General features: G+C 57.4%; 210 protein-coding genes, 2 tRNA genes, 1 other RNA gene, 1 pseudogene and 2 riboswitches (2 of these 216 only partly in view). Of the genes and pseudogenes, 92 read left to right on the top strand and 122 right to left on the bottom strand.

Annotated features, from left to right (window positions below):
• Positions 1–944 carry the 3' portion of a nitrite reductase gene (locus QPL94_RS06580; protein WP_285356322.1) on the top strand. The gene continues 553 nt to the left of window position 1, outside the view, so 944 of the gene's 1,497 nt are visible here — the last part of the coding sequence; the start codon falls outside the window, past its left edge; it ends in the stop codon at positions 942–944.
• A gap of 96 nt (positions 945–1,040) precedes the next feature.
• Positions 1,041–1,748, top strand: coding sequence for a Crp/Fnr family transcriptional regulator (locus tag QPL94_RS06575; RefSeq protein WP_285356321.1), 708 nt, complete (start codon positions 1,041–1,043; stop codon positions 1,746–1,748).
• An 85-nt stretch (positions 1,749–1,833) separates the two neighbouring features.
• On the opposite strand, the gene wrbA is transcribed toward QPL94_RS06575, so the two are convergent.
• Positions 1,834–2,433, bottom strand: a complete 600-nt coding sequence (gene wrbA / locus QPL94_RS06570) for an NAD(P)H:quinone oxidoreductase (protein WP_285356320.1) — start codon at positions 2,431–2,433, stop codon at positions 1,834–1,836.
• Positions 2,434–2,605: 172 nt separating this feature from the next.
• On the opposite strand from wrbA, the gene trhA reads away from it, so the two are divergent.
• Positions 2,606–3,295, top strand: coding sequence for a PAQR family membrane homeostasis protein TrhA (trhA, locus tag QPL94_RS06565; RefSeq protein ID WP_285356319.1), 690 nt, complete (start codon positions 2,606–2,608; stop codon positions 3,293–3,295).
• On the opposite strand, the gene QPL94_RS06560 is transcribed toward trhA, so the two are convergent.
• The gene (locus QPL94_RS06560; protein WP_285356318.1) at positions 3,296–3,859 is read right to left on the bottom strand and encodes a YIP1 family protein; all 564 of its coding nucleotides are present in this window, start codon (positions 3,857–3,859) and stop codon (positions 3,296–3,298) included. It abuts the gene before it with no gap.
• A gap of 113 nt (positions 3,860–3,972) precedes the next feature.
• Between QPL94_RS06560 and QPL94_RS06555 the strand changes: the two genes are divergently transcribed.
• Entirely contained in the window at positions 3,973–5,118 is a 1,146-nt protein-coding gene (locus QPL94_RS06555) for an NnrS family protein (RefSeq protein ID WP_285356317.1), read from the top strand.
• Positions 5,119–5,375: 257 nt separating this feature from the next.
• Complete coding sequence (locus QPL94_RS06550; protein WP_285356316.1) at positions 5,376–6,968, top strand: MFS transporter; 1,593 nt, start codon at positions 5,376–5,378, stop codon at positions 6,966–6,968.
• Positions 6,969–7,539: 571 nt separating this feature from the next.
• Here the strand turns inward: QPL94_RS06550 and QPL94_RS06545 are convergent.
• The gene (locus QPL94_RS06545; RefSeq protein ID WP_285356315.1) at positions 7,540–9,045 is read right to left on the bottom strand and encodes an MFS transporter; all 1,506 of its coding nucleotides are present in this window, start codon (positions 9,043–9,045) and stop codon (positions 7,540–7,542) included.
• A gap of 28 nt (positions 9,046–9,073) precedes the next feature.
• On the bottom strand, positions 9,074–9,535 hold the full coding sequence (locus QPL94_RS06540) for a universal stress protein (protein ID WP_137435644.1): 462 nt from the start codon (positions 9,533–9,535) through the stop codon (positions 9,074–9,076).
• A 313-nt stretch (positions 9,536–9,848) separates the two neighbouring features.
• Between QPL94_RS06540 and QPL94_RS06535 the strand changes: the two genes are divergently transcribed.
• Positions 9,849–11,210 (top strand): MFS transporter, encoded by a 1,362-nt coding sequence (locus QPL94_RS06535; protein WP_285356314.1) that lies wholly within the window; start codon positions 9,849–9,851, stop codon positions 11,208–11,210.
• Between the two features lie 145 nt (positions 11,211–11,355).
• The gene (locus QPL94_RS06530; RefSeq protein ID WP_285356313.1) at positions 11,356–12,186 is read left to right on the top strand and encodes an ion transporter; all 831 of its coding nucleotides are present in this window, start codon (positions 11,356–11,358) and stop codon (positions 12,184–12,186) included.
• Positions 12,187–12,204: 18 nt separating this feature from the next.
• On the opposite strand, the gene QPL94_RS06525 is transcribed toward QPL94_RS06530, so the two are convergent.
• On the bottom strand, positions 12,205–12,576 hold the full coding sequence (locus QPL94_RS06525; protein WP_285356312.1) for a SirB2 family protein: 372 nt from the start codon (positions 12,574–12,576) through the stop codon (positions 12,205–12,207).
• 129 nt (positions 12,577–12,705) lie between these two features.
• On the opposite strand from QPL94_RS06525, the gene QPL94_RS06520 reads away from it, so the two are divergent.
• Complete coding sequence (locus QPL94_RS06520) at positions 12,706–13,890, top strand: NnrS family protein (RefSeq protein ID WP_285356311.1); 1,185 nt, start codon at positions 12,706–12,708, stop codon at positions 13,888–13,890.
• Positions 13,891–13,925: 35 nt separating this feature from the next.
• Here the strand turns inward: QPL94_RS06520 and QPL94_RS06515 are convergent, their stop codons facing one another.
• Entirely contained in the window at positions 13,926–14,438 is a 513-nt protein-coding gene (locus QPL94_RS06515) for an SRPBCC domain-containing protein (RefSeq protein WP_285356310.1), read from the bottom strand.
• A gap of 180 nt (positions 14,439–14,618) precedes the next feature.
• Here QPL94_RS06515 and fabA point away from each other — a divergent pair, with 180 nt between their 5' ends.
• Together fabA and fabB are read left to right on the top strand one after the other, a co-directional pair.
• Positions 14,619–15,128, top strand: coding sequence for a bifunctional 3-hydroxydecanoyl-ACP dehydratase/trans-2-decenoyl-ACP isomerase (gene fabA / locus QPL94_RS06510; protein WP_137435655.1), 510 nt, complete (start codon positions 14,619–14,621; stop codon positions 15,126–15,128).
• A gap of 10 nt (positions 15,129–15,138) precedes the next feature.
• Entirely contained in the window at positions 15,139–16,350 is a 1,212-nt protein-coding gene (fabB, locus tag QPL94_RS06505; RefSeq protein ID WP_285356309.1) for a beta-ketoacyl-ACP synthase I, read from the top strand.
• 61 nt (positions 16,351–16,411) lie between these two features.
• Here the strand turns inward: fabB and QPL94_RS06500 are convergent, their stop codons facing one another.
• Entirely contained in the window at positions 16,412–16,765 is a 354-nt protein-coding gene (locus QPL94_RS06500) for a helix-turn-helix transcriptional regulator (RefSeq protein ID WP_285356308.1), read from the bottom strand.
• A gap of 178 nt (positions 16,766–16,943) precedes the next feature.
• On the opposite strand from QPL94_RS06500, the gene trhP reads away from it, so the two are divergent.
• The 8 genes from trhP (at position 16,944) to QPL94_RS06460 (ending at position 25,190) form a co-directional block, all read left to right on the top strand.
• A complete protein-coding gene (trhP, locus tag QPL94_RS06495) occupies positions 16,944–18,263 on the top strand; it encodes a prephenate-dependent tRNA uridine(34) hydroxylase TrhP (RefSeq protein WP_285356307.1) in 1,320 nt (439 codons plus the stop codon).
• 502 nt (positions 18,264–18,765) lie between these two features.
• On the top strand, positions 18,766–20,214 hold the full coding sequence (gene sufB, locus QPL94_RS06490) for a Fe-S cluster assembly protein SufB (protein WP_285356306.1): 1,449 nt from the start codon (positions 18,766–18,768) through the stop codon (positions 20,212–20,214).
• A 152-nt stretch (positions 20,215–20,366) separates the two neighbouring features.
• Positions 20,367–21,140, top strand: coding sequence for a Fe-S cluster assembly ATPase SufC (gene sufC, locus QPL94_RS06485; protein ID WP_285356305.1), 774 nt, complete (start codon positions 20,367–20,369; stop codon positions 21,138–21,140).
• A gap of 12 nt (positions 21,141–21,152) precedes the next feature.
• Positions 21,153–22,439: a Fe-S cluster assembly protein SufD gene (sufD, locus tag QPL94_RS06480; RefSeq protein WP_285356304.1), complete on the top strand. Its 1,287-nt coding sequence runs from the start codon at positions 21,153–21,155 to the stop codon at positions 22,437–22,439.
• Positions 22,440–22,445: 6 nt separating this feature from the next.
• On the top strand, positions 22,446–23,699 hold the full coding sequence (locus tag QPL94_RS06475; protein ID WP_285356303.1) for an aminotransferase class V-fold PLP-dependent enzyme: 1,254 nt from the start codon (positions 22,446–22,448) through the stop codon (positions 23,697–23,699).
• 13 nt (positions 23,700–23,712) lie between these two features.
• Entirely contained in the window at positions 23,713–24,066 is a 354-nt protein-coding gene (locus QPL94_RS06470; RefSeq protein ID WP_250089578.1) for a HesB/IscA family protein, read from the top strand.
• A 120-nt stretch (positions 24,067–24,186) separates the two neighbouring features.
• The gene (sufT, locus tag QPL94_RS06465) at positions 24,187–24,729 is read left to right on the top strand and encodes a putative Fe-S cluster assembly protein SufT (RefSeq protein ID WP_285356300.1); all 543 of its coding nucleotides are present in this window, start codon (positions 24,187–24,189) and stop codon (positions 24,727–24,729) included.
• Positions 24,729–25,190, top strand: a complete 462-nt coding sequence (locus QPL94_RS06460; protein ID WP_285356299.1) for a SufE family protein — start codon at positions 24,729–24,731, stop codon at positions 25,188–25,190. The genes sufT and QPL94_RS06460 overlap by 1 nt, the downstream gene beginning before the upstream one ends.
• 26 nt (positions 25,191–25,216) lie before the next feature.
• On the opposite strand, the gene QPL94_RS06455 is transcribed toward QPL94_RS06460, so the two are convergent.
• Together QPL94_RS06455 and QPL94_RS06450 are read right to left on the bottom strand one after the other, a co-directional pair.
• Positions 25,217–26,407 (bottom strand): flagella assembly protein FlgT, encoded by a 1,191-nt coding sequence (locus QPL94_RS06455; RefSeq protein ID WP_285356297.1) that lies wholly within the window; start codon positions 26,405–26,407, stop codon positions 25,217–25,219.
• Positions 26,408–26,421: 14 nt separating this feature from the next.
• The gene (locus QPL94_RS06450) at positions 26,422–26,955 is read right to left on the bottom strand and encodes an LPP20 family lipoprotein (RefSeq protein WP_285356295.1); all 534 of its coding nucleotides are present in this window, start codon (positions 26,953–26,955) and stop codon (positions 26,422–26,424) included.
• 254 nt (positions 26,956–27,209) lie between these two features.
• On the opposite strand from QPL94_RS06450, the gene traF reads away from it, so the two are divergent.
• From traF to QPL94_RS06420, 6 genes are all read left to right on the top strand, one after another.
• On the top strand, positions 27,210–28,469 hold the full coding sequence (gene traF, locus QPL94_RS06445) for a conjugal transfer protein TraF (RefSeq protein ID WP_285356294.1): 1,260 nt from the start codon (positions 27,210–27,212) through the stop codon (positions 28,467–28,469).
• Positions 28,470–28,601: 132 nt separating this feature from the next.
• Positions 28,602–29,699, top strand: coding sequence for a tRNA nucleotidyltransferase/poly(A) polymerase-related protein (locus tag QPL94_RS06440; RefSeq protein WP_285356292.1), 1,098 nt, complete (start codon positions 28,602–28,604; stop codon positions 29,697–29,699).
• Between the two features lie 32 nt (positions 29,700–29,731).
• Positions 29,732–30,478, top strand: coding sequence for a pteridine reductase (locus tag QPL94_RS06435; RefSeq protein WP_285356291.1), 747 nt, complete (start codon positions 29,732–29,734; stop codon positions 30,476–30,478).
• Between the two features lie 90 nt (positions 30,479–30,568).
• Positions 30,569–31,747, top strand: coding sequence for an acetyl-CoA C-acetyltransferase (locus QPL94_RS06430; protein ID WP_285356290.1), 1,179 nt, complete (start codon positions 30,569–30,571; stop codon positions 31,745–31,747).
• Between the two features lie 7 nt (positions 31,748–31,754).
• Positions 31,755–32,219: a tRNA (uridine(34)/cytosine(34)/5-carboxymethylaminomethyluridine(34)-2'-O)-methyltransferase TrmL gene (gene trmL / locus QPL94_RS06425; protein WP_285356289.1), complete on the top strand. Its 465-nt coding sequence runs from the start codon at positions 31,755–31,757 to the stop codon at positions 32,217–32,219.
• Positions 32,197–32,958 carry a substrate-binding periplasmic protein gene (locus QPL94_RS06420; RefSeq protein WP_285356288.1) on the top strand — a complete coding sequence of 254 codons (762 nt, stop codon included), beginning with the start codon at positions 32,197–32,199 and terminating at the stop codon, positions 32,956–32,958. Before trmL ends, QPL94_RS06420 begins: the two co-directional genes overlap by 23 nt.
• A gap of 54 nt (positions 32,959–33,012) precedes the next feature.
• Here the strand turns inward: QPL94_RS06420 and secB are convergent, their stop codons facing one another.
• A complete protein-coding gene (gene secB, locus QPL94_RS06415) occupies positions 33,013–33,513 on the bottom strand; it encodes a protein-export chaperone SecB (protein WP_285356287.1) in 501 nt (166 codons plus the stop codon).
• 142 nt (positions 33,514–33,655) lie between these two features.
• The gene (locus tag QPL94_RS06410) at positions 33,656–34,072 is read right to left on the bottom strand and encodes a rhodanese-like domain-containing protein (protein ID WP_285356285.1); all 417 of its coding nucleotides are present in this window, start codon (positions 34,070–34,072) and stop codon (positions 33,656–33,658) included.
• Positions 34,073–34,218: 146 nt separating this feature from the next.
• On the opposite strand from QPL94_RS06410, the gene gpmM reads away from it, so the two are divergent.
• The 4 genes from gpmM to QPL94_RS06390 all read left to right on the top strand — a co-directional run bounded on the left by gpmM (position 34,219) and on the right by QPL94_RS06390 (position 39,220).
• Positions 34,219–35,766, top strand: coding sequence for a 2,3-bisphosphoglycerate-independent phosphoglycerate mutase (gpmM, locus tag QPL94_RS06405; protein WP_285356284.1), 1,548 nt, complete (start codon positions 34,219–34,221; stop codon positions 35,764–35,766).
• Positions 35,766–36,899, top strand: coding sequence for a murein hydrolase activator EnvC family protein (locus QPL94_RS06400; RefSeq protein WP_285357859.1), 1,134 nt, complete (start codon positions 35,766–35,768; stop codon positions 36,897–36,899). Before gpmM ends, QPL94_RS06400 begins: the two co-directional genes overlap by 1 nt.
• 105 nt (positions 36,900–37,004) lie before the next feature.
• Complete coding sequence (locus QPL94_RS06395) at positions 37,005–38,396, top strand: S41 family peptidase (protein WP_285356283.1); 1,392 nt, start codon at positions 37,005–37,007, stop codon at positions 38,394–38,396.
• The gene (locus tag QPL94_RS06390; RefSeq protein WP_285356282.1) at positions 38,393–39,220 is read left to right on the top strand and encodes a divergent polysaccharide deacetylase family protein; all 828 of its coding nucleotides are present in this window, start codon (positions 38,393–38,395) and stop codon (positions 39,218–39,220) included. Before QPL94_RS06395 ends, QPL94_RS06390 begins: the two co-directional genes overlap by 4 nt.
• Positions 39,221–39,342: 122 nt before the next feature.
• On the opposite strand, the gene hisF is transcribed toward QPL94_RS06390, so the two are convergent.
• The 5 genes from hisF to QPL94_RS06365 form a co-directional block, all read right to left on the bottom strand.
• Positions 39,343–40,116, bottom strand: a complete 774-nt coding sequence (gene hisF, locus QPL94_RS06385) for an imidazole glycerol phosphate synthase subunit HisF (protein ID WP_285356281.1) — start codon at positions 40,114–40,116, stop codon at positions 39,343–39,345.
• 7 nt (positions 40,117–40,123) lie between these two features.
• Positions 40,124–40,861 carry a 1-(5-phosphoribosyl)-5-[(5-phosphoribosylamino)methylideneamino]imidazole-4-carboxamide isomerase gene (gene hisA, locus QPL94_RS06380; RefSeq protein WP_285356280.1) on the bottom strand — a complete coding sequence of 246 codons (738 nt, stop codon included), beginning with the start codon at positions 40,859–40,861 and terminating at the stop codon, positions 40,124–40,126.
• Entirely contained in the window at positions 40,855–41,496 is a 642-nt protein-coding gene (gene hisH, locus QPL94_RS06375; RefSeq protein ID WP_285356278.1) for an imidazole glycerol phosphate synthase subunit HisH, read from the bottom strand. Before hisH ends, hisA begins: the two co-directional genes overlap by 7 nt.
• Before the next feature lie 51 nt (positions 41,497–41,547).
• A complete protein-coding gene (hisB, locus tag QPL94_RS06370) occupies positions 41,548–42,141 on the bottom strand; it encodes an imidazoleglycerol-phosphate dehydratase HisB (RefSeq protein WP_285356276.1) in 594 nt (197 codons plus the stop codon).
• Between the two features lie 113 nt (positions 42,142–42,254).
• Entirely contained in the window at positions 42,255–42,716 is a 462-nt protein-coding gene (locus QPL94_RS06365) for an SRPBCC family protein (RefSeq protein ID WP_285356275.1), read from the bottom strand.
• Positions 42,717–42,912: 196 nt separating this feature from the next.
• Here QPL94_RS06365 and QPL94_RS06360 point away from each other — a divergent pair, with 196 nt between their 5' ends.
• From QPL94_RS06360 to QPL94_RS06320, 9 genes are all read left to right on the top strand, one after another.
• Entirely contained in the window at positions 42,913–45,090 is a 2,178-nt protein-coding gene (locus QPL94_RS06360) for an AsmA family protein (RefSeq protein ID WP_285356274.1), read from the top strand.
• Entirely contained in the window at positions 45,087–46,151 is a 1,065-nt protein-coding gene (mutY, locus tag QPL94_RS06355) for an A/G-specific adenine glycosylase (protein ID WP_285356273.1), read from the top strand. Before QPL94_RS06360 ends, mutY begins: the two co-directional genes overlap by 4 nt.
• 52 nt (positions 46,152–46,203) lie before the next feature.
• Complete coding sequence (locus QPL94_RS06350) at positions 46,204–46,476, top strand: oxidative damage protection protein (protein WP_135803150.1); 273 nt, start codon at positions 46,204–46,206, stop codon at positions 46,474–46,476.
• A gap of 108 nt (positions 46,477–46,584) precedes the next feature.
• A tRNA-Phe gene (locus tag QPL94_RS06345) sits at positions 46,585–46,660 on the top strand.
• Between the two features lie 261 nt (positions 46,661–46,921).
• Complete coding sequence (gene hsdR / locus QPL94_RS06340; protein WP_285356268.1) at positions 46,922–49,354, top strand: EcoAI/FtnUII family type I restriction enzme subunit R; 2,433 nt, start codon at positions 46,922–46,924, stop codon at positions 49,352–49,354.
• A gap of 50 nt (positions 49,355–49,404) precedes the next feature.
• Positions 49,405–50,889 carry a type I restriction-modification system subunit M gene (locus QPL94_RS06335; protein ID WP_285356266.1) on the top strand — a complete coding sequence of 495 codons (1,485 nt, stop codon included), beginning with the start codon at positions 49,405–49,407 and terminating at the stop codon, positions 50,887–50,889.
• Positions 50,886–52,661, top strand: coding sequence for a restriction endonuclease subunit S (locus QPL94_RS06330; RefSeq protein WP_285356264.1), 1,776 nt, complete (start codon positions 50,886–50,888; stop codon positions 52,659–52,661). The genes QPL94_RS06335 and QPL94_RS06330 overlap by 4 nt, the downstream gene beginning before the upstream one ends.
• 441 nt (positions 52,662–53,102) lie before the next feature.
• Complete coding sequence (locus tag QPL94_RS06325) at positions 53,103–54,215, top strand: HigA family addiction module antitoxin (RefSeq protein ID WP_285356263.1); 1,113 nt, start codon at positions 53,103–53,105, stop codon at positions 54,213–54,215.
• A 32-nt stretch (positions 54,216–54,247) separates the two neighbouring features.
• Positions 54,248–55,336: an endonuclease NucS domain-containing protein gene (locus tag QPL94_RS06320; RefSeq protein ID WP_285356262.1), complete on the top strand. Its 1,089-nt coding sequence runs from the start codon at positions 54,248–54,250 to the stop codon at positions 55,334–55,336.
• A gap of 189 nt (positions 55,337–55,525) precedes the next feature.
• On the opposite strand, the gene QPL94_RS06315 is transcribed toward QPL94_RS06320, so the two are convergent.
• From QPL94_RS06315 to QPL94_RS06290, 6 genes are read right to left on the bottom strand one after another with little or no spacing between them, the layout of a single operon-like run.
• On the bottom strand, positions 55,526–56,275 hold the full coding sequence (locus tag QPL94_RS06315) for an NYN domain-containing protein (RefSeq protein WP_285356261.1): 750 nt from the start codon (positions 56,273–56,275) through the stop codon (positions 55,526–55,528).
• 56 nt (positions 56,276–56,331) lie between these two features.
• A complete protein-coding gene (locus QPL94_RS06310; protein ID WP_285356260.1) occupies positions 56,332–56,487 on the bottom strand; it encodes a hypothetical protein in 156 nt (51 codons plus the stop codon).
• A 53-nt stretch (positions 56,488–56,540) separates the two neighbouring features.
• Positions 56,541–57,446: a carbamate kinase gene (arcC, locus tag QPL94_RS06305; RefSeq protein ID WP_285356259.1), complete on the bottom strand. Its 906-nt coding sequence runs from the start codon at positions 57,444–57,446 to the stop codon at positions 56,541–56,543.
• A gap of 15 nt (positions 57,447–57,461) precedes the next feature.
• A complete protein-coding gene (argF, locus tag QPL94_RS06300) occupies positions 57,462–58,463 on the bottom strand; it encodes an ornithine carbamoyltransferase (RefSeq protein ID WP_285356257.1) in 1,002 nt (333 codons plus the stop codon).
• A gap of 18 nt (positions 58,464–58,481) precedes the next feature.
• Positions 58,482–59,711, bottom strand: coding sequence for an arginine deiminase (locus tag QPL94_RS06295; protein ID WP_285356256.1), 1,230 nt, complete (start codon positions 59,709–59,711; stop codon positions 58,482–58,484).
• A 35-nt stretch (positions 59,712–59,746) separates the two neighbouring features.
• Positions 59,747–61,192 (bottom strand): YfcC family protein, encoded by a 1,446-nt coding sequence (locus tag QPL94_RS06290; RefSeq protein ID WP_350310607.1) that lies wholly within the window; start codon positions 61,190–61,192, stop codon positions 59,747–59,749.
• Between the two features lie 242 nt (positions 61,193–61,434).
• Here QPL94_RS06290 and QPL94_RS06285 point away from each other — a divergent pair, with 242 nt between their 5' ends.
• Positions 61,435–62,406, top strand: a complete 972-nt coding sequence (locus QPL94_RS06285) for a calcium/sodium antiporter (RefSeq protein WP_285356254.1) — start codon at positions 61,435–61,437, stop codon at positions 62,404–62,406.
• 29 nt (positions 62,407–62,435) lie between these two features.
• Here QPL94_RS06285 and QPL94_RS06280 read toward each other — a convergent pair whose 3' ends face one another.
• From QPL94_RS06280 to dctP, 8 genes are all read right to left on the bottom strand, one after another.
• Positions 62,436–62,882 (bottom strand): DUF4124 domain-containing protein, encoded by a 447-nt coding sequence (locus QPL94_RS06280; protein ID WP_285356253.1) that lies wholly within the window; start codon positions 62,880–62,882, stop codon positions 62,436–62,438.
• A gap of 82 nt (positions 62,883–62,964) precedes the next feature.
• A complete protein-coding gene (glcF, locus tag QPL94_RS06275; protein WP_285356252.1) occupies positions 62,965–64,173 on the bottom strand; it encodes a glycolate oxidase subunit GlcF in 1,209 nt (402 codons plus the stop codon).
• Between the two features lie 190 nt (positions 64,174–64,363).
• Positions 64,364–65,428: a glycolate oxidase subunit GlcE gene (gene glcE, locus QPL94_RS06270; protein WP_285356251.1), complete on the bottom strand. Its 1,065-nt coding sequence runs from the start codon at positions 65,426–65,428 to the stop codon at positions 64,364–64,366.
• Complete coding sequence (locus QPL94_RS06265; RefSeq protein ID WP_285356249.1) at positions 65,421–66,893, bottom strand: FAD-linked oxidase C-terminal domain-containing protein; 1,473 nt, start codon at positions 66,891–66,893, stop codon at positions 65,421–65,423. Before QPL94_RS06265 ends, glcE begins: the two co-directional genes overlap by 8 nt.
• 38 nt (positions 66,894–66,931) lie before the next feature.
• A complete protein-coding gene (locus QPL94_RS06260) occupies positions 66,932–67,357 on the bottom strand; it encodes a GlcG/HbpS family heme-binding protein (RefSeq protein ID WP_285356248.1) in 426 nt (141 codons plus the stop codon).
• A 22-nt stretch (positions 67,358–67,379) separates the two neighbouring features.
• Positions 67,380–68,915, bottom strand: coding sequence for a TRAP transporter large permease (locus QPL94_RS06255; RefSeq protein ID WP_285356247.1), 1,536 nt, complete (start codon positions 68,913–68,915; stop codon positions 67,380–67,382).
• A complete protein-coding gene (locus QPL94_RS06250) occupies positions 68,912–69,616 on the bottom strand; it encodes a TRAP transporter small permease subunit (RefSeq protein WP_285356246.1) in 705 nt (234 codons plus the stop codon). The genes QPL94_RS06255 and QPL94_RS06250 overlap by 4 nt, the downstream gene beginning before the upstream one ends.
• Positions 69,617–69,715: 99 nt before the next feature.
• Positions 69,716–70,837 (bottom strand): TRAP transporter substrate-binding protein DctP, encoded by a 1,122-nt coding sequence (gene dctP / locus QPL94_RS06245; protein WP_285356245.1) that lies wholly within the window; start codon positions 70,835–70,837, stop codon positions 69,716–69,718.
• A gap of 249 nt (positions 70,838–71,086) precedes the next feature.
• Here dctP and QPL94_RS06240 point away from each other — a divergent pair, with 249 nt between their 5' ends.
• The 6 genes from QPL94_RS06240 to astE all read left to right on the top strand — a co-directional run bounded on the left by QPL94_RS06240 (position 71,087) and on the right by astE (position 76,122).
• Positions 71,087–71,845: an FCD domain-containing protein gene (locus QPL94_RS06240; RefSeq protein WP_285356244.1), complete on the top strand. Its 759-nt coding sequence runs from the start codon at positions 71,087–71,089 to the stop codon at positions 71,843–71,845.
• A gap of 113 nt (positions 71,846–71,958) precedes the next feature.
• A complete protein-coding gene (locus tag QPL94_RS06235) occupies positions 71,959–72,729 on the top strand; it encodes an ABC transporter ATP-binding protein (RefSeq protein WP_137435744.1) in 771 nt (256 codons plus the stop codon).
• Positions 72,730–72,816: 87 nt separating this feature from the next.
• Positions 72,817–73,569: a transporter substrate-binding domain-containing protein gene (locus tag QPL94_RS06230; RefSeq protein ID WP_285356242.1), complete on the top strand. Its 753-nt coding sequence runs from the start codon at positions 72,817–72,819 to the stop codon at positions 73,567–73,569.
• Between the two features lie 51 nt (positions 73,570–73,620).
• The gene (locus tag QPL94_RS06225; protein ID WP_137435748.1) at positions 73,621–74,325 is read left to right on the top strand and encodes an ABC transporter permease; all 705 of its coding nucleotides are present in this window, start codon (positions 73,621–73,623) and stop codon (positions 74,323–74,325) included.
• A gap of 3 nt (positions 74,326–74,328) precedes the next feature.
• Entirely contained in the window at positions 74,329–75,051 is a 723-nt protein-coding gene (locus QPL94_RS06220) for an ABC transporter permease (RefSeq protein ID WP_285356241.1), read from the top strand.
• Positions 75,052–75,087: 36 nt separating this feature from the next.
• A complete protein-coding gene (gene astE / locus QPL94_RS06215) occupies positions 75,088–76,122 on the top strand; it encodes a succinylglutamate desuccinylase (protein ID WP_285356239.1) in 1,035 nt (344 codons plus the stop codon).
• Here astE and QPL94_RS06210 read toward each other — a convergent pair.
• Together QPL94_RS06210 and QPL94_RS06205 are read right to left on the bottom strand one after the other, a co-directional pair.
• Positions 76,119–79,148, bottom strand: coding sequence for an efflux RND transporter permease subunit (locus QPL94_RS06210; protein ID WP_285356238.1), 3,030 nt, complete (start codon positions 79,146–79,148; stop codon positions 76,119–76,121). The genes astE and QPL94_RS06210 overlap by 4 nt on opposite strands.
• The gene (locus QPL94_RS06205; protein WP_285356237.1) at positions 79,148–80,227 is read right to left on the bottom strand and encodes an efflux RND transporter periplasmic adaptor subunit; all 1,080 of its coding nucleotides are present in this window, start codon (positions 80,225–80,227) and stop codon (positions 79,148–79,150) included. The genes QPL94_RS06210 and QPL94_RS06205 overlap by 1 nt, the downstream gene beginning before the upstream one ends.
• Positions 80,228–80,392: 165 nt before the next feature.
• Between QPL94_RS06205 and QPL94_RS06200 the strand changes: the two genes are divergently transcribed.
• Entirely contained in the window at positions 80,393–81,034 is a 642-nt protein-coding gene (locus QPL94_RS06200) for a TetR/AcrR family transcriptional regulator (protein ID WP_285356236.1), read from the top strand.
• A gap of 137 nt (positions 81,035–81,171) precedes the next feature.
• On the opposite strand, the gene astB is transcribed toward QPL94_RS06200, so the two are convergent.
• Genes astB through QPL94_RS06170 form a run of 6 tightly spaced genes read right to left on the bottom strand, consistent with a single transcriptional unit; the run spans position 81,172 to position 88,854 of the window.
• Positions 81,172–82,512 carry an N-succinylarginine dihydrolase gene (gene astB, locus QPL94_RS06195; RefSeq protein ID WP_285356235.1) on the bottom strand — a complete coding sequence of 447 codons (1,341 nt, stop codon included), beginning with the start codon at positions 82,510–82,512 and terminating at the stop codon, positions 81,172–81,174.
• Positions 82,513–82,525: 13 nt separating this feature from the next.
• Complete coding sequence (astD, locus tag QPL94_RS06190) at positions 82,526–84,001, bottom strand: succinylglutamate-semialdehyde dehydrogenase (protein WP_285356234.1); 1,476 nt, start codon at positions 83,999–84,001, stop codon at positions 82,526–82,528.
• 5 nt (positions 84,002–84,006) lie between these two features.
• Complete coding sequence (gene astA, locus QPL94_RS06185) at positions 84,007–85,053, bottom strand: arginine N-succinyltransferase (RefSeq protein WP_285356233.1); 1,047 nt, start codon at positions 85,051–85,053, stop codon at positions 84,007–84,009.
• 28 nt (positions 85,054–85,081) lie between these two features.
• Positions 85,082–86,098 carry an arginine N-succinyltransferase gene (locus QPL94_RS06180; RefSeq protein ID WP_285356232.1) on the bottom strand — a complete coding sequence of 339 codons (1,017 nt, stop codon included), beginning with the start codon at positions 86,096–86,098 and terminating at the stop codon, positions 85,082–85,084.
• A 31-nt stretch (positions 86,099–86,129) separates the two neighbouring features.
• Entirely contained in the window at positions 86,130–87,347 is a 1,218-nt protein-coding gene (locus QPL94_RS06175; RefSeq protein ID WP_285356230.1) for an aspartate aminotransferase family protein, read from the bottom strand.
• A 49-nt stretch (positions 87,348–87,396) separates the two neighbouring features.
• Positions 87,397–88,854, bottom strand: a complete 1,458-nt coding sequence (locus QPL94_RS06170) for an exonuclease domain-containing protein (RefSeq protein WP_285357858.1) — start codon at positions 88,852–88,854, stop codon at positions 87,397–87,399.
• 199 nt (positions 88,855–89,053) lie between these two features.
• Between QPL94_RS06170 and QPL94_RS06165 the strand changes: the two genes are divergently transcribed.
• Complete coding sequence (locus QPL94_RS06165) at positions 89,054–90,190, top strand: DcaP family trimeric outer membrane transporter (RefSeq protein ID WP_285356229.1); 1,137 nt, start codon at positions 89,054–89,056, stop codon at positions 90,188–90,190.
• Between the two features lie 490 nt (positions 90,191–90,680).
• On the opposite strand, the gene aceF is transcribed toward QPL94_RS06165, so the two are convergent.
• Positions 90,681–92,381, bottom strand: coding sequence for a dihydrolipoyllysine-residue acetyltransferase (aceF, locus tag QPL94_RS06160; protein WP_285356228.1), 1,701 nt, complete (start codon positions 92,379–92,381; stop codon positions 90,681–90,683).
• 10 nt (positions 92,382–92,391) lie between these two features.
• Positions 92,392–95,064: a pyruvate dehydrogenase (acetyl-transferring), homodimeric type gene (gene aceE / locus QPL94_RS06155; RefSeq protein ID WP_285356227.1), complete on the bottom strand. Its 2,673-nt coding sequence runs from the start codon at positions 95,062–95,064 to the stop codon at positions 92,392–92,394.
• Positions 95,065–95,604: 540 nt separating this feature from the next.
• On the opposite strand from aceE, the gene QPL94_RS06150 reads away from it, so the two are divergent.
• A complete protein-coding gene (locus tag QPL94_RS06150) occupies positions 95,605–96,969 on the top strand; it encodes a KamA family radical SAM protein (RefSeq protein WP_285356226.1) in 1,365 nt (454 codons plus the stop codon).
• A 90-nt stretch (positions 96,970–97,059) separates the two neighbouring features.
• Here the strand turns inward: QPL94_RS06150 and QPL94_RS06145 are convergent, their stop codons facing one another.
• Positions 97,060–97,929: a tetratricopeptide repeat protein gene (locus QPL94_RS06145; RefSeq protein WP_137435778.1), complete on the bottom strand. Its 870-nt coding sequence runs from the start codon at positions 97,927–97,929 to the stop codon at positions 97,060–97,062.
• Positions 97,930–98,124: 195 nt separating this feature from the next.
• On the opposite strand from QPL94_RS06145, the gene lon reads away from it, so the two are divergent.
• Entirely contained in the window at positions 98,125–100,575 is a 2,451-nt protein-coding gene (gene lon / locus QPL94_RS06140) for an endopeptidase La (RefSeq protein ID WP_285356225.1), read from the top strand.
• 239 nt (positions 100,576–100,814) lie between these two features.
• On the opposite strand, the gene QPL94_RS06135 is transcribed toward lon, so the two are convergent.
• Positions 100,815–101,309 carry a MarR family winged helix-turn-helix transcriptional regulator gene (locus tag QPL94_RS06135; protein ID WP_285356222.1) on the bottom strand — a complete coding sequence of 165 codons (495 nt, stop codon included), beginning with the start codon at positions 101,307–101,309 and terminating at the stop codon, positions 100,815–100,817.
• Positions 101,310–101,528: 219 nt separating this feature from the next.
• On the opposite strand from QPL94_RS06135, the gene QPL94_RS06130 reads away from it, so the two are divergent.
• The 9 genes from QPL94_RS06130 to QPL94_RS06090 all read left to right on the top strand — a co-directional run bounded on the left by QPL94_RS06130 (position 101,529) and on the right by QPL94_RS06090 (position 110,967).
• Positions 101,529–102,479 carry a tetratricopeptide repeat protein gene (locus QPL94_RS06130; RefSeq protein ID WP_285356221.1) on the top strand — a complete coding sequence of 317 codons (951 nt, stop codon included), beginning with the start codon at positions 101,529–101,531 and terminating at the stop codon, positions 102,477–102,479.
• Positions 102,480–102,558: 79 nt separating this feature from the next.
• Entirely contained in the window at positions 102,559–103,671 is a 1,113-nt protein-coding gene (locus QPL94_RS06125) for a branched-chain amino acid ABC transporter substrate-binding protein (protein ID WP_285356220.1), read from the top strand.
• A 162-nt stretch (positions 103,672–103,833) separates the two neighbouring features.
• Positions 103,834–104,757 carry a high-affinity branched-chain amino acid ABC transporter permease LivH gene (gene livH / locus QPL94_RS06120; protein WP_137435788.1) on the top strand — a complete coding sequence of 308 codons (924 nt, stop codon included), beginning with the start codon at positions 103,834–103,836 and terminating at the stop codon, positions 104,755–104,757.
• A complete protein-coding gene (locus tag QPL94_RS06115) occupies positions 104,757–106,028 on the top strand; it encodes a high-affinity branched-chain amino acid ABC transporter permease LivM (RefSeq protein ID WP_285356217.1) in 1,272 nt (423 codons plus the stop codon). The genes livH and QPL94_RS06115 overlap by 1 nt, the downstream gene beginning before the upstream one ends.
• A 6-nt stretch (positions 106,029–106,034) precedes the next feature.
• Positions 106,035–106,790: a high-affinity branched-chain amino acid ABC transporter ATP-binding protein LivG gene (gene livG, locus QPL94_RS06110; RefSeq protein WP_285356216.1), complete on the top strand. Its 756-nt coding sequence runs from the start codon at positions 106,035–106,037 to the stop codon at positions 106,788–106,790.
• A gap of 9 nt (positions 106,791–106,799) precedes the next feature.
• On the top strand, positions 106,800–107,501 hold the full coding sequence (locus QPL94_RS06105; protein WP_285356215.1) for an ABC transporter ATP-binding protein: 702 nt from the start codon (positions 106,800–106,802) through the stop codon (positions 107,499–107,501).
• A gap of 201 nt (positions 107,502–107,702) precedes the next feature.
• Positions 107,703–108,167: a DUF3015 domain-containing protein gene (locus QPL94_RS06100; RefSeq protein WP_285356213.1), complete on the top strand. Its 465-nt coding sequence runs from the start codon at positions 107,703–107,705 to the stop codon at positions 108,165–108,167.
• Between the two features lie 95 nt (positions 108,168–108,262).
• Positions 108,263–110,128, top strand: a complete 1,866-nt coding sequence (locus QPL94_RS06095; protein ID WP_285356212.1) for an Lnb N-terminal periplasmic domain-containing protein — start codon at positions 108,263–108,265, stop codon at positions 110,126–110,128.
• Entirely contained in the window at positions 110,098–110,967 is an 870-nt protein-coding gene (locus QPL94_RS06090; RefSeq protein WP_285356211.1) for an alpha/beta hydrolase, read from the top strand. The genes QPL94_RS06095 and QPL94_RS06090 overlap by 31 nt, the downstream gene beginning before the upstream one ends.
• Before the next feature lie 98 nt (positions 110,968–111,065).
• On the opposite strand, the gene pnp is transcribed toward QPL94_RS06090, so the two are convergent.
• From pnp to rlmE, 14 genes are all read right to left on the bottom strand, one after another.
• A complete protein-coding gene (pnp, locus tag QPL94_RS06085; RefSeq protein ID WP_137435801.1) occupies positions 111,066–113,189 on the bottom strand; it encodes a polyribonucleotide nucleotidyltransferase in 2,124 nt (707 codons plus the stop codon).
• A gap of 304 nt (positions 113,190–113,493) precedes the next feature.
• Positions 113,494–113,763 (bottom strand): 30S ribosomal protein S15, encoded by a 270-nt coding sequence (rpsO, locus tag QPL94_RS06080; RefSeq protein ID WP_137435803.1) that lies wholly within the window; start codon positions 113,761–113,763, stop codon positions 113,494–113,496.
• A gap of 93 nt (positions 113,764–113,856) precedes the next feature.
• A complete protein-coding gene (gene truB, locus QPL94_RS06075; protein WP_285356210.1) occupies positions 113,857–114,777 on the bottom strand; it encodes a tRNA pseudouridine(55) synthase TruB in 921 nt (306 codons plus the stop codon).
• On the bottom strand, positions 114,774–115,181 hold the full coding sequence (gene rbfA, locus QPL94_RS06070; RefSeq protein ID WP_285356209.1) for a 30S ribosome-binding factor RbfA: 408 nt from the start codon (positions 115,179–115,181) through the stop codon (positions 114,774–114,776). Before rbfA ends, truB begins: the two co-directional genes overlap by 4 nt.
• On the bottom strand, positions 115,181–117,757 hold the full coding sequence (gene infB, locus QPL94_RS06065; RefSeq protein ID WP_285356208.1) for a translation initiation factor IF-2: 2,577 nt from the start codon (positions 117,755–117,757) through the stop codon (positions 115,181–115,183). The genes rbfA and infB overlap by 1 nt, the downstream gene beginning before the upstream one ends.
• A gap of 17 nt (positions 117,758–117,774) precedes the next feature.
• Positions 117,775–119,268: a transcription termination factor NusA gene (nusA, locus tag QPL94_RS06060; RefSeq protein ID WP_285356207.1), complete on the bottom strand. Its 1,494-nt coding sequence runs from the start codon at positions 119,266–119,268 to the stop codon at positions 117,775–117,777.
• Between the two features lie 41 nt (positions 119,269–119,309).
• Positions 119,310–119,771, bottom strand: a complete 462-nt coding sequence (gene rimP, locus QPL94_RS06055) for a ribosome maturation factor RimP (protein WP_137435813.1) — start codon at positions 119,769–119,771, stop codon at positions 119,310–119,312.
• A gap of 332 nt (positions 119,772–120,103) precedes the next feature.
• Positions 120,104–120,188 (bottom strand) — tRNA-Leu (locus QPL94_RS06050).
• 6 nt (positions 120,189–120,194) lie between these two features.
• Positions 120,195–120,569 (bottom strand): preprotein translocase subunit SecG, encoded by a 375-nt coding sequence (gene secG / locus QPL94_RS06045; RefSeq protein WP_285356206.1) that lies wholly within the window; start codon positions 120,567–120,569, stop codon positions 120,195–120,197.
• Positions 120,570–120,626: 57 nt separating this feature from the next.
• The gene (gene tpiA / locus QPL94_RS06040; RefSeq protein ID WP_285356205.1) at positions 120,627–121,385 is read right to left on the bottom strand and encodes a triose-phosphate isomerase; all 759 of its coding nucleotides are present in this window, start codon (positions 121,383–121,385) and stop codon (positions 120,627–120,629) included.
• Between the two features lie 85 nt (positions 121,386–121,470).
• Positions 121,471–122,814 carry a phosphoglucosamine mutase gene (gene glmM, locus QPL94_RS06035; RefSeq protein ID WP_285356204.1) on the bottom strand — a complete coding sequence of 448 codons (1,344 nt, stop codon included), beginning with the start codon at positions 122,812–122,814 and terminating at the stop codon, positions 121,471–121,473.
• Positions 122,811–123,644, bottom strand: a complete 834-nt coding sequence (gene folP, locus QPL94_RS06030; protein WP_285356202.1) for a dihydropteroate synthase — start codon at positions 123,642–123,644, stop codon at positions 122,811–122,813. Before folP ends, glmM begins: the two co-directional genes overlap by 4 nt.
• A gap of 97 nt (positions 123,645–123,741) precedes the next feature.
• Positions 123,742–125,685, bottom strand: a complete 1,944-nt coding sequence (gene ftsH / locus QPL94_RS06025; RefSeq protein ID WP_285356201.1) for an ATP-dependent zinc metalloprotease FtsH — start codon at positions 125,683–125,685, stop codon at positions 123,742–123,744.
• A 155-nt stretch (positions 125,686–125,840) separates the two neighbouring features.
• The gene (gene rlmE / locus QPL94_RS06020; RefSeq protein WP_285356200.1) at positions 125,841–126,461 is read right to left on the bottom strand and encodes a 23S rRNA (uridine(2552)-2'-O)-methyltransferase RlmE; all 621 of its coding nucleotides are present in this window, start codon (positions 126,459–126,461) and stop codon (positions 125,841–125,843) included.
• A gap of 156 nt (positions 126,462–126,617) precedes the next feature.
• Here rlmE and yhbY point away from each other — a divergent pair, with 156 nt between their 5' ends.
• Positions 126,618–126,929: a ribosome assembly RNA-binding protein YhbY gene (gene yhbY, locus QPL94_RS06015; RefSeq protein ID WP_285356198.1), complete on the top strand. Its 312-nt coding sequence runs from the start codon at positions 126,618–126,620 to the stop codon at positions 126,927–126,929.
• An 85-nt stretch (positions 126,930–127,014) separates the two neighbouring features.
• Here yhbY and greA read toward each other — a convergent pair whose 3' ends face one another.
• From greA to grpE, 7 genes are all read right to left on the bottom strand, one after another.
• On the bottom strand, positions 127,015–127,494 hold the full coding sequence (greA, locus tag QPL94_RS06010; RefSeq protein ID WP_137435825.1) for a transcription elongation factor GreA: 480 nt from the start codon (positions 127,492–127,494) through the stop codon (positions 127,015–127,017).
• 4 nt (positions 127,495–127,498) lie between these two features.
• A complete protein-coding gene (gene carB, locus QPL94_RS06005; protein WP_285356196.1) occupies positions 127,499–130,714 on the bottom strand; it encodes a carbamoyl-phosphate synthase large subunit in 3,216 nt (1,071 codons plus the stop codon).
• Positions 130,714–131,838, bottom strand: coding sequence for a glutamine-hydrolyzing carbamoyl-phosphate synthase small subunit (carA, locus tag QPL94_RS06000; protein ID WP_285356193.1), 1,125 nt, complete (start codon positions 131,836–131,838; stop codon positions 130,714–130,716). Before carA ends, carB begins: the two co-directional genes overlap by 1 nt.
• A gap of 398 nt (positions 131,839–132,236) precedes the next feature.
• Entirely contained in the window at positions 132,237–133,046 is an 810-nt protein-coding gene (dapB, locus tag QPL94_RS05995; RefSeq protein WP_285356191.1) for a 4-hydroxy-tetrahydrodipicolinate reductase, read from the bottom strand.
• Positions 133,047–133,057: 11 nt separating this feature from the next.
• Positions 133,058–134,188, bottom strand: coding sequence for a molecular chaperone DnaJ (dnaJ, locus tag QPL94_RS05990; RefSeq protein ID WP_285356178.1), 1,131 nt, complete (start codon positions 134,186–134,188; stop codon positions 133,058–133,060).
• 78 nt (positions 134,189–134,266) lie between these two features.
• The gene (dnaK, locus tag QPL94_RS05985; RefSeq protein WP_285356177.1) at positions 134,267–136,192 is read right to left on the bottom strand and encodes a molecular chaperone DnaK; all 1,926 of its coding nucleotides are present in this window, start codon (positions 136,190–136,192) and stop codon (positions 134,267–134,269) included.
• A gap of 125 nt (positions 136,193–136,317) precedes the next feature.
• Positions 136,318–136,941, bottom strand: coding sequence for a nucleotide exchange factor GrpE (gene grpE, locus QPL94_RS05980; protein ID WP_285356176.1), 624 nt, complete (start codon positions 136,939–136,941; stop codon positions 136,318–136,320).
• A gap of 245 nt (positions 136,942–137,186) precedes the next feature.
• Between grpE and recN the strand changes: the two genes are divergently transcribed.
• The gene (gene recN / locus QPL94_RS05975; RefSeq protein WP_285356175.1) at positions 137,187–138,866 is read left to right on the top strand and encodes a DNA repair protein RecN; all 1,680 of its coding nucleotides are present in this window, start codon (positions 137,187–137,189) and stop codon (positions 138,864–138,866) included.
• 94 nt (positions 138,867–138,960) lie between these two features.
• On the opposite strand, the gene fur is transcribed toward recN, so the two are convergent.
• Positions 138,961–139,371 carry a ferric iron uptake transcriptional regulator gene (gene fur / locus QPL94_RS05970; RefSeq protein ID WP_285356174.1) on the bottom strand — a complete coding sequence of 137 codons (411 nt, stop codon included), beginning with the start codon at positions 139,369–139,371 and terminating at the stop codon, positions 138,961–138,963.
• 122 nt (positions 139,372–139,493) lie between these two features.
• On the opposite strand from fur, the gene QPL94_RS05965 reads away from it, so the two are divergent.
• The gene (locus tag QPL94_RS05965) at positions 139,494–139,820 is read left to right on the top strand and encodes an outer membrane protein assembly factor BamE (RefSeq protein ID WP_285356172.1); all 327 of its coding nucleotides are present in this window, start codon (positions 139,494–139,496) and stop codon (positions 139,818–139,820) included.
• A 7-nt stretch (positions 139,821–139,827) separates the two neighbouring features.
• On the opposite strand, the gene QPL94_RS05960 is transcribed toward QPL94_RS05965, so the two are convergent.
• From QPL94_RS05960 to QPL94_RS05950, 3 genes are all read right to left on the bottom strand, one after another.
• Entirely contained in the window at positions 139,828–140,109 is a 282-nt protein-coding gene (locus QPL94_RS05960) for an RnfH family protein (RefSeq protein ID WP_285356171.1), read from the bottom strand.
• Entirely contained in the window at positions 140,106–140,552 is a 447-nt protein-coding gene (locus QPL94_RS05955) for a type II toxin-antitoxin system RatA family toxin (RefSeq protein WP_137435839.1), read from the bottom strand. The genes QPL94_RS05960 and QPL94_RS05955 overlap by 4 nt, the downstream gene beginning before the upstream one ends.
• Positions 140,553–140,626: 74 nt before the next feature.
• Complete coding sequence (locus tag QPL94_RS05950) at positions 140,627–142,243, bottom strand: sodium-dependent transporter (protein ID WP_285356168.1); 1,617 nt, start codon at positions 142,241–142,243, stop codon at positions 140,627–140,629.
• Positions 142,244–142,422: 179 nt separating this feature from the next.
• Between QPL94_RS05950 and smpB the strand changes: the two genes are divergently transcribed.
• The 4 genes from smpB to QPL94_RS05930 all read left to right on the top strand — a co-directional run bounded on the left by smpB (position 142,423) and on the right by QPL94_RS05930 (position 146,079).
• Positions 142,423–142,902: an SsrA-binding protein SmpB gene (gene smpB / locus QPL94_RS05945; RefSeq protein ID WP_285356167.1), complete on the top strand. Its 480-nt coding sequence runs from the start codon at positions 142,423–142,425 to the stop codon at positions 142,900–142,902.
• Between the two features lie 140 nt (positions 142,903–143,042).
• The gene (locus tag QPL94_RS05940; protein ID WP_285356166.1) at positions 143,043–144,479 is read left to right on the top strand and encodes a WS/DGAT/MGAT family O-acyltransferase; all 1,437 of its coding nucleotides are present in this window, start codon (positions 143,043–143,045) and stop codon (positions 144,477–144,479) included.
• Between the two features lie 81 nt (positions 144,480–144,560).
• Positions 144,561–144,924: a transfer-messenger RNA gene (gene ssrA, locus QPL94_RS05935) on the top strand.
• A 78-nt stretch (positions 144,925–145,002) separates the two neighbouring features.
• Positions 145,003–146,079: a hypothetical protein gene (locus QPL94_RS05930; protein WP_285356165.1), complete on the top strand. Its 1,077-nt coding sequence runs from the start codon at positions 145,003–145,005 to the stop codon at positions 146,077–146,079.
• Here QPL94_RS05930 and QPL94_RS05925 read toward each other — a convergent pair.
• The 13 genes from QPL94_RS05925 to QPL94_RS05865 all read right to left on the bottom strand — a co-directional run bounded on the left by QPL94_RS05925 (position 146,054) and on the right by QPL94_RS05865 (position 153,871).
• On the bottom strand, positions 146,054–147,037 hold the full coding sequence (locus QPL94_RS05925; protein WP_285356164.1) for a phage integrase: 984 nt from the start codon (positions 147,035–147,037) through the stop codon (positions 146,054–146,056). The genes QPL94_RS05930 and QPL94_RS05925 overlap by 26 nt on opposite strands.
• Positions 147,034–148,299 carry a phage replication initiation factor gene (locus QPL94_RS05920; protein ID WP_285356163.1) on the bottom strand — a complete coding sequence of 422 codons (1,266 nt, stop codon included), beginning with the start codon at positions 148,297–148,299 and terminating at the stop codon, positions 147,034–147,036. The genes QPL94_RS05925 and QPL94_RS05920 overlap by 4 nt, the downstream gene beginning before the upstream one ends.
• Before the next feature lie 115 nt (positions 148,300–148,414).
• Entirely contained in the window at positions 148,415–149,581 is a 1,167-nt protein-coding gene (locus QPL94_RS05915; RefSeq protein WP_285356162.1) for a zonular occludens toxin domain-containing protein, read from the bottom strand.
• A gap of 3 nt (positions 149,582–149,584) precedes the next feature.
• Complete coding sequence (locus tag QPL94_RS05910; RefSeq protein ID WP_285356161.1) at positions 149,585–149,848, bottom strand: DUF2523 family protein; 264 nt, start codon at positions 149,846–149,848, stop codon at positions 149,585–149,587.
• A 2-nt stretch (positions 149,849–149,850) separates the two neighbouring features.
• Complete coding sequence (locus QPL94_RS05905; protein ID WP_285356159.1) at positions 149,851–150,939, bottom strand: hypothetical protein; 1,089 nt, start codon at positions 150,937–150,939, stop codon at positions 149,851–149,853.
• 304 nt (positions 150,940–151,243) lie between these two features.
• Positions 151,244–151,486 carry a hypothetical protein gene (locus QPL94_RS05900; protein WP_099617478.1) on the bottom strand — a complete coding sequence of 81 codons (243 nt, stop codon included), beginning with the start codon at positions 151,484–151,486 and terminating at the stop codon, positions 151,244–151,246.
• Positions 151,487–151,491: 5 nt separating this feature from the next.
• Positions 151,492–151,701 carry a hypothetical protein gene (locus QPL94_RS05895; RefSeq protein ID WP_285356158.1) on the bottom strand — a complete coding sequence of 70 codons (210 nt, stop codon included), beginning with the start codon at positions 151,699–151,701 and terminating at the stop codon, positions 151,492–151,494.
• A gap of 20 nt (positions 151,702–151,721) precedes the next feature.
• Positions 151,722–152,018 (bottom strand): hypothetical protein, encoded by a 297-nt coding sequence (locus QPL94_RS05890; protein WP_285356157.1) that lies wholly within the window; start codon positions 152,016–152,018, stop codon positions 151,722–151,724.
• Positions 152,019–152,390: 372 nt separating this feature from the next.
• A complete protein-coding gene (locus QPL94_RS05885; RefSeq protein ID WP_285356156.1) occupies positions 152,391–152,657 on the bottom strand; it encodes a hypothetical protein in 267 nt (88 codons plus the stop codon).
• Entirely contained in the window at positions 152,654–152,977 is a 324-nt protein-coding gene (locus tag QPL94_RS05880) for a hypothetical protein (protein ID WP_285356154.1), read from the bottom strand. The genes QPL94_RS05885 and QPL94_RS05880 overlap by 4 nt, the downstream gene beginning before the upstream one ends.
• Complete coding sequence (locus QPL94_RS05875) at positions 152,974–153,252, bottom strand: hypothetical protein (protein WP_285356152.1); 279 nt, start codon at positions 153,250–153,252, stop codon at positions 152,974–152,976. Before QPL94_RS05875 ends, QPL94_RS05880 begins: the two co-directional genes overlap by 4 nt.
• On the bottom strand, positions 153,249–153,713 hold the full coding sequence (locus tag QPL94_RS05870; RefSeq protein WP_285356149.1) for a hypothetical protein: 465 nt from the start codon (positions 153,711–153,713) through the stop codon (positions 153,249–153,251). The genes QPL94_RS05875 and QPL94_RS05870 overlap by 4 nt, the downstream gene beginning before the upstream one ends.
• Positions 153,710–153,871 carry a hypothetical protein gene (locus QPL94_RS05865; protein WP_285356147.1) on the bottom strand — a complete coding sequence of 54 codons (162 nt, stop codon included), beginning with the start codon at positions 153,869–153,871 and terminating at the stop codon, positions 153,710–153,712. The genes QPL94_RS05870 and QPL94_RS05865 overlap by 4 nt, the downstream gene beginning before the upstream one ends.
• Before the next feature lie 592 nt (positions 153,872–154,463).
• Here QPL94_RS05865 and QPL94_RS05860 point away from each other — a divergent pair.
• From QPL94_RS05860 to QPL94_RS21370, 3 genes are all read left to right on the top strand, one after another.
• Complete coding sequence (locus QPL94_RS05860; protein ID WP_285356145.1) at positions 154,464–154,652, top strand: hypothetical protein; 189 nt, start codon at positions 154,464–154,466, stop codon at positions 154,650–154,652.
• A 345-nt stretch (positions 154,653–154,997) separates the two neighbouring features.
• Positions 154,998–156,305: a hypothetical protein gene (locus tag QPL94_RS05855; RefSeq protein ID WP_285356143.1), complete on the top strand. Its 1,308-nt coding sequence runs from the start codon at positions 154,998–155,000 to the stop codon at positions 156,303–156,305.
• A 12-nt stretch (positions 156,306–156,317) separates the two neighbouring features.
• Positions 156,318–156,443, top strand: a complete 126-nt coding sequence (locus QPL94_RS21370; RefSeq protein WP_350310626.1) for a pentapeptide repeat-containing protein — start codon at positions 156,318–156,320, stop codon at positions 156,441–156,443.
• A 481-nt stretch (positions 156,444–156,924) separates the two neighbouring features.
• On the opposite strand, the gene QPL94_RS05850 is transcribed toward QPL94_RS21370, so the two are convergent.
• From QPL94_RS05850 to QPL94_RS05815, 8 genes are all read right to left on the bottom strand, one after another.
• Positions 156,925–157,605: an SOS response-associated peptidase gene (locus QPL94_RS05850; RefSeq protein ID WP_285356142.1), complete on the bottom strand. Its 681-nt coding sequence runs from the start codon at positions 157,603–157,605 to the stop codon at positions 156,925–156,927.
• A 74-nt stretch (positions 157,606–157,679) separates the two neighbouring features.
• Entirely contained in the window at positions 157,680–158,399 is a 720-nt protein-coding gene (locus QPL94_RS05845) for a hypothetical protein (protein ID WP_285356141.1), read from the bottom strand.
• Between the two features lie 226 nt (positions 158,400–158,625).
• Positions 158,626–158,964 (bottom strand): hypothetical protein, encoded by a 339-nt coding sequence (locus QPL94_RS05840; protein ID WP_285356140.1) that lies wholly within the window; start codon positions 158,962–158,964, stop codon positions 158,626–158,628.
• Between the two features lie 175 nt (positions 158,965–159,139).
• Positions 159,140–159,421 carry an HNH endonuclease gene (locus tag QPL94_RS05835; protein ID WP_285357856.1) on the bottom strand — a complete coding sequence of 94 codons (282 nt, stop codon included), beginning with the start codon at positions 159,419–159,421 and terminating at the stop codon, positions 159,140–159,142.
• A gap of 460 nt (positions 159,422–159,881) precedes the next feature.
• Positions 159,882–160,298, bottom strand: coding sequence for an SOS response-associated peptidase family protein (locus QPL94_RS05830; RefSeq protein WP_285357854.1), 417 nt, complete (start codon positions 160,296–160,298; stop codon positions 159,882–159,884).
• A 96-nt stretch (positions 160,299–160,394) separates the two neighbouring features.
• Positions 160,395–160,562, bottom strand: a complete 168-nt coding sequence (locus tag QPL94_RS05825; protein WP_285356139.1) for an SOS response-associated peptidase family protein — start codon at positions 160,560–160,562, stop codon at positions 160,395–160,397.
• Between the two features lie 91 nt (positions 160,563–160,653).
• On the bottom strand, positions 160,654–161,265 hold the full coding sequence (locus QPL94_RS05820) for a NapC/NirT family cytochrome c (RefSeq protein WP_285356138.1): 612 nt from the start codon (positions 161,263–161,265) through the stop codon (positions 160,654–160,656).
• Between the two features lie 59 nt (positions 161,266–161,324).
• Complete coding sequence (locus QPL94_RS05815) at positions 161,325–161,942, bottom strand: c-type cytochrome (RefSeq protein ID WP_285356137.1); 618 nt, start codon at positions 161,940–161,942, stop codon at positions 161,325–161,327.
• Between the two features lie 338 nt (positions 161,943–162,280).
• Here QPL94_RS05815 and QPL94_RS05810 point away from each other — a divergent pair, with 338 nt between their 5' ends.
• The 3 genes from QPL94_RS05810 to QPL94_RS05800 are packed head-to-tail and all read left to right on the top strand — an operon-like array spanning position 162,281 to position 167,713.
• Positions 162,281–164,587: an OmcA/MtrC family decaheme c-type cytochrome gene (locus QPL94_RS05810; RefSeq protein ID WP_285356136.1), complete on the top strand. Its 2,307-nt coding sequence runs from the start codon at positions 162,281–162,283 to the stop codon at positions 164,585–164,587.
• Positions 164,588–164,623: 36 nt separating this feature from the next.
• Positions 164,624–165,598, top strand: coding sequence for a DmsE family decaheme c-type cytochrome (locus QPL94_RS05805; protein WP_285356135.1), 975 nt, complete (start codon positions 164,624–164,626; stop codon positions 165,596–165,598).
• Positions 165,599–165,628: 30 nt separating this feature from the next.
• A complete protein-coding gene (locus tag QPL94_RS05800; RefSeq protein WP_285356134.1) occupies positions 165,629–167,713 on the top strand; it encodes an MtrB/PioB family decaheme-associated outer membrane protein in 2,085 nt (694 codons plus the stop codon).
• A gap of 103 nt (positions 167,714–167,816) precedes the next feature.
• On the opposite strand, the gene QPL94_RS05795 is transcribed toward QPL94_RS05800, so the two are convergent.
• Complete coding sequence (locus QPL94_RS05795; RefSeq protein WP_285356133.1) at positions 167,817–169,088, bottom strand: NAD(P)/FAD-dependent oxidoreductase; 1,272 nt, start codon at positions 169,086–169,088, stop codon at positions 167,817–167,819.
• 223 nt (positions 169,089–169,311) lie between these two features.
• Here QPL94_RS05795 and QPL94_RS05790 point away from each other — a divergent pair, with 223 nt between their 5' ends.
• Positions 169,312–169,911 (top strand): exopolysaccharide biosynthesis protein, encoded by a 600-nt coding sequence (locus QPL94_RS05790; protein ID WP_285356132.1) that lies wholly within the window; start codon positions 169,312–169,314, stop codon positions 169,909–169,911.
• Here the strand turns inward: QPL94_RS05790 and QPL94_RS05785 are convergent.
• The 5 genes from QPL94_RS05785 to mqo all read right to left on the bottom strand — a co-directional run bounded on the left by QPL94_RS05785 (position 169,908) and on the right by mqo (position 177,479).
• Positions 169,908–170,780 carry a hypothetical protein gene (locus tag QPL94_RS05785; RefSeq protein WP_285356130.1) on the bottom strand — a complete coding sequence of 291 codons (873 nt, stop codon included), beginning with the start codon at positions 170,778–170,780 and terminating at the stop codon, positions 169,908–169,910. The genes QPL94_RS05790 and QPL94_RS05785 overlap by 4 nt on opposite strands.
• Positions 170,781–170,830: 50 nt before the next feature.
• Positions 170,831–172,501, bottom strand: coding sequence for an acetolactate synthase large subunit (locus tag QPL94_RS05780; RefSeq protein ID WP_285356128.1), 1,671 nt, complete (start codon positions 172,499–172,501; stop codon positions 170,831–170,833).
• Between the two features lie 32 nt (positions 172,502–172,533).
• A complete protein-coding gene (locus QPL94_RS05775; protein WP_285356127.1) occupies positions 172,534–174,558 on the bottom strand; it encodes a hypothetical protein in 2,025 nt (674 codons plus the stop codon).
• A 53-nt stretch (positions 174,559–174,611) separates the two neighbouring features.
• Positions 174,612–175,844 (bottom strand): ATP-grasp domain-containing protein, encoded by a 1,233-nt coding sequence (locus QPL94_RS05770; protein WP_285356126.1) that lies wholly within the window; start codon positions 175,842–175,844, stop codon positions 174,612–174,614.
• Positions 175,845–175,997: 153 nt separating this feature from the next.
• Entirely contained in the window at positions 175,998–177,479 is a 1,482-nt protein-coding gene (mqo, locus tag QPL94_RS05765) for a malate dehydrogenase (quinone) (RefSeq protein ID WP_285356125.1), read from the bottom strand.
• A 239-nt stretch (positions 177,480–177,718) separates the two neighbouring features.
• On the opposite strand from mqo, the gene QPL94_RS05760 reads away from it, so the two are divergent.
• A complete protein-coding gene (locus QPL94_RS05760; protein ID WP_285356124.1) occupies positions 177,719–178,690 on the top strand; it encodes a calcium/sodium antiporter in 972 nt (323 codons plus the stop codon).
• Between the two features lie 42 nt (positions 178,691–178,732).
• Here the strand turns inward: QPL94_RS05760 and msrB are convergent, their stop codons facing one another.
• The 4 genes and pseudogenes from msrB to QPL94_RS05745 form a co-directional block, all read right to left on the bottom strand.
• Positions 178,733–179,161, bottom strand: coding sequence for a peptide-methionine (R)-S-oxide reductase MsrB (msrB, locus tag QPL94_RS05755; protein WP_137435895.1), 429 nt, complete (start codon positions 179,159–179,161; stop codon positions 178,733–178,735).
• 10 nt (positions 179,162–179,171) lie between these two features.
• A complete protein-coding gene (gene msrA, locus QPL94_RS05750) occupies positions 179,172–179,819 on the bottom strand; it encodes a peptide-methionine (S)-S-oxide reductase MsrA (RefSeq protein ID WP_285356123.1) in 648 nt (215 codons plus the stop codon).
• Positions 179,820–179,914: 95 nt separating this feature from the next.
• Entirely contained in the window at positions 179,915–180,166 is a 252-nt protein-coding gene (locus QPL94_RS21365) for a hypothetical protein (protein ID WP_350310606.1), read from the bottom strand.
• A pseudogene (locus QPL94_RS05745) lies at positions 180,150–180,338 on the bottom strand (chromate transporter); the annotation flags it as partial. The gene QPL94_RS21365 and the pseudogene QPL94_RS05745, both read right to left, overlap by 17 nt.
• Positions 180,339–180,483: 145 nt before the next feature.
• Here QPL94_RS05745 and QPL94_RS05740 point away from each other — a divergent pair.
• Positions 180,484–181,458: a metallophosphoesterase gene (locus QPL94_RS05740; protein ID WP_285356121.1), complete on the top strand. Its 975-nt coding sequence runs from the start codon at positions 180,484–180,486 to the stop codon at positions 181,456–181,458.
• Positions 181,459–181,468: 10 nt separating this feature from the next.
• Here the strand turns inward: QPL94_RS05740 and QPL94_RS05735 are convergent, their stop codons facing one another.
• From QPL94_RS05735 to exaC, 12 genes are all read right to left on the bottom strand, one after another.
• Positions 181,469–181,951 (bottom strand): CDP-archaeol synthase, encoded by a 483-nt coding sequence (locus tag QPL94_RS05735; RefSeq protein ID WP_285356120.1) that lies wholly within the window; start codon positions 181,949–181,951, stop codon positions 181,469–181,471.
• Positions 181,952–181,995: 44 nt separating this feature from the next.
• A complete protein-coding gene (locus QPL94_RS05730) occupies positions 181,996–183,372 on the bottom strand; it encodes a class II fumarate hydratase (RefSeq protein ID WP_285356119.1) in 1,377 nt (458 codons plus the stop codon).
• Positions 183,373–183,399: 27 nt separating this feature from the next.
• Complete coding sequence (locus QPL94_RS05725; protein ID WP_137435907.1) at positions 183,400–183,684, bottom strand: hypothetical protein; 285 nt, start codon at positions 183,682–183,684, stop codon at positions 183,400–183,402.
• A gap of 48 nt (positions 183,685–183,732) precedes the next feature.
• Positions 183,733–185,484 carry a PAS domain-containing hybrid sensor histidine kinase/response regulator gene (locus QPL94_RS05720; RefSeq protein ID WP_285356117.1) on the bottom strand — a complete coding sequence of 584 codons (1,752 nt, stop codon included), beginning with the start codon at positions 185,482–185,484 and terminating at the stop codon, positions 183,733–183,735.
• Positions 185,468–186,631 (bottom strand): alcohol dehydrogenase-like regulatory protein ErcA, encoded by a 1,164-nt coding sequence (ercA, locus tag QPL94_RS05715; RefSeq protein ID WP_285356115.1) that lies wholly within the window; start codon positions 186,629–186,631, stop codon positions 185,468–185,470. The genes QPL94_RS05720 and ercA overlap by 17 nt, the downstream gene beginning before the upstream one ends.
• Positions 186,632–186,689: 58 nt before the next feature.
• A complete protein-coding gene (locus QPL94_RS05710) occupies positions 186,690–188,534 on the bottom strand; it encodes a S9 family peptidase (RefSeq protein WP_285356113.1) in 1,845 nt (614 codons plus the stop codon).
• 19 nt (positions 188,535–188,553) lie between these two features.
• Positions 188,554–189,708, bottom strand: coding sequence for a pyrroloquinoline quinone biosynthesis protein PqqE (pqqE, locus tag QPL94_RS05705; protein WP_285356112.1), 1,155 nt, complete (start codon positions 189,706–189,708; stop codon positions 188,554–188,556).
• Positions 189,705–189,980 carry a pyrroloquinoline quinone biosynthesis peptide chaperone PqqD gene (gene pqqD, locus QPL94_RS05700; RefSeq protein ID WP_502881511.1) on the bottom strand — a complete coding sequence of 92 codons (276 nt, stop codon included), beginning with the start codon at positions 189,978–189,980 and terminating at the stop codon, positions 189,705–189,707. Before pqqD ends, pqqE begins: the two co-directional genes overlap by 4 nt.
• The gene (pqqC, locus tag QPL94_RS05695) at positions 189,980–190,735 is read right to left on the bottom strand and encodes a pyrroloquinoline-quinone synthase PqqC (RefSeq protein WP_285356110.1); all 756 of its coding nucleotides are present in this window, start codon (positions 190,733–190,735) and stop codon (positions 189,980–189,982) included. The genes pqqD and pqqC overlap by 1 nt, the downstream gene beginning before the upstream one ends.
• On the bottom strand, positions 190,732–191,661 hold the full coding sequence (gene pqqB / locus QPL94_RS05690; protein WP_285356108.1) for a pyrroloquinoline quinone biosynthesis protein PqqB: 930 nt from the start codon (positions 191,659–191,661) through the stop codon (positions 190,732–190,734). The genes pqqC and pqqB overlap by 4 nt, the downstream gene beginning before the upstream one ends.
• Before the next feature lie 53 nt (positions 191,662–191,714).
• On the bottom strand, positions 191,715–191,786 hold the full coding sequence (gene pqqA / locus QPL94_RS05685) for a pyrroloquinoline quinone precursor peptide PqqA (RefSeq protein ID WP_007153157.1): 72 nt from the start codon (positions 191,784–191,786) through the stop codon (positions 191,715–191,717).
• A gap of 334 nt (positions 191,787–192,120) precedes the next feature.
• Entirely contained in the window at positions 192,121–193,641 is a 1,521-nt protein-coding gene (exaC, locus tag QPL94_RS05680; RefSeq protein WP_285356106.1) for an acetaldehyde dehydrogenase ExaC, read from the bottom strand.
• Between the two features lie 367 nt (positions 193,642–194,008).
• A riboswitch (guanidine-I (ykkC/yxkD leader) is annotated at positions 194,009–194,133 on the top strand.
• Between the two features lie 57 nt (positions 194,134–194,190).
• On the opposite strand from exaC, the gene QPL94_RS05675 reads away from it, so the two are divergent.
• The 9 genes from QPL94_RS05675 (at position 194,191) to QPL94_RS05635 (ending at position 206,489) form a co-directional block, all read left to right on the top strand.
• Positions 194,191–194,925: an urea amidolyase associated protein UAAP1 gene (locus tag QPL94_RS05675; RefSeq protein WP_285356105.1), complete on the top strand. Its 735-nt coding sequence runs from the start codon at positions 194,191–194,193 to the stop codon at positions 194,923–194,925.
• A 12-nt stretch (positions 194,926–194,937) separates the two neighbouring features.
• The gene (locus tag QPL94_RS05670) at positions 194,938–195,576 is read left to right on the top strand and encodes an urea amidolyase associated protein UAAP2 (protein WP_285356104.1); all 639 of its coding nucleotides are present in this window, start codon (positions 194,938–194,940) and stop codon (positions 195,574–195,576) included.
• On the top strand, positions 195,567–199,202 hold the full coding sequence (uca, locus tag QPL94_RS05665; protein ID WP_285356102.1) for an urea carboxylase: 3,636 nt from the start codon (positions 195,567–195,569) through the stop codon (positions 199,200–199,202). Before QPL94_RS05670 ends, uca begins: the two co-directional genes overlap by 10 nt.
• Before the next feature lie 64 nt (positions 199,203–199,266).
• The gene (locus tag QPL94_RS05660; protein WP_285356100.1) at positions 199,267–200,334 is read left to right on the top strand and encodes a putative urea ABC transporter substrate-binding protein; all 1,068 of its coding nucleotides are present in this window, start codon (positions 199,267–199,269) and stop codon (positions 200,332–200,334) included.
• Positions 200,335–200,556: 222 nt separating this feature from the next.
• Positions 200,557–201,165 (top strand): TetR family transcriptional regulator, encoded by a 609-nt coding sequence (locus QPL94_RS05655; RefSeq protein ID WP_285356099.1) that lies wholly within the window; start codon positions 200,557–200,559, stop codon positions 201,163–201,165.
• Between the two features lie 238 nt (positions 201,166–201,403).
• On the top strand, positions 201,404–202,486 hold the full coding sequence (locus tag QPL94_RS05650) for a helix-turn-helix transcriptional regulator (protein ID WP_285356098.1): 1,083 nt from the start codon (positions 201,404–201,406) through the stop codon (positions 202,484–202,486).
• A gap of 641 nt (positions 202,487–203,127) precedes the next feature.
• Entirely contained in the window at positions 203,128–204,705 is a 1,578-nt protein-coding gene (locus QPL94_RS05645; RefSeq protein WP_285356095.1) for a methyl-accepting chemotaxis protein, read from the top strand.
• Positions 204,706–204,795: 90 nt separating this feature from the next.
• On the top strand, positions 204,796–205,128 hold the full coding sequence (locus QPL94_RS05640) for a DUF3135 domain-containing protein (protein ID WP_285356093.1): 333 nt from the start codon (positions 204,796–204,798) through the stop codon (positions 205,126–205,128).
• A gap of 77 nt (positions 205,129–205,205) precedes the next feature.
• Positions 205,206–206,489, top strand: coding sequence for a sensor domain-containing phosphodiesterase (locus QPL94_RS05635; protein WP_285356091.1), 1,284 nt, complete (start codon positions 205,206–205,208; stop codon positions 206,487–206,489).
• Positions 206,490–206,531: 42 nt separating this feature from the next.
• Here QPL94_RS05635 and glnT read toward each other — a convergent pair whose 3' ends face one another.
• A complete protein-coding gene (gene glnT / locus QPL94_RS05630; protein WP_285356089.1) occupies positions 206,532–207,890 on the bottom strand; it encodes a type III glutamate--ammonia ligase in 1,359 nt (452 codons plus the stop codon).
• Between the two features lie 127 nt (positions 207,891–208,017).
• Between glnT and QPL94_RS05625 the strand changes: the two genes are divergently transcribed.
• The 3 genes from QPL94_RS05625 to QPL94_RS05615 all read left to right on the top strand — a co-directional run bounded on the left by QPL94_RS05625 (position 208,018) and on the right by QPL94_RS05615 (position 211,011).
• On the top strand, positions 208,018–209,049 hold the full coding sequence (locus QPL94_RS05625) for an alpha/beta fold hydrolase (RefSeq protein ID WP_285356087.1): 1,032 nt from the start codon (positions 208,018–208,020) through the stop codon (positions 209,047–209,049).
• 181 nt (positions 209,050–209,230) lie between these two features.
• Positions 209,231–209,344: riboswitch (guanidine-I (ykkC/yxkD leader) on the top strand.
• A 66-nt stretch (positions 209,345–209,410) separates the two neighbouring features.
• On the top strand, positions 209,411–210,226 hold the full coding sequence (locus QPL94_RS05620; RefSeq protein WP_285356084.1) for an ABC transporter permease: 816 nt from the start codon (positions 209,411–209,413) through the stop codon (positions 210,224–210,226).
• Complete coding sequence (locus QPL94_RS05615; RefSeq protein ID WP_285356081.1) at positions 210,226–211,011, top strand: ABC transporter ATP-binding protein; 786 nt, start codon at positions 210,226–210,228, stop codon at positions 211,009–211,011. Before QPL94_RS05620 ends, QPL94_RS05615 begins: the two co-directional genes overlap by 1 nt.
• Positions 211,012–211,095: 84 nt before the next feature.
• Here the strand turns inward: QPL94_RS05615 and QPL94_RS05610 are convergent, their stop codons facing one another.
• The 3 genes from QPL94_RS05610 to pedF all read right to left on the bottom strand — a co-directional run bounded on the left by QPL94_RS05610 (position 211,096) and on the right by pedF (position 214,474).
• Complete coding sequence (locus tag QPL94_RS05610) at positions 211,096–212,871, bottom strand: PQQ-dependent methanol/ethanol family dehydrogenase (protein ID WP_285356079.1); 1,776 nt, start codon at positions 212,869–212,871, stop codon at positions 211,096–211,098.
• Between the two features lie 191 nt (positions 212,872–213,062).
• Positions 213,063–213,995 carry a transporter substrate-binding domain-containing protein gene (locus tag QPL94_RS05605; RefSeq protein WP_285356078.1) on the bottom strand — a complete coding sequence of 311 codons (933 nt, stop codon included), beginning with the start codon at positions 213,993–213,995 and terminating at the stop codon, positions 213,063–213,065.
• A 50-nt stretch (positions 213,996–214,045) separates the two neighbouring features.
• Positions 214,046–214,474: a cytochrome c-550 PedF gene (gene pedF, locus QPL94_RS05600; protein WP_285356077.1), complete on the bottom strand. Its 429-nt coding sequence runs from the start codon at positions 214,472–214,474 to the stop codon at positions 214,046–214,048.
• Between the two features lie 284 nt (positions 214,475–214,758).
• Here pedF and QPL94_RS05595 point away from each other — a divergent pair, with 284 nt between their 5' ends.
• From QPL94_RS05595 to QPL94_RS05580, 4 genes are read left to right on the top strand one after another with little or no spacing between them, the layout of a single operon-like run.
• A complete protein-coding gene (locus tag QPL94_RS05595) occupies positions 214,759–215,928 on the top strand; it encodes a lanthanide ABC transporter ABC transporter substrate-binding protein PedA1 (RefSeq protein WP_285357850.1) in 1,170 nt (389 codons plus the stop codon).
• A 31-nt stretch (positions 215,929–215,959) separates the two neighbouring features.
• A complete protein-coding gene (locus tag QPL94_RS05590; RefSeq protein WP_285356076.1) occupies positions 215,960–216,934 on the top strand; it encodes a YVTN family beta-propeller repeat protein in 975 nt (324 codons plus the stop codon).
• Positions 216,931–217,653, top strand: a complete 723-nt coding sequence (locus QPL94_RS05585; protein WP_285356075.1) for a lanthanide ABC transporter ATP-binding protein PedB/LutE — start codon at positions 216,931–216,933, stop codon at positions 217,651–217,653. Before QPL94_RS05590 ends, QPL94_RS05585 begins: the two co-directional genes overlap by 4 nt.
• Position 217,654: 1 nt before the next feature.
• Complete coding sequence (locus tag QPL94_RS05580; RefSeq protein ID WP_285356074.1) at positions 217,655–218,461, top strand: lanthanide ABC transporter permease protein PedC; 807 nt, start codon at positions 217,655–217,657, stop codon at positions 218,459–218,461.
• A 180-nt stretch (positions 218,462–218,641) separates the two neighbouring features.
• Here QPL94_RS05580 and QPL94_RS05575 read toward each other — a convergent pair whose 3' ends face one another.
• The 3 genes from QPL94_RS05575 to QPL94_RS05565 are packed head-to-tail and all read right to left on the bottom strand — an operon-like array spanning position 218,642 to position 221,011.
• Positions 218,642–219,316, bottom strand: coding sequence for an ATP-binding cassette domain-containing protein (locus tag QPL94_RS05575; protein WP_285356073.1), 675 nt, complete (start codon positions 219,314–219,316; stop codon positions 218,642–218,644).
• The gene (locus QPL94_RS05570) at positions 219,309–220,085 is read right to left on the bottom strand and encodes an ABC transporter permease (protein ID WP_285356071.1); all 777 of its coding nucleotides are present in this window, start codon (positions 220,083–220,085) and stop codon (positions 219,309–219,311) included. Before QPL94_RS05570 ends, QPL94_RS05575 begins: the two co-directional genes overlap by 8 nt.
• Positions 220,082–221,011, bottom strand: a complete 930-nt coding sequence (locus QPL94_RS05565; protein ID WP_285356070.1) for an ABC transporter substrate-binding protein — start codon at positions 221,009–221,011, stop codon at positions 220,082–220,084. The genes QPL94_RS05570 and QPL94_RS05565 overlap by 4 nt, the downstream gene beginning before the upstream one ends.
• Positions 221,012–221,372: 361 nt before the next feature.
• Here QPL94_RS05565 and QPL94_RS05560 point away from each other — a divergent pair, with 361 nt between their 5' ends.
• The gene (locus tag QPL94_RS05560) at positions 221,373–222,050 is read left to right on the top strand and encodes a response regulator (RefSeq protein ID WP_285357849.1); all 678 of its coding nucleotides are present in this window, start codon (positions 221,373–221,375) and stop codon (positions 222,048–222,050) included.
• 124 nt (positions 222,051–222,174) lie between these two features.
• On the opposite strand, the gene QPL94_RS05555 is transcribed toward QPL94_RS05560, so the two are convergent.
• The 4 genes from QPL94_RS05555 to QPL94_RS05540 form a co-directional block, all read right to left on the bottom strand.
• Positions 222,175–224,436, bottom strand: a complete 2,262-nt coding sequence (locus QPL94_RS05555) for a hybrid sensor histidine kinase/response regulator (protein ID WP_285357848.1) — start codon at positions 224,434–224,436, stop codon at positions 222,175–222,177.
• Positions 224,414–225,583, bottom strand: coding sequence for a nitric oxide-sensing protein NosP (gene nosP / locus QPL94_RS05550; RefSeq protein ID WP_285357846.1), 1,170 nt, complete (start codon positions 225,581–225,583; stop codon positions 224,414–224,416). Before nosP ends, QPL94_RS05555 begins: the two co-directional genes overlap by 23 nt.
• Positions 225,584–225,834: 251 nt before the next feature.
• Positions 225,835–226,938 (bottom strand): porin, encoded by a 1,104-nt coding sequence (locus tag QPL94_RS05545; protein WP_285356068.1) that lies wholly within the window; start codon positions 226,936–226,938, stop codon positions 225,835–225,837.
• Positions 226,939–227,119: 181 nt separating this feature from the next.
• Positions 227,120–228,514, bottom strand: a complete 1,395-nt coding sequence (locus QPL94_RS05540; protein ID WP_285356066.1) for a WS/DGAT domain-containing protein — start codon at positions 228,512–228,514, stop codon at positions 227,120–227,122.
• A 342-nt stretch (positions 228,515–228,856) separates the two neighbouring features.
• Here QPL94_RS05540 and QPL94_RS05535 point away from each other — a divergent pair, with 342 nt between their 5' ends.
• Together QPL94_RS05535 and QPL94_RS05530 are read left to right on the top strand one after the other, a co-directional pair.
• Positions 228,857–229,780 (top strand): alpha/beta hydrolase, encoded by a 924-nt coding sequence (locus tag QPL94_RS05535; RefSeq protein ID WP_285356064.1) that lies wholly within the window; start codon positions 228,857–228,859, stop codon positions 229,778–229,780.
• A 73-nt stretch (positions 229,781–229,853) separates the two neighbouring features.
• Positions 229,854–230,603, top strand: a complete 750-nt coding sequence (locus QPL94_RS05530) for a DUF8198 family protein (RefSeq protein ID WP_285356062.1) — start codon at positions 229,854–229,856, stop codon at positions 230,601–230,603.
• A 15-nt stretch (positions 230,604–230,618) separates the two neighbouring features.
• Here QPL94_RS05530 and QPL94_RS05525 read toward each other — a convergent pair whose 3' ends face one another.
• Positions 230,619–230,686 carry the final stretch of a polyhydroxyalkanoic acid system family protein gene (locus QPL94_RS05525; RefSeq protein WP_285356061.1) on the bottom strand. 211 nt of this gene lie beyond the right edge of the window, so 68 of the gene's 279 nt are visible here — the last part of the coding sequence; its start codon lies beyond the right edge, outside the window; it ends in the stop codon at positions 230,619–230,621.

Raw genomic sequence — 230,686 nt, 5'->3', positions numbered from 1 at the left:
TCGGCTCCCGGGACGGCTGGATTACCAAATACGACCTGTACAACCTGGAAGTGACTGCCGAAGTTCGGGCCGGTATCAACATGCGAAACATCGCTGTCTCCGCTGACGGCAACTACGTAATGGCCGCCAACTACCTGCCCCATACTCTGGTGCTGTTTGATGCTGACAACCTTGAACTGATGGACATCATCCCGGTCGAAAACGACGCCGGTGACAGCTCCCGTGTCAGCGCCGTGTACGCCGCGCCACCCCGGGACAGCTTCATTGCCGCGCTCAAGGACATTCCCGAAGCCTGGGAAATCACTGTGGAAGAGGGCAAACCCAACGTCCGCCGGATGCAGACCGACACCTGGCTGGATGACTTCTTCTTCGACCCCGGTTACGACCATCTCATCGGCGCTGCCCGCGACGGCAAACATGGTCTGGTGATCAACCTCGACACCGGCAAAACCGTCGCCGACCTGCCCCTTCCCGGTATGCCGCACCTGGGATCCGGCATAACCTGGGAGTATCAGGGCAAACGGGTAATGGCCACCCCGCACTTCCGAACTGGTGCCGTTTCCATCATCGACATGGACAACTGGGAAGTCATCAAGACCCTGGAAACCGAAGGTCCCGGCTTCTTCATGCGCAGCCACGAGAACTCCCGCTACGCCTGGGTGGATGTGTTCTTTGGCCCGAACAAGGACAAGGTCCACGTCATCGACAAGCAGACCCTGGAAATCGTCAAAACGCTACAGCCCGCTCCGGGCAAAGTCGCCGCCCATGTCGAATTCGACCGGTACGGTGAAAAACTATTGCTGAGTATCTGGGATAACGACGGGGCTGTGATCGTTTACGACGCCGATACCCTGAAGGAAGAAAAGCGTATCCCTATGAACAAGCCGTCTGGCAAATACAACGTCTGGAACAAGATCAATTACGAGGAAGGGACCAGTCACTAAATCGACTCAGTGAAAAAGGCTTAATGATTTAAGTCATTTCAAAAGATGTTTTTTTGATACCATAATTGGCCTGACACTCATAACAGGGCCAACACCATGAACAGTATTCTCAGGCCAAAGGTATCCTCTGCACCCTGCATGCTGGGCGAAAACAACCCGGACATCATCCAGCAAGATACCGCGCCCGCGTCGACGGCCCTGCTGAATGGCCTGAGCCGAATATTCGGTATTCGTCTCGCAGGGCACGAAAACGATCCGGATGCACGGTTTCTGGCTGACCTCGCCCGCCTTTTCCACCAGCGCAGGGTGGATGCCGAAACCACCCTGGAAAAACATGACACCCCCTGGGCAAACGTTTACCTGATTCAGTACGGCATCATGCGGCTGTTCCGGGAAGCACCGAGCGGCAAGGTCTCCGTGCACCATTTCTTCTCCGAGGGCGACATGGTCTGGCCGGTCTTCGGCCGTAGCCGCACTGTACGAAACACCCTGTGCCTGACGAGCGTAACCCCGGTCACAGCCTGGGTCGCTGATTTTTCCGCATTCCGGTCCGCGATCCAGTCTCACGGTGAAGGACTCTGGCCCAGATTCGCCCTGGTGCTGACCGAGGAAATGGCGGAGTTGACCAGCATGAGGGAATTCCGGAAACACACCATGTCCGCAAGGGAGCGATACCTGTTGCTGCTGGAGGAATACCCGGAGCTGGTGAAGCGTGTGCCGGATAACCAGCTGGCTTCCTGGCTGGGGGTGGTGCCTGCAACTTTCTCACGGCTGAAAACCGGCGCCCTGGGTGACCGGAAGTAAGGCCGGAGATACAACACAAAAAAGGGCAGCAAGCTCTCGCCTGCTGCCCTGAAAGACGCTCAACGCTTGATCAATACTGTCACTATCAGCCGTGTAGTTTAACGGCCAGTTCCGCCACAAGTTTGCCCTGATAGCGGGCGATGTTCAGTTCCTTCTCACTGGGCTGGCGGGAGCCATCACCACCGGCAATGGTCGAGGCGCCATAGGGCGTGCCACCGTTCATCTCCGACACATCGAAGAAATCCGGAATGCCATAGCCAAGCGGCACGATCACCATGCCGTGGTGAGCCAGTGTGGTCCAGAACGAGCTGATGGTGTGTTCCTGGCCGCCACCGGTTCCGGTTGAGGTGAACACGCTGGCAAGCTTGCCGTGGAGTTTACCCTCAGCCCACAGTCCGCCGGTCTGGTCCAGGAAGGTACGCATCTGGCCGGACATATTGCCGAACCGCGTCGGCGTGCCGAAGATGACGGCATCGTATTCCGGCAACTCTTTGGGGTCCGCGACCGGTGCCGCCTGCTCGGATTTGCCACCGGCGCCCAGGAATGCCTGGTCGGACATGGTTTCCGGAACACGCTTGACCGTCACCTCAGCGCCAGAGACACCCTTTGCGCCCTCTGCCACAGTGCTGGCCATGGTTTCGATGTGGCCGTACATGGAGTAATAAAGAACAAGTACCTTTGCCATACGTTCAGAGCCTCTGCTTGATACAGTTAATGGATGCCCTAAGCCTACGCCCGCGAACGTTATCGAAAAACCGGAAGATTTCATTCGGCTTGTTCAGAATTTCTGATCATTCTCACGGAGGTGTCACGCGCCAGCCATTGCGTACACCTGTACGCTGAAGTACCGTATCGCCATGACCGAACTGGAAAAAACATTGATGAAAGCGACCGGCACCGCCACGGAATCTCCCCACTACCGCATTGAAGAATGGCTCAACACTGCCACCCACGGCCTGGGAGCCATTCTCAGTGTTATCGGAACAGTTGCCCTGATTGTTGCGGCCAGCCAACTGGGGGACGCCTGGAAGGTTGTCAGCTTCAGCATATTCGGGGCCTCGCTGATACTGCTCTACCTGGCATCAGCGCTTTACCATGGCGCCCGGCACCCACGGCTACGGGCGATTTTCAAAACCCTGGACCATTGCGCCATATTCCTGCTCATCGCCGGCAGCTACACACCCTTTCTGCTGGTGAACATGCGCGGCACCACGGGCTGGACGCTGTTTGCCATTATCTGGTCCCTGGCAGTTACCGGAGTAGTGCTCAAGATCATCTTCAAAAACCGCTTCAAGCTCGCCCGCGTGGGCATCTACATTGCCATGGGGTGGCTGATCATCTTTGCCTCGTCTGATCTGGTAGCCAGCCTGAATGAAACCGCACTCTACCTGACCATCGCCGGCGGCGTGGTCTACACCGCCGGCGTCATTTTTTACCTGGCCGACCGCATACCCTATATGCACGCGGTGTGGCACCTGTTTGTGATCGGCGGCAGTGCCCTGCACTTCAGTGCCGTCTACTACGGGGTGCTTCCCTACACGGTCTGATCAGAACGCCCAGACCATCGCCATCAGAATGCCCCAGGCGAGCAGAGACGCCGCCATAATGGTGTAAGTGGCAGACATGGCGACAACATCGTTGTCAGAGCGATGGCAGAGGGACCGGACGCCCTGATAAATCAGAGCACAGGAAAGAAACAGGCCCACTGCGACTGCCAATACGCTCACTGCCAGCACCGGTACCAGCAGCGCCAGGGAGGACAACCACAGGGGTATGGGCGCTATGGCGGCCAATAGGTAGGCGTCCTGATAGCTGATTTCCATCTTGTCCGCTTCAAGAACGGCACGGATAAGCCAGCCCATCACGAAAAACGTCAGCAATTCCGCCAGGAACAGAATGGTTGTTATAAAACGCCATTCCTTGTCAGCAAATCCGGCCAGGAAAGCATCGCCATAGTGGGTACCCGCGTAATACAGCAGCACCGGTGGTAACAGTGACAGGGGCACAACCACCACCCATGCCAGGAAGGGAATCGTCAGATTCAGGCGCTTGAGCTCCGACCACACTCCGTTTCCGGAGAAAGGTAAATACAGCAACTGAGAGATAGTCATGATGCACCTCATTTATCGGTTCTTGTACTTTTGTGATAGCCAAGCCAACCTGTGGGGTCAAGGATCCCCCATGACCTCAGACAAGTCGGCACTCCGCCACCGGTAACAGATTGATGGCTCTAACCAAGGTAAAACCGTTTCATGCGTTCTGGCTGTTTTTCCCGGCGGCGGCTTTGTGGGCAGCCGTGGTTGTGCCCATGTCCATCTATGCCGTGCTGTCTGGTTCGGGCTGGCCACCGGGGCTTCTGGGCGCCGGCCATGGCCATGAGCTGATATTCGGTTTTGCGCTGGCGCTGATTGCCGGTTATACCCTCGGCCCCCAACCCTGGCGAGTTCTTGCACCTCTGTTTGTGCTTTGGCTGGTGGCTCGCCTTTGCTGGACACTGGCGCCGGAAAACCCGATATCCCAGCTGCTGAGCCCGGCCTTTGCCCTGTTGCTCGCCCACTATGCCGTACCCAGGTTCCAGGCCGCCAAGAAGTGGCGCAACAAGATCGCCGGCCCGCTGATCCTGGTTCTTTGCCTGCTATCTGTGGCCTTCTGGATTACGGCTAATGCTCCGGCCGGTTTCTGGCTTGCGTTACCCCACACACGCCGTGTCATGACGGCCGCCATACTTGGCCTGTTGCTGCTAATGACGTTCATGGGCGGCAGAATCATTGCTCCGGCTGTGGCCGGCACGTTGGAAAAACGCGGTATTCCCCTGGAAGCAAGAGTGCAGCCACGAATTGAAGGTACACTGCTGGTGATCCTGCTGGCAGCAATGGTGTTTGTGCTCATGCCACGTGCGGATATTGTTACCGGCCTCGCCCTGGTGCTCTCAGCGATATTGATGCTGATCCGCGCCCTGCGCTGGAAGCTCTGGCGTTGCATGAACAGGCCGGATTTACTGGTACTGGGGATTGGCTATGTCTGGCTTGCAGCAGGAGCAGGTACCACGGGCGTTTATCTCTTGCAGGGAAACAACCCCCTGCCAGCGCTCCATGTAATCACTATTGGCGCTCTCGGCACCCTGTCTATCAGTGTGATGCTGCGCCTGGCCTGGCAAAGGGCGAGGCGGACCTTTCCTCCGACCTGGCAGGTGCTCGCCATCGCTGTCGCCATGGCGGTGGCAGTACTGGCCCGGTTACAGGCAGGCGCAACTCCGTTTGCACATCCGGGGCTGCTCTGGTTATCCGCCCTGTGCTGGTCAACTGCTTACGGGCTGGTTGCGATACAGCTCGCTACCCTGTTTCGCGCCAGCCAACAGCGCCGGAAATGATTGGCTACCTCCACTGCGCCAGTGGCTGACACTCACTACTCCATCAGTTGTATTACCAACATAACCTTATATTTTAAAAGGACTTTTAACACCACTTTCCGGGCCTCTGGAAAGCTGAAAAAGCGACAACCAACCCTCTGCCGGTGTCCTTGATATTTATCATGATCACCTTGCACCTTCCGTTTGCAGAATGACCCCCATAGCCCTCATGCCACCCTAGCCGTGGCTCCGGGTCAGCAACCATAGGAGCAGTTATCATGGCCAAAACCAATGCCGACATCGAACAATGGGATGTCGAAAACGAGGAATTCTGGGAGAAGGAAGGCAAGCGCATCGCCTCCCGCAACCTGTGGATTTCCATCCCCAGCCTGCTTATGGGCTTCGCCGTATGGCTGATGTGGGGCATGATCACCACCCAGATGAAGAATCTGGGTTTTCCTTTCACCGTTGATCAACTGTTCACACTGACGGCCATTGCCGGACTTTCTGGTGCGACACTACGAATTCCGGCATCGTTCATGATCAAAATTGCTGGTGGCCGCAATACGGTCTTCCTGACCACCGCCTTGCTGATGCTCCCCGCCCTGGGAACCGGCATCGCTCTGATGAATCCCGACACCCCGTTTATCGTTTTCCAGGCGCTGGCGCTGCTGTCAGGCATTGGTGGCGGTAACTTTGCCTGCTCCATGAGCAACATCAGCTCTTTCTATCCAAAGAGCAAGCAGGGCTATGGGCTGGGCATGAACGCCGGGCTCGGCAACTTTGGTGTGACCACCATGCAGGTGGTGATTCCCCTGGTAATGACCGTGGGAGTTTTTGGAGCACTCGCAGGCGGCCCCCTGGAGCTGCAGAGCCCGAGCGGTACTCTGATCGGTCGCATTGAAGCCGGTACTGATACCTGGATCCAGAACGCCGGCTTTATCTGGCTGGTCTTTCTGATTCCCCTGGCCTTCGCTGGCTGGTTCGGCATGAACAACCTGCGCACCATTACTCCGAACCCGGGCAGTCCTGCCTCAGCCTTTGGCAAGATCATCGGCCTGTATGTGGTTGGCCTCGCCACCTCCCTGGTTGGGGTGTATGCCCTGGGCATTCTGAACATGTGGGTGGCGTTACCGCTCACCATCATTCTGACACTGGTTCTTCTGCGACTGATCCCCGGTGATATCAAACCCAACATCCAGAAGCAGTTTGCCATCTTCAGCAACAAGCACACCTGGTCCATGACGGTGCTGTACATCCTTACTTTCGGCTCATTCATCGGCTTCTCCGCTGCCCTGCCGCTGTCCATCAGCGTTATCTTCGGCAACATGATGGATGTAGCCGCGGACGGCACCGTAACCCGCGTCACCAATCCTGATGCACCCAGTGCGCTAACCTGGGCCTGGATCGGACCTTTCGTGGGGGCTCTAATTCGTCCGGTGGGTGGCTGGATCTCTGACAAGATGGGCGGTTCCATCGTGACCCAGATTATCTCGGCGGTCATGGTGGTGGCATCGGTGGCAACAGGCTATGTGATGATGCTGGCCTACAACTCTACCGATCCCAATGTTTACTTCCCGGTCTTCCTGATTCTGTTCATCGTGCTGTTTGCTGCCAGCGGCATTGGTAACGGCTCCACCTTCCGCAGCATTGGCGTTATCTTTGATGTTCAGCAGAAGGGGCCAGTACTTGGCTGGACCTCTGCCGTTGCCGCGTACGGCGCCTTCATTGCGCCCAGGGTAATGGGGCAGGAAATCCAGGCCGGCACCCCGGAACTGGCCATGTACGGCTTTGCGGTGTTCTACGCCGTATGCCTGGTGGTTAACTGGTGGTTCTATCTGCGCAAGAATGCCTACATCAAGAATCCCTAATGCAGAAGTAAGCTATTCCAACTCAGATTGCCGGCCCCTCTGGGGCCGGCTTTCGTTATAACCTCCCCATCCTCGCCCACTTCCTCTGCGCTGACCGACAAGGCAAGAACCTTTGCGGTGTGCCCTATCCTGTTCTCTATTCCTGTTCTCTATGTCTGCGTCCGCGCCTGTGCTCAAGAGTAACCGCACCAGTTAAGGATTCCTGTTCCTGACAGCCCAAATGAGTGCTGTCTGACCACCTTGGCATCAATCCGCGCCCCCTTTCCAGCCAGACGGCAAGTCCAACCAGGCGGCAAGCCTGTTCTGCATTCCCCTCTTGCGCCGTCACAACCAGCGTGCTCCTCCCCTTATATCACGCTCTTGCAGAGTATCGTCTTACCAGAGGACCTCCCCCATAGCCACCAACATAACAACCGCCAGCAACGCCCCAAGCCAGCCAGAGCAGCGTTCCAGAATTCCCATCCAGTTCACCCTGGTGTTTTCAGGCCTCCACACCTCAACAGAATACGAGCATAAAAAAACCCGCCGGGATTGCTCCGGGCGGGTTTTGGTGAAGGTAAGCTGGCGGTGGCTATCCAGCCGTTGCGGCAGCCTGCTTCTGGCGCTCTTCCTCTTCAATCTGAAGGTCAACAGAGGACACCTGGTACTCTTCTGCAAAGCCGGACTCCGGCTCTTTCAGCCACATCAGGCACAGTACCCAGCTGATGAAGGCACCCGCCGCAATGATGTAGAAGAACTGAGTAGGAGTTACAAAGGTGAAGATGGTGAGGTACACCACTGCACCCACATTGCCGTAGGCACCGGCCATACCGGAGATCTGCCCGGTGAGGCGACGCTTTATAGACGGGATGATACCGAAAGTGGCGCCTTCCGCTCCTTGCACGAAGAACGAAGTGAACACGGTGATGGCAACGGCAATGATCAGCGGCCAGCTGGAGTTCATGAATCCCATCAGTGCAAAACCGATTGAGATGCCGAACATGTAGGCCAGCATGACAAAGCGGCGGTTGCCCATGCGGTCGGAGACCAGGCCACCCATCGGGCGCGCCAACAGGTTCACGAAGGCAAAGGAGGCCGCAATCATGCCTGCGGCTGCCGCACTCAGGCTCCAGGTTTCTTCAAAGAACATGGGCAGCATGGACACCACCGCCAGTTCCGCACCGAAGTTGGCGAAATAGGTGCTATTGAGGGCGGCTACACTGTTGAATGGGTACTTGTCGTCCTCCGGCACGCCTTTTTTGAGGATGGGAATGTTCACCCGCAGGATCTGGATGATCTGGTAGATCACAATCGCGGTGATGACTCCATAGCAGATCAGAGCACCGGTCCTGCCGATGTATCCCATGCTCTCGATGCGCCACACCAGGATACCCAGCACTCCGACCAGAGGAATGGTCCACAGGATGAGTTTGACCATATCGCCCCAGGTGCTGACTTCCAGCGCAATCGCCTTGCGGGGTTTGCGGTGAACAGTCCCCACAGGGCCGTCTGTGATGGCAAACCAGTAGTAAACACCATAAGCCGCCATGAAGATCGCGCTCTGGGCAATGGCCCAGCGCCAGCCGTCTTCACCGCCATACATGTGCAGGGCAATAGTCGGCAGGGAGATGGCTGCGGCTGCGGAACCGAAATTGCCCCAGCCGGCGTAGAAGCCCTCGGCGAAACCGATATCCCTTGGCTTGAACCACATGGCGGTCATGTGAATGCCCACCACAAAGCTGGCACCGATCGAGCTCAGAACCAGCCGGCTGACCAGCAGCTGCATCATGGTGGTGCCGAAAGCAAACACCAATGCCGGGATGGCCATCAATACCATCAGTACCGAGAACACACGACGCGGACCGAAGCGGTCCAGGGCCATACCCACAATAATTCGGGCGGGAATGGTCAGCGCCACGTTGCAGATAGCAAACAGGCGAATGTCATCCTTTGTCAGCCAGTCCACACTTTTCAGCATGCTGGACGCCAGCGGCGCCATATTGAACCAGACATAAAAGGTAATAAAGAAGGCAATCCAGGTCAGGTGCAGTGCCCTGATTTCCGGATTGCGGACGTGGAATACGTCTGCGACTTTCATTTCAGCCTCCGGGGCTATTCAAGGGTTATTAAAGGCTGGGGAGAATGAGCAGCGGACACTGCACCCGGCGCGCGAGAAAGGAGCTCACGCTGCCGAAGGTCATGTAATCCAGCTCATCCACGAAATAGGTCAGGGATCGGGCAATGAATCCGCCATCGGGCTCGTGGCTGTGGCGGGCTATTACCAGCATGTCGGGGCGAATCTTCTTCTCCGCTGCAAACAGCAGCATCTTGCGGGCATCACCCTCCAGCAGCATGGTTTCGGCAACGATCTGCTCTTTCTGGCACACCTCCATGGCCTCTGATATATGCTGTTTGAGCTCGTCCACTTCCTGCTGGAAGAAGTCTTCATTTCCCGAGGTGATGTCGCGAGGATTTTCTGCCACGGCAACCAGCGTGATTTGTGGTTTCAGATCCCGAAACATGGTGATGGTTTGTGCCAGGGCCAACCTGGCATTCCTCGAACCGTCGTAGGCAATCATGATTTTCATCGTAGGCTCCAGACCCGTTATGCCAGCGCGCACGCGTGGCAGGTTTGATAGATGTCAGCATTAGCCCACAATCGCCTGCTACCAGCACTTGATATGCGTCAAATCCGGCCCCGGGTACCCCACCAGAGACACAGTAGCGATATCCCCTGCCGCCTTTCATGCCTCGATCGCCTACCCCCTACCTGCCTTGAAGGGGTACCTCCAATGCCACGGCCGCCCGACAGCCATTCTTGATATTGTTCAAGTAGCTCGGGGGGGCCGGCGGGATACAGTCAAAACCATAGTTTTGCCGTTCGCAGTGGGGGGAATCATCATGGAAAACAGCGTATCGAAAACCGAACAGTACCGGGCGCTGGGCATATCCACCTTTGCCTTCACCCTCTGTTTTGCGGTCTGGACCATTTTTTCGATTATCGGCATCAAGATCAGCCAGGACTTCGGGCTTTCGGATACCCAACTGGGATTGTTGATGGCAACGCCTATCCTCACCGGCTCCGTCAGCCGGCTGTTCCTCGGCATATGGACAGATCGCTTCGGGGGCCGCTGGGTGTTCGGCGTGCTGATGCTGACAACAGCAGCCTGTGTTTACCTCCTTACCTTTGCCAACAGCTACCTGATGTTGCTGGTGGGCGCACTTGGGGTTGGTCTGGCCGGCGGCTCATTCATCGTCGGTGTGACTTACACCGCTGCCTGGTTCGAACGCGAGCGTCAGGGCACGGCACTGGGTATCTTCGGAGCGGGTAACGTGGGCGCGGCCGTGACCAATTTCGGTGCCCCTTTCCTTCTTGTGGCTCTGGGGTGGCAGGGTACGGCCCAGGTCTATGCCACGGTATTGGCCATCATGGGTGTGCTGTTCATTCTCCTTGCCAAAGAAGACCCTATGGCAAAAGAGCGCGCCAGCAAGCAATCCCAGTCTTTCATGGAGCAGATGGCGCCGCTGAAGGAGCTACGGGTGTGGCGTTTCGCGCTCTATTATTTCTTTGTATTCGGCGCGTTCGTCGCCCTGGCTCTGTGGTTGCCCCACTACCTGATTGGCGTTTACGGGTTGAACATCAAAACCGCCGGCATGATTGCCGCGCTCTATACCATCCCTGCTTCCCTGTTCCGGATACTTGGCGGCTGGATGTCAGATCGCTACGGCGCTCGCCGCGTTATGTACTGGACTTTTATCGCCTCAGTGATCTGCACCTTCCTGCTCAGTTACCCGCCAACCGAATACGTGGTACACGGCATTGATGGCGATATCCGCTTCTTCCTCGAAGTAGGCCTGGTGCCATTCGTGGTTCTCACCTTCATCCTCGGCTTTTTCATGTCACTGGGAAAGGCGGCTGTGTACAAGCACATCCCGGTCTACTACCCCACCCACGTTGGCGCTGTGGGCGGCGTCGTCGGCATGATAGGCGGCCTTGGGGGATTCCTGCTGCCACTGATGTTTGGTGTGCTGAACGACATTACCGGGGTCTGGCAGAGCAGCTTTATGTTGATGTTCGTGATCGTGGCTTCTGCCCTCGTCTGGATGCACTACGCCATCCGTTCTGCCGAAAGGGTGGAATGGGCGGCCCAGGAGTCCAAGACCGACCTGCCGGAGCTGGCATCGCCGCAGCTGTTCTATCCGCTGAACCGCCCGGACAGGGAGAATGACCGGCTGACCAAGGGCCATCCGCCCCTGAAGTAACACTCTCAGAAGCTTTTGCCCTTGTAGCCTTGACCTGCGCTACCACGCCCCCGACCTCCGGGGGCTTTTTTCGCAGGCTGTATCCAACTCGTCCCACTCGCTTTAGAATTCGGGCTCCACGAACTGCCTGGAGTTGTTGTTATCCATGTCACCCCAATCGAGTTCAGCAACCGGTTTCGAGCGGCTGCGACACATTGAATCCAGCCGGCTATTCCAGAGCGTTGTCATTGGCATCATCATCCTGTCCGCCCTGACGATTGGCGCCAAAACCTATGAATTGCCGCCACTGGTGGAAGGTTCACTGATCGTGATGGACAACGCCATCACGATTTTTTTCCTGCTGGAAATACTGTTCAGGTTTGCCGCCTGCCCCAACAAGAAACGCTTCCTGATGGACGGCTGGAACCTGTTCGATACGCTTGTTGTGCTTGGCAGTCTGATTCCGCTGGACAATTCAGACGCGGTTCTGCTCGGCCGGCTGCTGAGGGTGTTCAGGGTATTGAGGTTGATTTCCGTGGTGCCGGAGCTGCGGTTTCTGATCAACTCCCTGCTGAAAGCCATTCCCCGCATGGGCTACATCGCTGTGCTGATGTTCATCATCTTCTATATTTACGCCGCCATGGGCTCCATGTTCTTTGCGAAAGTGGATGAGGAGCTGTGGGGGGATGTTGCCATCGCCATGCTTACCCTTTTCCGGGTGGCAACCTTCGAGGATTGGACAGACGTCATGTACGCCACCATGGATCAGTATCCGCTAAGCTGGATCTACTATCTGACGTTTATCTTCCTGACGGCGTTTGTATTCCTGAACATGATGATCGGGGCGATTCTGGAAGTGATGAGCGAGGAGCAGAACGCCAAACAGGCGCAACAGGCCCACGACGAGCGGGATGAGATTGCCCGCCAGCTGCAGGGGGTGCAGGAACAGTTGAAGGAATTGACCAGGCAGATGTCAGAGAAGTCCGGGGGCCACTGACCCCCGGCTTTACAGGGATCAGAAGGGTTTGGCGACAGCCAGGTGGAAAATGGCCATGATCTGGACCAGCGCCAGCACAGATGCAATCAGCCGCACCTGTAGACTCCGGGTTTCCTTCATTGCGAACACGCCCGCTACAATGTAGCCAACCAACAGGAATATCTTCGCTGTCAGCCAACCGTGCACAAACGGCATCCAGGGCGTTACAAACAGCAGGCTGATGGCGGCCACCAACAGAACCGTATCGTTGGCGTGAGGTATCCAGCGCAGCGGAGTCTTACGCCACTGGGGCTTGCCCACCGCATCCAGGAGCAGGCGCAATGCAAACAGCACTACCGTCAGGTAGGCTGCAATCATGTGGACGCTTTTCAGAATCAGGTAACTACTCATAAACTAATCCATTGGGAATCAAATCGATAGCCGCATTGTACGCAAAACTACCGCCTGATGGGTATGTTATTCCTTTAAACATTTATTTATTATACATGTTATATTCAGACCGCCAGTGGAGTCATTGTCATGCAGGCTATCCCCACAACTGAAACCGAAGCAGGCGCAAGCATCCGCCAGCTGTTCGGCTACCCGTTCAGGATCTTCTTCCTCTCCATGACCGTACTGGCCATGTTGGCCATCCCCGTGTGGGTACTGCAGGTCAGTGGCGTCATTCAACTGCCATTGGCCATGCCGGGCCTGTTCTGGCATCAGCATGAAATGCTGTTCGGCTTTCTGTCCGCCGCCATCGCCGGCTTCCTGCTGACCGCGGTGTGCGTATGGACCCAAACCGAACGCACGCACGGCTTGCGTCTGGTTCTGCTGTGGGGCGTCTGGCTTGCAGGGCGGCTATTACTGGCGTTCGGCGCGGGCCTGCCTGACTGGCTGGTTCATGGCGTAAACCTCGCTTTCCTGCCCCTGGTCATGCTGGACGCCGGCTGGCGCGTGGTGCATGCCAAGCAGAAGCGACAACTGATGATTCTGGTGGTACTGGGACTGCTCTGGCTGATGCAGATCGGCTTTGTAACCCGACTCGACCCCGCCTTCAGCTACGGCGCACTGATCATGGCAATGGCGCTGATCAGCATTATTGGTGGGCGTATCACCCCTGCGTTCTCCGCCGGCTGGCTCCGTCAACGGGGGCTGGATGCCACTCAGGTCAGGATGGTTCCGGCCCTGGACATGGCCGTCCTGTTCAACATGGTGCTGCTGATGGCATCACTGGTGTCCGGTTGGCAAACCGTAACAGCCATTCTCGCCGTGACTGCTGCCGTACTGATGCTGGTGCGTCTCGCGGGCTGGAAAGGCTGGCTGTTCCGCAAGGAGCCGCTGCTGTGGGTGCTGCACCTGTCTATCCTCTGGGTGCCGGTTGCTCTGCTTTTGCTTGCCGGTTCCATTCTCGCGGGCTGGCCCGCCAGCGCCTGGACTCATGCAGCCGGCACCGGTGCCGTTGGGTGTCTGATTCTGGGTGTCATCGCCCGGGTATCACTGGGCCACACCGGCCGCCCTCTGGTTCTTCCCCGGAGCCTGGTCACGGCATTTATAATGATTCACCTGGCGGCGCTGGTGCGCGTGGTCACTGCATTCGAAGCCATGCCCTGGCACGCGGGTGTGGGGATAAGCTCCCTGTTATGGGTGCTCGCATTCGGCCTATTCCTGGCCCGTTATACCCGCATACTGGCGTCACCAAGGCCGGATGGGAAGGAAGGCTGAGCTTTCCGGGGGATTCGCAAAACAGGAAGAGCCGGTCAGGCGGCCAGCTCTTCCTCGGCAATTGCACTGAACGCTGCCCTTGCCTCGCGGAAGCGATCAGCAGGAAAATGGATGTGAATCCCCTCAAGTGACGCCATCAGCATTTCCAGATGAGCGTCCCAGCCGGCACAGGAAATCGCCACTCGATGGTCGTCCGGCAACAGCAATGTCAGTTCTACCGTTGTTCCCTCTGATTCCGGAAGCAGATCCCAGCGTATCGGGCGTTGCGGCTCGCTACCGGCACTCCAGGAATACTCCAGCAGCCGTTCAGGCTTGATAGCGCGAACGTAGCTGTCTATCGCGGAGCCACTCTGGCCGAAATCGATTTTGACCGACCCGCCGGGCCACTGCTCAATCGTTCCCGGCGCCAACCAATTCGCCAGGTTAGCCGGGTCGGTAAGCATTGCCCACACTTCTGCAGGGTCGTGGTCCGTGCTGCGTTTGAGCTTTGCACTTACGCGGCCATCCCTGCGGCTCAGTTTGCCCCAGGCTTTACTTTTCGCTGACATGGCGGCTCCTTGTATCTGTCAGGGTCAGCCTGAAAAATAACCAAAAGCACCAAACGACACCTTGATGACCATCAACCACTCCCACCCGTTTCCCTGAAAACTGCAACCAATGGTCAATAGCCATATGGGGAATAACAGCTAAAGTATAAGAAACCATTTTGTAACAGGAATAATGGCATTATGACCCCCGATCACTTTGACAAGGCGGATCTGGAAGCCTGCGGGCAAGGTACGCTTTTCCCAGGCAAGATGCGGCTGCCCATCAACGAAATGCTGATGATGGACCGCGTAACCCATTTCAGCGAAACCGACGGGCAGTACGGTAAAGGCAGCATTGTTGCCGAGCTGGATATCGACCCGGACCTGTGGTTCTTCAAGGTTCATTTTGTCGATGACCCGGTTATGCCCGGCTGCCTGGGACTGGATGCCATGTGGCAACTGGTGGGTTTTTTCCTGGCGGCAACCGGCGGCGAAGGCAAGGGCCGGGCACTGGGATGCGGGGAAGTGAAGTTTTCTGGCCAGGTGCTGCCGAAGAATAAACTGGTTCGCTACCACCTCGACATCAAACGGGTAATCCGCCGCAAGCTCACCATGGCTATCGCCGATGCCCGCATGGAAGTGGATGGCCGCGAGATCTACACTGCCAAGGATCTGAAGGTTGGCATGTTCAATTCTACGGATGACTTTTAGGAGCCATTAAATGCGTCGTGTTGTTATTACAGGTATGGGGATTGTCTCCAGCCTAGGAACCAATCAAGACGAAGTGACCCGTTCTTTGCGGGACTCAATACCCGGCATCGGCTTCAGTCAGGAAGCCAAGGACAACGGTCTGCGCAGCCATGTATGCGGCCAGATCGACCTCAACCTGCCAGACCTGATCGACCGCAAGCTGATGCGCTTCATGTGCCCGGCCTCCGGTTACACCTACCTGGCGATGAAAGAAGCCATTGCGCAGGCGGGGCTCACCGATGAGCAGATCCGTGCCAACTCTACCGGCGTGATTACTGGCGCAGGTGGTGCTTCCACAGTGGAGCTGATGGACGCGATCGACACCCATCGCGCCAAAGGCATCCGCCGGGTCGGCCCTTATCGCGTTCCGCGCACCATGGGCAGCGCCATCAACGCCTCTCTGTCCACCGCATTCGGCATTACCGGCGTCAACTACGGCATTACGTCTGCCTGCGCCACCAGTGCCCATTCCATCGGCCACGCTGGCGACCTGATTGCCCTGGGCCGTCAGGACGTCATGTTTGCCGGTGGCGGCGAAGACATCCACTGGACCCTGAGCCTGATGTTTGACGCCATGGGTGCATTGTCCACCAAGTACAACGACACGCCGGGAAGGGCGTCCCGCACCTATGACAAGGACCGGGACGGCTTTGTTATATCCGGTGGCGGCGGCATTCTGGTACTGGAAGCACTCGAACATGCAGAAGCCCGCGGTGCCAATATCCTGGCTGAACTGGTCGGCTTCGGGGCCACCTCTGACGGCGCGGATATGGTCGCTCCCAGCGGCGAAGGCGCGATTCGCTGCATGCAGCAGGCGATGAAGAATGTGGACGGCGAGATCAGCTACATCAACACCCACGGCACCAGCACGCCTGCAGGTGATGTCACCGAGCTGAAAGCACTGAAGGAAACCTTTGGTGACAAGATACCGCCGCTGAGCTCAACCAAGCCCCTGTGCGGCCACGCCCTGGGCGCTGCAGGTGTGCACGAAGCCATCTACAGCCTGATCATGCAGCGGGGGAACTTTATTGCCCCGTCGGCCAACATCGAGAACCTGGACGAAGGCGCCGAAGGCTACCCCATCGTGCGGGAACGGCAGGACAACGTGGATCTGCCCCTGGTGATGAGCAACAGCTTCGGCTTTGGCGGTACCAACGGTACCCTGGTCTTCAAGAAAGCCTGATACCTGAAGAAGGCAGGCACCGGGGCATGCGATATTGCTGCCCCGGCGGCCTGAGCCTGCCTCATGCCGCCATCGAGCGGTAGGCCCCCGGCGACTTCCCCATCCAGCGCTTGAACGCGCGACTGAACGCACTGAGCTCCGAAAATCCCAGTTGTTCAGCAATTTCCACCAGCGACTTGCTACGGTCATCAAGATAGGCCAGCGCACGCTCGCGCCGGATCTCTTCCAGCAAGGCCGCGAACGTCAGGCCCTCCCGCTTCAGCCTTTTGTGAAGCGTATGCCGGCTCATGTGCAGCTGGGAGGCAACGGCTTCCACCCCCACCCGGCCACGCTCCAGATGCCCGGCAATCAACGAAGTCACTCGCGCACTGAACGGTGCCTTCGTCGCGAAGGACTCCATCGGTTCTGATTGCATGTCTCTTGCTCCTGATATCTCAATGCAGGCAATAACCACCCGCGGACGTCAGCGTACACATGTTAGCCGAAAATAACCATATCCAGCCTTGAGCCGCATCAAGGGAAAAAACCACTCGATGAGGCACCATGCGCCGCTGCCAACTCCCGAACAACTGATGGCCTAATCCGGAGCTCCGATGCAAACCCCAGAACTGCTGGCCCCAGCTGGCACTGCCGAACACCTCGAGACCGCCTTTGCCTACGGCGCCGACGCCGTCTATGCCGGCCAGCCGCGATACTCACTGAGAGTAAGAAATAACAGCTTCAAAAACATTACAGCTTTAGGCGCAGGCATCACCCGCGCCCATGAACTGGGCAAACAGTTCTATCTCGTATCCAACATCGCGCCCCACAATGACAAAGTGCGAAGCTATTTGCGGGACCTGGAACCGGTACTGGAATACCGGCCGGATGCCCTGATCATGTCTGACCCCGGCCTGATCATGCTGGTGCGGGAAAAATGGCCGGATCAGCCCATACACCTATCGGTACAGGCCAACGCCGTCAACTGGGCAACGGTGGAATTCTGGCGCCGGCAGGGCATCAGCCGCGTTATCCTCTCGCGGGAACTGGCCCTGGACGAAATCCGCGACATCCGTGAAAAAGTGCCGGCAATGGAACTGGAAGTCTTCGTACACGGCGCGCTGTGCATGGCCTACTCCGGCCGCTGCCTGCTGTCCGGCTACATGAATCACCGCGACGCCAACCAGGGCGCCTGCACCAACGCCTGCCGCTGGAACTACAAAGAAGTCAGCCACAGCCACGACCAGACCGGCGACCTGATTGCCACCTCAACCAACAGCGAGGTCCAGACCGCCGAACCCCGCGAAATCCTGCTGGAAGAACCCAACCGCCCGGGCAGCTACATCCCCGCCTACGAGGATGAACACGGCACCTACATCATGAACTCCAAAGACCTCCGCGCGGTCCAGCACGTCGCGGCACTGGCAGAAATGGGCATCCACTCCCTGAAAATCGAAGGCCGCACCAAAAGCACCTACTACGTCGCCCGCACCACCCAGGCCTACCGCCGCGCCATCGACGACGCCACAGGCGGCAAACCCTTCGAGATGAACCTGATGAACCAGCTCGAAGCCCTCTCCAACCGAGGCTACACCGAAGGCTTCCTGCGCCGCCACGTACCCCAGGAATACCAGAACTATGAACAGGGCTCCTCCCTGAACGGCAGCCAGCAGGTCGTCGGCACTATTACTGACGTGGATGACCGTTGGCTGACCATCGATGTAAAGAACAAGTTCGCCCCCGGTGACGCGCTGGAACTGATCACACCGGCCGGCAACCTTAGGTTCTCGGCGGAAACAATGGAGAACCGGAATGGTGAAGCCATGGGTTATGCCCCCGGCAGCGGCCATATCGTTCGTATCCCGAAACCAGAACGACTGCCGCAATCGTTAGACTACAGTTACCTGACAAAAATTCTGACTTCCTCTCCGTAGCAACTGTCGGGCTCATGGAGACCAGCAATTAGTCGAAGGGGTCGGGCGGGGCTTCCTCCCAAAACCGTGCATTGCCATGGATGGCAATGCCGAGCCCCCATGGATGGGTTCACGGCGTGTTTTGGGAGGAAGCCCCGCCTGACGCCCGCCACCGCAACATCCAGTCTTACCCCAAGCCAGACCAAAGCTATCACCACGATTGCCAGCCCCTTAGTGCCCCAAGGGCCGAATAAGGTATAATCACGACACGCGCAATTTAATACCTGACTATTTTACTCTGGTATTGTATACTCGCTCACCAGAAGAAACGGATTTTGCCCTTGGTTTTCAACGGGGCGACACCCAATCCGTCATCCAAAAACCGATTGCAGGGCGTACTCTCAACACGAGCGACCACTGCAACGCCTGAAATTTTTACATCCGCAAGGTAGCCACCCAAGCAAGGCTACCGGCGACACCAGGGGCTCAAAAGCCCGAGATGAGAGAATACGGAGCGACGATCATGGCGACCACCGATAAAGAGGTGAACGAGCTGATCAAACGGGAATACGAACACGGTTTCGTGACAGACATCGAATCCGACACGTTCGAGCCCGGCCTTAACGAAGACGTCATAGCCCGCCTTTCCGGCATCAAGAAAGAGCCGGAGTGGATGCTGGAATGGCGCCTGAAAGCCTACCGTCGCTGGCTGGAAATGGACGAGCCGGACTGGGCCCACGTGGGTTATCCGAAAATCGACTACAACTCGATTTCCTACTACTCCGCGCCCAAACGCCCGGAAGACATGCCCCAGAGCCTGGACGAAGTGGACCCGGAGCTGCTCAGAACCTACGAGAAACTGGGCATCCCGCTGCACGAGCGCGAAAAACTCGCTGGCGTGGCCGTTGACGCGGTATTCGACTCTGTCTCTGTTGCGACCACCTTCAAAGAGCCACTGGCCAAAGCGGGCGTGATTTTCTGTTCCATCTCCGAGGCCATCCAGGATTATCCGGAACTGGTCAAAAAGTACCTGGGTTCCGTGGTGCCTGCAGGCGACAACTTCTTCGCTGGCCTGAACTCCGCAGTCTTCTCTGACGGTACGTTTGTATACGTTCCAATAGGTGTGCGCTGCCCCATGGAACTGTCCACTTACTTCCGCATCAACGCGGCCAACACCGGACAGTTCGAGCGCACCCTGATCATCGCTGAAGACAGCAGCTATGTAAGTTATCTGGAGGGCTGCACCGCCCCCATGCGGGATGAAAACCAGCTCCACGCAGCCGTGGTTGAACTGGTTGCCCTGGACGATGCGCAGATCAAGTACTCCACCGTCCAGAACTGGTATCCGGGTGACGAGAACGGCAAGGGTGGCATCTTCAACTTCGTCACCAAGCGTGGCGCTGCCATCGGCAGGAATTCGAAGATTTCCTGGACCCAGGTCGAGACCGGTTCTGCGGTCACCTGGAAATATCCGAGCTGTATCTTGCGCGGTGACAACAGCGTGGGCGAATTCTACTCGGTGGCACTGACCAACAATTATCAGCAGGCCGATACCGGCACCAAGATGATCCACCTGGGCAAGAATACCTCCAGCACCATCATCTCCAAGGGTATTTCCGCGGGCAGGAGCTCCAACGCCTACCGCGGCCTGGTGAAGTTCGGCCCCGGTGCGGAAGGTGCGCGTAACTACACCCAATGCGATTCGCTGCTGATCGGCGACCGCTGCGGTGCGCACACGTTCCCGTACATCGAAAGCAAGAACAAATCGGCCATCGTCGAGCACGAGGCCACCACCTCCAAGGTCAGCGACGAGCAGATGTTCCTCTGCCGCCAGCGTGGTATCGACCCTGAGCAGGCTGTCTCCATGATTGTGAACGGCTTCTGTAAAGAGGTGTTCAAGGAGCTGCCTATGGAGTTTGCCGTTGAGGCTGGCAAGTTGCTTGAAGTTAGTCTTGAGGGATCTGTTGGTTAATCCTTCATGGCCCCGCTGAGTTTGGTGGAGATCAGCAAGCACAAAAGTATGCGGAAGCCATCGGGCAGGCCCTGCCCGAGGGCTGACTCCCCCACAGTTGGCAGTCAGCCCAAGGCAAAAGAATTCAGACATCAGGAAGAGAGAAGCCATAAATGCTGAGCATCAAGAACCTGCACGCATCCGTTGAGGGTGAAGAGATCCTCAAAGGCATCAACCTGGAAATCAAGGCCGGGGAAGTTCATGCCATTATGGGCCCGAACGGCTCAGGCAAGAGCACGCTGTCCCAGGTGCTTGCAGGCAATGAGACGTTTGAGGTGACTGAAGGCGAAATCACCCTCAATGGCGACAACCTGCTGGACCTGGAAACCGAAGAGCGGGCCCGTGAAGGCATCTTCCTGGCATTTCAGTACCCGGTGGAGATTCCCGGTGTCAGCAACCTTCAGTTCCTGCGTACCGCCGTCAACGCCATGCGCACACACCGTGGCGAGCCGGAGATGAACGCGGCTGAGTTCATGAAGCTGGCCCGGGAGGTCTCCAAGCAGGTCGACCTCGACCCCGCCTTTCTCAAACGCGGCGTCAACGAAGGCTTCTCCGGTGGCGAGAAAAAGCGTAACGAAATCATGCAGGCGCTGCTACTTCAGCCCAAACTGGCGATTCTGGACGAGACCGACTCAGGGCTCGATATCGACGCCCTGCAGGTGGTCTCCAAAGGCGTGAACGCGCTGCGTGCGGAAGACCGTGCCATCCTGATGGTGACCCACTACCAGCGGCTGCTGAATCACATCGTGCCGGACTACGTACACGTTCTGGCCGGTGGCAGAATCGTCAAATCCGGTGGCCGCGAGCTGGCGCTCGAGCTTGAAGAGCGCGGTTACGGCTGGCTCGGCGTGAAAGACGAAGAAACCACCCCCAGTGCAGCGAGCTAAGGAGGTCGTGGAATGAAACCAGCACCAACGCTTTCCAGCGCCTTCCTTGAGCCGGGCCGGCAGTCACTGCCCGCGCCGCTGCTTGAGCTGCGCAAACAACGGGGTACGGCACTGGTGGATATGCCATTGCCAACCCGCAAGACCGAGAACTGGAAGTACTCCAGCCGTCACCTGACGTTGACTGATGAGCTTGCCGCTACCCTGCCCGCGACCGGCAAGGACGGTCTCAGCCTGTCGCTGCCAGGTTACCGGGTGGTGTTTCATAATGGTGTGATGATTCCGGAAGCGTCGGACTTCCCCGATCTCGACGGTATCCGCATCCAGCGCTTCGCCGATCTCGATGACGACGAGGCGGCTGCCCTGGCCGATCGCCTCGACAACACCCTGGACAACCGGGCCGTGCAGATGGCCAGGCTGAACTCAGCGCGTTTTGAAGACGGCCTGTACATTCAGTTGGACAAGGAAGCTGTGCTCGACCAGCCCTTGTTCATCGTGCACGAAGTAACCGGCACCGCTTCCGGCTCTGCTTACCCGCGCATTTATGTAGACGCGGCGCGTCACAGCCAGATCACGCTGGTTGAGGAATACCTCTCCAGCGGCAATGAGCCTGTCATGGTCAATGCGGTCACCGAATTCATGCTGGGAGACGGCGCCAATGTTACCAGTGTGCGATTGGTCATGGAGGGCGAGAACGTCCAGCATATAGGTGCTACTGGTGTTCGCCAGGCGGCCAATTCCCGCTTCGAAAGCCATTGTGTCGGCTTCGGCGGACCGCTTCGCCGCCACGACCTGATGGTTCGCCTGGAAGGCGAAGGTGGTGAGTGCAAACTGAATGGCGTGGTGGTTACCCAGGGCAAGCAGCACTACGACAACCACACGTCCATTGAGCATGTGGCTGCCCACTGCAACAGTGAAGAAACCTATCGCAACATCGCTGCGGATCAGTCCCACGCTGTGTTCAATGGCCGCATCCATATCCACGAGGATGCCCAGAAGTCGAACGCCAACATGAACAACAAGAATCTGTTGCTTTCCACTGGCGCGGAAATCGATACCAAGCCCGAGCTGGAAATTTACGCGGACGACGTCAAGTGCGCCCACGGCGCCACCATTGGCCAGTTGGACAAGACCTCCCTGTTCTACCTGGTTTCCCGGGGCATCGGGCGCCGTGAGGCCAATACGCTTCTGACTATGGCCTTCATTAACGAACTTGTTGAACAGATTCCGGTTCAGGCAGTCAAAGACGCTGCACAGCTTCGGCTGAATGAGTTTTTCGATCAGACATTTGAGGAGGCCTGACCGGTTATGACAGACCTTTCCGTGGCAAAAAAGGCTGGCAAAGTGGCGTTTGACGTCGATGCCATCCGCCGGGACTTCCCGATCCTTGATCAACGGATCAACGGCAAGCCCCTCGTGTATCTGGACAACGGTGCTTCGGCTCAGAAGCCAATCGCCGTACTGGACGCCATGGATCGGTACTACCGGGAGATGCACTCCAATGTCCACCGGGGTGCTCACACCCTGGGCGACCGCGCCACCAGCGCGTTCGAGGGCGCTCGCGAAAAAGTCCGGAGCTTCCTGAATGCCGACAGTACCCGTGAAATTATCTGGACACGAGGCACCACCGAGGCCATCAATGTGGTCGCCAACGGCCTTGCTGGCCGCCTGAAGCCGGGCGACGAAATCCTGGTCAGCCATATGGAACACCATGCCAACATTGTGCCCTGGCAGATGGTGGCTGAGCGCACGGGGGCGAAGGTGCTTCCTGTGCAGGTAACACCGGAAGGTGAGCTCGACCTGGAATCGTTCACCAGCCTTTTGGGCGATCGCACCCGCGTGCTGGCGCTGACCCATGTCTCCAACGTTCTGGGCACGGTTAACCCGGTTGCCCCGCTGATAGAACAGGCCAAGGCCAGGGGTGTGATTACCCTGATCGACGGCGCCCAGGCAGTGCCCCACTTCCAGCCGGACGTACAAGCACTGGGTTGCGACTTCTATGTCTTCTCATCCCACAAACTGTTCGGCCCTACTGGCATCGGCGTGCTCTACGGAAAAGCCCAATTGCTCGAGGAAATGCCTCCCTACCAGGGCGGCGGCGAAATGATCGAACGGGTATCTTTCGAGCGCACCACCTGGAACGTACTGCCCTATAAATTCGAGGCAGGCACCCCACCCATTGCCGAAGCAATCGGCCTGGGGGCGGCTATCGACTATCTGGACAGCCTCGACCGCAAGGGCATGGAAGCGGCGGAAGCGGCGCTTCTCACCCGGGCAAACCAGCTGGTTGAAAGCGTCCCGGGCATGGAAGTGATCGGTACGGCCAGCAATAAAATGCCGGTCATGTCCTTTAAAATCGCCGGCCTGCACCCCAGTGACATAGGCACTTTGCTGGACCAGCAGGGCATCGAGATTCGAACCGGCCACCATTGCGCCATGCCGCTGATGGACTTTTACGGGGTTCCCGGTACAGCCCGGGCATCCTTTGCATTTTACAATACACTGGAAGAAGTGGAACAATTATTCACTGCTCTGCAGAAAATCCAGCGCCTGTTTGCCTGATGGAGGTGGAAACATGACAGCCGAAGTCTACACACCAACCGTAGCCGTCACCATGACGCCCACTGCGGTAAAACACGTACGCAAACAACTGGACAAGCGGCCTGAGGCGAAAGGCATCCGCCTGGCCATCAAGAAAAGCGGCTGTTCCGGCTTCAAATATGAAACCCAGTGGGTGGAAGAAGCCGGCACGGACGACAAGGTCTTCCACATCGACGGTGTGGACCTGTTTGTGAAGGAAGAGCACCTGCCACTGGTGAATGGCATTGAGATTGATTTTGTGACTGAGGGGGTGAACTCCCTGTTCCAGTTCCGGAATCCGAATGCGACTGCCGAGTGTGGTTGTGGGGAGAGTTTTACGGTTGCCTGAAACAGTGGTGTCGGATTACGGCTTCGCCTAATCCGACCTACAAAGACAACCAATGTAGGTCGGATTAAGCGAAGCGCAATCCGACAAACCAGCTAGAGAGAAAACGAGGCCCCTGAAGGCATGCAAGAACGGGAAGTGGTCCTGACCAAACGCGAAGTAGAGGCACGCCTGGTGCCCACCGGCACGGAAATCATGATTCCGTCGGACACCTTTGTGACCATCACGCAGTCACTGGGCGGCAGCTTTACCGTTGCTGTTAACGGCAATCTCGCGCGCATTGAGGGCCACAACGCCGATGCGCTGGGCAAGAAGCCCCTGGAAAGCAGCTTCGACACCCCCGAAGACGGCACTGTGAACGAAAACCAGGTCTGGGAAGCCATGAAAAACTGCTACGACCCGGAAATTCCGGTGAATGTGGTGGATCTGGGCCTGATATACGACTGCAAGATCGAGAATGGCACCGAGGATGGCAACCATGTCTACGTCCTGATGACACTGACCGCTGCCGGTTGCGGCATGGGCCCGGTGATCACCGAAGACGTCAAGACCAAGCTCGAGCACGTGCCCAATGTCGACAAGGTGACTGTTGAACTCACCTTCGACCCGCCCTGGAACAACGACATGCTCACCGACGAAGCCAAGCTTGAACTGGGGATGCTCTGATGACCGCCTCTGAACAGGACTTTCTGAACAACCCGCTGGGAAAAGACACCACCCTGGAAGACGTTGTGGATGGCTTCGAATTCCTGGACGACTGGGAAGAGCGCTACGCGTTTATCATTGACCTGGGCAAGCAGCTACCGGCGTTTCCGGATGACGAGCGCAGGGAAGAGAATTACGTGCACGGTTGCCAGAGCCAGGTCTGGCTGATTCATCACTATGATGAACAGAGCGGCAAGCTGTACCTGTTGATTGATTCCGATGCCATTATCGTTCGCGGCCTTGCTGCCATCATCCTGGTGGCGCTGAACGGCAAGGCACCCAGGGATCTGCTGGCGACGGATATCGATGAACTGTTCGAGCAGCTGGACCTGTTCCGCCACATCTCCCCTACCCGGGGCAATGGGCTTCGGGCCATGGTAGGCAAGATCCGCGATATCGCGGCGGAAACCGCTGAAGCCTGACAGCGCTTCCAGGCTCCCGACAATGCCTACCAGACGATGGCCACATCATCCCGCTGGATATTGATCAGCCCACCAGAGACCGGAATCCTGCCGTTGCTGAAATCCGGATGTACGTTGTTCACCGTCATGGTGGTGCCGCTGTCCTGCAGCTCTGGTGTGGCGCCCGGCGAGTCGAAGAAGCTGGCACTGCGGTAGAGTTTCAGCTCGTCCCCCGGCCTAAGCCCGGCAGTGGCGCCCGAATCCAGAGTCACCTTGCGACCGTCCACACGGCTTACCCGAGTTATAAAGGGTTGACACGCCAGGGCATTGTTCACCGCAGACGTCATCTCCTTCATCAGATCGCCAACGGCCTGGCCGTAACGGGTTTCCTGGAATCCGGCTGAGCCGAATCCGTCGGAAGAGCCCGGGCCGGCATCCCAGCGTGCCTCGGTCGCGAATCGCTCCTGGTAAACAGGGGCGCCGCTGAATCCGTCATAAATCATCAGGTCCGCCACAAACCGCCGGTTCTGGTTCGCAGCACCAACCCCCCTTTGCATGCGGTCAATGATGGACGTGCCCCAGGCATCAGGATCAGACACACCCACATCGCGGATCACACCGGCAACCACAAACTGCACACCCAGTTCCCGCGCCACCTGGATCACGTTGGTGAGACGGTTATTGAATTTCTGCTGGGTTGGCGCGTTGAGAAGGTCGCTGAACAGGCGCTGGGTGGTGGCACCGAATACCTGAAGATTGCCGGTAGCCCGAAGGTCCGCCTGCAACAATTGCGGCAAGATCTCGCCGGCGTCATCAATACGGCCAATCCGCGCCTGGTCCGGGTACACCATCGGGAAGCCGGTTACCGCAACACGTTTTCTCAGGCCACTTGCCTCACCCGCACTGCAGCTTCCGCTTTCCGACATATCAGCGCGAACGGTCACCCGCATCAGATCGTCTCGACGATACTCGTCTACCACCTTCACTGACCTGGCTCTCGATGACGATGCCACCTGCAGGCGGGATTCGGTCACTACGCCGTTTTCCATGGTATCGCGGCTGCTGATTCTGGCCTCATACTGCAGGGATACATCCCGCAGAGCCGCCTTTTTGGCCTCCTGCCTGGCGCTATCCACATCGTCATTGTAGATGGTGGCATGCCCGACGCCCTCAAGCACGACGGCCTGGACATTGGCGGCAAGCATCAGCACTGTAATAACCAGAATTGCCAGCTTCATGGAGAATTATTCTCTCAGTCGAGGTAGTAAAGGGAGTCCACGCCCCGGCTCTGAACATCACCGACGCTGTCGTTGTCCCCGGGCATGGGAATCGGGCACAGGTCCTGAACTTCCCTGTCGGAAACCCGGGACACACAGGCACGGAACCTGGGCTCCAGCTTCAACTCCATCACCGTTTCCACAACGCCATCACTGTGCTCGTTCACTGCCACCATCTTGGCGCCACGGATGTAACTGTCCACGTAGGTGCGGAACATGTCGTTCTGCAACACGAAGTCATTCACCGTAGAGCTGCCGTAGATCACCGTGCCATAAACCCGCTCTGCGAGATTACGATAGGCGTCCAGCTGCGATGCCCGGCGGGCCAGCAGGCGCTTGCGGGTATTCAGGCGGTCTTTTGACACGTCTTCATAGGTACCAAAGCCGCTGACCCGAACCGTAATCGGGTCCAGCTCGGTCTGTTGCTGTGAGTCCCGATTCTGACCAATCGGGGCGCAGCCAACGATAGTCGCCATCAGCGCAGGTATCAGTATCCACCGCAGGGTCATCTTGATTCTCCGAAAAAACACCAGTTCACCACTTCCATGAAAAATTCACGCCAACCTTTGTAACTGGCTGAAATTCATAACTCCACACTTAATAAAGCGGTTTTCATCTCGCCAGAGCGGCAAAAAACCACCGCCATTTACATTAGGAAAACAAACCGTTACCGCATCACCGGTGTGTCACCAAATAAACTGAATTAGTCTGAACATCGCGTAATGTTTAAACCGACACTATAAATGCATCATCAGGATCCACCATGACCGAAAACCGTCTGACCAAGCTCTCCCTGGCCATCGGCCTTTCCATCGCCACCACCTCTGCCATGGCCAGCCCGCAAGCATTCATGTCCGCACGCTCCTTTGCCATGGGCGGAACGGGTGTCGCTATCGCTCACCCGGCGGCGGCAGGCGCTTCCAACCCGGCGATGATGGCGGCAGAGCACCACGACTGGTCTGACGATTTTGGCCTCATTCTTCCCTCCATCAACGCCCGCGTTGCCGACGAGGAAGAAACGGTTGACCAGATCGATGATATTCAGGACACCATTGACCGGTTCCAGGAGTTGGACAAGAGCTCCAGCGAGGCAGAAGCCAGGCAGACAGCCGGCGACCTTAGACAACAACTGAACGAGTTCGATCGTGACACGGTCAGGATCGATGCCGGCCTGGGTATAGCTCTGGCGGTACCGACAGATTCCATCTCCGTCGGCTTCTTCACCAACGGCAACCTGCGGGCCACCGTACGTGGTGAATTTGACGAGCGCGATGATCAATACCTGGAGATTCTGGAGACAGGAACGGAGGCAGAACTGCTGGCTGCTGATCTGGACCGTGACCTGCAATCCCGGGGTAGCGTCCTGGCCTCCGCCGTTACGGAGATTGGCATTTCTCTCGCCACCTCGATTGACCTGCAGAATGACTCTCAGCTGCAAATCGGGGTTTCGCCAAAATACGTTCAGTTACGCACCTATCAATACACCCAGACAGTATCCGGCTTCGAAGACGATGACTTCGACAGCGACGAGAACGAAACCGACAAAAGCGGCTTCAACCTCGATGTCGGTGCCGCCTACGCCTTCGGCTCCCGCAACCAGTGGAACGCAGGAGTTGTGGTCAAGAACCTGATCCCCATGGAGCTGGATTCCGCAGCGAACCGCCCTACTGAAGAAGAGCGCACCCTGGAGCTGAATCCCATGGTGACTGCCGGTATCGCTCATAAAGGCGACTTTCACGTGATCACTGCGGAAATGGACCTGACCAAGAAGGAAGCGTTTGGCTACGAGGATGACACCCAGTGGCTTGCCCTCGGCGCTGAATTCGACGCCTTCCGTTACGCCCAGCTTCGCGTCGGCGTGCGCCAGAACCTGGCCAGCAACGACGACAACGACGGTATTGAGGAAGACACCCAGTTCACTGCCGGCATTGGCCTTTCCCCGTTCGGTGCCCGTCTAGACATCGGCGCGCTGGTCAGCGATGCGGACCTTGGCGCTGCGATTGAGCTTGGCGCCGCATTCTGATCCAGTCCGGATAACAATCCCCCTGAAGCCCGGCTCCGTGCCGGGCTTTTTTGTGGCCTGCCGGTTTGCCAGCACAGAGCGTTACCCTGATAATCCCCCGACCAGCATCCCGAAAGGAGCAATACCCGATTCATGAAAACCTACCTGGTTGGCGGCGCAGTACGTGACGAACTTCTTGGCCTGCCGGTAAAAGACCGGGACTGGGTAGTCACCGGCGCGACGCCAGACGAGATGCTCCAAAAGGGCTTCAAACAGGTGGGCGCTGATTTTCCGGTGTTCCTGCACCCGGATACCCGGGAAGAATACGCACTGGCACGAACCGAGCGGAAACAGGGCCATGGCTATCACGGGTTTACCGTCTACAGTGCTCCGGACGTCACCCTGGAAGATGACCTCAGGCGCCGGGACCTGACCATCAATGCCATGGCAAAGTCCACCGCAGGCGAACTGATAGACCCTTTCGGGGGCCGTGAGGACGTCCAGGCGCGCAGCCTGCGCCACGTGTCCGAAGCCTTTGCTGAAGACCCCTTGCGAATTCTGCGCACCGCACGATTCGCGGCCCGGCTGCAGCCCCTGGGATTCACCGTGGCGGAACCCACTATGGCACTGATGCAGCAGATGGTGAAAGACGGGGAAGTTGAACACCTGGTGCCGGAACGGGTCTGGCAGGAAATCCAGCGGGCACTGCATGAAAACGAACCCGGCACCTTCTTCGAAGTACTCCGGGATTGCGGTGCGCTGGCAACCATTGTTCCGGAACTGGACCGGGACGATGCCTTCTCAGTCGCACTATCTGCCCTGCGTTGTGTACACAACAGCGAAGCTGAAACCAGCCCCCGCTTCGCTGCGCTGATGTCGCCACTGACACCAGTTGAGGCCCGCAACCGGGCTGCGCAACTGAAAGCCCCGAATGACTGCCAGGACCTGGCCCGCCTCACCACCAGCCTGCTGCCACAGATCTACGCCATGACCAGCTACCGGGCAGAATCTCTGCTTGAGGCGCTGGATGAGGCCGATGTCTGGCGCCGTGCTGACCGGTTTGCCGAACTGCTACAGACACTGAACTGCGCCCTGCCCGACACCGAGCAGAACAAACTGGGCTGGCTGGAATCGGCACAGCACGCCGCCACAGGTGTTCAGGCAAAGGACTTGATGGCGCAGGGTTACCGGGGAAAAGACCTGGGCCGGGCAATCCGAAACGAGCGGTTGCGGCGTATTTCCGAGCTCTAACCTGAAATCCGACCGACACAGTGAGACACACCATGGCATCACCGACACCCGTCGTGCTTATCACCGGAGCGGCGCACCGCCTGGGCGCACACTCCGCCAGGCACCTCCACCAGCGCGGCTGGAACCTGGTGATCCATTACCGCTCGCGGGAAGCAAAAGCCAACAGGCTTCGCGACGAACTGAACGAAATCAGACCCGACTCGGCTGTCGTCATCCAGGCGGATCTCGCCCACCCTGGCGATATTGACCATCTGGCAAACAAAGCAGTCGCTGCCTGGGGGCGACTTGATGGCCTGGTGAATAACGCCTCGGTGTTCTACCCCAACCCTACCCCGGAGGCCGATGCCGACGACTGGGACACCGTCATGAACACCAACCTGCGCGCGCCCTTTTTCCTGGGTCAGGCCTGCCTGCCCGCCCTGAAAGAATGCCGGGGTGCCATCGTTAACATGATCGATATCTACAGCCAGCGCCCGCTGGCTAACCATCCGCTGTACTGCGCCAGTAAATCCGGCCTGGCATCACTGACCCTGTCCTGGGCGAAAGACCTGGCACCGGAAGTACGGGTGAATGGCGTTTCCCCGGGTGCCATCCTCTGGCCAGAAGGTGAGGCTGCCATCGATGAAAACTATCAGCAGGGTATTCTGGCCAAAACACCCCTGGCCCGCACAGGTTCACCGGACGACATCGCCGGCGCCATTGCCTTTCTCCTGTGTGATGCACCTTTTGTGACCGGCCAGATTCTGGCGGTGGATGGCGGCCGTAGCCTTAATATGTAGGCAGGTTACACTTGCTCGCTTTGGCCCACTCCGGCTTTCCGATACAATGCGTGCAGCTTTTTAATCCTGCCTGAGAACCGGAGAGAACCCATGCGTGATGTTGTTATCGTAGCTGCCAAACGTACCGCCGTCGGCAGCTTTGGCGGCGGGCTTTCCAGCCTTCGCGCCGACCAGCTCGGCAGCGCCGTTATCAAGGCCCTGCTGGAAGAGTCCGGCGTTGCCGCCGACCAGGTCAACGAAGTGGTGCTGGGCCAGGTGCTGACAGCCGGCTGCGGCCAGAACCCGGCACGCCAGGCTTCCATCAATGCAGGCATTCCCGCCTCGGTGCCAGCCATGACGATCAACAAAGTGTGCGGCTCCGGCCTCAAGGCTGTACATATGGCGGTTCAGGCCATCCGCTGTGGCGACGCCGAGCTGATGATCGCAGGTGGCCAGGAAAGCATGAGCCAGGCTCCCCACGTGCTTCCCAACAGCCGCAATGGCCAGCGTATGGGTAACTGGAACATGGTGGACACCATGATTTCCGACGGCTTGTGGGACGCCTTCAATGACTATCACATGGGTGTGACCGCGGAAAACATCGTGGAAAAATACGGCATCAGCCGCGAAGAGCAGGACGAGTTTGCCGCGGCCTCCCAGCAAAAAGCCTCTGCCGCAAGGGATGCCGGTTATTTCGACAGCCAGATTGTTCCTGTCACCATTCCCCAGCGCAAGGGCGACCCGCTGATTGTGGACAAGGACGAGAGTCCCCGTGCGGGCGTTACCGCTGAAAGCCTGGGAAAACTACGGCCCGCGTTCAGGAAGGATGGAACCGTCACCGCCGGAAATGCGTCTTCCCTTAACGACGGCGCCGCCGCAGTGATTGTTTGCAGTGCTGACAAGGCAAGAGAGCTGGGGCTTACGCCACTGGCGACCATCAGGGCCCACGCCAATGCGGGGGTTGACCCCACTATTATGGGCACCGGCCCGATTCCCGCCAGCCAGCGCTGCCTGAAACTGGCGGGCTGGTCGGTAGACGACCTGGACCTTGTCGAAGCCAACGAGGCATTTGCGGCACAGGCCATTTCCGTTAACCGGGATCTTGGCTGGGACACAGCAAAGGTCAACGTGAACGGTGGCGCCATCGCGCTGGGCCACCCGATCGGGGCTTCCGGTTGCCGGATCCTGGTCAGCCTGCTGCACGAAATGGCTCGACGGGATGCAAAGAAGGGCCTGGCGACCCTGTGTATTGGCGGCGGTATGGGCGTTGCCCTGGCCGTGGAGCGCTGATCACGCAATGCTGAATGTGGTGTTGTTTGAGCCCGAGATACCGCCGAATACCGGCAATATCATCAGGCTCTGCGCCAATACCGGCTGCCGGCTGCATCTGATTGAACCCCTGGGGTTTACCCTGGAAGACAAGCAGATGCGGCGCGCTGGCCTGGATTATAGTGAGTATGCAACGGTCACGGTTCACCCCGACTTCACGACCTTTCTGGACAGCGAACGGCCTTCACGGCTGTTCGGGCTGACCACCAAGGGCTCCCGTGGATATCATGAAGTGACCTACCAGAGCGGTGATTACCTGATGTTCGGCCCTGAAACCCGGGGGCTGCCAGCAGACATTCGCCAGGCACTAACGCAAGCGCACTGCCTGAGAGTCCCGATGCGCCCGGAAAGTCGCAGCCTCAACCTGTCCAATACGGTTGCTCTGGTGGTCTATGAAGCATGGAGACAGCTTGATTTTGAAGGAGCTCAATAATCATTACCGGCCGACGGTTCTGGCCTTGGCAGCAATGGTGCTGCTGTTCGCATTCAGTGGATACCCGAACTACGGCGCCGCTGGTGAATCGGATGCCGGCACCCGGGTCATAACGACCCCCTCGACCACATCCGAGGTATCGGTTGTATTTGGCAAAGACATTATCCAGCAGCTTTATACCAGCTGCGGCCTCACCATTCGCTACCTGGACGCTCCCGCAGCCCGTGCCGTGATGATGGCAGAAAAAAGCCAGTCAGATGGCGAACTGGCGCGAATCCCCATGGCCGTAAAGGAAAATGCCCCCCTTATTTCACTGCATACCCCCATCGAAGTGGCACGACTGGTTCCCCTTTTCCTTGACGGCGACTCCGCCAAAGCTCATTCCGACCTGACCGGTAAACGAATCGGGTTTCTCAATGGCTACCGGATGATTGCTGCCGTGTTGCCGGAAGATGCCACGCAGGTTGCCACCAGCGATACCTTTCAACTGGTCAGCCTGCTTAAACGTAAACGGATTGATGTTGCGCTGACACTGGAGTGGGACGCGCTGGCCGCCAAACACCATAACCCGGACATGGTTATCGGTAATCCGCTACTGGAATCCCCCATCTATCACTGGGTCCACGAATCCCGGGAAAATGACATCCCCTGCCTTTCCGAAGCACTCAGCGACATGAAGGCCGACGGAGAGATTCAGCGAATAATCCGGGAAGGCATCGAATCGAGCTCACCAAAATAAAAAACCCCACTGGCGTCTGCGCCAGTGGGGTTCTTTTGCCAGGGCAAAGCAGATTCAGTGAGTCTGCTCTTCCTTGGTTTCGCCTGCCGCCTCTTCCTGCTTGCGCTTCAGCGCCTGGGCGTAGATGGCATCGAAGTTGACCGGTGCCAGCATCAGCGCCGGGAAGCTGCCCTTGCTGACCACCCCGTCGATGGCTTCCCGCGCATAGGGAAACAGGATATTGGGGCAGTAGGCGCCCAGCATCTGGCCAAGTTGCGGACCTTCAATGCCTTTTACCAGGAACACACCGGCCTGCTGAATCTCGACGATATAGGCAACCTTTTCGTCGATTTTCGCCGTCACCGTCAGGGACAGAACCACTTCATACTGGTTGTCGCTGACCTTGTTATGGGAGGTGTTCAGATCCAGATTGACCTGCGGCTTCCACTGCTCCTGAAAAACCGTGGGCGAGTTCGGAGACTCAAACGACAGGTCCTTCACATAAATACGCTGAAGCGCAAACTGAGGTTGCGCCTGGTTTTCGTTGCCTGCTGCGGCCTGCTCATTTTCAGCCATTTTCAGTCCTTTCTTCGATTAAGGGGGCAACCAGGGCCCGTTATAATATTGAACGCTGCCGGAACAGTTTAATGCCTGGCTCCGCCTGCTGTTGTGAAACAGTGCGACAGTTTACCCTTCAGTTCAAGGCCCGAGTAACCGGTTACTTCTTCACCAGCGGCAGGTTGCTGCCTTTCCAGTCGGCGATACCACCATCCAGACGGACCACATTGGCGTAGCCTTCAGCGTTCAACTGCTTGACGGCCATGGCGGAATGCTGGCCCATCTTGTCGGCTACGATAATCTGCTTATCCTTGAACTTCTTCAGCTCCGACGCACGGCTTTTGATACTATTGAGGGGAATATTGATTGCACCGGTAATCCGGCCCTCGTTAAAATCCTTACGGTCACGGATGTCGACGACAACAGCTTCATCGCGGTTGATCAGGTTTACTGCACTTTGTGCCGATATTTTCGCACCGCCACGACGGGATTCCAGCACCAGAATGGCAAGCAGGAAAGCGACAAACAGAGACACCAGTATGTAATGGTTAACCGCGAATTCGAACACCCTTTCCATGAAAACACCTTGCTGAATAGTTTGTGGCGGGATTATACACACCCTGCCCCATTGACAGAAGATAACCAGGGTGGCCGACGGGTGCGAAACTGTTTAGAATCAATGTTCGTTTTAGTAAATTTACCAAACTACCATCGGATTAAGTGATGACTGCCACGCGTAAGCCTACTGCACTGATTATTCTTGACGGCTGGGGTCACCGTGACCCGGCTGACGATAATGCCATCAGCAACGCCAATACGCCATTCTGGGATAAGCTCTGGAAAAATCAACCAAAAACACTGATCAACACCTCCGGAATGTTCGTTGGCCTGCCCCAGGGACAGATGGGCAATTCCGAAGTCGGCCACATGAATCTTGGCGCAGGACGGGTAGTTTATCAAAGCCTCACACGCATCGACAAAGACGTGGAAGAAGGTACTTTTACGCAAAACCCCACTCTATGCGCCGCCATGGACAAGGCCATCAACAATGGTCGTGCTGTTCACCTGATGGGGCTGCTTTCCCCCGGCGGCGTGCACAGCCATGAGGATCACATTCTGGCTGCCGCTGAAATGGCTGCCGAGCGGGGCGCCAAAGAAGTCTACATCCACGCCTTCCTTGATGGCCGCGACATGCCGCCCCGCAGCGCCAAAGCATCTCTCGAAAAAGCCGCCACCAAACTGAAGAACCTTGGTGTTGGCCGGGTAGCCTCCATCATCGGCCGTTACTACGCAATGGACCGGGATAACCGCTGGGACCGGGTTGAACAAGCCTACAATGCCATGACCCTGGGAGAAGCCGAGTTCACCGTAGCCGACCCGGTGACCGCTCTGGAACAGGCCTATGAACGGGGCGAGAATGACGAGTTCGTCAAGGCGACTCACATCAAGGCCAGCGGCGACACGGAAGGCACCATCAACGATGGCGATACCGTGATATTCATGAACTTCCGTGCTGACCGTGCCCGGGAAATGACACGTTGCTTTGTGGAAAAGGACTTTGACGGCTTTGAACGCCGCAAACATCCGGAGCTGGCCGACTTTGTCATGCTCACGGAATACGCCGCCGACATCAAAGCCTCCTGCGCCTATCCGCCGGAGCAATTGACCAACGGGCTGGGCGAGTATGTATCCAACCAGGGCAAGACCCAACTGCGAATTGCCGAGACCGAGAAATACGCCCACGTTACCTTCTTCTTCAATGGCGGTATGGAAACCCCGTTCGAAGGTGAAGATCGCATTCTGGTGCCGTCACCCAAAGTCGCCACCTACGACCTGCAGCCAGAGATGAGCGCACCGGAAGTGACCGACAAACTGGTGGAAGCCATCAAGAGTGGCAAGTACGACCTGGTGGTGTGCAACTACGCCAATGGCGACATGGTTGGACATACCGGCAAGCTGGATGCCGCCATCAAGGCCGCTGAGTGTATTGACCAGTGCGTCTCCCGTATCGCCGAAGCGCTTGAGAAAGTTGGTGGTGAGGCGCTGATTACGGCTGATCATGGCAACTGTGAGCAAATGACCGACCCCAGTTCTGGCCAGGTTCATACTGCCCATACTATTGGTCCGGTACCTCTGGTCTATGTTGGCCCCCGCAAGGTTTCCCTCAAAGATGATGGCAGCTTGAGCGATGTGGCACCTACCCTGTTAAGCCTGATGGGCCTTGAGCAACCGGCCGAAATGTCAGGCCACAGTCTGGTGGAGATCGATTGATTGCGCGTCTGTGGCTGGTGCTGACACTGCTTGCAGCTGTCGCACCGGCACTGGCAGATCAACAGGTCACGCCTGGCCAGATCAAAGCACTCAGGGAAGAGATCGCCGACATCGACGATTGGCTGGCCGATGCGGAAGAGGATCGCTCGTCACTTGAGCGTCAGCTCTCGGGGCTGGAACAGGAGATAGGTCAACTTACCCGCGAACGCAGGGAATTGCGCGAACAGGCCCGGGAGCAGCAACAGCGCCTCAACCAGCTGGGCGAGGAAGAAGCTGAACTGACCCGTACACTGGAAAGCCAGCGCGACAGCCTGAAAAAGCAGATCCGTGCCGCCTGGATGGAAGGTGATGCGCCTGCCGTCAAAGTCCTGCTCAACGAGATTGACCCGGACAAGATTGCCCGCACCATGACCTACTATGAATACCTCAGCCGCGACACCATCGATCGGCTGGAGGCGTTCGCGGCCAACCTTCGCCAGCTGAAAGAAACACAGAGGCAGGTCAAGGCGGGCCGACTGCGACTGGCTGAGCTTGAGCAGAATGTTGCCGACCGCCAGCAGAAACTGAACAATAGCAAAAGCGAACGGGAACAGACTCTGGCAGCCCTCAAGGCAGACATCAGTGACCGCAGAAATGAACGCCAGGAACTGGAAGCGGACCGCAATCGGCTGGAAAAACTGTTAAAAGAAGTGGAAGAGGCGATAGCCAACATTCCCACCCCCAACGAGTCAGACCCATTCGGATCGCTCAGAAACAAACTGCCCTGGCCAGCAGACGGCAAGATTGCCAGCAGTTTCGGGGACAGCTATGCCGGTGGCAAGCTGAGCTTCAACGGCCTGCTGATCAATACCGATGAGGCAAGCGACGTCAAAGCGGTTCACTACGGCCGCGTTGTCTTTGCCAACTGGCTCAGAGGGTTTGGCCTGATGACCATCCTGGATCACGGCGACGGCTACATGACCCTCTACGGCCATAGCAGCAGCCTTTACACCAGCCCCGGGGACTGGGTGGAAGCTGGCGAGGCCATCGCCCAGGCGGGCCGCACCGGTGGCACTGACAACCCCGCCGTATACTTCGAGATTCGCCACAACGGCAAACCGGACAACCCGCGGCGCTGGCTCGGCAACCGCTGAACCGGTTCGTGATACCCTAAAGGCTGACAAATCAGTCTGGTAACGCCATACTGTCGGGCAATACTCGGGAAGTAACCAGTCATCGGAATAACACAGGATATGTGAATGAGACGGGTAAGACGTTTTAACCACGCCCCAACCATGAGCGCACTCGCCCTTGCCTCTTGCCTGACCGCCCTGCCCGGCCTGATTCACGCCCAGGAAGTCGATGAAGAGACCCGGCGCCTGCTAGAGGGCATCCAGCACGGCGAACAGGTTCAAATAGAACTTCCCGACCCCGAAGAGCAACTGCCCCTTGATGACCTCCGCAAGTTCGCAGAGGTGTTTGGCCGCATCAAGGATGCCTACGTGGAAGAGGTGGATGATCGCAAGCTCCTGGAGAGCGCTATCAAGGGCATGCTGTCCGATCTTGACCCACACTCCACGTACCTTGCCCCGAAAGACTACGAGCAACTGGAAGAAAGCACCTCCGGGGAGTTTGGTGGTCTGGGTATTGAAGTCGGCATGGAAGACGGTTTCGTGAAGGTCATTTCCCCCATCGACGATACACCTGCCCAGAAAGCCGGTGTGCAGGCGGGCGACCTGATCGTCAAACTGGGTGACCAGCCGGTCAAGGGCATGTCTCTGGAAGAAGCTGTCAAGCTGATGCGCGGCAAGCCCGGCACCGTGCTCACACTCACAATCATCCGAGAAGGCGAATCCGCACCCATCGAAATCGATGTGGAACGCGCCATCATCAAAGTTACCAGCATCAAGTCCCGCATCATCGAAAACGGCTACGGTTATGTCCGGATTACCCAGTTCCAGGCTGATACCGGCACACAGTTCACGACAGCGCTTGAAAACCTTGAAAAGGAACACGGCAGTGACCTGGATGGCCTGGTAATCGACCTGCGCAACAACCCGGGCGGCATCCTGCAAGCAGCGGTTGAAGCGGCAGACGCGCTGCTTGATGAAGGCTTGATTGTTTACACCGAAGGACGGATCCAGAGCTCGCGCCTGCGCTTCAACGCCAAGCCAGGCGACATAATGCCGGATACTGCCATTGTGGTTCTTATCAACGGTGGCTCTGCGTCTGCCTCGGAAATCCTTGCGGGCGCGCTGCAGGATCATGAGCGAGCGGTTGTCATGGGTACCCAGTCGTTCGGCAAGGGCAGCGTGCAGACGGTTATCCCCCTGGATGAGACCCACGCCATCAAAATGACAACTGCCCGTTATTACACTCCGGATGGTCGCTCCATCCAGGCCAAGGGAATCAAGCCGGATATTGAAGTGAAGCCGGCGGAGCTGACGGAACTGGATAGCCAGCCGTTCTTCACAGAGGCGGATCTGAGCGGCCATCTTGAAGGCCAGGATGAGGGACAGGACGTTACCGAAGAAGACGGACAGGCATCACCGGCAAGCAGGGACTTTCAGCTACGCTCGGCACTGAACCTGCTCAAGGGCCTGAGCATTCTCAATAAGCGTAACACCACGGAACAGGAAAGCGCGGATTGAAAGTACCAGCTACGCTGATGGCCGCCATTGCCCTCCTTGCGGTGGCGTCACCGGCCAGTTCCGGGGAAGGGCGGGACCGTTCGCAGCAGATTCCACCCACCATCGCCATCATCATTGATGACATGGGGCACAACCTCGCCGAGGGTCGAAGGCTGATAGGGCTGGAGCAACCCATCACCCTGGCCTTCCTCCCCTACCGAAGACATACAACGGAACTGGCGGAGCATGCTCATCGAAAGCAGAAAGAAATCATGCTTCACGCTCCCATGGCCAATACCCGCAATATCGGCCTTGGCCCCGGCGGCCTGAGCCCGGGTATGGGCAAAGACAGCATGGCAACCACCCTGCGCCGCGCCCTGCAGTCCATTCCTCATGTCCGTGGAGTGAACAATCACATGGGCAGCCTGCTCACCCAGCAACTGGAAGCCATGGACTGGGTAATGTCGGAGCTGGATCACTACCCGGTCTACTTTGTCGACAGCCGCACCATCGCCTCCTCCATCGCCGGCGAAGTCGCCGCCGCCTACCGCATCCCGACCCTCACCCGCGATGTCTTTCTCGACCATGAGCAGACCGAAGAGTACGTGGACAAACAGTTCCGGTTGCTGATCAAGCGAGCAAAAGAGAATGGCAGCGCCGTCGGCATCGGCCATCCCCACAAAGTTACCGTGGATTACCTGGAAAAGCGCTTGCCGGAACTGGACGAGGAAGGCATAGCCATCGCCACCGTTAGCGGCGTGTGGGCCATGAGGAACGGTAATCGGCAGATGTTCGCGGAAGGAGAAAAGCGGGCGATTCGGCCGGCGTTGGCGAAGCAGGAGTAAACTGGTCCGGTGGTGTCGGATTACGGCTTTGCCTAATCCGACCTACGAAAGACTCGACTCCCCAGTAGGTCGGATTAGCCGAAGGCGTAATCCGACAAAGCCCTCAACCAATCACCCAAATCTCAATCCCGAACCTCAATCCCCTGCGCCTTCATAAACGCCTTGGCCTCCGGAATCGTATGCTGCCCGAAGTGAAAGATGGACGCCGCCAACACCGCATCCGCACGCCCCTCGGTCACTCCGTCCGCAAGGTGCTGCAGCTCGCCAACACCACCTGACGCAATCACCGGCACCGACACCGCGTCACTGATGGCCCGCGTCAGCCCCAGATCAAAGCCAACCTTGGTGCCGTCCCGGTCCATACTGGTCAGCAGCAGCTCACCGGCACCCATGGCCGTCATCTTGCGGGCCCACTCCACGGCATCAAGGCCTGTAGGCTTGCGGCCACCGTGGGTAAAGATCTCCCAACGCGGCTCTTCGCCTTCGCCACTGACACGCTTGGCATCAATCGCCACCACAATGCACTGGCTGCCGAAGCGGTCGGCGGCTTCGCGGACAAATTCCGGGTTGAATACTGCAGCGGTGTTGATCGACACCTTGTCCGCCCCGGCGTTCAGGAGCTTGCGGATATCTTCCACGGTGCGCACACCGCCACCAACGGTCAGCGGAATGAACACTTCGGCAGCCATGCGCTCCACGGTTTCATAGGTGGTGTCGCGGCTTTCGTGGCTGGCGGTGATGTCCAGGAAGGTAATTTCGTCCGCGCCCTGCTCGTTATACTTGCGGGCCACTTCCACCGGGTCACCGGCGTCGCGGATATCGACAAAGTTCACGCCTTTTACAACGCGGCCTTTGTCGACGTCGAGACAGGGAATGATGCGTTTTGCCAGAGCCATGATCGTATTACCCCTTCAGGCTGTCACAAAAAGCCTGGGCTTCGGCTACATCCAGGGTGCCTTCGTAGATGGCGCGACCCGTGATGGCACCGAGAATGCCCTTGTCTGCCACGGTTGCCAGGCGCTTGAGGTCGTCCATATTGGTCACGCCGCCGGAGGCGATAACGGGGATGCCGCCTTCTTCCGCCAGCGCAGCAGTGGCTTCCACGTTCACACCCTGCATCATGCCGTCACGGCTGATATCAGTGTAAACAATCGCATCCACGCCGTCGTTGGCGAAGCGTTTGGCCAGGTCGGTAGCCATGACTTCGGAGACTTCCGCCCAGCCATCGGTGGCAACGCGGCCGTCTTTGGCGTCAAGGCCAACGATGATATGGCCCGGAAACTTCTTGCACATTTCAGTGACGAACTCCGGCTCCTTGACGGCCTTGGTGCCGATGATTACCCACTGTACGCCGGCCTTGAGATAGGCCTCAATGGTTTCGGCAGAGCGGATGCCGCCACCAATCTGGATCGGTAGATCCGGATACTTGCGGGCAATGGCCTGGACGATTTCGCCATTGACGGGTTCGCCGGCGAAGGCGCCGTTCAGGTCCACCAGGTGCAGGCGGCGGGCGCCTGCATCGACCCAGCGGGTTGCCATGTCGACGGGGTCGTCACCGAACACGGTGGAGTCGTCCATGCGGCCCTGGCGCAGTCTTACGCACTTGCCGTCTTTGAGGTCTATGGCCGGGATAATCAGCATGTTCCAGTCCAGTTCGTAAAGTTTTTCAGTAATTGCAGTCCCGCCCTTGCGCTTTTTTCCGGGTGGAACTGCACTGCAAAGATGTTGTCTCTTGCCACCGCCGCCGCCAGGTCGACGCCGTAATGGGTGCGGCCGGCGATATCCGGATTACCGGCTGCTTCGGCGTAGTAGCTGTGCACAAAGTAGAAGCGGTCGCCGTCGGGGATGTCGTGCCAGAGCGGGTGGTCCATGGTCTGGTGGACTTCGTTCCAGCCCATGTGGGGCACTTTCAGGCGCTCGCCATTTTCGGTGAGGTTATCTCCGAAGAAGCGGACTTCCGACTGGAACAGGTCAATACAATCCACCCAGCCGTTTTCTTCGCTGCGGGACATCAGTGCCTGCATGCCAACACAGATACCAAGCAGGGGACGGTCGGCGGAGACCTCCCGCACCAGGTCATCAATGCCCAGGCGGCGGATCTCCGCCATGCAGTCGCGGATGGCACCCACGCCCGGCAGAATTACCCGATCCGCGCTGCGGATCTGGTCGGCATTGTCGGTGACCAGTACGCGGGTATCCGGCGCTACGTGCTCAACCGCTTTGCTGACGGAATGAAGGTTACCCATGCCGTAGTCGATAATGGCAACGGTTTTCATGTGAAGAGAGACTTCCCGAATCGAGGTTCTTTATTTGAGCCCGGGGACCGCTTACAGCGATCCCTTGGTGGACGGAGTGATACCCGCCATACGCTCGTCCATTTCAATCGCCATGCGCAGGGCGCGACCGAAGGCCTTGAACACAGTCTCAATCTGGTGGTGGGTGTTCTTGCCCTTCAGATTGTCGATGTGCAGGGTCACCATGGAGTGGTTCACAAAGCCCTGGAAGAACTCCGCAAACAGGTCCACATCAAAGCCCCCGACAGAGCCACGGGTGTATGGCACATCCATCAGCAGGCCGGGGCGGCCGGAAAGGTCAATCACCACTCGGGACAGTGCTTCGTCCAGGGGTACGTAGGCGTGGCCATAACGGCGAATGCCTTCCTTGTTCCCCACTGCCTGCTTGAAGGCCTGGCCCAGAGTGATGCCGATGTCTTCCACGGTGTGGTGATCGTCAATGTGCAGGTCACCCTTGGAGACGATGTTCAGGTCCACCAGACCGTGGCGGGCGATCTGGTCCATCATGTGCTCAAGGAAAGGCACGCCGGTGTCAAAACTGGACTTGCCGGTACCATCGAGATCGATTTCAACGGTGATCTGTGTTTCCAGGGTATTTCGTTCTACCCGAGCCTTGCGTTCGGCCATGGAGACTCCAAAGTCATCAATCGGCAAATGCCGGAAAATTGTCTGCGTGCATTATACCTTTTATCGCTTCCCGCGTCCCGTAACGGCCTCAATGGCGATGATAGCCGCAGGCATCAGAAGGCTTTTTTCAGGTTGTTCATGTAGGTGTCCACCAGGCTGTTGAACTCGTGCTTGATCACCGGGCTGATCGCCAGTTTCAGCAGGCTCGGCAGTGGCACGGTCAGCTCGGCGCTGGTCTGGAATTTCACCGAGGTGGTGTTGTCGTCTTTTGCCTTGAGGGTCCAGGAGCCTTTTACCACGCCATTGCCCTCACCTTTCACCGGCTCCCAGGTGATCTTGCCGTTGTCCTTGTCCGGGTAATACTTGCAGGCGTAAACCGACTGGATGGCATGCTTGTCCACCCCTACTTTTTCCATTTCCCAGCGATAGGCATTGTCACCCAGATCCACTAGCTTATGCACCTTGGGGAAATGGCTGGCTGACTCCGGTACATCTGCCAGAAGTTCAAAAACCTTGTCATATCCGGCAGGCAGATCCAACTCACGGTTCAGCTCGATAGAGACAGTTATAGCCACTGCTTGCTCCTTTTTATCGTTGTAAGACGCGCATTACGTTGCTGTTAAAAAGTCGTTAGGAAATAAGATGCCTATTTTGGCTGATCACTAACGTATTGTCATACATCCAGGCTTTTATTTTGTTACCCCTGGGTTATGCTTGGGCTGATAATCTGCCCAATAACCGGACATGAATTAAAGGAAGGACGCCAGAATCATGAAAGCTGTTCGTTATGTGGCTCTCGCCATTGTCGGCCTGATCATCCTTGCCATTGCCGCCGTGGCTGTTGCCGTTGCCGTCATTGACCCCAACACTTACAAGCCGCAGATTGAGAAAGCGGTCGAGGACAGTACCAATCTCGACCTGATTCTGGCTGGCGATATTGGCTGGTCGTTTATCCCGCTGGGCCTGGAATTGAACGATGTCGAGGCAAAACTGGAAGACGAACGGCTGGTTCGCCTGGATCAACTGGTCGCCAAGCTGAGCTTCTGGTCGCTGGTAACCATGTCGCCCAGGGTGGACACCTTTCTGCTGAGCGGCCTGGACGCCAACCTGTCTGTGGACGAGAACGGCAACGGCAACTGGACACGGATCATGCCGGAAGGCGAAGCCAAATCGGAGCAGGAAGAGCCCATCGCGGAGGAAACTGCCGACGAACCCGCCGGTGACAGCGAGCCGTTGAACTTCAATGTGGAAAGCGTGGAAATCAGCAATGCCCGCGTTCACTACGAGGACAAGGGTACCGGCCAGGCTTTCACCCTGGAAGACTTCACCCTTAATGCCAGCGAAATCACCCTGGGCTCCAGCTTCCCGCTGAACGTGGCGTTCCGGTTTGCCACCAACCAGCCCCAGTTTGAAGTCAACGGCGACATCAGCGCCCGTCTTGCAGCCAACGAAGCGCTGAATGAGTTTGGCGTATCCGGCCTCGAGGCGGTCTTTGACATGAGCGGGGAACCGCTTGGCGGAGAGACCGTTCGTGCCGAGCTTGCCGGCTCCCTGGAAGCCAACCTGGAGAACGAAACCGCAACCCTCAGCGGCTTTACCGCCAGCCTCGCAGACCTGAAGCTGAACACCGACCTTTCTGTGAACGGTTTTGGTGACAAGCCGAAGCTCGAAGGCAGCCTCAGCATTGACGAGTTCTCCCTGAAAGCCCTGCTGGCAGCCCTGGGCCAGCCCGCCATCGAAACGGAAGACCCTGAAGTGATGAAGGCCCTGGCCTTCTCTACCAACATTGGCGGTCCTGCCGGCACGGTGGAAATGAGCGACCTGACCATCAGCCTGGACGACACCACCTTCCGGGGTGACGCCAGCTATGCCCTTGCCGACAGCGCCGTTGGCCTGAATCTGCAGGGTGATGCCATTAATGCCGACCGCTACCTCCCACCCGCCAGTGATGAAGAAGCTGCCACTGAGGAAGCGCCACAAGGGGGCGGCTCCGCAGAAGAAGGCGACCTGCTGCCACTGGAAACCCTGCGGTCACTGGTACTGGACATTAATCTCGGGCTGGGTGAGCTGATTGTCAGCAACCTTACCATCAACGAAATCAAATCGGTCATCTCCGCACGTAACGGTGTGCTGAAGGTGGAAGATTTCAGCGGCCAGCTTTACTACGGCTCGTTTGACGCTAATGTCACCCTGGATGCCCGCACTGACAACCCGCAATGGACCATCAACAAGGACATCAAAGACGTTCAGACACTGCCCCTGCTGGCAGACCTCGCCGATCTGGATATCCTCTCGGGCGGTGCCAACATGGCCGTCAACGTTAAAACCTCCGGCAACCGTATTTCCGATCTGCGCAGCAATGCCAACGGCGAGATAAACTTCAACCTGGCTGAAGGCGAGTTCACCCGGATGAACCTTACCCGCATGGCCTGCCAGGGCATTGCCCTGGTCAATCAGGAACAGCTGGGCAGCTCGGATTGGGGCACCAGCACCCCGTTCAACGACATGAAGGGCACCCTCAAGATTGATGGTAACACCCTTACCAACACTGACCTGGTTGCTGCCCTCGCCGGCATGAGGCTGGAAGGCGACGGTACAGTGGATCTGGCCGCCTCCAACCTGGACTACGAAATTGGCCTTCGTATCGTCGGTGAAATCCACCGGGATGAAGCCTGCCGGGTAACCGAGTACGTGGAAGACGTTGTCATTCCTGTTGAGTGCCGCGGTGACTATGCCAAAGACCCGGCCGGCCTGTGCTCCTTCGACGGCTCCCGCTTCCGCGACACGCTGAAGACCATCGCCGCAAATGCCGCAAAAGTAAAAGCCCGCGAAGAAGTGGACAAGGCGAAGTCCAAAGCAGAAGAGAAGGTATCCGAGAAGCTGCAGGAAAAACTGGGCGAAGAAGGCGAACAGGTCAAAGACAAGCTCAAAGGTCTGTTCGGCCAATGAGCGACCGTTTTGCCCGCAAACTGTTGGCCTGGTACGACGAAAACGGCAGGCACGACCTGCCCTGGCATCATGACCGGAACCCATACCGCGTGTGGGTTTCGGAAATCATGCTGCAGCAAACCCAGGTCACTACCGTTATCCCCTACTTCGAAGCCTTCATGCGGCGCTTTCCGGATGTGAAAGCGCTGGCCACGGCTCCGGTAGATGATGTGCTCAGCCATTGGTCCGGACTCGGTTACTACGCCCGCGCCCGCAACCTGCAAAAGGCTGCCCGGCAAGTGGTGGAGAAACACGACGGACACTTCCCCAAAAACCTCGAACACCTGCAGGCCCTGCCCGGTATCGGCCGCTCGACCGCTGCAGCCATCCTGGCCCAGGCACACCAACAGCGGGCCGCCATTCTGGACGGCAACGTAAAGCGGGTTCTGGCCCGCTACCACGCCATTGCCGGCTGGCCCGGCAAAACCGGCGTACTGAACCAGTTGTGGGAGCGCGCCGAACAACACACGCCCGAAGAGCGCATCCGTGACTACACCCAGGCCATCATGGACCTGGGTGCCATGGTGTGCAGCCGCAGCCGACCGGCTTGCGAAAGCTGCCCGCTGCAGGCCGGGTGCGAAGCCTATGCCAGGGGCGAAACCAGCCTCTACCCCGGTTCCAAACCCAAAAAGGCCAAGCCAGAGAAAACCACCTGGATGGTGATACTGGAAGATCACCAGGGGCGCATCCTGCTGGAACGCAGGCCACCCAGCGGCATCTGGGGCGGCCTCTGGAGCCTGCCGGAACTGGACCCGGCCTACAGCCCCGAAGAGCTGCCAGATGCCTGCGAACAGGCCTTCGGCTTCAACTGCAGCGAACCGGAACTTACCAGCGGTTTCCGCCACACCTTCAGCCACTACCACCTGCACATCCAGCCAGCGCGGCTGACCGTGCACAGTTCCGCGCAAGTCAACGACGCAGAGAACCATCAATGGATTCACCGGGCCCAGGCCCTGACCCTGGGCCTGCCGGCACCCATCCGCACCCTGCTGACCTCACCGGAACAAACCGTCCTGCTCTGATCTGTTATCATCCCTGCAGATTGAGCAACACGACCTCCAAACAGGAGCAGACATGAGCCGCACCGTATTCTGTCGTAAATACCAGGAAGAACTTGAAGGGCTGGACTTCCCGCCCATGCCCGGCAAGAAAGGCGAAGACCTCTACGAGAACGTCAGCAAGAAAGCCTGGGAAGAATGGCAGGCCCAGCAGACCATGCTGATCAACGAAAAGCACCTGAGCCTGATGGACCCCAATACCCGCAAGTACCTGCAGGCGCAGATGGAACGCTTCTTCAACAACGAGCCCTTCGACAAGGCCGAAGGATACGTGCCACCAGAGCAGTAGGCGCACCCAACCTGTGGAAGCGCCTGTAAAAATTTTCCAGGAACGGCCTTGACTCAGACAACCTAAACCGGTTTAATAGCGCCCCGTTGCACAGCAGCACCGCAACGCGCCCGGATAGCTCAGTTGGTAGAGCAGGGGATTGAAAATCCCCGTGTCGGTGGTTCGATTCCGCCTCCGGGCACCAAGTATTCCATGACTTAGCCCGCCTTGTGCGGGCTTTGTTGTTTCTGGTCCAGCCTATGGAACGTTCATGGGGCTGACCTGCTGCCAGCCCTCAAAAACATTGCTCTTCCACAGCCGCCAAATACGCGAGCATCCCTCAAAATCTCCCGCAAACCCTGATAACTGACCAGTCCTTCTGAAACCTGACAATTTAAGCTACCCTGAAACGACAAAACTATTCCAACTCAGATAGTTGCAAACAAGAAGTAACGGCGGCGGGCGCATGGACAAGAAAAAGCTCACAGAGCGGGACATCTGCAGCAAGTTCATCAACCCGGCTTTGGAGAAAGCCGGCTGGAACATGCACAGTCAGGTGCGGGAGGAAGTATCGTTCACCGCTGGTCGTATCATCGTTCGTGGTCGCCTGCACACCCGAGGCAAGCGCCGCCGGGCGGATTACGTTCTGAGCTACAAGAAGAACATGCCCATCGCCATCATTGAGGCCAAGGACAACAGTCACAGCCTTGGTGACGGTATGCAACAGGCACTGGCCTACAGCGATGCCCTCGATGCACCGTTCGTCTTCAGTAGCAATGGCGATGGCTTCCTGTTCCACGACCGTACCGGCCTTTTCGGCAAAACCGAATCCACCCTGAGCCTGGACGAATTCCCCTCCCCTGACACGCTCTGGGAGCTGTACTGCGAATTCAAAGGCATCACCCAGGCTGGCCGGCAAACCGTCGAACAGCCTTACTACGACGACGGCAGTGGTCGAACACCTCGCTACTACCAAACGGTCGCCATCAACCGCGCCGTGGAAGCAGTGGCACGGGGCCAGAACCGAATCCTGTTGGTAATGGCCACTGGCACAGGTAAAACCTTTACCGCTTTTCAGATAATCTGGCGGCTCTGGAAGTCTAAGCAGAAGAAGCGAATCCTGTTCCTGGCCGACCGCAACATTCTTGTGGACCAGACCAAGAACAACGACTTCAAGCCCTTCGGCCAGGCCATGACCAAGGTGACGAACCGAACGGTGGATCCTTCTTATGAGATTTACCTGTCCCTGTACCAGGCCGTCACCGGCAGCGAGGAAGAGCAGAACATCTACAAACAGTTCTCGCCCGACTTTTTTGACTTGGTGGTTATTGACGAGTGCCACCGGGGCAGCGCCTCCGTGGATTCCGCCTGGCGCCAGATTCTGGAATATTTCTCTGCTGCGACTCACATCGGACTCACGGCCACACCAAAGGAAACCAAAGAAGTCTCCAACATCGACTACTTCGGCGAGCCGGTTTACACCTACTCCTTGAAGCAAGGGATCGAAGACGGCTTCCTCGCCCCATATAAAGTGGTCCGCATCGACCTGGACCGCGACCTGCAAGGCTGGCGTCCGAACAAGGGCCAGACCGACAAGCACGGCGAGCTGATAGATGACCGCATATACAACCAGAGGGATTTCGACCGCACTCTGGTTCTTGAGAAGCGCACCGAAGTGGTGGCACAGAAAGTCACCGAGTTTCTGGAGCAGACCGATCCGTACCAGAAAGCCATCGTGTTCTGCGAAGACATCGACCACGCCGAACGCATGCGCCAGGCCTTGGTGAACCTGAACCCGAAGCGGGTGAAAGAGAACCGCAAGTACGTGATGCGCATTACCGGCGATGAGCAGGAGGGTAAGGCCGAGCTCGACAACTTCATCAACCCGGAAGAGCGTTACCCGGTAATTGCTACCACCAGCAAACTGATGACCACTGGCGTGGACGCACAAACCTGCAAGCTCATCGTGCTGGACCAGCGCATTCAGTCCATGACCGAGTTCAAGCAGATTATCGGCCGTGGCACCCGTATCAACGATGACTACAACAAGCACTGGTTTACCATCCTGGACTTCAAGAAAGCCACCGAGCTATTTGCAGACCCGGCCTTCGATGGCGACCCGGTGAAGGTCTATGTGCCTGGAGCTGGAGACCCGGTTAACCCTGATGACGAACAGGCAACGCCTACCTCAGATCCGGAGCACGAATGTGGTGAGGAACCAGAAGGCTATGAAGTGGAGCCCGGTTCTGGGTGGGAAACCGACGACCCGACGGGCGGTGATACCAGCGGCCCTGGTGAGGGCGGCGGAACAGGTGGAGGCAGAACTCGTTACGTGGTGGGTGATGTCGAAGTGAACGTTATTGCTGAACGTGTCCAGTACCTGGGGCCGGACGGCAAGCTTATCACCGAGAGCCTGAAGGACTTCACCCGCAAGAAAGTGAAAGAACAGTACGCCACGCTCACCGAGTTTCTCAAGCGCTGGAACGAAACGGAACGTAAGCAGACCATCATCGAAGAATTGGCCGAGCAAGGCGTCATCTGGGATGACCTCATCAAGGACGTGAGCAAAAAGCTGGGTGCCGAGCCCGACCCCTTCGATGTCATCTGCCACATCGTTTACGACCAGCCGCCCATGAGCCGCAAGGAACGGGCCGAACAGGTGCGCAAGAAGGATTACTTCAGCAAATACGAGGGGGCCAGCAAACAGGTTCTGGATGCCCTCCTGGACAAGTACACCGATGACGGAATCGAACCCATCGAAGACATGAAGGTGCTCACCATCGCCCCCTTCAGCCAGCTCGGTGCGCCCATGGAGCTGCTACAGGCCTTTGGCGGCAAGCCCGGCTACACCGAAGCCGTGAAAGACCTGGAAGACGAGCTGTACCGGCAAACCTCATAATCCGATTTACCACTTAACACCTATTCCGAACACCCAGGAACTGAATACTTATGTCTATCAGCACGACCATCAAATCCATCCAGGACATCATGCGCAAAGACGTCGGCGTAGACGGCGATGCACAGCGTATCGGCCAGTTGGTCTGGATGCTGTTCCTGAAAATCTTTGACGACCGGGAGCAAGAGTGGGAGCTGTTCTACGACGCCTACAAATCGCCGATTCCCGAGAAGCTGCGCTGGCGCAACTGGGCGGCCGACCCGGAGGGCATGACCGGCGACGAACTGAAAGACTTCATCGACAACACCCTGTTCCCCGGCCTTCAGAACCTGGAACCGGCCGGTGACGACTACCGGGGCGTGGTCATCCGCAACGTGTTCGAGGATGCCTACAACTACATGAAGTCCGGCCAGCTCATGCGCCAGGTCATCAACAAGCTGCAGGAGGGCGTCGACTTCAACAAGTCCGCCGAGCGCCACGAGCTGGGCGATATGTACGAGCAAATCCTCAAAGACTTGCAGAGCGCCGGCAACGCCGGTGAATTCTACACCCCGCGGGCGGTAACCGAGTTCATGGTCAACCGGGTAGACCCGAAGCTGGACGAGAAAGTAATGGATCCTGCCTGCGGCACCGGCGGCTTTCTCACGTGCACCATTGAGCACAAGCGCAAGAACTACGTGGACACGCCGAAGGACGAGCAGACCCTGCAAAAGAGCATCCATGGCGTCGAGAAAAAGCCCTTACCGCACCTGCTGGCCACCACCAACCTGATTTTGCACGGCATCGAAGTGCCGGACCAGATTAAGCACGACAACACCCTGGCCCGCCCGCTCATAAGCTGGGGCCCGAAAGAGCGGGTGGACATTATCGTGGCCAACCCACCCTTCGGCGGCATGGAAGAAGACGGTATCGAAACCAACTTCCCCAGTGCCTTCCGCACCCGGGAAACCGCCGACCTGTTCATGACCCTGTTCATCCACCTGCTGAGGGACGGCGGCCGCGCCGCCGTGGTGCTGCCAGACGGCTTTCTATTCGGCGAAGGCATGAAAACCCGCCTCAAGGAAAAGCTCCTGGAAGAATGCAACCTGCACACCATCGTGCGCCTGCCTAACGGTGTGTTTAACCCTTACACCGGCATCAAGACCAACCTGCTGTTCTTCACCAAGGGCAAGCCCACCGAAACCGTGTGGTACTACGAACACCCCTACCCGGAAGGCTACAAGAGTTACAGCAAAACCAAGCCCATGAAGTTCTCGGAGTTCCAGACCGAAATCGACTGGTGGGGCACCAAGGCCGATGGCTTTGCCAGCCGAGTTGAAACCGAACAGGCCTGGAAGGTACCCATCGACGACATCAAGGCCCGTAACTACAACCTGGACATCAAGAACCCGCATGTAGGTGAACAGGTTAACCACGACCCGGACGAACTGCTGGCCAAATACGAACAGCAACAGGCCGAAATCCAGGAAATCCGCCACCAACTGCGGGACATCCTTGCCGATGCTCTCAGCCATAGCACCGACGGAGGTGCGGCGTGAGTGCGCGGGAGCTGATTACTGAACATCTGGATTTGTGGACCGGCGCGGTCACCAAGAAGTCCAACAGTGGACGGGGAAGTAATGGCAAGGTTGAGTTGACCGGGGTTAAGAAGCTGCGGGAGTTGATTCTGGAGTTGGCTGTTCGCGGCATGTTAGTGGAGCAGGCCCCCAACGAAGCACCCGCTAGCGTGCTGTTAGACGACATATTGGAGGAAAGGAAGCGGCTGGCAAATGAAGGGCACATTCGAGGTCACAAATGCCCTCCAGCAACGGAGCTTAATAGGCTACCCGCCAAATTACCGGATGGATGGGCAGGAGCAACTCTATCTCATTTGGGCGTCTTCTCAGGGGGCAAAACTCCGAGCAAGTCTCGTAGTGAATTCTGGAATGGAGATATACCTTGGGTAACCCCCAAAGATATGAAAAGTGCCGAAATTTCTGCCTCTGAAGACCACGTGACACAAGATGCGTTGAACGCTGGAGGGCTCGCACTTCTTCCCGAGAACGCAGTTCTCTTCGTGGTGCGAAGTGGCATTCTCAGACGGATGTTTCCAACTGCAGTAACGCGAGTTCAGTGCACTATCAACCAAGACCTTAAAGCGCTGCGACTGTTTAAGCCAGAAATGGCCCGTTACATACAAGTTCTGTCATGGGGCTTTGAGCGTTTTATTTTGGAAAAGCTAACGAAAACGGGCACGACTGTGGAAAGTCTGAAGTTTAGCGACTTTGCGAATCAACCATTCCCGCTTCCCCCTCTGGAAGAACAACACCGCATCGTCCAAAAAGTCGATGAACTCATGGCGCTCTGCGACCGGCTGGAACAACAAACCGGCGACCAGCTCGAGGCCCACGAAACCCTCGTGGACACCCTGCTCGGCACCCTCACCCAATCCGAAAATGCCACCGAACTGGCCGACAACTGGGCCCGTCTCGCCGCCCACTTCGACACCCTGTTCACCACCGAACAGAGCATCGACAAGCTCAAGCAGACCATTCTCCAACTGGCGGTGATGGGGCGATTGGTGGAGCAGGATGGGGGGGATGAGCCGGCGACTGAGCTGCTAAAGCGAATTCAAGACGGGAAAGACCAGTTGTCGCAGTCGTCGAAACAGAGAAAAGCCAAGCCCCTTCCACCAATTTCCGAATCAGAGGAGCCTTTCTCCCTGCCCTCGGGTTGGACTCTTTCACGTTTAGATGACATCACAGACATCCAGGGTGGAATCGCAAAAGGCAAAAAGGGATCTGGCAAGAAAACGCACACTTTACCGTACCTCAGGGTGGCAAACGTCCAGCGGTCGTCACTCGACCTTTCCGAAATCAAAGAAATCGAGATAGCGGAGGATGAGGTCGAGCGTTACCTTGTTCGCCGGCGTGACCTCCTCATTACGGAAGGTGGCGATTGGGACAAGGTGGGCAGAACCGCCATTTGGGATGGAAGCATTAAACCCATGGCGCATCAGAACCATGTATTCAGAGCCCGGTTAATACTGGCAGAGCAGAATGAACGCTGGCTCGAGCGGTATCTGAACTCCCAATTTGCAAGGAACTATTTTGCCGGCTCAAGCAAACAGACCACCAACCTCGCGTCCATAAATAAAACCCAGCTTCGAAGCTGCACTGTTCCCTTGCCACCCCTTGCGGAACAGAACCGCATCGTCCAAAAAGTCGAGGAACTCATGGCCCTCTGCGACCAACTCAAAGAACGCCTGAACAAGGCGAGCCAGACCAAGAGCCAACTGGCTGAAGCCGTTGTTGAGAAATCGCTGGGTTGAAATCACAACTCCAGAAACAGCAGCTGTTGCCAGCGAGACAAAACTGCAATGGACAAACAAAGACAAAACCATTAACCTATTAGGTTAATAAAAAGCAGGATTTTATGGAAATCACCTTCGCCACGAAAAAGCTGATGAAGCAAATGAACGATGGCCGAGAGATGGTTAAGGCTCATGGATCCAAGAGAGCCAAAAAACTTCAGATAGTGCTTACCCAGTTGCATGCTTTGCCGAATCTAGGGGCGTTCGCGCCACCGTACAGCCCGCCCCATAGGTGTCACGAGCTTACGGGGAACCGAAAAGGGGAGCTAAGCGTCGACCTGGACCATCCTTATAGGCTTATCCTGAAACCAGACCACAATCCGTTGCCAGAACGCAGTGAAGGCGGATTGGATTGGTCCTCAGTTACAAAGATTAAAATTATTGGAGTGGTGGATACACATGGGTGAATCGATAAAGAACCAATACGAGCCCAACTACGCGATCCAGCCTGGTGAAGTCTTGAATGATGAGCTGAACATGCGGGACATGAGTCAGCAGGAACTGTCAAAACGGACTGGGCTATCTGCGAAGCACATTGTTTCGATTATCAAAGGAAAGTCTCCGATAACTCCTGAAACAGCGATAAAGCTGGAGCGAGCTATTGGAATGCCGGCCAATTACTGGCTGAACCTTGAGAGCAACTACCAAGAAATAAAAGCCAGGCTAGACGAAGAAGAACAGCTTGAGTCTGACCTTAACTGGCTTAAACGAATTCCCGTCAATGAAATGGTAAAGCTCGACTGGATTAAGCGCTACAAGGATAAGAAGGAACAGCTCAAAGAGGTCTTGCAATTCTTCGGGATTGCCAGCGTGGAGCAATGGGGAGACATGTGGCCACGACTCAGTGTGGCATACCGTCAGAGCAATCAATCCAAGGCGCTTCCTGAGGCGGTCTCTGCATGGCTTAGGAAAGGAGAGCTTGATGCGGCTTCAATCCACTGCGCCTCATATAACAAGCAAAACTTCCGTAGGGCGCTTGATAAGATCCGGGCGTTAACCGACATGCCTCCTGATGAATTCGTGCCGAAGATGCAAGCACTTTGCTCTGAGGCAGGCGTAGCCGTTGTCTTCGTCCCCTCGTTGCCGAAAACAGGGGTCAGTGGTGCTACACGCTGGATTCATTCAAACAAGGCCGTCATTCAGCTGAGCCTACGATATCGTTCGAACGACCATCTATGGTTCACGTTCTTTCACGAAGCGGGCCATATTCTGCTTCACGGGAAAAAAGATTTGTTCATTGAACGGACCGACAAGAGCAGCAACGGCCTCGACGAAGGGAAAGAGGCCGAGGCCAATCATTTCGCACAAAATGAACTAGTACCCTCAAAAGCGATGGAGAAGTTCATTCGAAGCGGTGCCCGAACAAAAGCTGATATTTGTTCTTTCGCAGAAGAGGTAGGGATAGCACCCGGTATCGTAGTTGGACAGCTTCAGTTTAGAGGCGTTCTTGACTTCAAATTCTGTAACGACCTCAAGCGCTACTACAAATGGGAGCACGAGCAATCCTCCTGAGCACCCAGACCGAGTAACGGATAAGGCAATCTATGGCAATCGAACAGGGTATCTGGCGTATCGGAGACCAGCCTAAAAAGCTTAAACCCGCAGCACTGGCGGACGAAGCCTTGCTAGAAGACCAAGTAATGAAGGATATCTCTATCCTGAATTCTGACTGGCTTCTAATCGGTCGCCAGGTTCGTACAAGCTACGACAAGCTTATCGACCTACTCGCGATGGACGCCAACGGTTCTATCATCATCGTTGAGCTCAAGCGGAACAAAACACCGCGCGATGTGGTTGCGCAAACCGTTGATTACGCATCCTGGGTTGCGAACCTGTCTGACTCAGACATCGTCGACATCTACCTGAACTTTGCCCGAACCTACCGGCTTGAACACCAAACACTCGACGAGGCTTTCGCGGCGAAATTTCGGACACCGCTTTCGGATATCACCATCAACGACAGCCATCAGATGGTGGTCGTTGCGACCTCACTCGACTCAAGCTCAGAGCGTATCATCAACTACTTGAACGAGTATGCTCAAATATCCATCAACGCCCTCTTCTTCGCTGCATTCGAAGACAATGGACAACAGTACCTAAGCCGCGCCTGGATGATTGATCCAGACGAGAACCAGGAGCGAGCCGTAACCAAAGGCAAGAAGGAGCCCTGGAATGGCGAATTCTATGTCTCGTTCGGCGACAACCGGCCATGGGAGCTGGCGCGTGAGCTTGGTTTCATCGCTGGAGGAGGCGCGGACTGGTATTCCAAAACCCTCTCAATGCTGTCTGAGGGCGACCGAGTGTGGGTCAATATCCCCAAAACCGGTTACGTGGGTGTCGGCATTGTCACCGGTGAGCGGGAACGAGCCGACCAACACCAGTTCGAGACACCCGACGGACCGAAAACCATTCCAGAGATGGATACCAATGGGCCCTATGCCCACTTGGTTCATGACGTGGACGACGAAGCAGCAGAATACCTTGTTCCCGTGCGCTGGCTGCACACTGTTCCCAAGGAGAGTGCATTTAGCGAGGTCGGCCTTTTCGGAAACCAGAATACAGTTTGTAAACCGACGACGCCGAAGTGGAGCCACACCGTTAACCGTCTAAAGAGTGTATGGAACATCTCCTAATGGCTTACGAAAACTGCCCAAAGTGCAGTACCAGAAAACATAAAGTGATGAAGTGCAACGCAAGCAGCAGACCACGACACAGAAATCCAGCAAGTCGCTAATATTACAGTTATTTTATTTCGTTATGTTTTGCCATCTGTTGCATTGACGTGATTGAAAATCCCCGTGTCGATGGTTCGATCCCGCTTCCTATTGATCCAAGGGCTTATAGGCCCGATACCCCTGCCCATTTGCTCCCTTCTTCACCGTGAAGTACTCGGACCGCTCAACCAGCAAATCAGAGAATTTCTTGGCACCATAGGTTCGCGGGTCAAAATCCGGGCGTGTGCGCTTGAGGAACGAGCCGGCGGCAGAGAAGGTTGCCCAGCCCTGGTCGTCCTGGGTTTGCTCCCAGGCCCTTTTTAACAGCGCTACTTCCTCCGGGAGTTTTTCCTGTTTCTTCCGTGGGGCTTTCGATTTGGTGGGCTCGTCAGGCGCGGCTTCCGCTTCTTCCGGGTACTCCAGGTTCTCGGTAAACAGAAAATCGTCACACGCACTTCTGAACGAGACCGGGGTCTTTTTCTCGCCGAATCCGAATACGTATATCTCGGACTCCCTCAGCCGTGAGGCCAGTTTGGTGAAATCACTGTCGCTGGAGACCAGGGCGAACGCATCAAACTTCGAGGAATAGAGCAGATCCATCGCATCAATGATCATCGATGCATCTGTGGCGTTCTTGCCTTTGGTGTAGGCGAATTGCTGGATGGGCTGGATCGCCAGCTCATTCAGAACGGTCTTCCAGTTTTTGAGGCTGTCTATCGACCAGTCGCCATAGGCCCGCTTCACAACCACGTGACCATGGGAAGACAGTTCTTCAATAATTAGCGGCAGCTTGGTCAGCTGGGCGTTATCGGCGTCGATCAGAACGGCAATTTTCTTGTGCTGCTCAAGGTCCTTCAATGTACTTCTTCCTTTGTTCGGATCGTGTACATCAAGGACTTCCGCAAAACAGCCTTTCAGGCAGCCTTGCGGAAATCCTCGATTCGTACGGTTTTATCACGCTTCCGCTTGTACTTGCTTTTGTCTTCCACCACCCGCATCTGGTATTTCGGGGTTTTCAGTTCACGCTGAACAGCGCTGTGTTGTGTGGGCTTCGCCCGCTTTTTCGCCATAGTGGGTATCTCCCTGGTTGGCTGGATTTTACCAGGGAGATTATACCACTGCCCTAGCTGATAACACAGGTACCCGCCCGGCGCTCAAGAATCGCCAGCGCATCCTCCAGCCGGCCGATACCGCTGACGCCACCGCTTTGGGCGAAATTACCAGCTGCGGCCATTTTGGGGCCCATGGAGCCTGCTGGAAGGTCCAGCTTGCGGGCCTCATCGAGCGTCAGCTCATGGATGGGGGCGGCGGTGTCTTTGCCGAAGTTACGGTATATGGCATCCACATCGGTAAGGAGCAGCAAAGCGTCTGCACCCAACTGGCTGGCCAGTAGTGCGCTGGCGGCATCCTTGTCGATGACGGCTTCGATGCCGATCATGCTGCCATCGTCCCGGCGAAGAATGGGGATACCGCCGCCTCCGGCACAGATCACCACAACACCCTGTTCCAGCAGCAGTTGGAGCACCCGCATATCGGGAATTTCCAGGGGTTTGGGCGAGGGCACTACCCGCCGCCACTTGTCGCCATCCTGGGCAATGTGCCAGCCGGCAGCTTCAGCTTTGGTCTCCGCTTCTTCCTTGTCATACACCGGCCCGACAAATTTCGTGGGTTTCTTGAAGGCGGGGTCGTCCTTGTCCACCAGAACCTGGGTCAGCAGGGTTGCTACTGGCCGGTCGTGATCGAGGGCATTTTCCAGTTCCTGCTCGATGATATAGCCGATCATGCCTTCGGTTTCCGCGCCAAGCACGTCCAGCGGATAGGCTTCGTCCGGCTTATAGGCAGCGCCCTGAAGCGCCAGTAAGCCTACCTGGGGGCCGTTGCCATGGGTGACGACCAACTGGTGGCCGGCGCGGACGATGTCGGCCAGTGATTCGGCGGCAACTTTCACGTTGGCGCGCTGGGCCTCGGCGGTCAGCGGCTCACCGCGCCGCAACAGGGCATTCCCTCCCAATGCTGCTACCACAAGCATGTCGAACTCCTTATCTCAGCTTCCAAGAGTGGCAACGAGCACCGCCTTGATGGTGTGCATCCGGTTCTCCGCCTGATCAAACACAATGGAAGCGGGGCTTTCGAAGACGTCGTCGGTGACTTCCATGGCCTCAATACCGAACTCCGCCTGCATCTCCTTACCGACGGTGGTCTCGGTATTGTGGAATGCCGGCAGGCAATGCATGAACCTTGCCCTTGGATTGCCGGTTTTCTCCATCAGGGCAGCGTTGACCTGATAGGGCTGCAGCAGTTTGATCCGCTCTGCCCACTTCTCCTTGGCTTCGCCCATGGACACCCACACGTCCGTGTAGACAAAGTCCACACCCGCCACCGCAGCATCAATGTCTTCAGTAATCATGATCCGGGCGCCGGTTTCATCGGCAATGGCCTGTGCTTCCTTCTGAATTGCCTCGCTGGGCCAGCAGGCTTTGGGAGCGCACAGACGTACGTCCATTCCCATCTTGGCGCCACCAATCAGCAGGCTGTCGCCCATGTTATTGGCGGCGTCGCCAATGAACACAAAGGCCACGTCACGCAGGGGCTTCTCCACGTTTTCCTGCATGGTCAGGAAGTCTGCCAGTATCTGGGTGGGATGGAATTCATTGGTCAGCCCGTTGTAGACCGGCACGCCGGCATACTTCGCCAGCTCCTCGACAACCGCCTGGCCGAAGCCCCGGTATTCGATGGCGTCATACACGCGGCCAAGCACCCGCGCGGTGTCCTTCACCGATTCCTTGTGACCGATATGAGTGCCCGTTGGGCCCAGGTAGGTGACCCGGGCGCCCTGGTCAAACGCCGCAACCTCAAACCCGACCCGGGTCCGGGTGGAGTTCTTCTCGAAGATCAGCGCTATGTCCTTGCCCTGCAGCATCGGCACTTCGGTGCCGGCGTACTTGGCGGTTTTCAGGTCGGCGGAAAGCTTGAGCAAAAAACTGATTTCCCGGGGCGTAAAGTCCCTCAGGGTCAGGAAATGTCGGTTCTTGAGATTAAAAGCCATGGTTCTGCTCCTTCCTTGTCAGACTGCATCTCGTATGGTGGGGCAGCTCATGCAGCGCCCACCACCCCGGCCCCGGCCCAGTTCCGCGCCGGGTATGGCCAGTACCTCTATGCCGGCCGCTTCCAGGGCGGCATTGGTATCGTCGTTGCGGTCGTAACCAATAACGACGCCCGGGCTCAGTGCTAACACGTTATTGCCATCGTTCCACTGTTCCCGTTCCCGCTCGGCAGGGGTGTCGCCACCAGTGGCGACCACTTCCAGCGACGGGTAACCAAGGACCTCCGCAACAACATCAAACAGCGGGCGACTGTCCTGGAAAAACGACAGGTGCTTGTCGCCGTCTCCCGGACGCAGGTCGTAGCAAACCATTTCATCGGCGACTTCCTTGAACGTGGTGACTACGTTGCCGCCACAGAAGGTAAACACCGTATCCAGGTGCATGGCTGAACGGGTCTTGGGAATCTGGCAGGCGATCACCCTGTCTGCCGTGCCGTTGGCAAACAGCGCCCTGGCCAGCTGGCCGATGGCTTGCGGGGAGGATCGTTCCCCCATCCCCACCAGCACGGCGCCATTACCCACCGGCATGATGTCTCCTCCTTCGAGGGTCGCCAGCGCATGATCTGCAAGCGGGTCGCCCCAATGCACGTTCACCTTGCCGGCGAATTTGGGGTGGAACCGGTAGATCGCGCTCATCAGTAGCGTCTCCGGCTTGCGCGCAGCCCAGTACATCGGGTTGAGGGTGACACCGCCATAGATCCAGGCGCTGTTGTCACGGGTGAACAGGAAGTTCGGCAGCGGCGGCAGCACAAACCCGTGAGGCCCCAGGTGATTGCCAAACAGTCCGGCGGGATCGAAAGGCAGGTCGCCCACTTCCAGTCCGCCGATGAGGAACTCTGCCAGGGGCTGGCCAGGTAGCTCATCCATCCAGGCGCGGAGATCAGACACCATACCCACCCCGATATGGTTCCAGGTGATCCGGTTATCCAGAATCCAGGCCCGCGCCTCCAGGATATCGAGGGTGTCCGCCAGCAGTTCGTTAACGTCCAGCACCTCCACGCCCCGGGCACGCATCAACCCCGCGAATACATCGTGGTCTTTCTCGGCCTGCTTGACCCAGAAGACATCGTCAAACAGCAGTGCATCGCAGTTGGACGGGGTCAGTCTCCGGTGGGCAAGCCCCGGGCGGCAGACGATGACCTGCCGCAGGGTACCGGTTTCAGAGTGAACACCAAGTGTGTGCTCAGCCATGTCGCATGCTCCTTTGCCTGGGGTTATAGAAAGGGTTACAGAAACGCGCCAATACTGATCACCACACTGATAAAAATTGTGAGAATCAGTAGCAGTGGCCAGATAAACGCCAGCCATCGATCGTAGGAAACACGGCCGATGGCCAGGCCGCCCACCACCACGGCAAAGGTCGGGTTGATCAGGTTGACCAGGCCGTTGGCTGACTGGAAGGCAGTAACCACCAGGTCACGCCCCACGTTGGCAAAATCCGCCAGCGGCGCAAGGATCGGCATGGAGAGCACAGCGAGTCCGGATGACGACGGCACGAAGAAGCTCATGCCCACTTCAATCCAGAACATCAGGTTGATAAAGGCCAGTTCCGGCAAGCCCCCCAGGGTGGTCTCCGCACTGTGCAGGATGGTGTCGGCAATCATGCCCTGTTCCATAATCACCACAATGCCACGGGCCAGCCCGACGACCAGCGCCACACCCAGTAAATCGCGGGCACCGTCAACAAAACTGCTGGTCAGCTTTTTCTCACCCAGCCGGGCGATGATGCCGATCACGATGGCCGAACCAAAGAAGAGCGCGCCCATTCTGGCCATCCACCAGCCCTGGGAGGAAACACCCCAGATCATCACGATGAACGTCAGTGTGAAGATGATCAGGGCAATTTTCTGGGTACCGGTGAGCTCGAAATCTTCCAGCTCATCGTGGCCTTGAAGGAACAGTTTGCGGTGAGCATCCCGCTGTTTGGCAACCACGGAGCGGGATGGATCGGCCTTGACCCGTTGGGCATAGCGCATAACGTACGCCGCGCAAATGAGAAGGCCACCTACAAGCAGCACAAACCGAAGCACAATGCCGTCCGTAAAGGGAATATCGGCAGCGTTGGAGGCAATGACCGTTGCAAAGGGGTTGATCGTTGACCCCAGCACACCAATACCGGCCCCCACCAGAATGATGGCAACCCCGGTGACTGCGTCGTACCCCGCCGAGATAATGACCGGAATCAGAATGGCATAGAAAGCCAGGGTCTCCTCGGCCATGCCGTAGGTTGTACCCCCCAGTGCAAACAGCGTCATCAGTATCGGGATCATCCATATCTCACGCCCTTCCAGCCGGTGCATGGCGCTGCGTATGCCGGTATCGATGGCACCGGTGGCGTTCATCACACCCAGAAAGCCGCCAAGGAACAGCACGAACAAAGCCACATCAATGGCGTTCGCCACATAGCTGTCAGGGTCGTAAAAGCCTGCCGTAGGTGCCAGCATCACATCAACGAAGCCCTGGGGGTTGGGGTCCACGGTCTGATAGGTGCCAGGCACCGCAACTTCCCGCCCCACCTCTTCGTTCATGGAGCGCTCGTACTGACCTGCAGGGATAATCCAGGTTAGCGCTGCAACCAGAATGATCAGCAGAAACAGGATGGTATAGGCAGTTGGAAATCGTGTTGCAAGGTCTTCTTCGGGGTTCGATGAAGGGAGTTTTTCATCAGTCACGTGGCGTCTCCTTTCCATTGTGGCTTACTGATGGGGCTGTCCATCCGTTAAAGTATGGACCTCAAAGCCCGTATGAAAAGTGATCAGCGTCAATTCAGTACGAAGCTGATAGTGCTGCTACTACCTATCCGCATAACTGCTGAGATGGAGCAGCCGATGTTTGCGTCTAGTATTCTCCCGAACCAGAATGACTCAGGTCACTCAATCCGCTGGCCCCTGTAACGCACACTCAAGGAACCAATATGCTTCTCTCGTTTCTGGCTATTGCTGTCGGCCTCGTTCTACTGGTGTGGAGCGCCGGTAAGTTTGTTGAGGGCTCAGCGGTAACCGCCGGGCACTTCGGCATGCCGCCGCTGTTGATCGGCATGGTGGTGGTCGGCTTTGGCACTTCGGCGCCGGAGATGGTGGTCTCCGCCCTGGCGGCAACCCAGGGTAATCCGGGCCTGGCATTGGGTAACGCCTACGGTTCCAACATCACCAACATCGCCCTGATCCTGGGTATTACAGCATTGATCAGCCCGATTGCGGTTCAATCACAGGTGATGCGCAAGGAGCTGCCAATTCTTGCGGCGATAACGGCACTGGCAGCCTGGCAGTTATGGGACGGAGAGCTGACATTCGCGGATGCCCTGGTGCTGCTGGGCGTGTTTTTCCTGTTGCTGGCCTGGTCCATTCGCCAGGGCATGACCCGGAAATCCGACGCCCTGGGTGCGGAGATTGCCGATGAAATGATTCACCGCACCATGCCCCTGCGCAATGCGATCATGTGGCTGATTGCCGGTCTGCTGGTACTGATTGTCAGCTCGCGGATTCTGGTTTGGGGCGCGGTTGAGATTGCCCATGGCTTTGGGGTGAGCGACCTGATCATCGGCCTGACCATTGTCGCGGTGGGTACGTCCCTCCCGGAGCTGGCATCATCTGTGATCGCTGCCCGCAAAGGGGAGCATGACATTGCGCTGGGCAATATACTGGGCTCCAACCTGTTCAATACCCTGGCGGTTGTGGGCATCGCCGGTACCATCAGCCCGATGGCCGTGGCGCCGGAGGTGTTCTACCGGGATATAGCGGTGATGTCGGCCCTGACGTTGTCGTTGTTTGTACTGGGCTACGGCTTCCGCGGCCCGGGGCGAATCAACCGGGTTGAGGGTGGTTTTCTGGTGGCCTGTTTTGTTGGTTACACGGCCTACCTGGTTTCAACCACCTTCACCTCATAGGAAAGGAAAGCCAAACCGACCGGGACAGCTCAGCCAAGCAGGCACTCCCGCGACAGCTTCTGGCTGACTTCCCGGCGCTGACGCCGCAGTCGGTTACCCTTATCGTTGGAGTAGCCGGCCCGCAACTGCTGCTGAATGCGCTCGAGCCGCTCCCGATATCCGGTACAGCGGGCGTTCTTGCGCTTGAGTTCACGGGCTTCCTGCTGCGCAGACGCCTTTCGGTTGCCGCCGTGATCGCCCTCCAGGCTGCGATTGACCTGGCGATTGATGGTACTTACCCGCTCACCCCGGCTGATATTCTCCCGCATGGGTATCAGCGAGGGGCGCCTCAGCTCCACCTGTTTGTGCTCGCGTCCACCGGGTTTTATGTCGGTAAAATGAGCAACGCCCTGGTCGTCAATCCAGGTGTACATTTCGGCTGTCGAAACGGCCGGGAAAACCCAAAATACGAGAACTGCTACCTGCCTCCATGGCATCGGAATCCACTCCCTGTGGTCTGTTTAATAACGAAAACATTGTAAACCAAACCCCTGGCCAGTGAGAGGTGCGGGCCATGGATCAGGCGTCCAGTAATTCAATCCAGTGCTGCACCGGCACCTTCGCCCTGGTTTCCAGATGCATCTGGCAACCGATGTTGGCGGTGACGATTCTGTCCGGATTGTCTACGGTCAGGGCCTTGAGCTTATTGTTCAGCAGGCGCTGGCTGAGTTCGGGCTGCAGGATCGAGTAGGTTCCTGCGGAACCACAGCACAGATGCTTTTCTTTGGTATCCGCCAGCTCAATCCCCGCTTTGCGTAACACCTGGTCCACTACGCCACTTTGCTGCATGGCGTGTTGCAGGGTGCAGGGGCAATGGAACGCGACCTTGCCTGCGCCCTTTGGAACCTGCAGTTTCTCCAGATCCTGTTTCAGCAGGAAGGCGCCGAGGTCGACGGTCATGTCGCTGACTTTCTGAGCCTTGGCGGCGTAGACCGGGTCGTCCCGCAGCAAGTGACCGTACTCCTGAACCATGGCGCCACAACCGGAGGCGGTCATGATAATGGCTTCCGCGCCGGCATCGATCGCTGGCCACCAGGCGTCAATGTTGCGGCGCATGGCGTCCAGGGCTTTTTCGTGTTCCGACAGGTGATGGTTCACCGCGCCACAGCAGCCTGCTTCCGGTGCCTCCACCATAGTGATGCCGAGCCGGTCCAGTACGCGGGCTGCAGCGGCGTTGGTGTTCGGCGTGGCAGAGGGCTGGACGCAGCCGGCCAGGGCCAGCACGATGCGTTCGTGGCTTGCCGCCGGCCAGGGGCTGGCCTGTTTTCTGGGTGGTACTTTGGTGCGCAGTTTTGCGGGCAACACGGGGCGGAATAATTGCCCCATGCGCAGTAGCAGGCCGAATAACTGGCGATTGGGGAGTACGCGGGCGAGTGACCAGCGTATCCAGCGTTCTTTCGGGGGCCGGGGCATTTCCTGTTCCATCAGGCCTCGGCTGATGTCGATCAACCGGCCGTATTGCACGCCGGAGGGGCAGGTGGTTTCGCAGCTGCGGCAGGTGAGGCAGCGGTCGAGGTGCTCGCGGGATTTTTCGGTGACTTCTTCGCCTTCCAGGAACATTTTCATCAGGTAGATGCGGCCTCTCGGGCCGTCGCGTTCGTCGTTCAGTTCCTGGTACGTTGGGCAGGTGGCGGTGCAGAAGCCGCAGTGTACGCAGGCTCGCAGGATGGACTCGGCCTCCTGACCTTCTGCTGTATTGGCGAATTGTTGGACTAGGTTGGTTTGCATCTTTTACCTGCTTTCTGAATTTGGAGCACAAGTGATCGGCTTGGTTTAGAGCACAAGTGACCGGGTAGGGCGTCTCTGAAACGCGCTCCTTCGGCACATCCATGTGGCGCTTGGACTCCGCCATCCATGGCTCCGTACAGTTTCAGAGACGCCCGACCCGCTCACTTCCCCGGCATCTTAGCCGCCCTCACTAAAGCCAGCTGTACAGTCGCCCGGGGTTAAAAATACCGTCAGGGTCGAACGACTTTTTCAGCCGTTGCTGGATTTCTTTCAAAGCCCTCGACTGGTGGTGCATCACTTCATCCGTGCGATCACCGCCTCGGAACAGGCTGACCTGGCCACCGGCACGTTGGGCCATGGTTTCCAGTTTGGCCATGTCCGCGTCGCCGCGGTACCAGCGCTGGGAGCCGGCCCAGTCGATCAGCCAGGGGCCGTCCAGCTCCGGGTTTTCGGCGGTGGAGCCGACGGAGAAGCGCCAGAGTGGTTCGTCACCGGCAAAGAAATCGTGCTGCATGTGCTGAAGCTGTTGCCAGAACGCACCGCCCTCCTCCATAACGTCACCGGTCCATTTTTCGGCGGTGGCTTCCACGGCAGATTTGGCACCGGCGAGGCGCAGATACACTTTTCCGTCTACCCAGGCGGCGCCGGTGATGGGTTTGGGTTCCTTGGCGCGGCTGTTCATGTAGTGAATGACATCGTCCAGGACCATGTCCTGTACCAGGGTGACGGACATGGCCGGTCTCGGCATGACTTTCAGGCTGACTTCGGTGATGACACCCAGGGTGCCCATGGCGCCGGCCTGGAGCCGGGAGGTGTCGTAGCCGGCCACGTTTTTCATCACCTGGCCGCCAAAGCGCAGGTGCTCTCCCCTGCCATTGAGCAGGCGGATGCCCAGGACCTGGTCCCGTACCGAGCCGGACCAGGGTCTAGCGGGACCGGAGAGGTTGCAGGCCAGGGTGCCGCCGAGGGTGGAATTTTCACCAAACCTGGGCGGCTCGAAGTGGAGACACTGGCCTTCTTCCGCCAGGGTGGCTTCGATTTCCGCCAGGGGGGTGCCGGCACGGGCGGTCATGATCAGCTCTACCGGGTGGTATTCAACGATACCCGTGTGTTCACCCAGCTTCAGGGTGCCGGCATCTGTATCGGCGGCGCGGCCCATGAAGGCCTTGGTGCCACCGCCTTCGATGTTGAGCTTCTGGCCGGACTCCCGGGCCTGGAGAACCTGCTCGATCAGCGTCTGGGACATATCAGCCATGGGCAGCTTCCACCGTATCGTGCTTGTGTTGTTTGTGTTCCAGGGAGCGATATTCCTGGCAGAACCGCAGGGCAGGCACACCCTTACCGGGGTTGAGGATACCGGCCGGGTCGAAGGCGGCCTTGACGTCGTGGAACTGTTGCAGCTCTTCGTCATTGAACTGTATGGCCATCTGGCGGATTTTCTCCACGCCCACGCCGTGCTCGCCGGTAATGCAGCCGCCGACTTCCACGCAGAGGTTGAGGATGCGACCACCGAAGGCTTCGGTGCGCTCGAATTCACCGGGCACGTTGGCATCAAACAGGATCAGTGGGTGCAGGTTGCCGTCACCGGCGTGGAATACGTTGGCGACTCGCAGCCCGAACTCCTCCGACATTTTTTCCATTTCCAGCAGTACATGGGCCAGGTACCGCCGCGGGATGGTGCCATCCATGCAGTAGTAATCCGGCGAGATACGCCCCACCGCCGGGAAGGCAGACTTGCGGCCCTTCCACAGCAGTGCCCGCTCTTCCTCGCTCTGGGAGGTTTTTACCGAGGTGGCACCCAGCTCACGGAACAATGCTTCGGCCTGGGCGATATGTTCATGGACTTCTTCTTCGGTGCCGTCCACCTCACACAGCAGCAGCGCCTTGGCTTCCCTGGGGTAACCAGCCTGCGCAAAATCATCGGCAGCGATAATGGCATGGCCGTCCATCATTTCCAGGCCGCCGGGAATGATGCCATGGGAGATAATGCCGCCCACGGCATCGCCGGCTTTCTGCACGCTGTCGAAGCCGGCCATCACCACCTGGGCCACTTCCGGTTTCGGCAGCAGTTTTACCTTCACTTCAGTCACGATACCCAACAGACCTTCAGAACCGGTCATCAGCGCCAGCAGGTCCATGCCACAGACATCCAGGGCATCACTGCCGATGACTACGCGCTCGCCCTCGGCGGTGATCATTTCCACGCTGAGGATGTTGTGAACGGTCAGTCCATACTTGAGGCAATGCACACCACCGGAATTCTCTGCCACGTTGCCGCCGATGGTACAGGCGATCTGGGACGAGGGGTCCGGCCCGTAATAGAGGCCGAACTGCGAGACTTCCTCGCTGATAGCCAGGTTGCGAACACCCGGTTGCAGTCGTGCCGTCCGCGCTAATGGATCGATGTCCAGAATGCGGTTGAACTTGGCCAGCGACAAAACCACGCCCTCTTTGTGGGGCATGGCACCGGCACTCAGGCCGGTGCCGGCACCACGGGCAACTACGGGCACCGCGTGCTCATTGCAGATGCGCATCACCCTCTGCACCTGCTCGGCGGTTTCCGGCAGCACCACGAGCATGGGCATCTCGCAGTACATGGACATGCCGTCGCACTCGTAGGGCTTCATGGTTTCGTCATCGGTGATGACAAAGTCCGGGTCTATAAACGTGCGGAACTGCTTTGCCAGCTCCGCTGGGCTGACTTTCGGCTTGGTGGTCATATCGTTCTCTGAGTGATTGGCTTCAGGTATGACAGCCCTCAACCACGTTTGGTTTCGAAATAGTCGATACCGGCCTGGGCACAGTCCATATCCTGCTGAGGCGTGCCTGAGCTGATGCCAATGCCGCCGACAACCTCGCCATCGACAATGACCGGCAGACCGCCGCCTACAGAACTGATGCGGCCACCGACCTCGGTGTGGATGCCGAAGGCCAGCTTGCCGGGCACGTTGACCGCGTTGTAGTCATGGGTGGCCTTCTTCGCGGCCGACGCGGTAAACGACTTGTCCTGGGCAATGGTCACACTGGTGATCTTGCCACCGTCCATCCGCTCGAACGCAATCAGGTTGCCGGACTCGTCCGTTATGGCAATGCACATGGGCACGCCGATTTCGCGAGCTTTTTCAGCAGCGCCTTCGATGAGGATCCGTGCTTCAGCAAGGTCCAGTCGTTTAATCGTCAACATAAAGTATTACTCCTTGAATTTATTAACCGTAAACCAATCCTGGCAGCCAGGTTACGATGCCGGGGATCAGGATACACATAAACAGACCTAATGCCTGAATAGCCAGGAACACCAGGGATGATTTGAAAATCGTGGCCATGGATATTTCCGGCGGGCATACGCCGCGGAGGTAGAACAATGCATACCCGAATGGCGGACTGAGGAACGACATCTGCATATTGACCAGATAGAGCACACCAAACCAGAGCACAACGTCATCACCTGCCACTGGCGGGAAGCCCAACAGCCCCGGGAACTCCAGCGCTTTTACAATAGGAATGAAGATAGGAACTGCCAGCAGCAGAATACCCACCCAGTCCAGAAACATACCCAGAACCACCAGCAGGAACATCAGCAGGAACAGAATGCCATAGGGCGACATGCCAGTACCCAGGATGGCATCCGTTACAAATTGCTGGCCACCCTGAAGGATGTAGAAGCCAACAAAGACCGAGGCACCAAACATGATCCACAGCACCATGGCAGATGCCTTGGTAGTGGTTACAGATGCTTCCCGCAGCCCGCCAATAGAGAACTTACCGTGCATCATAGCCACCACAATGGCGCCAAAGGAGCCGATACCAGCCGCTTCCACCGGCGTTGCGATGCCACCAAACAGCAGGCCTAGGACCAGAAACACCAGAACCAGTGGAGCAATCAGGTTTTTCGTGAGAAGAAGCTTTTCCTTCAGGGAAATCCGCTCTTCCACCGGTACGGGCGGCCCCAGCTTCGGATTGATCCAGCTGCGGATCAGCACATAGGCAATGTACATGGAAGACAGCATCAGGCCCGGAATCACGGAGCCAAGATACAACTCACCGACCGATTGCTGCGCGACAACCGCGTAGAGAATCGCCAGGATCGAGGGCGGAATCAGTATACCCAGAGTACCGCCAGCCATGATTGAGCCCAGCGCTATCTTCTGGTCATATCCGCGTTTGAGCATCGCCGGCAGAGCGATGATACCCATGGTGACAACGGCCGCGCCGATAACACCCACCATGGCGGCAAGAAGGGTAGAAGCCAGGATGGTTGCTGTCGCCAGACCACCGCTGAGGCCACCCATCCACTTGTAGACCACACTGAACATTTCCTCAATCAGGCCCGCACGTTCAAGCATCGAAGCCATGAAGATAAACAGCGGTATCGCCGCCAGATCAGAGTTGGTCATCATCGGGAAGATGCGACCCGGCACCAGGTTCAGCATCATCGCGTCGCCCACCAGGTAGATGAACATCACCCCGAGACCACCGGTCACGAATGCCAGCGGCAGCCCCATCATCAGGGCCACGGCAAGCGAACCGAACATCAGATAGGTCAGAGGGCCGACCTTGACGTCAGAGAGGCTACCGGAGAGCTTGAACAGGAATTTCTCGTCGCTCCACGGATCGTAGAAAAGAATGTTGATCATCTCGACACAGATAACAAACGCCAGTGCCACTGTGGCGATAATCATTAGCCAGGTACTGAGCTTCCCCACAAGGTTGCCGCCCGGCACCGTTGTTGAACTTGTAGTCATGCCGTGCGCTCCCGACCAAGACGGACGAACAGAACAATATCCTTGGTCAGCTTGGATATGCCCGCGAGTAAGAGAAGGATGGACCCCACCACCATCATGCCTTTGACCGGCCAGTGTTGGATGCCCCAGGTCTCAACCGTGGTTTCTTTCATGGCGTAGGAATCCTGGAAGAAGCTCCAGGAGGTAACCAGCAGGATCAGGGCAAAAATGAAGAAGAACATGGACGTAAAGATGTCCAGACCAACTCTTCCCCGTACTGGCAGCATGTTGTACATCACATCCACACGCACATGTGCGCCATGAAGCATGGCAAATGCGCCTGCGAGCATATATTGCATGCCCAGCAGCAGAAAGCTGGCTTCATGGACCCAGATGGTCGGCATGTTGAAGATGTAGCGCATGACCACCCCAAAGAAATAGAACACAACGGCATTGATTGTCCAGAACGACACGAACAGACCGGATTTGTCACAAATCCAGTCTACTACTTTGGTAAACCAGTTCCCCTCGAACTGGAGATAGATCAGCGGATCGTCCTCTTTCGCCTGCAATTCCGCCGGTGTCAATTCCGGTTCGGCAGTCTCGCCTCCGTGACCACTACTCCACTTGTCCCAGGCCATCATGATCAGCGGCATGACCGCAAGCCAGCCCCAGTAGAACCAGTGCGGCATTACGAATCCGAAACCTTCAAGATCAGACATGTTGTTGCTTCCTCAGCCACAAAACGGGGAAGGCGGGACTCCTCTTGCGGAGTCGTCCCTGACCTTCCCCCTGTTTTTTTTTATTGGTTCAGCTAAATGTTAACGGCCTTGTATACCTTCGAGGTCAGACTCGTCGATATAGCCGACGGTCTCGTTCATCATGTAATCGATCTGGATATCGAAGATGGCACGGGCATCCTCGTCCTTGTTCGCCCACTTGTACCAGATCGGAATGGCTTTACGGCGCCATTCTTCCACGTCATCCTGGCTCAGACGGCTCACGGTATCGCCCGCGTTCTTGAACTTCTCCATGGCCTCAATGTTGCGCTTCTGGATGGTCAGGTAGTGCTTCTGTGAATAAATCCGCACCTCATCCTCAACCAGTTGCTGGAGTTTCGGATCCAGAGCGTTCCAGGCACGCATGTTCACCGTCAGATCCATCAGGTCGACCGGCTGGTAGATGGACATGACGCCCGGAGGTCCGAACAGGATGTAATCAGTCACCTGGGAGAAGCCCAGTTCCCAGTTCACCGCCGGGCCCACATAGTCGGCTGCGTCGATGGTACCCTTCTCCAGGGCCGGGAAGATGTCAGAGCCGGGCAGGCTCACGGTGGAAGCACCGAACGCCTGGAACACCTCGGCGACCATGCCACCGGGAACCCGCAGCTTCAGGCCTTTAAGGTCATCGAGGCTGTTTACCGGCTCTTTGGAGTGGATGATATTTGCATCGTGCTGGATCGGGCCAACGTAGAACAGCCCGAACTTCTTGTAGATTTCCCGGGTCTTCTCCAGCATGCCCATGGAATAGAACATGATATCCCACTGGTGGGGCTGATCAGGGCCGGCCGGATAGGAGGACAGGAATACTGACGCGGGAATCTTGCCCGACCAGTACAGGGTGAACGGGTTCATACCCTGGAGAACGCCACTGCGAACCGAATCGAACAGTGAATTGTTGTCGGCGGCGACAGCCTTGGCAGGGAAGCACTTGAATATCAGTTCACCGCCTGACTTCTCTTCCATCCCGTTACACCAGTCCTCAAACAGGTCGTAGCCGACCGTGCCCGCATCCCATACCGACTGGATTTTCCAGGTCGTTGCTGCGTGGGCCTGGCCCGCGCCCATGAAGGTCGCACCACAGAAAGCGGCAGCCAGGGCGGCGGTTTTGAGAAAGCTGCGTCTTGGGACGACGGTTTGCTCAGTGTTGTTGTTGGTATTCATCGACACATCTCCGTTGACGTTGTTGTTATCTGCGTCAGGTAAACGCCGACAAATGCCGGCATTGAATCGATATTCGTAGCCCAGCCGGTTTTAGTCCAGAGGAATGCCCGGTGGTCTGACCAGTTTTGTATATGTCCGATGGACGAATGCCCCGGAATGAGCCATATTTACTGACCCCGGATGAAATTTCGCGATTAACCGGCAAACAAAAATAACTGGTCAGACCAGTACGTAATAACAGGTACAACCATGGCGATCGCTCAGGACATTTCCTATCGACTCGAACGGCTGATTCTCGATGGTGGCCTGGCCCCCGGGCAGAAAATGCCCTCGGAGCGACAGCTTGCAACACGGCTTGGGGTGTCCCGCGCCATCATCCGGGAAGCATTGCATGAGTTGCAGGGCCGCGGCGTCATCGAGACCAAACACGGCAAGGGTTCTTTTGTGGCGCGAATCGTGCCCGGTGCCGAAGAGGATGGCGACGACAGCCCACTGCTGCAAATGTTCAACGGCCATCCCCGCACCCTCTACGACCTGCTGGAAATCAGGGAGCAACTGGAGGGTCAGGCGGCGTATCTTGCAGCAGAGCGCGCCACCACCCAGGACCTGCATCGCATCACCAAGGCCTACGCCGCACTGGAACAGACTGACCCGCTCACCAACGCCAGGCCAGACCACAACTTTCACCAGGCAATTGTGGAGGCTTCCCACAACCCGGTGCTGGTGCATGTCCTGAACGGCCTCAAGAACCTCATGTTACTGACCGTACAGGCGTCGGTGGCCAACCTGAATCCGCGGGAGGAAATGCGCAACAAGATCGCCCGCCAGCACAAACGCACCTACCAGGCAGTAATGGCAAGGAAACCGGAGGCGGCGAAACGCATTGCCATGGCTCACGTGCGTTTCGTCAGCGACGCCATGCGGGAAATCGAGCAGCAGGGCACGGCCATTATCCGGGTACCCGTTAACACATCAACATCAAAGGCTGCCGCCCCAGAGAATGCATAATTGGCGAAAAGCTTGCATCATGAGTTCAGTCATCCACAATTAATTGGTATTGATTTTCGGGACCACTGTCCGTAAAACTTGCGCCTTTGTTCAGACAGCCTCAGGAGCCATCTATGGCGGAAACATCGCCTCTGATCTGCAGGGATATCCACAAGACCTTCGATCAGCTGGAAGTACTCAAGGGTATTTCGCTGGAAACAAAGAAAGGTGATGTCATATCCCTGATCGGCAGCTCCGGCTCCGGTAAAAGTACCTTTCTGCGCTGCATCAATATGCTGGAAACCCCGACTTCCGGCGACATTATCGTGCACGGTGACCCGATCCGGTTCACCACCAACCGCAAGGGCGAGCGCGTGCCTGCCGACAACAAGCAGGTCGAGCTGATTCGCGCGCGGCTCTCCATGGTGTTCCAGAGTTTCAATCTCTGGTCTCACATGACGGTTCTGGAAAACATCATTGAAGCCCCGATTCACGTTCTCAAGGTCCCGAAAAAAGAGGCTATCGAAAGGGCGGAAGCCTACCTCAACAAAGTGGGCATCTATGAGCGCAAGGACTACTACCCCGCCCAGATGTCCGGCGGGCAGCAACAGCGAGCGGCCATCGCCCGGGCGCTGGCCATGGAGCCGGACGTCATGCTGTTTGACGAGCCTACCTCCGCTCTTGACCCGGAACTGGTAGGCGAAGTTCTGAGAGTCATGCAGAACCTGGCCGAGGAAGGCAGAACCATGATCGTGGTAACCCACGAGATGTCTTTTGCCCGGGATGTGTCGTCCCAGGTCCTGTTCTTGCATCAGGGTGTGATCGAGGAGCAAGGTACGCCGGATAAGGTCTTCGACAATCCGGATTCCGAACGAATGAAGCAGTTTCTGGCTCCCAACTTTTGATGTGCGTGCTATCTTGAAATCAGCAAAAAGGCAGACCACTGCCGATAATAAAGCCCACAAGGCTAATAACGACTGGAGAAATGACTCATGAGAAAACTGATTGTTGCAGCAAGCGTTGTCCTGGCCATGATGGCCGGCGTCGCTCACGCCCAGGAACGAAACCTCCGCATCGCCTTCGACGTGCCCTACGAGCCGTTTGAATACAAAGATGACAACGGCGAGCTGACCGGTTTCGAAGTGGAACTGGCCGAAGCCATGTGCGAAGAAATGAACGCCAACTGCGAGTTCGTCATCCAGGCGTGGGACGGTATGATTCCGGGCCTGCTGGCGCGGAAATTCGACCTGATCATGTCTTCCATGTCCATCACGCCGGAGCGTGCGGAGCAGGTGCTGTTCTCCGAGCCGTACTACAACACCCCGGGTGGCTGGTTCGCGCCTGAAAGCTTCAACACCGACGTCACCGACATGGAAGCCATGGAAGGTAAAACAGTGGGTGTACAGCGCGGCACCACCATGGATACCTTTGTGACCGAAGAAATGGGTGGCGTGGTTTCCATCAAGCGTTACACCACTGCAGACGACATGGTTCTTGACCTGGAAGGCCAGCGTCTGGACGTGGTCTTTGTCGACTACCCGGTGGGTGAGCAGACCGTCCTGAGCAAGGAAGGTTTCAAGGAAGTGGGTGAGCCGGTCAAGCTTGGCCAGGGTGTCGGCGTTGCCATGCGCAAGCGTGACAAGGAGCTGGCCGAGGAAGTCAACGCAGCCCTCGCCACTCTGAAAGAAGATGGTACTTACGACACCATTATGGACAAGTACTTCGCTTACGACATCAAGATGTAAAACTGGCCCAGGGGCAGCCATTTTGGCTGCCCCTGCTTACCGGATGTTTTCATGATCGACTTGAAAGGCTACGGCCCGGCCCTGCTCGATGGGGCGGTGGTCACCATTGAACTGGCCCTCCTTTCCCTCGCCCTCTCTTTGACCCTCGGCCTGATTGGCGCCTCTGCCAAGTTGTCCAAAAGCCGGGTGGCCATCGGGATCGCGACCACGTATACCACCCTGATCCGTGGCGTACCGGACCTGGTGATGATGCTTCTGTTTTACTACGGCGGTCAGGTGGCCGTTAACAACCTGTCTGATTACCTCTATGACGCCTATGGCGTGGATTTCTTTTTCCAGTTTGATCCATTTATCGCCGGCGTCCTCACTATTGGCCTGATCTTTGGCGCCTATATGGCAGAAACCTTCCGTGGCGCCTTCCTGGCAGTGGAAAACGGCCAGATTGAAGCGGCCCGTGCCTATGGTTTCAGCCAATGGCGCACCTTCCACAGAATCATACTCCCGCAGATGCTGCGCCATGCCCTGCCCGGCATTGGCAACAACTGGCAGGTGCTGCTGAAAACAACGGCACTGGTATCCATTATCGGCCTGACGGATATGGTGAGGGTTGCGGAAGAAGCCGCCAAGGCGGAGCGCATGCCGTTCCACTTCTTCATTCCGGTGGCGTTTGTTTACCTCAGCCTGACGGCTGTTTCCGAGCTGTTTATAAAGTGGCTCACCAAGCGCGCCAATGTTGGCGTGGTACAGGGGAGCTGAACCATGCCTGACTTTATCGCTGAACTGCTCAACCGCAACGATATCTTTACCGCGGCGACCATCATGGAATACTGGGGCGGCCTGGTCACTACCGTGCAACTGGTTTTCCTGTCGCTGATTCTGGGGCTGGTGCTTGCCGTTCCGCTGGCGATCATGCGCACATCGAAAAACCCGCTGATCAATGCTCCTGTGTGGTTCTACACCTATATCTTCCGGGGCACGCCACTGCTGATCCAGCTCTACATCATTTACTACGGCCTTGCACAGATTGAGGGTATCCAGCAGACCTTCTGGTGGGACATCTTCCGTGAGGCTTTCTACCCTGCCCTTTTGGCCTTTACCCTGAACACGGCGGCCTACACCACGGAGATCATTCGCGGTGCGATTGTGGCAACACCCAGTGGTGAGATCGAGGCCGCGAAGGCCTACGGTATGAGCTGGGCCCTGCGGATGCGGCGGATTATTCTGCCCAGTGCTGCCAGGCGGGGGGTGCAGGCGTATTCCAATGAGGTCATCTTCATGCTTCATGCCAGTGCAATTGCCAGCGTGGTGACCATGGTGGATCTCACCGGCGCGGCGCGGAATATCTATTCCCGGTTCTATGCGCCCTTTGATGCTTTTATCTTTGTGGCGCTGCTGTATATGGCGTTAACTTTTTTACTGGTATTTGCATTCCGCAAGCTGGAAAATTATCTGTTGCAGCATCAGCGGCCCGTCAGTGGCTGACATTCAGGCCTGGTGCCTGTCATGGTGGGGAGTCGCATGAGCGTTCGTGAATTGCTTTTCGGTACTGGTCGCGACTGGCTATCTCATACCCTGTCTACCGCCGAGCATGCGTCCTCGGAAAAAGTCGTGGTGCTTGATGATGGTACCGGGCTGCAGCGTCAGGATACCGGGCTGCTGTACCTGGAACCGCCAGCCAGCCGCGCCAATCCCAATAACGAATCACTGATTGTCTCTGCCGGGATTCATGGCAATGAAACGGCGCCCATCGAGGTTCTTAACCATCTGTTGAATGAACTTCTCGATGGCCAATGGCACCTGGCCTGCCCGGTGTTGTTGATTCTGGGCAATCCACCAGCGATGGATACCGGAGTGCGGTTTACCGATGTGAATCTCAACCGGCTGTTTGGCGGTGCTCACCGCAAACCCGAATACCACGGGCTCCCTGAGGCAGAGCGGGCGCGGGTGCTGGAACGTGCTTGTGACGCTTTTTCTGCAAGGCATTCCACCAACCTCTGTCACTATGATCTGCACACCGCCATTCGCCCTTCCCTGCGGGAGAAATTCGCACTTTATCCGTTTGTGGACGGGCGGGATGTGCCTCAAAGCCAGGTCGATTTCCTGCTGGAGGCGGAGGTGGACACCCTGCTGTTACAGCACCGTGAAGGCACCACATTTTCCTCGTTTTCATCAACGGCGCTCGGCGCAGAGAGCTTTACCGTGGAGCTTGGCAAGGCACAACCGTTCGGGCAAAACGATCTCACCCGGTTTACCGGGGTCAGCAATGCACTGCGGCGGCGGATGAAGGGGGAGGCACCACCGAAGCAGGATGGCGCGTCACAACAGATGACCATATTTAAGGTGGTGCACGAAATCCTCAATACCGGCGACAGCTTCCGCTTTCACGTGCCCGACGATGTGGCCAATTTCACGATGTACGACTCGGGAACGATGATCTGGGAAGACGATGCCACCTGCTACCGGGTAGGCGATTCACCCGAGGGCATTATCTTCCCGAACAGCAACGTGCCCGTGAATCAGCGGGTGGGCCTGATGGTCAGGCCCTGCAACTAGGCCGGTGCATTCTCCGGCTCAGCCACCTTGCAACTGATCACCCGGGTACAGACAGAGGGCACCACCAGCAGTGTCAGCACCGTGGAAGCCAGCAACCCGGAAATGATGGCCCAGGCCATGGGAGGCCACAGTGTTGAACTGGAAAACGCCAGTGGCAGCAGGCCGGCTACCGTGGTGCCGGTGGTCAGCAGGATCGGCCGGGTGCGCTGCTCGACGGCCTTGCGAACGGCATCGCGAATGGCATCCCCTTTCTCCAGTTGCCGGTCCATGACATCCAGCAGCACGATGGCGTTGTTGACCACAATGCCCACCAGCGCAATCACACCCAGCAAAGACTGAAAGCCGAAGGGCGAACCGGAGAACACCAGCCCCGGGAAGATTCCCACGGTCGCCAGTGGCACCGTCAGCAAAATAATCCCCACCCGGCGGAACGAATTGAACTGTATCAGCAGGAAGAACAGCAACAGCAGCACACCAATCGGGGCCGTGGTCAGCAGGGCATTGTTGGCATCGCCCGAGCCCTCGGCATCACCGCCCATCTCCAGCCGGGATCCGGGCGGCAGCGGATTGTCTGCAAGGGCCGCATCCAGCCCTTCCAGGGCCTGGCTGAAACTGTAACCGGCATGGAGGTTGGACCAGACGGTATTCATCCGGGTGCCGTTGCGCTGGTACCGGGCGGCGGACTGCCAGGAGGTTTCCACCGAGGCAATAGCCGACAGGGGCACCGCGTCACCCTGATCGTTGTAGATGTTCACTGACAGCAATCGTGGCAGCGACAGGCTGGTACCTTCACGGGAACGCAGTACCAGTGGAATTGGGTCCTCCTCCTGCCGGTATTGCTCTGCCACCACACCGAAGCTCTGGCCATACAGGCTCTGGGCCACATCAGACCGGTTCAGGCCGTAGCGGGCAGCACTGGCGTCGTCCACATTGATGGCGATACTCGGCACCCCCATATCCAGGTTGTGGCGCACGTCCACGGTGCCCTCAACGCCGCGCAGGGCAGAAAACAGCTGCTCGACCGCCTGGGCACGGACGTCATCGTTCGCGTGGTACACCCGTATTTCCACCGGAGCTGCACGGGGTGGTCCCTGGCCGAGAATGCCTGCCGTTACCTGCAACTCGGGCATTTCCTGCCCCGCGAATTCCCGAATCCACTGCACCAGTCCGGTGGTGGCCTCCAGAGTGGGTGTCGATACCACGATGCGTCCGCGGTTAGGCGCCTGGGGTTCCCGCTGCAGGTTGTAGTAGAAGCTGGGACCGGTAAAGCCGGTGAACCGGTGCACCAGCAGCGCCTCGGGGCGGGTGCGAATGGCCCGTTCAAGATCCGCTGCCACACTGGCGGTACGTTCCTGGTCGGTGCCTTCGGGCATATACAGCTCTACCACTACTTGCGGGCGATCGGCGTTGGGGAAAAACTGCTGCTTCATGAACGGTGTCAGGGACAGGCTGAACACGACCAGTGCCGTACCCGCGAGAATCAACGTGCCCGGGCGCCTGGCCACCAGGCTTCCGAGGAAGCGAGACAGGCCGATCAATCTGTCCTCCCGGGCGTCCACCTTGCGGGGTTTGAGGAAACGGGCCGCCAGCAAGGGTACGGCGGAAATCGCCAGCAGATAGCTGACCGACAATGTGAGCATGATCATCACCGGTACACCGCGGGTGAAGTCCGCCGTTCCACCTTTGGAGAGCAATAAAGGCATGAACGCAGCTATGGTGGTGCCTGTAGACGCCCCCAGCGGACCGGCGAGTTCCCGCACAGACCGCTTAAGCGCGTCCAGCCGGCGCATGCCGTCGTCCAGATAACCCTGGATGCTCTCCACGATCACGATGGCATTATCAATCAGGATGCCCAGAGATATCACCATACCGATGACGGCAATCTGGTGAAGCACGCCACCGCCCAGGTCATACAGGCCGATACTGATCAGCGCCACCATGGGCAGGATAGACGCCACCAGGATACCCATGCGAATACCCATGCCGGTGAACACCACCGCCACAATAATGATGACCGACAGAACCAGGCTCCAGGCCAGGTTGTCCAGCCGCTCTTCCACTTTGTCCGGCTGGAAGAACATCTCGCGGATTTCGTAGGGGGCGAATTCATCGCGTATCACCGACAGGCGTTCACGCACACGTTCACCAAACCGGATCGCATCCGTGCTGCCTTCCTCCATGATCATCGAGACCAGCACCACCCGTTCACCGTCGTACCAGGCCTCCGGCTGCCGGGGTTCTGCCGGCCCCCGCCACACTTCCGCTGCCGCAGCCAGGGGCACCTGGGAGCCATCCGGCAGTTCAATGGGCGTGGCGCGAATGGCCTCGACACTGGTAAATTCACTGTTCGGTAACACCGACAGGCGGCGACCATCTGCCACGATAAAACCACCGGGTGTGGTCTGGTTCCGGCGTGCAAGAGTGTCCAGCACCCGCGCCGGCGAGATGCCCAGCCGGTACATGGCAGCGTCGTCCAGCGCCAGGGTAATCTGCTCGTCTGCATCGGCTTCGAGTTCAATGCGGGAAACCCCGGGGATATCCGCCAGGTTCTGCTTCAGCCGCTCGGCAACGTCGCTCAGCTCCGTCACCGAGCCGGAACCACTGACCGCCAGGATGATGGCGGGAATATCAATCATACGGTCATCAAGAACCATTTGGCCGACATCATCCGGGAAATCCAGGCGCGCGCGGTCCATGGCCTGGCGCACCCGATCCCAGGCAGAATCGGTATCGTAGATGGTGTCGTTCAGGCGAACATTGAAAACCGCCACGCCGGTGCGCGCGGTGGCCTGGGAGAAATCCACTTCCTCCACCTGGCGAAGTTCGTCGGAGAGCGGTTGCAGCACAAGCCGTTCCACCGCCTCGGCACTGGCGCCGGGATAGTTGATGGTGATCAGGCCAGCGCGGTATGGGAAGGAAGGGTCCTCCTGGCGCGGCATGGTGCTGTAGGCGGCGATACCCAGGAGGCAAAGCATGGTCACTACCATGCCCAGCAACCGTTGGAAATTCAGCAGGCGCAATGACATTAGCGCACCTCCACCGCATCGCCGTCAGAAATCCGGGTCATACCGGCGTATACCACCTGGTCACCGGCGGTCAGGTCGGTGGCATCCACCACCACGCGCTCACCGATGATTCGCTGAACCGTTACTGGCACTCGCCGGGCTATGCCATCAGAGACACGAAACACACTGGCACCACCATTGGATTTCATGACCGCCAGCAGTGGCACGGTGGTGGCGACGGTTTCGCGGGGAGTAATCCCCACCTCAACCGGCTCGCCTGGCTCCAGGGTGTCCGCTGGCAGACTTACCAGCACCGGGTGAAGCTCACCACGAACCCCGCCGGACTGGGCAATTTCTACAATCGACCCGGTTTCCGGGGGTCGGTTGCGCTGCTGCACGGACCACACCGGCAACAACTGCCCCAGCGAAACGTGGTTAAGCATATAGGCAGGCACCCGCACTTCCACCTCACGGCCGTCGGGGGAAGACAGGCGCATCACCGGCTGCCCGGCCGCCACAAATTCGTCCCGCTCCACCAGCAACGCTTCAACCCGGCCACCGAATGGCGCCCTCAGTTCACTTTCCTGCAGCAGGCGTGTGGCCTCCGCTAGTGACGCCTCCGCGGTTGCCATGCTGGCTTTCAGTCTGTCACGCCGGGATGCCAGTTGCTCCAGCCCCTGCTCTGACACCACGCCACGTTCATGCAACTGGCGGGAACGCTCCCATTCACGTTTGGCCTGGTCGTGCTGGGTTCTGAGCTCTTCCAGCCGCGCCGCCGCGGAATCCCGGGCCGGTTCCAGCGCCGGGTTGTATACCCGCGCCAGCAGGTCACCGGTTTTCACGGTCTGCCCCAGCTCCACTAATCGCTCACGCAGGGTGCCGCTGACCTGGAATGTCAGCGTTGCCCGCTGAGCCGCCCGCACGATACCGGAGAAACGAAGCGACACACCTTCTGTCTGGCCACCGGTTACCTCCGCAGCCCGCACAGTAATGGGGGCAGCACCCTGGTCCGGGCCCGGCTCACTGGATTTACAGCCACTGACAAGCAGGACGGCAAAAGCCGCAAGAGATATGATGGCGGGGCGCCAGATGGTGTTCATTGAGAGACCCTCTCTTCCATGTTCATGGTGTTTTGTTGGCTGCCCATCCGGTGGACAAAAATTTATTATCAGACATAATGTCATTCTTTGACAATTTGTCAATAATCAGCTTTCATTCGCAACCATGTATCATGAGAATGCCGTCTCAATAATCCGGAATCCCCTATGAGTGAGCCGTTGAAAACCCGTAGAGAGAAAGAGAAACAGGCCAGGTACGAGGCCATTCTGGATGCCGCGGAACTGGCGTTTTCGGAAAAAGGCTACGAGCGCACGTCCATGGATGACATTGCCCGCACCGCCGCTCTCAGCCGCGCATTATTGTACGTGTATTTCAAAGACAAGGCCGCGATCCAGCGCGGAATAATGCTGCGCGCCGGTCACAGCCTGTGCCGCCGCTTCGAGGAAGCCCGCCAGACGGCAGATACCGGGCTGGCGCAGATCAGTGCCATGGGCGTGGCCTATTACCAGTTCTACCGCGATCAGCCGGATTATTTTTCAGCCCTGACCACCGCTTCCACCGCGATGGCAGAGGCGGACGATGAGCTGGCCGGCGAGATGTTCTGCTGCAAGGAGCAGACCATGGACCTGATGGTAGGCGCAATACATCTGGGCCTGGAAGACGGCACCATGAACCGCGACCGCATCCATAACCCGGTGGAAACGGCGCTCTACCTTCGCGGCGCACTACACGGCGTCATCATGCTATGCCAAAGCGAAATGACCGAAAGTGGCCTGGAAGAGAACTTCCCTGCCGAATCACTGATCCGTCACACCATGGAAATGCTGACTTCCTCGATCGCCTCCTGATCCGAGAGTAATCGCGGCGGTGCGCCTGTCGGATTACGCCTTCGGCTAATCCGACCTACGAAAGGCGCTATCACTGAAGCCAGACCGAAGAAACGTAGGTCGGATTAGCGAAGCGTAATCCGACAAATCACTCCCACTCAAAGCTGAAAATCATAAATCGACCCAAGCCCCAAAATCCCCGTCAACTCATCAAGCGCCTTACGAACCTCATCCAGCAACATCGGGTCACCGAGATCGTCCTGCGACAATTCCTCCCGGTAATGCGCCTCTACCCAGGTCGTCAGCCGCTCATAAAGCGCATCGGTGAGCAACACACCGTGATGCATGGCCTTGAGCTCATCGTCGTTGAGCACCACCCGCAAACGCAAACACGCCGGCCCGCCGCCATTGCGCATGGACTGCTTGACGTCGAAAACCTCCACCGAGGTAATCGGCCCCTCGTTGTCCACCAGCTCATCCAGGTAGCGGCTTACCGAGGCTATTTCCCGGCATTCTCCCGGCACTGCCAGCATCATGCCATCCGGGGTATTCAGTAACTGGCTATTGAACAGGTACGAAGCCACCGCGTCTTCCAGCGGTACCTGTTCACTGCTCACCCGTACCGCTTCCAGTTCCGCACCGGTCAGGCGGGAGCGGATATCAGCCAGGACAGTTTCTTCATCCAGAAACGCCAGCTCGTGATAGAACAATGTGTTGCCGTTACCCACCGCGATAACGTCGTTATGGAACACGCCAGCATCGATGGCTTTGGGGTTCTGCTGGGCAAAGACCACACGGCTGTCTTTCAGACCATGCAAACGGGCAATGGCCTGGGAGGCTTCCAGGGTCTGGCGGGCGGGGTAGAGTCTGGGAGCCGGGGCTTTTTCGTTGAACGCGATCTGGCCATAAACGAACAGTTCCACTCCCGGCTCGCCGTAACCCGCACACAGGCGGGTGTGGTTGGCCGCACCTTCGTCGCCGAACTGGCTCACCGACGGCAAAGCAGGATGGTGGGCAAACCAGGACTCGTCTGAAAAAATGGATTTCAGGGCCCGGCCTGTGACTGCGTGTTCAATGGAGCGATGGAACTTGGCGCTCAGGTTGGCCGGGGTGAAGTGCACGCGGTGATCAGCGGTATCTGCACTGGGGGAAACGGTGGCGGCATTGGCCGTCCACATGGTGGATGCAGAAGACACCGCGGCCAGGATAGACGGGCTCTGCTTGACAACGGCCCGCAATATGTCGCTTTCAGAACCGCTGAAGCCCAGCGCTCGCAAAGTCGGGATATGCGGGCGTTCATGGGGCGGAAGCACGCCCTGCACATAACCCCGGTCCGCCAACCGCTTCATCTTGGCCAGTCCCTGCAACGCCGCCTCTTTGGGGTTGGAGACCGAGCGAACGTTGGACTTGGAGGCCACGTTGCCCCAGGACAGCCCGGCGTAATTATGGGTGGGCCCTACCAGGCCATCGAAGTTGGCTTCTACCGCATGCTTGACCATGTCTGGTTTTCCGTCAGTCGAAATTTAATCCCGGTGCAAGGCTTTCCGGCACTTCGCTCTTTTTCGCCTCCAGCGAAGCCATGGGCCAGGCGCAGTAATCAGCAGCGTAGTAGGCGCTGGGGCGATGGTTGCCGCTGGCACCCACTCCGCCGAACGGAGCAGCGCTGCTGGCACCGGTCAATGGCCGGTTCCAGTTCACAATGCCGGCGCGCACTTCGTTCGCCAGCCGCTCATAGAGCTTGTGGTCATCGGTCAGGATACCGGCGGACAACCCGTAACGGGTGTTATTGGCCAGCTCCAGGGCCTCGTCGAAGCTCTTGTAGCGGTAGACCGTCAGCAGGGGCCCAAAGAATTCCTCGTCCACCAGATCCAGGCCGGTGGCATCCACGATGCCCGGGGACAGCAGGCCGGTGCCTTCTTTCAACTGCTTCATTTCCAGCAGCGATTTGCCGCCATGGGTCAGCAGGTTGTTCTGGGCGGCCAGTAGTTTGTCGGCCGCTTCAGCGGAGATTACCGAGCCCATGAACGGTTGCGGATCGGCATCGAACTCCCCCACTTTTATGCGGCTGACAACCTCGGTAAGGCGCTTCAGGAACTGGTCGCCCTTGGTGCCTTTGGGCACCAGCAAGCGCCGCGCACAGGTGCAGCGCTGTCCGGCAGACAGGAAGGCCGATTGCAGCGCATGGTGCACGGCGCCATCCACGTCATGAATATCCTGCACAATCAGGGGGTTGTTGCCGCCCATTTCCAGAGCCAGGATTTTTTCAGGCTGACCGCCGAACTGCTTGTGCAGCAGATGCCCCACGGTGGAACTACCGGTAAAGAACAGCCCGTCCACACCTGGATGTGAAGACAAGGACTTACCGGTTGCCGCGGCGCCCTGGACGAGGTTGATGACACCGGGGGGAATGCCGGCTCTCTCCCACAGTTTTACAGTCATCTCGGCGACGCCGGGGGTCAGTTCGCTGGGCTTGAACACCACGGTGTTGCCGGCCAGCAAGGCCGGCACAATGTGACCGTTGGGCAGGTGCCCCGGGAAATTATAGGGGCCGAATACCGCCACTACCCCGTGGGGCCGGTGACGCAACACGGCATGGCCGCCAGCAACGTCGGATTCGGAATGGCCGGTGCGGTCATGGTAGGCAGTCACCGATATCCCGATCTTGCCAATCATCGCCGCCACTTCCGTGCGGGACTCCCACAGGGGTTTGCCGGTTTCCAGTCCGATCTGGTGCGCCAGGCCTTCCTTGTGCTCTTCCAGCAGCTTGCCAAACTTCTCCACCAGAGCCTGACGCTCCTCGAAGGGGCGCCGGCGCCAGTCAACAAATGCATTGCGGGCTTCGCGCACGGCGGCGTCCACATCTTCAATACTGGCACCGACGCCGTCCCAGACCGTCTCGCCGGTGACAGGCTGGAGGGATTCAAACTGGTCTCCGTGGCCTTCGAGCCAGAGCCCATCAATAAATAATTGGCCGGTGATCTTATCCATATTCACTACCTCCTTCCGGTATCTTTCAAAGGGGCCAGCCGCACACGGTCCCCGGATTCAACCTCCAGCGCCTCTGCCACTTCGGCCGGTATACTGACAGTATCAAGCCCGATACACTCGGCCGGTATGGTGGTTACCCGAAAGTCCCGGAACGAACGGTTGGATATCATCACCTGGTCTTCCGCCGGCACGTTCATATCCAGTGGCTTCTTGCGGATCATCACGTGGCGGTTGATGCCTTCGCGCACGGTGCGGATGTTATGGATGAAAGCCTCCACCACCGGGCCACCATCAAAAATATCCACCATCCCGTTAAAGTTGAACCCTTCCGCCTGCAGCATGTTCAGCGCCGGCGCAGTGTTCTCGTGCACCCGGCCAATGACTGCCCGGGCAGCATCCGGCAACATCGGCAGGTAAATGGGATATTTCGGCATCAGTTCGGCGATAAATGACTTGTTGCCCAGGCCGGAAAGCATATCCGCTTCGCTGAATTCCATATCAAAGAACTTGCTGCCCAGAGCATCCCAGAGGGGGCTCTGGCCATTACCATCAGATACGCCCCGCATTTCAGCAAACACCTTTTCGGAAAAGTGCTTTCTGAAATCGTCCAGGTACATGAACCGACAACGGGACAGCAGCAGCCCGGTGCCGCCACCCCGATGAGAGGCCGACAGCAACAGTGAACAGATCTCGGTGGTATCGGTCATGTCGTTGGACAGGTGAAGCGTTGGCGTGCGCACATGCACACCCAGCTCGCGGGAGGCGTTTACGGTCACGCTCAAGCGGTAGTTGTAGAACACCTCATCCAGACCAACCCTTGCCTGAATGCCGCTGATACCCACGCATTGCCCCAGCTCAGTGTCCTCGAGGGCAAACAGATAAAGCCCGGCCTCGGGGGCACAGCGTTGATTGAAGGTTTCCCGGGTATGGTTAATTTTTTTCTGCAACAACTCCCGGTCTGCCGGTAGCGTAGTCAGGCCCTTGCCTGCCCCCTGCGCCATGGCATACAGGGCTTCCAGATCGTTTTCCTGTAGTGGTCGGATCAACAGCATACCGGCCTCCTGAGTGCGATCGCCCTGTTCATAACGGTGTAATCCTTACGTCGTCACCGGAGCTTCTGGCCAGGCACTTCCAGGTTTTCAGCGGCACCTTGATCTCGTCCCCGAGGCTCTCGGTCAGTGGCGTCAGAGTGCAGCGGAAACTCTCCCCCTCGCCTCCCGAGATCAGGCACATCTCACCGTCGTCGGTATTGGCGGCGTGCAGGGTTTTCGGGTGGCTGGTAACAACGGATTTGAGCGAGTCGGTACGAGCTTCAAGCACCGGCCCGGCATCAAAAATATCCAGGTAACAGCCGCTGTGAAATCCCTCATGCTGCAGCAGCTCAAAGGTTGCCCGGGTCTGTTCGTGGGGCTGACCCAGCGCTTCCCGGGCCGCCTGGCTCAGCAAGGTGACGTAGATCGGGTTGGGTGGCATGAGCTCAGCGATAAAGGTTTTGCTCAGCATGCCGGAATACTGGTCCGCGGTTTCAAAATCCATATTGAAGAAATGCCGGCCCAGGCTGTCCCAGAAGGGTACCTCCCCGTTTTCTGTCTGCACGCCCTGTATTTCCACCACAGTCTGATCGGTGAACAGGTGACGGTGTGCGGCAATAAACAGCAGCCTGGCCCGTGACAGCAGCTCGAAAGCATCGGTGCGACGCAGCTCCGGTTTGATGGTAAAGGAACACAGCAGGGTGTTGTCTGTCAGGGCGTGGGACGGGTACAGGACTTCCACCCGCCGGGAAACCCCCAGCTCATGGGAAGCATGGATAAGCGCATCCTTGCGGTAGTTGTAGAAAGGTTGCCCATTCCCTGCCCGGGCATCAATGCCGGATACACCATGGACTGTCCCGGTGCCGGTATCTTCCAGCACGAACAGGAACCGTTTGGACTCATCGGGCCCGTTCTTGCCAGCAAACGAACGGGCGGACTGGTCTATCTTCCGGGACAGCGCCTCTTCTTTTTTGGGCAAGGTGGATGACATCCTGGGGCCTTGCCCCCCGGCGATGTCGAGTATGTCTTTCAGGTCACCCGGCTGAGCCGGACGTACCAGCCACATAGGCGGCTCCCCTGGTTGTAGTCCGCAAAATTTATTGCCCGCAAACCTTTTTGACACCGGCCTCAAACCGGGCCAGCGCTTCATCAATATCAGGTTCGGGAATAATCAACGACGGCGCCAGCCGCACCACATTGGGTCCGGCAATCAACACCATCACACCCTCGGCGAGGCCAGCATTGAGAAATTCCTTGGCCTTGCCTTTCCACTCTTCAGTCAACACGCAACCCAGCAGCAGGCCGGAGCCACGGACTTCACTGAAGATGCCGTAACGCTCGCCGATGTCCATCATGCCCTTGCGCAGCCGGTCGGAACGCGCGGCGACACCCTTGAGAATGTCTGGCTGACTGACGGTGTCAATCACCCTCTGGGCAACGGCACAGGCCAGAGCGTTGCCACCATAGGTACTGCCGTGGGTGCCGACAGCCAGGCTTGTGGCGACTTTTTCAGTGGTGAGCATGGCCGCTACCGGGAAGCCCCCGCCGAGGCCCTTGGCTGTGGAGAGAATATCCGGCGTTACCCCGTACATCTGATAGGCGTACAGGTGGCCAGTACGGCCAACGCCGGACTGGACCTCGTCAAACACCAGCAGGGCATCGTTGTCATCACAAAGCTGGCGCAGGCCCTTGAGGAACTCCGCATCAGCGGGCATAACGCCACCCTCACCCTGGATCGGTTCCACCACTACGGCACAGGTTTTGTCTTTGGATATCAGCTTCTTCACCGATTCCAGGTCATTGAAGTCGGCGTGGTGGATACCGCCTGGCGCCGGTTCAAAACCCTCCAGGTACTTGGGCTGGCCACCCACGCTGACAGTGAACAGGGTGCGGCCGTGGAACGAATTTGTGAAAGCGATGATCTCGTTTTTTTCCGAGCCAAAGTGCTCCCAGGCGTAACGGCGGGCCAGTTTAAAGGCGGCCTCGTTGGCCTCACCACCGGAATTGGCAAAGAACACCCGCTCGGCAAAGGTAAGATCACACAAGGTTTTTGCCAGCCGCAGCGCCGGCTCGTTGGTCATCACATTGGACAGGTGCCAGATTTTCTCGGCCTGATCCATCAGCGCACTCACCAGGCCCGGGTGGGAATGCCCCAGACAGGTCACCGCAATACCACCCGCCAGATCGATATACTCCTTACCTTCCTGATCCCACACATGGGAGCCTTCCCCCCTCACGGGAATCACCGACCCGGGTGCGTAGTTGGGGACCATTACCTCATCGAATAATTCACGGCTGACGGGTTCTCTGTTCATCGGTGTCTCTCAAGCAAAACGTGAAAAAGTAAATTTAATCATACGCCACTCAGGGCATGAGCACATCCGGTGCGCCCACCGCATCCAGTTCCAAGACTTTCAGCGACCGTCCATCCCGGCCCATCAGAGCCTTGACCAGCAGTTTGTAGGAGTCCAGGTCAAAATTGACGGCCTGACCCTGCAACGACAGATCGTCCAGCTCATCCACACTGTCCAGCGTGGCGACGTGCATCCAGTTATAGACCACCAGAATATCGGTCCTCCCGGTTTTACCGTTGTGCTCCACAATCCCTACCGGTCCCTTCCAGGGCCAGGTTTTCAGGCGCAACGCATGGAATGCGATCTGCACCCTGAGGTTGTACCTGATAACGTCTTCACCACCTTCACAGGCACCTTTACAGCGGCCCAGAGTACGCTGAAAGCAAGGGCCCTCATGATCCGGCTCCAGGCCCAGCAGCTTGTTGCAGAGGTCGTTCTTTACCGCAATGCCGCTGAGGGCCTTTTCCGCGTCCCGCTTACTGCGGAACAAACCGAAATATTCACCCAGCCGGTGAGGTTCGATTTCCCGAACCAGCCGGGCCTGGAGGTAGCCGTCAGTATTATTCGCAAGCTCGATGCTCACCAGATTCTTGGCGGCACGGGAGCGACGATTGAACAACGGCTTCAACTGCTTGATCTGCTTTAATTCAAGCAGTAACGCGCCCAGCTCGCCAGCGGTTTCTGTCCAGTCCACCCGCCGCAGGCTCTCCGACATGCGAACGCCACGGCTGGAACTGTGGTCGCCAGAGAAGTGGGAGGCCACACGCTGGGCGATGTCAGTACTTTTACCTACGTACAGAAGAACGTCATTTTCACCATAGAAACGATAGACCCCCGGCCCGCGGGGAAGGCCGTGCAGTACATCGAGCGGCAGATTGGAGGGAATGCTCGGCCGCTGCAGCAGTTCAGCAATGGCGGCATCCATGGCTGGCGCGCCCTTTTCCGCCAGCGCATGCTCAAAAAACGCCAACATGGCGGACACATCCCCCATTGCCCGGTGCCGCTGAACCTGGTCAAGGCCATGGCGTTCGATCAGCGCATCCATATTGTGGCGCCGGAACCCGGGATAGAGCTTGCGGGACAGCTTGACGGTGCAAAGCACTTTTGCAGAGAACAGCAGACCCAGCCGCCGGAACTCACCCTTGATAAAGCCATAATCAAAGCGGGCGTTGTGGGCGACAAAAATGATGTCTTTCAGCCGGGACTCCAGCTCTTCCGAGATCTCGGCAAACACCGGCGCGTCTGCAACCATGGCGTCGGTGATTCCGGTCAGGCTCTGAATAAAGGGAGAAATACGCGTTTCCGGATTGACCAGGGTCTGCCACTCGCCGACGATTTGCCCCGAACGCCAGAAGCGGATGCCGATCTCGGTAATCCGGTCGTGAGAATTATTGCCGCCAGTGGTCTCGATATCGAGAAAGGCGAAGGTGGCCGAGTCGAGAGTACGGGTATTTTTTTCATGAGAGATACTTACGAAAAGTCGGAAATAACCGGTGTTCTGCCACTATAACGGGCGGAAATAAACACAATTCTCAGAAAGTTCCCCTAACCCACCGATTTCGTTGTATAGACATTCGTCTAATTAATGCAAGAATTTATTTGAAATGTCATGGATTCGTAACTACTTTGAAGTGGGTCCAACAAAAATAAGTGTGGAGACAACAAAGATGCAAAGCAACAAACTGAGAATGGCAATTCGATCAACGGCTGCAGTAGCAATTCTGGGGGTAGCCGGGCACGCACACGCTCTGACTCTCGACGTCAGTGATGATGTAGAGGCGAAAATCTACGGTTATGCCCGCCTGAACATGACTTACGACATCGATGACGACCGTCAGGTATCAACTGGCGCAGGTACGTTCACCCCTTCCGCGAATCCAGACGTAGAAGGCCACTTTGACGCAAATGTTCAGCAGAGCCGCATTGGTGTGAACGTGAAACACAACTCCGGCGCTTCGGTTACCATCGAAAGCGACTACCGCGGTAGCGGCAGCGAGCCCGGCAGCCTGCGTATTCGTCACGCATATGGCGAGTACAAAGGTCTGATGGCCGGCCGTAATTGGTCCAACTTTGTAAGCTTCGTGGGTAACACACCGACTCTGGATTTCGATAGCCTGGCAGGTACTGCAGGTAGCCAGGATCGTGCCGAGCAGGTTCGTTACACCACTGGTCCGATGTCCTTCTCCATTGAGGACCCAAGCTCTCAAGGGATACTGGGCGCAGGCGGAAATACACGTACTTCAGCTCCAGCCTTCACTGCACGCCTGCAAGACTCGGCTGGTGCCTTCTCCTACTCGACCGCTGTTCTGGCCAGCCAGGTGACAGCCGACGATGGCGTTAACGATGACAGCGCTGTCGGTTATGCCGTGTTCGGTGCCGCAAGCCTGCAACTGAGTGACATGTTTTCTGTGCAGGGCGCCGTTAACTACACCGACGGTGCCAATGGTTATCTCTGGCGCTCGGGTTCCAACTACTATGGCCCCAGCGCCTATGTAGATGGCAACAGCGTAGAAACCATCGCAGGTTACGGTGGCTCTATCGGCGTTAGTATGGCACTGGGTGGCGGCCGCAGCATTAACGTGGGCTATGGCATGACCACTCTGGACCTGGACGATGCGATCGCAGCGGGTGCAACAACCAACGCAGATCCAGAAACCAACCAGAACGTCCTCGTCAACTACATGTGGACGCCGGTCGAGAACGTCATGATGGGTGTTGAATACGGTTACTTCGATCAGGAAACCGTTGCCGGCGACTCTGCTGACGCTAACCGCGTTATGTTCGCAGCACAATACAACTTCTAAGTTTTTAAGAAGTTAGCTCTGCAGAAACCCCGGCTCCAGCCGGGGTTTTTGTTTGCAGGGCTCATAATTACTCCCCGCCCGTAAACTTGTCCGCACACCACGGCTTGTCATCACCGCCAGCACTTCCATCAGCGACAGCACGCCCCGGTCGTGTTTCCTTGGCACCTTACGCCCCACTCATCCCCACGCTGGCTGTGATGGGGCGACAGGAGCTGACTGACCCGCCCCGTTTTTCAGGGTCAGCGGCTGCATTGGCCGGAATGATGGGAAGAATCTCTTCACCAACAAGTATCCAGCAGAGAAAAACGGAGAATGGCGATATCTCAGAAATTAAAACAAGCGAGGCCGGTCAGGTTATTCAGAACCGTGGAGCGCCAGGGATGGCGCGACCGAGCCCTACAGGGACGTATCCACGGGCGTGTTCTGACTAACCTGACCGGCCTCGCGAAAGCCCCGCAGCCAGAAGGCTACAGGACCCATACTGCCAGCCTTAAAGAAGCAGGGACCGAATGTCCCCCAACAACTGACCCAACAGGGAAGTAAACCGGGCAGCATCCGCCCCGTTCACCGCCCGGTGATCATAGGACAGCGACAACGGCAACATCAGCCGCGGCTGGAAACCCTTGCCATCCCAGACCGGCTTCATCGCCGCTTTGGACACACCAAGAATCGCCACCTCCGGCGTATTCACAATCGGCGTAAACGCCGTGCCGCCGATACCACCCAGACTGGTGATGGTAAAACAGGCACCCTGCATTTCCGCCGGTTTCAGCTGCTTGTCCCGGGCCTTCTGGGCCAGCTCCGCACTTTCCGCGGCAAGCTCCCAGAGCCCCTTCTTGTCCACATCCCTGATCACCGGAACCATCAGCCCGTTGGGTGTATCCACCGCAATCCCGATATGAATGTATTGCTTGCGAACCACTTCCTTGCGGTCCATATCCAGCGACACATTGAACTGCGGCAATTCCGCCAGCGCCGTAGCACAGGCCTTCAGCAGGAACGGAAGCGGTGTCATCTTCACACCTTTCTTCTCGCCAGCCGCTTTCTGCGACTTGCGGAAGTCTTCCATATCGGTGATGTCCGCATCCTCGAACTGGGTCACGTGGGGCACGTTCAGCCAGCTGCGCTGCATGTTGTTGGCCGTGGCAAACATCATGCGCGACATGGATTCACGCTCAATCTCACCAAACTGGCTGAAGTCCGGCAGCTTCACGCCGGGGATACCGGCACCACCGCCACCGGCCACCGTGCTGCCTTGCTGCGTCTGTTGCAGTTGGCTCTTCACGTAGGCCTGAACGTCGTCCTTGAGGATGCGATTTTTCGGGCCAGAGCCTTTGATACGGGCAAGGTCAGCACCGAATTCGCGGGCCAGCTTGCGCACCGCCGGGCCAGCGTGGACTTTGGCGCCCGGGGTAGGCGGCTCATAGGTTGCCGATGACGGCTCAGGCTTGGGCTCTTCGCTCTTGCCTTTCGACTCGGCTTTGCTTTCGGGTTTGTCGTCACCCGAGGACTTTGCTGATTCAGAAGAGGCGTCTTCCTCGCCGCTCTCTTCTGCGCCCTCACCACCGCCTTCCACAACGGTCATCTCAACCAGATCAAGGCCTTCCGAGATCTTGTCGCCCTCGGATACCAGGATCTTGCCAATCTTGCCGGCATAGGGAGAAGGAATCTCCATGGTGGCCTTGTCGGACTCCACGGTGACCAGCGGGTCGTCCGCTTCGATCTCATCGCCCTCGCTGACGTTGATCTCGATCACCGGTACATTGTCGAAACCGTCCAGCGCTGGCACCTTCACGGTTTCCTTGCGGGAACCGCCGGATTTTTTCGGCGCCGGCTTTTTCTCTTCTGCTTTATCCTCGGCCTTGTCTTCCGACGTGTCCTCGGCCTTTTCGTCCTTGCCGGAGCTGGCCTCTTCGCCAGCGCCCTTGTCGTCATCAGAGCCACCGGCATCGCCGCTGGCTTCCATCATGCCGACAACGTCGCCTTCCTTGACCTTGTCACCCACCTTGACGGTGATTTTGGTGATCTTGCCGGCGCCCGGCGATGGCAGCTCAACCGATGCCTTGTCGGACTCTACCGTCAGTATCGGATCTTCTTCCTCAACCGAATCCCCCTTGCTGACGAGTATTTCAATGACCTCGACCTCGTCTGCACCGCCGAGATCCGGAACCTTGATTTCCTGTTCACTCATGGCGGTCTCCTTAGCTCAGCACCGGGTTCGTTTTGTTGCGATCGATTCCGTACTTCCGCATGGCTTCGAGAACCACGTCCTCCTTGATCTCACCGTCCCGTGCCAAAGCCGCCAGCGCGGTCACCGCCACGTAGTAGCGATCCACCTCGAAGTGGCTCCGCAATTTCTCGCGGGTGTCACTGCGGCCGAAGCCGTCAGTGCCCAGGGTCAGATAGGTTTTGGGGATGTAGGCGCGAATCTGCTCAGACAGCAGTTTGATGTAGTCGGTGGAAGACACCACCGGCCCCTGCTGCTTCTCCAGGCACTGGGTGACGTACGCCTTCTTGGCTGTGTCATCCGGGTGCAGGCGATTCCAGCGTTCAATGTGCAGGCCGTCGCGGGCCAGCTCGTTGAAGCTGGTAACACTCCACACATCACTGGCCACGCCGAAGTCGTCCTTCAGCAGCTGCGCCGCAGAGCGCACCTCGTTGAGGATGGCACCGGAACCCAGCAGCTGAACCCGCGGGGACTTCTTCTTGCCCTTGGTTTCAACGGATTCAATCTGGTACATGCCCTTGATGATGCCCTCTTCCACCTTCTTGTTGTCTTTCGGCATTGCGGGCTGTTCGTAGTTTTCGTTCTCCATGGTCAGGTAGTAGAAGACGTTCTGGTTGTCTTCAAACATTTCCTTGATGCCATGCTGAACCACCACGGCCATCTCGTAGCCGTAAGCAGGGTCGTACGCCTTACAGCTGGGAATGGTCTGGGCCAGGATGTGGCTGTGGCCGTCCTGGTGCTGCAGGCCTTCACCGTTGAGCGTGGTGCGCCCGGCGGTACCACCAATCAGGAAACCACGTGCCTGAATGTCACCTGACGCCCAGGCGAGGTCACCGACACGCTGGAAACCGAACATGGAATAGAAGATGTAGAACGGTATCAGCGGGAAGTTGTTGGTGCTGTAGGAAGTGGCCGCTGCCATCCAGGCTGCCATGGAACCATCCTCGTTGATCCCTTCCTCAAGGACCTGACCTTTCTTGTCTTCCTTGTAGTACATGATCTGTTCACGGTCTTCCGGCACGTACTTCTGGCCTTCCGAGGTGTAAATACCCAGCTGGCGGAACATGCCCTCCATACCGAAGGTACGGGCCTCGTCCGGTACGATGGGAACGATACGCTTACCGATACGCTTGTCTTTGGTGAGTGCCGTCAACAGGCGCACAAACGCCATGGTGGTGGAAATCTCACGGCCATTGGAACCTTCCAGCAGCGTCTTGAAGGTGTCCAGCGCCGGCGCCTGCAGCGGCTGGCAGTCTTTGCGGCGCTTGGGGTAGAAGCCGCCCAGTTCCTTCCGGCGCTTGTTCATGTAGACAATTTCCGGACTGTCCGGCGCCGGGCGGTAGTAAGGCACGTCCTTGAGCTCTTCATCCTTCAGTGGCACCGCAAAACGGTCACGGAAGGCCTTGAGCTGCTCGATATCGAGCTTCTTCAGGGAGTGTGCCGTGTTCTGCGCTTCGCCCGCACTACCAAAACCGTAACCCTTGATGGTATGCGCCAGGATCACCGTCGGCCGACCGCCATTGTTGTGAATGGCATGGTGATAGGCCGCATAGACCTTATAGGGGTCGTGACCGCCACGGTTGAGCTTGTTGATGTCCTCGTCGGTGAGGTTTTCCACCATCTTGGACAACTCCGGATATTTTCCGAAGAAGTGCTTGCGGGTGTAGGCCGGGCCGTTGCTCTTGAAGTTCTGCAGGTCACCGTCCACGGCTTCATCCATAACCCGCTGCATCAGGCCGTCCTCGTCTTTCTCGAACAGCGGATCCCACATGCGGCCCCAGACCACTTTCAGCACGTTCCAGCCGGCACCGCGGAAGACGCCTTCCAGTTCCTGGATAATCTTGCCATTGCCCCTTACCGGGCCGTCCAGGCGCTGCAGGTTGCAGTTGACCACGAAGATGAGGTTGCTGAGGTTCTCGCGGCCGGCCACAGAGATAGAGCCCAGGGTTTCCGGTTCGTCGCATTCGCCGTCACCGACAAAGCACCACACTTTGCGATCGCCCATGTCGATCAGCTCACGGCTGTGCAGGTACTTCATCACGTGGGCCTGATAGATGGCCTGGATCGGGCCGAGGCCCATGGACACGGTGGGGAACTGCCAGTAATCCGGCATCAGCCAGGGATGGGGATAGGAAGACAGACCATTGCCATCGACCTCCTCCCGGTATTTATCCAGCTGCGCTTCATCAAAGCGGCCTTCCAGGTAGGAACGGGCATAAATGCCGGGTGAGGAGTGCCCCTGGAAGTAAACCAGGTCCGATTCCCGCTTTTCATCACCGCCGTGGAAGAAGTAGTTAAAACCGACATCGTAAAGTGTGGCTGCCGAGGAGAATGACGACACGTGCCCGCCCAGCTCACCCGGGCGCTGATTCGCCCGCAGTACCATGGCCATGGCATTCCAGCGGATCAGCGAGCGGATACGCCGCTCCATGAACAGATCGCCCGGCATTCGGGCTTCCTGGGTTACCGGAATGGAATTGCGGAACGGTGTAGTGATGGAATAGGGCAACTCGGTGCCGTCGCGGCTGGCTCGTTCGGAGAGCCTTTCAAGAATGTACTTGGCGCGATCAACGCCCTCCTGTTCGATCAGAGACTCCAGCGCATCCAGCCATTCACTGGTCTCTATGGGATCATCGTCCTGGTACATCAAACCTCCCCTTGGCATAAAAAGTACGGCGCGTGCCACGATCAGCAGCTGAGCGCCTTGCAGTGTCGATAAGCTGCGATGGAATGCAGAGCGTTTTGTTGTAGGCATTCGCCTGTTTGTTGTCTTGAACAAGCATAGAACACGATTGCCAGTTTTACTGCCTGAAGCGCCTTGCTTTGACGGCTTTTGGCCTGACGCATCCGGACGGATACAACACCGCCAGCGGAGCCAACCCGAATATTACGTAGTATTTTTACTACATTTTGGTGCCAAAATTCAATTTTCAGGACAAAATTACGCCGGCCTACGGACTATTTCGGTTACTTACGCAAGAATGGCGCCTTTTTCGTCTTCAAACAAGCATGTTCAGACCAATGTCGTAGGATTCCTACCGGACGCGACCGGGTTGATCACGCCCGTTTTATTTAGACCTGAAAATGCTTTTGGATTTATGTATACTCGCCTGCCCGTTTTTTAACCAGCGGAGCGGTGGCGGATTCCACCCTCCTGAATTTGGCGCACAACCAAAGAGGGCGATTTATGAACTCCATCGTCACGTTCCCGAACCGCATACCTGCTGTCGAGTTCGAAGAGCGGCGCTTCAAGGTCTATACGGACCGCCAACTCGACAAGATCGACGTTATCCAGAGTCTCCCTGAAGAGACGCTGTTCGAAATGAAGGTGGTAGCCAGCGTGCTGCCCTTCCGGGTCAACGAATACGTGATCAACGAGCTGATCAACTGGGACAAGGTACCCAACGACCCCATCTATCAACTGGTGTTTCCCCAGAAAGGCATGCTGAAGGATGAGCATTACGAGCGCATGGCAAAAATGCACCGGGAAGGCGCCGACAAGAAAGACATTCAGGCAGTGGCGAAGGAAATTCGCGACGAGCTGAACCCGCATCCCGCTGGCCAGATGGAAATGAACATGCCGGAGCTGAACGGCGAGGTTCTGGACGGCGTGCAGCACAAGTACCGGGAGACCGTGTTGTTCTTCCCGGCCCAGGGCCAGACCTGCCACTCCTACTGCACCTTCTGCTTCCGCTGGGCACAGTTTGTGGGTGACAAGGACCTGAAGATGGCCAGCACCGAAGCTGAAAAGCTTCACGGTTACCTGCAGGAGCATACCGAAGTCAGCGACCTGCTGGTCACCGGCGGCGACCCCATGGTGATGAAGACCAAGCACCTGGTCCAGTATCTGGAGCCGCTGCTACAGCCGGAGTTTGACCACATCCAGACCATCCGAATCGGCACCAAGGCCCTCACCTTCTGGCCGTATCGCTTCGTGACCGACAAGGACGCAGACGAGCTGATCGACCTGTTTGCCCGCCTGGTCGATGCGGGCAAGCACGTAGCCATCATGGCTCACTACAACCACTGGCAGGAAATCACCACCGATATCGCTGAAGAGGCCATTCGTCGCCTGCGTGCCACCGGTGCCGAAATCCGTGCCCAGGGCCCGCTGATCAAGCATGTTAACGACAACGCCGACGATTGGGCGAAGCTGTGGAACAAGGAAGTACAGCTGGGCATCATCCCCTACTACATGTTTGTAGAGCGCGATACCGGTGCCAAGAACTACTTCGAAGTGCCCCTGGTAGAAGCATTCCACATCTACCGCGAGGCCATGAAACAGGTGTCCGGCCTGGCCCGCACCGCCCGTGGCCCGTCAATGAGCGCCGGCCCCGGCAAGGTAGAGGTACAGGGCATCACCGAGATCAACGGTGAAAAAGTCTTTGTGCTCCGGTTTATCCAGGCCCGTAACCCGGACTGGGTACAGCGCCCGTTCTTTGCCAAATACAGCGAAACAGCCACCTGGCTGCATGAACTGGAACCAGCCCTCGGGGAGGAGAAGTTCTTCTTTGAGGATGAGTTTGAAGAAATGAAGAAGGGGAATGGCTAACAGCCGCCCTTTTTACCAAACGGCCCCTGAATTGGGGCCGTTTTTTTGTGGGGTACCTGTCGGGTTTCGCCTGCGGCTCTACCCGACCTACTAGTGCATCAGGGTGTACAGCTTGCGCCGATAGGTGCGTACGTCCGGGTTATTGTTGCCCAGCTTGTCGAACAGCTCGATCAGTGTGGTTTTGGCCACCTCGTCCTTGTACTTGCTGTCTACCTGCATCAGGCGGATCAGTAGCTCCATCGCCTCGGCGTTGTTTTCCTGGAGGATGTGATGCAGCGCCAACAGGTGCAGGGCGTTGGGGTCTTTCGGGTCTTTATCAAGTGAGTCCTCCAGTTCCTTGACCGGCGGCAGTTCGGCGGAGGCCTTGAGAAACTTGATGCGGGCCGCCAGCTGCTTGGCCTGGTGCTGCATTTTCTCTTCCGGCGGCAGGCTTTCCAGTACCTGTTCCGCGGTTTCCAGATCGCCCAGCTCGGCTTTCAGCTGCGCCAGGTCGATGAGCACTTTGAGGTCTTCCGGGTTATTCCGGTTCATCTCGGTAAGCACCGCCAGGGCCGCTTCCACATCACCCTCTTCCCACAGCCGATGGGCCTTGTCGTAGGGGGCCTCTTCCTCTTCCGGTATCTCGATGTGCTTGTCGAGAATTTTACGGATCTCGCTTTCCTGTAGCGCGCCGTTAAAGCCGTCCACGGCCTGGCCGTCTTTCACCAGAATCACCGTGGGCAGGCTGCGCACACCCAGGCTGCCGGTCAGTTGTTCCTGCTCGTCGGCGTTCACTTTGGCCAGCATGAAACCGCCCCGATACTCATCTGCCAACTTTTCCAGCAACGGCATCAACTGCTTGCAGGGGGCACACCACTCCGCCCACACATCGATCAGTATTGGCGTTCTGGACGACGCTTCCATCACATCCTGCTGGAAGTTCTCCATGGTGGCTTCAAAAATGTACGGCGAGTTGCTCATGGGTGGCACCTGAAATTGGTTTTCTGGAAATAGTTTCCTGAAGTGTCGTAAACGGATTGTTGTTGGTTGTGGGGGCTGAGCGCAGAAATTCAAGGCTACCCCTTACCTTGAAATAATCGCTGGCGCCGCTACATAGGCTTTAGGCCCGGGAGCACTACTCCCCGGATCAACATTCCCGGAGGATGCTTGCAAGGTATGAACGACGACAACCGCGATGACGCTTTTGAAGCACCCGAAGAAGACCTCGCCGAATACATTGGCGAGAGTGAGAACAGCAAGAGTCTGGTACTGCCGAGACAGCAGATGCCCAGACGCATGTATGTTCTGCCAGTCTCCAATCGGCCATTCTTCCCGGCCCAGGTGCAGCCGATCGTGGTCAACCAGAACCCCTGGCAGGAAACCCTTAAGCGGGTGGGCGAAACCGACCACAAGGTGCTGGGTATCTGTTTTGTGGAAGACAGCGACCCCGAACAGGGCATTCCGGGCAGCGACGAACTGGAAACCACCGGCTGCGCGGTGCGGGTTCACCACGCCCAGGGGGAAAACGGCAAGGTTCAGTTCATTGCCCAGGGCCTGCAGCGCTTCCGCATTACCCAGTGGCTCCGCCGCCGGCCACCTTACCTGGTGGAGGTAGAATACCCGGAGGAGCCGGAAGAAGCGGCGGACGAGCTGAAAGCCTATACCCTGGCCATCATCAGCTCGATAAAAGAGCTGCTGCGCACCAACCCGCTCTACGGCGAGGAAGTGAAGCAGTACCTGTCCCGTTTCGGGCCGGACGACAGCTCGCCCCTGGCGGATTTCGGCGCCTCCATGACCAGTGCCAAGGGGACCGAACTGCAGGAAGTGCTCAACACCGTGCCCTTGCTGCGGCGCATGGAAAAAGTACTGTTGCTGATGGCGAAAGAACAGGAAGTCGCGCGCCTGCAGAGTGAAATCAGCGAGGAAGTGAACGAGAAGGTCCAGAAGCACCAGCGGGAGTTCTTCCTCAAGGAACAGCTCAAGGTCATCCAGCGCGAGCTGGGGATGGCCAAGGACGACAAGACCGCCGATGCCGAGCGTTTCCAGGAACGTATGGAAAAGCTCAATCCGCCGGAGCAGGTACAGGAGCGTTTTGACGATGAACTCCAGAAGCTCCAGGTTCTTGAACAGGGCTCGCCGGAATACGGCGTTACCCGTAACTATCTGGACTGGCTGACCCAGGTGCCCTGGGGCCTGACCTCGGAAGATCACTTCGATCTTGCCGAGGCCCGTCGCATCCTGGATCGTGACCATGACGGCCTGGAAGACGTCAAAAGCCGTATCGTCGAATTTCTTGCCGAAGGCACTTTCAAGGGCGAGGTCAGCGGCTCCATCCTGCTGCTGGTGGGCCCACCCGGCGTGGGCAAGACCTCTATCGGTCACTCCGTCGCCGACGCCCTGGGCCGCAAGTTCTACCGCTTCAGTGTCGGCGGTATGCGCGACGAGGCCGAAATCAAGGGCCATCGCCGCACCTACATTGGCGCCATGCCCGGCAAGTTCGTACAGGCACTGAAAGACTCGAAAGTATCCAACCCGGTGATCATGCTGGACGAGATCGACAAGATTGGCGCCTCTTTCCAGGGCGACCCGGCCTCCGCGCTGCTGGAAACCCTGGACCCGGAGCAGAACCGGGAATTCCTCGACCACTACCTGGATGTCCGCATGGACCTGTCCAAGGTGCTGTTCATCTGCACCGCCAACCAGCTGGACACCATTCCCCGGCCCCTGCTGGACCGCATGGACGTCATCCGCCTGTCTGGCTACATCGCCGAGGAAAAGCTGGCCATCGCCAAGCACTACCTGATGCCACGGCTGTTGAAGCGGGCCGGCCTGCTGAAAAAGCAGATGAACATCACCGACGCCGCCATCAAGCAGATCATCGAAGGCTACGCCCGGGAAGCCGGTGTGCGTGGCCTGGAAAAGCTGCTACACAAAGTCATCCGCAAAGGCATCGTGCGCTTGCTGGAAAACCCGGACCAGCCTGTGAAAGTGGGCGTATCGGACCTGCAGACCTACCTGGGCCAACCGGCATTCCGTAAGGAAAAATCCCTGAAAGGCACCGGCGTGGTCACCGGCCTGGCCTGGACTGCCATGGGTGGCGCCACCCTGAGCATTGAAGCCTCGCGCATCCACAGTACCCAGCGCGGCTTCAAGCTCACCGGGCAACTGGGCGAGGTGATGAAAGAGTCCGCCGAAATTGCCTACAGCTATGTATCCTCAAACCTCAAGCGATTCAAAGGCGACCCGACCTTCTTCGACAAGTCTTTCGTGCATCTGCACGTGCCTGAGGGCGCCACGCCGAAAGACGGTCCCAGCGCCGGCGTCACCATGGCCACCGCCCTGCTGTCCATCGCCCGTAAGGAAGCGCCCCAGCAGAATCTCGCCATGACCGGCGAACTGACCCTCACCGGCCAGGTGCTGCCCGTCGGCGGTATCCGCGAAAAAGTCATCGCGGCAAGGCGCCAGAAGATCGGTAACCTGATTCTGCCGGACGCAAATCGGGGGGATTATGAGGAATTGCCGGATTACCTGAAGGAAGGGCTGACGGTTAATTTTGCGAAGCAATACAGTGACGTTTTTCAGGTTTGTTTCGGGGATAAGCCGAAGAAGGGGGCTTCGGTGCATTGATGAGAGTTCGTCGGAGGTCGGAGTTGGGTTGTCGGATTACGGCCCTCTGGGCCTAATCCGACCTACGGGGTCTGGGTTGGAGACTACCCTGTGGCTGGGTTGTCGGATTACGGCTTCGCCTAATCCGACCTACGTGGGAGATATCGACTTGGGGAGTTGTAGGTCGGATTAGGCGAAGCCGTAATCCGACAAATTCAGGCGCCACCCCCCGCCCCGGGACCAGCCACCATACCCGAAGCTCAGGCTTTAGCCTTCCACCCATCCTCACGAAGCACCGGCCCCACATCCAGCACCGGCGACGCATCAATGTCATCAGCGTCCATCATATTGGCCACCCGCTGAAGCGACGCCAGAATCATCGTCTGCTCCCATTCTGCCAGGCTCTGGAATTTCTTGATGAAGTCCTCCTGCAGCGGCTCCGGCGCGCGGGCCAGGATGTCGACGCCCTCCTCCGTGAGATGAGCATGGACCTTGCGCTTGTCCTGGGTGCTGCGAACCCGGTAAACCAGCTTGCGAAGCTCCAACCGGTCCAGAATGGTGGTCACCGTGGCCTGACTAAGGCTCACCTTGTCGGCGATGGTACCAATGGTCACCTCGCCCAGATCCCGGATGCTGCGCATAATCAGCAATTGCGGGCCGGTCAGCCCGGCATGCTTGCTCAGGCGCTTGGAATGCAGGTCAGTTGCCCTTATTACCCGGCGCAACGCCACCAAAACCTCTTCGTAGTTGTTCAATGCATCACTCCGCTTCGTGTCTGTCAGATTCTTTATACCACTAACTATTAGAGGTCTTTGTTCCGGATATTGCAAGCAGCACTATCCACCTCCCGCCACTACCCGGCATCATGTATTGCACTGACCTGCCGGCGCTTTTACGAATTCCAGCATTTTTTCCGCCAGCCACTATGGTAAGGTCACAACCCTGTTGAATTTCCGCAAAACGGACACGGCCAGATGAATACCCGAGTACAAAACACCGTCCCGCACCGCCCTACCGGGAAGCGCCTCACATCCCTCTTCGCATCGTGTCTTTTGGCGCTGGTTTTCAGCAGCGGAACCCTGGCCCAGGATCCCGGTGAAGATCTCACCGCGGAAGACGTGCAGCAGCGAATCGACACCCTGGAAGAGCCCATGTACACGCCGTTTGTCGAGCTGTACCTGCTTGAGGAAAGCAAAGCACTGCGCAAGGAGATGATGAATACCCGGGCTGAACTGATCGAGAAGGTCGTGGACAAGGAACTGTCCGTGGCGGACAAAACCATGTCCTATGCCACCGATACCGTCACCTATTTCTTCTACCTGATTGCCGGCGCCACCTCCATTCTGGTGATGTTGGGCTGGAATTCCATTCGCGACATGCGCAACCAGCTGACCACCCTGGCCGAAAAGCGTGTGAACGAACTGGTCGTGGAGTACGAGAAGCGCCTGGAGTTCATTGAAGACCAGCTCAGGCAGAAATCCGACATCATCCAGCAAAACCAGGCTGAAATTGAGCGCACTAACGAAGTGCATTCCCTGTGGCTGAAAGCCAGCCAGGAGACCTCCCAGCAGAACAAGATTTCCGCCTACGATACCATCCTGGATCTTCGCCCGGACGACGTGGAGGCGCTAAGCTATAAAGCGGACGCAGTGCTGGAAATGCAGGAGCCGTTATGGGCCATCAGCCTCTGTCAGCGTGCGCTGAAGCTGGCACCGGAAAACGGCCATGCCCACTACCAGCTGGCCTGCGCCTATGCTGAAATTGGCCGATGGGACGATGCAGTGGCAACGCTGCAGAAGGCTATCAACATTTCCGAGGCGTACAAGGACGATGCCTCGGTAGATCCCAGCTTTGAACAGCTGCGGGATCACGACAGTTTCCGGAAGCTGGTATACCCGGAAGATGAAGAACAGTCCGACACCTGACTGCTTGACAAGGCAGCATGTGTGGTGTTTGTTTACATCCCTGAGAACATAAGAATAACCCTGAAACAGGACAGACCCAATGAGCACACCAGTCAAGAAACTCGTAACTGCTATTACAACCTCTATCGCCGTCATGGGCGCTGGCCACGCTGCCGCTGAAATCAAGATCGGCATCGCAGGGCCAATGACCGGCCCCGTAGCACAGTATGGTGACATGCAATTCTCCGGTGCCCGCATGGCGATCGAACAGATCAACGCCAATGGCGGTGTCATGGGAGAGAAACTCGTCGCAGTTGAACAGGACGACGTTTGTGATCCCAAGCAGGCCGTAACCGTTGCCAACAACATGGTCAACGAAGGCGTGCGCTTCGTGGTCGGGCACCTGTGCTCCAGCTCAACCCAGCCGGCTTCCGACATCTATGAGGACGAAGGCATCCTGATGGTCACGCCAGCCTCCACCAGCCCGGACATTACCGAGCGTGGCTATGAGTTGGTATTCCGCACCATCGGCCTCGATAGCATGCAGGGCCCGGTTGCCGCCAATTACCTGATCAGCCAGAAGCCGGAACGTGTCGCCATTGTTCACGACAAGCAGCAGTACGGTGAAGGCATTGCCACCGCAGTACGCGACACCCTCGAGGAAGGCGGTGTCGAAATAGCGATGTTTGAGGGCATTACCGCCGGTGCCAAGGACTTCTCGTCACTGGTTACCAAACTCAGACAGGCTGACGTGGACTACGTCTATTATGGCGGTTACCACCCGGAACTTGGCTTGATCCTGCGCCAGGCACAACAGGCTGACCTGGACGCCATTTTCATGGGCCCGGAAGGCGTTGGTAACAAAGACATCAATACCATCGCCGGCGAAGCAGCGGAAGGCCTGCTGGTCACGCTGCCCCCGAGCTTCAACGAGAAAGCCGAAAACCAGGAACTCGTTCAGGCCTTTGAAGAGAAAGGTGAAGACCCGTCCGGTCCTTTCGTGCTCACGTCCTACGCTGCCGTGCAGTTGATTGCCGACGGTATTGAAGCTGCCGAATCAACCGACCCGTTCGAGGTAGCCGAAGCCCTGCGCGAAGGCACATTCCAGACGCCGATCGGTGCCGTTGAGTACGACAGCAAAGGCGATATGAAATCGTTTGAGTTTGTTGTCTTCGAATGGCATTCAGATGGCAGCAAAACTCCGGTAAACTAAGCCGAAATCGTTAACAAACGGTAATCATGAGAACACCTTCTCACCGCGATCCGGGAGAAGGTGTTTTTCTAGGCTCCTGTTGATCCTGCAGTCAGAGCGCCCGGCACACCGGGGTCATGCCTGAAGGCAGTGAAGGGGGCAGGCTATCGGAGTCCCACACAGATGCAAGATCTCCTTTATTTTATTCAGCAGCTCATTAACGGGCTGACGATCGGGAGCACCTACGCCCTGATCGCCATCGGTTACACGATGGTTTACGGCATCATCGGCATGATCAACTTTGCCCATGGTGAGATTTACATGATCGGGGCCTACACCGCCCTCATCACCATTACCGGCCTTACGGCACTGGGCATCGTCTGGCTGCCGCTGATTCTGATCGTGGCGCTGATCTGCGCGATGATTGTGTCCAGCTCCATGGGCTGGGCAGTGGAACGGGTCGCCTACCGGCCAGTGCGCGGGAAACACCGGCTGATCCCGTTGATCTCGGCAATCGGCATGTCCATCTTCCTGCAGAACTACGTCCACCTTGCCCAGGGGTCACGCAACATCGGTTTTCCTGCGCTGATTGAAGGCGGCTTCCGCTTCGGGGCCGAGGACTCGTTCCAGACGTCGATTACCTACATGCAGATCACCATTTTCGCGACCACCCTGGTGTGCATGACAATTCTCTCCCTGTTTATTTCCCGCTCCCGCATTGGCCGCGCCTGCCGTGCCGTCTCCCAGGATCTTGGCATGGCCAACCTGCTGGGTATCGACACCAACCGGATCATATCGGCCACGTTTGTGATCGGCGCTGCGCTGGCAGCGGTCGCAGGCCTCCTGCTGGGGATGTACTACGGCTCCATTGACCCGCTGTTCGGGTTTATCGCGGGGCTCAAAGCGTTTACGGCCGCTGTGCTTGGCGGCATCGGAAGCATTCCCGGTGCCATGCTGGGTGGCCTCATACTCGGGGTTGCCGAGAGCATGACCTCCGGTTACCTCAGTGGAGAATACAAGGACGTCGTGTCCTTCGGACTGCTGATCCTGATCCTGTTGTTCAAACCCACCGGCCTGCTTGGCAAACCGGAGGTTGAAAAGATCTGATGGCTGCTCATAACCTGAAACACGCGCTCTTCTGCGCCATTGTCACCCTGGTGATTTCTTATCCCATTCTGGGCTTCAACCTTGTGAGCGAGGGCATAGACGTCACTCTCGAGGGCGCCAAAACCTCCACTGTGCTCGGCGTATTGCTGGCTGCGGTTATCGTTTTCCTGTTCCAGCTGTTCCGCGACAACATAATGGGATCCTTGCGCCAGTTGCCTGCGGTAAACCCGCTTGCCAACCGCAAACCGATGGAACAAAGCAAACGGCTGAAACTGGAATCCATCCTGCTCACGTTGATGATCATAGGGGCACTCATCTGGCCCTTTATAGCCTCTCGTGGTGCGGTAGACCTGGCAACCCTGGTGCTGATCTACATCATGCTGGCCCTGGGACTGAATGTGGTGGTGGGCCTGGCTGGCCTGCTGGATCTGGGCTATGTGGCCTTCTACGCCGTGGGCGCCTATACCTTCGCCCTGCTGTCCCAGTACTACGGCATCTCCTTCTGGTTCGCCCTGCCCATCGGTGCTTTGCTTGCAGCGCTTTTCGGGCTGGTACTCGGCTTTCCGGTGCTGCGGTTGCGGGGGGACTACCTGGCGATCGTGACACTGGGTTTCGGCGAGATCATCCGCATCCTGCTGAACAACATGACCAGCCTGACCGGAGGTCCCAACGGTATCGGCGGCATTCCCGACCCGACGCTGTTCGGGATGGAATTCGGTCGCCGGGTCAAGGAAGAAGGCAACACCTCTTTCCATGAGACCTTCGGCATTGCCTACAGCGGTGAGCACAAGGTGATCTTCCTGTACCTGATTGCTCTGGTGTTGGCCGTGATAACGGCGATTGCCATCCGGCGCCTGATGCGCATGCCGGTGGGTCGTGCCTGGGAAGCCTTGCGGGAAGATGAAATTGCCGCCAAATCCCTGGGCCTCAGCCGCACCGCCGTAAAGTTGTCTGCATTCACGATTGGCGCCTTCTTTGCGGGATTTGCCGGCACTGTCTTTGCCTCCAAGCAGGGTTTTATCAGCCCCGAGTCGTTCGTATTCCTGGAGTCGGCCATTATCCTGGCCATTGTGGTGCTCGGTGGCATGGGCTCCCAGATGGGGGTCATCCTTGCGGCGATCGCGGTCACCATCCTGCCGGAACTGGCAAGGGAGTTCTCCGAGTACCGGATGGCGATATTCGGTGCCGCCATGGTGTTGATGATGGTCTGGCGCCCCCAGGGCCTGATGCCCATGCGACGCATCCACATCGAACTGAAACGGCAGGAGTGACGGATAATGCTTGAAGTACAGAATCTGTCGATGCGCTTCGGCGGTCTCCTGGCGGTGGACCAGGTGTCGCTGGACGTACAGGAACATGAAATCGTGGCGATTATTGGTCCCAACGGGGCCGGTAAAACCACCGTCTTTAACTGCATGAGCGGTTTTTACAAGCCCACCGGCGGCAAGATCGTGTTTGAAGGAGGCGAGATTCAGGGCAAACCGGATTACAAGATTTCCCGCCTTGGCCTGGTGCGAACCTTCCAGCACGTGCGCCTGTTCAGCCGCATGACGGTGGTGGAGAACCTGCTGGTCGCCCAGCACCGTCACCTCAACACCAATCTGCTCTCAGGTATTCTCAAAACACCGAACTACCGTGAAAAGGAGCAGAAGTCCCTGGACCGTGCGGCATACTGGCTGGACAGGGTTGGCCTGACAGAGATGGCCAACCGGGACGCCGGCAACCTCGCCTACGGGCAACAGCGACGGCTGGAAATTGCCCGCTGCATGGTGACCGAGCCCAAACTGCTGATGCTGGATGAACCGGCTGCCGGCCTTAACCCGGCCGAAACCAAGGATCTCAATCAGCTGATCATCAGCCTGAAGGAAGACTACAACGTTTCCGTGGTGCTGATTGAACACGACATGAGCCTGGTGATGGATATTTCCGACCGCATCAACGTGATAAACCAGGGCCGGCCCCTGGCCAGCGGCACACCGGATGAGATTCGCCGGAACGACGATGTAATCAAAGCCTATCTGGGTGAGGCCTGAGGAAAAACCATGCTTGTACTAGAAGACGTCCATACCCATTACGGCAAGATCGAGGCGCTTCATGGCGTCTCTGTTGAAGTAAAGAAAGGTGAGATTGTGTCCCTGATCGGCGCCAACGGTGCCGGCAAAACCACGCTGCTGATGACTGTCTGTGGCAATCCCCAGGCCACTTCCGGCCGGGTGACTTTTCAGGGGCGCGACATCACCCGGGACATGACCTCCAATATCATGCGCTCGGGCATTGCGATTGTGCCTGAAGGCAGGCGCGTGTTTTCCGGCCTGACGGTCGAAGAGAACCTCCATATGGGCGGTTTCTTCAACACCAAATCGGAAATACGCAAAAGCCAGGAACACGTCTACGAGCTGTTTCCGCGCCTGAAAGAGCGGGAGTTCCAGCGAGCCGGCACCATGTCCGGCGGTGAGCAGCAGATGCTGGCCATCGGACGGGCGCTGATGAGCAAGCCCAACATGATCATCCTGGACGAACCTTCTCTGGGGCTTGCACCGCTGGTGATCAAACAGATCTTCGAGATCATCGGCAAGCTGCGCGAGGAAGGTATTACTGTGTTCCTGGTGGAGCAGAACGCCCATCAGGCGCTGAACCTGGCAGACCGGGGTTACGTACTGGAAACCGGACGCATCCGCTTGCATGACACAGGGAAGAACCTGCTGGCCAACCCGGATGTTCAGAATGCCTACCTGGGTGGTTAATCAGGAAAGGTCTGCAAGCCAAATCAATGACTCAGCGGGTTTGTAATTTGCCTTCCTGATATATGAACTATACTCAGAGTCAACGGTCGACCTGTCTCCACGGGAAATCAATCAGGGCCGTTAGCGCGCCGGCTTCCCGGGCCCTTCTCAGGCGGAGGTGGCGCGTTTGCGACGACAGCTAAATTAAACAAGGAGTTAATAATGAAAAAACTGATCGCAGGTGCACTGCTTATGGGTGCCTCTACTCTCGCTTTCGCCCAGCCCGGCTGTGGCGTTGGCGCCATGATCTGGAAAGGACAGTCCGGCATCGCGCCCCACGTACTGGCAGCAACCACCAACGGTACGTTTGGCAACCAGACCTTTGGTATGACCACCGGCACCCTCGGTTGTCAGACCAACCAGTCTGTCCAGTCCATGGCCATGTACATGGAGAGCAATATCGACAAGGTAGCCCGTGACATGTCCCGCGGCTCTGGTGAAAACCTGGACACCCTCGCAGTGCTGCTGGGTGTAGACGAAGCGGATCGCGACTCTTTCCGCAAGGCCCTCCAGGACAACTTTGCCACCATCTTCCCGTCCTCTGACACCACGTCTGGTGAAGCGGTAGATGCGATCGTAGCCCTGCTGGAAAAGGATGAGGCGCTGAGCAAGTATGTAGCAGCCTGATCTCACGGCCCGAAAAAGGATCTCGCGCGCCAGGGACGGCGCAACGGAGTCCGGCCTATCCACCCAACGTTCAACCCGGAATTGACTGACCATCCATGCGCGCTTCGCTTCGGTTTGCGCTGGCCTTCGTCTGGCTGGCATCAGGTTTCAATGCACTCGCCACCCCGCTTCCCGACACCGGAAACCTCCATCAACACCCCGCCTGGCTGACACTGGTGCACTACCAGCCCGACCGCTTCGGTGATGGTTATACCGGCCAGGCAGACGATGATGATTTTTTCCTCAGTGCCAACGGCAAAACCTCACCAAAGGCGGAACTTGACGCTACCCTGGAAGCCATCACCCGGCCTGGCGGCGGAGACAATCACGCGCGCTGCCGCTTCCCCGCGCGTGACCGTTGGTTGAGGGAACAACTGGACCTGCCACAGCAACCGGTTGATTGCCCCGCTTTCGACCAGTGGACCGAAGAACTTAATACCGAAACCGTGACACTGGTGTTTGCAGCCTCGTATCTGAACAGTCCGTCATCGATGTTCGGCCATACCTTCCTGCGTCTTGACCCGCCCCAGGAAGACGAGGAAACCAACCTGATCCTCGCCAACACCATTTCCTACGCTGCCGATGCTGCCGCCCACGACAGCGAGATCCTGTTCGCCTACAAGGGCATCTTTGGCGGCTACCCGGGCATCACCTCCATCCAGCCCTATTACGAAAAGATCCGCCTGTATTCCGACATCGAGCATCGGGACCTGTGGGAATATCAGCTCAACCTGACCCAGCCGGAAGTGGACATGATGCTGGCCCACACCTGGGAAATCCGTGACCGCAACTTCGACTACTACTTCTTTGATGAAAACTGTGCCTACCGGCTGCTGGCGCTGATCGACGTGGCTCGCCCCGGCACCGACCTGCTGGACGAAGTCGGCACCCATGCCATTCCCTCAGACACCGTGCGCTGGGTGGTGGACAGGGGGCTGGTGGAAGACGTCTATTACCGCCCTTCCGCTGCAACCAGCGTCAGCCACCGCATCGACTCGCTGCCCGACGAACACCAGACGCTGGCCGCCGCCATCGCTAACGGTTATGTAGAGGCAGACGCCCCTGAGGTAAACGCATTAAACGATGAGGAGCGGGCCCGGGTGCTCGACACCACCTACGACTATGTCCGTTACCAGAGTGAGGCAGACGGCTGGCCCCGGGAGCATGCCGCCCCCCTGTCCCACGACCTGCTGAAGGAACGCAGCCAGATTCGCGGTGTAGCCGCACAGAACGGCGCGCCAGAGCCTGCCCTACGTGACGACCAGGGCCACGACACCTTCCGCGCCAGCCTCAGTGGCGGGCGAATAGGCGACCGTAACTTTACAGAAGTGACATTGCGCCCGGCCTATCACGATGTACTGGACCCACCGGCGGGCTACCGTGGCGGCGCCCAGCTCCAGTTCCTGCGCCTTGATGCACGCTTATACACCGACAATGACGAATTGCAGATCGAAAAACTGACCGGGGTGGAGATCCGCTCTCTCTCGCCCCGCAACCAGTTCTTCTCGCCACTGTCCTGGCAGGTCGGCTTCGGTGGCCGCCGCACAGACACCGAAACCAACCGCGTATTCGCGCCTTACCTCGAAGGTGGCGCAGGCGGCAGCTGGCAGCTGGCCACCGGTACCCAGGCCTTCGCCATTGCCACCGCCGACCTTGAAATCGACGACGACCTGCGCCGGGGCTACGACGCTGCCCCCGGTGCCGACCTGGGCATACTCCACCAGAACAACCGGTTCAGCCTGCTGGGCGGCGTAAAAACCAAAGCCTGGATCGTCAGTAGCCAACACCGCCAGGACCAGGTCTACCTTGAGGGCAACTGGCACTTCGGGCGGGCGTTCAGCCTGTTCGGGAAATTCAGCCGTGAAGACCACTACGACAGGTACCGCAGCACATGGCAACTCGGACTCCACGCGTACTTTTGAGAGCTCTGAAAACACTGGCCGGCATAGCTGCCGCATTCATTCTGCTGCTGCAGACCGGCTGCAGCAGCGTATTCTTCTATCCCGATAAGGTCACCTACGTCACCCCGGACCGCCTGAACCTGGAATACGAAGATGTATTCCTGAACACCCCGGACGGCGAAACCCTCCATGGCTGGTGGCTGCCCGCGACATCCGAACCCAGGGGTACCGTCTACTTCCTCCACGGCAACGCCCAGAACATCAGCAGCCACATAATGAACGTCGCCTGGCTGCCTGAGAGGCGCTACAACGTGTTTCTGATCGACTACCGGGGGTATGGGCGCTCCACCGGCGCTCCGGACATAGAGGGCACCCTGCACGATGCCGAGACTGGTCTTCGGTGGCTGGTTGAGCAGCCGGAGGTGAAGAACCAGCCCCTTTTCCTGCTGGGCCAGAGCCTCGGTGGCGCACTGGGAACCGCGCTGGCCAGCGAGTGGGTAAAACGGGACCAACAGCCGCCATTGGACGGCGTAATCCTTGACGGCACCTTCAACGGTTTCCGTGCCATTGCCCGGGAAAAACTGGGCGAATTCTGGCTCACCTGGCCACTGCAGGTTCCCCTGAGCCTGACCATTACTGACGAGTACGAACCCTATGAGCGAATCGGGGATATCAGCCCGGTTCCGGTGATGGTGATTCACAGTGTGCGGGACGGGATTATTCCGTTTCACCATGGTGAGCAGATGTATGAGGCAGCGGAAGAGCCCAAGAGGTTTTTAAGGACGGATACGGGGCATGGGTCGACGTTTATGATTCCGGGGTATAAGGAGGAGGTACTGGGGTTTATGGGGCGGCCATAAAAAACCCGCCAGACTCGGTGATCGAGTGGCGGGTTTTTTTGTCGGATTACGCCTTCGGCTAATCCGACCTACGGGTTGTGGGTCCCGTCAGGTTCAGCTTACAGCGCGGAGAGGTCCGTGGGCTGTTCGCCTTCCTTTACTTCTTTCATGGACAGTTTTACGCGTCCACGGTTGTCCACGTCCAGTACCTTGACCAGAACTTCCTGGCCTTCGCTGAGTTCGTCGGTGACGTTCTCGATGCGACGCTCGGAGATCTGGGAAATGTGTACCAGACCATCCTTGCCGGGCAGGATATTGACGAAGGCACCGAAGTCCACGATGCGCTCAACGCGGCCGCTGTAGATGGCACCCACTTCGATTTCCGCGGTGATTTCCATCACCCGCTTCATCGCAGCATTGGCTGCCTCCTGGTTGTCGGCGTAGATCTTCACGTTGCCGTCATCATCCAGATCGATGGAAGCACCGGTCTCGTCACAGATAGAACGGATCACAGAACCGCCCTTACCGATGACGTCGCGGATCTTCTCCGGGTTGATCTTGATGGTGGTAATGCTCGGCGCGCGGCTTGAAAGCTCTTTGCGCGGTGCAGAGATCACCTTCGCCATTTCACCCAGGATGTGCATACGGGCGGCATTGGCCTGGTCGAGAGCAATTTCCATGATCTCGTCGGTGATGCCCTGAATCTTGATGTCCATCTGCAGCGCAGTGATGCCTTCAGAAGTACCTGCCACCTTGAAGTCCATATCGCCGAGGTGATCCTCGTCACCCAGGATGTCGGTCAGAACCGCGAACTTGTCGCCTTCCTTGACCAGACCCATGGCAATACCGGCAACCGGAGCCTTGATCGGTACACCCGCATCCATCAGCGCCAGACTGGAACCACAGACAGACGCCATGGAGCTGGAACCGTTGGACTCGGTGATCTCGGAAACCGCACGGATGGTGTACGGGAATTCTTCCATGGAAGGCATGACCGCAGCCACACCACGCTTCGCGAGACGGCCGTGGCCGACTTCACGACGACCCGGCGTACCCACACGGCCGGCTTCACCGACGGAGTACGGAGGGAAGTTGTAGTGGAACAGGAACGGATCCTTACGCTCACCTTCCAGGGCATCGATGATCTGCATGTCACGAGCGGTACCCAGCGTGGTGGTCACGATAGCCTGGGTTTCACCACGGGTGAACAGGGCGGAACCATGGGTGCTGGGCAGAATGCCAACTTCCACTTCAATCGGGCGAACCGTCTTGTTGTCACGGCCGTCAATGCGCGGCTTGCCTTCGATAACCTGCTGACGAACGATGGTTTTCTCGACCTTGCCGAAGTACTTCTTGACGTCATCCGCGGAAGGCTGGCCTTCTTCTTCGCCCGCCAGCTTCTCAACCAGTGCAGACTTGATTTCGCTCAGACGGGCGTAACGCTCCATCTTGTCGCGGATACTGTAGGCTTCCTCGATGGCCGCAGCGGCTTCGGCGTTAACGGCATTGAGAAGATCCGTGTTCTCAGGCTCCGGCTGCCAGTCCCAACGGGGCTTGCCAACTTCAGCAGCAAGCTCCTTGATGGCGGTAATCGCTGTCTGCATTTCCTGATGGCCATACAGCACCGCACCCAGCATCTGGTCTTCGATCAGGCCCTTGGCTTCGGATTCAACCATCAGAACCGCGTCCTCGGTACCGGCAACCACCATGTCCAGCAGGGAGGTTTCCAGCTCTTCGAATGTGGGGTTCAGGAAATAGCCTCGCTCGTTGGTGTAGCCAACGCGGGATGCACCAATCGGACCGTCAAACGGGATACCGGAGATGGACAAAGCTGCGGAGGCCGCCAGCATGGCTGCGATATCCGGATCCTGGTTCTTGCTGGAGGACATCACCGTGGTGATCACCTGGGTTTCGTTCATGAACCCTTTGGGGAACAGCGGACGAATCGGACGGTCGATCAGGCGGGATGTCAGGGTTTCTTTCTCGGACGGACGGCCTTCGCGCTTGAAGAAGCCACCCGGGATTTTACCCACGGCGTAGGTCTTTTCGAAATAGTTAACGGTCAGCGGGAAGAACGGCTGGCCGGGCTTGGCCTCTTTGGCCGCAACCACAGTACCCAGTACCGAAATGTCATCAACGGTAACCAGCACAGAGCCAGTCGCCTGACGAGCAATACGGCCGGTTTCGATGGTGACGGTCTTGCCGCCCAGTTCAAACGTTTTCTTTACGGGTTTAAGATCCACTGTAACTCCTGAATTCATCTTTTCAAATTGACTCAGACAGCCCGCCCATGCGAACTATCCGTTATAACTGCACCAAGGCCTGAATCGATGAACTGAAGAGCAACCCGTCTGAAAGCTAACAGGCTGTTGCAAAACCCCGGGGCCAGAATCACGTTCTTCGAGACCGGGCTTTTCAACAACCTGCTATCAATTTCAACTTTCCAATACGACAGGGAGTTTCTTCAGGTTTCACTGACAGACACGATGCAGGGGAGAAGCACAACCGGCGAGGCAAACGCCCCGCCGGCCGTTAAGTACAACCGGACTAGCGACGCAGGTTCAGGCGCTGGATCAGCTCCAGGTAGCGGTCTGCGTTCTTGCGCTTCAGGTAATCCAGCAGCTTGCGGCGCTGGTTAACCATCCGGATCAGACCGCGGCGGGAATGGTGATCCTGCTTGTTGGTCTTGAAGTGATCCTGCAGCTTGTTGATGTTGTGGCTCAACAGTGCAACCTGAACTTCAGGAGAACCGGTATCGCCATCACCCTGCTGAAAATCCTTAACGATCTGTGCTTTCTCGTTGGCAGAAAGTGCCATAACTCACCTCTATTGTCGCGATGCTATCGAATTCGGCCGAACCACGCATCTCTACAGCCCGGCTAATCAGCCACAACCATTGTAAAACGGTTGTCAGCCACTCTTCACCAGACGACGAGGCACCAGTTTGGTGACCTCCCCTTCCGGGAATCCTTCCGCCAGCCCGACAAAGCGCCCGTTGCCATAGAGGCGAACGTACCCTTCGGCTGGCTGACCAGACATTCTAACTGGTTGTCCGTTCAATATCGATACCAGTGCGCTGCCTTCCAGTTCCTGTTCCGGGAACATGGACAGCGCAGCATCCGGGGCCACCAGCAGGCCATCCAGACTCTCGCCCTGTTCACGCATGGATTCCAGGGCAGGTACCTCAACAGCATCCGCCAGCGTGAAGCCTGAAGCCATGGTGCGGCGCAGCGCCGTCACATGGGCGCCACAACCCAATGCCTCGCCGATATCTTCCACCAGCGAACGGATATAGGTGCCCTTGGTGCAACTGACTGCAATGTCGATCTCGGTCTCACGCACTTCCAGCAGTTTCAGTTCGTAGATGGTGACCGGGCGGGACGGGCGCTCCACTTCGATACCTTCGCGGGCGTATTCATACAGGGGGCGGCCCTTGTGCTTGAGCGCGGAGTACATGGAGGGAATCTGCTGGATTTCACCCCGGAACTGGTCGAGGACCGGCTCCAGGGTTTCAGCATCCAGCCCGGCTGGCACCGGCTTTTCAGCCACCACCGCACCTTCACTGTCACCGGTTTCGGTACGGACACCCAAACGCGCCGTAGCAATGTAGGCCTTATCGCTGTCCAGCATCATCTGGGAAAACTTGGTGGCCTCACCAAAACACAGCGGCAACACGCCGGTGGCCAGCGGATCAAGGGCGCCGGTATGGCCGGCCTTGGCCGCACCGAACAGACGCTTCACCTGCTGCAGTATGCCGTTGGACGTAATATCCATCGGCTTGTCGATCACCAGGATGCCGTTTACATCACGACCTTTGCGGCGTCGACTCAAGAGTCCGACTCCGGATCATCACGGTCAACCGCTGGCTTGTCGCCAACCGCTTCGCGAATCAGGTTGTCCATGTGGCGGCTGTGCCCGAGCAGCGAGTCGAAGTGAAAACGCAGCTGGGGCGTTACCCGCAACTTCATGGCACGGCCAATCTGGCCACGCAGGAAGCCGGCTGCCTTGTTCAGTACCGCCAGGGACTCCCGTACCTCAGGAGATTCCTCAGTCAGTTCCTCGGTGGTGAGCAGGGATACATAGATATCCGCGTAGCCCAGGTCACGGCTGACCTTGACGGCATTGACCGTGACCATACCCACCCGCGGGTCTTTGACTTCCCGCTGGATGAGCTGGGCCAGCTCACGCTGCATCTGATCGCCGATGCGATCAATTCGGCTGAACTCTCTTGGCATCAGGCCCCCGTAGACTCAAGCTTACGCTCGACCCGGACGCGATCGAACACCTCGATCTGGTCACCGACTTTCACGTCATAACCTTTAACGCCGATACCACACTCCATGCCGTTCCGGACTTCCGGTACGTCATCCTTGAAGCGACGCAGGGATTCCAGTTCGCCCTCAAAGATCACCACGTTGTCACGCAGAACGCGGATCGGCTTGTTACGGTACACCGTACCCTCAATCACCATGCAACCGGCCACCTGGCCAAACTTCGGTGAACGGAACACGTCCCGCACATCGGCAATACCCACGATATCTTCGCGGAACTCTGGCGCCAGCATACCGGTCAGGGCTGCCTTCACATCATCGATCAGGTTGTAGATGATGCTGTAGTAACGCAGATCCAGGCCTTCCTGCTCCACCAGTCGCTTCGCGGCTGTATCGGCACGGACGTTAAAGCCGAAGATAACCGCATTGGTGGCCATGGCCAGGCTCACATCCGTCTCGGCAATACCGCCAACGCCTGAGGACACGATCTTGACCTGGACTTCTTCGTTGCCCAGATCCTTGAGCGACTTGGTAATAGCTTCCAGTGAACCACGAACATCGGTCTTGAGAACCACGTTGAGGGTCTTGACCTCGTCCTTGCCCATGTTCTCGAACAGGTTCTCGAGTTTGGCGGCCTGCTGCCTGTGCAGACGCTGCTCCCGTTCGCGGGACTGGCGGAATTCCGCCAGTTCCTTGGCTTTCTTCTCGTCGGCGACAGCAAAGAACTCGTCGCCAGCGTTCGGCGTGCCGTTCAGACCGAGGATTTCCACCGGAATGGAAGGCCCGGCTTCCTTGACCTGTTTACCGGCTTCATCGGTCATGGCGCGAACCTTACCGAAGAAGCCACCGGCGACAACCATCTCGCCCTGGCGCAGGGTGCCGTTCTGGACCAGTACCGTGGCCACGGAGCCACGGCCGCGTTCCAGGCTCGATTCGACGACCACACCCTTGGCCGGAGCATCCGGAGACGCTTCCAGTTCAAGAATTTCAGCCTGCAGCAACAATGCCTCAAGCAGATCGTCGATACCGGCGCCGGTGTGAGCAGATACCGGGATAAACTGGACGTCACCGCCCCAGTCTTCCGGAATCACTTCCATACCAGCCAGCTCAGTCTTGATGCGGTCAGTATCAGCCTCTTCCTTGTCCATCTTGTTCATCGCGACCACGATGGGCACACCAGCGGAACGGGCGTGCTGAACGGCTTCCTTGGTCTGTGGCATGACGCCGTCATCGGCTGCAACCACCAGGACCACGATATCGGTACACTGGGCACCACGGGCACGCATGGCTGTAAAGGCGGCGTGGCCCGGGGTATCCAGGAAGGACACCATGCCGTGGTCAGTCTCGACGTGGTAAGCGCCAATATGCTGGGTAATACCACCGGACTCGCCGGAAGCAACCTTGGTGCGACGGATGTAATCCAGCAGCGAGGTCTTACCATGGTCAACGTGACCCATCACACTGACAACCGGTGCACGCTTGGTCTTTTCCTTGCCTTCGAAGACAAATTCGCTCAGAACCTCTTCCTCAAAGGCATCCTCGCTGACCGTGTTGGGCTTGTGGCCCAGTTCCTCGGTCACCAGCACGGCGGTTTCCTGGTCGAGAGCCTGGTTGATGGTCGCCATTACTCCCATGCCCATCAGTTTCTTGATCACGTCGGCTGACTTGACGGCCATCCGCTGGGCAAGGTCACCCACGGTGATCGTCTCGGGAATATCGACTTCTCTAACCATTGGCTTGGTCGGCCTCTCGAAAGCGTGACGCTTCTCTTTAGGTTTCTTTTTCGCGCGAAGTGGCTTGCGCAGCGTGGTGTCTTCTTCCTCTTCATTGATGATCAGAGGCTCTTCCACCGGACGGCTACGAGGCCCGCGATGCCCTGCGGACTTCTTCTTGGGCTTGCCATCGTCCGGCTCGTCACCGCGCTCACGAGCTTTCTCTTTCTTTTTCTTCGGCTTGCGATCCTTGCCCTCGCCTTCTTCAGGCGGCGGGATCGGCATATCTTCCGGCGCGGGAACCGGAGACGGCTCCGGCTTGGCAGTCACTTCCGGCTGCTCTTTTTCCGCCGGTTTTTCTTCGGCAGCAGGCTTTTCTTCGGCCGCTGGCGCTTCCGCCGCTGCCTCGGATACCGGTGCTTCCGTCTTCGGCGCCTCTGCAGGTTGTACCTGCTCGGCCGCTACCGCCGGCGCTTCTTCCGGTGCTGCGGCAGCCTGCTCGGCGGCCTCTTCCTGCTTGGCAGCTTCCGGCTCCAGCTCGGCGCGCTTGATATACGTACGGCGCTTGCGAACCTCAACATTGACCGTTTTGGCACGGCCCGCTTTCAGCGTTGTTGTTGTCTTGCGCTTGAGAGTGATTTTCTTCGGTTCCGCTTCACTCTCACCGTGATTCTTTCTCAGATAGGTCAGCAACTGTTGCTTCTCATCACTGGTGACAGAGTCCTCTTCGGAGCGGGCTTTCAGGCCAGCCTCCACGATCTGTCGCAGCAAACGATCCACGGGAGCGCCTACATCTGCGGCCAGTTGTTTTACCGTTACATCAGCCATACTGGTCCTCCTCCCGATTAAGCCTGGTCTTCAAACCAGGGGGCACGTGCAGCCATAATCAACTGGCCGGCACGCTCTTCTTCCATACCTTCAATGTCGATCAGATCATCAACCGACTGCTCTGCAAGATCTTCCATGGTACGGATACCCATACCGGCCAGCTTGAACGCCAGGCCCCGGTCCATACCGTCCATTGCCAGAAGATCTTCTGCGGGTTCCGCGCCCTCAAGGGCCTCTTCACTGGCCAGCGCCTGGTTCAGCAGGGCATCCTTGGCACGACGACGCAATTCCGTGACGGTCTCTTCGTCAAAACCTTCAATAGCAAGCATCTCCTCCATAGGGATGTACGCCACTTCCTCAATGGACGTAAATCCTTCCTCGATGAGCACGCCGGCAAACTCCTCGTCCACATCCAGGTTGCTGGTGAAGTGCTCCAGCAAGGTGTTGTATTCCTGCTCCTGACGCTGACCGGCTTCTTCCTCGGTCATCACGTTCAGTGTCCAGCCTGTCAGCTCTGTCGCCAGGCGCACGTTTTGCCCGTTACGGCCGATAGCCTGGGCCAGGTTGTCCTCGGCTACAGCCACTTCCATGGTGTGACGGTCTTCGTCCATCACAATGGAAGCCACTTCTGCCGGCGCCATGGCATTGATGACCAGTTGGGCGGGGTTGTCGTCCCAGAGCACGATATCAACGCGCTCGCCACCCAGCTCATTGGAAACGGCCTGAACACGCGAACCCCGCATGCCGACACAGGCACCCACCGGGTCAATCCGGCGATCGTTGGTTTTCACCGCAATCTTGGCGCGTGAGCCGGGATCCCGGGCAGCGCCACGGATCTCGATCAGCTCCTCGGCGATTTCCGGAACCTCGATACGGAACAGCTCGATCAGCATCTGCGGATCCGTACGGCTCAAGATCAGTTGCGGGCCGCGGTGATCCGTGCGGATTTCCTGCAGCAGCGAACGAACCCGGTCACCCATGCGGAATGTCTCGCGCGCGATCAGGTGTTCACGGGGAAGCAGGGCTTCGGCATTGGCACCCAGATCCACGATGACGTTGTCCCGTGTCACTTTCTTTACGGTACCGGAAACCAGTTCGCCCACACGGTCACGATAGCTGTCGACAATCTTGGTGCGCTCGGCTTCCCGAACTTTCTGGAAGATAATCTGTTTGGCTGCCTGGGCGCCGATACGTCCGAAAGCAACAGACTCCACTTTCTCTTCGTGGATGTCGCCCGGCCGGAGGTTCTCATCAATTTCCTCCGCTTCCTGCATGGTCAGCTCGGTGCCAAGTGCAGGAACGGCGTCGTTGTCGACCACCAGCCAGCGGCGGAAAGTTTCGTATTCGCCGGTGCGGCGATCGATGGAAACACGAATGTCGGCTTCCTCGTCGTCGTAACGCTTTTTGGCAGCGGTGGCGAGTGCCAGCTCGATTGCTTCAAAGATCACATCCTTCTCGACACCTTTCTCGTTCGAGACGGATTCGACCACCAGCAAGATCTCTTTACTCATTGGAATGCCCTGCCCTTAAAATAAACTTTTCGTCCACTGACTTATTCAAATACCGGAACGATGTTGGCTTTCTCTATGCTATCGAATGGCAGCAGGTACTCGTGATCATCAACCACCACGACAACGTCCTCGCCCTCAACACCTTTTATCAGGCCCTGAAACTTGCGACGCCCCTCAAATGCCATCCGTAATTTGATCTGGACCTGATGGCCGGCGAATGCCTCATACTGCTCCAGTCGGAACAACGGCCGATCCATGCCCGGAGACGAGACCTCCAGGGTATATTCGGTCTGGATGGGGTCTTCCACATCCATTACGCCGCTCGCCTGGCGGCTGACCTTTTCACAGTCTTCTATGCCAATGCCGTTCTCGACATCGTCAATAAATATTCTTAACAGGGAATGGTGTCCCTGGGAGCGGAATTCAATGCCCCAGAATTCGTAGCCCAGGCCTTCCACAATGGGCCTGAGTATTTCTTCCAGCTGCTTCAACTTTGCTGACAAGGCTATTCGGTCTCCGTTACTCGTTTTTTCGACCCCAAAAACAAAAAAAGGGCTGTTGATCAGCCCTTTTTATGCACCAGGGCCTGATGCGCCAGGCCCCTTAATCAAAAAGCCCCTGAAAAATGGGGCTCTTTGTTGCAAGAACTCGCAGAGGATAACCACAAACCTAATACCTCCCCTGCTGACAGACACCTGGCCTGCCTGGAACAGGCAGGGCAAAATGTGCCCGTAGCCCGCTCCAATATCCGCCGGAGTATAGAGACGCCGGCTTTACTGGTCAAGGACTGACCAAAAAAAACGGCCTGGTAATTCCAAGCCGTTTTTCTTCTATATGGTGCCCAGGGCCGGACTCGAACCGGCACGGCTTTCGCCACTACCCCCTCAAGATAGCGTGTCTACCAGTTCCACCACCTGGGCAATCACTTACTCGAGCTCGGGGAGTTCATTTTCATCCCCGCGCCCGGCTTCGCCTTCATCTGCTGCTTCACCTTCAGCCTGCCCGGCGTCAGAGCGGGATTCCTGCACCACAGGAATGCCTGCTTCGCCTGCCACTTCGGCACGCTGCTTGGCGAATACAGCCAGCGAAAAACTTGTTACAAAAAAGACGATGGCCAGCAAGGTCGTTGCGCGAACCAGAAAGCTGCTGCTGCCCTCGCTACCAAATACCGTCTGCGAGGCGCCGCCACCGAATGCGGCGCCAGCGTTGGCACCCTTACCCTGCTGGAGCAGCACCAAAGACACCAGTGCCACCGCGATGACCACGTGGAGAACAACAACCAGTGTTTCGACCCAATCCATAATGTCTCTCTAATGACCTAATGATTCGTGCTAACGGCTTTCGCGAATCTGTATCTTTCAGGATCTGCCCGGCATGGCCCGGCAAATACTCACAAAATCTTCTGCATTTAACGATGCGCCTCCAATAAGGCCACCATCAATATCCGGCTGAGCAAAAAGCGCGGCCGCATTATCCGCTTTTACACTGCCGCCGTAAAGCAGGGATATCTCATCTGCCGGCGCCCCGAGGGACTTTAACACGGCCCGGATAGCGGCATGCATGGCCTGGGCGTCTTCAGCGGTGGCGGTTTTCCCGGTCCCTATGGCCCATACCGGCTCATAGGCGATGACAACCTGTTGCCACTGCCCGGCACCAACCTCAGAAAGAGCCTTACGGACCTGGCCCGAAACAACGTCTTCGGCCTTGCCCGCCTCGCGCTCTTCCAGGGTCTCGCCAACGCATATCACTGCGTCCAACCCCGAGGCCAATGCCTTCACAACTTTGACCGAAACCTGCTCGTCGGTTTCTCCGAACAGTTGCCTGCGCTCCGAATGCCCCACAAGGGAATAACCGCATCCGGAGTCTTTGGCCATACCCGCGGATATTTCCCCGGTGTAGGCGCCTGAATCCCAACAGGCAATGTTCTGGACGCCAACGGCAATCTGTCCGTCGGCCTGCCTGACAACATCGTCGACAAACAGGGCGGGAGGAATAATAACAGCCTCCACACCATTATCAAGCGATGCCAGCTCTGAGCGAATCTGGCCAACCAGGCTGTTCACAAGGTCTTTTGACCCGTTCATCTTCCAGTTTCCGGCGACGATCTTACGGCGCATAACTACCCCTGATTCGGCCCTGACTCGAGGGAGGGCGAACTATACAGCAGTCTTTTACGGCAGACAACTGCACCCGGACACAAAGTCACGCCCGGGAATTCTCCACAACAACAGCAAGTTCCTCGGCAATCTTTACAATTTCCGACTCATCCTGCCCTTCCGTCATTACCCGGATCAGCGGCTCAGTGCCGGAGGCGCGCAGCAGTACCCGGCCGCCACCACCAAGCCTGGCTTCCGCCGCTGCCACAGCGCTGACAATATCCTCACGCCCGAGGGGATCAAACCGCTTGTCCACGTGCACATTGATCATCTTCTGTGGCAATTTGCTCATGCCATGGCGAAGGTCCGCCAGCGAACCGCCCGCACGCCTGATCGCCAACAACACCTGCAGGGCCGACACTATGCCGTCACCGGTGCTGGTGCAGTCACGAATCACCATATGGCCGGAGCCCTCTCCTCCGAGCAGCCAGCCCCGGTCGATCAGCCGCTCCATGACATAGCGGTCACCCACCTTGGCGCGCTCAAAATCGATGCCCTGCTCCCTCAGGGCCAGCTCAACCCCCAGATTGGTCATTAATGTACCGACAACGCCGCCCTTGAGTGTGCCGGCAGCGTGGCGTTGGGTGGCAATCACATAAAGCAGTTCGTCGCCATCCACTTCCGAGCCGTCACGATCCACCATCAGTACCCGGTCACCGTCGCCATCAAAGGCGATCCCCAGGTCTGCTTTCTTTTCCAGAACTGTCTTGCTCAGGGTGTCCAGGTGGGTAGACCCCACATTGAGATTAATGTTCAGGCCATCCGGACCACCACCCACGACAGAGATCCTCGCGCCCAACTCACGAAAAACCTTGGGGGCAACGTGGTAGGTAGCGCCATTGGCACAATCCAGAACAATGTGCAGGCCCTCCAGGGAAAACTCGTTGGGCACCGTGCTCTTGCAGAACTCCACGTAACGCCCGGGCGCATCATCCACCCGGAAGGCCTTGCCCAGCTCTTTGGCATCACATACTTCAATGGGCCGGTCCAGCCAGCGTTCGATCTCGGCCTCGAGGGCGTCATCCAGCTTGGTACCAGCGGGAGAGAAGAACTTGATGCCGTTATCATGGTGCGGGTTGTGAGAAGCGCTGATCACAATACCCGCAGACGCGCGAAAGGTTCGCGTAAGATAGGCAATGGCCGGCGTGGGCATGGGGCCAAGCAGCTTTACGTCCACTCCGGCTGCTGACAGGCCGGATTCCAGGGCAGACTCGAACATATAACCCGACAGGCGCGTATCCTTGCCAATCAGCACACTGTTGCGCTGGCCATCCCGCTTAAAAGCCTGGCCTGCGGCCCACCCCAGATGCAACATGAATTCCGGCGTAATCGGGTATTCACCTACCCGCCCCCGGATACCGTCCGTGCCGAAGTATTTTCTATCACTCATCGCCCAGCTTCCTCCATGGCCATTACAACTTTAACGGCATCTACTGTTTCCCTGACATCGTGAACGCGAATAATCGACGCGCCCTTCATAGCGGATATTGTCGCGGCAGCGATGCTTGCGGGCAAGCGTTCACTGACTTCACGGCCGGTGATGTGGCCCAGCATGCTCTTGCGGGACAGACCCACCAACACCGGATGCCCCAGCAGTTGCAGCTGGTCCAGCGAGGCCAGCAACTGCAGATTATGCCGGGGAGACTTACCGAAACCAAAACCGGGATCCAGGATGATGTTGTCGGACCGCACTCCGGCCCGTTCGATGACGCGCATCCGCTCGGTGAGGAAGGAGCTGACTTCCCGCCGCACATTGCGATAGCGTGGATCATCCTGCATGGTATCCGGCTCACCCTGGATATGCATTACACATACCGGAACCCCGGCCCGTGCGGCCACCTCGGGCGCCCCTTCCCGCTGCAGGGCCCTGACGTCATTAATCATGCCTGCCCCCAGCTTCGCCGCTTCAGCCATAACCTGCGGCGAACTGGTATCGACCGACACAATGACATCAAGCTCGCGGGTAATGGCTTCCACCACCGGACAAACCCGTTCCAATTCCTCTTCCACAGCCACCGGGGTTGCACCCGGCCGCGTGGACTCACCGCCGACATCAATAAAGACTGCTCCGTCCGCCGCCATTTCACGGGCCCGGGCCAGGGCGGCGTCCACCTGATTAAAGCGGCCGCCATCGGAGAATGAGTCTGGCGTCACGTTGAGAATGCCCATGACATGGCAACCAGACATATCCACGGCTCGGCCCGCGAAGTTCATTTGCATAAGCGACCTTCAGTCAGTGCAACCTGCAAAAACAAACGCCGCCCCGGCCGGGGCGGCGTACATGGGTAAGTGATCTCTGGCGCGGCATTACACCGGGTCAGTGTTCACCGGCCGGGCGGCCAACGCCGGGCTGGTGGCCGTCGTCAGAACCCTTCGGAGCAGGCGCCTGCTCCGGCTCATCAGCCGGAACACCACCCGAGGGCCCGTTATCACCCCAGCCTTTCGGCGGGCGCGGCTCACGACCTTCCATGATGTCATCAATCTGGAAACGATCGATGGTTTCGTACTTCATCAGGGCCTCGGCCATCAGGTCGAGCTTTTCACGGTTATCAATCAGAAGCTGACGGGCTTTTTCGTAGCAGCTGTCGATAATGTTGCGAACTTCCTCATCAATCCGCTGCGCCGTTTCCGGGGAATACACAGTCTGCGATTGGCCGGCAGAGCGGCCCAGGAAAGGCTCTTCCGTATCAGTGTCATACTGCAGCGGGCCGAGTTTTTCTGACAGCCCCCAACGGGTGACCATATTACGGGCCAGACTGGTTGCCCGCTCGATGTCGTTGGAAGCACCGGTGGTGACACCATCAAAACCAAGGGTCAGCTCTTCGGCGATACGGCCGCCGAACAGACTGCAGATGGAGCTGATCAGGAAGCGCTTGCTGTGGCTGTACTTATCCTCCTCCGGGAGGAACATCGTAACGCCCAGGGCCCTGCCACGGGGAATGATACTCACCTTGTAGACCGGATCATGCTCGGGCACCAGGCGCCCTACAATCGCGTGACCGGATTCGTGATAAGCGGTATTGCGCTTCTCTTTTTCGCTCATGACCATGGATTTGCGCTCTGCGCCCATCATGATCTTGTCTTTCGCAAGCTCGAATTCTTCCATCGAAACCAGGCGCTGGTTGCGGCGGGCCGCGAACAGAGCTGCCTCGTTCACCAGGTTAGCCAGATCGGCACCCGAGAATCCGGGCGTACCACGAGCAATCAACTTGGGCTCCACACCATCGTGCAGCGGAACTTTCTTCATGTGTACTTTCAGAATCTGCTCACGGCCGATAATGTCCGGCAGACCAACCACCACCTGGCGGTCAAAACGGCCCGGGCGCAGTAGCGCTGGGTCCAGTACGTCCGGACGGTTGGTGGCAGCGATCACGATAACGCCTTCGTTACCCTCAAAGCCGTCCATCTCAACGAGCAGCGCGTTCAGGGTCTGTTCACGTTCGTCGTGACCACCACCCATGCCGGCGCCACGATGGCGACCGACCGCATCGATCTCGTCGATGAAGATAATGCAGGGGCTCTGCTTCTTGGCCTGCTCGAACATGTCACGGACACGGGACGCGCCCACACCCACGAACATTTCCACAAAGTCCGAGCCGGAGATGGAGAAGAAGGGAACCTTGGCTTCGCCGGCAATCGCCTTGGCAAGCAGGGTTTTACCAGTACCTGGCTGACCCACCATCAATACGCCCTTGGGAATGCTGCCGCCGAGACGCTGGAATTTGCTGGGATCCCGCAGGAAATCCACCAGCTCCTTGACGTCTTCCTTGGCCTCATCCACACCGGCGACATCGCCAAAGGTGGTCTTGATCTGATCCTCGCTCATCAGCTTGGCCTTGCTCTTGCCAAAGGACATAGGCCCTTTGCCGCCGCCACCGCCTTGCATCTGCCGCATGAAGAATACGAACAGAGCAATAATGATAAGAATGGGGAAGGCAGCCACCAGCAGCTGGGTCCAGAGGCTTTGACGCTCAGGCTCCTTGCCAATGACTTCGACTTGGTTGGCCAGCAGATCGTCCATCAGCTTCTGATCAGCCAGCTGGGGCCGGATAGTCTGGAACTGGGAACCGTCACCACGGACACCCTGAACCTCCAGACCGTCAATGGTTACCTGACGGACCTGCCCGTCCTGCACCATTTCCACGAACTGCGAATAATTGACCTGTTGGCCGCTGGTGGTGGGAGTGAAATTCTGAAACACCATCAGCAGTACGGCGGCTATAATAAGCCAGAGAACCAGATTTTTTGCCATATCGTTCAAGGATCATCACCTGTGAATTGAAGGATCGCCCCGTCAGGAGAAAGCCTTTTCTGACACCTTACACCAATTGTACGCCCGTCCACCAGAATCGGCCTATCCGTATCGGCCACTGCCGGGGTGTCAATCCCCATGGCCACTTCCGTTCTGCGGGCGGGTCAGCCCTTAAATCCTTTGCACACCTGGTAGATCTCCCTTGATCGTGCCCGGGAAGAGTCAGGCTTCCTGCTGACAACGGTGCCAAAACTTTTACGCATCTCGGCCAGCAGGGTATCGAATCCTTCTCCCTGAAAGACCTTGGCGACAAACACACCGCCCGGCTTCAACACCTGCTGCGCCATATCCAGCGCCAGCTCCACCAGGCCCATGGCGTTGGGAATATCTACCGCCGCCATACCACTCATATTGGGTGCCATATCCGAAATTACAACGTCAGCCCGCCGGTCACCCATCAATTCCAGTAATTCATCCAGCACTGACTGCTCGGTAAAATCCCCCTGGACAAACTCCACACCGGCCAGCGGGCTCATCTCCAGAATATCGCTGGCAATAACCACGCCCTTGTCGCCGACCCGCTCAACCGCCACCTGGGACCAACCACCGGGGGCCGCACCCAGATCCACAACAACCTGGCCGGGCCGGAACAGCCGGTCTTTTTCATCGAGCTCAATCAGCTTGTAGCTGGCACGGGAGCGATAACCGTCTTCCCGGGACTTTTTGACCCAGACGTCGTCGAAATGTTCCTTCAGCCAGCGGTCACTGGTTTTCGAACGGGCCAAAACCCACCTCCAAAAAACATTCTGCCCCCGGGACCGGATACGTGGTAACTGCCATTTCACCGGCCCGGCGATCTGTTACAATCCAGCAATTATACGGAATCGCCAGCTATTTCGCCGCTGACGTTTTGTTAATCGCATCCATAAAGAGATTACATAATGAGTCTTTCGCCAGAACAGCGCCGGGAGTACCGGGGCATCGCCCACAACCTGAAGCCAGTCATCATCGTAGGCGACAAGGGCCTGACAGAAGGGCTGCAGGAAGAGCTTGAGCGCGCTCTGAACGATCATGAGCTGATCAAGATCAAGGTAGCAAGCCAGGACCGCGAAGCTCGCCAGGAGGCGGTAGCCGCTTTGTGCGAAGCCGCGGGCGCAGAACTGGTGCAGACCATCGGCAAGATTGCCGTCATCATGCGCAGGGCGAAAAAGCCCAACCCGAAACTCTCCAACCTGCTGCGCCAGAAGCACTGAATCAGCCACTGGCAACAGGCATGAGAAGCAAAAAGCCGGCGGGGTGAACCCAGCCGGCTTTTTTGTGCCCGGGGCATGCCATGCCTCAGAGGTGCTCTACCTGCTCGATTTCGTACTCAACCGTACCTGAGGGCACCCGAATTGCCACCACGTCTCCCTCACTCTTGCCCACCAGTGCTCGGGCAATTGGCGAAGAAATCGACAACTTGCCGGCCTTGATGTCGGCTTCGTCTTCACCGACGATCTGGTAGGTCACCTGCTCATCCGTATCCACGTTCAGCAAACGCACCGTGGTACCGAAAATCACCCTGCCGGTGTTCTCGATGGTATTAACGTCGATGACCTGGGCTGCGGACAGCTTGCCCTCGATCTCCTGGATGCGGCCTTCAATAAAGCTCTGTTGCTCGCGGGCAGCATGATATTCCGCATTCTCTTTCAGGTCGCCGTGTTCACGGGCGTCGGAAATAGCGGCGATCACCCGGGGACGATCTTCGGACTTGAGCTTCTTAAGCTCCTCGCGGAGGCGGGTTTCACCCGCCTTTGTCATGGGTACTCTGTCAGCCATAGTCTTACTTTCCTGCGTGTAGATCCTGAAGACGGCGTACAGTGCGCTCCGGGCCAAACATGATTGCCCTGCAAAACGCTTCGCCACCCGCCAGGGTCGTTGTATAGGTTACCTTGGACTGCAAGGCAGACTGGCGAATCTGCGCCGAGTCTGAAATGGCTTTGCGCCCTTCGGTGGTGTTGATAATCAGCTGAACCTGACCATTCTTGATGGCATCCACAATGTGCGGACGCCCTTCCCGCACCTTGTTCACCCGGTCAACGGTAATGCCGGCCTCTTTCAGCGCTTTGGCAGTACCGGTGGTCGCAATCACCTTGAAGCCGGCGTCGACCAGATCCTGCGCCACCTTGGCGGCACCCGGCTTATCCACGTCACGGACCGACATAAAGGCTGTTCCCTTGACCGGAAGGCGCTCGCCAGAGGCCAGCGCTGCCTTGGCGAAGGCTTCGTCAAAGCTGTCGCCAATGCCCATCACCTCGCCGGTGGATTTCATTTCCGGACCCAGAATGGGATCCACAGCCGGGAACTTGTTGAACGGGAATACCGATTCCTTGACGGAATAATGGGTCGGTACAATTTCCTGGGTAAACCCTTGCTCCGCCAGCGATTTGCCAGCCATAACCCGCGCTGCCACCTTGGCCAGGGATACACCGATGGCCTTGGAAACGAACGGTACTGTACGGGAGGCCCGGGGATTCACTTCAATGACGTAGATGCGGCCGTCCTGCCACGCCAGCTGAACGTTCATCAGGCCGATAACATCCAGCTCGATGGCCATCTTGCGCACGGCCTCGCGCATTTCATCCTGCACGTCTTTGGGCAGCGTGTAGGGCGGCAGGGAGCAGGCGGAGTCGCCAGAATGCACGCCGGCCTGCTCGATATGCTGCATGATACCGCCAATCACCACATCCTTGCCGTCGCTGATGGCGTCAATATCCACCTCAATGGCCGCATTCAGGAAGTGGTCCAGCAATACCGGGCTGTCGTTGGAAACCAGCACCGCATTGCGCATGTAACGAACCAGCTCTTCTTCGTCGTAGACAATCTCCATGGCGCGGCCGCCCAGTACGTAGGACGGGCGAACCACCAGCGGATAACCGATCTCCCGGGCCGCCACAATGCCTTCCTCGTGACTGCGCACGGTGGCGTTTTCCGGCTGGATCAGGCCCAGGCGGCCAATCATCTGCTGGAAACGCTCCCGGTCTTCGGCACGGTCGATGGCGTCCGGACTGGTACCGATGATGGGCACACCAGCGGCTTCCAGGCCCCGGGCGAGCTTCAGCGGCGTCTGACCACCGTACTGGACAATGACACCCTTTGGCTTCTCGACGTTAATGATTTCGAGGACATCTTCCAGGGTGATCGGCTCGAAGTAGAGGCGGTCCGAGGTATCGTAATCGGTGGAAACCGTTTCCGGGTTGCAGTTGATCATGATGGTTTCATAGCCATCGTCACGCATCGCGAGGGCGGCATGAACACAGCAATAATCAAACTCGATACCCTGACCGATGCGGTTAGGCCCGCCACCGATCACCACGATCTTCTCGCGGTCAGACGGATCCGCTTCGCACTCTTCCTCATAGGATGAATACATGTAGGCCGTAGAGGAGGCAAACTCCGCTGCGCAGGTGTCCACGCGCTTGTATACCGGGCGAATGTTCAGTTCATGGCGCAGCTTGCGCAGGCTGATCTCGGAAATACCCAACAACGTGGCCAGCCTGGCATCCGAGAAGCCCTTACGCTTGAGGCGGAACAGGGTGTCACGGTCAATATCGGCCTTGCCGGCTGACTTGAGGGCATTCTCCTCTTTGATCAGATCCTCGATCTGGACCAGGTACCAGGGGTCCACATGGGTGTTGCGGAACACATCGTCCACGGACATACCGGCACGGAAGGCGTCACCGATGTACCACAGGCGCTCGGCACCGGGCACGTTCAGCTCCTGGGTCAGGGTTTCCTGGCCGTCCGTGGTGCTCAGGTCCACCTGCTCTTCGAAGCCATCAGAACCCACTTCCAGGCCGCGCATGGCTTTCTGCAGGGACTCCTGGAAGGTACGCCCGATGGCCATCACCTCCCCCACGGATTTCATCTGGGTGGTCAGGCGGGCATCGGCCTGGGGAAACTTCTCGAAGGTGAAGCGCGGAATCTTGGTGACCACGTAGTCGATGCTGGGCTCGAACGAGGCCGGAGTCACGCCACCGGTAATTTCATTGCGCAGCTCATCGAGGGTGTAACCCACCGCCAATTTTGCCGCCACCTTGGCGATCGGGAAGCCAGTGGCCTTGGAGGCCAGCGCTGAGGAACGGGACACCCGGGGGTTCATCTCGATGACCACCACGCGCCCGTTTTCCGGATTGACACCAAACTGCACGTTGGAGCCGCCGGTTTCCACACCGATTTCACGCAGCACCGCCAGCGAGGCGTTCCGCATGATCTGGTATTCCTTGTCGGTGAGGGTCTGGGCCGGCGCTACGGTGATGGAGTCACCGGTGTGCACGCCCATGGCATCGAAGTTCTCGATGGCGCAGACGATGATGCAGTTGTCGTTTTTGTCGCGGACAACTTCCATCTCGTATTCTTTCCAGCCGATCAGGGACTCGTCGATCAGCAACTCATTGGTCGGCGACAGGTCCAGGCCACGGGTACAGATTTCTTCGAATTCGTCGCGGTTGTACGCAATACCGCCACCGGAGCCGCCCATGGTGAAGGATGGGCGAATGATACAGGGGAAGCCGATATCGTCAGCCACTTCCCAGGCTTCCGCCATGGAATGGGCGATGGTGGCGCGCGGGCACTCCAGACCGATCTTTTTCATGGCCTTGTCGAAACGGTCGCGGTCCTCGGCTTTGTCGATGGTGTCGGCATTGGCACCAATCATTTCCACACCGTGCTTCTCGAGTATGCCGTGCCGCTCCAGATCCAGCGCGCAGTTCAGCGCCGTCTGACCGCCCATGGTGGGTAGCAGTGCGTCCGGTTGCTCTTTCTCGATAATCTTTTCGACGGTTTTCCAGGTGATGGGTTCGATGTAGGTGGCATCGGCCATGACCGGGTCCGTCATGATGGTGGCCGGGTTGGAGTTAACCAGGATAACCCGGTACCCCTCTTCCCGCAGGGCCTTGCAGGCCTGGGCTCCGGAGTAATCAAACTCGCACGCCTGCCCGATCACGATGGGGCCGGCGCCCAGGATCAGTATGCTTTTAATGTCGGTACGCTTTGGCATCAACGTGCCTCCATCAGGCGAATAAATTCATCAAACAGCGGCGCCACATCGTGGGGGCCGGGGCTGGCTTCCGGGTGACCCTGAAAGCTGAAAGCGGGTTTGTCGGTGCGGCGTATTCCCTGCAGGGAATCGTCAAACAGGGATTTATGGGTCGCCTCCAGGTTATCCGGCAGGCTGGCCTCGTCTACCGCGAAGCCGTGGTTCTGGCTGGTGATCATCACGGTACCGTCTTTCAGGTTCTGCACCGGATGGTTGGCGCCGTGGTGACCGTGGCCCATCTTGATGGACTTTGCACCGCTGGCCAGGGCCAGCAACTGGTGGCCGAGGCAGATGCCGAATACCGGAATCTCGGTTTCCAGCACTTCGCGAATAGCCGTGATGGCGTAATCGCAGGGCTCCGGATCACCGGGACCATTGGACAGGAAAATGCCGTCCGGATTCATCGCCAGAACTTCGGAGGCCGGCGTCTGCGCCGGCACCACTGTGATGTCGCAACCACGACCCGCCAGCATACGCAGGATGTTGAGCTTTACGCCGTAGTCCCAGGCGACAACCTTGAACTTCGATTCGGTGCGCTCACCGTAACCACTTTCGATGCTCCACTCACTCTGGCTCCAGGTCCAGATTTTGTCCGCGGTGACTTCCTTTGCCAGGTCCATGCCCTTCAGGCCGGGAAAGGCGTTGGCCAGTTCCAGGGCGCGGTCTGCAGTGGCATCGGCGCCGGCAACCACGGCGCCATTCTGGGAGCCTTTATCCCGCAGGATACGGGTGAGGCGACGGGTGTCGATGTCGGCAATGCCCACGATGTTGTTGGCGCGCAGGTAATCCTGCAGGGAACCGGTGCTTCGCCAGTTGCTCACCATCAGAGGCAGATCGCGGATAATCAGGCCGGCGGTCTGGACGCGATCGGATTCGATATCTTCTTCGTTCACACCGGTATTGCCGATGTGAGGGTAAGTGAGGGTGACAATCTGGCGGGAGTAGGACGGGTCGGTCAGGATTTCCTGGTAACCGGTCATGGCGGTGTTAAACACCACTTCGCCGCTGGTTTCCCCTTCAGCGCCAATGGCGGTGCCGTAAAACAGGCTTCCGTCTGCGAGTGCAAGGATGGCTGGTGTACTCAAGGCTTGTATCCTCATCGAGTGGCGTACAGGTTCGTCACGAACAGGAACGCAAGCGCAAATTCAGGTCGCAAAAAAGCGAGAGGGAGTTGAACTCCGTCCCGCTTTTTCTATAGAGCGTTGTCAAAGCTACGCTTGGTGCAGTTAAACCGCGTCATTGTAAGAAATCTGGCGCTTTGTGTCCATGCTGATTTGGGTTTGACGCTGACACCGGCAGGCGGCTGGAGCATTCTTCCGGGAAACGCTACGAGCACGTCCATGTGCGCTTGACTTCGGCCATCCTTGGCCGAAGACATTCCCGGAAGAATGCTCCAGCCCCCTACCTCAAAGTTCGACTGCAAACCGTAGGTCGGATTAGAGGCGCAGCCTCGTAATCCGACAACCGGGCTCAAACCAACCCCCTACTTCAACCCCAAAACATCCTGCATGTCATACAACCCGGCAGGCTTACCGTCCAACCACAAAGTCGCCCGCATCGCCCCCTTCGCAAACGTCATCCGGCTACTTGCCTTATGGGTAATCTCGATACGCTCGCCCTCAGTGGCAAACATAACGGTGTGATCACCAACCACATCCCCGGCACGAATAGTTTCGAAACCGATTTCCTTGCGGGTACGCTCGCCGGTGAAGCCTTCACGGCCGTATACCGCACATTCTTTAAGATCACGGCCAAGAGCATCGGCCACCACTTCACCCATGCGCAATGCCGTACCGGAAGGGGCGTCTTTCTTGTGGCGGTGGTGGGTCTCGATGATTTCCACGTCGTAGTCATCACCCAGGGCTGCAGCCGCAGTACGCAGCAGGTTGAGGGTGACGTTGACGCCCACGCTCATGTTGGGTGCGAAGACCACGGGAGCCTGTTCGGCGGCCAGGGCCAGCTGCTCCTTTTCGGCGTCGGTGAGGCCGGTGGTGCCGATGACGATCATCTTGCCGTTGGCTTTGCAGAATTCGGCGTTTTCCAGGGTCAGGTCCGGGAAGGTAAAGTCGACGAGTACGTCGAAATCATCTTTCACGTCGGCCAGGCTGCCGGCCATTTCGATGCCGGTTTTGCCGATACCCGTCATTTCTCCGGCGTCGGCGCCGATGAGACTGCTACCCGGCTCGACAATGGCAGCGCCCAGTTCGAGACCTTCGGTGCCGTCAACGGCTTCGATCAGCACCTTGCCCATGCGCCCTGCCGCACCGATGATCGCTACCCTTATGTCGCCCATGTCACCTGTCCTCAGAATTTCATTTCGTCGAAGAAGCTTTTCACACCTTCAAACCAGGAGCTTTTCCGTGGTCCGTGTTGGTTGCCACCGCCGCTATCCAGGGTTGCCTGGAATTCTTCCAGCAACTCTTTCTGGCGCTTGGTGAGATTAACCGGTGTTTCTACCTGGACCCGACACAACAGGTCGCCGGATGGTCCGCCACGAACGGGGCTGACGCCCTTGTTGCGCAGGCGGAACAGTTTGCCGGTCTGGGTTTCCGGTGGAATCTTCAGTTTCACGCGGCCGTCGAGCGTGGGCACTTCCAGCTCGCCACCAAGGGCAGCGTCGACAATGCTGATGGGGACTTCGCAGTACAGGTTGCGGCCATCCCGGGTGAAGATGGAGTGCTCGCGAACGGCAATCTGCACGTACAGATCCCCGGGCGGACCACCGTCGATGCCCATCTCGCCTTCGCCGGAGAGACGAATGCGGTCACCGGTGTCCACGCCAGGCGGAACCTTGACCGAGAGCGTCTTCTCTTCCTGGACCCGTCCAGCACCGTGGCAGGTTTTGCACGGATTCTTGATAACCTTGCCTGCGCCCCGGCATGTGGGGCAGGCCTGCTGCACGGTAAAGAAGCCCTGCTGCATGCGAACCTGACCCATGCCATTACAGGTGCCACAGGCTTCCGGGCGGGAGCCTTTTTCGGCGCCGCTGCCATCGCAGGTTTCACATTCGGTATGGCCGGGGATGCGGATCTGGACGGTTTTGCCCTTTACCGCTTCTTCCAGGTCCAGCTCCAGAGTGTAGCGCAGGTCGGCACCGCGGGTGTTGCGGCCACGGCCACCACCTCCGCCGAAGATATCACCAAACACATCACCAAAAATGTCGGAGAAGCTGGCACCACCGCCGCCTCCGAATCCGCCACCGGCCGAGCCATCAACACCGGCGTGGCCAAACTGGTCGTAAGCCGCACGCTTGGAGGAATCCGACAGTATCTCGTAAGCTTCGCTGGCTTCCTTGAACTTGTGGTCGGCGTCCTCATCATCCGGATTCCGGTCAGGATGATACTTCATCGCGAGCTTGCGGTAGGCTCGCTTGATCTCTTTTTCATCCGCTTCCCGGGACAACCCGAGAATCTCGTAATAGTCGCGCTTGGCCATGCTCTAAAACCCTGTTGGTAAAACGAGGAAAACGCGGGAGAGCTCCCGCGTTTTCCAACTGCCTGATGATCTTAAGTTTTATCGCTTGTCGTCGTCTTTGACTTCTTCAAACTCGGCATCAACGGCGTCGTCGCTGGTACCGGACTGGGCTGTTTCTTCGCCCCCGGCCTGCTGCGCCTGCTCTGCCTGATCCGCGTACATCTTCTGGGCCATTTCAGAAGATGCCTCTGTCAGCTTCTGGGTCTTGGCCTCAATATCGGCCTTGTCGGATCCGGCCAGAGCTTCTTCCAGCTCCTTGATCGAGGCCTCAATAGACTCCTTCTCGCTGTCGGACACCTTGTCACCGGCATCGGCCAGGGTCTTGCGTACGGTGTGAACCATCGCGTCACCCTGGTTACGGGCCTGGACCAGCTCTTCGAACTTACGGTCTTCGTCGGCATTGGCCTCGGCATCACGGACCATCTTCTCGATTTCGTCTTCGTTCAGACCGGAAGACGCCTTGATCACGATGGACTGTTCCTTGCCGGTCGCCTTGTCTTTCGCCGACACGTTCAGGATACCGTTGGCATCAATGTCGAAGGTGACTTCGATCTGCGGCGCGCCACGGGGTGCCGGCGGGATGTCGGCCAGGTCGAAGCGACCCAGTGACTTGTTCTGTGCCGCCTGCTTGCGCTCGCCCTGAACCACGTGGATGGTTACCGCAGTCTGGTTATCATCCGCAGTGGAGAAGGTCTGCGACTTCTTGGTCGGAATCGTGGTGTTCTTGTCGATCAACGGCGTCGCCACACCACCCATGGTTTCGATACCCAGGGTCAGCGGGGTTACGTCGAGAAGCAGAACGTCCTTCACGTCACCGGAGAGCACGGCCGCCTGGATGGCAGCACCCATGGCTACGGCTTCGTCCGGGTTTACGTCTTTGCGCGCTTCCTTACCGAAGAAGTTCTTCACCTTCTCCTGAACCATCGGCATGCGGGTCTGACCGCCGACCAGGATCACTTCGTCGATTTCACCGATCTTGGCCCCGGAATCTTCCAGTGCGGTACGGCAAGGCGCAAGGCTGCGCTCAACCAGTTCTTCAACCAGTGACTCCAGCTTGGCGCGGGTCACTTTCACATTCATGTGCTTGGGACCGCTGGCATCTGCCGTAACGTATGGCAGGTTAACGTCGGTCTGCTGGCTGCTGGACAGCTCGATCTTGGCTTTCTCGGCAGCTTCTTTCAGACGCTGCATAGCCAGTGAGTCACCGCGCAGATCAATGCCGCTGTCTTTCTTGAACTGATCGGCAAGATATTCAATCAGCTTCATGTCGAAGTCTTCACCACCGAGGAAGGTGTCGCCGTTGGTGGCCAGCACTTCAAACTGGTGCTCACCGTCTACATCGGCAATCTCGATGATGGAGATATCGAAGGTACCACCACCCAGGTCATAAACGGCCACGGTGCGATCGCCGCTCTTCTTGTCCAGGCCATAGGCCAGGGCAGCTGCAGTCGGCTCGTTGATGATGCGCTTCACATCCAGGCCGGCAATCTTGCCGGCGTCTTTGGTGGCCTGACGCTGGCTGTCGTTAAAGTAGGCCGGCACGGTGATAACCGCTTCGGTGACTTTCTCACCCAGGTAGTCCTCGGCGGTCTTCTTCATCTTCTTGATGATTTCCGCCGACACCTGCGGGGGCGCCATCTTTTCACCCTTCACTTCTACCCACGCATCGCCGTTATCAGCCTTGGCGATCTTGTAGGGCACCATCTTGATGTCTTTCTGGACCACGTCGTCTTCAAAACGACGACCAATCAGACGCTTGATGGCGTACAGGGTGTTGTTCGGGTTGGTGACTGCCTGACGCTTGGCAGACTGGCCTACCAGCGTTTCACCGTCTTCGGTGTACGCGACAATAGACGGGGTGGTGCGATCACCCTCGGCGTTTTCGATAACCTTGACCTTGTCGCCATCCATGATGGCAACACAGGAGTTTGTGGTTCCCAGGTCGATACCAATGATCTTACTCATGCAATTACTCCAATTCGGTTGTTCAATTCAGTTCCGGCTACCTTCAAACCATTACTGGCAAGGCTGTTCCGGGTGGCCCGGCGCTCTGCCTGTTTACAGGCTATATTGGCGCTTTAATCTGCTTTTCAAGCCTGTTCGTCGATTTTTGGTGAACTCTCTGCCTTGGCTACCATCACCATTGCCGGGCGAACCAGCCGATCGTTCAGCATGTAGCCCTTCTGGACGACCGACACCACACTGTTGGGCTCGGCATCCGGTGCCGGCACCATCGACAGGGCTTCATGTTTCTGCGGGTCGAACGGCTCGCCAACCGGGTCAAGTTGCTCGACGTTGAATTTTTTCAGGCTGTTCATGAAAAGATTCAGGGTCATCTCAACCCCTTCGCGGATAGAAGCCACCTGTTCGCCGGCCTCTTGATGCCCTTCTGTGCTTTCCACGGCCTTTTCCAGGCTGTCAGCCACTGGCAGAAGCTCTTTGACAAATTTCTCCAACGCGAACTTATGAGCCTTTTCCACATCAATTTCGGCGCGCCGGCGGACGTTCTGCATCTCTGCCTGGGAGCGCAGCATCTGCTCCTGGAACTCCTGGGCCTGTGCCTTCAGTGCATCAACTTCGCTTTCGGGAGAGGTCTCCTCGGCTTCTTCAGCGGCACCTTTGTCCTGTTTACCCTGGCTATCCTGGTCGGCCGCCTCGGCGGCATACCTAAGCTCTTCCTCAGCCCGATCGTTATGCTTGTCGTCAGCGCTCATGGCAACTCCTGCTTGGTCGTCGACGGCCGTCACAACGGCCGATTAACTATTGCTCCCGGCCAGACATAGCCAGGAAAAACGTGTTTGCGAACGGATATGGGGCCCGTAACGAATGTTTCAACCTTTAAAGTCATCATTCACTCACAAATTCTTCCGGTGATGTTTGCAAACAGCAAAAACCCTGTATATATTCACAGTCACTGTATGTATTCACAGTATTCAGGAATCGAGCGGAGGATATCTGCATGCTCACACAGCTCACCGTCTCCAATTACGCCATTGCCGAGCGGGTTGAACTTCAGTTTGGAAAGGGCATGACGGCTCTGACCGGGGAAACCGGTGCCGGCAAATCCATCGTACTGGACGCCCTTGGCCTCGCCATGGGTGGCCGTGCTGATGCCGGCGCCGTGCGACACGGTGCCAAGCGTGCAGATATCACCGCAACCTTCGATGTATCCGCGATCGCAGAAGCCAGGCAATGGCTGGAAGAGCACGAACTGGATGACGACAATGAGTGCATCCTGCGCCGGGTAATCAGCAAGGACGGCCGCTCCCGCGCCTACATCAACGGCCAGCCCTGCCCGCTCGCACACCTGAAGGACCTGGGCAGCGCCCTGATGGACATCCACAGCCAGCATCAGCACCAGTCGCTGCTTCGCAAGGAAACCCACCGTAAACTGCTGGACGAATTTGCCGGTGTGGAAATGGTGGCAGAGCAGACCAAAGACGCCTGGAAAATCTGGCACAAGACTCACCAGCGGCTGACCGAACGCCGGCAGAATGCTGATGAAGCCGAGGCCCGCCTGCAACTGCTTCGGTACCAGGTGGAGGAACTTGACCGGCTCGCCCTGGAGGAGGGTGAACAGGAGCAACTGGAGCAGGAACAGGAGCAGCTCAGCCACGCAGACGCCGTTCTGCATGGCAGCCACCAGGCCACTTTGCTGTGCACGGAAGACGACAACAGCGCCGCAAATCTGGTGCGGCAGGCGCTGCAGCAACTGGAACAACTGCCCGTGGAGGTACCGGCACTGGCGGAAACCATCCAGATGCTGAACGAGGCGCAAATCCAGATTACCGAGGCCGGGGATAACCTGCGGCATTTCGTGGAAGACTATGACGCCGACCCCGCCAGGCTTGCCGAAGTGGAAGAGCGCCTGAGCGCCATCTATCAGATGGCCCGCAAACACCGCATCACACCGGAAACCCTGCCTGAATTCCACCGGAGCCTGAGCGCCGAACTGGCCTCGCTGGACGATGGCGAAGGCAGCGTAGAAAAACTGGAAGCAGAACTGGAAGCACAACTTGGTCAGTTCAACGAACTCGCCACACAGCTGTCAGAGGCACGGCAACAGGCCGCGGCCAACCTGGATCAGCGTATCGCTGAAGAGCTGGCGCAGCTGAGCATGCCAGCCGTCCAGTTTGTAACCCACCTGAGCCGCAACAAGGGTGACGAACCAGCCCCCCATGGCCTGGAAGATATTGAATTCCTGGTCAGCGCCAACCCCGGGCAACCTGCACGGCCGCTGGCCAAGGTAGCCTCCGGCGGCGAACTGTCACGTATCAGCCTGGCCATTCAGGTAGTGGTTGCTCAAACCTCCACGACACCCACACTGGTGTTTGACGAAGTAGACGTAGGAATTGGCGGCGGAACCGCCGAAGTGGTTGGTCGCCTGCTGCGAAGCTTGGGCGATAACGGGCAGGTTCTGTGCGTAACGCATCTGGCCCAGGTGGCCGCCCAGTGCCACCAACACCTGTTCGTCAGTAAGTTCACGGAAGCTGACGCCACCTACTCAAAAATCGAGTCACTGGACGATGATGGCAGGGTAAGCGAGGTAGCCCGGATGCTGGGCGGTGTTGATATGACCGAACACACCATTGCCCATGCCCATGAAATGTTCACCAAGGGCCAGGCCACGCATCACTGAAGACTTACAGCAAGCGGACGTATTCCCCTCTCGATCCTGAGAGTTTTTGGGGCGGGCCTGAAACCCGCCCCTTTTTTCTTTTCTATCCCGGCATTCAGGACTTGATGGGTTTGACGTACAGAATCAGGCTGTGATCGACGATCTCATAGCCACGCTCTTTGGCGATTTTCTGCTGGCGCTCTTCAATGACTTCATCAACGAATTCAATGACTTCCCCGGTCTGCGTGCAGACCATATGGTCATGATGGTCATCACCAGCCATCTCGAACACCGCATGCCCACCCTCAAAGTTGTGGCGCAGAACCAGGCCTGCAGCCTCAAACTGGGTCAGCACCCGGTACACAGTCGCCAGGCCCACGTCATCACCCTGTTCCAGAAGCTTTTTGTAAACGTCCTCGGCACTGAGGTGATGTTCCTCGGAGTTTTCCAGGATATTGAAGATTTTCACTCGCGGCAGAGTGACTTTAAGACCGACTTTCCGCAATTCGGTGTTTTCGGATGACATGTTACGATTCACTCTTTGGTGTGCCTCACGGCTTCCGGTATGATGGAGCCGCATGTTAACGGTCAGACCGTGTCACACCTGCCCCTGGCAGGCGATTTCAAGATAGAGGATTTCCCCCGGCGATGCAAAAGATCACAGCTCTCATTCTCACTCTCATCATGACTGGCTGTGCTTTCCCAGGTGTGTACAAAATCAACGTACAACAGGGAAACATACTCACTGACGAAGAGCTGACCTCACTGACCGAAGGCATGTCCCGCAGCCAGGTTCACTCCCTGCTGGGAACCCCGCTGATGACCAATCCGGCTGACCCTTCCCGTGAATATTACGTTTACACCTTCCAGCGCAGCGGTGGCGACATCAAGGAACAGCGGGTTATTGTCTACTATGAGAACGAGCAGTATTCCTACTACGAGGCACAATTGCTGGAAGAAACTCCGGCGTACTGAGCCAACATCAGGCCTTCTTCTTTGCCCGGTTGAGCCGGGCCTGCTTGGGATCAATTTTCAGCGGCCGGTAGATTTCGACCCGGTCGCCGTCCCGCAGCTCATGGGCAGACGGATCCTTGATGACCTTGCCAAAGATACCCATGTCGTCGTTTTCCGGATCAATTTCCGGAAAAACAGCAGCAATACCGGAACGCCGCACGGCCTCCACCGCGGAGGTACCCTCTTCCACCTGTAAACGGATGATCTCCTGCCTGTCTGGCCGGGCAAACGCCACTTCCACATCAATCACGACTCACCTCCGCGATAAAGCTCGTCAGCACGTCGACAAAAAGCGTCCACCATTGTCGTCGCCGCCTGATTGAATACCGGCCCGAACGTCATGCGCGACAGTGACCCGGAAAACTCGAACTCCAGGGTCAGAATAACCTTGCAGGCATTGTCATCCAGGGATTTGAAGTGCCAGCGCCCACTGAGATTCCGGAACGGCCCATCCACCAGATTCATTTCAATGGTATGCGGCAGCAACAATTGATTACGGGTAGTCAGACGATGTCGAATACCGCCTTTGGCAATATCCATGGAGGCGACAATCTGGCTCCCGGTCTCTTCATGTATTTCAGTGTCGGCGCACCAGGGAAGAAACTCCGGATAACGGGCTACGTCGTTGACCAGATGAAACATGCGGTCTGCCGGATGCATAACCAGCGCGGTTTTATCGATCTGATGGGGCATTTGAGGCGAACGTCCTGCTTTTACATGCTTGAATAGATGACGCTGCGGAAGCTTACCAGCGAAGTCAGTCTTTATCAGACGCTATGATAAAGGATCTCGTCCTCCTTGGGACCACCTTCACCTCCATTTGCGCCATCCTGTTCACTGTCGCTCTCGGTTTGCGGAGGCTCTTCGCCCTCCTCCGGGCCAGCGTCATCCTCCCCGCCCTGGGGAGCCGGAGAACCTTCACCAGAGCCTTGCGGGCGCACGGGTTCGGGCGCCATCGCCTCCGCCGGACCGCACCAGAGAGCAGCGCTGCCGGTATTACACATAGCCGCCAAAGATACCGTCGTGTACTGGATACCGATATACGCAACGACCAGGGGTAGCACCAGCCGCATCACCCAGAACCATATGCCCCGGAACAGGCCCGGAGCGCTGCCCAGTATGGTAAAAGTCAGGTTACGGGTCAGACACCAGCCGGCAAAAACAGCAACCAGAATACTCACCAGTGGAATCAACAGACCACCTGTGGCCAGCTCCAGCCATCGGAAGATGGTTCCACCGGCAAAACGGACGTCTGACCAGACATTGAAAGACAGCAGGGAACCGAGCCCTACCAGCCAGACCACGCCCCCCATCAGAAACACCGACCAGCCCCGCGGTGCGCCGGTCCATTCGCTGAACCACCCGACAACCGGCTCCAGCAGGGAGAGAGCCGTTGTCCATACGATCATGACAATAACCAGAAAGACGCTCGCAATCAGGAACTGACTGCCCGGCATGTCCGACAACGCCACCGGCAGGGACAGGAAAAGCAGGCCAAAGCCGCGCTCTCCTTCCATGGAATGCCCTCCGGGCACCAGCGAGTAGATTGCCAGGCCGGCAACAATGGCGATCAGGGTGTCCATCAGCACCACTGCGAGCACTGAGCGCTTGAGATGGGTGCCGGCTGGCGTGTAGGCCCCGAACAGCGTCCACACACCCATACCCAATCCCAGAGTAAAAAACGCATGAAACAGGGCAGCCTGCAGGCTTTCCGGGGTTACGTCGTCGGGGTGGAAGCTGAGCATGAAATTAGAGGCACTGCGATACTCACCCGTCCACACAGCCAGACCACAGAGCACCAGTAACATCAGCAGCATGGTCGGGGCTACCACCCGCACAGCACGCTCGACACCGTCAACCACGCCCTGCATGGAGACCCAGATGACCAGCAGCAGGAAGAACCCGTGCCAGGCCATGAATACGCGATAGTCTTCCGGGTCCGAGACCAGCGCGGACAGCGTGCCCGCCGCCTCGGCCTCGCCGGCGCCGATAAACCGGCCCATAGCGCCATAGAAAACGTACGCCAGCGCAATAGCGCCAAAAACAGCGGTAAAGGAGAGCACCACAAGCGCCGCAAGAATACCCATCCTGCCGGCCCATACCCACCCGCGGGAACATCGGGCTCTGCGCACATACCCGTCCATCGCCAGCACCAGGCCATGGCGGGAATGGCGCCCCATGGCTGATTCCGTCACCATCAAAGGCAGGGTTATCAGTAGCAGACAGAGCAGATACAGCAGAATGAACAGCCCGCCACCGTGCTGGCCTGCCAGGTAGGGAAACTGCCACACATTCGCCAGACCAAAGGTTGCCCCGGTCGCAGCCCAGAAAAAGGTGGTTGGCCGGGTCCAGGACCCGATTGGTGTTTCGTATGGAGTAGGCATTCCATTCCCTGACGACATCTAAGGGCACATTGTAGCGGAGGAATTACGCCCCATACGACTATCGATGCAGCCAATCGCGCCGATTTCGTGACCGGTCTGGCACTACTGAGCTACAATGCGCGCTTTTCCGGCATGAATACGCCCGGTAAATTCCTTGTCCGACTCCGGATCATCGATTCATGAGCAAGAAGAAACCCGGCGCTCCGAGCGCCACCATTGCCTTGAACAAAAAGGCAAAACACGAATACCACATTGAAGAACGCTTCGAGGCCGGCCTCGTCTTGCTGGGCTGGGAGGTAAAATCCCTGCGCGCCGGCAAGGCGCAGCTGACCGACGCCTATGTGCTGCTGAAAGATGGTGAAGCCTGGCTGCTCGGCTCTCACATCACACCACTGATCACAGCATCCACCCACGTCTTCGCGGACCCGACCCGTACCCGCAAGCTGCTTTTGCACGAGAAGGAAATTGCCAAGATCGTGGGCAAGGTGAACCAGGCCGGCTATACCTGCATTCCCCTCGCGCTGTACTGGAAAAAGAACAAGGTAAAGTGCGAAATCGCCCTGGTGAAAGGCAAGAAGCTGTTCGACAAGCGCGCTACCGAGAAAGAGCGGGACTGGAACCGCCAGAAGCAGCGTATCCTGCGCGATACCAACCTCTGATCACGACACCGCACAAAACTCGAAATATCTGACACCGGTCATGGGCAACACCGACCGGTGTGTCGCATACTCACTCTCTTTGTTCAGATTTCCAACAGGCCTATACTCGGGAGTCCCGGTGCAGGGCAAAGGGAGAGCTTATGTCACCTAAACAGACACCCATGTCCGCCGTTGATCACGCCTGGCTGAGAATGGACACGCCCCAGAATCACATGGTGATCTGCGGAGTGTGGATGCTTGACCGCCCCGTTTCCATGAGCCGCCTCAGGCACACGATTGAGGAGCGCTTCCTCTGCTTCGACCGCTTCCGCCAGCGTGTCGTGGAGGCTGGAGACCGGGCCTACTGGCAGGATGACCCCCTGTTTGACCTGGATAATCACCTCCACCAGATCGCCCTGCCGGGCAAAGCTGACAAAGCCGAGCTCCAGAAACTGGCCAGCGACTTGAACAGTACTTCTCTGGATTTTCGGCAACCGCTCTGGCAAATGCATTACATCGACAATTATGAGGGTGGCAGCGCACTGTTGATTCGCGTCCACCATTGTATTGCCGATGGCATCTCGCTGGTCCGGGTCATGCTGTCACTGACTGATAAAACGCCAGAACCAAAACTCAGCAAAGTGGTGTCAAAGCGCCGTTCAAAACCGCGCAAGCGATCCGCAATTCAGCAACTGCTCCACCGCACAGTGAACAACCTCCAGACCGCCACGAATCAGGGCAGACTGTTCATTCAGTCCGTTCGGGAAGAGCCTAATTACCCCCTTAAACTCGCGTCGACCGCCAGCGCCGTGGCCCTGGACCTTATCAAACTCGGCCTGGCCCCCATTGAACCCAAAACCGGGTTGAAAGAGCCCCTTTCCGGACGCAAACAGGTTGCCTGGGCAGAACCTCTGGAGCTGGCCGACGTAAAAGCCTGCGCCAAGGCACTGGGTGGCACCATTAATGATGCACTGCTATGCACCGTCACCGGTGCTTTGCAGCGACATTTTGCAGCGCATCAGGAAGCCATTCCGGAATGCGGAATTCGCGTTGCCGTTCCTTTTAATCTGCGGCCTCTTGATCAACCCATCGAAACCCTCGGCAACAAGTTCGGACTGGTGTTGGTTACCCTGCCGGTGGAAGTGCAGGACCCAATGATGTGCTTCCGACAGGTACAGGAGAATATGAACCGGCTTAAGCGGTCTTACCAGGCCCAGGTTACCTACAGCCTTCTGGATCTATTTGGCCGCGGCCCCGATGTTATTGAACGGCGGGCCCTCGACCTGCTAAGCAACAAAGCCTCCGCCGTACTGACCAATGTGCCGGGGCCCAAAAATGCCCTGTACCTGGCGGGCAGCAAGCTGACGCAACCCATGTTCTGGGTGCCCCAGAGCGGCAATATCGGTATCGGTATGAGCATTCTCAGCTACGACGGCACGGTGCAGTTCGGCATTACCGTCGATAAAGCCATCCACGCCGAACCAGATTTGGTGATGGACTATTTTCGACAAAGCTTTGAGGCCCTGAGTCATGTGGCGCTGGCAGGCCGACAAGGCAGCACCAAAGACAAGAAGGACAAGAAAGTGAAAGTGGCGTAGGTATAACTACGGGCCGAAAGCACAAAACAACAACAAACAAACCTTGAAGTCCGGCAAACCGGCCACATATACTGTCAGTAAGGGGACGACATGGCTTCGACGCTGGTGGCGAACCCTTGGGTGCATGTCGAGATGGCAGCCAATCTCGTTAATCCAAAGCTGCAACGCAATAGTCGCAAACGACGAAAACTACGCACTAGCAGCGTAAGCTGCTAGTCGTCCTGACTGGGTCGCCCGTAGCCCAGAGCTACATCTCAGGACGTCATCGCTTACGGGATGCTCCGTTATCCAGAGTTCACTGGCTAACGGCTAAGATTCAAAGAACTCGGTTCTTGCACCCTGACTCTCGGGTCGCTTGAACTTAAATCAATAGAGAGACGCTAAGCATGTAGATCTCAAGGCTGAGTACTGGCGGACGCGGGTTCAATTCCCGCCGTCTCCACCAACCAACCGCAAGAAAGCCCCTGAAATCAGGGGCTTTTTTCGTTTACAGCTACCACTGCCAAGACAGGATGTCCACTTCGTGTCCACCAACGGTAAAAAGTCCATATTTCAACGAATAGCCGAGAGAGAAACGGCACCAGAGACTCACCTCTTTAAAACGGTTGCCTTTTGGCTATCCATTGCACCACCACTTATTATCGGGGCAGGCTTGGCAATTTATGCAGGCATACAAGAAGGGAAGACTTGGGTTTTCTCGACTTCGGGGTATAACGCGTTGCTTCAAGACTTCAAGCTTCCGATAGGGATCATGGGGTTAGCCATACCTTTAGGGGCGCTATCTGCCGCGGTGCACAGATCTGTACAAACATCCCGCCAAATTATAGAGCAAAATCAGCAAAATATTTTTTCGAACTATCTCGAACATCGCAGATACTTTCTCGCTTTCATGGACGAACACAAGCCTTTCAACCAAGTAAGTGTTAGCGCCCCTCACCTATATCAACGCCTGTTTCCAGAAAGCGCTAACGGACCACTAAACCCAGACAAACATTCAATCTACGAGTTCTTAAAAATCGCCGAAGAAACGGCAGAATTCAGCGCACAAACTGTCGACAGAGAGCTGTCGGAAAAAAAGTTCAAAATTATCGACCAGCGATTGACTGATTGTCTGATTGCATCGAATAGAACACTACAGAAGTTTATGCCTGTTGCTGATCTTGACATGGGAACGTTTGGCAGAGATCCCCTAGGCGTTCTTCCACAGGCCCTGACGCAGAATTTAGATGCTGCAAAGGGCCTAGTCGAATGCGCTAACTTTCACAAGAACTTCATACCAGACTATGACTTCAATGAATTAGAGAAAAATACAGCATTTTGTCTTAATAAGATTTATTCACTACAAAAACTCTATAACCTCTGGCGAATGATTTGGGGAGAAGTTTCAGGTGAACTACCATCCAACCGTAATCAATCTCTTCAGAGCCGCCTAGGCGGGATTAAGCAAAATATGGAGGCGAACAGAATGAACATAGATGATCTGGAAATTATATTTAAGTATCACTTGGATGATGGAGAAAAACAGGCACTGATTGAATATGGCCCCGGCACCTGGAAGTTGCTGCTCAATGAGACTAAAAAACCGGACGGTATTGAATAGCATCCAACAAATGGCTGGGCGCCAAGTGTGAATACCGCATTGTCATGGTTACGTTGGAATGACCCAGGATTTTTTGAAGACTCAATATATCGCCACCGTTCATCACAAAATGACTGGCAAACGTGTGTCGCAAGACGTGTGCGGACTGCCCAGCCGGAAGCTGAATTCCCGACTTTTCCAACGCACGACGGAATGCAGAGAGCGAGAAGCTAAAACCACCGTGTTGTTTCAAGTGTTCCTGGATTTCTTTGAAGAGCTCAGGCGCTACAGGCACAGACCTGGACTTTCCGCTTTTGGTGTTCACGAACGTGAGCTTTCCTTCCTGGACGTGACGCAGCTGCAGGTTTTCTGCTTCTCCCCACCTGGCACCGGTTGCCAGGCATATCCTGGTGAGCAGGTGAACGTGTGGGTTCTGGCTGAACCCTTCAATGGTTGTTAGCAGGTGCCGGATCTGCTCGACTGTCAGCCAGGACAGCTCCCTCTCATCCAGTCGGATTGATTCGACGTGGCGGAACGGATTATCAAAGTCGATTTCCTTCAACCGGTTCAACTGGTTGAAAACAGCGTTGAGATAACCGAGGTGGTTGTTCAGGGTTTTCTTGCTGGCTCCCTCCTGGATCTTATGGGCACGGTACGCCAGGAATGCTGCCGGCTTTACCGTTCTGGCAACTGGATTGCCCATGAAGTCAGCGATTGTGTCCAGGCAGCGTTTACGGCGCTCGCCATCCTTAAGGTGAACACCCTTGGCATTGAACCAGAGCTGAATCAGATCCTTTAGTCTACGGTTATCGGCTTTTGAGGGGTTCCATTCCTTCCCTTCTGCACTTTTCGTCAGAACGTATGTTTCAAAGCGCTTTGCCTCAGCCTTGGAATCGAAGCTTTTCCGGATGCGCCTTGAACCCCGGCCATCTGTACGCAGGTCTACCTGCCACCGCCCCGATGGTAGCTTTTTGATCATGCGGCCACCTTTGTGAGCAGTCGTCGTTTTGTGAGTCCGTCCTGGACGAGCTGGAAGAGTTCGTTCTCGTAGATCTCCCGTCGTCTGTAGTAGTTGCAGAGATCTTCCCAAAGACCGGATTTCTTGAGGCAGTCCCAGGCCTGTCGGGCGTTAAAACGGTTGCGTGCATAGATTGACAAGAGATTGCCAAAGGCCAGGGAGACGTTCTTTTCGTTGCCGCAACCGGGTTCCTTTTTTACGCGTTTATACATCAGGTCCGGTGCTGAGTAGCCGAAGCCGATGTCTTCCCGGAGTTTGGTCCAGATGGGGTGGACCCATTCCCGTTTCACTTCGTAGCGGTTGCCCTGGAGGGCGTATTGCCACAGGCCGGTGAGGTGCGGTACCGCATCCATGTAGGTATAGATGGGTTTCATGCCGGGGGTGCCCTGGGAGATCTCGTTCACGATCCTGTGGTGGAAGCGGATCTCCAGGCGCCAGACGGGTTTATCGGGGTCGTAGCAGGTGTCCGGGAAGCTGTGTTCATTGACGGCGCATTCCCAGATGCCTTCCATGAAGGCGCGTTTGTCGGAGACGTCCACTTCCTTGGATTTGTCATAGAGGCACACCTGCAGGCTGTTGGCTTTGCCGAAGGTGTAGGTTTCGCCTTTGCCGTTGATGGTGCTGCCTTCCAGGCCCTTGAAGTGCATATCACTGATGCCGTTGTGCACGCTGATGGTTCTTGCCCTGGTCACGAAGTGCTGGGCGAAGTCCTGGGGTGGTTCCCAGCCCTGGAAGTCGACCGCCAGGTGTAAGGCAATGCCGACGGGTTTGATGGCTTGGAGGAAGTGCATGCCCCATTCGGTGAGCTCGTCGTGGATCTGGTGGCTGGAGCGTTCGTAAAGCCATCTAGGGGAGGTTTCGATTTTAACGTGCGTGCCCTGGCTGTCGGCTTCGGCGTAGAAATTCTGGATCAGGATGGTCAGGCCGTATTCCCGGTTTTGCAGGATGTACTTGAAGCCCCCTCGCCTGCCGGACTGGACACGGAACGGAATGCCCCTGACGGTGATGGTGGCATCGAAGCTGGATTCGTAGGCGGTGACGATTTCGGCCAGGGGTTCGGGCTTCAACCGTCCCTCGAAGAGTTGGCGGACGGTATCGACACCGGTCCAGAGGACGTTGACGTCCTGGAGGTTCACTTGCTGACCTTCCGGTCCGATGAACAGATCCCCTTTTCCGATTTCCCCGGTGGTCACGTCCATGCGTTCAAAGTCTCTGATTTTCATCTGTGGCCTTCTGTGGTTGTCTGTGGTCGTAAATCGACTGAAGTCGTTTTCCATGAGACGTGTTACAGGGACGTCTCTGCCGCTGCGCGGCGCGTGGTGGTCGCTCCGCTCGCACTCACGCGCCGCCGCCTTCCTTCTCGGGTAGTGCTGTTTCCAGGTAGGAGGAACGGGAAGGCCGGTCCTCTTCTGCCCGCACGGGTTCCCGGTAGCTGTAGTAAGTCACCAGCTTGCCCTGGATGACGCAGTAGGGTTCCCCGGTTTTAATGAAGCGGGCGCAAATCCTGGAATGGATTTTCCTGGTGCCGGTTTCGCCCCAGATCCAGTACACGTCGTTGACCTTGCCGACGATGCGCCACTTGTCCGAGAGCGGCAGCCAGCCGGGTTCCACTTCGTATTTCACCTGGTGCGGCGCCCTGCCCTCCATGTTGGCCCTGACCGCCTGGGTTCGCTGGGCAACCTGTGCGCTGCGGGTGGCGGTGACCGGTTGTTGGTTCCGGTTTCCTGGTGACTGGGTTTCGGTTGCCGGTGTGGTGCCGTCGGTGTGTTCTTCCGGGCTGAAGTAAGCGACCGCTTTCCAGACACCCAGCGCCATGATCAGGATCGAGACCGGTATCCCGTACTTGATCAGGGGGTGCTTGAGGATGTTGGCGCGGTCGTCGGCTTTCTCTTCCATGCCAGCGGCGAAGTCGGTTTTGTTCCTGGTGTGGCTCTTGTAGTACTGGTAGATCTCGGGCTTGTAGCTTCCGTAGAGCTGGCGCATGGGTTTACCGGGTTTCTGGCCGGTGGCGGCACCCATGTAGACGTCGACCCGGTATTTGTTCTTCTGGCCGATGGCGGTGAGCTTGACCGCTCGGTAGGTTTCTTCCACCAGGCCCCGGACGAAGGCGCACAGCTGGGCCAGGTCCTGGGTGACCAGTACGATCTCGTTGGTGCGTCCGTCCTCACCGACGTTGTGGCGGTGTTCGGTGAAGAACTCTTTCTGGTTTTGTGGAATGTTGGTGGCTTTCATGCCGCTTTTCCAGAAGCGCCAGGCTTCGTCGATGATCCAGATCACACCGGCGGGGTGGCGTTCCAGGTCGAAGAAGCCGGGATCGTCTTCGGCGTCCCGGTTATCGAACAGGGTGACTTTGCCCTTCGGGTAGTCGTCCGAGAGGCGGCCAAGTTTTAGCGGGATGTTGGTGATGATGTGGCGGCCGGATTCCAGGGCGGGGATCACGACGTTCTCGACAACGCCGTAACTCTTGCCGGAACCGGGCAGGCCTGAGTAACCGACGATGGACATGGCTTATCCTATGAACGGGATGCGGCGGAGGATGAACCGGGCGATCAGGGCGCTCATCATGGCGGTGAGGCCATAATCGAATTCAAAGACGGTGAGGAAGTACAGCAGCTGGCCGCCCAGGCCATCGAAGAGGTTCTGCAGGTCGACGATGTCGATGTCGGGTATCCAGCCAAGCATGAGTTCCACGCCATCGACCAGCAGGCCGAAGAGCTGGCGCGGTACCCACAGGACGATGTCGATCAGTGCATCAATCAGTTTCTGGATCATGGTCAGGCCCTCAGGAAGACGAAGACGGCGGCCAGGGTCCAGACGGCGATGAACAGCATGGACAGCAGGCCGCGGTGGTCGTTCAGGACGGTGCAATGGCTGTCGATCGGCATGGCGGACCAGTAGTCGGTGGCCGGGATGGTCCAGACCGGACAAGTGTTGTTGCTGGCGATGCTGGGGATGGTGGTCACCGCCTGGATGGTCGGGTTGCCGGCGATGCTGGCCTGGAGCCGTTCGCTGCTTTCGGCGAAGGTGGGGGCGTCTCCGAGGCCTTCGGTGTTGTAGCCGTCGTCGGGGCCGTCGAGCTTTTCGTTGATTTCTTTGACGGTGTTGCGGGTATCGTTGGCGACGCCGTTGGCTTCATCCTGGAGTTCGTTGGACTTGGCAACACCCTTGCCGATCTTATCCAGGCGGTCGTTGGTGCCCTTGCTGTTCTTGTTGCCTTCGGCAATGCCCTGGTTGATCTTGTTGAGCCCCTTATCGACGCTGGTGGGGTCGTTGCCGGGGTCGTATTCGTCTGGCTCCCCATCGCCGTCGGTGTCGGTGTTGGGTTCTTCGTCTTTCCACCATTCATCCGGCTCCTGGCCGGGTTCGGGGGCGTCCTGGGGATCGGCGCACACGAAGCCGTATTCGTCGAGAACAGCCACTGTTCCGACATCACAGGTGGGAGGGCCATATTCATCCGGAATACAGGCAGGCGTTCCGTTGACGAGGCCGAAGGAGCCCCCCTCACATTGCTGCTGGGATTCACAGAGATTTTTCTTGGCGTAACCGTTGCCGATGAAGCCCTGGTAATCGGGCGAGTCGGCGTTGCAGTTCTCGTCGTTGTTGGCGGGCTGCTGGAGGCAGACGCCGTTCAGGGAGCCTTCCGGGCAGCTTTGGACACATTGTTGGTTCTGGGCGTCGTAGATTTCGCCGTTTTCGTAGCATTCTTCAGGCTCCTGTGAAGGAGGTAGACATTCCTGTGCGTCTATATCCCAGGAATAGTCAGAAGGGCAGGAAGGCGGTGCTTGGTAAAAGACAGTGGACCGCTGAACGTACCGACCGTTAGAGTAACCATCAGCGTCACAATAGGCGCTGTACTTTGCCACCGCCCCGTATTCGCCGGGGCTCGGTTCAGGATATTCTGTGTGAAGCTCTATATGATGCAGACCGTTATAACTTGAACCACCACACCGAAGTTCAGCCCACGCTTCAGCGGCTGCATAGGCGGAGGAATGCGGACCAGACGGATAGCTTGCATCTGGAACCTCATACATGCCAGGCGCAAGAGCGAAGGCAGTCCCTGCAAAGAGACAGAGCCACAGGATCAGACATCCTTGAACAGATAGACGCATAGTGCGGCCCCCATCATGAAGAATGTCCAATCCCACAGCTCTGCCACGGTTCACGCTCCTACTTGATCATGCTCAGCAGGAGTCGGGCACCCTTGCGCACGACGTAGAAGCCGGCCAGGACACCAACCACGGCGATCACGCCGGTGATTTCACCGGAGAAATCCAGGCCGCCGGTGACGGTGGACCAGTCGGCAGCGTTGGCGGCGGAGGCACCCAGGAAGGTCATGGGTACGGCGGCGAACTTGGCTGCAGGCTTTACGAAACGGCGGGCCTGAGCCGCCTGGAACTTGATTGCATTCATAGCGATTACCTCAACATTTTCAGGAGTTGGCGACCGCCCCATGCGACCGCCATTAAGGGCAAGGTCACGCTGAAGCCCTGAAACAGTGCTTCGGCGATCATTGCCGGGGTGTACTCGACGGGGGCCGTGTACACCACCTGGGTGATGGCGCCAGTGCAGTCCCAGCCAGTCGCTGTGATTGTCCAGTCGCCGTCACACAGGATTGCTTTGCTCACCGGTCAGTCTCCCTTTCCGGTTACGCGGTTTTCTTGACTTGGTCCTGGGGTTTCATGTCCAGGGCCTTGAAGGTGATCTTGCCGCCCTGCCCGGCTTTCATCTGGGCTTTGACGGTGAACATGGCCGGGAGGCGTTCGGCGTGGTTGCGCAGCTGGTCGATGTGCTTCCAATCGCAGGCGATTTTCATGACTTCGTTGCCGACTCGGTTGTCGTCGGTTGCCTCTGCTGGGGAGTAGGCCCACAGGGAGCCACCACGGTTCCCGTCGATGTCGTAGCGGGTGGCGCCGATGATCATGAGGTTCAGGTAGTTTTCCATTTGGTGTGTCCTCTGGTTTCGTTGGGTGTTGCTGGTTGTCCGGCTAGGCCGAAGGTTGAATATTCAACTTTGGTTTTCGTTACTGCCTTTCCTGGTGGTGATGGAGGAAAGGGTTTGAATTGGGTGTTGCGACCCCTTCGGGGCGGGCTCTACTCGCGTTGCTCCTGGCCACTAAGGTGGCCACCCTTACGGGTAACGATCCCTGTCGCCTGCCGCGCTCCGCTTGCCTCTTGTGCTCATGGCTCGGAATCAAGGGGCGGGCGTCCTTCCCCGGCATCCTCACCACTCTTTCTGCGCACTGTGGACCAGCCAGTGACCGCCACAAGGCCAGGCGGCCTTCGGCCGTGGCGCTGCGCGCCAGCCTTGCAGCGCTCACTGTCCGGCCCCCTGATCGTGCGCGAGTGGTGACGATGACGGGGGCGGACTCGAAGGCTTTTCAGGGTGTTGGGCCTGGAAGCCCAGGTCGGGGCAGCCGGCCTCTAACCAGGAGCGCAGGACCGCACCACCCAGGGTCCAGAGGTCGGTGCCTCGTTGGACGGCTTCCTGTTGCAGTTGGAGGTAACAGGAGCTGGGGGCGCTGACGTAGAAGCGGCGTTCTTTGTCGTCGGGTTTGGATTTTCTTGGGGGGATGTGGCTCATAGCTCGGTCTCCGTAACGTTGGGAAGGTCCAGGGTTCCGCAGTCCCAGGCGTCGCGCAGTTGGATCAGGCGATCGAAGGCCGGGCTGTGGTGGTGGCTGGCTTCCAGTTCGTGGATCAGGCGATCGGTGAAGGCGGCCTTGCAGCGGGCGAGGTAGTCGCACGGGTAGTCAGTGCGGACGTCGCGCAGCTGGCTGAGGCGCTCCACCAGGGTGGTTAAAAGGCCTTCCAGGGCATCCGGGGTGAGTGCAGAGGACGGGCTTGGGCCCTGGAAGGCAAAACTTGGGTTCGGGTTCGGGTTCGGGATGCGGTGGCCTGTCATGCCTGTGCCCTCACTTGTTCGGGCGCGCGGATGGCGGCCCAGGTATTGAAATCGGTGATGGTGTCTTGGAGCGTGAATCGGGACAGGGCGTTGACGCAGTCCATGGTGTAGTTGAACAGGTGGTCGTCCAGCTCGTTGAGGGCGTCGGCCATGCCCAGCAGTTTGGTGATGCTGTCGCAGTAGGCATCCCACTCGCCCGCTTTATGGAGGTGCACAGCGACATTGACGACGGACTGGATGCTTGGCTGTTTGCGCTGACGGAGGGCCGGGGTCATGAGAAGGCCTCCAGGCGGATGCCTTTATAGCGTTGTCCTGGTAATGCGCCGCAGGTGGCCAGTTGTTCACGACGAAGGACCACCGAGTCCGGGAGTGTTCCTTTTACGCTTTGGAAGTAGTCCAGATAGGCGTCCAGTTTGGCGCGGATCTTCAGGGACTTCGGGTTGTCATTGAAGCGGACGGCGTCGCCATCAACCGGGCGCTGTTCGGTATAAGGAGTGACGAAAGACCAGCCGGCGGCACCGTTGATGCGATCACCACCTACAGCCATCCATTGGCGGCCCGAAGCGCTGACCGCCACTGTGCCAGGGGCGACCATGCGGGCCGGGCCGAGGCGATCCGCAGAGGCAACCATCTGCCCACCATTGAAGAACCAGACACCGGGTACGTTGGCACCGCCCCTCTGGCCAACCTCAATGAAGACCTGAACAGCTCTGCCAACCTGGTTAAGACGCTTCATTGCCAGTCCTCCTTATCCATTGCCTGCTGGGACAGAGCGGCGATGTTCACCATGCGAACACGGCCAATCTTGAGAGATGGAAGGTGACCCTTTTCGATCTGGCCCCTGACCTGCCCTTCCGTGAGTCCGGTCAGTTGGGAGTAGCGCTCCTGGGTCATGACTGGGGTTGCTAGCAAGATGATTTGTTTTTGCTCGTCCACTGTTTTGCACTCTGCTACACTGAATTGCACACTCATTTATGGTGACCTCATATCTAGGTACACCTTATTTCTAAGGATACTTGGAATTAAGTATATGTCAAGCGAATTAGCGAGAAAGGTTCGACTGATTCGTGAGGCCGAGACGAGCGGAAGAGCTGAGTTCTGCGAAATTATTGGCGTTGCGAAAAAAACGCTCGAAGGAATGGAGCAAACAGGGCGAATACCTAGAGGGGACTTGTTAGAGAGGGTTTGTCAGACCTGGCCTAAGTACACCCTTTGGCTTATGACCGGCAAGACCGACGAATCATGCGGTCAAATCGACCCTGAAACAGAAGTTGCTAGAAGAGAACACAGCCTGAAAACAGGATAGGCTTCAGCCTGGCAGCAAGAATCGCCAGTTCCTGGTATGGAGACCGACGAAGGGAACGATAAAAACAAAAGGGCTGGCCGTCGTAGTGTGTGGTGGCGGCTTCAGGCGGCATCGAAGCGATGCGAATTTGCAATAGGGTAAGTAGTTCGAGTAGAAACTATCTAACTAGGGAGAATAACTATGAGCAATGAAAAAATGGAAGTAGATGGATCAGCAAGAGTTGCATACGACTTGATGAAATCAATCGCTGCAAATGAAAAAGACAATAAAGAAAGGCAGGAAAATCCAAGAAAATACTATCTCAGATTATACGAGCAGTCGATTGCTATAGTGCGAGGCACTAGTAGTGAATACATCCTCAAAGACTGAAAATAATAACGACTAGAAAAATATAGGTGCCAGCCTGACGGCGAGAACCACTAGTTCTTGGCATGGAGACCTGCCAAGAACACTATAATAGCTAGAGAGCTGGCTGTTCGTAGTATGTGCTGAAAGCTCCAGGAGACGGTGAAATGTTTATTCAGTGCTTTCCGTTCTCCATATATTTGGCTAAAACACACACATTTACCGACAGAGACACTTCATCTTACCTAGGATCAAACATGATCTGCTCTAGTCAATTCTTTCCAGCTGACGATTATAATTTATTAATTTTAATTAAATCATCCGGATTTATCATATTAACTCCAAAAATAACCTCTCAAAGGTGAGCTTGTGGAATCAGATACTGACAAACAAGAAGCGGGCATCGAAATAGAAGCAGACGAAGTCGCGAGGAAGACTGAGGGGAAGCGAAAATCGATATGGAAGTCCGACAGAATGAAGTTTCTGTACGGTGGAGTTTTCGTATTTATAATCACTGCCTCATCAGAATTTTCTTTAGAAAACAACCTGATCCCTGGAAGCGGCATCGCAAAAGATTTTCTAACATGGCTTTTATCAATAATTTCAAACAATGGCTATAACTTTGGATATGCAGTTTTAACGTTAGTATCCGTTTCATTCATCGCAAAATTTATTTGGGATTATGTATGGGAAGATCGAGTTAAAGACTTTCTCAAAAAGTATATAGAAAAGCTTGATCAAGATTTGAAACAAGTAAACACTAAAACCGTAAGTGTCCTTGAGAGCACTCAATCTGAAGTAAAAAATTTATTAGATGATCACATTGCAAAGACCAACAAACTTTTGTCAGAAAACGAACTACTGTTAGCTATATCCAGGTGTGATCAAAACTTAATCATTGAAAGCCTAAGAGAAATACATGTAAAAGCGTATGGCGACCACTGCCAGAGCGAAAAGGGTCTTTACGAAAGTACCAACAGATTAGTTTCTAAATACTTGCATGCAAATGTACCTCATCGATCAAACCACAACCAAGATATTATCATTGAAGCCTGCGAAGAAGACCCCGATTATGTAAAATGGACTGAAGACACTTTTTACGAATTACATACAATTGCAGTTGATCCCGACTATAAGACACCCAAAGATACCGAAAAATTAGAACATGAACTAACATACAACTCTTCAGCATCTTACAAAAAACTGGACGAGATACTAATCACAATATATGTAGACGAAAATCAAATAATAACGACCGAAGGAAACATTGAAATAAATCTTGGACAAGATGGGGAAGTAGCTTCAGTACATAGCAAGCTGCCAGAAATGACGATAGAAAAAGATGACGACTCTGATGAATGGACAATAAGTATTAAAAGGAAAATAGACATTACCAAACCAAAGATTCAAGTTTCCATTCACGAAGAGTCATATATAAAGGAAAACTTTTTTGTTGTATGCCGAGATGTACCAACGTGCTCGTCAACGGTTTCTGTAACACTTCCATCAACATGGACATTTGATCACATGACAGTTCCATTAGATCAAAGTTGGAAAATCATTCAATCGGTTCCATACAAAAGGAAGGCGACTACAACTGACTGGGTACTACCAGGAATAGCCATGGCTTGTGCATGGAAAAGATACAATCCAGAAAACAAAAAAGCCGTCGAGTGACGGCTTTTAAAAATCACGGTAAGCGGGGGGGTATCAACAGGTTGTGACCTTACAAGTTGTAACTTTTCCAGTTGCATCCGCACAGGTAGTAACTTTGCAGGTTGTAACCTTCATAGCATGCTCCACTTAAAGTTATAAAACCCTTAATTTTGCGCCACTCAGAGCAATTTCAGCTCCGGTTCTCTCGCACAAGGGTTCAGAGTAGGCCCGAACTCTAGCCTAATTTCCGCACAGCAGCAAGCTGCACACTCTTTTTTTGCTGTCTCTATGAGACTGCTCTCTAGTCAAAGTTAGTATATACGCAACGCAGAAGCAAGTGGCTTGACGTAGCAATTAGTACTAGTTTGCAACATCCCCAGCCACGGGGAAAACGGCCACAGTTAACGCTTGTAGTATATACTACGAGCCTAGGCCACCATCAGACTGCTGATTGGCTCAGACCTCTCCCTTGCGAGTCACAACACTCTGCAGGTGTCGCGCTTGCCAGGCATCCCTGCCGACGATGAGCTCCGGTCCTCCTGACCAAACAGCTCGGCGCCAGTTTACTATTCCAGGTGTTGGTTTTTAGAGGACGTGTCTCAAGGTCGTGTGAGAAAACGCTTACACGCTGTTTTTTGGGTCACGCCTGGTCCGCTTCGATCTTTTCACCCTGCCCCGCTTTCTCCAGGTTCGCCGGTGACTTTATTGGCTCCACTGACAAGGGTTCTCTGATGCTGGTTTTAAGCAGGTGTTGAATTGGGTCTGTGTTCGTAAGGTGTGGGTCTAGCCACATGTCGAAATCTTCCGGTTTGAGCATCAGGGGGATGCTGTTCGGGTGGATGTGTCTGAACCTAGGGTGTGGTGGCAAGGTGATGATGGTAAACGACGGGACTATGTCGCCCTGGAAGTCCCAGAGCTCGTAGAGGCCTGCAAAGGCGATAGCGTTGTTAACGGGATGGATGTTGTAGCACTGCTTGTGCCCTTTCTCTCCGGTCCATTCGTGGAAGCCGCTGCCCGGGACGATGGCCCGTTGGGAATGAAACCTTTTCTTCCAGAGTGGGCTTGCTCCCAGGCTTCCCGATCGGGCATTGAAGGTGCTGTATTTTGGTGAGGGGCGGTAGGCGCTTCCGTCCGGTTTGGGTTCGACGAGCAGTGACCAGATGGCGTCTTCCAGGGTTCTGCCTTGGTTCGTCTCGTAGACGATCTGGCCTTTTGCACCTGGCGCTATGTTGAGGCGAGCTTGGACGTGTATGGGGATGCCCAGGATTTCGAGGAGATCCTGGGCCAGCGAGTCGTCGATTACGTTGTAGCGTCCGCACATGTTCAATGCTCCAACTACAGATCAAGTTGCCTCGGTCAGCGATTTACCACGCTTCCAAGGATGAGCATAGAGAGTTATTGACCCAAAAGACATTTACGTGAGTATTCCAAGCTGATTTCCTTACGTTCCCCCCTCAACCGATTCACATAATGTGCCTTTCCTCCTGCCCGGAGCAAAGTGTCGTAGTGATCAATGCGCTCTCGTACACGATCACAATATAGCTCGTATTCCCGTTTTTCTTTTGCCTCACGCCTAGCTTGCTTTTCCTGTTCTTCGCGCTGGCGCTGTTCCTGATAGGTTGGTTTTGCCATTTGAGAACTTGCCAACGCAACTACGTTGCTACTGTCGCGGCCTGAAAGCCTTTCATAGCGCTTACAGGCAGAATTGCGATACACCTGACTCTGTGAAGACCCATCTTTCTTGTACTCAGCATTCCAGAATCGGCACATTTTCAGGCTTGAATTTATAGCTGATTGATTCTTACGTACAGAGCTGGACGTACTAGCTCCAGTAGACGGAGAACTAGACACCTGTGGCTGACTAGGTCGACGCGGCTCCACCTTCATCGGTTTCATATCCGAGATTCGGGGCTGCACGAACGAGCTTGAGGAATTGCCTTCAATCTCAGAGTCATGTGTCGAAGCAACGAGACTAAAGTAAATGGAATGAAGTCCAAGATCGTACAAGAGCATCTGGCCGTGGTCAGACCTAAGATAAACATATGCCCCAGTGAGCAAGGCAATAGTGAGAATATTCGCCACCAGCACAGCAAGAACGGTCCCTGTGAATCTCAAAACCAACTCCTTAATCCCTAACGCCCAGTAATTGAGTAGTTCGTATACTACTCAAACGAAGTTAATCTTAGCAGCGGTATTTCGTTACGAACGGTGTCAACACAGTGTCCACGGCTTGTGTTTTTGTGTGGTGCTTTGGAACGATGCGGCATCGGGGGTTCAATTACGGCATACGAGAAAGAGATAGCCACACCCCTAGCACGGAAGAGTGTGGCCAAGTGATGGCCTACCTACAACTGACCGTAAATGCCGAATTTTCTCTCGAAACCAGCTCGACTGCCAAGAAAAACTCATCCGCAATTGCAGCATACTGAGTGTCTGAGAGGCCTGGCCATACCTCTTTTTTCATTTCCTCAAGAGCGCCTCGATCCTCGAAAGTATTCTTCATGGCTTCACACAGTCCTTCACTAATATCTTTGGCTCTGCCTTCAACAGTGAAGACAAATTCGACGCTGTCGGGCTTTTCATCGACCCTAGCACCTTGAAACTCAAACCCATGCTCACCGACAGACTTTCCCTCCAAATCCTTCGACACCATCATCGCTCCAAGTTCGAGGCGAAGCATGCCAACCTCATACTTGGTCGCGGGAGTGCGTTTGAGCTCATCTAGCACACTCGCTATAGCTGATCCGCTAAAGATGAAACACAAAATAAATACCAGGTTCCTCACGATTACTGCTCCTTCTAGTCATTTTTATTGATTCGCGACAACTCTGACGCTGGTACACGGGATCACCATACTAAGAATCGCCTCTCGCAGCGACGTTGAGCAAATGATTATTCCAGGAGCCTTTGTTTAGCCTTCTCTGAACATAGAAGGCATAGGAAACTGGATCTTCAGGGCGCTTTCTGCAATGTCTCTTGGTGTTGCAGAATTTACAGGCTGCAACGATATTTGACCTATTAGCCCTGCCGCCATCACAGTGAGCAACCAAGTGCTCGCCGGTACACTGAAAGAACGACGCCTGTTTTATAGAAATTGAATGGTAAGCAGCGTAGCTCTCAACATCCGAGACCCACATGGGCTTACGGCAGTATATGCAAAGTCCATTTTGTCGAAGGTAAGCTGCGTCACGAAACTTTTTGAGTGGACGTCTATTTTGAGACACGAATATATCCGGCTTTATACAGTGCCCCAAAACCGCTTTTGCGATATCTGAGGAACCAGCCGAGATACTTCGAACTGGAGGGTGAAGAGCAGCCAGATTACCCCGAACTGCTCCTTTTAGTTGGTTTCAAATCTAGCTAATTCTAAAGCCCAAGTAAACCGGAATGTGTCAACAAAGTGTCCACGGCTTTGTGTTTTTGTGTGGTTTCCTGTGGAGCAGGATTTTCGGAACTGTCTGTTTTCCCGGGAATTGTGGTTTTCTGTGTTGCTATGAAAGGGTGCGGCATCGGGTTCAATTCCCGCCGTCTCCACCAACCAACCGAAAAGGCCCCTGAAATCAGGGGCCTTTTTTTATGCCTGTGTCCCGCTCTGAATCACAACTCGTCCGCCGCAATCTCCTCCCCCGGCCCGGCTTTCTCCAGGCTCCCGGGCGACTTCACCGGTTCCACCAGCAAAGGCTGCCTGATCCGGGTTCCAAGCAGGTGTTGCAGTGGATCGGTGTTCGTCAGGTGTGGATCCAGCCACATATCGAAGTCTTCCGCCCTGAGCATAAGGGGAATACTTTTCGGATGAATGTGGCTGAACCGGGGATGTGGCGGCAGGGTGATGATGGTAAACGACGGAACAGTCTCACCCTGAAAGTCCCAGAGCTCGTAGAGGCCGGCAAAGGCAATGGCGCTGTCGACAGGGTGGATGTTGAAGCACTGCTTGTGGCCTTTCTCACCGGTCCATTCATGGAAGCCGCTGGCGGGAATGATGGCCCGCTGGGAGCGAAAGCGGTTTTTCCACAGGGGGCTGGCTTCCAGGCTTCCTGAGCGGGCGTTGAAGGTGCTGTATTTTGGTGAGGGGCGGTAGCCGCTGCCGTCGGGCCTGGGTTCGATAAGAAGTTACCAGATTGCATCTTCCAGAGTCCGGCCCCGATTCGTCTCATAGACAATCTGGCCTTTGGCGCCCGGAGCTATATTGAGACGGGTCTGCATACGCATCGGGATGCCCAGGGTTTCGAGCAGGTCCTGGACAAGAGGGTCGTCGATTACGTTATAGCGTCCACACATAATGCAACTGTCACATCAATCTGGAGTCACTTTAAACCCAGTAAAGTAAATTGCCGCAGCGGGAACACGTCGCTGGCTGGATGAAACCCGCCTATTCTGCTGTGACTTCAGGAAGGTTATGGGCTATGCCCTGGTGACAGTCAATACAGGTTTTATCAGTAGCTTCGCGATATTCTCTGGAGTGCCTGCGCTTGGCATAACGGTCTTGCATACTCAGTGCCATGGCGTCGTAGCTGTGGCAGCTGCGGCAGGTGGCCGAGTTGCTTGCCCGCATTTTTGCCCATACCGACTCCGCCATTTCCCTGCGGTGGGCCTCGAACTTTTCAGGCGAGTCAATCTTCCCGGTAATCCATGAGGGGATTTCATTAAACGTCGCTTCTGTCTTGCGAACGACCTTGCCCCACCAGTCCTTTGGCACGTGACAGTCTGAGCATACCGCCCGAACACCACTCTGATTGGAAAAATGGGCGCTTTGCTCATATTCCGGATAAACAAACGCGCCCATTTCGTGGCATGAAGTACAGAATTCCAGAGTGTTTGTTTCCTCCATGGCATAATTGACGCTGCCAAGCAGAATGGCGCCTGTAACCAGCATTACAAAGCCACCCGCAGGAATCCACAGCAGGTATTTTGTTTTCGGCCACTGCCAGAAACGTTGCCACCAGCCCTTCTGTTCCGGATCCGAATTTTTCCCCGCTGCCATGACCCCGCTCCTTCAGAATGGTAGGCTGCCGACGTGACCCGGCATGGATCACCGTCGGCCTATTTCTTACCTTCTTTGGCGTAATGCTCAGCCAAGGCCTGGATATCTTTTTCGCTTAGGGCTTCCATCGCAGGCTGCATTTTCTCTGGCTGCCAGCGGTCACCATTCTTGTAATCCTGCATGGTGCGGACCAGGTAGGCCTTCCACTGACCGGCCAGGATACCCGCATCATCCAGCGCCAGGCTGCCGCTGTCGGAATGGCATTTTTCGCAACGTTGTTCGTGGATCTGTGCCCCCATGCCAGCAAGCTCTTCATCAACTTTCTGGTCGGCACTCTTGAAGGGTTGTTCGGCAAAGTAAGCGGCAAGTTCGGTAATTTCCTTCTCGCTTAGCGCTTTCGCCAGGTCGCAGTGATCCTCGGCAATACCGTCATGCTCCTCCTCGCCGAACTCTTCCTTTGCACAGGGGCGGGCTCCCTCTTTGAATATAAACATCTGATTTTCCAAAAAGAAGGCGGAAGCGCCCGCGATGATGGGAATGTCTTCGTCTTCGCTGATACCGTCTTTGTTATGACAGCTTGCGCAGTCTTCGGCTGCTGGCGGGGCCTTGGCAAATACACCCGCGCTCATGGCAAGAGCGACCAGGGTCGCCAGGAAAAGAGAAGTAGTTGAATGCATCGCGAGCTCCTTTACGTGGTACCTGGATTCCGTCGTGACTGCGTGCCTGAAATCAACCACACCGGATTATTGAAGGGATTGATTTGCCTTTAGCCTGCTCGCCCATCCCGGGTAGTTCAATAACTAGCATCTTAAGTATTGAATCGACTTTGACGCAGGTCAATTAATGAACAGCTTTGTTGCAAATCAATGTGCACCTATTCCGGCAGAAGAACTACTTTTAATCAGGTAGCCCCTGCTGAAAGTTGGCGGGATCTACCCGACAGTAATAGCTCTATTTAATAAGAATGAAGCTGACCACCAGATCCGGTGGAATTGCGGACAAGGAGAGGATGAGCATGGCCAAGGTAACAAAAACCTATAAACCTTGCGTGCCAGTCAACCAGCCGTTGCGCACTATCGCACGAACGGCAGGATTGCTCTGGGGATTCATCTTTCTTCTTGTCCTGGCCGGTTGTGAGGGCGACACAGGAGATCTCGGCCCAGCAGGGCCACCCGGCCCCTCCGGGTCTCCCGGATCCTATAACCAGGTTCCCGCAAAACTCCAGATTCGCATAACCGATGTCACCATCAATAGCGCCCCTGTGGTCAAGTTTGAGGCCACAGACCAGTTCGGATTTCCGTTCGACCAATTAACCGAGGGGCAACCGTCTTTTACCATTGCCAAGCTTGTACCGGGCACCGGAGGGGACAGCGACCACTGGCAGAGCTACCTGAATGAAATAGAACCAGCCGGTGTTGGCCCGGGAACCGAGGATGCGGTTCAGGCCAGAACGGAAAATGACGGCACGCTGGTCAACAATGGCGACGGTACCTACGAATATACGTTTGCCGCTGATCTGGGTTCCATTACGGATCCCGTCACAGTACCTTTTGAACCTGACCTGACGCACCGAGTGGGGCTCGAAATCGGGGGAAGCTTTCTCGGTGAATCTTTGCCATTAACCAACGCCGTTTTCACCTTTCAGCCCTCCAGCGGGCTGACTGATAACATACCCGCACGGAAAATTGTCGCACAGGCGTCCTGTGATTCCTGCCACGGGGAGTTACGCATGCATGGTAATGGCCGCCAGGACGTGGATCTTTGTGTGACATGCCATAATCCCGGAAGCACGGACGCCAACAGTGGCAATAGCCTGGATTTTCGGGTGCTTACCCACAAGATCCACATGGGTGAGCAACTGCCAAGTGTTGAAAGCGGCGGTGAATATGTCATTTACGGGTTCCGGGATTCCAGACATGACTTTTCCGATGTCGCTTTCCCCCAAAGCCCGCAGACCTGCGTCAAATGCCATGACCCCGCCGATGCGGCAACACCGGACGCGAGCAATATTGTCATGCGCCCGACTATTGAGTCCTGTGGTTCCTGCCATGACGACGTCGATTTCAGCGCAGGCATGGCGGGCGGCCACCCCGGTGGAGTCGTCACCGACAACAGCGAATGTTCGGTTTGCCACGCAGAGAACAAGATTGCCGGATCGGTACTCGAATCCCATGCCATACCGGCCAAGGTTGCCGCCAGCCAGTTCAGCTACAACATCCTTGAGGTAACCAATACCGGGCCGAGTGAACAGCCAAGCATCCGTTTTTCAGTGACTGATCCGACCAACAATGATGAACCCTATGATCTGGAGAATGATCCGGAATTTACCAGCAGCCAGAGCCGGCTCGGCGTAATTCTGGCATGGGACACCGGTGACTACACCAATGCAGGAAGTGAAAGTGCGCCCGCCAAGGTCGTTTCAATCAATGCTCTCGCCGCCCCTACTGCCAACGGAAATGGCATATTCACAGTAAATTCCCCCGTCGCCATACCATCAGATGTAACCGGCTCGGGCGCAGTTGCCATTGAAGGCCACCCGGCTGCCGATCCCGATGGTGACGGCACTTTTGACGTAGCTGTCAAGGTGACTGGCGCCGTGGACTATTTCCCCATTACCGACACCGAGGCCCAGGCACGCCGCGAAGTTGTTGAACTGGCCAGCTGCCAGAACTGTCATGGTGAAAATGATGGGCTCTCGCTCCATGGCTCGAACCGTACGGATAATGTCCAGCTGTGTGTCATGTGCCATAACCCTCGCGCCACTGACCTTGCACAGCGCCCGGCAGACCCCGATGGTAGTGACAACGAGACCAACGAGAATGCAGTGGATGGTGCTGAAGAGTCGTCCATTGATTTCAAGCGGATGATTCATGCAATTCACGGTGCCGACAAGCGCACCGGGGATCTGATTGTCTACGGCTTCGGCAACAGGCCCCACGATTTCAGCGACGTACGTTACCCCCGCGACCCAGGCGACTGCATGGCCTGCCATGGCGATGCCACCTTCGAGCTACCCTTACCCGAAGGGGTGCTCGGAACGACCATCGATACCCAGGCAACCGTTGCCACAGCCAACCCGTTTGGAACCAGTGATTTCATTACACTTGCAGCCGCGCTTGATCAGGGTGACGACGAGGTTATCACTGCAACAGCCTCGGTATGCTCTGCCTGTCATGACGACGGCACTACACAGATTCACATGGAGCAGAATGGCGGCGGCTTCGGCGTTCCGGCAGGCACCGCCAATCAGGAGAGCTGTGCCGTGTGTCATGGCCCTGGCAGCATTGCCGACGTTCGCAAGGCTCACAATCTTGACGACTGACCAATGCACTGAAGAGACCCCATACAGGAGCCAAACGTGACCAGGACCGGCGACAGGAAACAGAACAACCGCCCGCATTGGATACTCGCTGGCGCGATTATGTTATTCAGTTTGTTTTCTGCCGGCATTGAGGTGATGGCGCAGGACGAAACGGATTCGCCCCTGGAATATACCGCGGAAGGCGCTGACACCTGCCTGGCCTGCCATGATGAAAACGGCGAAGTCCCGGTAATGGATATTTTCAAGACGCCCCATGCGGTGCCCGGGGATGCAAGGACGCCATTTGCACAGCACCAGTGTGAATCCTGCCATGGGCCTGGAGCTGAGCACGGGAAGAGGCTCCGCTTTAATCAGGAGCGCCCGCCCATTCCTGCCTTCGGCGACAATGCGCTCTGGTCGAAACAGAAACAGAACGGTATCTGTCTCGACTGCCACCAGCGAGATCAGCGCATGCACTGGGAGGGCGGAACCCATGAGCGACAGGACGTAGCTTGCGCGGACTGTCACCAGGTGCATGTCAGCGAAGATCCGGTCACCGTCGCCCGGCGTGAAGCGGAGATCTGCTCCGACTGTCACAGGAATGTGCAGGTTCAGTCTCACCAGATGTCGTCCCATCCGATGCGTTTCGGTGACATGGCGTGCTCGGACTGCCATCAGCCCCACGGTTCTCTCAATACCGCCATGCTGAAAGAGCCCACCCTGAACGACAGTTGCTACAGCTGTCATGCTGACAAGCGCGGGCCCTTTCTGTGGGAGCACGCCCCTGTTGCCGATGACTGCACAAGCTGCCATAGCCCCCATGGCTCCAACCACCCTGCACTCCTGAAGCAACGGCCCCCGCTGCTGTGTCAGAGCTGCCACTCCCGGGCAGGTCACCCCAGCATTGCCCGCACTTCCGACGACTTGCCCGGTGGGCGGGCCTCGGCGTTCCTGCTGGGTGGAAGCTGTTTGAACTGCCATTCAAAGGTGCATGGCTCTAACCATCCCTCGGGAGCCAACCTGAGCCGTTGACGCAGCGGTGGGATACAGGAGGACAAAACCATGCTGACGCTCAAATCACAATGGATCCTGCCTTTTGGCGTTGCACTGGTCGTCAGCCCTGCCGGTGTCATGGCGGAAACCACTACTACTACTGAAGAATGCGAAGCCTGTGCTTTTAACTGGGAACCAAGGGGGTATGTGGAAGCTGGCATTCTCTGGCTGGAGGACGATGAGGCAGAATTTACTGACTATCGGGGATTTGATCGGGACGGTTTTTTCCTCAACGGCGCCATTGATGTTATCGATCGCAATGAGGACGGCACCTACTGGTCTCTGCAGGGCCAGAACCTGGGGCTTGGATCGCGAAATGCTGCAGTCCGGGGTGGCAAGCAGGGAACCGTGGATTACTTCCTTGACTATCAGGAGCTGAATCACGACGTGTACGACCCTGTGAAAACCGTGTTTTCCGGAGCCGGCACTGAACGCCTGGAGCTCCCCGGCGGCTGGACCCGGGGGGATACGACAAATGACCTGAGTGGCCTCGACGTCGCTTTGCGGAACATTGATATTGAGCTGGAGCGAAAGACTCTTGCAACCGGCCTGCAGTTTCTCCAGGGAGAGCACTGGGACTACAACTTCGAGTACACAGCGGATGAGCGCGATGGCACCCGGCTGATGGGCGGGAGCTTCCTGTTGCGATCAGCCATTTTGCCGGAGCCGGTGGATGATATTACCCACCGGTTCGACCTCTCGGTCGGTTACCTGGCAAAACTCTGGCAACTGCGTCTGGCCTATCACGGCTCATTTTTTGATAATGATAACCAGTCCCTGACCTGGGACAATCCCTTTATTGTTCCCGATGACGCCCCCAGGGGCAGATCAGCGTCAGCGCCGGATAACAGCTTCAACCGACTGATGCTTTCCGGAGCATTCCGCCCCACGCGCTGGCTCAGTGGGTCGGGGCACATTGCGGTGGGTCGTCTTGAACAGGATGACTCTTTCGTTCCCGCGACAATCAATCCGAACATAGGCCCGGTCGGGCTCCCACGCCAGGATCTGGATGCGGAAGTGAATACACTGAATGCTCGCCTGCGCCTGACCGGAAACGCAACCCACCGGCTGACACTTAGAGCAGAAGGCTTCTTTGATGAACGGGACAACGACACTCCAGTGGACAGCTACCGCCAGGTAGACACCGATCTTTTCGTGGCTGAACTCCGAGAGAATCGCCCTTACAGTTTTGAAAAAAGTGGTGGTGAGCTCAGTGCGGACTATCGTCTGACCAACAACACCGACGTAAGCACAGGATATGGGATAGAGCGCTCTGAGTTTACTTTCCAAGAGGTGGACGCCACGGACACGGATCTTTATTTTGGCGAGCTGCGGACCCGGCCCGGGGAGCGGGTCGAGCTCCGGCTTCGCCTGGGCTGGGAGGATCGGGACATCGATGGAGGCTATGATCCGCTGGCAGTCGCTCCAACGGAAAATCCGCTGTTACGGAAATTCAATCTTGCCGACCGTGATCGGCGTGAAATCAGAATATCGGGCAACTACTACGCCAGTGAACAGCTCAGCTTCGGTCTGAACTCTGTGTACGCTGACGATGATTATCACAACTCCCTGATTGGCCTGACCAAAGCGGTCGACAGAATGGTCACGCTGGACGCTTCCTGGTCTCCCGGACAATACCTGAACGCCTATGTTTATTTTACCCGCCAGAACATCGTGTCAGACATAGCCGGAAGCGAAAGCTTTGGCCGACCGGACTGGTTTGCAGAGCATGATGACACCATCAACACGTTCGGAGGTGGTGTCCGGGCCAGGGAAATAATTCCCCACCTGGAACTGGGAGTCGATCTGGCCTATACGCGGTCAAGGGGGAATATATCGGTTGATTCACGAGCATCCGATCAGAAATTCCCCCAACTGGAAGCTGATCGAATCAGCACCCGGATTTATGGCGAGTATTCGGTTTCCGACAGATGGAGTTATCGCCTTGATTACTGGCTTGAGCATTACGAACAGCAAGACTTTTTCAACGATGGCGTAGCCCCGAACACAACAGATAACGTTCTGACTGCCGGCCTCCAAAGCCCGAATTACGTCATCCATGCTGCAGGGATATCCGCAAGATACCGTTTCTGAGCCCCGGAGCTGTTCCGCCGTCTGCGTTTGAACCGCTACCGGGAAAGCACCTCAGGAATTATCAGCCTTCCCCTTTAACGACAGCCAGCCCTGCCATACAGAGTCAGTCGTTGGTTGATCGGACGGCAGGCCTGGCCAGCCACTCCCGGCCTTTTAGCATACCGTGCCAGTATAGTGTGGGCAGCTGTTTCGCTTTAAGCCACCAGGCGGCTTTGGTTGCCTGGGTGCCGTCGTTGATCCACTTGGGAAAACTTGGCTGCAGGACGCCGCCGTAGCCAAATTCCGCCAGCACAATCTTGCCGTTCTCCACTGTCAGTGGGCAAGAGCCGTAACCAAGATAGGCAGCGCGCATCGGCTCATTGCGCAGGCTGGCGATGAGGTTTTCCGCCACTACCGGAGCCTGCTTGCGAACGGCCGCGGCGGTTTTGGCGTTTCCGGTTCCACTGACGTCACCAAGGCCAAAGATGTTGGGCACGGTTTTGTGGCGCAGGGTGTCGTCTTCCAGATCCAGCCAGCCGCCTTCATTGGCGAGGGTGGATTCACGGATGAACTTTGGAGCGCGCTGGGGCGGAACGGCGTGCAGCATGTCGAAACTGACTTCACGTTCCTGGTGGTTGCCATCGGCACCGGGAGTCCGGAATACTGCGATTTTGGCGGGGCCGTTAACGGCAACCAGGGTGCTCTGGAAATTCACGTCGATGCCGTATTTCTCTATATAGGCCTCCAGCGCCGGCACATAAGCCGGCACACCAAACAGGACGGCACCGGCGTTGTGGAACTGTACGTCCAGTTTGCTTTGCACTCCTTGCTTTAGCCAATAATCCGCAGACAGGTACATGGCCTTCTGGGGGGCGCCGGCACACTTGATCGGCATGGGTGGCTGGCTGAAAAGGGCCCGGCCCTGTTTGAGATTCTGGACCATATCCCAGGTATAGCTGGCCATGCCCTCGCGGTAGTTGGAAGTAACGCCGTTGGAGCCCAGCGCAGCCTCAAGGCCCTCGATGCCACTCCAGTTCAGTTCCAGTCCCGGAGCCAGCACCAGTGCCTTGTACTCAATGCAGGAACCATCGTCCAGAACGACCTGGTTCTTGTCCTGGTCCACTGCAGTTACGGCTTTTTGATACCAGGAAACGAACGGCGGTATCACTTCCGGCATGGGTCTGGAGGTGACTTCCGGCCGGAAAACACCGCCCCCGACCATGGTCCAGCCGGGCTGATAGTGGTGAGTGCTGGCTGGCTCAATGATGGCTATACCGATATCGCGATCACGCTTGTGAATGCTGGCCGCTACGGAAATACCGGCAGCACCGCCGCCTACGATCACGACGGTATGTGTTTTGACCTCGCCCTTGGGGGTTGTTGTGTTGCTGATCATGCCTGGAACCTCTTGTCGTTATTTGGAGCCTGTGGCGCTTGAGATTAATCAAAGACTACCAAACTTAAGGTTCTATCGTTAGACTATTTAGTAATATCACCAAACCTGAAAATCTCAACTTTTCATCAGAGAAGATATATGAGCTCGAAGGTTGTCACTCCACCCAAATGCTAAGGGGACTGAGCTACCATGTTGTAAAGACTTTGAGGGACGGGAGCACAAGATGGAGAAGACCCGCAACGACGCCACCAACCTGCAACAACTGCTGGGCCAGATCCGCGAGTCAGCGGGCAGTTCCGGGCAGGTGTCGGTGAACGACATCCTCAGTGGTGTGGGCGAGCGTTCCTTCGGGCCGGTGTTGTTGCTGGCGGGGCTGATAACACTGGCGCCGTTGATTGGCGATATTCCCGGTGTGCCAACGATTCTGGGGTTGATCGTTCTGCTTACCCTGGGCCAGCTGCTGTTCCAAAGGCATTCCATCTGGTTGCCAACGTGGATTTCCCAGCGCTCGGTTCCCCGCAACAAACTGCTGAAGGGGCTGGACTGGCTGCAAAAGCCTGCTCGGTTTCTGGACCGGTGGACGGGACCACGGCTGGTGTTCCTGGTGGATGGCCCCGGTCTTTATGTTATGGCCACTCTGTGCATGTTGGTTGCCATGGCAATGCCGGCAATGGAGGTAGTGCCCTTCAGTGCCAATGGCGCCGGAGCGGCGCTGATGGCGTTCGGACTGGCGATTGTCGCGCGGGACGGACTGCTGGCAGTTGTGGCAACCTCGCTTACGTTGCTGACCGGATGGTTCGTGATTACCGGCCTGATGGGCTAGCGCCCACTGCTTTCAAGATCGTCGAAAAACGCTTGCGTGCGCGCGCTGATTTCGTCCAGTTTGGCCTCCCATGTTTGCTGGTAGCTTTTGTAGGATTCGTCGCTTAACCGCGAAAGCCGGGCTCCCGCCTCCGCCAGCGCACGAGAGCTGTCAGCGAAGGCGTCGAAATCCGGCTCATCCAGCCTGTCACGGCTCTGGTTCAGGTCGGCAGCGGTTTGCTGCAAGGCACTGCGATCCCGGGCGGGGGCCTGTTGATGGTCTTCCAGTGCCTCTTCGATGGATTTTTCCAGTTCTTCCATAAACTCCTGCAAGGCACGACCGTAGTCTTCCATAACTTTCTCGGCCCGGCGGCTTGCCTCGTCGGAATAGGTCTCAAACTCACGGGCCATGGCGTCCATCCGGAGGGCCAGGTCATCCGAGGACTGACTGAAAGTAGCCGACAAACGCTCTCCCAGCCTGTTGATCTCACCCATCAGGCCGTCCAGCGGCGATGGGTTCATGATGGCCTTGCCGGTGCGATCATAATCCACCAGCCAGTCACCATTCAGATTCACAAGGTAGGTAATCACTTCCCGGCGCTCGCCGGAGGCACCGTCTGCGGAGGGTAAGCGGGTAACTATGGTGGCTTCGCGCTCTTCGATAATGACCCGGCCGAAATCGGGCACGGTTTCAAACCAGTCGCGGGCAAACCCGTCGAAGGTAGAAGGATCGGCAAGCGTCGACAGCTCGGCGACGGCACCCGCGTCGTCTTCGGCCATGGCCTGCCAGAACTCCGCGGCCACTTCCTGCGGCGTTTCCGGTTTACTGCACCCGGCAGCAACAGCCAGCACCAGCGACAACAATGCCACCTTGAACCACGTGTAAATCATTCAATCACCCTCAAACTGATGCCAATTCAGACCGAATGATACTACACGGGCTACAGGTTGCAGGTCAGTTTTACCAATTCTTCATCAAACACCCGGCGGTTTTCACTGTAGTCCACGGGCACGTCAATCAGGTGCACACCGCCTGCGGTCAGCGCCTGCTTCAGGGTGGGTTGCAGGTCTTCCGTCTTGCTGATGTGGTGGCCGGTGGCGCCGTAGGCGTCGGCATACTTCACAAAGTCCGGATTGTTGTAATCAAGCCCGAAGTTCGTGAAGCCTTCCTGGGCCTGTTTCCACTTGATCATACCGTAGGCGTTGTCGTTGATAATCAGGATGACCAGGTTGAGTTTCAGCCGCACGGCGGTTTCCAGCTCCTGGCTGTTCATCATGAAGCCGCCGTCACCACACACCGCCATCACCTTCAGGTGCGGATACAGCATGGCCGCCATCATCGCACTGGGCAGGCCGGCGCCCATGGAGGCGAGGGCGTTGTCCAGCAGCACGGTGTTATTGTCATAGGCCGGGTAGTTGCGGGCGAACCAGAGTTTGTACATGCCGTTGTCCAGCGCAATGATGCCGTCTTCCGGCATCACCTGGCGTACATCGTGGACGATGCGCTGGGGGATGACGGGGAAGCGGCCGTCTTCGATTTTCTCGGCCAGATGGCTGTCTACCGAGGCCTTCACTTCCATAAACCGGCTGAAATCGTGGGACGAGCACTGGCCACAGCGTTCCGCCAGGTATTCCACGCTGTTGGCGATGTCCCCCACCACTTCGTGCTGCGGGAAATACACCGGGTCCACGTCTGCGGCGCTGAAATTCACGTGGATAACCTGCTTGCCACCGGGCTTCATGAAGAACGGCGGCTTCTCGACCACATCGTGCCCCACGTTGATCACCAGGTCGGCATGGTCGATGGCGCAGTGCACGAAGTCGCCGGCAGAGAGTGCAGCATTGCCCAGATATCCGGGATGACGCTCGTCCACCACGCCCTTGCCCATCTGGGTGGTAAAGAACGGAATGCCGGTTACATTCACCAGATGGATCAGCGCCTGGGATACCCGTTTGCGGTTGGCGCCAGCGCCGATCATGATCAGTGGGTGCCTGGCCTGACGGATCATCTCGCAGGCGGTATCAAGGCTTTTTGTGCTGGCGGTAGGGCGGCGGGCATCACTGGGCTGGAAGATATGGGTATCGGCCTCGGCCATTTCCGAAGCGATGTCCTCAGGCAACTCCAGGTGAACCGCACCGGGGCGCTCTTCCGAGGCCAGACGAAAAGCCTCCCGCACCTTGGCGGGAATGGTGTTGGCATTGCTGATCTGGCGGGTGTATTTGGTAAGCGGGCGCATCAGGTCCACCACATCCAGAATCTGGAACAGGCCCTGTTTGGAAGACTTGATGGGTTTTTGCCCGGAAATCATCATCATCGGCATACCGCCAAGCTGGGCGTAGGCAGCGGCGGTTACCAGGTTGGTGGCACCGGGGCCGAGGGTGGACAGGCAAACACCCACCCGGCCAGTGAGCCGCCCGTAGGTGGCAGCCATGAAGCCTGCCGCCTGCTCATGACGGTTGAGAATCAACTCGATGCTGGACTCACGCAGAGCTTCCAGAAGATCCAGGTTTTCCTCACCCGGTACCGCAAAGATATAGCGAACCCCTTCATTCTCCAGGGCATGGACGAACAGTTCAGCACCGTTCCGAAGTTCATTGGCCTGTGCGGTCATCGTCTCTCCTGTTCTGGCTTGATTGGCGGTGTCTATGCGTCCCGCGGTGGCTCTGCCTGAAACGCTTCAGCAGGCAACCTGTCACGCCCCCAACTCTGGTGAACGCGATCAATCACCCGCGCAAGCTCCTCCTCGCCCACTGCTGCAGGTTCGCCACGCTCCAGCGGGTCGTAATGGAAGATGTACAGGCGCGACGCAAACTGTTCGAAAGGCAGTGATGCCTCCCCGAAGCGCTCGCCTTTGGTGGCTGTGCTCACCTGCACATCGCCACCCCAGTGCTGGCCGCTGTCGTTGTTGGGGTTGTAAAAATACACCCGCATGACACCTTCCGGATCCAGGGTTGCCCGCAGGATGGTGATGGCATGCCAACCGATGAACCGTGCAGCACTGTCGGTGACCGCCACGCCCGCAGGTTGCGGGTGCACCAGCGGCTGATTGCCGTTGTAATCCGGATGGTAGCTGGCATAAAAATGCCTCAGAAAGCCGTCCAGATCCTTCAGTTTACCGGTCGCGACATCGACGTTGATACTGAAGCCGCGCCCGGCAGACCAGCCGTGAAACTCCGGGTTCACCCACCGGTGGGGGTCACCCTCCCGACCGATGCATAAACGCCCCATTTCGGCGTAAATGCGGTCCAGATGAGGCACCACCACCAGTGACACCGGATCGAGATCCAGGGTCACCGCGGACGCAACGCCTCCCTGGCTGGCGGCGGAGGATACCGGCGTGCCCTCAAAATGCATGATGATTTCATTATCCCGGGCCGCCCAGGTGACCATCTGCAACAGATAATCCGGATCATTATAGGCCCACATGGACAGCGCCCGGGCGGACTGGCAGGTGGGGTTATTCCCCTGCCCGACGCCCAGGGGCTGACCCAGCATGTTCAGAACGCCCTGTATCAGCCAGGCTTTTGGCTGGGGCTGATAACCGTAGGCCAGCTCGAGACGGTGCCGGGCTTCCGGGCACAGTGACAGCGTTGTCTGCCGCCAGAGTGCCGGCTCGACCGGGGGCTGGTAAAGGATGCCCCGTTCCAGCAACAGTGAAAGCCCATAGAGCCCCTGAGCGGTTTCCGGGAAGACGCCCTCGCGAATCAGGGTCAGCACCAGATTGCGATAATGCAGGAGGCAGTCCCGCCCGGTCATGGAGAGCCCCAGCGATTCAGCAATCAGCGAATCCTGGTTCTCCAGGATGAACCGCATGAAAGTGGCGTGGTAAGGCGAAACCAGCCCGGTATCGTGCATGGAGCGGGCAAAGCCGGTCGCCTCACCCTGCAGGGCGCTGGAATCCATGTGACTCAGGCGCTCTTCGTAAGCCGCAATACCGGGGTCTTCGCGACAGGCCTGTGTTGGCCCGTAAAGGCTTGAAATCAGACGCTCGGCCCCCTGCCCGGCACTGCCCATATCCACATTCGGATCAGCGCGGCAAACGGCAATCTGGGTGATCATCTGGCGAACATTGTTCACCTGGATAGGTCGCTGCTGCAGGATGCGCCAGATTTCATCAATCAGGCGATCAATCACATGCTCGTAACCAATTCTGGTGGCGACATGCTGCACTACGGAGCGACTGATCTGCGCCAGCTTGCCCTGTTCACGCTCAGCCTCGCCGCCTTCTCCAAACAGAAGCTGCAGGTTAATGGCGAGCACCTGGGTCAGATAATGGTGCGCCTGTTCCGCCGACATGGACTCATGCAGGAAGTCACCCATGGCCACTGCAAGCAGACGCAGCTCGCTCATTGCCTCCACGAGAACTGTGTCAGTCTGGGGGCTCTGGAGGGAATAGACAGTAAGCTGGGGCTGCAGAAGGGCCGGCTCCGCCCAATCTGTCCCCAGAAAAACGCCGGCCTTTTCAAGCCGCTCTGCGCGGTCCTGAATGGCCTGGCAACCATCCGGCTGTAACAGCACCCGGCGAACAATGTCGAACAACGGGGGCAACTTGCCGGCCTTGGCGAAGCTTCGGCTCTCATCGAGAGCCGTGATCGCATCGTCCAGTCGTTGCACCAGTTTATCGAAGTTAACGACGGGCGCCGGGCTTCCGGCATCGGAATTGCTCAAACTGTTTTCCTCAGGGTCTGAACCAGACCCATTATTGTTAATTCCTTACGGAATTATACATAGAAATCCAGTTCTTCCTGATGTTTCAGCAAATCTCTCATCACATAGGGGTCTTCGCCGAAGAAGTAGATCAGGCCCCAGTGCGTGCCGAAGGCGGTACGCTTGGTGACGGTTTCCTCCATGGGTGGGGTCAGCTCGTGAGACTCGAAATACTCGTGGTTCTCGGTCTCCTCCGGCATTTCCAGCTTGCTGACCACGCGGCGACGGGGATAAACACCGAAGCAGCCGGCATAGCCCTTGGCATCCACCACTTCTTTCGGAAAGAAGGCCTTGACCTCTTCTTCCGTGGTTTTCGGGTCGAAGGTCATGATCAATGCCTGATAGGCGTTGAAGCCATAGGCGCGCTCAAGCAACTCGAACACCTTGAAGCCCGGCGGCCGATAAGCCACTTCACCGAAGTACATGGTGCTGTCACTGGTGACAAAGTACTCGGGGTGGATAAAGCCGAATTCGATGTCGAAGGTCTTGATCAGCTTCTCAATTTCTCGGGTAATCTGCTCCCGGTAATGCTCCAGGTCTGGCGTGGCCGGCACGAATACGGAGTAACCCAGCGTGACGTATTCCGAAATGTTCAGGAATGCGATCTTGCCGTTATGGACCCAGGCCTCAACGGCGAATTCCCATCCGTCCAGGTGGGATTCCATCAACACCGGAAACTCTTCCTCGGGGATGGTATCCACTTCGTCCGGGGTACGGATAACCCGGTGACCCAGGCAGCCGGCCTTGTCGAACGCCTTCAGGTGGATCGGGTCATTGGGGTCACCATCCAGCTTCAGCAGCGTCTGGTTTACACGCTTGAGGAAACGGACAACGTCATCCTTGTCGTGAGCTTCTTCAAAGATGCCCACACGGATACCGCCCAACTGGGCGCGGCGCTTCATCAATGCCTTGTCCCGCAGCAACAGGGACTGGCCAAACAGTTTGGGCTGGTCCATCAATACCGAGTTGATGGCGCCGGCCCACTCCACGGTTTCCTCGAACAGCGGGATCGCCACGTTCACGCCCATCTCCTTGAGGGTCTGGGCAATCTCAACAGAACGGTCGTTCAGGCGCTCGAAGTTCCAGGGAACATAAGGAATATCGTGTTCTTTGCAGTAGGCCTCGGCCCAATCGGGGGCCACTACGACGTAACGGCGGTCAAATTTGTCCGCGGCCTCGATCGCGTTCAGGCTCCAGCCCAGGAGTGCAACATAACCTTTATTCGAATCGAACTTCTGCTCGCTCATAGGCGTTCTCCTATCGGGTGTGTATTTATAACCTAACGATTTAGTTACAAATCGCAACCGGACCGGATGCCTGGACGGTAACAAGCGCTGACAAAACGGGCGGTTAAGCCGGTGTTGCCAGCGCTTCTGAAGCCCTTAGATCAATTCGTAATATCACCCCAATTTCAGGGTTGAGAGGGTTCGTTCCCGCACTCTGTTGAGCAATTGTTCATCATCGACCAGCGATTGGCCGTAGGAAGGCACCATCACTTTCATGCGTTCCTGCCATTCCGGTGTCTTTATGCGTTCGGGGAAGCAGCGTTCGATCACATCGATCATGGCATGGGCTGCCGTCGATGCCCCCGGAGAAGCACCCAGCAAGGCTGCAAGAGTGCCGTCCTTCGCCGCTACAATCTCGGTACCGAACTCCAGTTTGCCGCCGCCATCCGCGGACTTCTTGATGATCTGCACCCGCTGACCGGCATCCTGCAGACGCCAGTCTTCCTCCTGTGCATCCGGGAAGTAGTTGCGCAGGGAGGCCACGCGGTCACTGTGTGACTGGAAGACTTCACCAATCAGGTAACGCGTCAGGTCCATATTGGTGCGGCTGACGGACAGCATGGGCCGAAGGTTGGTGGGACTGACCGAGCCGAACAGGTCGAACACCGAGCCTTTCTTGAGAAAGCGTGTGGTAAAGCCGGCGAAGGGGCCAAACAGCAGGGCCGGCTCACCGTTGATGATGCGGGTATCCAGATGCGGTACAGACATTGGAGGAGCGCCGATCGGCGCCTTGCCATACACCTTGGAATTGTGTTGCTCGACAATTTCCGGCTTCTGGCAAACCAGCCACTGACCGCTGACCGGGAAGCCGCCATAGCCTTTCGATTCGTCGATGTCGGACTTCTGCAGCATCGGCAGCGCTCCGCCGCCGGCACCCAGGAAGACGAACCCGGCCTCAAGCTTGGTCTGCTCGCCGGTTTTCTGGTTCTTGACCCTTACCTTCCAGCGGCCGTTGTCGCGCTTGGCAAGGTAGTGAACCGGGCTACTGAGCATCAGCTCGAAGTTCGGCGTGGATTCGAGGAATTTCACCATGCTGCGGGTCAGTGAGCCGAAGTCCACATCCGAACCATGCTTGATCCTTGTGGCAGCCACCCGCTGCATCGGGTCACGGTTGTTCACCACCAGCGGCATCCACTCTTCCAGATCCCGAGGGGATTCGGTGTATTCCATTTCGCGGAACAGGTGGTGGGCGCTGAGTTTTTCGTAACGACGCTTGAGGAACTTCACCCCGTCTTCGCCCCAGACAAAGCTTTGGTGTGGTGTGCGGTTGATGAAGGATTTGGGCTCCGGCAATATGCCCTGCTCGACCATATGTGACCAGAATTGCAGCGAGACTTCGAACGAAGCGTTGATTTGCAGTGCGCGGTCGATCGTGACGTCGCCGTCTTCGGTTTCCGGAGTGTAATTGAGTTCACAATAACCGGCATGCCCGGTACCCGCGTTGTTCCATCCGTCGGTGCTTTCATGGGCCACGTGATCGAGACGCTCCACCATGACGATGTCCAGGGAAGGATCAAGCTGCCTGAGCATCATGCCGAGGGTAGCGCTCATGACGCCCCCGCCGACCAGCACTACATCTGCCTGTCTAACGGCCATTGGTAATCACCCTAGCTGGTTTAAAGCCTGTAGCCCGTCCACGATCAGCAGAGGGGCCTTTGAAGTTGTGGCGCGATTATCCCGTTTTTCGAGCGGATAATAAATTGCGATTATCAATCGAGGGCCAAACGTATAAAATGCGCCCGCCAGGCGCCCCTTTCATTCTCGCGCCTGAGGTTAACGATATCACCGCCACTTTAGTCTCATACCTGGCGGGAAACTTCTTCAGGGTACCTTTTATGCTAATGGCAATTGCAGCAATCATCGCAGGCCTGGTTCTTCTGGTCTGGAGTGCTGACCGTTTTATCGAGGGCGCAGCAGCCACGGCCAAGCACCTGGGCATGCCATCATTGCTCATAGGCATGGTGATTATCGGATTCGGCACCTCTGCACCGGAGCTGGCGGTGTCTGCCATGGCAGCACTGGACGGCAACCCCGGGCTGGCACTGGGCAACGCCTATGGTTCGAACATCACCAATATTGCCGTGATCGTCGGGCTTACTGCGGTGATCGCCCCGATTGCGGTGCATTCCCAGGTGGTCCGTAAAGAGTTGCCATTACTGCTGGTTCTGACAGCCATTGCCGGCTACCAGCTCATTGATGGCGAACTGACACGGCTTGATGGCTGGGTCCTTCTGGCGGTGTTTGCGGTTGTCATGGGTTGGTCGATTTACCAGGGAATTCAGGGCAAAGGCGACTCATTGATAGGCGAGACCGAGTCAGAGCTGGTTGCCCATCCGATGCCGCTGAAGATCGCGGTCACCTGGCTGGTTGTTGGCCTGGTTCTGCTACTGGTCAGTTCTCGCATGCTGGTCTGGGGAGCGGTATTCATAGCCCAGAGCCTCGGCGTCAGTGACCTGATTATCGGACTGACCATTGTCGCTATAGGCACCTCACTGCCAGAACTGGCATCTGCCCTGGCAGCAGTCAAGAAAAACGAGCACGACCTGATACTGGGCAATATTGTGGGCTCGGGTATTTTCAATACGCTGGCGGTTGTCGGACTGGCTGCGACCATCGAGCCGCTGGTTGTGGATATGGAAGTGCTCTACCGCGACTGGACATTGATGGCAGCCCTGACCATCGGCCTTCTGGTAATGAGCTTTGGCTTTGCCGGCAAGCCCCGGATCATCACCCGGCCGGAGGGCCTGCTACTTCTGATGGTGTACGTCGGCTACGCCGGCTATCTGGCGTCTACGGTTATTCGCTGACTGATGGCAAGCCAGAGTTAAATCCGGCCTGCCACCGGGACGCTAGTCCTGATTTTCCCGAAACACCATCGCCACCGAGTTCAGGCAGTAACGCTGCCCGGTGGGCGGTGGGCCATCGGGAAACACGTGCCCCAGATGACTGTCGCAACGCGGGCAGCGGATTTCCGTGCGGGTCATGCCCATGCTGCTGTCTTCAAGGTAACGTATGTGATCGGTGTCGAAGGGCTGGAAGAAGCTGGGCCAGCCAGTGCCCGAATCAAACTTGGAATCCGAGCTGAACAGAGGCAGCTCGCACAGCCGGCAGTAATAGACGCCCGGGTTCTTGTTATCCAGCAATGTGCCACAAAAGGGCCTTTCTGTGCCGTGGTCCAGCAACACCCGGCGCTCTTCTTCGGACAGGCCCGCGGCCTTCTCATTAACCTGTTCCGGTGTCAGCGGTGTCAGGTCGTAACCTGCAGCAGAAACGCTCATAGCAACCTCCTCAGGCAATATCGTTGCCGGTATAACCGGGTTTCAGCCGATCACCAAATGTGTCCACAAGCTTTTCCATCTTTGGTGCTGCAACAGCCATGATGTATGGCTGATAGGGATTTCGGGCCGCAAAGTTCTGGTGGTATTCCTCTGCAGGATAGAATGCTTCCAGTGGCTCCAGGCTGGTTACGACCGGATCATCGTAGATGCCAGCGGCATTCAGCTGACGGATGTAATCCTCAGCCACCCGTTTCTGGTCCTCGGTCTCGTAGAAAATCGCGGAACGGTACTGGGTGCCGCGGTCATTACCCTGCCGATTGAGCTGAGTGGGATCGTGAGCCACAGACAAAAATACTTTGAGGATCTCCCCAAAGCTGACGGTTTGCGGGTCGTATCGCACATCAACCACTTCAGCGTGCCCGGTCTGGCCGCTGCATACTGCTTCGTAGTTCGCGGTATCCGCACTGCCGCCAGCATAGCCAGACTCAACGCCGGTAACACCATTTACCGCCAGGAAAACCGCCTCCACACACCAGAAACAGCCCCCGCCAAGCACGACGTGTTGCTCGCTGGAGTCCCCGGCGGGCAAATCGTGTTCGGGGTCCGGGAAGCGGCTTTTCGGTACGTTCAGGCCGGGAATATTGCAGGATGTCGACATATCAGCTTGTGCCTCTGAGTCATTACCGTTTGTGCACTTACATTCAGTCCAAGTGTGGCCTTACTGACCCGGTTTAGCCACCCCTGCAGTGCCGATCAGAAAAACAGCAACCCTGCCAGAGCACTTCCGGGTGCCAGAATCCACACCGGTACCCGCCATATAGCCAGGCTTACCCAGGCAAGCAACACAAAGGCGATTGCACCAGAACTATCTACGGCAGAAGTCCAGACCGGATCATAAAGGGCCGCCAGCAACAGTCCGACAACACCTGCATTCACACCTGCGAGCGCTGCCCGGGCACAGGTTGCGGCCCATCTGCCACACCGCCTGGGCAACAACCTCACCATAGGCGGAATCTGACAACCACCGCCGGCGGTTTACGAATTCCTGGTGAAAGAACCCCAGGTGGGCTGTGGGGCCGCCGAACGATGTCAGGCCAAGCCGCAGAAACAGCAGGAATATGTGCCAGGCAGGTAACGCCCCGCCATGGGCATCCTTTGAGCGGGCATCTCTGAACATGGAACTCTCTGTCTGTGACAACGTTAGGTAAGAAGGATGAACATTATGACTTCCCTGTTGCATCACTCCCAGACCCAACCATAATGAAGGGGCGTGTTGACCGGATCGTGACAGGAAACGTTTACAACAACCAACAGGATCAGCAATGACTGCCCGGGCCCATACACCAGAAAATCAGGATGAACTGCTGGAGTATCGTCTCAGCCTCCGGCTTGGCCCGGTCCATGCGCGACAACGCCTTGGCATTGAACAGGAAGCAGAGTCAAAGGTGTTCGGGCCGGACCGGCACTCGTTCCACCTCGAGAATATCACCTCCGCGCCGCGATTTATCAGCACCTGCCTGAAACTGGCGGGGCTGTTCCGGCGGGGACAGGCCAACAGCCGCCGGCTGGACACGGTCCATAACAGCTTCCACATCAACGGCCTTCCGGCCGCTTTTGAAGGTTACCGTATCCTGCAACTGACCGACCTCCATGTGGATATGGACGAAGCCAACCTGCAGGCGGTTATCAACCGGATCCAGCCACTCGAATACGACCTGTGCGTACTGACCGGCGACTACCGTCGCCTGACCTGGGGGCCAATTGAAGATGCCATGGCGGGCATGGCAAAGCTACGGGGCGCCATTCGGGGCAAGGCCTATGCGGTTTTGGGCAATCACGACAGTGTGCGCATGGTGCCCGGCCTTGAAGACATGGGGTACCACCTGTTGATGAACGAGCATGCCGTGCTGCAGAGAGGCGATGAGAAACTCTACCTGGCAGGCGTGGATGATGCCCATTTCTACAAGGTTCACAATCTTCACAAGGCCGGTGACGAAATTCCGGCAGGCGGCATCAGCCTGTTGCTCAGCCACACCCCGGAAATCTGGCGGGAAGCCGCCCATGCCGGCTACGACGTTTTCCTCTGCGGCCATACCCATGGTGGCCAGATCTGCCTGCCTGGCGGGTTTCCGGTCACCCTGGATTCCGACTGCCCACGGGAACTGGGTCGAGGGTACTGGCGCCGCAACGGCATGCAGGGGTATACCTCTCCGGGAACCGGCACCTCGGTGGTCAATGTGCGCCTGAACTGCCCGCCCGAGGTGACGTTGCATACGCTGACCGGCGGGCCGGGCTAGCCTGAGCCGGTCAGTGGGGCTGGTGACGTATGCCCAGCCGGAACAGCAGTGGTGACAGCACGATATTGGAGATGGTAAAAAGCACCACAACACCCGCCACCACAAGCCCGTTCAGGCCCAGCCAATACCATGCCAGGATCATCGGCAACAGTGCTTCGGGTATCTGGTCCAGCCCCAAGGCCCGGGCACTGGAGTCCAGGCCGGCACGGCGCTTGATGAAGCTGCTGATCATGTCCCCGATCAGCCCCAGCAATCCGAAGACCAGGCCAAACAGCAACCCCATACCGATTATCAGCGCAAACAGGCCACAGGCGAGCGTGCCGGACACCACACCTCGCCAGGTTTTACTGTTCCCCAGCAGCGGTCGCCCATCCCGCCACAGTCTGCCGCCATCAACGGGGGCGGACCAGCGCCGGCCGAACACCCGGGCCGTAACCACTGGCGCCCCATTTGCCAGCACCAGCATCACGAAGAGCTCGAGAGATAACAGCAAGCGGCCCAGCCTCCGTCAGATGTCGCCCAGTGAACGTCTTGTTTTCAGGACACGCCGCCTTTGGTCAGTTTCAGGGGATCCATCAATTCCTCGAGTCTGTCCCGGTCAAGACCGCTGCGCTCTTCCGCAACGTCAATCACCGGCCTTCCACTCTGGTAGGCTTCCTTGGCAATATCAGAAGCCAGGCTGTAACCGATCTCGGGATTCAGCGCCGTGACCAGCACCGGGTTCTTGCCCACCGCTGCGTTCAGGTGATCGGAATTCACGGTGAAATCGCGAATAGCCTTATCGCCGAGGATGGTGGACGCATTACTCAGCAGTTCGATCATGTCCAGCAGGTTGGCGCCTACCAGTGGCAGCATCACGTTCAGCTGGAAGTTGCCTGACTGGCCGGCAATGGCAATGCTGCTGTCCAGGCCCATGACCTGTGCACCCACCATGGCCACCGACTCCGGTATCACCGGGTTCACCTTGCCCGGCATGATGCTGCTGCCCGGCTGTAATGCCGGCAGGCTGATTTCTGCCAGACCATGAATGGGACCACTGTTCATCCAGCGCAGGTCATTGGCGATTTTGGTGAGCACAATGGCCAGGCCCCGGAGCTGTGACGACAGCGCAACCGGCGCATCAATGGCACTTTGCCCGACAAACTTGTGCTCCAGCGAGTGGAAATGATAGCTGGTATTGGATTTCAGAAATTTGACGAACTGTTCCGGGAACTCATGCAGGGCATTCACGCCGGTACCCACCGCGGTTCCGCCCTGAGGCACCTGGAGCAAATCGTCGGCGGCAGCGGCCAGCCGCTTTTCTGCGGCCAGCAACTGCTCCCGCCAGGTTCGCAACTCCTGGCCCAGAGTAACAGGCATGGCATCCATCAGATGGGTACGGCCGGTTTTGACCTGCTCTGAAAACAACGCCTCGCGCTCGTAAATAACGCCGCAAAGGTGCGTTAGTGCCGGTATCAGACGTTCGTGAACCCCGGTGACGGCACTGACATGAATCGCCGTTGGAATCACATCGTTGGAACTCTGGCTCATGTTGACGTGATCGTTGGGATGAATCTCGACACCTTCCTGTGCAGCCAGGGCAGCGATCACCTCGTTCACATTCATGTTGGTGCTGGTACCAGAGCCGGTCTGGTAGCGGTCAACGGGAAACTGGTCGGCGCACTCACCCTCCAATATTCGATTTCCTGCCGCCACGATGGCGTCACGCACTTCGTTGTCCAGCAGCCCAAGGCTGGCATTGGCATCGGCGGCCGCCTGTTTTACGCGAACAACCGCAGCGATAAAGGCGGGCGGCATGGGCTGACCACTGACCGGGAAATTCTCCACGGCTCGCTGGGTCTGGGCTCCCCAGAGAGCATTCTCGGGCACATGGACGTCTCCCAGACTGTCCTTTTCCGTCCTGAAATTGGTCATGACATTCTCCTTATCAGCCAGCTTCGGTCATTCGTTGAGTGGGGACTTCAACCTGACATGGTCGCAAATGCCGGTAACCTGATCAAAATTCAGAATCAGGGTGTGGACCGTGTTGGTGTAGGTATCGTGCAGATGAAACTTGAACCGGTGCTGCTTTTCCCCCTGCAGGTAGCCATCGTATTCACGCACGAGCTCTCGTACGTCGCCCCCCTCATCCCTGGACCAGGTGGCATTGAATGGCCCCAGTATGGCACCACCAGAGAGGCAGACAGTCACTTCGTGATTGGTAAGGGCATTTTCGGGAACGGCCATAGCGTCTCTCCTGACAAAACAATCGTTGACAGAATAGAGTGTAGACCGTCATTCCCGATCAGGGTTCAGGGATGTCGCAAGGCTGGTTACCAGGGCTCTCAGGCGGTTGGGTTTTACCGGCTTGTTGAGAATGGGCAGGTACTGGGTACTGATCAGCCGGCGCGTATCATCGCTGCGGTCGGCGGTAATGACCGCAGCGGGTATATCGCGACCGAAGTGACGACGCACCGCATGGATCGCTTCGCATCCGGTCCGATTGTCATCCAGGTGGAAGTCGGCAAGAATGATGTCGGCGCCCTGGCAGTGGTCGATGGCTGCGGCCGCGCTTCCTGCGGTCACCACCCGGCAACCCCATCGTTCCAGCAATGCCCGCATGCTTTCCTGCACCGGTTCTTCATTATCAATGACCAGAACGCGAAGCCCCTCAAAAGACGAGGTGACGGGTACCGGCATCTCCTTGTTCCGGTTACCGGCAGGCGCATCCATGACGGCGCTCAGGGGTAGCAGGATGCTGAAGCAGGAGCCCTTGCCATAGCTGGAATCCACCCGGATTTCGCAACCCAGCACCCTCGCCATCCGGTCAACAATCGCCAGCCCCAGACCAACGCCCTGACGCTCGCCCCCTTTGGGCAATATCTGGTGAAACTCCCTGAAAATATCCTCGAGCTTGCCCTTTTCGATACCGACACCGGTATCCCACACGCCGATTTCCAGGTTGGGGCCACGCTTGCGGGCCGCAAACAGAATCCCGCCCTCGGTGGTGTAGCGAAAAGCATTGCTCAGCAGGTTTCTCAGTATCCGTGTCAGCATTCGCGGATCGGTGCGGACGCTGCCTGCAACCGGCCGTACACGAAAATTCAGCTCCGCGTTTTCGGCCAAGGGCTCAAATTCCTCGGCCAGTCCACGCATCAGCTCACCAATATCGGTACGGATATAGTCCGGCTGCATGGCTTTCTGGTCCAGCTTGGAGATATCCAGCAGATCCGCCAGCAGGTCTTCTGCGCTTTCCAGCGAGCGCTGTACGCGGTGCACAAGGCGGTTTTCGTCCGCCGGCAGGTTGCTGTCCATCAGGGCGGACACTAACAGCCGGGCCGCATTGAGGGGCTGGAGCAGGTCATGGCTGGCAGCCGCCAGATACTTGTCCTTGCTTTCATTGGCTTCCCGCGCCGCGTCTACCGCCACAACCAGCTCCTGCTCTACTTTTTCCCGCTGCTCAATCTGGTAGCGCAATACCACGTTGGCATTCTGCAGCTCGTCGGTGCGTTCCTCTACCCGGCGTTCCAGATCGACATTGAGCTGGCGCAGCTTTTCCCGCGCCTGGTGGCGTTCGGTGATATCTGCAACAAACGCTTCCACCACTTCCGGGCCAAGATCCGGCCGCCGCAAAAGTGTGATCGCAACCTGCACGGGCGTATTGTCTGCGCGCCTGAGCCGGGTTTCCCGGGCACTGAGGCTGCCGTGGTCCAGCAGCTCCTGGCGAATAGCGTCGAATTCGCCGGAACTGCAGAACAATTGCTCTCGCAAGCGAATAACCCGGGTGATCAGGTCTTCCACACTGTCATAGCCGCACATACGGGCCATCGCAGGGTTGGCGGCCACAAAGCCGCCCCTGAGATTGGCCTGGAAGATACCGTGAAGGGCATTTTCAAACAGCCACTTGTAGCGGTTACGCTCCTTTTCCAGTTCGTCTATTCGCGCCTGCAACGCCGGGTAATAGTTCTTGCGTACCGACTGGCTGCCAAGGCCAAGCAGGTCACCGATATCATAATCGGCGTCGCTGGAATCAGAGGGCTTCTTCATACACCACTTCGACATCCCGGCGGGAAGACTTGCGGGGATTGGTGAGAATGCACGGGTCCTGCAGTGCAAATCCGGACAGATAGGGAATATCAGACGTGGTCACGCCCAGTTTGGCAAGCTTCGCTTCCAGCCCCACCGCACGTTTGAGGGCGATAATCCGCTCCATCAGGCGCTGCTTGATCACCGGTTTCGACATACCGCGGGTATCAATATCCATGGCCTCGGCCACCCGCCTGAATCGGTCCTCGGCAGAGGTGTAGTTGTAGGCCACCACGTGTTCCAACAGTAACGCGTTACAAAGGCCGTGGGGCAAATCGAGGAAGCCCCCCAGGCTGTGGGACATGGCATGGACCGCGCCCAGAATGGCATTGGAAAACGCCAGCCCGGCCTGCATGGACGCCAGCATGATCTGCTCCCGCAGATGCACGTCAGCGATGTTGCGCACCAGCGGCTCCAGATTACGGTTGATCAGCCGGATTGCTTCCAGTGCGTTGGTGTCGGTGAGCGGGCCGCTGCCAGTGGAGACGAAAGCCTCGATGGCATGCACCAGGGCATCGACACCGGTACAGGCGGTCAGGTAGGCATCCATCGTTTCCGTTACTTCAGGATCGATCAGCGCCACATCCGGCACCACTGCCTTGCTGATGATGGAAAACTTGAAGCGCCGGTTGGGATCGGAAATGATCGCAAACTGGGACACATCGGCGGAGGTACCGGCCGTGGTGGGAATCAAAATCATCGGTGGCGACGGCGAGGTGATGGTATCGACACCCTCGAACTCTAGGATGCTCCGGCCATGGGCACTGACTATGCCGATGCCCTTGGCGCAATCCATGGGGCTGCCACCGCCAATGGCGACGATCACATCACATTCGCTGGAGCGGTACCGCTCCGCGCCGGCCATGACTTCATCCACTTTGGGGTTGGGCGACACGCCGGTAAACACGGTGACGCGAATGCCCGCCGCCACCAGAATATCCACGATTTCCGCAACCCAGCCGGCTTTTTCCACCCCCGGATCCGACACCAGGAACACATGGCGGGCGCCAAAGTTGCTGGCAAAGTTGGCCACGGCCTTGCGGGAGCCGGCACCAAAGACGATCTCGGGGGAAACAAACTTGCGCAGAGCGGAAATGTCGTAGCTCATGGGCGTTCTCTTCAGCGATGCTGTTATTGTTATATCAAGTCCAAGTTTACCTGAACTGCTATCCGCCATCATCGCACTTTTGGCTACACCGCCGATAGAACGCCAGCAGGTTCTCCAGCAACGCAATCTGGTTGCGGCGCTGCCGGAAGCCGTGCCCTTCGTCGTCAAACCACCAGAGTTCAACCGCCTGCCCGTTCTGCTCCAGCACTTTTACCATTGCCCTGGTCTGCTCCGGCACCACCACCCGATCCTGCCCGCCCTGGAAAAAAATCAGCGGCCGGCGGATGCGGTGGGCCTGAAGCACCGGTGTGCGCGCCTGCCAGCGCCCGGGAAAATCGTCCGGTGGTCCCAGCAACCAGTCCAGGTAGCCCGACTCGAAGCGGTGTGTCACCTCTCGCAGGTGAGCGGGGTCACTGACCCCGAACAGGCTGGCACCGGCCCGGAAGCGCTGACTGCAAGTCATGGCCATCAAGGCCGTATATCCCCCGGAGCTGCGGCCCTGGATGAACAGCCGGGTGGCATCCCCCCTGCCCCCGGCCACCAGGTGATCGGCCGCCCGTTCCATATCCTCCACGTCTGCCTGACCCCAGTTGCCGGCCAATGCCAGACGGAAATCACGGCCGAACCCCGCGCTGCCGCGGTAATTGACCTCGGCCACCGCGAATCCATGATGGCACCAGAACTGGACCTGAGGGTTGAATACCGGCCGTGCCGTCGATGTGGGGCCGCCATGGGCAATCAGGATCAATGGTGGAGGCGTGTTCTCCGACCCACCCTCGACCGGTGGATACAGGAATCCACTGACCTCTTCGCGCACATTCGTCGAGGGGGGAACCCGAAAGGTTTCAGGCGTGACAATTGGCGTATCAGCGAACGGGGTTTCGCCCCCGGCAAGTGTGTGGACATGGCCGGTCTCAGGATTCACTGCCAATACTGAATCAAGCCGGGAAGCTGACCGGGCAATGCAATAAAGTTCGCCGTTGAAGGACGTCAGCTGGCGAAAGTCGGCGTAGCCTGTGGCGACCCGCACGGGTGGGGACTCAGCAGACAGCGTCAGCCATAGCTCCCCGCTTCCGCAAACATAGCGCACCCGGGCCCAGCCTCCTTGCCCCAGCGGCCAGTGGTGACGCTCACCCAACTGCCAGGGTGCGCTGGCGTGGTCCGCAGCTGTCGCCTCGAGGCAGGTCCACCTGGGCTGTCCTGTGGTGAGCGACACCTGCCAGGGCTGCCACCAGCCTTCGTGATCCGACAGCACCTGCAGCTCCTCGCCATCGAACACAGGCTGCTGGACGCTGCCGCCTGTGGGTGTCGGCAGGCAACGAGCCCCGACCAGTGTGCCATCGACATCCACATCCGCAGCCCACAAAACAGAACTCACCCACGGCATGTCCGGCAGCGACCAGCATACCCAGGCAATGCGCGTACCACTGGCGGACAGCGCCGGTGCGCTGTAAAAATCCTCGCCCTCATGTAAGTGCAGAACCTTGTTGTCGCCCTGTACTGCCACCAGTTGCTGGCGTCCCGTACTTTCTCTTACCGCCAGAACACGGTCATGGCCGTCATCCCACACCAGTCCGCCGAAGCTGGCAGCCGGGTCCCGGGTCAAGGCATCGGAGGCCCCTGTGCGCGGGTCAATTCGGTGGATCTGCTGCCCTGACGCCGCCACCGCAAACAGGGCGTCTGGCCCGGCACATAACGCTCCGCCACCGTAACCATTAACGTCGCTGCGAATACCGAACTCCGGGCCCGTTAACGGGTGAGAGGCATCTCCTTTTACCTTTGTGAGCAGGTTGTTGCCGGTGGCCGGATCGAACTCCAGCCAGAAAACACCCGCCCGGGAGGCAGTCAGCGCTCCCCGCTGGATAAAAGCAGCAGAGGCCTGCTCTGCAGAAAGCGGCGACAAGATCGTTTTGTCTGGCGTATCAGCCCCGGAAGAACAACCGGGAGTTGTTGGCGTTGCGATAGGTCAGCTCCTCCAGCCCGGCGCTGGCGTGGTCCGCCGCCTTGCGGGCGGCGAGGATGCGGTCGTGGTGGGGCGACTTGCTGCATACCGGGTCGGCGTTGTCGGCATTGCCGGTCAGCAGGTAGGCCTGGCAGCGGCAGCCGCCGAAGTCCTTGTCTTTTTCATCGCAGGAGCGGCAGGGCTCCGGCATCCAGCTATCGCCCCGGTAATGGTTGAAACCCGGGCTGTCGTACCAGATGGAGTGTAGCGAGGATTCGCGTATATTGGGAAATTCGATGGGCAGCAGGCGTGCACTGTGGCACGGCAGCGCAGTGCCGTCCGGGGCCACGGTCAGGAACAGGCTGCCCCAGCCGTTCATGCAGGCTTTTGGCCGTTCCTCGTAGTAATCCGGTGTGACGAAGATCAGTTTCATGGCCGAGCCGCTGGCCGCCAGGCGCTTGCGGTAGCTGTTCACTTCGGCCTCGGCCTTCTCCAGTTGCGCCCTGGAAGGCATCAGCCCTTCGCGATTCTCGAAGGCCCAGCCGTAGTACTGGCAAGTGGCCAGTTCCACATAGTCTGCACCCAGACGCTCACAGAGGCTGATGATATCGTCCATCTGGTGGATATTGTGGCGATGGATGACGAAGTTGAGCACCATGGGGTAGCCCGCCTCCTTTACCGCACGGGCCATCGCCAGTTTCTGGTCAAAGGCCTTGCGGGAGCCGGCAACGGCGTTGTTCAGTTCCGGGTCCGAGGCCTGGAAACTCACCTGGATATGGTCCAGACCGGCGTCCCGGAAGGCGTTCACCTTGGCTTCTGTGAGCCCCAGGCCGGAAGTGATCAGGTTGGTGTAGTACCCCAGCTGGCGCGCCTCGGCAATCAGTTCAGGCAGATCCTGTCGCACCAGCGGCTCGCCGCCGGAGAAGCCCAGTTGCGCCGCTCCCATCTCGCGACCCTGACGCAGCACCCTTACCCACTCTTCGGTGGTCAGTTCCTGCTCGGTCTGGGCGAAGTCCAGAGGGTTCGAGCAGTAGGGACACTGCAAGGGGCAGCGGTAGGTCAGCTCTGCCAGCAACCATAATGGCGGGCCGATACCGGGGCGATCACCGGCGGGCATGACGTGATGGCCTGTCATGAGAACAGTATCCAGTGCTGCTGTTCGGCATCCTTGAGGAAGCCGCTGACATCCTCCTCCAGGGAACCCGCATCCGGAAACTGCTGTTCCAGGAGTTTCACGATCTCGGAGACAGTGCGCTGGCCATCCACCACTTTCAGCACTGCACCGGCGCTGTCATTCAGCCGCACCATCCCCTCCGGATACAGCAACACGTGAGCATTCTGGGCCGGCTCCCACTGGAAGCGAAAACCCGGGCGCAGTCTTGGTATCTGTTTCATGGTCACCGCCATCACAGCCCCCGGTGCCACACGGACTGGTCGGTGACGGTATGATACGGTGGCGTCTGGTGCTGATAAGCCATAGTCAGGGCATCCAACATCGACCATAAGATATCCAGTTTGAATTGCAGAATTTCCAGGGCACGGGCCTGCTGTGCCGCAGTGGTAAAATGTTCCAGCGTAATGCTGAGGCCGTGCTCCACATCCCTCCGGGCCTCGGAAAGCCGCTTGCGGAAATAGACATAGCCATCAGTCCTGATCCAGGGATAGTGCTGCGGCCAGCTGTCCAGGCGGGACTGGTGAATCTCCGGCGCGAACAGTTCGGTCAGTGAGGAACAGGCCGCTTCCTGCCAGGTAGCCCGGCGGGCAAAGTTCAGATAGGCATCCACTGCAAAGCGGACTCCCGGCAGCACATGACGCTGGTCAATCACTTCCTCACGGGTCAGCCCCACCGCTTCCGCCAGCCTGAGCCAGGCCTCGATTCCGCCCTCGTCGTCATTGTGGCCATCGTGATCCAGTACCCGCTGCAGCCATAACCGGCGTACGGACGCATCCGGGCAGTTCGCCATAATGGCGGCGTCTTTACGGGGAATGTTGATCTGATAATAGAAACGATTGGCCACCCAGCCGCGGATCTGCTCCGGCGTGCAGGCGCCGCTGTACATGGCTTTATGGTAGGGGTGGTGAATGTGGTAATACTGGCCTTTGGCCCGTAGGGCCTGCTCGAAATCCTTGCGGTTCATGACCGGGGTCGCGATTGCGTTCATGAGGGCACCGCCATGTCCAGATGCATTCCGTCAAAAGACACTTCAATACCATGCTTTGCCAGCACGGTCCGCTCGGGGGAGTCTTCGTTCAGAATGGGGTTGGTGTTGTTAATATGGATAAGAATCTTGCGCTGTGCCGGCATGCTATCGAGTAATTCAATCATTCCACCGGGGCCACTCTGGGCCAGGTGCCCCATTTCCTGGCCAGTGCGGGTGCCCACTTCGCAACGCAACATTTCATCGTCACGCCAGACGGTGCCATCCACCAGCAGGGTGTCGGCCCTGCGCATCCATTCCAGGATCTGCTCATCCGGCTGCCCCAGCCCCGGCGCGTACATCACGGTTTCGCCGCTGCGAGTGTCTTCAATGAACAGGCCGATGTTATCGCCAGGGTGCGGGTTGTTCCGACGCGGGGAATACGGTGGCGCATTGCTGAGTAACGGGATAGCGGTCAGGCGCAGGGACGGGGCGCAGGGTATGGTAAAGGACTGCTGATCGGTGCAGGGCACCTCATGCCACCGCGGGCCACCGTGCCAGTGTTCCAGCATGCGAAACAGTGGAAAGCCGCCGCTGAGATCTTCATGGACCTGGGTGGTGCACCACACATCCAGGGGCAGCCCTTCCCGTAGCATAAGCAGGCCAGTGGTATGGTCCACCTGGCTGTCTATCAGCAGCACTGCACCAATGCCGGTATCACGCAGTGCGCGGGCCGGCTGCATGGCGTCAAACGAAGCCAGCTGTGCACGAATATCCGGCGAGGCGTTGCATAGAATCCAGCTGACACCGTCTTCGCTGATGGCAATGGACGACTGGGTGCGGGCCGTGGCGTTCAGGGTGCCTTTACGGAAACCGTCACAATTGGCGCAGTTGCAGTTCCACTGGGGAAAACCACCTCCAGCTGCGGAACCAAGGATACGAATCTGCATGGCGGGAACTCCAGACACGAAACGGCCAGCACACAGTGGCTGGCCATCGGTTCTCAGCGGTTGGCGAAGTACATGGTGACTTCGAAGCCGATCCGCAGGTCTTCATAGGCTGGTTTGGTCCACATGATGCTTTCCTCTTGTGATGATTGTTGTGGCATTCAGGATCCGTTAGCCGGCTTTCCGGTAACTCACTCTCAATCCTACCCAGTCTCCGAAGGGGCAAATATGGTACTTTGGCACTGATTTTTGGCCGGTACGGGCGCAGAACGTCATCCTTTCGGACCATCCCCGGAAACAGGAGGACGAAAACAAAAAAGGCCCTGGGAAGGGCCAAGGAAATGGCAGGAAAACCCACGTGCCCCAGCCAGTCACCGGAGCAGAAAATGCACATCCTTGTGCGGACTCGCCACCGGGCCTGTGTGGATAGGCCCGGGCACAACAGTCATTGCTTTACCAGGCTCAGAAGAAGCCCAGTGGATTGATGTCGTAGCTGACCAGCAGGTTTTTGGTCTGCTGATAATGGTCCAGCGCCATCTTGTGGTTCTCGCGGCCAACACCGGACTTCTTGTAGCCACCGAAAGCGGCGTGAGCCGGGTACTGGTGGTAGCAGTTGGTCCACACGCGGCCCGCCTGGATACCACGGCCCATGCGGTAGGCCCGGTTGATGTCGCGGGTCCACAGGCCGGCACCCAGACCAAACTCGGTGTCGTTGGCAATGGCCAGGGCTTCTTCCTCATCCTTGAAGGTGGTCACACCCACCACCGGGCCGAAGATTTCTTCCTGGAACACGCGCATGTTGTTCTTGCCCTTGAACAGGGTTGGCTGAATGTAGAAGCCGTTGTTGAACTCACCTTCCATTTCCTCACGACCACCACCGGTCAGCACTTCCGCGCCTTCCTGCTTGCCGATTTCCAGGTACGACATGATCTTGTCGAACTGTTCCTTGGACGCCTGCGCACCTACCTGCACGTCGGTATCCAGCGGGTTGCCACGCTTGATGGACTTGGTGCGCTCAACAACCTTGGCCATGAACTCGTCGTACATGTCTTCCTGCACCAGGGCGCGAGACGGACAGGTACACACTTCGCCCTGGTTGAAGAACGCCAGCACCAGGCCTTCGACACACTTGTCGATGAACTCCGGCTCAGCCTGCATTACGTCGGAGAAGTAGATGTTGGGGGACTTGCCACCCAGCTCCACGGTAGACGGAATGATGTTCTCGGCTGCGCACTTGAGGATGTGGGCGCCCACCGGGGTAGAGCCGGTAAACGCGATCTTGGCGATGCGCTTGCTGGTGGCCAGGGCCTGACCGGCTTCGATGCCATAACCGTTGACGATGTTGACCACGCCCGGTGGCAGCAGGTCACCGATCAGGTCCATCAGGATCAGGATGCTGGCCGGTGTCTGCTCGGCCGGCTTCATCACGGTGCAGTTACCGGCAGCCAGGCAGGGTGCCAGCTTCCACACTGCCATCAACAGCGGGAAGTTCCAGGGAATGATCTGGCCCACAACGCCCAGAGGCTCGTGGTAGTGATAAGCCACGGTGTTGTTGTCAATGGCGCTGGAGGTGTCTTCCTGGGCGCGGATACAACCGGCGAAGTAACGGAAGTGGTCCACCGCCAGAGGCAGGTCGGCGTTGATGGTTTCACGCACCGCCTTGCCGTTGTCCCAGGTTTCAGCAACCGCCAGCATCTCGATGTTCTGCTCAATGCGGTCGGCAATTTTCAGCAGAATGTTGGAACGTTCGGTGGTAGAAGTCTTGCCCCAGGCCGGCGCGGCCTTGTGGGCGGCGTCCAGAGCCAGGTCGATATCTTCGGCGGTGGAACGCGGAATCTCACAGATCACATCACCGGTTACCGGGGTGATGTTTTCAAAGTACTGGCCTTTGGCGGGAGCGACCCACTCACCACCAATAAAGTTTTCATAACGGGGTTTGAAGGAGACGACGGAGCCTTCCTTTCCTGGTTGTGCGTAGATCATGGTCTCGACCTCTTGTTGTGTTTGTCGAAGGGCAACGCGGCCTTTCGCGTTTACCCAATCAATGTAGACCCCAGCGACGGATAGGTGAATGATTCGATGGAGGTGAAAAACTCGTTCCTTAGTAGTAGATGGCATCAAAGCCGCGCCAGTACTGGTCAAACCTGCCTGAATAAATAGTGCACCGTAAAATCCCTCACTGGCGCACAAAAACAGTGCGAATGCCCTGACAGGAAGCAATCGCGTTTCGCCGTCAAAATAAAAAACCAACAAAACCAGACGGTTAACAATTGGCATAGTCTCTGCAATACCCATATGACGCAGCGAGAAGTCGGTTACCGAAACCAGCATCAAAGCGCGACAATCTGACAAATAGTTCAACTAGGGTTCCGGCCTGTTCCTCGTAGCGATGAAAAAGCGAGACAAAACAGGTGACTGGTCCGAGAGTTGACGACCTTTTCCAAGGTTACACGGCGGGACAAAAGCCCGGGAGGATCGTTCAGTGACTGACGTCTCTCGTTTCTTTGAACCCCGTACCAGAAGGAAAAGGCGATGCTCGACTCTCTCAATAGCGCAGCCCCCCTCTACGACGATCTGATTCCCGGCGGATCCCACTGGTCTTTCATCATGCGCCGTGGCCATGTGCTGCGCCTGATTGATGAAACCGGCGGCGCCAACGTCGGCATGCTGATGTACAACCCCGAGAATCCCCTCGAGCGGTACAACATGCCGGACACCCTGAAAAACCAGCACACCTTCCTGCTGACCAGGGGCCACGTATTGCTTTCGGACATGGGCCGGGTGTTTGCCTCTGTCACCCGCGACGACCTGGGCTGGCATGATACGGTCAGCGGCACCTGCAACGCCGAACTGGTCGAACAGCGCTGGGGCAAAAAGACCTATCAGGAAGCCCGCAACCACTATCACCGCAACGGCTTTACCAGCTTCCTCAACGAGCTGGCCAAGTACGGCCTGGGCAAGAAAGACCTGACCGCCAACCTGAACTGGTTCAGCAAGGTTCAGACCGACGACGACGGCAACATGGCCTTCGACACCAATCACTCGCACGCAGGCGCCACCGTGGACCTGCGTTTCGAGATGGACACCATCGTGGTGCTGCACACCTGCCCGCATCCAATGAATCCGGCCAGCGAGTACCCCAGCCATGCCGTGCGTTACCAGCTGTTCAAGGCGGCCCCCGTGACCGATGCCGACCCTTGCAAGCTCTCGTCACCGGAGGCCACCCGCGCCTTCGCCAACACTACCCTTTATCACCTGTTTCAGTAACGGAGGCCGGACATGATCAAGCAAAGCGCATTGAAACCCGACAACGCCGCCTTCCGCGAAACCGTACCGGCAGGCGAGTATTTCCTCAAAGTCGTAAAGGCCGGCCAGACCGTCCGCATCCTGGACCTGGAAGGCAACCAGGCCGCAGACACCCTGTTCTACAACGCCCACAACCCCACCGAGCGTTACAGCGCCGTAGACACCATCCGCGAGCAAGGCAACGTTTACCTGACCGCCGGTTCCAGGCTGATGTCCTCGGAAAACAACGTAATGCTGGAGATCACCGCCGATACCTGCGGCCGTCATGACACCCTGGGTGGCGCCTGCGCGGCGGAGAGCAACACCACCCGTTATGCCCTGGAAAAAAAATGCATGCACGCCTGCCGCGACAGCTGGCTGGTGGCGGTTACCGAGCATGAAGAGCTGGGCATGACCAAACGGGACATTACCCACAACATCAACTTCTTCATGAACGTACCGGTTACCGCCAACGGCGGCCTGACGTTTGCCGACGGCATTTCCGATGCCGGCAAATACGTGGAGCTGGAAGCGAAGATGGATGTGCTGGTGATGATTTCCAACTGCCCGCAGCTGAACAACCCCTGCAACGGCTGGAACCCCACACCGATCGAGGTGCTGGTATGGAGCTGACCGGCGCCCTCAATAACCCCGACAAAGTCCTGATTGCCAATCGCGGCGCCATTGCCTGCCGGGTGATCCGCACCCTGCGGGAAATGGGCATCACTTCGGTGGTGGTCTACGCCGAGGCGGATGCCGACTCCCTGCATGTACGACAGGCCGACGAAGCTTACTCGCTGGGTGAAGGCTCCGCCGCAGCCACCTATCTGGACCAGGACAAGCTTTTCAAGATCGTCCGCGAGAGCGGCGCGGGCGCCATCTATCCGGGCTATGGTTTTCTCAGCGAAAACGCGGATTTTGCCCGTCGTTGTGATGCCGAGGGCGTGGTGTTCCTCGGCCCTACGCCCGAACAGATGGAGCAATTCGGCCTCAAGCACACCGCCCGGGCCCTGGCCGAGGAAGCTGGCGTACCGCTGCTGCCCGGCACCGGCCTGCTGACGGGTCTGGACGAAGCGATACAGGCGGCTGAGGCAATCGGCTATCCGGTGATGCTGAAAAGCACTGCCGGCGGTGGTGGCATTGGCATGTCCCGCTGTTACAGCGCCGAGGAGCTGGGCAAAACTTTCGAGTCGGTACAGCGCCTCAGCCAGAACAACTTCAGCAACGATGGCGTGTTTCTCGAGAAATTCGTGGAGCATGCCCGCCATATTGAAGTGCAGCTTTTCGGCGACGGCAAAGGCCGCGTCGCTGCCCTTGGCGAGCGGGACTGTTCCGCCCAGCGCCGCAACCAGAAGGTCATTGAAGAAGCGCCCGCGCCGGGTCTGACCGACGATGTGCGCACCCGCATGCATGCCACCGCCCGCCAGCTGGGCGAAAGCATTGCCTACCGCAGTGCCGGCACCGTGGAGTTTATCTACGACCCGGACACTACCGAGTTCTACTTCCTGGAAGTGAATACCCGCTTACAGGTAGAGCACGGCGTGACCGAAAAGGTTTACGGTGTGGACCTGGTGCGCTGGATGGTGGAACTTGGGGCCGGCACCCTGCCCGATCTGAAAGGGCTGAGTGGCAACCTCACTGCTTGCGGACATGCCATTCAGGCGCGAATCTATGCCGAGGATCCCAACAAGGATTTCCAGCCCGGCGCAGGTTTGCTGACCAACGTAACCTGGCCGGATGAGGAAGGCCTGCGGATTGACACCTGGATACAGCCGGGCACCGAAGTCTCGCCCCTGTTCGACCCCATGCTGGCCAAGGTCATTGTGCACGAGCAGGACCGCGAGGCGGCCCGCAAGCGGTTGATGCAGGCCCTGGATGACAGTCGGCTGTATGGCATTGAAACCAACCTCAAGTACGTGCGCCAGGTGCTGGATGACCCACGTTTTGTGGAAGGCCGCCTGTTCACTCGCACCCTGAATGAATTCGACTACCGACCGGCCACCGTGGACGTGCTCAGTGGCGGCACAATGACGACTATCCAGGATTACCCCGGACGGATCGGCTACTGGGAAGTCGGTGTGCCGCCATCCGGCCCTTTCGACAGCTACTCGTTCCGGCTCGGTAACCGCCTGCTGGGCAACCCGGAAAAAGCGCCGGGCCTGGAAATCACCCTCAAGGGGCCGGTGCTCAGCTTTAACCGGGCCACCCAGATTGCGCTTGCCGGCGCGCCACTGGACGCCACCCTGAACGATGAGCCGGTCGGTTTCTGGCAGGTGATTGACGTGCCCGCGGGCTCCACCCTGAAACTCGGAGCCACCACCGGCGATGGTGCACGGGCCTATGTGCTATTCCGTGGCGGCCTGGATTGCCCGGAATACCTCACCTCCTGCAGTACATTTACCCTGGGACAGTTTGGCGGTCACTGTGGCCGGGCCCTGCGGGCCGGGGATGTGCTGGCGTTGAGCGACAACAAGCCGGTTGCTGCCACTACCCTGCCCAACGAGCTGAAACCGACCATCGGCAAAACCTGGAAACTCCACGTGACCTATGGCCCCCACGGTGCGCCGGACTATTTCACCGGCCAGGACATCGACACCTTTTTCAGCAGCGACTGGGAAATCCACTACAACTCCAGCCGCACCGGCGTTCGCCTGATCGGCCCGAAACCAGAGTGGGCACGCAGCGACGGTGGCGAAGCCGGTATGCATCCCTCCAACATTCACGATAACGCCTACGCCGTGGGCACCGTGGATTTCACCGGCGACATGCCGGTGATTCTCGGGCCCGACGGCCCCAGCCTGGGTGGCTTCGTCTGCCCGGTCACCGTGATCAGCGCCGATCTGTGGAAACTGGGCCAGCTCAAGGCCGGCGACAAGGTGCGGTTTGTGCCGGTCAGCCAGGACCAGGCCGTTGCCCTAAGGGAAGCGATGGACGAGTCCGTTGCAACGCTGACGCCTGCCACCGCCCGTATCACGCCTATCAAACCGGAAACCCCGATTCTGGATTCGCTGAGCACCAGCGACCATGAAACCGGTGTGGTGTACCGGGCCGCCGGCGACAACTACGTGCTGGTGGAGTACGGCCCCATGGAGCTGGATATTCGACTGCGCTTCCGCGCCCACGCCCTGATGCTGTGGCTGCGGGAACAGAACCACGACGCCATTCTTGAGCTGACACCGGGCATCCGCTCCCTGCAGGTGCACTACGACAGCCAGACACTGAACCAGCGCACTTTGCTGGACCTGCTGATCAGTGCCGAAAAGGAACTTGAAAAGCAGCCCGAATGGGACGTGCCAGCGCGCATCGTGCACCTGCCCCTGTCCTGGGACGACGAGGCCTGCCAGACCGCCATCGCCAAATACATGCAGTCGGTGCGCAAGGACGCCCCCTGGTGCCCGAGCAACCTGGAGTTCATCCGCCGCATCAACGGGCTGGACAGCATCGACGACGTGAAAAAGACCGTCTTCGACGCGAGCTATCTGGTGATGGGCCTGGGTGATGTCTATCTGGGCGCCCCGGTTGCCACCCCTCTGGACCCCCGCCACCGGCTGGTCACCACCAAGTACAACCCCGCCCGCACCTGGACCGCGGAAAACTCCGTGGGCATTGGCGGCGCCTATCTGTGCATCTACGGCATGGAAGGCCCGGGCGGCTACCAGTTTGTCGGTCGCACCCTGCAGATGTGGAACCGTTACCGCACCACAGACTTCTTCGAGCCCGGCAAGCCCTGGCTGCTGCGGTTTTTCGACCAGGTACGTTTCTACGAGGTCAGCGCGGAGGAGCTGCAGCAGATTCGTCGGGACTTCCCCAACGGTGACTACCCGATCAAGGTCGAGGAAACCCGCTTCAACCTGAAGGAGTACGAGCGGTTTCTTTCTGAAAACAACGACGAGATCCAGGCCTTCACTGATAAACGAAAGCAGGCGTTCGATGAGGAACTGCAGCGCTGGATCGAATCCGGCCAGATCAATTTCAGTTCCGAAGCGCCCATCGAGGACACCGGCGAGGACGACATCGCCAACCTGCCCGCCGGCCAGCACGCAGTGGAAAGCCACGTGGCTGGCAACCTTTGGGAATGCCTGGTCAAGCCGGGCGACACCATAGAAGCCCAGCGCCCGGTGGCCGTCGTCGAATCCATGAAGATGGAGATTGAGCTACTGAGCCCGGTTGCCGGCCGCGTGGTCGACGTGCGCCGCGAAGCGGGCCAGGCGGTCTCACCGGGAACGCCAGTGGTAATCGTGGAAGAAATTACCGAGTAATGCCAACAACGTTGAAATAAAAGACCAGATCTACCAAAACGGGCAACGCCCGAGGAGAGACACCATGAAAACATCTGACCTGAACAAACGTCTGGCGGCCGGCCTGCTGACCGCGTCCCTGTCCATGGGCGCACTCGCCGAAGAAAAAGATTCCTTCAGCATCGCCTGGACCATCTACGCCGGCTGGGTGCCCTGGCAGTACGCCGAGGACTACGGAATCATGGAAAAGTGGGCGGACAAGTACGATATCGAGGTGGACATCGTGCAGGTCAACGACTACATCGAATCCATCAACCAGTTCACCGCCGGCCAGTTTGACGGCGTGGTGGCGACCAGCATGGACGGACTGTCGATTCCGGCAGCCTCGGGTATAGATACCACAGCCCTGATCGTAGGTGACTACTCCAATGCCAACGATGGCCTTGTCTCCAAGGACGCCACGTCCATTGAAGAGCTGGAAGGCGAAACCGTGCACCTGGTGGAGCTGTCCGTTTCCCATTATCTGTTGGTCCGCGCCCTGAACACTGTTGGGCTGGAAGAGCGTGACATCAGTGTGGTGAACATTTCCGATGCTGACCTGGTATCCGCATTCCAGACCGACGACGTTCGCCACGTCGCAACCTGGAACCCGCTGCTGACGGAAGTAACCAACTACCCCGGCGCGACGCCGCTGTTTGATTCCAGCCAGATTCCGGGCCACATCAAGGATCTGACACTGGTGAACACCGAGACTCTGGAAGACAATCCGAAACTGGGCAAGGCGTTGGTCGGTGCCTGGTACGAGACCATGAGTATCCTGGCATCCGATTCCGAGGAGGGTCAGGAAGCTCGGGCGTTCCTCGGTGAGATTTCAGGCACCGATCAGGCCGGTTATGAAGCTCAGCTGGCTGGCATGAAGATGTTCTGGAAGCCGGAGAATTCGGTCGAGTTTATCCGTAGCGGCGAAGCCCGTGAGGCGATGGACAGTGTTCGCCAGTTCTCGTTCGACAAGGGCCTGCTGGGCCAGGGTGCCATGAGCCCGGACTTTGTTGGTATCGAGTTTCCGGACGGTTCCATCATGGGCGACTCGAGTAATGTGAAGCTGCGGTTTAATGATAGCTTCATGCAGATGGCTGCTGACAACGAGATCTAGATCTGGTCATTGCTTGCCTTGATTGGCAGCTAAGGGCACGATTACTCGTGCCCTTTTTTGTGGGTTTGGGAGTAGGTTGGTGTGGGGAGGCTTTTCCAAAACACGCTCCTTCGGCACGTCCATGTGACGCTTGGACTCCGCCATCCATGGCTCCGTACAGTTTTGGAAAAGCCTCCCCACACCAACCCGGGCCTCACAGTTAACCGGAGATATAAAATACCAATGCGTCGTACCAAGGAAGATGCTGAGAAGACTCGCCAGACGGTTCTTGAAGCCGCGTTGAAACTGTTCAGTCGGGATGGTTATTCCCTCACTACGCTGAGCCGTATTGCCAAAGAAGCTGGCTGTAGCCGTGGGCCGATCTACTGGCATTTTGAGAACAAGGACGACTTGTACGAAGCCGTGTTGGCTTATTCCCAGGAGCCGTTGGAGGCACTGGTGGCCGAGTGCGCAGATATGCGAGAGACGCCGATTGAGGCGATGGACCGGTTTATTGAGCGATGGCTTGGGTTGCTGGCGAATAACCGGCAATACCGGCAATCGTTCGAGATTCTGTTGAACAAGACTGAATTGACGGACGCCATGAGCCGGACGCTGAAACGGGAGCGGGCGCTGACGAAGTCGATTATCGGGTTGTTCCGGGATCTGGTTGGGCAAGCGGTAGATCGGGATTTGATCACCACGCAAGAGGACCCGGAAGACCTGGGCTTGCTGAGTTACACCTATCTCATGGGTATCACCCAGACGTGGCTGTTTGCGCCCAAACTGTTTTCGCTGAAACAGGAAACGCCGTTTTTCAAGCGGCAGTTCTGGGCTCTATTAGGACGCTGATGGTTATGTGCGCTGCTCCGCCAACCTTCGGCCACAATATTTAATCGCAAAAATTGTCACCTTAAACGCTTGTGTAAGATTAATCCAAGTTCGCTATTAAGGCATTAGTGGTTCTTTATAAGAATTCCTTACAAGTTTGCAAGAATTGGCCACGTAGTGGGGAGGCCTTTGAGTAGACTCAGGTCAGGGAGTTCTGAACAAGGATGTTTGCGCGCCAACCTCGGGTAAAACATCACAAATGTATTTCTGTAAAAGCCAACGCTTTCTTCTTGAACATTTTCTTCGCATTGATACCTCACGACCGGAAGGTTGGCTTTCTGCATTACAGATACTGACCACCAGCCCGCGCCTATCGCGAAAAATCCTTTCCCCGAAAAACAGGGGCGAATTCAGAGCACGTCTGTCTTCTCTTCAGTCGGATAATCTGAGTGTATTGGGTTGCTATCTACGAAATCCCAGCATGATTTCCGGCGTCAATGCAGGATTTGCAACTATTGTCATGCCAGTCGAGGGCCAAGTAGACTTTAAAGTGTTGGGCAACCATTACTTGTGCGGTCCATGGATGCCGTTCCTGCTGGAACCGGACGAGGATTTCCACGCCACTCTGTCCGAGGAAACACACATACTGATTATCCAGTTGCCTTGTCTCACCGTGTCTGGTGAGCGACCTTCATTCCGACGTCGTCGGGGCCCGTTGGTAGAGTTAATTGCGGCTTTTCTTTTCGAGACGCCTTTCTTTTGTGACTACAAACACGCCCAGAGTCGTCTTGAGCAGTTTTCCGCAGAACTCTATGAGTTTACTGAATCAGACAGAGCGCTGCCTACAGAGCTCGACCATCGGAAACAGGTACGCAGTGATCGCCGCCTATGCAGCGCTATTCAATTAATGAATGATGAACTGGACACGGATATCGATATTGAATCTATCGCCAGTCGTTCTGGCCTCAGTTTAAGGAATCTCCACTACCTTATGAGGCAGTACATCGGCCAGTCTCCCTACCAATATCTTCGGGGTCGGAGACTGATCAAAGCCCGGGAAAGCATTATCAGGAACTACCCCGAAAACATCAGTATTGCTCAACACGCTTTGAATAGTGGATTTCAACACACAGGACGGTTTTCGGGCTATTACGAAAAACATTTCGGTGAGTACCCCAGCCAAACCTTGAGCACGCTCGATCATCTCAAACAATTATCTGGAAAGGTCAGAGCTTCCCGGGATGGAGATGGAAATACCAGACAGCAATGGTTAACCAGCTTCGCACGGAGCACGACGGACCGAGTCAGAACAAATGCCGCTCTCAACGAACAGGAACCCTGACACACATACTCAATAAAGCTGGCAGCATTCCTGAGCGCTCTCTGGCTCACCACGATCTCGGCAGCCTGTTTGAGGACTATGTCTCCCATTGATCAGGATCATGCCCAGCTTTAGCCTGGCATGTCGCGTGGGAGCGCCTAGCAGTTTCGGCTTGGTTGTAGAGGGCTGCCCATTGCAGAAATCTTTTCCTCATACGCACTGGTGCACTGTCATATAAATAGCAAAATTGAAACCTCGACTATTCTTCCAATTATGGATACTAGATATAAATTTTTCATTAACTGGATGGTCGAGAGCTCTTATATTCACATTGACTTTAAATGCTCCAGGGACATTCTGAATAAACCTTTAAGGTCACCGATATTACAGAAACAACAAGCTGAATTATTTATTGCCAACGTGGACCAGCTCAACTCCTGTTTTAATAAACCAACTGAGCATCCAGTTATTGCAAATTTTACTCTTCAAGCATCCATATATGGAAAATAACTCCAATTTTTAATTGGTAATATCGTTATAAAACAAAGCCTTATCTTTTAGTGCTTTTATTCTTTGAGCAAGCAAAATGTCGAACGACGATCTAGAATTTGGCGGGTGCGTAACTTAAATAACCTGCCCTGATAATTTCGAGGAACCTGCTAATGCTGCTGAAGAGTTTTTTTGGAAATCTCGCTGTCGGAAAAAAACTATCGGCCAGCTTTGCCACCCTTCTCATACTGCTGATCACTATATCCACCGTCGGCTACTTCTCGCTCGGTGACTATAATCGCGGCGCCTCAGTCGTAAATCATGCCAACACTGCAGAAATTAAACTGCTGGAGGCGGAGAGAGACGAAAGAAACTTTGTAATTACACAGGACCCAAAATACATCAAAGACGCAGTCGAATACGTCGTTGAGGCTGAAAACGCGTTGATATCTTTGCGGGATATGCAAGAGAGAGGTGGCGACGACTGGAAACAGGCAGAACAGATCCTGGACGGTGCAAAGTCTTATGAGGCTCTTCTGAAAAAGTACGAAACGAGTATCTCGGAGCCGGCAGACATCACCCGATCCCTGGAAGAGCAAATGTACGCTGTCGCAACCGATACTATTAACTCAATGGAGGAGCTGAAGTACGATCAGCAAACCGAATTGCAGGAAATATATGACCTTGCAGTTGCAGAAATCCTTATTGTGACCGTGTTCGCCTTCGGTATCGCCATCGTGCTTGGGTGGGTATTGACCCGGTCCATCACCCGCCCAATCAATGAAGCGGTTGAGATTGCCAACAAGGTTGCCTCAGGTGACCTGACTGTGAATGTTCACAGCCAGCGTGGCGATGAGTTCGGTCAGTTACTAGCAGCCTTCGCCACCATGATAACCAACCTGAGAGAGTTGATTCGGGAAATTGAAACTGGCGCTTCAAGTATTGCCTCCTCATCGGAAGAACTCTCCACAGTCACCAATCAGACAAGTAAAGGCGTAGCAGAGCAGCAGTCCCAGACTGACCAGGTTGCCACCGCCATGAATGAGATGGTTGCGACCGTCAATGACGTAGCCAAAAGTGCTGAAGCCGCGTTCGAGGCCGCCAATCATGCCAGTGAAAAGTCCGGCAATGGTGAAAAGGCCGTCCGGGAAACACTGGAGCTTGTCGCTAACCTGAACACACAGAGCGCCAATGTGATGAAACAGCTTAGCGGACTGCAAGCGGAAACCAACAACATCGCTACGGTGTTAGACGTGATCAAATCCGTTGCCGATCAGACCAACCTGCTAGCGCTGAACGCCGCCATAGAAGCCGCCCGTGCCGGCGAGCACGGACGTGGTTTTTCCGTGGTTGCAGACGAAGTCCGATCCCTGGCTCAGCGTACCCAAAGCTCCGCGGCCGAAATCGAGACCTTGATCAGTAACCTGGTCAGCAGCGCTGACACATCGGTGACCAGTATGGAGGCCGGTAACAAACTTGCCGAACAGACACTTGAGCGAGCGCGACTGGCAGGTACGGTTATTCAGGAAATGGCACAAGGGGTTGAGGAAATCCGCCAGTACAACAGTCAGATTGCGACCGCCGCGGAAGAACAAAGCTCTGTGGCGGAGGAGATTAATCAGAATGTCACCCTGATTCGGGATGTGGGCGATCAGTCTGCGGCTTCCACCGAACAGGTATCCGCCGCCAGCGAGGAGCTTGCACGACTCGCCGAAGGACTCAACACGCAGATTGCCCGCTTCAAGGTCTGAAGCGGGAGTCAGATAGTGAAAAGACCTGGCCAGGAGGAATGGCCCTGGTGCTTGCCTGAGATGAATTGACCACTGTAAAGGCGGAAAGTTATGAATATGCCCACGTTCGATGAGCTCAAGGATCTTGCCCAGCGTGACCCGCAAGGCTTTGAGTTATTACGAGCCGAATTGATTGACGACTGCATTGAGCGCAGGCGGGCCTGCAATCAACGCCGGCTGCGGGGCTGTCAATTCATGGTTGAGGGCCGGCGGCGGGTAGCGCGCAGCCCCATGAAGGCACTGCTGGATATTCAGGGCATGATGTACGACTCGGCCCTTCGTTTGAAGCGTGTCTTGCTGGTTAAGCCGGACTCTTCTGAAATGTCTGGACCGGCAAGAGCACGAATCCTGCCGTTCCGGCGATGCTTGCCCTCCGGGGATTAATATTTTGCGTTAACCGAAGCAACCACCTCAGCGCCGGATATATCAAACCAACCGGCCTGGCAGTAGGAAGTTAGCTTATGTCCGTAAAAAGTGAAGATCCTAAGAGTGCCAAAGATAGTGGGCTAGGCTCTATCGGTCGGATTATCCATTCTGCAGCAAATCTGGAAGCGAGCGCCGCCCAACAATTGGTTCCCCGCATTCTAGAGGCTGTTCGCATCAATCTTGGAATGGAGGTTGGTTTCGTTTCCCGATTTTCGAGAGGGCGCCGGGAATTTCTTCATGTCAGTAGTGATGGGCTTACGGGGGCGCCATCTCCCGGTAGCAGCGACCTGCTGGAAGACTCAGCCTGTATCAGGGTTGCCAGGAACCATGCGCCGAATCTTGTTCTGGATGCCCAAACGCACCCTTCCTTGAAAGATCTCGCCGCTGTTAGAGCGCTGCAGGTGAGAACTCATGCGAGCGTCCCTATTCCCTCTGGGAAAGGCTATGCTTTTGGCACACTGTGCTGTTATTCCTGTGGCCAAAAAGACGAGCTTGACGAGCGTGATATCGGCTTTATGTCCGCTATGGCCGACTTGATCGGCACAGTATTAGAAGAAGAGCAACATCTACTTGATGACTTCTGTCGCCGCCGCGAATATATCCGCGGTGTCGTCAAGTCCGAGGGGCTACAGATGGTATGGCAGCCCATCGTGGATTCAATGACCGGCAGACTTGTTGGTATGGAATCCCTGGCTCGGTTTCAGACGGATCCATACCGACCGCCCAACCAGTGGTTTGATGAGGCTGTGGCGCTTGGAATTGGTACCGAGCTGGAAAAGAATGCATTCGCAAAGGGCTTTGCTATCAGGGAATATTTACCGAAAGACGTTTATGTGAGCTGCAACCTTTCCGGTGCTACCTTTCTCGAACCCGAGTTTCAGGAATTCCTCAAGCAACAGGAACTGGATCAAATCGTACTGGAAATCACGGAGCACGACGCGATTGCAGACTACAAAGAGCTGGTGTCCAGTTTATCAGAGTTCCGCAACCAGGGAATGAAACTGGCCATCGACGATTTTGGTGCGGGCTATGCGGGCTTCCGACATATCTTGGAACTGAACCCCGACATAATAAAGTTAGACATGTCTCTAATCCGGAATATAGACCGAAACCCCATGATGCAATCAGTGGTCAAAGCATTGGTCGCCTTCGCCGGGGACCACGATCTAACCCTCCTGGCAGAGGGGATTGAGAATCGGGAGGAGCTCTCTGCGCTCCAGTCACTTGGCGTTAGTCGCGCGCAGGGCTACTTCTTCCATAAGCCAATGCCCATGGCACCGCTTTTAGGCCTGCTCAATGAAGTAAACCAGGCCAGTTAGGATAGGAGCCTGCCAGGCGCGCGACATGTCAATCTCCAGGAGTCAGAACATCTTCAGATACCGCTCCACCTCCCATTCAGAAACGTGGTTCTGGTAGCTCTCCCATTCTCCTTTCTTGTACTCCACAAAGCTGTTGAACATTGCCTCGCCGAACACGTCTTTGGCCAGCGGATCTGCCTCGAAAGCCTCCACCGCCTCACCCAGGTTACGGGGCAGGTATTCGATGCCACGCTCGGCGATTTCCGCGTCGCTGTAGTTGTACATGTTTTCGTGGTGGGGAGCGCCCGCATCGAGGCCATCACGGATGCCTTCCAGGCCGGCGGCCAGGATCAGGGCGCTGCCGAGGTAGGGGTTGCACGCAATATCCGCAGCGCGGCACTCAATGCGGCCGCCCATACCGGGGATGCGGATCATATTGGTGCGGTTGTTGGAGCCGTAGCACATGAACACCGGCGCCCAGGTGGAACCGGACATGCTGCCCTGGCGCACCAGGCGCTTATAGCTGTTGACCGTGGGGGCAATGACGGCGCTGATGGCGGCACCGTGTTTCAGTACACCGGCAGTGAAGTGATACGCGATCTTGCTGATACCGCAGTCATGCAGGTCATCGCCGTCAGGCTCGAACAGGTTCTTGCCGGTTTTGATGTCCGCCAAAGACATATTGTAGTGGGCGCCGCTACCGGTGCGGTCACCAAATGGCTTGGGCATGAAGCTGGCAAAGGCGCCGTGCTTGCGGGCGATTTCATTGGCCATCATGCGGAAGAACACCAGGCGATCGGCCATGGTCAGGCCGTCGGCGTACTTGAAGTCGGTTTCGAACTGACCGTTGGCATCCTCATGGTCGAACGAGTACACATCCCAGCCCAGTTCATTCATCGCATCCACCAATTCATCCACCACCGGCAAGTTGTCCATCAGGGTGCGTGGGTCATAGCAGGGTTTACCCAGGGTATCGCGATCGCTCAGCGGGGCGAAACCGCCGTCCTCGGTGTCGCGGAACAGGAAGAACTCCGTTTCAATGCCCAGGTTAAAGCGATAGCCCATGCCGGCAGCTGCATCCAACTGGCGACGGAAAATATTGCGGGAACAGGCTTCAAAAGGCTTGCCGTTGAGGTAGAGGTTTCCTGGGAGCCAGGCGAGCTTTCGATTCCAGGGGCAGATGGCCACGCCATCGGCATCCGGCATCGCTGCCACTTCGTCGTCGGAGATGTCCTGGGGCACGCCGTCCAGGGCAGCCCCGGTGTATAACTCGGAGCCTTCCATCATCTGGCCAAGGTGGGCAATGGGTACAAACTTGCCCTTGCTGATGCCATGAATATCCACGTAACTGGCGATGGCGTATTTGACACCGGCATCCGCGAGCTTCTGTTTCAGGGCCTGGTTGTTGGTCAGGTCAGTCATCTTGATTCCTCTTTTCTGGCACGTTTCTTTCTAGAGCTTTGCCATTCAACTTACATGCCAGCGTGTATATATAATTAACGAAAGGTCGATTCAGAACCTGGAAACCGCACGGGAAGAGAGGCCAGAAATGACGGTAAAGCAGTGGCTTAAAGATGATTTTGAAGCGGGTGACCTGCCCCTTTCCAGCGGTGAAACCCTGAACTCTGCCCGCCTGCACTACCACCAGATCGGGGAACTGAATGCACCAAAAGACAACCTGATCCTGCTGCCCACGTACTATGGTGGTGCAGCGACGGGCAACCAACCCTGGGTTGGCGGCGACAGCCCGCTGGACCCTGACAGGTACTGCATCGTCATCCCGTCCCTGCTGGGGGCCGGGGAATCCTCGTCTCCATCGAATACCTGGGGACAACAGGCCGGCCCCGGCTTTCCCACTGTCAGTCTTTACGACAATGTGATGCTGCAGAAACGCCTGGTGGACGACGTGTTCGGTGGTGCCAGCATTGCCCTGGCGATGGGCTGGTCCATGGGCGGTATGCAGGCACTGCAATGGGGCTGTCTGTTTCCGGAACAGGTTCGTGCGGTGCTGGCCATCTGCTGCACGGCGCGCTGCTATCCCCATAACCGGGTGTTTCTGGAAGGCGTTAAAGCCGCCCTGACCTGTGATCAGGCTTTTCAGGATGGCCACTATCGGAGGCCACCGGAAAAGGGGCTCCGGGCGTTTGGCCGGGTGTATGCCGGCTGGGCCTATTCCCAGGCGTTCTTCCGTCATGAGCGCTGGCGCGAGCTCGGATTCGATTCTGTCGAGGCACTATTGCGGTTCTGGGAGGAAGATCACCTGGCACAGGACGCCAACAACCTGCTGGCCGTGCTGGACACCTGGCAGCAAGGCGATATCAGCGACAACCCGGTGTTTCAGGGCGACTACACGGCAGCGCTTGCCACACTCACTGTACCAACGCGGGTAATGCCCAGCACCACAGATCTCTACTTTACCGCCGAGGATGCCCAGGGTGACGCCCGACAAATGCCGGGAGGCTCGCTAGAAGCCCTGCCATCAGAGTGGGGGCATATTGCCGGTGGTGCGGGGCGAGAGCGCCAGAGCCATCAAAAAATTCTTGCCGCAGCTCATTCGCTGCTCTCGAAGAGAGATCCATGACAGTGCACCCGAAACCGCCACGCACCGCTATAGCGCAAATTTTTGCCGGTAATCGGCCTGAAAGCGCTGGTTATTCCCGTTTCACGAAGCTGGCACGCCACCTGCACTACTCTGGACAGACGGTTTAATACCAGGATCCGTTCACAACAACACCGCGAGGCGTGCGGCGAAGATAATGAACACAATGGGTGACTAGGGTTCCGGTCCGGGCAGATGACCATCATCAGCCCGGATGGCTGGTCCGAGAGTTACCGACCTCTGGGAGGTTACACGGCGGGACAAAAGCCCGGGAGACTGAATCGCAAGGGAGGCTGTTGCCCGCGATGAACGTGCCGTGTTGTGTGACCAGAGGAGATAGCCTATGCGAATGATCAACCGACACCCAGGGCGTGTTTCAGCCACTCTGCTTGGCCTGCTTCCCTTCCTGTTGATCATGTTGATCTACAGCCTTGCCTCCCAGGAGCGCTTGGCGGAGAACCCCAACGACAAACTGTTGCCCGGTCTGCAACAGATGACCGCCGCAGTGGACCGCATGGCCTTTCAGGAAGACCGGCGCAGCGGTGACTACCTGATGTGGCAGGACACCACCGCCAGCCTGCAACGTTTGGGAATCGGGGTTGCTATTGCCGCTTCTCTGGCATTGGTGGTGGGCGTTCTTAATGGCGCCCTGCCGCTGATAAGAGCAAACCTCGCACCACTGGTGTCAGCGCTTTCCATGGTCCCGCCCCTGGCGATACTGCCTATCCTGTTTATCGTATTCGGCCTTGGAGAACTCTCCAAGGTCATGCTGATCGTTATCGGCACAGCACCCATCATGATGCGGGATGTGGCACAGCGGGTGCGGGAACTTCCCGGCGAGCAACTGATCAAGATCCAGACCCTCGGTGCCAACTCCTGGCAGGTCATTACCCGCATGGTGTTGCCCCAGGTTCTGCCACGCCTGATCGACTCCGTGCGTCTGAGCCTGGGCCCGGCCTGGTTGTTCCTGATTGCCGCAGAAGCCATCGCCTCCACCGAAGGCCTGGGCTATCGCATCTTTCTGGTTCGCCGATATCTCGCCATGGACGTGATTCTGCCCTATGTCATCTGGATCACCATTCTTGCCATTGTCATCGATCAGTGTCTGCGACTTGCCAACCGCAGGCTGTTCCCATGGTACAACGCAGGAGGCCACTGATGAGCTTCATTACGGTAAATAATCTCTGGAAAGAGTATGGCGATCTGGTGGTACTGGAGAACCTGAACCTGAGCGTGAAACAGGGCGAATTCTGTACTCTCGTTGGCGCTTCAGGGTGCGGTAAGTCCACCTTCCTGAAAATGCTGCTGGGGCAGGAAGCCCCGAGCCGCGGCGAGTTGCTGCTGGACGGCGAGGCCTTTCCGGGAGAACCCGACCGGAACCGGGGGATCGTGTTCCAGCGCTACTCGGTGTTCCCGCACCTGACCGTACGCCAGAATGTTCTGATGAGCCTGGAACTCGAGCAGAAGCCCTGGCTCGGCAAACTGTTTGGCCGCGCCCGGCGCACAGCTCTGGAGAAGGTGGACGCGATGCTGACATCGGTTGGCCTGGAAGCCTCGGCCGACAAATGGCCCCATGAGCTTTCAGGCGGCATGCAACAGCGCCTGGCCATCGCCCAGTCCCTGATCATGCGTCCGCGTGTACTGTTGCTGGATGAGCCGTTCGGTGCCCTGGACCCGGGTATTCGCAAGGATATGCACGATCTGCTGCTGAAGCTGTGGCAGGAAACGGGTACCACCATTTTCATGGTCACCCATGACCTGAAAGAAGGCTTCTATCTGGGAACCCGGTTACTGGTCTTTGACAAGGTTCGTCACGACCCGCACGACCCCGAAGCATTTGGTGCGACCATTACCTATGACCTGCCCATCGGCCAGGTCAACAGCAAACTGTTCGAAGACATCAATGACTCGGTTGCCCAGACAGCCCGCCATCAGGCAGCCTGAGTGGACCCGGCATCGTGCCAACAAAAAAGGGGCTGCCCGAAGGCAGCCCCTGAAAAACCGAGATAGCATCGGCGTTGCGCCAGATCAGTTGGCGGCAACCCGGTCACTCGGCAGCTTGAAGGTCCAGACTGTGCCGCCCTGGTTGAAGTCCTTGACCACCCTGGCCACTTCGCCACCCCAGAGCGGAACCGCACCGCCCCAGCCAGTGGAAATGGACACATACTGGTCGCCGTCCATTTCCCAGGTTACGGGTGTGCCAACAACACCGGTACCGGTATTGAACTTGTAGAGCTCTTCACCCGTCTTGGCGTCGAACGCCTTCAGGTAGCCTTCCGGCGTGCCGGTAAAGACCAGGTTGCCTGCTGTGGCCAGTACTCCACCCCAGAGCGGGGCCGGGTTGTTATAGCGCCAGACTTCCTCACCGGTTTTCGGGTCTACGGCACGCAGGACACCGATGAATTCATCGTTTGCGGGCTTGATGGTGAAGCCGGCACCCAGATAGGCAGCACCTTTCTTGTAGGAAACCGGCTCGTTCCAGATATCCATGGACCATTCATTGGATGGCACGTAGAACAGGCCGGTGTCCTGGCTGTAGGCCATGGGCATCCAGTTCTTGCCACCCAGGAACGCCGGGAAGGCAACGACTGTTTCACCTTTCTCACCATCGGCGTCAGCCGGGTTGCCCGGGCGGCCGTTCTCGGTATTGTAGATCGGCCTGCCATCTTCATTCAGGCCTTTGGCCCAGGTGATCTTGTCCACAAACGGGAAGCCGCGGATAAAGTCGCCGTTCTCACGGTTCAGGACATAGAAGAAGCCGTTACGGTCCGCTGTGGCGGCTGCCCTGACGGTTTTGCCGTTTTCTTCGTAGTCAAAGGAAATCAGCTCGTTGACGCCGTCGTAATCCCAGCCGTCGTTGGGTGTGGTCTGGAAGTGCCACTTGATGCTGCCATCATCCGGATCAATGGCGACGCGTGAGGATGAAAACAGGTTGTCACCCGGACGCAGGTGAGAGTTCCACGGGGCCGGGTTACCGGTGCCGAAGAACAGCGAGTCGGTATCCGGGTCATAGGTGCCGCCGAGCCAGGTTGCCGCGCCACCGGTCTTCCACATGTCGCCAGGCCAGGTCTTGCCGGCTTCGCCACCGGAGATACCGTTTTCGATCTCCTTGCCGTCTTTATAGACGTAACCCATGTGACCTTCCACAGTCGGACGCATCCACAGCAGGTCACCCGTGTTCGGGTCGCGGGCCTCAACCTTGCCGACAATGCCGAATTCGCCACCGGACACACCGGTAATCAGCTTGCCTTTGACAATCAGCGGGGCTGCCGTCATTGAGTAACCGGCCTGATAATCCGCAACTTTCTTGATCCAGACTACCTTGCCGGTGTCCTTGTTCAGGGCCACGAGCTTGGCGTCCAGGGTGCCGAAAATAAACAGGTCGTCGTAAAGAGCACCACCCCGGTTGACCACATCACAACAGGGCATGATGCCATCCGGAAGACGGGCATCGTATTGCCAGATTTCTTCGCCGGTACGCGCATCAATCGCATAAGCCCGTGAATAGGACGCCGTCACATACATGACGCCATCCTTGATCAATGGCTGGGACTCCTGGCCCCGCTGTTTTTCGCCACCGAAAGAGAACGCCCACGCCGGCTGCAGATACTGGACGTTGTCTGTGTTAAGGGCCGTCATCGGGCTGAAACGCTGGCCCTGAACGCCCATACCGTAGCTTACGATGTCATCGACAGTGTTATGGTCATTCAGGATATCTTCATCGGTGACCGCATGGGCCCCCAGTGATACAGCCAGCGCCAGGGCACTGGCGGCAAACTGTTTACCGAACGGATTCGATCTCATGGTTGCGCTCTCCAAAGTCTCTTGTTGTCAGTGTGTGCAGCGAACCGGGAATTGTTCCCGCCTCTAAACTCCATTCTTGGCCTCACCCGCAATCGCAACAATTAATCGCCCGAACAGGTTTTCTCATCACTTGGTAGTAAGACCCCCACAAAAAAGCCCGCACATGGCGGGCCAGAACAGCGGGTATTGCCTTATTCCCCATTGTCATCGGGGCCGAGAATCTCGTCGTAATAGCCCGGGCGGCTGTAAGAGAGTCCGTGGTTGGCGTAGAGCTCTGCCATTTCTCCGGATCTGACCATGCCATCAACAATCGCTGCGATGGCGTATCCGAGGGCTCGATGTGTATGGCGAACCGCCAGGCCCACGTCCCACACCTGCTTGGTCATCCCGGGGAAGCCGTTCCCGGCTTTGGTAAAACCATTGCCGGTATGGGCCGCCAGTTGGTGCTCTATTTCCGCCCGCATACCCATCACGCCGGCAACCTCTTCCTGCTCCATAGCCTGGAATGCCTCTCCGACGTTCCTGTAATGATGCACCTGATTCCTCAGTCGCCCACCAAAGGCGGACGTCAGATAGGTGGCAGGAAGCGTGTCGATCTCCACACCGATCGGGTGATACTGAAACACCGCAACCGTTTCAACGCCGTCCAGTCGGCTGTTGTCAAAGGCAATCTGCCAGCGCTCCTGCTGGTAGGGGCCAAAGAAAACCACCTGCTCGTTGATCATTTCACCGGTGGAGTCCCTCATGTACTTGAAGGTGCTGTCGTAAGGCACCCGCATCATGATGTCCGCTATACGGGTTTTCGCCAGATAGTGCCCTTTCCAGATATGGTTGCGCAGGTCGTCACCCAGGCTTTCATCCGGGATAATCCAGTAGGGACGAAATTCCACGCCCAGCCCCTCTGCAATACGGCGTCCCAGGTCCGCGTCCACACCACGAGCCTCGCCATTCACTTCGTAGGAATAAGGCGGAAAATCCTTGTACATGCCAACATTCAGATAGCCGGAATCCTGAACAATATCCAGCGTTCGGTCCGGAATCAGGCTGCGGGACTGCTGAGCCTGTACCTGGCTGATGCCCACAAGCAGCAGTACCAGCATCAAGGCGTAAAATGCTGACTTCATAAAATCATCTCCCGGAAATTCCAGCCATTAAAAAGCACCCTGCACCCTTATTACCGGGGCGGCGGGACTGACTCAATGTACGTCTTGATGGCCCAGATAGCGGTTTGATCCAGATTATCCTTGAACGACGGCATGCCTCGCCCTGTGCCGTTCATGACACGTCCGATAAAATACTCATCGTCCCACTCCGAAAGCTCTCTCAGGTCGGGCGTCAGACCTCCAGACATGGCTTCAATGCCATGACAAACCGCGCAGTTGCCTGCGTAACCGCTTTTGCCCACCTTGACGGCCTCAGCATGCTTGTCACCGTGTTCATTACCTTCGCGAAACGGGTTTTCCGTCAGGGCTTCCTTCCCCAGATCGGGCAGGCTTCCGGTATCCACTTCCTGGGGTGTGACATCCCCGTGAGACATGGCCAAACCTGCTGTCGCCAGTAAACCGGCGGTAACCATGGCCTTTAGTGAAAAAGAAACTGACATGTTGTTATACCTCTGTTTTGAATCCCCGTGCGCTGGCTGTTTGTTGTGAATGCATTGCCAGCTACCTCATCCAAGTCTAGGAACACGCCATAGTGATCAGAATGCCACTTTGGCGTCTTCGTTCTAGTTCCTTGGTAGTAGGTTGAGGAGGGATTACCGCAGGTGGGCCCCAAGAATAGTTCTTTAGTACCGCCAGTTTCCTACTTTCTGAATATTTCGACGGCTACCTCCCTTCTCTAAGCTGGTTGCGAGAACAAAAAATGCACACAGAGAAGGCCGCAACCATGATTTCAAAAGGCAGGCTATTGGTTACGTCAGTGCTCTGTAGCTGGCTACTGGCTCCGGCTGCAGCGATAGCTGTTGAAGTCAGAATTGGCTACATCCAATGGGTGCCCGACCAGGGCCCGGTCCTTTCCAATGTCACTCCGGAACCGGAAGACGCCGGCCTGCGCGGGGCCGAGCTGGGGATTGCCGACAACAATGCCACCGGCAAGTTTCTGGACCAGATGTATGCTGTTGAGTCCGTCATCGCCAGCGATGAAGAGGGCGCCCTGGCCGCCCTCGATGGCATGCTGGAGAGCGGCATTGATCTGCTGGTGACCCGCGTTCCCGCAGACACACTGCTGGCGATGGCCAGAAAGGCTGACGGTAAAGCGTTACTGTTCAACGCCGGTGCCTCGGACGATAGCCTGCGGATCAGTGAATGCCGGCCCAACCTCCTGCATACCATTCCCTCCTACGCCATGCTGACCGATGCCCTTGCCCAGTGGCTGAACATGCGGCGCTGGAAGGACGTGTTCCTTATTACCGGCCCAACCGAACAAGACAAAGCCTGGGCAGATGCCTTCCGCCGCGCCAGCAAACGGTTCGGCCTGGACATCATTGCTGACAAACCCTGGACTTTCGATTCGGACTTGCGCCGCACGGCCTCCAAAGAATTGCCCACCTTCACCCAGGCGAGTGGTTACGATGCCGTGGTAGTCGCAGACGTGCGTGGTGATTTCGGGGAATACGTGCCCTTCAACACCTGGCTCCCGCGACCGGTGGTTGGCACCCAGGGCATGGGGCCGGAAGCCTGGCACCGGGTGGTTGAGGCATGGGGTGCGGCACAGCTGCAGAACCGCTTCCGGGAACTGGCCGGGCGCGAAATGAACAGCGAAGACTATGCCGCCTGGGCCGCCATACGCTCCATCGGAACCACCGTTACCGGGCTCGGTAAGGCAGGCCACTCGAACATTCGCGAGTATCTGTTTTCCGATGATTTCCAGCTCGCCGCCTTCAAAGGCCGCAAGCTGACTTACCGCCCCTGGAACGGGCAACTCCGCCAGCCAATCCCACTGGTTCACCCCCAGGGACTGGTTGCGACGCCACCACTGGAAGGCTTCCTGCATCCCGATTCCGAACTGGACACCCTGGGCTACGACAGGCCCGAGAGTGACTGCCGGATCCATTGACCCCACTGAAGAACAACAAGGAACACTGACCATGAAGAATGCTTTCAGAATCGCAACCCTGGCTGCAGCCATCGGGCTTTCCGCCCCGGCACTGGCAAGCATGGCCTACGTGTCCAACGAGAAGGACAACACCCTCTCTGTCATCGACACGGAGACCAACGAAGTGGTGGATACCATTGAAGTAGGTGCCCGCCCGAGAGGCATTCTGCTGTCCAAGGACTACACCAAACTCTACATCTGTGCCAGTGACGACGACACCGTCCAGGTACTGGACCTGGCCACCCGCAAGATCGTCGACACCCTGCCCTCCGGCGAGGACCCTGAGCAGTTTGCCCTGCACCCCAACAACCGCCACCTGTACATCGCCAATGAGGACGATGCCATCGTCACGGTGGTGGATGTGGAAACCAAGGACGTTCTGGCCCAGATCGATGTTGGCGTGGAACCGGAAGGCATGGCGGTCAGCCCGGACGGCAAGTGGGCGGTGAACACCAGTGAAACCTCCAGCATGCTGCACTGGATCAACACCGAAACCTTCGAGATCGAGAAGAACACCGTGGTGGGCCAGCGCCCGCGTCACGTGGAGTTCACCAACGACAGCAAGATTGCCTGGGCCTCGGCAGAGATCGGCGGCACAGTGCACATCTTCGACGTGGACAACATAGAGGAAATCAAGCAGATCGAATTCCAGATCAAGGGTGTGCCCCAGGATCGGGTTCAGCCTGTGGGCATCGAGCTCACTTCGGATGGTAAGTACGCCTTTGTAGCCCTCGGCCCGTCCAACCATGTCGCCGTGGTGAATGCCCAGACCTATGAAGTGCTGGATTACCTGCTGGTGGGCGCCCGTGTCTGGCAGCTGGATCTGGACAAAGACGAGAAGTTTCTTTACACCACCAACGGCGTGTCCAGTGACGTATCGGTCATTGATGTGGAAGCGCTGAAGGTGATCAAGTCCATCAAGGTGGGCCGCTTCCCCTGGGGCGTGGTCATCGATCCCACTTCATGACCATTGAAGCCCGTAACCTCAGCTTTCGCTACGGCGACAAGCCGGTGCTCAAGGAGGTCAGCTTTGTGCTGGCCTCTGGCGGTTTTCATGCTTTGCTGGGACCCAACGGCGCCGGTAAGTCGACGCTGTTCGGCCTGCTGACCCGGCTGCTCGCTCTGCAACAGGGCGATATCCTGATGGCCGGGCAATCCCTGAAAAATCAACCGGCCGAGGCCATGCGCAAAATCGGCGTGGTGTTCCAGCAGAATGCCCTGGATCTGGATCTGACCGTGCGTCAGAACCTGCTCTATCACGCCGCACTTCATGGTCTCTCTCGTAAAGAGGCTCGCCTCCGGGGCGACCGCGAGCTGACCCGTTTCCAACTGCTTGAACGGGCGAATGAACCGGTGCGAAAACTCAACGGCGGCCACCGCCGGCGGGTGGAGATCGCCCGTGCCCTGCTCCATGAGCCCTCCCTGTTATTGCTGGATGAACCCACGGTGGGGCTGGATGTGGCCAGCCGCCGGGGGCTGAACGATCACGTACGCATGCTCTGTGACTCCGATGGCCTGACCGTGCTCTGGGCCACCCACCTGATCGAAGAGGTTCGCCCGGAAGACCGGGTGCTGATCCTGCATGAAGGCAAACTGCTGGCCGACGGCGCGGGGCATGACATCTGCGAAGCCGAAGGCACCCGCGACCTGGCGGAAACCTTCCACACCCTTACAGGAGCCGGTTGATATGAAAGCTGCGCATTACTGGCACTGTTTCGCTGGCATCCAGACCCGGGAATGGCTGCGTTTCTGGCAGCAGCGAACCCGTTTTGCCAGCGCCCTGGTGCGGCCGCTGTTGTGGCTGGTGGTGTTCGCCGCCGGTTTCCGGGCGGTGCTGGGCATTTCCATCATTCCGCCCTACCAGACCTACATCACCTACGAGACCTACATCGCCCCCGGGCTGTGCGGGATGATCATTCTGTTCAACAGCATGCAGGGGGCGCTTTCGATGGTGTATGACCGGGAACTGGGCAGCATGCGGGTGCTGCTGATGAGTCCCCTGCCACGACCGTTTTTGCTGGTGACGAAACTGCTGGCCATGGGCGTAGTGTCGGTAGGTCAGGTATATGTGTTCCTGCTGCTGGCCTTACTGGTGGATGTGGAGCCGCCATTGTGGGGCTACCTTGCAGTGTTGCCGGCACTAGTATTAACCAGTCTCATGCTGGGAGCGCTGGGGTTGCTGATTGCCACCTGGATCAAGCAACTTGAGAACTTTGCCGGGGTAATGAATTTCGTCATTTTCCCCATGTTCTTCATGTCATCAGCACTTTACCCCCTGTGGCGCATGAATGAGGCCAGTCCCTGGCTCTACTGGATCTGCCAGTTCAATCCCTTCACCCACGCGGTAGAGGCCATCCGGTTTTCCCTGTATCTGGAATGGAACCCGATGGCCTTTGGCATTACCGCTGGCGTGACTGTTGTTTTTGCGCTGCTTGCGACGACCGGATTCAGGCCTCAGCGGACCAAGATACTTGGCACCTCCAGGCCTGCTTGATTTGGAGGTAGTGGGTTGTGGGGGAGAGGCTTCCAAAACACGCTCAAGCACATCCATGTGACGCTTGAGCTCCGCCATCCATGGCTCCCCGTAGGTCGGATTAGCGAAGCGTAATCCGACAACAGAGCTAGAGCTCAGACATCGCAGCTCCAATCAACAAAGCCCTATTCAGACAACCCCTCAGGAACCCGCAAGATCCAGCCGACGAAGCTTGCCTAGCAGACCATCAATCAACCCCGGCTCACCACCAACAACATCATCCCACTGCAACCGCGCCGGCTTACCATCCAGATACCACAACCGATTCGCCAGAATCTCCGCATCCCCCCCGTCATGGGTCACACAGATCATCGCCATCCCCGGATTGGCATCCAGAATCCCCGCAATCAGCATCTTCAGCTCACCCGCCATCACCGGATCCAGCGAAGCGAACGGCTCATCCAGCAACAGCAGATCAGGTTTCACCGCCAGGCAACGGGCCAAAGCCGCCCGTCGGGCCATACCGAGAGACAGCTGGTCCGGCAGATAGTGGCCATACCCCTTCAGCCCCACACTGGCCAGATGAGCATCCGCTTCCTCCGAAGTTGCACCGGCCAACCGTAGATTGGCATTCAGAGTCCGCCAGGGCAGGAGCCGATGTTCCTGAAACAGGTAACCCACCCGGAGTTTTTCGCGTCCAATAATGGCTTGCGCCGGAATGGTTCTATCCAGCCCCGCAATCGCATTAAGCAGAGTTGTCTTACCTATACCCGATGGCCCCAACAGACAAATCCGGTCACCCCGCTCTATGGTGGCAAACACCTCCCCCAGCACCGGCTGGCCAAAACTGCGGCCGGCGATCTGCAGTTCAAGCATGGGCGGCCTCCGGCTGACGCCAGCGGCTGGAGCGGCGCTCAAGGGGCTGCAGGATGGCCAGTTCGATGAGCTGGACCACGGCAATAAACGCCAGGCTGTAGGCGAGGATGGCGGCTACATCGAATACCTGGAAGGCCATGTGTAGCTGGAAACCGATGCCATCCGAGCGGCCCAGTAGTTCCACCACCAGAACAATTTTCCAGATCAGTGCCAGACCACCGCGGGTAGCGGCCATGAGATAGGGAAACAGTTGCGGCACCCAGACCTCGCGAAACCGCTGCCAGCGAGTAAACTCGTAGACGGTGGCCATTTCTTCGAGGCGGTAATCCAGGCTTCGCGCCCCTTCGCGGACAGTCACCGCAACATTGGGCACCTTATTGATGACCACGGCCATCACGGCGGCCACCTCCACCAGGCCGAACCAGACGTACATCAGAATGATGGTGACCAGCGCCGGCAGGTTGAGCAGCAGCACCAGCATGGGGTCGAACAGGGCGTTGGTGGTTTTTGAACGGCCCATGGCGATGCCAATCGCAGTGCCCAGCAGCATCGCCAGGATGAAGGCTACGATGACGCGTCCGAGGGTGGCTCCCAGGTGGTGCCAGAGTTCCCCGGAGGCAGCCTCTGCCATCAGGGTATCGAGAACGTTGAGGGGTGTGGGTAGCAAAGGTGTTTCCAGCAGCCAGGCCACCAGGGCCCAGAGCAGGACAAACGAGGGCAGGACCACCCAGTAGCTCCAGGCCGGCGGGCGGCCGGAGAGATTGCTCACGGCTGCCTCCGATGGAACAGGTCTGCCGGCATCAGGTTGTCAGCATCGGCCCCGGTCAGTATCAGCAATCGATGCAAATCAGCAATCCGCTGATCCGTTTGTGGAGCGGGTTTCCCTGCGATAAATCCTTCCTTCAGCGCCTGAAACACCTCCTCTTCGGGATTAGCCATCAGAGGCCGCAGCCGCTGCCAGTAAGATTCGTCGTCCGCCAGTTCTATCTTCGCCTGGCTCAAGGAGGCGGCAAAACGATCAATCAGCGCGCCATGGCCCTCAGCCCAATCAGCCGGAAACACATATCCCAGAACCGGTAGCTTGCGGTCCAGATCCATCGCGGTCAACAAGTCTGCCATGCCGAACGCGGAGCGCCACCCGCCCTCACCCCGCAGGCGGGCCGCAAAATGCCAGTAGGTGACGATCACATCCACCTGGCCCCGCTTCAATGCCTGGCTCAGCAGGGGTGGTGCCGCGAACTGGACGCTGGCTGACGTATCCAGGTTGATCCCTTGCTGCTCGGCAACCTTCAGGAGCAGTATCCAGCCCTTGCTGTCTGGTCCGCCAGCGACGCCGATCCGTTTGCCGACAAGATCCGGGACAGCGCGAATACCGGAGCCCTCTGCCACCACAATTTCCCCAATCCTGGAAGAGAACGGCACATACAGGTAGGGGGTGCCTGCCTGAAACCGGGACTGTGCCCACAGGAGATCGGCCACCGCGCCATTCACGGAGCCACTGGTCACTGCCAGGCGGGAGGCTGGAAGATTGGCCACCAGTTTCAGTTCAAGCCGATAGCCGTTCTGTCGGTCCAGGCCCTGGTGCAGGATATGGTCCAGCTCCCAGTGGGCGGTGCCGAACTGCAGCACGCTGACGGAAAGCGCGGGTAACGGTGTGGCAGCTTCGTCCCCGGCGTGGGCGAGTCCCGCCAACATAAATACGAGTAGCAGAGCCCGCATCGTCAGCCGGATGGACCGGGCACTGGCTACAAATGGGTCAGGAGCATGCTTTGTTATTGGTTGTAGGTTCATCCTTCCACGATACGAAGCCCGCCGCCGCGCAAGAATAGTACTTTGGTGCCTGTTTTTTGGTGCGATGGTCGCATTCAACCTGAGGCGCAGATAGCGTGTAATGAAACCATCACAATAATAATCAGAGGATCACCTCCGATTCCGGAAATTCTCTGCACAGGAGGCCGCTATGCTTGATGAGCTCGATGCCGCACTCTCTTCCGAAAAGCGCTATCATGCATCGGAAACAGCCCCACATAATGACAACAAACAGGTGGAACCACCCATGGAGCCGGCTTACAAGATTCTGATCGCCGACGACCACCCGCTTTTCCGTGAAGCCATCAGCAGCGTTATTTCCTCCGGCTTCAGCGGCAGCGAGATTATCGAAACTGCGGACCTGGACAGTGCCCTGGAGATTACCCGCCAAAACGATGACCTGGACCTGATTCTGCTGGACCTGAACATGCCCGGCATGCACGGCCTGAACGGGCTCATTTCCCTGCGCAATGAAGCGCCCACCATTCCGGTGGTTATTGTGTCGGCTGAGGAAGACAAGCAGGTTGTGCTCCAGGCCATCACCTACGGCGCCTGCGGTTTCATTACCAAATCCTCCCCCCGGGCCCAGATGACAGAGGCCATCCAGCAGATCCTCAATGGCAACGTCTACCTGCCCTCGGACATCATCCGTACTGGCAAGGAAAGCAACAGCCGCCGCAGCCGCCATGAGGACAATCCGATTTCACCGGAACTGCTGAACTCCCTCACCCGCCGGCAGTTGCTGGTGCTGGAGCGTATGTCCAAGGGGGAGTCCAACAAGCAGATTGCCTATAACCTGAATATTGCGGAGACCACCGTGAAGGCTCATGTATCGGCGATCTTGCGCAAGCTTGGGGTTCATAACCGGGTGCAGGCGATTCTTTCGGCCAGTGATGTGGATTTCAGTCAGTATTTGAAGCGGTAGGGTTTGCTTTACGCGAGTTGGTTTGTCGGATTACGCCTTTGGCTAATCCGACCTACGTTTCTCGGCTCTACTCCCTGTAGGTCGGATTAGGCGAAGCCGTAATCCGACAATCTCCGAAGACCTTTCACCCCCTCAAAAGGTGATTCAACGCACTCCGCAACTTCAACGGCTTCACCGGTTTGTTCATCAACACATACCCCAGCTCACGAATGTGCTGTTTCAACTCATTGGTATAGTTGGCGGTAATCATCACCACCGGCGCGGGGCAATGCCGGCGCCGGTTGATGTTGGCCACCACGTCTACCCCGTTTTCGTCGTTGTCCAGGTGATAATCCGCCAGAATCAGATCCACCTCGCTCGAGGCCGGGTCCAGCTGGCGTTCCAGGTCTTCCAGGGAAACCGCTGCAATCACCTGGCAGTCCCAGCCTTCCAGCAGGGTCTGCATGCCCTGGCAAATGTCGTGGTCGTTATCAATCACCCAGATCCTCGCGCCACCCAGGCCGCTGTTGTGTGAAACCGCCGGGGTTTCATCCTGCACTCGCCTCTTCGGCTGCAGCCGCCCGACTGGAACTTTCACGCTGAACACCGAACCCTTGCCCTCAATGGACGACACCGTCACCTCGTGGCCAAGCATTCGCGAAATCTTGTCGACTATCGCCAGTCCCAGACCAAGCCCCTTGTCCGGCTGCGAGCCGGCCGGGCGGATACGTTTGAACTCCTGGAAAATCTCGGTCAGCTTGTCCTGGGGAATGCCCGGGCCGGTATCCCAAACCTGCAACAGCACATGGTCCGTACGCCGGCGGCAGCCCAGCAGGATCCGGCCTGCTCCGGTGTAACGGATGGCATTGGTGAGGAAGTTGCGGAGAATACGCGCCAGCAGCTGCGAGTCTGACTCCACAACGGCCGATGAGGGCACGAAGTCCAGGGTCAGCCCTTCTGCAAGAGCCATCTGGCGAAACTCCCGTGCAATGTTGTTGAGCAGGTCCCGCAGGTCAAAGGCCATTATGTCCGGTTTGATCACGCCGGCATCCAGCTTGGAGATATCCACCAGGGTGCCCAGCAGGTTCTCCACGTCGTCGAGGGAGGTACTGACCGACCGCACCAGCCCTTCCGCCTTGGGGCCAAAGGAGTGCTCCAGCAAGGCACTGGTAAACAGGCGGGCGGCGTTCAGGGGTTGCAGCAGGTCGTGACTGACCGCTGCCAGGAACTTGGTCTTGGACAGGTTGGCGCGTTCGGCGTCCATCTTGGCATCCCGCAGCCGGGCCTCCACCGCCGCCCGCTCATCGATTTCCTGTCGCAACTGGCTGTTGAGTCCGGTCAACGCTGCCGTACGTTCTTTGACCCGCCGCTCCAGATCATCGTAGGCCTGTTCCAGGGCCAGGGCAGTTTTGCGGCGGTCGGTGATGTCCCGGATCAGTACAAAGAAACCCGTCACCTGCCCTTCGGTGTCTACGTTGGGCACGTAGGCGCGGAGCATGTAGCGGGTCTCTCCGGTGTCGTTGGTTTCCTCGAATTCAAAGTTGACGCTGTTGCCTTTCAGCACTCTCTGGACATGGGGCATAAGACGCCGGTAAAGCTCCGGCTGGTGAACATCCTGCAGATGCTTGCCCAGCGGTGATTCGCCATCACGACCGTACCAGGCTTCGTAGACCTTGTTGCAGAACTGCACCGTCATATCGGCACCGACGTAGGCAATCAGGGCAGGCACATGGTCCGTGACCACGCGTATCCAGCGCTCGCTCTCTTCCAGCGCCTTGATCCGGCGTGCCATTTCGCTGTTCTTGACGTCCGTGATGTCGGAGTAGAGGACAACCAGCCCGCCTTCACGGGTGGGCCTCTCCGTCATCTGCACCCAGCGACCATTGGACAGCAGGAACACCGACCCTTCAGAAGAGGCATTCGCATGCTCCTCTACGACCAGCCCGGAACTGACCGCACGCTCCTTCACTTCAGCGATGGAGGTGCCGGCTGGTGGCACGTCAAGACCAGAGTGTTTCCAGTAACTGCGGAACCGGGTATTGCACTGGATCAGGCGATGCCGGTGATCGAAGAGCACAAAACCGTCAGCGATGCTTTCGATAGCGTCTACCAGGCGCTGACGGGTGGTTTCAGCTTCTTCACGGGCGCGGTTTAGGGCCTTGTTGCTGCCCTTGAGCTCATCCATTGTCTGGTTGAGGGCTTCGGTACGCTCACGCACCTGCTCCGCCAGCACCACCGAGTGCTCGAACACCGCGTAAGGCTCAGGTTTGTGGGCCGAACCGGACTCCACCCGCACGATCAGGGCGTCGCGGATTTTCCGCAGGCGCTCGTTCTCCGACTCCAGTTCCGCAATACGCTGCTCCCTGCCGCTGTCAGGGTCGGCGTCAGTTGTGGCCGTATCCGGCATCAGGCTGCCCAATCACCACCCCCGTAAACGTCTGGTTAATGTGCATGCCGTCGAACTGCTCACCATAGGTGTTGAATCCGATGACTTTATGGTGGCGAAGAAAATCGGACACCTCGTCCGCCACACCGGTGAGCTCCGCTTCCAGACGCCGCAAGAAACAGTCACAGCCGATGGTCACCAGCGGCGGCCCCACGACCCGTTCAGAGGCCTCAATCTGGGTGCGGACACTGTCCAGCAGCGACCCCGGTTCCATGGCCGTCATTACAATGCCGGTTTCCACGGCGCAGTAGAACGTCAGGCTCTGGTCAGCGTTCACCCGCTGCACCGAGCGGACAAAGTAGTGGCCGCCAATCCGGACCCCCATGGGGCGCAGCGCGAAGACCTTACGGTCCAGTTCCTCTACCGTCACGCCCACCGCCCGCGCATAGGCTTCCGCCGCCGGTTCCGCGTTCAACTCATAAACCGTGCGGCTCTTGGCATCGGCATGGGTGACCACCAGCTTCTCGCTTCGGGCCTCCATGTGGTGGGTGGAAAACACCCTGAAATCCAGCGGTGTGTTCACCAGCATCACAGTGGCAGCACCGGTGTGAAACTGGCCATCGAAGAAAACATGGGTGTTGGCCAGGCGTTCGTCGTCACCGGCCGAGCCGCCGAACTGCGGAATGGTGCCCAGGGCGGCATTGAGGGTTGCCAACACCAGTTCTTCACGGCTGGACAAACCATCCAGCAGGGTGATGGCGAAAGTGTTGCCCTTGATGGGCGCCAGGCGGGCATCCCGGCAGGTGGCCAGCAGGCCGTCGATCACGCTCTGGGCGTCCTGCAGCGTAAAGCGGTCCAGTTCGCTGATCAGCGCGTAGTCGATGGAAAAATATCGGCGATCAAACCCGATGGCAGTAATGCAGCCCCGACCATACCCGTCTGGAGTAATTTCACCGGCAGAGGTGCAACCGCTGATCCGGACTCCGGAAAACACCTGCTCCAGCGCAATACCCAGGCGTTCGAGATCGTATTCAGCAGAACAGAAAAACAGGACACAGCCCAGATTATCGTGGCTGAGTTGGCTGGCAAGGTTGGTAGCGGCCAGCATGGGATCACGTGCGTCGGAACTGGCTACCCTGACCGCAGGCAGGATGGTGGCTGGCTTCATCAATGGGCGCTCCGCAACCGTGTGGCTTTGTACCGATTCTACGGCTTCTGCAAACGGAGCCAATGCGACTTCAGTGCTTTTAATGGGCGCGCCAAAATGATCGTAAGCCATTGATTTAAAAACCTCCCTGATCAATGCCTGCCAGCGCAGCCGGTCTGCAGCAAAGCAAACCGGCACTTTAGTCTTAAGAGCGGCCCCGCACGCCTGGAATCCATGCCGGCGCGCGGGAGGTACCCGCCATCAAAGTACGCTTAGAACGTGATGACAGCACCCAGCGCCAGCGTGTCGAATTCCGCTGCATCAGCACCGGTCGACTTTGTGGTCTGCTCGAACATGTTGTATTCGCCCACCAGCTTGAAGTTGCTGTTCACGTCATGAAATAGCGCAAAGGAGGTGTTCTCGGTCTCAAAATCGCCCTGGTCCGAATCCGTTTCACCATAGGACACCACGAAACGGTTGGCACCCAGAGTGTATGACCCCTGTACCAGGTAGCCATCGGCATCCTCTTCCGACGCAAGGGCCGCATCTGTGATCAACACCGGAACATCCCCCTCGGAGGTAAATCCGGAGGCCGTCAAGGAGAAGCCCGCCACCGATGCTTTGAGTCCGTAGCCAAGGCCCTGGCTGTCCACTTCCGTGGTCGCATTTTCGGAACTCTGATGACGACCGTTGACCCAACCGGTCAACGCCAGGCCGTTGAGATCGGCGGCATAGGTCAGCTCCGCTTCAAACCGGGGTGCTGACTGCTCGGACTGGACACCCGGAGTGGTATTGGCAGGCTCAAAAATACCCGCAGCCACCTTCAGGCCGCCCATATCAGGCGTACGGTAGGTAATCTGGGCCGATGGGTTCGGATACGGGTAGCCCGTGCGGATATTACCGAAAGAAACGCCGGTTGCCGCTCCGGGAGAGCCAAAGCCCATGAGGATCTCGTCGAGGAAGATGTTGGAACGGGCGTACAGACCAAAGTCCTTGCCAATCAGGACCTGGCCAAAGGAGCCATCAACGGTGGCATAAAGCTGGCGCACATCAATGGCAGTATCGGTCGGTGACTGCAGGCTGTCGTTGATCGTGGACCAGAAGGACGACCGGCCACCCAGGGTCAGGTCGCCCATCTCTTTGCTGAAGTTAAAACCGATCGTGTTGGGCAGGAAACCCATCTTGACGTCCGAATTGCGAACATCGTTCAGCTTGTCATCACGGTTGACGTAGAACGCGTTGAAATAGCCATCCACAGAAAAGCTGGTACCGTCTTCGTTGTACACTTCAATCGCTGCATTGGCGCCAGCACTTGCTCCCATGGCAGCTGCCATGGCAAAGGCCAACCCTGACTTTCTGAAATTGTTGTTGTTCATAACTCCCCCGGTTTTTGTTGAATCTGGGTATTGAGCAACGGGTGATAACCCGTGTCTCAGGCGCATTCTCTCGCCTGAATTCAATGGTCGGCGAAGCAGCGGGGGTGGGAAATGCGCCAAGGGGGCAGGTTTTCTGATCTTTTAGGAGGCTGTGAAAACAGAACTTTGGGATTACTACTCGTCAGGAAGGGAAAAGATCGAGCTCTTGCAGGCAGTCTTCAAGGAAGGTTTCAGGGTCTGCCATGACGGCTTCGTCAGCGACAACACCGAACTGGATATGGCCGGCATAACTGACAATGCTGACTCCCAGCCCGATGTCTCCGGCCTGGGGTACCCAGAACATCTGCTCGAGGATACGACAACCGGCCAGATAGCGTTCGTCCCGGGTGCCGGGGACGTTCGACACCACGGTACTTGCCTTGCGGTAAAACAGATCCGCCACTGGCTGGCGCCAGGCTTCGGGGATAACAGAGGCACTGCCGGCAAGCGCCCAGGCCAGCCCCGGCTGCCAGCTTTTCTTGAGCTTGCGGGTTTCATGCTTGATGCGGAATAGCCGCTCCAGCGAACTTTCACCGTCCACCGGCAACGGTACGAAAACAGTGCCGAAGTAATTACCCAGGGTGCCGGGTTCCGGCTTTATGTCCGCTGGCAGGCGGCTGCGAATATCCACCGGCACTGCGGCATGGAGCACCGCCTTATCCGTATCGGTATTGTCAGCAACAAGCCGCTTGCGGACGGCCGAGGCCACGCAACTGAGCAACACATCGTTGATGGTGACACCAGTGACCGTGGCAATATGGCGAAAGCGTTCCAGCGCAACCGGCTGCGACCAGCGGCACTGGCGACGGCCCAGCAGTGCCCGATTCAGGGATGAGTCGGTATCTTCCGGTTCCACCAGGAACTGACTGAGCTCATTCACCAGTTTCAGGCTTCGCCAGGTTGCCCGCTCCAGGGCATTGCGACCGGCTGTACCGCCGTTGCCGGGGATATCCCCTCCCCGTGCCGCATCAGCCTGCGGCGCCTCACTGGCGGTCAGTTCCCGGAACCAGGCGTTGGCAGCCCGGCTCCAACGGCCCATATCTGCCTGCTCCGGCGCTCCGTAGAGCACAGGTGCCTGTTGCGGTGAAGGCGGGCACAGGCGCTCGAAGATGCCAAGCAGGGAGAGTCCGTCGGCATAGCAGTGATGCATGCGCAGCAGCAGCGCGGCGCCGCCCTCGGCATCCGGCAGCAGCCAGAATTTCCACAGTGGACGGTAATCCGGCAAAGGTTGGTTCAGTCGGGCAGATACCCAGTCCTGCAATGACTGATGGCCAAATTCGCCCCGGACCACTTCAAAGTGGTGATGAAGCGAGAACACCGGGTCCTCTTCCCACCACCAGCCTGGTGCGCGGCGCACGGGCATGAAACTGAAACGCTCCCAGGCCATCCAGTAGATGCGCAGAAATTCCCGGAACCGGGCTTCTGTCAGGCCTTCCACCCGCAGCATGACCGTGATGGTCATCGGGTTTTCCGGGCGCTCCAGGGCCAGCCATGCTGAATCCACAGGCAACAGCAGATGCGATTCCTTTTGACTCAAACCTGTCTGTCCCCGGGTAATTGCAGCAAGAAATGGATAGATGACCCCGCATTGTGCCAGACAAGCCCTGATGGCTCCATATAAGGTCCCGCAGCTCGCACTCACAAAAAGTTACACGGTAGTAACCTTTCCCCTCTATACTGGGAATAAGGATTGATGAAATGGTTATGAGGTAGCCGACGTGCCTTTGCGCCCCCTTCGCCAAAAGTCTATTGGCCGCAACTGAGCGTAAACAGTGTAACCAGTGCCAATATATGTAGCAGCAGAAGGCGGTACAACTGAATCACCTGCACCGACAACGATGAATAAAAGGCAAACACCGGGTGCTGGAGGAGAGTAGTCATGAAAGCGAGCCATGTACGCAAACTGATAAAACCGATTGAAAGCGCCTACTCCGAAATGTTCTCGGGGCGCGTCTACCGGGTTGGTACTGGCGCAGTTTCCGTACGCAACCACAGCGGCAAGGCGGAACAGACCGTTATTGGCGTACACGGCTTTCTGGAAAACCACTGCTACTTTACCCAGGCCTACGAGGCACCCACCACCGAGCTGATACTGCTTACCTGCAGCAACTACCACATTCCGGTCAATGGCGTAACACCCGAGTCACCGGACTGGGAAGTGCCCATCAAGTACCTGGATGGCACCATTGAGTACGATGCCTGCATTCTCAACCAGGCGCTGGCAAACCTGCCAGGTACTGATAACATCCGTGTACACGGCCATTCCCGCGGTGGAGCCGTCATTCTAGAGGCTATCAAGCAGTGGCCGGAACTGTTTGAAAATGTAGAAGTCGTACTGGAAGCACCGGTCCTCCCCGATGGCCGGCTTTCCGCCCTGGTGACAGCGGTTCTGGAACCGGTAAGCCACGGCATGTGGCCCTGGCTGATCCGCCTGATCAACAGTGCCCCATCGTCTGCCTATGGCCAGACGTTCTTCGGCAAGATGAATCCACGCAAGAAGCAGCTACTGGGCAAACTGTTCTCCGCCACCAAGGACCACCTGACCATCGTTCGTAACATTGAGGACCTGATGGCCTGGATGGAGCGGACCGATGCCAGTGTCTACGACCGGATTCGCTACGGCACCTTCCTGATCCCCGCCGTGGATCGTATCCTCGATCGCCAGGCCATGCTGGCCAGTGCGCGCCAGAGCCCGACCACCATGCGCATCGTTGAAACCGAGGCCCCCAGCCACTTCATTACCCTCGACAGCAAGGAATGGGTACCCGGATTCGAGACCCTGCCCACCGCCGCCCAGGGCTGAGGTTGCTGCACAAAGGCTTCAGCTCCGCTAAACTGGCGCGCTTCTATCGCAGGTTCAGTGGAGCTACACCCGCATGTATCGTGAGCGCCTTGTCGCCACCAGCGTCCATTCCGACAGCGCCCGCCGCTTGCAGCAACTGTTGCTGGGCTACCATGATTTCCGCCAGCACAAAGCCACCCATCCGCTGCTGGAACACACCTTCCTGATCGCAGACTGGCAGGCGCAGCGGCTGAAAGCCACCCATGAGGACCTCTACCGGCACCCCGGGTATCACACCGGCCTGGAATTCCTGCTGACAGACCTGTACGCACCTGCAGGCATGACCCGCCGCGACGACAATATCGACCGGGTTTTCCCGAAGATGGTGAAGTGGTTGCCAGACAACCTGCTGGATACCTTTGCCGGCCTGGTGGAACTGAACCTGATCACCCAACAACTGGACCTGGAACTGGCCGAACTCTGCCAGCACCAGGGACTCTCCCCCGCCTCCCTCACCAGCAACGACTATTGTCAGGTTTTTCGCAGCAGCCTGCGCATGGAGCAGAGAGAGCGGCAGATAACCCTGGTCGCAGAGGTGGGGCAGCAACTGGATCGCTACGTGCGCAACCGCACCCTCGGCTGGCTGCTGAGCATGAGCCGGGCACCGGCGGAAATGGCAGACCTGAGCGACCTGCACAGTTTCCTCCACCGGGGCTATTCCGCCTTCCGCAAAATGGAGGATGTGGAACGACTGATCGACCGCCTGGTGACACGGGAGAGAAAGGTGATGGACAACATCCTCAAAGGCCACCCGGAACCGTTTGACCTGCCGGGAGACCTTTAAGCACGATAAACCAACTCAGGCTTTCAGAATCTGGTCCAGTTGGGAATGAATTTCCTGCTCGATCCGGGATTTGAACGGCCGCA

This window comes from Marinobacter sp. SS13-12 (assembly GCF_030227115.1).
In the GTDB taxonomy this organism is placed as follows: Bacteria; Pseudomonadota; Gammaproteobacteria; order Pseudomonadales; family Oleiphilaceae; genus Marinobacter.
Note: the sequence above shows the minus strand (reverse complement) of the source record. Positions and strands in the feature narration are given on the sequence as shown.

Excerpts from the sequence above, each read along its gene's own strand:
- smpB (WP_285356167.1), top strand. The coding sequence starts at position 142,423 with ATGAGCAAGAAGAAACCCGGCGCTCCGAGCGCCACCATTGCCTTGAAC.
- QPL94_RS06500 (WP_285356308.1), bottom strand. The coding sequence starts at position 16,765 with ATGCAATCAGAACCGATGGAGTCCTTCGCGACGAAGGCACCGTTCAGT.
- glnT (WP_285356089.1), bottom strand. The coding sequence starts at position 207,890 with ATGACTGACCTGACCAACAACCAGGCCCTGAAACAGAAGCTCGCGGAT.
- QPL94_RS05625 (WP_285356087.1), top strand. The coding sequence starts at position 208,018 with ATGACGGTAAAGCAGTGGCTTAAAGATGATTTTGAAGCGGGTGACCTG.
- fabA (WP_137435655.1), top strand. The coding sequence starts at position 14,619 with ATGACCCCCGATCACTTTGACAAGGCGGATCTGGAAGCCTGCGGGCAA.
- QPL94_RS06200 (WP_285356236.1), top strand. The coding sequence starts at position 80,393 with ATGAGTGAGCCGTTGAAAACCCGTAGAGAGAAAGAGAAACAGGCCAGG.
- QPL94_RS05760 (WP_285356124.1), top strand. The coding sequence starts at position 177,719 with ATGCTAATGGCAATTGCAGCAATCATCGCAGGCCTGGTTCTTCTGGTC.
- QPL94_RS06475 (WP_285356303.1), top strand. The coding sequence starts at position 22,446 with ATGACAGACCTTTCCGTGGCAAAAAAGGCTGGCAAAGTGGCGTTTGAC.
- QPL94_RS05835 (WP_285357856.1), bottom strand. The coding sequence starts at position 159,421 with ATGTGGGTCTCGGATGTTGAGAGCTACGCTGCTTACCATTCAATTTCT.
- QPL94_RS05950 (WP_285356168.1), bottom strand. The coding sequence starts at position 142,243 with ATGCCTACTCCATACGAAACACCAATCGGGTCCTGGACCCGGCCAACC.
- QPL94_RS06520 (WP_285356311.1), top strand. The coding sequence starts at position 12,706 with ATGCAGGCTATCCCCACAACTGAAACCGAAGCAGGCGCAAGCATCCGC.
- QPL94_RS05810 (WP_285356136.1), top strand. The coding sequence starts at position 162,281 with ATGGCCAAGGTAACAAAAACCTATAAACCTTGCGTGCCAGTCAACCAG.
- QPL94_RS06450 (WP_285356295.1), bottom strand. The coding sequence starts at position 26,955 with ATGACCCTGCGGTGGATACTGATACCTGCGCTGATGGCGACTATCGTT.
- QPL94_RS06560 (WP_285356318.1), bottom strand. The coding sequence starts at position 3,859 with ATGACTATCTCTCAGTTGCTGTATTTACCTTTCTCCGGAAACGGAGTG.
- QPL94_RS06320 (WP_285356262.1), top strand. The coding sequence starts at position 54,248 with ATGGCAATCGAACAGGGTATCTGGCGTATCGGAGACCAGCCTAAAAAG.
- QPL94_RS06530 (WP_285356313.1), top strand. The coding sequence starts at position 11,356 with ATGTCACCCCAATCGAGTTCAGCAACCGGTTTCGAGCGGCTGCGACAC.
- traF (WP_285356294.1), top strand. The coding sequence starts at position 27,210 with ATGACCGAAAACCGTCTGACCAAGCTCTCCCTGGCCATCGGCCTTTCC.
- QPL94_RS05720 (WP_285356117.1), bottom strand. The coding sequence starts at position 185,484 with ATGAAGAAGCCCTCTGATTCCAGCGACGCCGATTATGATATCGGTGAC.
- QPL94_RS06220 (WP_285356241.1), top strand. The coding sequence starts at position 74,329 with ATGCCTGACTTTATCGCTGAACTGCTCAACCGCAACGATATCTTTACC.
- sufC (WP_285356305.1), top strand. The coding sequence starts at position 20,367 with ATGCTGAGCATCAAGAACCTGCACGCATCCGTTGAGGGTGAAGAGATC.
- QPL94_RS06285 (WP_285356254.1), top strand. The coding sequence starts at position 61,435 with ATGCTTCTCTCGTTTCTGGCTATTGCTGTCGGCCTCGTTCTACTGGTG.
- folP (WP_285356202.1), bottom strand. The coding sequence starts at position 123,644 with ATGCAAATGAACTTCGCGGGCCGAGCCGTGGATATGTCTGGTTGCCAT.
- trhP (WP_285356307.1), top strand. The coding sequence starts at position 16,944 with ATGCAAACCCCAGAACTGCTGGCCCCAGCTGGCACTGCCGAACACCTC.
- QPL94_RS05870 (WP_285356149.1), bottom strand. The coding sequence starts at position 153,713 with ATGAAGCGTCTTAACCAGGTTGGCAGAGCTGTTCAGGTCTTCATTGAG.
- QPL94_RS05575 (WP_285356073.1), bottom strand. The coding sequence starts at position 219,316 with ATGCTTGAACTGCAGATCGCCGGCCGCAGTTTTGGCCAGCCGGTGCTG.
- QPL94_RS05545 (WP_285356068.1), bottom strand. The coding sequence starts at position 226,938 with ATGAACAACAACAATTTCAGAAAGTCAGGGTTGGCCTTTGCCATGGCA.
- QPL94_RS06470 (WP_250089578.1), top strand. The coding sequence starts at position 23,713 with ATGACAGCCGAAGTCTACACACCAACCGTAGCCGTCACCATGACGCCC.
- mutY (WP_285356273.1), top strand. The coding sequence starts at position 45,087 with ATGAGCGACCGTTTTGCCCGCAAACTGTTGGCCTGGTACGACGAAAAC.
- QPL94_RS06255 (WP_285356247.1), bottom strand. The coding sequence starts at position 68,915 with ATGACTACAAGTTCAACAACGGTGCCGGGCGGCAACCTTGTGGGGAAG.
- QPL94_RS05585 (WP_285356075.1), top strand. The coding sequence starts at position 216,931 with ATGACCATTGAAGCCCGTAACCTCAGCTTTCGCTACGGCGACAAGCCG.
- pqqC (WP_285356110.1), bottom strand. The coding sequence starts at position 190,735 with ATGAACGCAATCGCGACCCCGGTCATGAACCGCAAGGATTTCGAGCAG.
- wrbA (WP_285356320.1), bottom strand. The coding sequence starts at position 2,433 with ATGGCAAAGGTACTTGTTCTTTATTACTCCATGTACGGCCACATCGAA.
- recN (WP_285356175.1), top strand. The coding sequence starts at position 137,187 with ATGCTCACACAGCTCACCGTCTCCAATTACGCCATTGCCGAGCGGGTT.
- argF (WP_285356257.1), bottom strand. The coding sequence starts at position 58,463 with ATGGCTTTTAATCTCAAGAACCGACATTTCCTGACCCTGAGGGACTTT.
- hisA (WP_285356280.1), bottom strand. The coding sequence starts at position 40,861 with ATGCTGATTATCCCGGCCATAGACCTCAAAGACGGCAAGTGCGTAAGA.
- QPL94_RS05840 (WP_285356140.1), bottom strand. The coding sequence starts at position 158,964 with ATGCTTCGCCTCGAACTTGGAGCGATGATGGTGTCGAAGGATTTGGAG.
- dctP (WP_285356245.1), bottom strand. The coding sequence starts at position 70,837 with ATGAATACCAACAACAACACTGAGCAAACCGTCGTCCCAAGACGCAGC.
- QPL94_RS06265 (WP_285356249.1), bottom strand. The coding sequence starts at position 66,893 with ATGACCACCAAGCCGAAAGTCAGCCCAGCGGAGCTGGCAAAGCAGTTC.
- QPL94_RS05635 (WP_285356091.1), top strand. The coding sequence starts at position 205,206 with ATGTCCGTAAAAAGTGAAGATCCTAAGAGTGCCAAAGATAGTGGGCTA.
- QPL94_RS06335 (WP_285356266.1), top strand. The coding sequence starts at position 49,405 with ATGTCTATCAGCACGACCATCAAATCCATCCAGGACATCATGCGCAAA.
- livH (WP_137435788.1), top strand. The coding sequence starts at position 103,834 with ATGCAAGATCTCCTTTATTTTATTCAGCAGCTCATTAACGGGCTGACG.
- hisF (WP_285356281.1), bottom strand. The coding sequence starts at position 40,116 with ATGGCTCTGGCAAAACGCATCATTCCCTGTCTCGACGTCGACAAAGGC.
- yhbY (WP_285356198.1), top strand. The coding sequence starts at position 126,618 with ATGAGTCTTTCGCCAGAACAGCGCCGGGAGTACCGGGGCATCGCCCAC.
- QPL94_RS05560 (WP_285357849.1), top strand. The coding sequence starts at position 221,373 with ATGGAGCCGGCTTACAAGATTCTGATCGCCGACGACCACCCGCTTTTC.
- glcE (WP_285356251.1), bottom strand. The coding sequence starts at position 65,428 with ATGGCTGATATGTCCCAGACGCTGATCGAGCAGGTTCTCCAGGCCCGG.
- QPL94_RS06410 (WP_285356285.1), bottom strand. The coding sequence starts at position 34,072 with ATGGAAAGGGTGTTCGAATTCGCGGTTAACCATTACATACTGGTGTCT.
- QPL94_RS05595 (WP_285357850.1), top strand. The coding sequence starts at position 214,759 with ATGATTTCAAAAGGCAGGCTATTGGTTACGTCAGTGCTCTGTAGCTGG.
- pqqE (WP_285356112.1), bottom strand. The coding sequence starts at position 189,708 with ATGACAGGCCATCACGTCATGCCCGCCGGTGATCGCCCCGGTATCGGC.
- livG (WP_285356216.1), top strand. The coding sequence starts at position 106,035 with ATGCTTGAAGTACAGAATCTGTCGATGCGCTTCGGCGGTCTCCTGGCG.
- QPL94_RS06260 (WP_285356248.1), bottom strand. The coding sequence starts at position 67,357 with ATGTTGACGATTAAACGACTGGACCTTGCTGAAGCACGGATCCTCATC.
- QPL94_RS06515 (WP_285356310.1), bottom strand. The coding sequence starts at position 14,438 with ATGTCAGCGAAAAGTAAAGCCTGGGGCAAACTGAGCCGCAGGGATGGC.
- QPL94_RS05660 (WP_285356100.1), top strand. The coding sequence starts at position 199,267 with ATGAAAACATCTGACCTGAACAAACGTCTGGCGGCCGGCCTGCTGACC.
- QPL94_RS05555 (WP_285357848.1), bottom strand. The coding sequence starts at position 224,436 with ATGCCGGATACGGCCACAACTGACGCCGACCCTGACAGCGGCAGGGAG.
- QPL94_RS05865 (WP_285356147.1), bottom strand. The coding sequence starts at position 153,871 with ATGACCCAGGAGCGCTACTCCCAACTGACCGGACTCACGGAAGGGCAG.
- pedF (WP_285356077.1), bottom strand. The coding sequence starts at position 214,474 with ATGTCAGTTTCTTTTTCACTAAAGGCCATGGTTACCGCCGGTTTACTG.
- QPL94_RS05940 (WP_285356166.1), top strand. The coding sequence starts at position 143,043 with ATGTCACCTAAACAGACACCCATGTCCGCCGTTGATCACGCCTGGCTG.
- QPL94_RS05850 (WP_285356142.1), bottom strand. The coding sequence starts at position 157,605 with ATGTGCGGACGCTACAACGTAATCGACGACTCGCTGGCCCAGGATCTC.
- secB (WP_285356287.1), bottom strand. The coding sequence starts at position 33,513 with ATGGCTGAAAATGAGCAGGCCGCAGCAGGCAACGAAAACCAGGCGCAA.
- QPL94_RS05925 (WP_285356164.1), bottom strand. The coding sequence starts at position 147,037 with ATGATCAAAAAGCTACCATCGGGGCGGTGGCAGGTAGACCTGCGTACA.
- QPL94_RS05885 (WP_285356156.1), bottom strand. The coding sequence starts at position 152,657 with ATGAGCCACATCCCCCCAAGAAAATCCAAACCCGACGACAAAGAACGC.
- QPL94_RS05790 (WP_285356132.1), top strand. The coding sequence starts at position 169,312 with ATGGAGAAGACCCGCAACGACGCCACCAACCTGCAACAACTGCTGGGC.
- astA (WP_285356233.1), bottom strand. The coding sequence starts at position 85,053 with ATGCTGTTGATCCGACCACTACAGGAAAACGATCTGGAAGCCCTGTAT.
- lon (WP_285356225.1), top strand. The coding sequence starts at position 98,125 with ATGAACGACGACAACCGCGATGACGCTTTTGAAGCACCCGAAGAAGAC.
- pqqD (WP_502881511.1), bottom strand. The coding sequence starts at position 189,980 with ATGGCGGTGACCATGAAACAGATACCAAGACTGCGCCCGGGTTTTCGC.
- arcC (WP_285356259.1), bottom strand. The coding sequence starts at position 57,446 with ATGCTTGTGGTAGCAGCATTGGGAGGGAATGCCCTGTTGCGGCGCGGT.
- dapB (WP_285356191.1), bottom strand. The coding sequence starts at position 133,046 with ATGGGCGACATAAGGGTAGCGATCATCGGTGCGGCAGGGCGCATGGGC.
- QPL94_RS05965 (WP_285356172.1), top strand. The coding sequence starts at position 139,494 with ATGCAAAAGATCACAGCTCTCATTCTCACTCTCATCATGACTGGCTGT.
- QPL94_RS06180 (WP_285356232.1), bottom strand. The coding sequence starts at position 86,098 with ATGTGGCTGGTACGTCCGGCTCAGCCGGGTGACCTGAAAGACATACTC.
- QPL94_RS05860 (WP_285356145.1), top strand. The coding sequence starts at position 154,464 with ATGAGCAATGAAAAAATGGAAGTAGATGGATCAGCAAGAGTTGCATAC.
- trhA (WP_285356319.1), top strand. The coding sequence starts at position 2,606 with ATGACCGAACTGGAAAAAACATTGATGAAAGCGACCGGCACCGCCACG.
- QPL94_RS06115 (WP_285356217.1), top strand. The coding sequence starts at position 104,757 with ATGGCTGCTCATAACCTGAAACACGCGCTCTTCTGCGCCATTGTCACC.
- QPL94_RS21365 (WP_350310606.1), bottom strand. The coding sequence starts at position 180,166 with ATGGTGAGGTTGTTGCCCAGGCGGTGTGGCAGATGGGCCGCAACCTGT.
- QPL94_RS05825 (WP_285356139.1), bottom strand. The coding sequence starts at position 160,562 with ATGTGTGGACGCTATAACGTAATCGACGACCCTCTTGTCCAGGACCTG.
- QPL94_RS05875 (WP_285356152.1), bottom strand. The coding sequence starts at position 153,252 with ATGACCCCGGCCCTCCGTCAGCGCAAACAGCCAAGCATCCAGTCCGTC.
- QPL94_RS06440 (WP_285356292.1), top strand. The coding sequence starts at position 28,602 with ATGAAAACCTACCTGGTTGGCGGCGCAGTACGTGACGAACTTCTTGGC.
- QPL94_RS06540 (WP_137435644.1), bottom strand. The coding sequence starts at position 9,535 with ATGAAAATCATGATTGCCTACGACGGTTCGAGGAATGCCAGGTTGGCC.
- dnaK (WP_285356177.1), bottom strand. The coding sequence starts at position 136,192 with ATGAGTAAGATCATTGGTATCGACCTGGGAACCACAAACTCCTGTGTT.
- uca (WP_285356102.1), top strand. The coding sequence starts at position 195,567 with ATGGAGCTGACCGGCGCCCTCAATAACCCCGACAAAGTCCTGATTGCC.
- sufB (WP_285356306.1), top strand. The coding sequence starts at position 18,766 with ATGGCGACCACCGATAAAGAGGTGAACGAGCTGATCAAACGGGAATAC.
- hsdR (WP_285356268.1), top strand. The coding sequence starts at position 46,922 with ATGGACAAGAAAAAGCTCACAGAGCGGGACATCTGCAGCAAGTTCATC.
- QPL94_RS05955 (WP_137435839.1), bottom strand. The coding sequence starts at position 140,552 with ATGCCCCATCAGATCGATAAAACCGCGCTGGTTATGCATCCGGCAGAC.
- msrB (WP_137435895.1), bottom strand. The coding sequence starts at position 179,161 with ATGAGCGTTTCTGCTGCAGGTTACGACCTGACACCGCTGACACCGGAA.
- QPL94_RS06235 (WP_137435744.1), top strand. The coding sequence starts at position 71,959 with ATGGCGGAAACATCGCCTCTGATCTGCAGGGATATCCACAAGACCTTC.
- QPL94_RS05655 (WP_285356099.1), top strand. The coding sequence starts at position 200,557 with ATGCGTCGTACCAAGGAAGATGCTGAGAAGACTCGCCAGACGGTTCTT.
- QPL94_RS05910 (WP_285356161.1), bottom strand. The coding sequence starts at position 149,848 with ATGATCCAGAAACTGATTGATGCACTGATCGACATCGTCCTGTGGGTA.
- QPL94_RS06280 (WP_285356253.1), bottom strand. The coding sequence starts at position 62,882 with ATGCCATGGAGGCAGGTAGCAGTTCTCGTATTTTGGGTTTTCCCGGCC.
- QPL94_RS06205 (WP_285356237.1), bottom strand. The coding sequence starts at position 80,227 with ATGAACACCATCTGGCGCCCCGCCATCATATCTCTTGCGGCTTTTGCC.
- QPL94_RS05915 (WP_285356162.1), bottom strand. The coding sequence starts at position 149,581 with ATGTCCATCGTCGGTTACTCAGGCCTGCCCGGTTCCGGCAAGAGTTAC.
- nosP (WP_285357846.1), bottom strand. The coding sequence starts at position 225,583 with ATGAAGCCAGCCACCATCCTGCCTGCGGTCAGGGTAGCCAGTTCCGAC.
- QPL94_RS06130 (WP_285356221.1), top strand. The coding sequence starts at position 101,529 with ATGAATACCCGAGTACAAAACACCGTCCCGCACCGCCCTACCGGGAAG.
- QPL94_RS06360 (WP_285356274.1), top strand. The coding sequence starts at position 42,913 with ATGAAAGCTGTTCGTTATGTGGCTCTCGCCATTGTCGGCCTGATCATC.
- QPL94_RS06175 (WP_285356230.1), bottom strand. The coding sequence starts at position 87,347 with ATGAACAGAGAACCCGTCAGCCGTGAATTATTCGATGAGGTAATGGTC.
- QPL94_RS05590 (WP_285356076.1), top strand. The coding sequence starts at position 215,960 with ATGAAGAATGCTTTCAGAATCGCAACCCTGGCTGCAGCCATCGGGCTT.
- fabB (WP_285356309.1), top strand. The coding sequence starts at position 15,139 with ATGCGTCGTGTTGTTATTACAGGTATGGGGATTGTCTCCAGCCTAGGA.
- QPL94_RS05535 (WP_285356064.1), top strand. The coding sequence starts at position 228,857 with ATGAAAGCGAGCCATGTACGCAAACTGATAAAACCGATTGAAAGCGCC.
- nusA (WP_285356207.1), bottom strand. The coding sequence starts at position 119,268 with ATGAGTAAAGAGATCTTGCTGGTGGTCGAATCCGTCTCGAACGAGAAA.
- QPL94_RS05920 (WP_285356163.1), bottom strand. The coding sequence starts at position 148,299 with ATGAAAATCAGAGACTTTGAACGCATGGACGTGACCACCGGGGAAATC.
- QPL94_RS06550 (WP_285356316.1), top strand. The coding sequence starts at position 5,376 with ATGGCCAAAACCAATGCCGACATCGAACAATGGGATGTCGAAAACGAG.
- QPL94_RS06225 (WP_137435748.1), top strand. The coding sequence starts at position 73,621 with ATGATCGACTTGAAAGGCTACGGCCCGGCCCTGCTCGATGGGGCGGTG.
- QPL94_RS06090 (WP_285356211.1), top strand. The coding sequence starts at position 110,098 with ATGGCAACTCGGACTCCACGCGTACTTTTGAGAGCTCTGAAAACACTG.
- fur (WP_285356174.1), bottom strand. The coding sequence starts at position 139,371 with ATGTCATCCGAAAACACCGAATTGCGGAAAGTCGGTCTTAAAGTCACT.
- hisH (WP_285356278.1), bottom strand. The coding sequence starts at position 41,496 with ATGAAAACCGTTGCCATTATCGACTACGGCATGGGTAACCTTCATTCC.
- astE (WP_285356239.1), top strand. The coding sequence starts at position 75,088 with ATGAGCGTTCGTGAATTGCTTTTCGGTACTGGTCGCGACTGGCTATCT.
- pqqB (WP_285356108.1), bottom strand. The coding sequence starts at position 191,661 with ATGCAGATTCGTATCCTTGGTTCCGCAGCTGGAGGTGGTTTTCCCCAG.
- QPL94_RS06575 (WP_285356321.1), top strand. The coding sequence starts at position 1,041 with ATGAACAGTATTCTCAGGCCAAAGGTATCCTCTGCACCCTGCATGCTG.
- QPL94_RS05640 (WP_285356093.1), top strand. The coding sequence starts at position 204,796 with ATGAATATGCCCACGTTCGATGAGCTCAAGGATCTTGCCCAGCGTGAC.
- QPL94_RS06325 (WP_285356263.1), top strand. The coding sequence starts at position 53,103 with ATGGGTGAATCGATAAAGAACCAATACGAGCCCAACTACGCGATCCAG.
- QPL94_RS06535 (WP_285356314.1), top strand. The coding sequence starts at position 9,849 with ATGGAAAACAGCGTATCGAAAACCGAACAGTACCGGGCGCTGGGCATA.
- QPL94_RS06165 (WP_285356229.1), top strand. The coding sequence starts at position 89,054 with ATGCAAAGCAACAAACTGAGAATGGCAATTCGATCAACGGCTGCAGTA.
- astB (WP_285356235.1), bottom strand. The coding sequence starts at position 82,512 with ATGGTCAAGCATGCGGTAGAAGCCAACTTCGATGGCCTGGTAGGGCCC.
- mqo (WP_285356125.1), bottom strand. The coding sequence starts at position 177,479 with ATGGCCGTTAGACAGGCAGATGTAGTGCTGGTCGGCGGGGGCGTCATG.
- QPL94_RS05675 (WP_285356105.1), top strand. The coding sequence starts at position 194,191 with ATGCTCGACTCTCTCAATAGCGCAGCCCCCCTCTACGACGATCTGATT.
- astD (WP_285356234.1), bottom strand. The coding sequence starts at position 84,001 with ATGGATAAGATCACCGGCCAATTATTTATTGATGGGCTCTGGCTCGAA.
- QPL94_RS05890 (WP_285356157.1), bottom strand. The coding sequence starts at position 152,018 with ATGGAAAACTACCTGAACCTCATGATCATCGGCGCCACCCGCTACGAC.
- glcF (WP_285356252.1), bottom strand. The coding sequence starts at position 64,173 with ATGCAAACCAACCTAGTCCAACAATTCGCCAATACAGCAGAAGGTCAG.
- secG (WP_285356206.1), bottom strand. The coding sequence starts at position 120,569 with ATGGATTGGGTCGAAACACTGGTTGTTGTTCTCCACGTGGTCATCGCG.
- QPL94_RS06210 (WP_285356238.1), bottom strand. The coding sequence starts at position 79,148 with ATGTCATTGCGCCTGCTGAATTTCCAACGGTTGCTGGGCATGGTAGTG.
- QPL94_RS06430 (WP_285356290.1), top strand. The coding sequence starts at position 30,569 with ATGCGTGATGTTGTTATCGTAGCTGCCAAACGTACCGCCGTCGGCAGC.
- msrA (WP_285356123.1), bottom strand. The coding sequence starts at position 179,819 with ATGTCGACATCCTGCAATATTCCCGGCCTGAACGTACCGAAAAGCCGC.
- gpmM (WP_285356284.1), top strand. The coding sequence starts at position 34,219 with ATGACTGCCACGCGTAAGCCTACTGCACTGATTATTCTTGACGGCTGG.
- QPL94_RS05780 (WP_285356128.1), bottom strand. The coding sequence starts at position 172,501 with ATGACCGCACAGGCCAATGAACTTCGGAACGGTGCTGAACTGTTCGTC.
- QPL94_RS05770 (WP_285356126.1), bottom strand. The coding sequence starts at position 175,844 with ATGAGCGAGCAGAAGTTCGATTCGAATAAAGGTTATGTTGCACTCCTG.
- rbfA (WP_285356209.1), bottom strand. The coding sequence starts at position 115,181 with ATGCCAAGAGAGTTCAGCCGAATTGATCGCATCGGCGATCAGATGCAG.
- QPL94_RS06455 (WP_285356297.1), bottom strand. The coding sequence starts at position 26,407 with ATGAAGCTGGCAATTCTGGTTATTACAGTGCTGATGCTTGCCGCCAAT.
- QPL94_RS05880 (WP_285356154.1), bottom strand. The coding sequence starts at position 152,977 with ATGACAGGCCACCGCATCCCGAACCCGAACCCGAACCCAAGTTTTGCC.
- QPL94_RS06545 (WP_285356315.1), bottom strand. The coding sequence starts at position 9,045 with ATGAAAGTCGCAGACGTATTCCACGTCCGCAATCCGGAAATCAGGGCA.
- aceF (WP_285356228.1), bottom strand. The coding sequence starts at position 92,381 with ATGAGTGAACAGGAAATCAAGGTTCCGGATCTCGGCGGTGCAGACGAG.
- QPL94_RS05740 (WP_285356121.1), top strand. The coding sequence starts at position 180,484 with ATGACTGCCCGGGCCCATACACCAGAAAATCAGGATGAACTGCTGGAG.
- QPL94_RS05800 (WP_285356134.1), top strand. The coding sequence starts at position 165,629 with ATGCTGACGCTCAAATCACAATGGATCCTGCCTTTTGGCGTTGCACTG.
- QPL94_RS06555 (WP_285356317.1), top strand. The coding sequence starts at position 3,973 with ATGGCTCTAACCAAGGTAAAACCGTTTCATGCGTTCTGGCTGTTTTTC.
- tpiA (WP_285356205.1), bottom strand. The coding sequence starts at position 121,385 with ATGCGCCGTAAGATCGTCGCCGGAAACTGGAAGATGAACGGGTCAAAA.
- grpE (WP_285356176.1), bottom strand. The coding sequence starts at position 136,941 with ATGAGCGCTGACGACAAGCATAACGATCGGGCTGAGGAAGAGCTTAGG.
- QPL94_RS06310 (WP_285356260.1), bottom strand. The coding sequence starts at position 56,487 with ATGGCGAAAAAGCGGGCGAAGCCCACACAACACAGCGCTGTTCAGCGT.
- infB (WP_285356208.1), bottom strand. The coding sequence starts at position 117,757 with ATGGCTGATGTAACGGTAAAACAACTGGCCGCAGATGTAGGCGCTCCC.
- QPL94_RS05610 (WP_285356079.1), bottom strand. The coding sequence starts at position 212,871 with ATGAGATCGAATCCGTTCGGTAAACAGTTTGCCGCCAGTGCCCTGGCG.
- ercA (WP_285356115.1), bottom strand. The coding sequence starts at position 186,631 with ATGAGCTACGACATTTCCGCTCTGCGCAAGTTTGTTTCCCCCGAGATC.
- QPL94_RS06095 (WP_285356212.1), top strand. The coding sequence starts at position 108,263 with ATGCGCGCTTCGCTTCGGTTTGCGCTGGCCTTCGTCTGGCTGGCATCA.
- QPL94_RS06100 (WP_285356213.1), top strand. The coding sequence starts at position 107,703 with ATGAAAAAACTGATCGCAGGTGCACTGCTTATGGGTGCCTCTACTCTC.
- carB (WP_285356196.1), bottom strand. The coding sequence starts at position 130,714 with ATGCCAAAGCGTACCGACATTAAAAGCATACTGATCCTGGGCGCCGGC.
- QPL94_RS06240 (WP_285356244.1), top strand. The coding sequence starts at position 71,087 with ATGGCGATCGCTCAGGACATTTCCTATCGACTCGAACGGCTGATTCTC.
- QPL94_RS05530 (WP_285356062.1), top strand. The coding sequence starts at position 229,854 with ATGTATCGTGAGCGCCTTGTCGCCACCAGCGTCCATTCCGACAGCGCC.
- sufT (WP_285356300.1), top strand. The coding sequence starts at position 24,187 with ATGCAAGAACGGGAAGTGGTCCTGACCAAACGCGAAGTAGAGGCACGC.
- QPL94_RS06460 (WP_285356299.1), top strand. The coding sequence starts at position 24,729 with ATGACCGCCTCTGAACAGGACTTTCTGAACAACCCGCTGGGAAAAGAC.
- exaC (WP_285356106.1), bottom strand. The coding sequence starts at position 193,641 with ATGATCTACGCACAACCAGGAAAGGAAGGCTCCGTCGTCTCCTTCAAA.
- greA (WP_137435825.1), bottom strand. The coding sequence starts at position 127,494 with ATGGCTGACAGAGTACCCATGACAAAGGCGGGTGAAACCCGCCTCCGC.
- QPL94_RS06125 (WP_285356220.1), top strand. The coding sequence starts at position 102,559 with ATGAGCACACCAGTCAAGAAACTCGTAACTGCTATTACAACCTCTATC.
- QPL94_RS05650 (WP_285356098.1), top strand. The coding sequence starts at position 201,404 with ATGTATTTCTGTAAAAGCCAACGCTTTCTTCTTGAACATTTTCTTCGC.
- trmL (WP_285356289.1), top strand. The coding sequence starts at position 31,755 with ATGCTGAATGTGGTGTTGTTTGAGCCCGAGATACCGCCGAATACCGGC.
- QPL94_RS06145 (WP_137435778.1), bottom strand. The coding sequence starts at position 97,929 with ATGAGCAACTCGCCGTACATTTTTGAAGCCACCATGGAGAACTTCCAG.
- QPL94_RS06350 (WP_135803150.1), top strand. The coding sequence starts at position 46,204 with ATGAGCCGCACCGTATTCTGTCGTAAATACCAGGAAGAACTTGAAGGG.
- dnaJ (WP_285356178.1), bottom strand. The coding sequence starts at position 134,188 with ATGGCCAAGCGCGACTATTACGAGATTCTCGGGTTGTCCCGGGAAGCG.
- QPL94_RS05565 (WP_285356070.1), bottom strand. The coding sequence starts at position 221,011 with ATGTTGGCGGGACTCGCCCACGCCGGGGACGAAGCTGCCACACCGTTA.
- QPL94_RS05900 (WP_099617478.1), bottom strand. The coding sequence starts at position 151,486 with ATGAATGCAATCAAGTTCCAGGCGGCTCAGGCCCGCCGTTTCGTAAAG.
- sufD (WP_285356304.1), top strand. The coding sequence starts at position 21,153 with ATGAAACCAGCACCAACGCTTTCCAGCGCCTTCCTTGAGCCGGGCCGG.
- QPL94_RS05670 (WP_285356104.1), top strand. The coding sequence starts at position 194,938 with ATGATCAAGCAAAGCGCATTGAAACCCGACAACGCCGCCTTCCGCGAA.
- QPL94_RS05645 (WP_285356095.1), top strand. The coding sequence starts at position 203,128 with ATGCTGCTGAAGAGTTTTTTTGGAAATCTCGCTGTCGGAAAAAAACTA.
- QPL94_RS05605 (WP_285356078.1), bottom strand. The coding sequence starts at position 213,995 with ATGAAGTCAGCATTTTACGCCTTGATGCTGGTACTGCTGCTTGTGGGC.
- QPL94_RS06295 (WP_285356256.1), bottom strand. The coding sequence starts at position 59,711 with ATGGCTGAGCACACACTTGGTGTTCACTCTGAAACCGGTACCCTGCGG.
- glmM (WP_285356204.1), bottom strand. The coding sequence starts at position 122,814 with ATGAGTGATAGAAAATACTTCGGCACGGACGGTATCCGGGGGCGGGTA.
- QPL94_RS05820 (WP_285356138.1), bottom strand. The coding sequence starts at position 161,265 with ATGGCAGCGGGGAAAAATTCGGATCCGGAACAGAAGGGCTGGTGGCAA.
- QPL94_RS06250 (WP_285356246.1), bottom strand. The coding sequence starts at position 69,616 with ATGTCTGATCTTGAAGGTTTCGGATTCGTAATGCCGCACTGGTTCTAC.
- QPL94_RS05815 (WP_285356137.1), bottom strand. The coding sequence starts at position 161,942 with ATGCATTCAACTACTTCTCTTTTCCTGGCGACCCTGGTCGCTCTTGCC.
- rpsO (WP_137435803.1), bottom strand. The coding sequence starts at position 113,763 with ATGGCACTTTCTGCCAACGAGAAAGCACAGATCGTTAAGGATTTTCAG.
- QPL94_RS05795 (WP_285356133.1), bottom strand. The coding sequence starts at position 169,088 with ATGATCAGCAACACAACAACCCCCAAGGGCGAGGTCAAAACACATACC.
- QPL94_RS05730 (WP_285356119.1), bottom strand. The coding sequence starts at position 183,372 with ATGACCAATTTCAGGACGGAAAAGGACAGTCTGGGAGACGTCCATGTG.
- QPL94_RS05620 (WP_285356084.1), top strand. The coding sequence starts at position 209,411 with ATGCGAATGATCAACCGACACCCAGGGCGTGTTTCAGCCACTCTGCTT.
- QPL94_RS06395 (WP_285356283.1), top strand. The coding sequence starts at position 37,005 with ATGAGACGGGTAAGACGTTTTAACCACGCCCCAACCATGAGCGCACTC.
- QPL94_RS05615 (WP_285356081.1), top strand. The coding sequence starts at position 210,226 with ATGAGCTTCATTACGGTAAATAATCTCTGGAAAGAGTATGGCGATCTG.
- hisB (WP_285356276.1), bottom strand. The coding sequence starts at position 42,141 with ATGGCCGAACGCAAGGCTCGGGTAGAACGAAATACCCTGGAAACACAG.
- QPL94_RS05725 (WP_137435907.1), bottom strand. The coding sequence starts at position 183,684 with ATGGCCGTTCCCGAAAATGCCCTTACCAATCACGAAGTGACTGTCTGC.
- QPL94_RS06435 (WP_285356291.1), top strand. The coding sequence starts at position 29,732 with ATGGCATCACCGACACCCGTCGTGCTTATCACCGGAGCGGCGCACCGC.
- QPL94_RS06150 (WP_285356226.1), top strand. The coding sequence starts at position 95,605 with ATGAACTCCATCGTCACGTTCCCGAACCGCATACCTGCTGTCGAGTTC.
- aceE (WP_285356227.1), bottom strand. The coding sequence starts at position 95,064 with ATGTACCAGGACGATGATCCCATAGAGACCAGTGAATGGCTGGATGCG.
- QPL94_RS06525 (WP_285356312.1), bottom strand. The coding sequence starts at position 12,576 with ATGAGTAGTTACCTGATTCTGAAAAGCGTCCACATGATTGCAGCCTAC.
- QPL94_RS05785 (WP_285356130.1), bottom strand. The coding sequence starts at position 170,780 with ATGATTTACACGTGGTTCAAGGTGGCATTGTTGTCGCTGGTGCTGGCT.
- QPL94_RS06230 (WP_285356242.1), top strand. The coding sequence starts at position 72,817 with ATGAGAAAACTGATTGTTGCAGCAAGCGTTGTCCTGGCCATGATGGCC.
- QPL94_RS06105 (WP_285356215.1), top strand. The coding sequence starts at position 106,800 with ATGCTTGTACTAGAAGACGTCCATACCCATTACGGCAAGATCGAGGCG.
- QPL94_RS05580 (WP_285356074.1), top strand. The coding sequence starts at position 217,655 with ATGAAAGCTGCGCATTACTGGCACTGTTTCGCTGGCATCCAGACCCGG.